Raw genomic sequence first — 228752 nt, forward strand, 5'->3', positions numbered from 1 at the left:
CGGTTGTCATCGCCTCGACCTCCCGCATTACCACTTGAGGAATCATCTTGCACCGCGCGCTGGGCGTTTTCTAGCCATCACACACATCCATTGACGTCCCGACGGACCCGACGAAGTGCGGCAAAATGGGCACGTTGCGGCGTCGTCGCGCGAACCGCCAACGCGATATCGCATTCGTAAATCGCGTCATTGATGCCGAGCGCTCGCGCTAGGTGCGCATCCGGTCGATGAGGTTCGACAACACCACGATGCTTTCGCTGCGCTCGATGTCCGCGCTCGACCGGATGCGCTCGAGGGCGGCTTCCAGATGACGCATGTCGCGCGCCAGCACGTGCAGGATCGCGTCCGACGTGCCGGTCACCGTCGCGGCGCTGGCCACCTCGGGGATGTCCACCCAGGCGGCGCGCAGCCGGTCGGGCGCGATCGTGCCGTGGCAGAACACCTGCACGTAGGCCTCGGTGTTCCAGCCGAGTGCGTTGCGGTCGACGACGGTGGTGAAGCCTTTGATGACGCCGGCGTCGAGCATCCGGTCGACGCGGCGCTTGACCGCCGGGGCAGAAAGATTCACCTTCTCGCCGATATCGGCGAACGTTGCCCGCGCATGCTCGGTCAGTTCGGTCAGGATGCGGGCGTCGGTCTCGTCGAGTCGCTCCATCTCACCCCCGATGTCGGCCCGCGCAATAGATCGATACAAAGCCGAGTCTAACGCAATAAACCATGCCTAGACACGCAACAGCTAGCGTTTGATTGTGCAGGATATGCCAAATACCGTTGATTTATGACGGAACAGTACGTCGCAGCGCCCTCGCCCACTCCGGCGTCTACCGCCCACATTCGTACCCCCACCGCCCGCCGCTACGCGATGACGCCGCCGACGTTCTTCGCTGTCGAGTACGCGATCAACCCGTGGATGGACACCGCAACACCCGTCGACGTCGGCCTCGCACACGCCCAATGGGAGGCGTTGCGCGCGACCTACCTCCGCCTGGGCCACCACGTGGATGTGATCGAGCCTGCGGCCGGGCTCCCGGACATGGTGTACGCCGCTAACGGCGGTTTCGTCGCCGGTGACGTGGCGATCGTCGCGAAGTTTCGATTCGCCGAGCGGGCCGGTGAATCGCGCGCCTATGCCGCCTGGATGTCATCCATCGGGTATCAGCCCGTGTCCACCCGCCATGTCAACGAGGGGCAGGGCGACCTGCTGATGGTCGGGCAAACGGTCTTGGCGGGCTACGGATTTCGCACCGACCGGCGCGCACACCCGGAAATCTCCGCGGCGCTTCGCCTGCCCGTCGTTTCACTCGAATTGGTGGATCCGCGCTTCTATCACCTCGACACCGCGCTGGCCGTGCTTGACGATCACACGATCGCGTTCTACCCGCCGGCGTTCAGCGCCACCGCGCAGGACCAACTGCAGGCGCTGTTTCCCGACGCGATCGTCGTCGGAAGCGCCGACGCATTCGTGCTCGGCCTCAACGTCGTGTCCGACGGGCGGCACGTCGTCCTGCCCGCCAAGGCAACCGGATTCGCCGCGCAACTGCGCGCCGCGGGCTTCGAGCCCGTCGGCGTCGACCTCTCCGAACTGCTCAAGGGTGGCGGTTCGGTCAAGTGCTGCACATTGGAGGTATTCCCATGACCATCCTCGACGCCCGCACTGCGACCGCAACCGAGGCCGCCGTCGAGCTGGTAGACCGCCATGCGGCGCACAACTATTCGCCGTTACCGGTGGTGGCGGCCAGCGCGGAGGGTGCTTGGATCACCGACGTGGAGGGCCGGCGCTACCTGGATTGTCTGGCCGCCTACTCGGCGGTCAACTTCGGCCACCGCAACCCGGAAATCACGGCGGCGGCCCACGCCCAGCTCGATGTCGTCACGCTGGTGAGCCGCGCTTTCCATTCCGACACCCTCGGCCCGTTCTGCGCCGGTCTGGCCCGGCTGTGCGGCAAAGACATGGTTCTGCCCATGAATTCGGGTGCTGAGGCCGTGGAGAGCGGTCTCAAGGTCGCCCGCAAGTGGGGTACCGACGTCAAGGGCGTCCACGACGGTCGGGCGAACATCATCGTGGCCGACAACAACTTTCACGGCCGCACGATCAGCATCGTCAGCTTCTCCTCGGATTCGGCGGCGCGGGACGGGTTCGGGCCGTTCACGCCGGGGTTCCGCTCGGTGCCCTTCGGCGACGCCGACGCGCTGGCGCGTGCGATCGACGACGACACCGTCGCGGTGCTGCTGGAACCGATTCAGGGCGAGGCAGGCATCGTCGTTCCTCCCGACGGCTACCTGCCGGCGGTTCGCGCCCTGTGCACCGAGCGCAACGTGTTGCTGATCGCTGACGAGGTCCAGTCCGGCCTGGCGCGCACGGGCCACACCTTCGCCTGCGACCACTGGGGCGTGGTGCCCGACGTCTACCTGCTCGGTAAGGCGCTGGGCGGCGGCGTGGTCCCCCTGTCGGCGGTGGTCGCCGACCGCGAAATCCTGGGCGTGCTGCATCCCGGCGAACACGGCTCCACCTTCGGCGGCAACCCGTTGGCTGCCGCCATCGGCACCACGGTGGTGTCCATGCTGGGCCGCGGAGAATTCCAAGCCCGCTCGGCGCTTTTGGGCGCACACCTGCACGCGCGGCTGCGCGCACTGCTGGGTCACGGCGTGCTGGCGGTGCGCGGCCTGGGGTTGTGGGCGGGCGTCGACGTCGACCCGCGGCTCGGGACGGGCAAGCAGATGAGCCTTCGGTTGGCCGACCGGGGCGTGTTGGTGAAGGACACGCACGGCTCGACGTTGCGGTTCGCGCCACCGCTGGTGATCAGCGAGCGGGAGATCGACTGGGCGATTGAGCAGTTCGCTTCTGCGTTGCGGGAGGCTGGCCCATAATCAGCTGATCGAGCAAGGAGGGGTCATTGCCACCCACGTCGATCAGCCTGAAAGAGCAGATGCTGCGGCGCCGTCCCGTTGTCGGCACGCCCGTCGCGTACGGGGCCGCGGACCACCTCAAGCGGAGCATCGGCACCTTCCAGCTGACCATGTTCGGGGTCGGCTCGACGGTCGGGACGGGCATCTTCTTCGTCATGTCTCAGGCCGTGCCCGAAGCCGGCCCGGGAGTGATCCTGTCCTTTCTCATTGCCGGGCTGGCCGCCGGGCTTGCGGCTATCTGCTACGCCGAATTGGCCTCGGCGGTGCCGGTTTCCGGGTCGTCGTACTCGTATGCGTACACCACCCTGGGCGAGGTCGTGGCGATGGGGGTGGCGGCCTGCCTGCTGCTCGAATACGGGGTGTCGACCGCTGCGGTCGCGGTCAACTGGAGCGGTTACCTGAATAAGTTGCTCAGCAACGTCTTCGGCTTCCAGTTGCCGCACGCGCTGTCGGCCGCGCCGTGGGACGCGCGGCCCGGCTATGTGAATGTGCCCGCGATCATCTTGATCGCGATGTGCGCGTTGCTGCTTATCCGCGGCGCCAGCGAATCGGCCAGGGTCAACACGATCATGGTCCTGGTCAAGCTGGGCGTGCTGATCATCTTCGTGATCGTGGCGTTCACGGCGTTCGACGCGGACCATCTCCGCGACTTCGCGCCCTTCGGCGTTGCGGGAATCGGCTCGGCCGCCGGGACCATCTTCTTCTCCTATATCGGGCTCGATGCCGTGTCCACCGCGGGCGACGAGGTGAAGGATCCGCAAAAAACCATGCCGCGCGCGCTGATTGCGGCGCTGGTGACCGTGACGAGCGTTTACGTGTTGGTCGCGGTGGCCGCGCTGGGCACCCAGCCCTGGCGGGACTTTGCCGGGCAGCAGGAGGCCGGGCTGGCGACCATCCTCGACAACGTCACGGGCGGCAGCTGGGCGAGCACTATCCTGGCCGCGGGCGCGGTCATTTCGATCTTCTCCGTCACGCTGGTCACCATGTACGGGCAGACGCGGATCCTGTTCGCGATGGGCCGCGACGGGCTGCTGCCCAACCGATTCGCGCGGGTGAACACGCGGACCATGACGCCGGTGGGCAACACGGTGATCGTCGGCATCGCGGCCTCAGCGCTGGCCGCCTTCATCCCGTTGGACAAGCTCGCGGACATGGTGTCCATCGGGACGCTGACCGCGTTCGTCGTCGTGTCCGCGGGAGTGATCATCTTGCGCGTGCGCGAGCCCGACCTGCCGCGGGGATTCAAGGTGCCCGGTTATCCCGTCACGCCCGTCCTTTCGGTGTTGGCGTGTGGGTACATCCTGGCCAGCTTGCATTGGTACACCTGGATTGCCTTCAGTGGCTGGATCGCGCTCGCGTTAGTCTTCTACTTCGTGTGGGGCCGACATCACAGCGCGCTCAACGCCGCAACGCTCGAGCGGGACGCGCTGTGACCGTCGTCGTGGGGTACCGGGCCGGCAAGGTCGGGCTCTCCGGATTGCACTTGGGCGTGCGTATCGCGCGGACCCACGGCACCTCGCTCTCCGTGGCGACCATCGTGCCCAAGCCGTGGCTGACACCGTCGCGCGGTCGCATCGACGCCGAGTACGAATTGTGGGCCGACACCATGGCCGCGGAGTCGGCGAAGGAGGCCGCCCGTTTCCTGGACACGGTGGCCGACGGGATCGAGGTCACCTACCTGCACCGCGCGCACGGATCGGTGTCCGGCGGTCTCCTCGAAATCATTCATGAGGTGAACGCCGATGTGCTCGTGTTGGGCTCGTTGCCCAGCGGGGGGCGCGGACAAGTGCTGATCGGCTCGACCGCCGACTGGCTGCTGCACGCGTCGCCCGTGCCGATTGCCATCAGCCCGCGGAATTACCGCTCACACCAAGGCAAGTTGTCCCGGCTCACGTGTGCCTACTCGGCCACCCCGGACTCGGTCGACGTGGTGAAGCGCTGCTATGACTTCGGCCGGCGATTCGGGGTGCCGGTGCGGGTGATCACCTTCGCGGTCCGCGGCAAGACGATGTATCCCCCGGAGGTCGGGCTCGAGGTCGAGGATCAGGTGCTGCAGGCCTGGGCCTCCCAAGTGCGAGACATCCTCGAGGAGCTCAAAACCGGCCACATCGTGAGCGAAGACGTTGCGCTGCAGGTCGTTACCGGTCGCAGCTGGAAAGAGGCGCTGGCGAAGGCGGATTGGCAGGAGGGCGAGATCCTGGCACTGGGCACCCGGCCCCGCGGTGACATCCGGCGGGTCTTCCTCGGGTCCCGCAGCACCAAGATCATCCGCGAGAGCCCCGTGCCGGTGCTGGTGCTGCCCGGCTAGTGTCGTGAGTCGTTAATTCATCATTAGCGTTTAAGCTTGGTGGGTGCCGAATCCTGTCGCACCCGTGGTGGATCTGACCGAAGACGAGCGGTCTGAGTTGTTGTCGTGGTCGAGGCGATCCAACAGTGCCAATGCGTTGGCAATGCGGTCGCGGATCGTGCTGGCCGCTGCCGATGGGCTGAGCAATACCGCGATCGCTGACAAGCTCGATATCAACATTTCCAGTGCTCGTAAGTGGCGGACGCGGTTTGTGACCGACCGGCTTGACGGGTTGCTCGATGAGCCGCGTCCTGGCCGGCCACGGCTGGTGGGCGATGAGCAGATCGAAGCGTTGATCACTGCGACGTTGGAGACCACCCCAGCGGATGCCACGCACTGGTCGACCCGATCGATGGCCGAGCATCTCGGGCTGAGCCAGTCGATGGTCTCGCGGGTATGGCGAGCGTTCGGATTGGCTCCGCACAAACAGGATTCGTGGAAACTGTCCAAGGACCCGTTGTTCGTGGCCAAGGTCCGCGACGTCGTCGGGCTGTATCTAAATCCACCCGAGCGGGCCCTGGTGCTGTGCGTGGATGAAAAGACTCAGATCCAAGCCTTGAACCGGACCCAGCCAGTGTTCCCGATGCTGCCGGGCACCCCCGCGCGCGCCAGCCACGACTACGTTCGTCACGGCACCTCCAGCCTGTATGCCGCACTCGACCTCACCACCGGAAACGTCATCGGAGCCCTTCATTCGCGGCACCGGGCCACCGAGTTCTTGGCGTTTCTCCGCAAGATCGACGCCGAAGTACCCACCGATCTCGACGTGCACCTGGTCTTGGATAACGCCTCCACGCACAAGACCCCAGCGGTGAAGCGTTGGCTCACAGCACATCCGCGATTCGTCCTGCACTTCACCCCGACCAGCTCATCGTGGCTGAACCTGGTCGAACGGTGGTTCGCCGAACTGACCACCAAGAAACTGCGCCGCGGCACCCACACCTCGGTGCGCCAACTCAACACCGACATCCGTGCCTGGATCCAAACCTGGAACGACAACCCCCGCCCCTACGTCTGGACCAAAACCGCCGACCAAATCCTCGAATCCGTCGCCAACTACTGCCGACGAATTAATGACTCAGGACACTAGCGCGCGGCCGCGGCGTTCGCGGCCGCTTGTGCCCTGGCCAGGGTGGCCGCGACATCGCCACGGCCCAGGAACATTTCATCGAAGTATGGCCGCAGGGCGTCGTTGCCGGCCGCGAAGCCGGCGCCGCCCGGGGCCGCGATGCGCGGCCCGTTGAGCACGGCGAAGAACGGCGTCACGTCGACGCCGCGGGCGGACCAGTAGTCGAAGTAAACGCGTTGGGCCGACAGGACCGCCGGGATGGCCGCGCCTTCGCGACCGAGGAACTCGTTGCCCGCCCTGCTGCCCATCCAGGCCAGGACCTGACGGACCGCGTCGGGATGCTTCGCGGCCGCATTGCCCACCGCCGCAATGCCATTGGTGACGCTCACCCGGCCCACTGGGCCGGCCGGCATCATCGTCACGCCCCAGCGGAACCGGGCGTCGCGGGCTACCGGCGCCAGGTTGTAAGTGCCGGATTGGAAGAGCGCCATCCTGCCGGCCAGGAACTGGTTGCGGGAGAAGTCCCCGTTGTCGTTGGTGTCCGAGGCGGGCGGTGCGACGTGGTCGTCGTTGATCAGACCGACCAGGTAGCGGAAGGCCTGCACCGCACCGGGATTGTCGAAAGCGAACTGGTCGCCGCGCTGGAAAACCCCGCCCGCCGAACCGATGTAGTTCAGGTAGATGCCCTGCGGGTCGTTGGCGGCGTTGTAGCCCCACTGCCGAACCCGTCCGGCATCGAATCCGGCTGCGTTCCCGGCATGTCCGTCGGCGTCGACGGTGAGCCGGGCCAGTATGGGGCGCAGCGTGTCGCCGCTGTCGGCGCTCCAGCGCAAATCGTTCAGCTGTGCGGGGTCGACGCCGGCCGCGGCGAGCAGGTCAGCGTTGTAATACAGCGCGATCCCGGCGTCGGTCAGCTGCGGCACACCCCACAGCACGCCCCCGCGCGTGAACTGGTCGACGACCGCCGCGTCCCAGTCCGCGGCGGAGCCCGGTTCAAGGGTGGGACCGATGTTCATCAGCCGGCCACTGTCGGCATAGGGGGCCAAATAGGCGTTGGACAGCCAGAAGATGTCGTCGGCGCTGCCGCCGGCGACATCGGTGCGCAGCGTGTCGAAGTACGTCGAATAGGACACCACGCTGGTGTGCACGGCGATACCGGGGTGCGCGCGGTTGAACGCCTCGAAGGACTGCCGGTAGGCGGCGGCGATCTGGTCGGCCCAGACCCGCACCGTCACGACGATCTTGCCGCCGGGCGGCTGGCCGGAATAGTCGAGCAACACCGCGGTCGCGCCCAAGAGCACCGCCACCAGGACTAGCGCCGCGGCCATCAGCGTCGAAATGCGAGGCCGGCTCATGGACCGCACCGGAATCGCCGTGATGGTCGTTGATCACTTGGGATCACAGCCGTGACGGCAATCTCGGCGCGCGAATAGCTCATTTGAGCCCCGAGACGACGATCGAAGCGACGATGTGGCGCTGGAAGACCACGAACAGCGCGATCAACGGGACGATGGCGACCGTCGTCGCCGCCATCACCAACGTCCACTGGGCGTTGAACCGCGACTGCAAGTCGGCCGTCGCCACCGTGAGCACCCGCCACTTGTGCCCACTGGTGATCACCAACGGCCACATGAAGTTATTCCACTGCGAGACCACGGTGATCAGCGTCAAGGCCGCCAGCACCGGCCGGCTGGACGGGATGACCACGTGCACGATCACGTCCAGTGTGTTGGCACCGTCCAGGTGGGCGGCGTTGACCAAGTCGTTCGGGATGATTCGAAAGTGCTCGCGCAGCAGGAAGATCGCGTACGGTGAGCCAAACATGAAGGGCAGCACCAACGCCCAGAACGTGTTTCGCAGGCCGAGCTGGGCCATCATGAGATACAGCGGCACCACGGTGACCGTCCCCGGCACCATCAACGTCGCGGTGTACACCCAGAACAGCGCGTCGCGCCCGGGAAAGTTTAACCGCGCGAACGCGTATCCGGCCAGCACCGAGAAGGTCAGCTGGCCCAGCAGGATCACGGCGGTCATCAGCGCGGTCACGGCCGCCGCCCGGCCGAATCCGGCTCCCCCCAGGTCGGCGTAGTTAGCGAGGGTGAACGGCCGCGGGAGCTGCAGGGGCGTGCCCGTCGCAAACTGGTGCGCCGAGGTGAACGAGGTGAGCAGGCCAAGGGCGAACGGCGCCAACGTGATCAGCGCACCGATGATCAGCCCGGCGTAGATGGCGAGCCGACTAAGTGAGGTCATAGCTGATTCGCCGCCGGAAATACAGTTGCTGCACCATGGTGACGCCGATCAGGATGACGAACAACACCACCGCCATCACCGACGCGCGCCCGATGGCCGCGGAACCGAAAGCCTCGGCGTAGATGCGGTGGGCCACCAGATCCGTGCTGTTGCCGGGCCCGCCGCCGGTCAGCGCGTAGACCATGTCGAAAACCTGTGCGGTGCTGACGATTCCCGTCACCAGGACGAAGAACGTGGTCGGCCGCAGCATGGGCAGGGTGATGCGCCAGAACCGTTGCCACGCGGTGGCGCCGTCGGTGCGCGCGGCGGCGTGAATGTCGTCGGGGATCGCCAGTAGGCCCGCCAAAAACGATAGTGAGACGTATCCGACGTTCGTCCATACGACGACGGCCGAGACGAGCGGCAGCGCGAAGCTGGGATCCGACAGCCACTCGATGCTGTGGCCCAGCAGGGTGCTCACGGCGCCGTCGGTGGGAGCCAGAATCCAGCGCCACAGCACCGCGATCGCCAGCGGAGCGCAGATCCACGGCAGCACGTAGACGGTGCGGAACAGGCCGGTGCCGGGAAGCTGGCGGGCCAACATCGACGCGGCCAGCAGGCCCAGCACCGTCTGCGCCGGGACCACGATCGCCACGAACACGGCGGTGACGAGCAGCGAGTTGGCGAAGTTGCGGTCGGTCAGCACCGACCGCCAGTTGGCCAGGCCCACATAGTGCAGCGGCCCGAGCAGGTCCCACCGGTACAGGCTCAGCCAGACCACCACGAGGATGGGCAGCAGCAAGAACGCGAGGACACCGAACAGGCTGGGCGCCAGCAGGGCATAGCCCAGCGCCGTGGAGCGGGGCTGTGTCCTTCCGACGCCGCTGGCCATGGAGGTAATTAAAGCGGGCGGCGCCCGGGTTTGGGGTGAACGGCCGTTACGGTGGAAGCGTGACACCGAACCGGGGGATCGATGCCGACTTCCTCAACCTGCCGCGCCACGAGCTGGCCGAAGCCGCGCTGTCGTCGGCCACCGCGGCCGGCGCCAGCTACGCCGACCTGCGGGTTCACCGCATCGTGACCGAGATCATCCAACTGCGCGACGGCGAGCTGGAGACCGCGGTCGTCAACCGCGAGGTCGGGCTGGCCGTGCGGGTGATCGTCGACGGCACGTGGGGATTCGCCTCGCACGCGGAGCTGGCGCCGTCGGTCGCGGCCGAGACCGCGCGACACGCCGTGCAGGTGGCCACCACCCTGGCGACGCTGAACCGCGAGCGCGTCGAGCTGGCGCCCGAGCCGGTATACGCCGACGCCACCTGGGTCTCGAACTACCAAACCGACCCCTTCACCATCCCGGTGTCCGACAAGATCGACGTGCTGGAGGACTACTCGGGTCGCCTCCTGAGCGCCGATGGTGTCGACCACGTGTCGGCCATCCTCACGGCCGTCAAGGAACAGTCTTTCTACGCCGACACCTTCGGGTCGTCGATCACCCAGCAGCGGGTGCGGGTGCAGCCGTCGCTGGAGGCGGTGACCGTCGACGCGGCGGCGGGCAGCTTCGACTCGATGCGCACGCTGGCCCCGCCGACCGGGCGCGGCTGGGAAGTGCTGGCCGGCGACGAGGTGTGGAACTGGACCGACGAGCTGGCGCAATTGCCGTCGCTGCTCGCCGAAAAAGTCAAGGCGCCCAGCGTGACCGCGGGGCGCACGGACCTGGTGATCGACCCCACCAACTTGTGGCTGACGATTCACGAGTCCATCGGGCACGCAACCGAATACGACCGGGCCATCGGCTACGAGGCGGCCTACGCCGGGACATCGTTCGCCACGCCCGACAAACTGGGCACCATGCGGTACGGCTCACCGGTGATGAACGTGACCGCCGACCGCACCGTCGACCACGGCCTGGCCACCATCGGCTACGACGACGAAGGCGTCGCGGCGCAAAGCTGGGATCTGGTGCGCGAGGGCATCTTTGTCGGCTACCAGCTCGACCGGGTGTTCGCTCCCCGGCTCGGACAACCGCGGTCCAACGGATGCTCGTATGCCGACTCGCCGCATCACGTGCCGATCCAACGGATGGCCAACGTGTCGCTGCAGCCGGCCCCCGAGGACGTCAGCACCGCCGACCTGATCAGCCGTGTCGAGGACGGCATCTACATCATCGGCGACAAATCGTGGTCAATCGACATGCAGCGCTACAACTTTCAGTTCACCGGTCAGCGGTTCTTCCGCATCCGTGACGGCCGGCTGGACGGTCAGCTCCGAGACGTCGCCTATCAGGCCACCACCACCGATTTCTGGAACTCCATGGAAGCCGTCGGCGGCCCGTCGACCTGGCGGCTGGGCGGCGCATTCAACTGCGGGAAGGCCCAGCCGGGTCAGGTCGCCCCGGTCAGCCACGGCTGTCCGTCGGCGTTGTTCCGCGGTGTGAACGTGCTCAACACCCGGACCGAGGGTGGTCGATGATTCGCGCGCAGCATGTCGTCAATCTCGTTCTCGAGGAGGCCGCCAAGCTCGGCGGAGCGAGCGAGACCATGGTGCTCGTTACCGACAAGGTCGAGGCGACGTTGCGGTGGGCGGGTAACTCGATGACCACCAACGGGGTCGCGGTCAATCGCAGCATTACGGTGATCTCGATTGTCCGGCAAGGATCGGGCGCCCGCATCGGCACGATGGTGTCCGCCGAGGTTGATCCGCGGGTGATCCCCGAGCTGGTGGCGGCGTCCCAGGAAGCGGCCCGCTCGGCGCCCGAGGCAGGCGATGCCGCGCCGCTGCTGGCCGATACCGGGGTGCCGGCCGATTGGGATGCGCCGGTGCCCGGCACGGGGCCCCTGGTGTTCGCCGGAGTCGCCGACTCGTTGAGCCGCGGCTTCGAAGGCACGGACCGGCTGTATGGCTTTGCGCACCACAGCGTTTCGACGACGTTCCTCGCATCGTCGACGGGAGTGCGCCGACGCTATACCCAACCCGCCGGGGCGGTGGAGATCAACGGCAAACGCGGCGACGCGAGCGCGTGGGCGGGTATCGGCACGCCCGACTTTGTTGATGTGCCGATGGATTCGTTGCTCGGCGAGCTGTCGATGCGCCTCGGCTGGGCCGAGCGCAGCGTGGCGCTGCCCGCGGGTCGTTACGAGACGATCATGCCGCCGTCCACCGTGGCCGACATGATGCTTTACCTCGCGTGGTCGATGGCCGGCCGTGGTGCGCGCGAGGGCCGCACCGCGTTTTCGGCGCCGGGCGGGGGAACGCGGGTGGGGGAGCGGCTCACCGAATTGCCGCTGACGCTGTTCTCCGACCCGATGGCGCCGGGTCTGGCGTGCACACCGTTCGTCGCGGTGAGCAGCTCGTCGGAAACGATGTCGGTGTTCGACAACGGCATGGAGATCGGCCAGGTGGACTGGATCCGCAACGGGGTGATCAACACGCTGGCCTACCCGCGCGCGACGGCCGCCAAATTCGACGCCGACGTCGCGGTGGCCGCCGACAACCTGGTGATGACGGGCGGGTCAGCCGAGCTGGCCGACATGATCGCCGCCACCGAACGCGGCCTGCTGCTGACCACGCTGTGGTACATCCGCGAGGTCGACCCCACCACGCTGTTGCTCACCGGGCTCACCCGCGACGGTGTCTATCTGATCGAGGACGGCGAGGTAACCGGCGCGGTCAACAACTTCCGCTTCAACGAGAGTCCGCTGGATCTGCTGCGGCGGGCCACCGAGGCCGGGATCAGTGAGAAGACCCTGCCCCGGGAATGGGCGGACTGGGCTACCCGCACGGCCATGCCCTCGCTGCGGATACCGGACTTCCATATGTCGTCGGTGAGCCAGGCCCAATAGGCGATTGCCGCTGGGCCGGCGGCGTTCTAGCGTGTGACGAATGACAGCTCCGGCTTCGGTCCAAGCAGATCAGCTCGCGCGATTGGTGGCCCTGTTTCCGGGCTCCGCGCCGGAGGCTCGCGTCGCGGCCTTGATTCGGCGGGTATGTGCGCAAACGTTGTCGCTGCCGCCGTTGCCGGCGCCCCTCGAGGTTGGTGCACCCGAATCGCAGACCGAGGTCGCCGTCGCCGAATTCGCCGAGCAGTTCAGCGCCGATGTCTCCGCGATCACCGGCGCGCAGCGGTCCCGGCTGGTCAGGCAATTGGGTGACGGGGCCTTTGGCGTGGTGGTCTCGATGTATATCGCCGACTTCGTCCCGCGGGTGCGCGCCGGGCTGGAGGCACTCGGCGTCGGCTCGCAGTACGTGGGCTGGGTGAACGGCGTCGCCTGGGATCACTCGACCAACCCGGCGAATCTGGTGTTCAACGACTTCTTGCCCGCCGTGGCCCGGATGCGCGCGCTCGACCCGGTCACCTCCGAGCTGGTCCGGCTGCGCGGGGCGGCTCAGCACAACTGCCGGTTGTGTAAGTCGCTGCGTGAGGGCACGGCGCTCGACGCCGGCGGTTCGGAGACGCTCTACGACGAGATCGGTCGCTTCGAAGCCTCGCGGTTGCTCGACGACCGCGTCAAAGCAGCGCTGCGCTACACCGATGCGTTAATTTGGACCCCTGCGCACCTCGCCGCCGACGATGTCGCCGAGGTGCGCTCCCGGTTCTCGGAAGCCGAGGCCGTCGAGCTCACCTTTGACATCATGCGGAATGCAAGCAATAAAGTCGCCGTCGCTTTGGGTGCCGATGCGCCCCGCGTCGAGCAGGGGACCGAGCGTTATCTGCTCGATACCGACGGACAAACCGTATTCAGCTGACGGCCGCACACGGAGCGGGGTGCCCGCAGGCGGCCGGTCCGGGAGCTTAGTCGCTGGTCAAGGATCTTTTGGCGCTGGCACGCTGCCTCGCTTGCGTGGGCCGGTCCACGGCCTTGGCCCGGTGCGAAGTAGCGAATGTTAACCATCCGTACACGGTCACGCAAGCAAAAGTTCGTCGCTCAGGCCGCTGGTACTGGCTAAATTTATGACCCGACACCGAAACTCATATGTGAACTCATATGTGCTGGTGATCTCAGATGGCAGCGCCGCCTGAGTAGACGACTATCGACTGCGTGACTGAAAGCCGTGGCACGTTGTCTCGGCTAGCAGTTACCACACACGAAGGCTTGGCTTGCGTCGGGGAGCGACATCGCTTCCGCGCAGAGGGAGGACCGGAATGACAATCACCCGTTCGCGGTCGCACATGCGAGCGTCATCGGTCTGGGCTGCCGGCGTCACGCTGGGGGCCTCGATGCTCGGGGGCGCCGTGCTGTCCGCACCGCAAGCTTCGGCGTCGTGCAATCTGAGTCCGAAAGACGACCAATACATCCAGCTCCTCGCTCAGAACAAGATGGTGCATAACGCCGACTTCAGCGATTGCACCGAGGCCGCCGAGGGACGGTGGTTCGCCGACCAAGTGCGCAACCACCCCAACCCCTTCGGGGAAGCCCAAGAGTTGGTCAACATGATCACCAACACGACCTCGATGAGCCAAGCGCAGGCCGAGTGGGAGGTCGAGTCGGCGATCTATGTTTATGCGCCGGACGTGATCCCCAAGATCAAGGACCAGGCCGCGACCGCCGACTGGCCCAAAGAGTAGCGACCCGGCGTTACCAGCTAACTCGAACCAGGTCACCGGTACTCTCTGTACCGGTGATCGGCCCGGCGCGTGTGATTGCCTAGCGGCGGTGGCCGGTCATTGCTTGAAACTCCCCTGTTGAGTCGAAACTTTTGCCTCGCCCAGATTTTGGCAAACCGCTGTTCACCCATTGTTCGATGAGCGCGTCGTTTGCCGTGTTTGGCGACGGTGGTACCCGACTCGTAGCGCGAAAGTACAGCTAGCAAATTCCACGATAGGGGGTCTGGAGAAGTGAATATGACACGATCGCGCGGACAACTGCTGGCGGTGGGGGTCGCCGGCGTTGCGCTGGGGGCAGCGATGTTCGGGGGTTCCGTGCTGGGAGCGCCGCACGCGTCGGCGTCGTGCAGTATGTCCCCGGCCGACGACGAGTACATCAAGCTGCTGGCGCAGAACAAGATGGTCCACAATGCCGACTTCAACGATTGCAGTGAGGCGGCCGAAGGCCGGTGGTTCGCCAGCCAGGTACGGGCCAACCCCAATCCGTTCGGGGAGGCCCAGGAGCTGGTGAACATGATCACCCGCACGACGCCGATGAGCCAAGCCCAGGCCGAGTGGGAGGTCGAGTCGGCCGTCTACGTCTACGCGCCGGACTTGATCCCGAGGCTCAAGGATCAGGCCGCGCGGCAAGCGCCCGGCCAGCCGGCGCCTGCGTGAGGTCCTGGAAGCCCGCCGCCCCTCAAGGCGCGCGGGCTTCCCGCATGCCCGGCCGACGGCGACCCGGCTTTGGGCTACGGTTTCCTACGGAACATCGCTAGGGGCGGTAGCTCAGTTGGTTAGAGCCGCGGACTCATAATCCGTTGGTCGCGGGTTCGAGCCCCGCCCGCCCTACTTCAGAGGTGTGTGACTTCGGCTGATGCTGGACATTTCACCTTCGGGTGATGCCTGACAGTGTTTCGGTTGATGCTTGACAGTTGCTTCGGCTGATCCTTGACACTCCCTGGATGAGGGAGTTGAGCGTGGCCGAGCAGCGGTATCAGGCCGTGTTGGCAGTGATCAGTGAGGGTCTGTCGATTTCGCAGGTCGCCGAGAAAGTTGGGGTGTCGCGTCAGACGCTGCACTCCTGGTTAGCCCGTTACGAGGCAGCGGGTCTTGAAGGGCTGGTAGATCGGTCGCATCGGCCGGTGTCGTGTCCGCATCAAATGTCGGCTGTGGTGGAGGCGGCGCTGTTGGAGTTGCGTCGGTCGCGGCCATATTGGGGGCCGCGGCGGCTGGTGTTTGAGCTGGCCAAGCGCCGCATAGGGCCGCTGCCCTCCGAATCGGGGGCTTATCGGGCGTTGTTGCGCGCGGGCATGATCGACCCGGCGGTGCGGGATCGGCGCTTGAGGAAGTGGAAACGTTGGGAACGCGGCGCCCCGATGGAGTTGTGGCAAATGGACATCGTGGGCGGATTTCCGTTGGCCGATGGCACCAGCGCCAAAGCGTTGACCGGAATCGATGATCATTGCCGGATGTGTGTCTGCGCGCGGCTGATGGCCCGCGAGCGCACCCGCGCGGTGTGTGATGGCTTGCGCGCGGCGCTGGCCACTCATGGGGCACCTGAGCAGATCTTGACCGATAACGGCAAGGTGTTCACTGGCCGGTTCAACCACCCGGTGGTGGAGGTGCTCTTTGATCGGATCTGCCGCGAACACGGGATCGAGCACCTGTTGACCCAGCCGCGCAGCCCGACCACCACCGGCAAGATTGAGCGTTTTCACCGCAGTATGCGCGCCGAGTTCCTCAGCAACAGGCCACCTTTCGCCAACCTGAAGGTGGCACAGCAGGCCCTAGATGAGTGGGTGGACTATTACAACACCGCCCGGCCGCATCAATCGCTGGACATGGCGACCCCCGCTCAGCGGTTCACCCCGGCCACCATCGCACCGACCCTGGCGACGCCCGAGCAGGCCGGCATGGATCGCACCGGCGATGACTGGGTCAGCCGGCGAGTGTGTTCCAACGGCATCGTGTGCGTGTCCTGGCAGCAAGTCAGCATCGGGCGACACCATGCCGGTGCCCGCTGCGACGTCTACGTCGACGGCGAGCTGCTGCGGTTCTGGATCGGCGACCAACTCGTCAAAACTGCCGCCCGGACCAGCCGCGGCGAGGTACGAAACAAACGGGCCCTACGCACCAGCACCGGGACCTAAACAACAAACACGAGTGTCAAGGATCAACCGACACAGAAACGTCAAGAATCAACCGACGCTGAACAGCCCTACTTCAGAGGCTATTTTTCTGGTCCGTGGGTCGCGACCCATCCTTTATTCATCGTTTATAGCGCGGTCCAGTAGCTCAGCAAGCTCAGGGTGGACGCGTCCCCTAGCCATATTGGTCTGCGTCATCGACACCTTGCTATGACCGAGCTGGTCAGCTCCCCCACGGGCAGACAGGCTCCGCGTCATCTATGAGCGTGGTGACCGTCTTCCGGAAGCTGTGCGTGGTTATGTCCGGTACGCCTAGATCCGCGCGTACCGTGCGCCACTGCTGCCGAAGTTGTTAGGGTCCCGCCAGGTGCCCGCCTGTCGACGGGAAGATCATGGGTAGCTCGCCGACGAATGGACGCCTGGCGGCGTGCGGTCCCCATCTGTGGTGATCGGAGTCGGCTCAGCCTTCACGGTCGAACTCGACGCCTTCCCAGTCGGGGAGTCTGCCAAGGAAGTCCATAGGGTCGAACGGTAGTTTGGTGAGGTCGACACGCGGCTGCCCAGCGTTCGTGGTTTCCGCGCGGGCGTCGGTGATGCCGGTTAAAGGCCAGTGCCGTTCTTCCGGGGTGTTCGGGTATCGCTCCATCCACAGTTCGTGGCGGGCCTTCATCATGTTGAACATGCCCTTAGCGGGAAACATCGGCACCATGATGCCCTTTTCTTCACGGGTGTCGTTGTAGAGGTCATAGAACATTGCGCCGGATAAGCCCGGATTGTCCCCGACCCACACCCGTTTGTAGCGGCCCTTGACGGTCGCCGCCAGGATCGGTCCGGTGTAGATGTAGACGTAGTCGCGGCGGCTGTGAGTGTCACCGTTGAGCAGCAGCGCGGTCTGGTCTACACCGTCGATGACGCGGTCGGTGGGAATGTTGTCGGTCGCGCCGCCGAGGCGGGCGAATGTGGTGAACAGGTCGGTGGCGTGGATGATGTCGCCGACCGCCTGCCCCGGATTGATCGTGCCGGGCCACCAGGCCAGCGCGGGCACCCGCACCGCGCCTTCGAGGTAGTCGCCTTTGCCGCCACGGTAGAGCGTCGCGTTGAATCCCGTACCGGCATTGGTTTCGTGGGTCATCGGGCCGTTGTCGGCCATGATGAGCACCAGGGTGTTCTCCGCGATCTCCAGCCGGGTCAACTCGGCCATCAGCTCGCCGATGAAACGGTCTATGCGCGCGAGCGCCTCAGGCAGCAGCGCGCCGTTACTGGTGACCCGATTCGGGAACCCGAGGAAAGACGTGCCGACAGGCCAGTACGCGCAGTAGAACGGCTTCTTCGCGGCAGCATTGTTTCGGATGAACGCCATCGTGCGTTTCTGGCATTCGCCTTCGATCTTCATGTAGTCGTTGTGATCGGGCGCAGCCCCGAACTCGGTGACCGGGCCACCCTTGATGCCCTCGAGCGCGAAGACAAATCCCTTTGGGCGCCAGCCGGTGTCGATGTCGTAAGGGTCGGGCGGAAACATCTCGGGATGCAGCACTCCCGGTGTCAGTCCCATCATCTGCGCCATCGGGTTGTACAGGCTCGTCAGTTGGTTGTAGGGCATCCACAGCGCCTCATCGAAGCCCCTCTCGGTAAGGTAGCCGGACTCGATGTCGCCCAGATGAGCCTTGCCGTAGAATGCGGTCGCATAACCGGCGTCGGACAGCACCTGACCCATGGTGGATTCCGCCGAAGGCAAGCCGCCGTACTCGAACGGAACACCTGCCGTGTGCATTCCGTTGCGTACCGGGTGCCGCCCGGTCAGGCACGCCGCGCGGGTCGGTGTGCACGATGGCTCGCTGTACATACGCATGAAATTGATGCCCTCGGCAGCCATCCGGTTCATGTTCGGCGTCTCGTACCCACGCACCTTCTGCAGCGCCGGAATGCCTACATCGCCCACCGGGGTGTCGTCCCACATCACGTGGATGATGTTGGGCGGCGTACGGAACTTCTCTTTCAGCGCGGCCAGCCTCGTGTCGAGGTCGTTGTCCTCGGCCGCCCACCGCTCGCCGTGCTGGGCATCGAGGATGTAGTACTCGGCATCGTGGATGATTGGTCCTGAGCTTCCGTTCGCCGATTCGGCCGGTGTCATTGGGTTGTCCTTCCCGTGTTTGGATGGTCTGCCGCAGAGCACCTTGGTGGTGACCGGCAACCACAGCAAGCGCCTAATCGTTCACCAAAGTTCCTCCCCCCGAAGCCAAATCGTCGGTGCGCTTAGCCTCATGCTTGACGTCGCGGCCTTTGCTCGATAGGGGCCAAGGTCACCGCATCGGGGAACTTCGTTCACACAGACAAGCGACACGGGACGAATCAGGCGGCGAGGCGGCGGCCCAGCAGGCGAACGCCGTTGGCACGCGTCATTCCTTCTGCTACCAAACCGGGCCAGGGCACTACACGTTGGACTTCGCAGGTTGAGCGCCCAGCCGGTCGATCCGACCTATAGCAGTTGAGGTCCGGGGCGCGTTGCGTGTGCCGTGGCGGGTAGGAAGCGAAGGAGGCAGGACGATGACGGTTCACCACACCGTCGCCCTGCTCCTGGCCTGAGTGTATGAGATCGATGCTACGTTGTGTCCCGTTGTGCCAGTTGTGCCAAAGCGCCTAAACGAGCGCAGAGAAAATGAAGGCCCACGTCTGACCGGGAATAGTGCTGGTGCCTACAAGAGCGCCGGCGAACGCCTGACCTGGAGGTACTTTCTCCATCACTAGATGCAGAGTTCGCTGTTGCTCCCAATGGAGCAGTCCGTAGATGGTAATGCTGTCGATGCGGTACGGCTGTCCGTCGCCTCGAACATAGACCTTGTCCGGACTGGCGTCCAAGGTGTGCGCGTACGGCCATTGGGGTTCGTCAGGGATCTCGGCACCCGCGAACCTGGCGTTCAAGAGCGGCTCGAGGGGTTGACCGTAATTGACTGCGGCAGCGTCATACCAACATCAGCTATCCCCCCGGCGAAGGACTATTTCCACCGCCGGCCGTGTTGCCTCAACAGAATGCCTAGGGCTGTGACATTGCCTTGAGGAACTGACGTCGCCACGACGCCTCCCTCGCAAGCATTCACGCGCACGAAGGAGTCGAACCTGTGAGCTCGCCGTCTCTGCACTTCAACGCTTTCATTTGGCCGAACGGCTATCACGAGGCCGCGTGGCGCGTCGTCGACGGTGACGTGCGCAATGTCTTGGGCCTGTCCTATTACACGGATATCGCGCGCATCGCCGAACGCGGGTTGATGGACTCGATCTTCTTGGCCGACAACATCGCCATCGCCGAATATCGCGCCACGTACCTGCCTCAGACGCAGTTCGACCCGATCGCCGTGCTCTCGGCGCAGGCGGCAGTCACCGATCACATCGGGCTGATCGGGACCGGGTCGACGACCTACAGCAAGCCGTGGGAGCTGGCTCGCCGCTTCGCGACGCTCGATCACCTCAGCGGCGGTCGCGCCGGCTGGAACATCGTCACCACCGTCACGCCGCTGGCCGCGGCCGCGTTCGGCGAGCCGTTTCACCCGGAGCACGCCGACCGCTACGCGCAGGCCCACGAATTCGTCGACGCCGTCACCCAGGTCTGGGACAGCTGGGAGGACGACGCGGTCATCGGTGACCGGGAACGCGGCGTCTGGGCGGACCGCGCCAAATTGCATGCGCCGCGCTTCCACGGCAAGTACTACGACGTCGAGGGTGTCCAACCTTTTCCGCGCAGCCCGCAGGGGCATCCGGTACTCGTTCAAGCGGGACAATCGGCCGCGGGCGTCGGGCTGGCCGCGCGATACGCCGAGGTGGTCTTCTCCGGGCCACCCTCGCTTGAGGCGGCGGTCGCTTTCCGCGCCAGCCTGCACGAACAGGCCGCGGCGCTAGGCCGGAAGCCCGATCAGGTGCTGGTGCTGCCGGCGCTGATGATCACACTCGGCGGCACCGAAGCCGAGGCTCGAGCACGCGCGCAGCGCCTCGAAGACTTGGAGAACCCCGAGTTTCGTTGGCAGAACACGCTTTACACGGCGGGGCTTGACCCGGACGGTTTCGATCCCGATGCTCCGCTGCCCGCCGAACTCTGGACCGAGCGGTCGGCGCCGTCGAGCCGCGCCGAGCAGCTCTTTGCGGCCTCGCGCGCGCGGCCTGAAGCTTCCTTGAGGGAGATCGCCAAGCAGGTGACGGGCGGGCTGGCAGGACAGACGCATTTCATCGGCACGCCGGAGCAGCTGGCCGACCATGTGACCGCCTGGCAGGACGCAGGCGCAGTCGACGGGTTCACCATCATGGGATCGACGTTGCCGGACGAGCTTACGACGTTCGTCGATCATGTCGTTCCCGTCCTGCAGCGCCGCGCCCGATTCCGCACCGAGTACGCCGGGCCCACACTGCGCGATCAGCTTGGGCTCGAACGGCCGGCCAAATAGCGTCTTCCCTTAGACCTCGTCGCGATCGACGACGAAGCGGACCTGGCAGGCTTTGTGGATATTGCCGGGGCGGAAGCCCACGACGTCGGTATCTACGACCCGGAAGCCGAGGCTCCCGAACAGTGCATGCCACTCGCTAACCGGTTTGAATTGGCAGCCGAAATTCATATCGACAAGACCCTGAGCGACGGCATTACCAAAGAAATCAATGAGCACAAGCGCGTGAAATTGATCGCTTTCGACCAATTTATTGAATTCGGTAAGTTCAATCTGTCCCGCCGCAGCACCCAGGGGCGCTCCGGCCACGGCGTACGTGTCTTCCTCGATGATCAACCGCCGGGCAACGCGCCGCAAATTGATCAAGAGCGGAATCAGATCTGGCTCATCGACGTGATGAAGCACGGTTTTGACGATCGCACTGTCGAACGTGTCGTCCGCATACGGGACGTCGACAGGGGAGGCCATCTGCCGGAAGGGTAGATGACCAGCTTCCGGGCCGCGGTAGTCCATGACATCGGTGGTGTAGCAGTCGTAACCGGCGCGCGCGATCAGCGCAGCTAAATGACCGCGACCGCTGCCGAAGTCGAGGACTTTGCTACCGTTAATGGCGTCGGCGAGATTGTTGAAGTCCTGTACCGGCTTCCGCTGCGCCTTATATGCCGAGTAGCCCTCGCTGAACCATGACCCGTCACCCTCGGAAGTGAAGAATCGTGCGTGCACCTCTTCAGCTGCTTGATAGAGCTCGCGCCCATTATCAGCTGCTAGCAAATACTTGCACACGTCCTCTAAGACGGCACGTACATTGCTGGAGTGACGAGGAAAGTGGGATTTGTAACTTCTTTCCAACACTGACAAAGTGAAGTTCAGGGCTGCGGTTTCGTGCTGCAAAATCTTATGGATGAACTCGTATTGCGCTCGTTTGGTGGTTGACACCAACAATCCTTTCGTCGCGCACACTCCGTACGCCTGGCGCGGCGTCGTTGGGTAGCGACAGGCGGAGGCAAAGCATTTGATTAAACAGATGATATCAGCACGATGCAAATTGACGACATGTGCTAAAACTAGTTAAACTTTTCCGGTTCTCCTTTACAACGCCGCCGGACCCGCGTATTAGCAAAGATCCGATACGCGATGGCGCCACGCCCCTTCTCTTCGACGCTGATTGGCGGAGACTGCTGACGTGCAGTTCTGACTGCAGAGGGGTGCAAGTGGCCCGCTCACTGTGGACGCACCATCGCCGGGCATCCTCATCTCGGGCAAACCTGAAATCGGCTATGCGCCTGGCGAACTCCTGCTCGTCGGTTGCGTGTCTGCGGGGCAGATGTGGGCAGCGACACACCTCCCGGTGCTTGAACCGCGATCCCGTTAGGGTGGCTGCCTATGGTGGTGCTGCGCGGCAAGCGAATCTTGTTCGACATCGACGGCACCTTGATTGACTCAACGGCCACGGTCGAACAGTCTTGGCGTACTTGGGCCAACGAATATGGCGTCGACTACGAAGCGGTACGAGAGGTCTGCCACGGCAGGCGGACCGAGGACACTGTCGCGCAATTCGTCGCACCGCACGACCTGGTCGCAGCGACAGCTCGTCAGCTCGCTCTGCAAGAGTTGGCTGATCTCGACGGTGTCTTGGAGCTACCCGGAGCGCGCCGGCTGCTGGATGCCCTGCCGCATAATTATTGGGCCGCGGTGACTTCCGGGCCACGCTCGCTGATGGCTGCTCGTCTGGCGGCGGCGCGGCTCCCCGCTCCGACATTGCTGATCGCCGCGGAAGATGTATCAAACGGCAAGCCAAACCCCGAGAGCTACCTCAAAGCCGCCGCCGCGTTGGGCGTCGAGGCGCGGGAGTGCCTGGTTGTCGAGGATGCGCCCGCGGGCGTCGGTGCCGGCCGAGCCGCAGGGGCGCAAGTGCTCGCCGTCACGACCACTCACCGCGCCGCCGAACTGGCGGACGCCGACGTCGTCGTAACCGATCTGTCCTGCGTAAGTGTCAAAGTTACCGACGGAGGTGTCGAGTTACTGACCGCCGAAAGCGGTTGACGACAATGCCGCCTTGCGCGACCACGGTTTGCGCGGCTTAATCCCGGCCCGCGTAATAGGGCGATGTCGCGCAGATCGGAGTCCAGCTCGACGGCTTCGGGTGCTTCGAAGTCCGCGCCTGCGAGCTGATGCAAGGCCAGCGCCAAATGGCGCGAGCATGGGTTCGATTTGGACATCACCGACCTCGGCTTCGAGGCCGAGTGCAGCGAAGTCGCGGCCCACCTAGGGAACCTGGGATGGCAGCCGGTCGGTACCGCGATGCGTCAACTTCTGGCCATCGGCGGGCTTGCGGCGATCGAGCAGGATGACGGTTCAGTGTCGGTGGCGAACACGGTCTACTACAGCTCCGTGTGGGGCGACTAAGGGTTGTGGCCGCCGTCAAGGGACCGTAAGGGCCACTGCGCTCGGAAAGCGGCGCTTTGTAAAGTCTGCATATGCACGCCGCGGATATCGTCGAAGAGTTCCCGGTGATCACCACCGACGCAGACTCGCTCGAGGCCGTCCGCATGATTGCCGAACAAAGGTTGCCCGGGATCTTGGTCGTTGATGGGTCGGGCGGCCCCTTTGCCGTGTTGCCTGCCTCGCAGGTCGTGCGGTTTATCGTGCCCCGCTACGTGCAGGACGATCCATTGCTAGCAGGGGTACTGAGCGAATCGGTTGCCGACCACGTCGCAGAGCGGTTGAACGGCAGGGTGGTTGGCGCCATGCTCCCGGAACATCTGGTCGACGTACCACCTGCCGATTTCGACGACACCATCCTCGAGGTGGCCGCAAAGATGGCGCGCCTGCACACCCCGCTGATTCCGGTCGTCGAGCACGGCAAGCTGTTGGGAGTAATCACCGCATCCCGCCTGCTCGCTGCGGTCCTGAAGTTGTGATCGCCGCTCGATGACCACCGCCTACGCCGTTTATGCGACCACAATATTTGTGGTCGCATTTGTGTTGATCGCCACCGAACGCCTCAACAAGACGCTGGTCGCGCTCGGTGGCGCGACTGCGATGTTCGTACTGCCGGTGATCAATTCGCACGAGGTTTTCTACTCGGAAGAAACCGGCGTTGACTGGGACGTCATATTTTTGCTCCTGGGGATGATGATCATCGTCAGCGTTGTGCGCCAGACCGGGGTGTTCGAATACGTGGCGATCTGGGCGGCCAAGCGCGCCAGGGGTTCTCCGCTGCGGATCATGGTGTTCCTGTTGCTTGTGACCGCTGTCGGCTCCGCCTTCCTGGACAACGTCACGACGGTCCTCTTGATCGCACCCGTCACCCTGTTGGTGTGCGAACGGCTGGACATCGGCCCAGCGCCATTTCTTCTCGCCGAAGCGTTCGCCGCCAACATTGGTGGCGCCGCGACGCTCGTCGGTGACCCGACGTCGATGATCATCGGCACCGCAGCAGAACTCAGCTTCGTCTCCTTCCTGGCGAATATGGCCCCCGCGGTAATCCTCGTCCTTTGCGCACTGGTCGCTCTCGTCCCGCGCTTGTTCCCGCAGGCATTCTCCGTCGATGCCGACCGCATCGCCGATGTCATGTCGCTCGACGAGAACGAGGCGATCCGCAATCGTCGCCTGCTGGTCCAGTGCGGGATCGTCCTCATCGTGGTATTCGCCGGTTTTGTTGCGCACAAACAGATCCACATGGAGCCGTCCTTAGTCGCGATGACCGGGGCGGGCATTCTGATCGTGATATCCAGACTGGGTCGTGAGTTCTACCTCTCCAGTGTGGAGTGGGAGACGTTGCTCTTCTTCGCAGGACTATTCGTGATGGTCGGGGCGTTGGTGAGGACCGGAGTCATGGACAAATTGGCCCACGCGGCAGGCGATGCGATCGGCAACAATGGCCTAGTAACGGTTATGGCCGTCCTCGTCGTGTCCTTCCTGATCAGCGGGACCGTAGACAACGTCCCTTACGCGGCCACGATGACGCCGATCGTCGCTCACCTGACTGCCTCGGAGCACCAGCTGCACAATCCCACGGTGCTGTGGTGGGCGCTGATCCTGGGGACCGTCCTCGGAGGCAACCTTACTGCGCTCGGCGCCAGTGCAAATGTCGTCGTCACAGGGATCGCCAAGCGCGCCGGAACTCCGATCTCTTTCTGGGACTTCGCCCAAAAAGGGGTGGTGGTGACCGCCGTGTCGTTGGCGACCTCGGCGGGTTACCTCTGGGTACGTTATTTCCTGCTGGCGTAACGCGGGACGCCGTCAGTTCGCCAGGATTTCGGAGTGCAACGGCTTCGTATCTGCGTGGATCAAAGCAACTATAGCCTCGTATCGGCGGGTAACGTCATTGCGATCTCCCGAGTCGGGCACCGTTTCAAGGTTCAATTTCTGGATTGCGTCCGCCTGCCGCACGAGCACCGTTCGCCGGCTGCGGTCCGATGTTTGTTCAATGATCTTGGCCAAGGCGTCGAGTTGGCGAATCATGATCGCGGGCATTCCTACTGCCGCCTGGCGGATTGTGTCGAACGCTCTCTGCACGAGCCGCTCGAAATCGGGCTGGTAGGCGATGACGCGTATCTGGCCCTGGGTATCGCGGCGGATCCGTTGTGGATGCCAAGAGCGAGAAATCCGGCAGAGCCCGTCGGCGATCCAGTCGACGCACGTCATACCAGTGAAGGTGTCGTTCACCGCGGGCGACAATGCGCGTAGCGCGATTTCAACCAGTTGATCGACACCGAACGAAATATCCTGGGGAAGTGTCCGATACGCGCCTGCGATGTGACCGAACGCCAGGCTTTCCTGCACCGCGTTCGCGGCACTGGCCGGCCACACTCGCGCCATCACCTGACCGGCGACAAAGAAATGCCCTGGACGATAAGGTAACTCGATGACCGCGTTGGCCTTCGACGCCACCTTCACCAACTTTTCCATCCTGATCACCTGCAGATAGCCGCTGCGCGGCGTGCGGATAGGGGCGCCAGACTCGGCAAGCCGCGACAACAACTCCTGGCAAGGCGGTCCGACGGCGCGCCCGCCGGCCGTTGTTGCACCACGATTTTGTGCCTCGATCTCGAAGTTCAGCGTTTTGGCGATTGCTGCAATGACGACTGGCAGCTGAATCATCACGGCGACGTGGTTGAGAAAGTAAATCAGTACACCTACATTCGCCATGGTTAGCACCAACGCCACGGTGATCGACAGATGCGGAACAAAGTCGCCCTTGTCGCCACCACCGCCGACCGCGACCAGGGTGATCATGGTGTAACAGAACGTTGCGACGAATGCCCCCAGCGCCAGTTGTGTTCCCAAATCGCGCACGCAATTGCGTAGCATCCTCGGCCCGAATTGAGTCGAAGCGAGAGTCAGGACGACGATCGTAATCGAGAACACGATGCCAATGACGGTGATGATTGCCGCGGCAATCGTGGTCAAGATGACTCGTGCAGTATCGGCCGTTCCGTTCAACACCCATTCCGGGAAGTGAATTGTGCCGTTGTAGGCAGCGCGGTCCGCTGCGTAGGTCGCGACGAAAAGGACTGAGATCACCAATGTTTCCAGTACCGGGACAACCCACAGATTTGTCCTCAAGGCCTCTCGACGCCAATCGGCCTCTAGATAAGCGGAGCCGAACATCACAGCACCGGCGTTCTTAGAAGATGCGGCGGCCGGTGGCGGATCTCATGAATCTCTGTAAATGACATGGCTTTTCACCGGGTTATCCTGTCCTCGACCATCGGAGGTGCCGGCGTGGCCGAACCGGCTAACCGTGGCTGGCTCGGCGTAGGCGCGGTCGGCCGAGGAGGGCCAGATAACGGTAGCGATTTCACCCGCCTCGCCCGAGCCGCGCGTGTTATTTGGGATTCGACGTCGAAGGCCACGATCTGTGCGCTCGCCCGCGAAATCTGGCTGATTACTCGTGCGATCTTGTCGGCGGTGCGATCGTGGAGCAGCCGGCCCACCAGGGCGGAGTATGTCCTGCGCGGCAGCAGCACAGTCACTTTGGAGTCCGGATGGTCATCGAGAGTCTGCGATACCAACCTGTAGGCTGCCGAACCCAGCCGGCGGTCTGGGCACTCGATCATCTGCAGTGTCGCGTCGTGTTCGAAGCGGTCCCAAAACTGTTGCAACAGTTCGGCACGACTCGGATCCAGGACGAAATGCACTGCGGTCAGCACCTCGGCGTGCAGACTCTTCGCGTAGCGCATCGCTTCGATTTCGGCCAGGTCGATCGAATCGACGAACACGAACACCCGATGTTGCGGATACCTGTCAAAGCAGGGCTGTTCGGTGACACACAAGTCTAGGACCGCGGCTTCGGCGCGGTACTGGCGATTGAGTCGGATCAGTGTGATCACCAGGACGGGGAACACAACGACGATGAGCCAGGCACCCTCGTTGAACTTCACCACCGCAAAAATTCCCACGACGAGGGTGGACAGGATTCCCGCGGACACGTTGACCGCTAGCTTGCGGCGCCAACCGCGATCGCGGCGCTTCAGATGGTGCCTGGTCATTCCGAATCCAGCCATTGCAAAGGCACTGAATACGCCCATCGCGAACAGCGGCACCAGCGCGTTGACCGATCCGCCCGTTGCCAGCAGGAGGATGAGTGCGAGGGCCGTCAAGACGATGATCGCATTCGAAAACACCAGACGGTGACCACGTTTCATTAGCGGTCGCGGTAAGAATCGATCTTCGGCAACGAAATTGGCGAGTGCAGGAAATCCGTTGAAGCTGGTGTTGGCGCCGTTGTAAAGGATGGCCGCGCTCGCGGCTTGCAACAGGAAGTACAGGACATGCCCGACCGTTCCGTTGCCGAAGACCGCACGGCCGATCTCGGAAAGCATTGACGGATATCCGGCAACGAACGGAGTGGCGTGCGTGATGTAAGCAAGCCACGCGACTCCAGCCAGCAAGAAACCCAGAATCCAAGCCATAATGGTGAGGGCTCGGCGGGCGTTGATGCCCTGCGGCGGGTGAAACAGGTTGACAGTGTTCGAAATTGCTTCGACGCCCGTCAGGGACGAGCCGCCATTGGCAAATGCTCGCAGTATCACGAGCACGGTAGCGCCCATGATCAGTCCGTTGCCGTGGTGGACCGGCACTGCACCGTCAAGCCGATGCGGGTCGTAAATAGGTAAGCCCCAGAAGATCTCGCGAACAATGCCGGCGACGACCATCAGCGACAGCATGAAGATGAAAGCGTAGGTCGGCACCGCGAACGTTCGGCCCGCCTCGCGTAACCCGCGCAGGTTGGCTAGAGAGAAGATCAGTACCGCGGCGACCGTAATTTCTAGACTGTAGGGCCCCAACACCGGTATCGCGGACACTACCGCGACCGTGCCCGCCGCGCACTGGATCGCGACGGTGACCACGTAGTCGATCAGCAGCGCGGCCGCGGCGACCTGCGCCACCCGCGGCCCGAAGTTGTCTCTGGCGACGATGTACGAGCCGCCGGCCCTCGTGTAGGTCATGACGACTTGGCGGTACGACGCAGCGACCAACGCAAGAATCACCAGAATCACGCCGGTGATTGGAAGCAATAAGGTGAAGGCGGCCATGCCCGCGGCGGGCAGCAGTTCCACCATGATCTGCTCGGGGCCATAAGCGGTCGACGAGATTGCGTCCGGCGAAAGAGCACCGAGCGCCACGGCATTTGACAGCTTCTCGTGTTCCAAGTCGCTGGTTATCTTCGGTTCCCCGAGCAAGAGGCGTTTGCAGACGTCGGGAACCGACGGGCTTATCGCCTGCTGGTCGGTTTGGCCAGTCATGGCTCATTCCTAGCCCAAGGCGAATGTTGGTGACGTCTTCATTAACGGAATCTTGATGGCCTTCCCTGTCGAAAAGCAGCTACGGACATAGTGTTTTCGCCTGGCCGAAGGCGCGCGCATTGCGACAGCGTCCATCACGTGGTTTTGGCGGTGCCTCAGGACGAGCCAGCTGAAGCGTCGTAGTCCTTCTGGGACTTAGGGTTTCGGTACAGACCATCGCGCTCGAGGACGTAGGCCTGCCGATGCTGCTGGGCTCGGACGACGGCGTCGAGCTGGTGAGCCCACTGCCGTCCGAAGCTGACGAGACGAATCCGTCGCGTGGTTCCTAGAGCAGAACGGCGCCGGCGTGTATTCGGTGGTGATCCCCGTCGGTGACTGACACCTCGGTCGCCGAGCGGGCGGCGCAGCGGTAGGGCGTCAAGACGCTGTTCCATCGGCACCGAGGTGGCGACGGGTACAAGCTGGATGAGATCGAGATCTCGGTGCTGGGCCTACCGCCGACCCTCCTACTGACCGATCTGCCGTACCGTTCAGCCGCCGTGTGATTCGACGTAGGTGGCGATCACTTCGATCAGCGCGTTGCGGTCCCGGGAGGAGTCCTGGGGGTTCGAGCCACGCCATCTGAGCCACCACCAGGTCACGCAGCGTGGCCCGGATGAGGTTGCCGGTGTAGCCAGCGTGCGGCGCGGACAGGTCTTCGCCCAGGTGTCGGTCCAGTTTCGTGAGCGTGCCCATCAAGCCGTCGACGACGAATTTGGTGCTCGCTCGTTGGGACTCGGCGAGCGATGCTGGAAACCAGTGGGAACGGCCTAGCTTCGTGACGAGCAAACGGGCCGTTTATCTGCGCCGGCGGCCCTCAGCACATGGGCCGGCGCTCGGGACGTTGTGAATGGACTGTAGGTAGTCAATCGGTTGCCGAGTTGTCCGAGTCTTCAAACCAACGCTCCCATAGCGTGTGACCGGTCTATCGGCCTCATAGGGGCCAGTTACTGGCGCAACGCGCGCTATCGTCTGCGGGTGGCCATATCGACTCCAGTGAACGCAGCGGTCGCGACATTGCTTGCGATGACGGCTTTCGCACCGGCGCCGCTCGGCGCCGCCGATCCGACACCCCAACAGTCGCCGTTTCCGACGGGGAAAGCCGGCACTACCATCCATGTCACGGAATACAGCGCCGCGACCGCCGACGTCACGCTCAACAATGTCAGTTGGGTTTCGGGGTGCACCCTAAGCGGCGGGGGCTGCAACGTCATCGAGCTCACCATCGTCGGCAAGTCCGACACGCCATTCAGCTACGGCGAGGCCTACGTGACCGCCGCGTCTTCGCCGTGGAGGCAAGACCCTTACCGCGACGTCGAACGCGGCTCGTTGACGGTTGACTATCAGAAGATCAACAAGACGCCGCCCCTGCGCTCGGGCAGTGTCGCCAACGGCCAGACCGCCCACGGCTACATCGCCTACGACACGATCAACCAGGGTGATGTGTACATCGAGTTCAATGACCCCAACGCTCCGGCGGCGCCCACCCCATTAGCGGGCTGGAAAGTCCACACCTAGCGCCGCAGAGCCAGTTGGTCGGTCTCAAAGATAGAATTTCGGCGTCGGAGTTCCAGGCGGCGCCGTCAATGCTTGGTTCGCGGCGACCGCCGAACGTGAGAGTCGGTGGTGCGTGGTGATCGAGCCGGGTAGCGACGCCCCTCCCGCCGCGCTGGAAGTCATGCGTTCCGACGAGGAAGCGGCCAACGGTTATCGGGAGTGGCTGGCCGCCGCTGAGCGCTCCGGTCAACGAGTGCTGCGGCAGCCGGACGGCACCTACGTGTTGTGGCGGCGCGACGACGTCCTCGCCGCCATCCGTGACGGCGAGGTTTTCGCCAGCCGCCAAGGCGAGCTAATGCCCGGCAATCCGCCGTTCGGTCCGTACCGGAAGATCATGGTCGAGCAGCTCTTCACCCCGGGCAATTCGCGGGACATGCTCAAGCCCGTGCGTGTGATCGTCGAACGATGTGTCGACGCCGTGGCGGCGCAGCTAGAGCGCTGCGACGGTGCGGGTGTCGCCGAGGTTGTCTGGCGCGCAGCATTCGTCACGGTCTGCGGGCTGCCGACGGATACCGCTCCCGCCGCGGTCAACGCGGAGCTGGTGGCCGCGATCCGCCGAGCGCCGCAGGGCGGCCCCGATGTGCTCAGCATCCTGGCGACCGAACCGCTTTCCGACGAAGAAGTGCTGGGGCTGATGGCCTCGGTGGGCCGGGGCCTCATCTTCGCGTCGTTCGCTATCAGGGCCGGACTGGCGGTATTGGCGCGCAACCCGACGCTGCAGCGCGAACTACGCGAAAACCCGGACCTGCAACGCAGGTTCATCGAAGAGCTGCTGCGGTTGGATGGCGGGGCGAAAACCGTCTCCCGAATCACGAGCCGCAGCGTGACAATCGGCGAAACGACGATCCCAGCTGGGTCGCCTGTCGAGTTGTGTGTCGGATTCGTTCACCGCGACGAAGCCGACGACATGTCCGGTCATAGCATCAAACTCGATGGCCCGCAGCGGAATTGGAGTTTCGGGGGAGGGCCGCACCGGTGCCCGGCATCGCACCTGGCCCGGGATCTGCTGGGCGTGTTCTTTGACGTGTGGCTCGCCAAGGTCCCGTTCTTTTGGTTTGACTGGAATGGCGGCGACGTGCCCAAAGCGTGGTATCCCAAACCCTACAGCCCTTCGCCCAGCGATATTTTCGACGGCTGGTTTCCTCTTCGCGTGCCACTCAGGTGGCGACCGGAGCGGTAATCAGGACCGGTGAGATGTGGTGGTTCGGGTGTTAGTCACCGGTCGAGTCGTCTGTGTTCACAGGCAATCGGCCCGACAGTGTTACATCGCAACGCGTTTGAACAGTCCCCGACCTACCAACGTCCGAGCTTTGACGCGGCCCTTCGTGGGCTGCGGTCGATCACTACCGCCTCGACGGGTTCCTTCCCCGGTAGCTAGCCGCCGTCCTTCGCGGTCATTCTGCGGTGTGCGCGCCGGCGACTTACTCGCCATTCGTTCCTATGAGTTCGGCATGAGCAACCGACGATAGTAACGGTCCGTAGGTATCGCCGGACTACTATTCCTGCCCCCGCACAAAGTAAACCCGTCCCGTCGACGGGCAGCACCCCCACAGAGGTTGGGATCGGTAGCAAATCGGAGTCTATGGAATGGCCGAGCATCGCCACCATAGGCGACACGACGAACAGGAGAAGACGACATGAGGCGCATCTTTGCCGGAGCGGTGCTGTCGGGCACCGTGACACTGGCCAGTTTGGGATTCGGCGCAGGCGCCGCCCAGGCGGATCCCTCGACGGGCATCTGCAACCAGTTGGCGATGTGCAGCTACATCTGGTGCCCCGGCAGCCCTCTGCCGATGCCGGACGTGGTGTGGGACATGAACAGGTGTCACCATTACTACGGCGGCAGCCTCGGTCATCCGGGTACGGAGGGCGGCATTCCGGTCGGCGCGCACATCCTCGAGGGAGATCCTTCCCCGGCGAACACGTGCGGCGGATCGCCTATCTGCTTGCCGGGCCTGTAAGGCAGGCGGAGGTATTCAGCGGCGGAACCGGCGCCGCGTAACTGGCGGAAGCCGTGCAGCTGAATTCGCACGCTCATCCTCCTGGACGCCTCCACGCGTCGTCGGATCGCGTCTGTGAGGTTGTACTGACGTCGAGCGTGGGTATGGGTTCCGCATCGTCTAGGAAGGACATGCCGATGACCCGACCCGATGAGAACGATGCGGCTAACGACACCGCCGACGCCGCCGACTCCAAGGACGCGGTATCCGATGAGGCAGTAGTGCCGGAGGCGGGCGAGGGCCCATTGCCCCCGGTGGCCGGCGAACCTCGACCGCCCATCGGAAATTGATGGGATCACCGAGCAAGCCCCTCGGCATCAGTTTTCGACCGCGAACAGCGGCCACTCGCCTGCCACACCCAGTCGGGACGCGCCCGGGCGGCCTCGAGAGCCCCATCGGCCGGCGCCCTTGGCGGGTCGAGGAGTTCGGCCCACGTGTGGAAAACCGCGGTCCGGGTACCCCAGCGGGCGTATGACTACAGCGCGGGCACAACCAGATCCACAACCAGATCAACGTGAGATCGATGGCGTGCGGGGGGTCGTCGACGCCATCTCCGATGCCTTTGCAGCGAAGATCGTCGGGCAGCGCGACCTGCGCGAGTCGCTGCTGATCGGCTTGCTCGCGGGTGGCCACATTCTGCTCGAAAGCGTTCCCGGCCTGGCCAAGACCACCGCCGCAAAAGTGCTCGCCGAGGCGATTCAGGGTCGTTTTCAACGCATCCAATGCACGCCCGACCTGCTTCCCAGTGACATCATCGGTACGCAGATCTACGACTCGGCGAGTAGCTCGTTCGTCACCCAACTGGGGCCCGTGCACGCCAACATCGTGCTGCTCGACGAGATCAACCGGTCCAGCGCCAAGACCCAGAGCGCGATGCTCGAGGCGATGGAGGAGCGGCAAACCACCATCGCCGGGCAGGTGCACCCTCTGGCGGACCCGTTTCTAGTCGTCGCGACTCAGAACCCCGTCGACCAGGAAGGCACCTATCCGCTGTCCGAGGCCCAGACCGACCGGTTCCTGCTCAAGGAGATTGTGCGCTACCCCTCCCCGCAGGAAGAGGTGGAGGTGATGTCGCGGATCGACGCGGGCATCTACGACAAGGGTCAGCCCACGGAGCCTGTGGTCAGCCTTGACGAGGTCTTGCACGTGCAGGAGGTGGTGCGCCATGTCCACATGGACCGCGCGCTGATGCTCTACGCGAGCCAACTGGTGGACGCGACCCGCCACCCGGAGCGGGCGCTGCCCAAGCAGATCGCGCGCCTGATCGAATACGGTGCCAGCCCGCGCGCCACGATCGCGTTCTGCAAGGCGGCCCGGGCGCAGGCGGTGCTGTCCGGTCGTGCACACGTGCTACCCGAGGACATCTCACAGCTCGCGCACCGAGTGCTGCGGCACCGGCTCATTCTCGGATTCGAAGCGGCCAGCGCCAACGTCACCCCGGAGATCGTGGTCGACGCGGTGCTCCGGGTCGTCCGGGTCCCTTGAGGTGCCAGCGGGCCAGTCGTGGGTAAGCACCTCAACCGAGCGAAGGCACACTTCGGCACCGACACCCGCGGACTGCTCGAAGGTGGTCGTTACGCCTTATTGCACACGCGCAGCATGGAATTCGACGATCTGCGCCCGTATGTGCGAGGTGACGACGTACGGGATATCGACTGGAAAGCTTCCGCACGTTCGGGCGCCGTGCTTATCAAGCGGTTCGTTTCGGAGAAGCACCACAAGATCCTGCTCGTGGCCGATGCCGGTCGCAACATGTCGGCGCTGGCCCCGAGCGGGGAGTACAAGCGCGACATCGCCGCGCACATTATGGGTGCGGTCGGGCTGATCGGCCTACGCCGCTCCGATCAGATCGGCATGGTCTATGGCGACCGTCGGGGCTGTGTCAACATCCGGCAGCAACGCGGCGAATCGCACATCGAGGGGCTCCTGCACCGCTGGTATCAACACGCCACCGCCGACCCGGGCGCCAGTGCGATCACCGTCCAACTCGACTACGTCGCAACACATTATCGACACGCAATGCTAATCATCGTGGTGTCCGACGAACCCGATGTCGATGACCGCCTCGGCGAAGTGCTCACCCGGCTGCGCGGGCGCCACGACGTCATGTGGTCGATGACTTCAGACATGCCCGCCGTGGGTCCCGACAACACCGACGGGTACGACGTGGCGACCGGCCGCTTCGTCCTCAACGGCGCAGACCTGGGCCCGCGGGTGGTCACCGCGTACCGTCGCGCCGAGCAGGCCCGGCGCGAGCGCCTCGGTGCGTTCTTCACAGCTCACGCGATTCCGCATGCGACGTTCGGTGGCAGCACGGAAATCCGGCGGGAGCTTGTCCGCCTGACCGAGGTTGCCGCCCGTGCCGGATGATCTACTGCGCCATGTGATTGGTCCGCAGCCATATTCATCGTGGTGGCTGTGGTGGGCCATGCTCCTGATCTTCGCCGTCACGTTTTGGTACGCCGTTGTTTTCATCTGGACGCTGCCATCGCAGCGGTTGCGTCACATCCCGGTGGTGCGTCGGGTGCACGCGTGGCTGCTCCGCAACCGGTTCGCCCGCCGCGTGCGAGCCGTCGCCGACGAACACGACGCCGGGCGGATGCCGGCTCCGGCGGCGTCCGCGGCGATCAGCCGGACGGTGCGCAGCTTTCTGCACCAAGCGACCGGAGTGCGAGCGCAGTACTTACAGGTGGGCGCGATCGCCGACGGCGATTTGGCCACGGCCGCGCCGCTGCTGACCCGGCTGGGTGACGCGCAGTTCAACCCCCGGACGCGAGTGGATGTCGCTGACGTGAGCGTGGAGGCGCAGGAGTTGATCCGATCGTGGACCTGAAGTGGTGGCCGGTAGCCGTCGTCGGATTGGCCTGCTTCTCCGCGGTGATTACGCTCGCGGCGTTGCTGCCCATGACTGCTGCCCGCAGGCGGTTGCGCCCGTTGGCCAACGTGGCACGGTTGACCCGGTTGCCCGAGTACGCCAGGATCGCGCGGCTGCGTTCGCTGTCGACGGTTGTGACCTTGATCGTGCTGACGGTCATGTTCGGTGCATCCACCTGGGCGGCGGCCCGCCCGACAACGGCCAGCAAGGATTTCGACGCCAAACATCCCGAGGACGTCATGCTGTGCGTCGGGCAGCCGGTGACCGATGCGTCGACGGTTGAACTGCTCGACTACTTCGCGCGTAAGGCCGCCACATCCCCTCCGGCTCAACACATCGGCCTGACATCCACTAACCGCCGGGTTGTGCCCCTGACGCGCGATCAGCAGTACGCGGCGGCGCGGTTCGAGGAGTTCGCCGGCGTCCATGAAGCCCAGTTGGCGTCGTTCGCCCCGCCGGTGCCCTACACGGACTACACCCCGAACGTGAATGACGTTCTAGCGCTGTGTCTCTCAGGGTTCCCCCCGGAGGATCTATACAACGCGCACCGGCGCTCGGTCATCTATCTCGGCCCCTCAAATCTCCCCGCCGGTGGCGAGCGGCGCGCCGCGCTGTTCACCGACGACGGTGTACGGGCCATGGCCGGCCGAGCCGGCGCCCAAATCAACGTGGTCGACACGGCCCCGTCAGCTGCGAGCGGTTCGCTTGTCGCCCTTGCCGAGAAGACCCGCGGGCAGTACCGCGCATTGGGACCGCAATCCGTGACCTCGGCCCTCAACGATATTCGGGCACACACCCCGCCGGCGCGTCGGGCAGACGGGACCACCGTGACAGCGGACTTTTCGGATGCGCCGGTGCAACCCCTGGCGATCGCCCTGTTGTCGGCAGCCGTGCTCTCGGTGGCCCTATTGGTATTGCGCCGATGACCTTTCAGCCTGTGCTGCCCTGGGCGATCCTCGCGGTCGTCATCGCCGCGCTTGTCCTGGCGCGCGCGGTGGCATTGTGGCGGGTGCTGCTGTCGGCCGGGAACCGGCGTGTCGGCGCCGTGCTGCGGTGGGGCGGGGTAACCCTCGCGGTGTTGCTGCTCATCGCCGCGACCACGCGCCCGGCGCTTCGCCACGACGAAGGCCTCCGAGGGGCAAAGGCCGCACCTGGCGCGGGTCTCAACGTGTTCTTGATCGTCGATCGGTCGGCCGACTCGGATGTCGAAGATTACGGCACCGGCCGGCCACGGATTGCGGGGATGCGTGACGACATCGGGACAGTGTTGAATCAGTACCCTGGTGCGAGGTATGCGCTTGTCAGCTCAGCAGGGCAGGCAGCACTGGATTGGCCATTGTCCGAGGATGTTTGGAGTCTACGTCCGACCATTGCGGCTTTGGGTTCCGAACAGGGTACTTCTGACGTCGCCGCAGCAAACAACCTGTTGCGTTACCAGCTCATGCAGGCGGCGCAGCAATATCCTGGTTCGCGAAACGTGGTGCTGTACTTCGGCTCTGGCGCCCCCGGGTCGCCCACGTCGCAGGGCGGGGTCGACCATACGCGGGCGTCGGTGGCTGGGGGAGCGGTGCTCGGTTACGGCCGCAGCGACGCGATCAACGAACCCGAATTACGGGAGATCGCGGGTCAACTCAATGTGGGGTACGTGCATCGGGACCCCGGTCAGCCGTTGCAGCTTGGCCTGCCCGATGCGCCGCACAGGACCGAGGCCGGCGCTCGGATCGAACTCTACTGGTTGCCAGCCTGGGTCGCGGCGGGACTGCTGCTCAGCGAAATCTACTTTTCGGTTCGCGAGTTCCGACGCGGCCGCATCGCCCGGCGGGACTTGGCATCATGACGCTGAGACCGGCGCGTCTGCGGCTGCGGCGGCGGCTGCTGACCTACTCGGCCCCGGCGACGCTGGTCGCACTGTTGGCTGCGGTCAAGTTGCTTTCCGTTGTCGTTGCCGGCGATTCCGCCGTGTCCCACTTCGCCCAGGGTGACGGGAGCGCGGAGCGCGCGGACGCGTCGATCCTCGGCATGGTCAACGTGGTCGAGCCGGCGAAGGCGCCATTCGTCGCAGGTGTCGCCGCCGTGCTCGACGGCCGGCTCGATGACGCCGACACTCACTTCTCGCACGCGCTTGCCCGCACCGACGTCGCGGATGCCTGTCGGGTGCGGGTGAACCTCGAACTGGTCCGTGAAACTCAGGGCGACCGGGCCGCGTCGGCGGGTGATCGCACACACGCCGACGAACGCTATGCGAGCGCGCTGTCGATCGTCGAAGCCGCCCCTGACGCCTGCTTCTTCGGCAACAACGACGCGGACCCGCAGCGGCGGGCCATCCGACAGGACGCCGCGACCCGGTTGGCGGCCAAAAGGGCGGCGCTGACCAATCCGCCGCCCGATGTCCCACCACCCCTTCCGCCGCCGGCCCCGGTGGCGGCACCGCCTCCGCTGCCACCGGTCACCGGCGTCACGCCCGACGGCCGGGAGATCCCACCCCGGCGACTCGACCCGGGTGGTGGTGATCCACTCGAGAAGTTGCAGCGGGTACTGCAGGACGCCGCGGCCGCCGCTCCGCCGTAACCGGCTGGCACGCTTATGACATGGACGAACCGTGTCCCTGCGGTGGCGGCGAACGTTACGGCGCGTGTTGCGGGCCGCTTCACCAGGGCGACGTACAGGCCCGAACGGCGGAGGAATTGATGCGATCGCGGTATTCAGCGTTCGCCCACGGTGACGCCGACTACCTGTTCCGCACGTGGCACCCGCGCACGCGGCCGTCCGACGTGACCATTGACCCGGGCATCACCTGGATCGGTCTCGATGTGATCGACACGGTCGCGGGCGGCCCGGAAGACGATCGGGGAGAGGTGGAATTCACCGCCCGGTTCGAGTCCGGTGGCCGCGCCGGCAGCCTATGCGAACGCAGTCGGTTCGAGCGCCGCGCCGGCCGATGGTTCTACCTCGACGCGATGGCGGAACAGGCGTAGCCGACGGCGTGCCCGCTGCTGATCTCGAGGCGCCTCCAGGCATTCTTGAGCGAGTGACGGGACTCGAACCCGTGTATACGGCTTTGCAGGCCGCTGCCTAGCCACTCAGCCACACCCGCACGAACCGCCACCATGCCAGCGCATGCGGCCGTTGCCCAGCGATTTCTTCGGACTGATTATTTCCGCGAGCGGCAGTATCGGCCCTTTCGAAGGTGACGGCTAAATTACCCGTATGCGCGGCGTTCGCCTGGTTCATGCTGTCCTGGCCATCCTCACAGTGGGGCTGGTGCTGGCTGGCCCCGCCGACGCACAGCCGCCGTCCCGGCTCACGGATCACATCACCGACAGCGCCGGAGTCTTGACGGATTCCAGTCGGGCGGCGGTGAGCTCGGCAATCGACCGGCTCTACCGCGATCGGCAGATTCAGCTGTGGGTGGTCTACGTCGACAACTTCTCCCGGTTCAAACCGGAGAATTGGGCCGACCGGACCCGCAACGCGAGCGGATTGGGCGGCCGTGACGTGCTGCTGTCCGTGGCCACCAACACTAAGCTGTACGCCTTATCGGTGCCGCCACAGGTGTCGGGCCTCACGGATGCCGAGCTGGACAGCCTGCGCAGCAAGCGAATTGAACCCGCGGTGGGCGCCAAGGATTGGAGCGGCGCCGCGGTCGCTGCGGCGGACGGATTGAACAAGTCGACGAGCTCGGCGAAGCCGATCTGGCTGTCGATCGCGATCAGCCTCGCCGTCGTCGTGGTCGTCGTCGTGGTGTTCCTCACGCTCTATCGGGTGCGCCGCCGCCGCGCCGCCCGCCGCGGCGGCCAGCCGGGCATCGAGGCGCGCGAAGGGGACGCGTTGTCGACCGCGAACACCCGGCTGCGTCAGATCACCGACTACGTCACCAGGCATGGCGAGAGGGTCGGCGCCGAGGCGCAGGCCCGAATGCAAGAGGCGAAGCGTTATTTGGCGGCGGCGCACGCGAAGGAAATGACCAATGCCGCCGAGGCCGTCGCCTACGCGAACCGGGCGTCCACGCTGGCAGCTGAGGCGCAAACGCTGGCGAACGCCGACGTGCTCGCGGCGCACCGCCGTCGAGGTGGTGGCACCGCGGCTAGACGCTAGGGGGTGCTATCACCGGTCGTTTCAGAAGCACCCGCTCACATGGACCCGGCGGCCGCCTCCGACGCAGACATTCACCGGCGGTGGGGGCGGAAAGTCCTGGGGCAGCGGGGCATAGGCGTCCGGTGGCGGGACATTGGCGTTGACCGTGTCGGCAACGTTCGTGCACCCGCTCACTGAAACGCGCCGGCCGACGCTTGCGCACACATCTGCGTTGGCCACACCGGATGGCCGCACGACGGCACACATTTCGGGGATCGCGGCAACGGCCAACAGTGCGACCGCACCTACGGTCCAAGACCGTACCCTCACGTTCATCGTGATCTCCTCGTTCTGACCGGCAGCGAATCGACGGCGGTAACGGTTAGGCACCCCCGAGCCGGCCGCTCAGGGAGTCGCGTCGGCCTGCCCTAGTAGCGGCGTCCACTGGCAACGCTGCCGGATGTCGGCCAGCGGTTGACGGATGTTTTCAAGATCGGCCTGCTCCTGGGGGTTGGCGTTGAAGTACTGCTGCACATCGTCGCGGATCTGATCTTTGGGCCGGTCCTGCAGGTCGGTATAGAAGCCGTTCAAGTCCGGATGTGTGAACAGGTAAGTCGAAAGGGCCGCGGCCACACCGGCCGCGACGCCGGCGACGTCGGCCGCCGTGCAGTTGCCGGGTCGAGACGTCGGATCGGCCGAGGCGGTTCCCGTGGCAGCGCACATCAGCGTGCCGCTAATCGCGCCCGCACCGATCGCCCCGACCACTAGCCGGCGCGGGGTCAAACCTGCGAGGAAGAGGGCCGCCCTGTTCAACGTCAGTCGAACTGCAGTTGGCATGGTGTTAACTCTGGACCCGGACGGAGGTCCTTCACTCGGGCCGAAAGTCACTACTGGCGCGGCCAACCGTCACCCGAAATTCGGCTGGGTCCGTCGGCGGGCAACAGCGAGCGGGCGATCCGACCGCTCTGGAAACGGATTTGATGCGCGGGACGACGCAGGGGCTCAATAGCGGTGTCTGGATGCACGACGACTCCGCCACCGGACGGAATCCCAAGCCCGCTGGCGGCTCCCTGTAGGGATTCGATCGTCCGCGACAGCAGTGCCCAATCGCCGCCCTCGTCGTGCGCGTCGATGACCATCGGAACCAGGTCGAACACGCCGAACAGCTCAGGTGCGCAAGGTTGCGGCGTCTCGACGACGCCGTAGCGTCCCAGCTGGACTGCACCGGCCGAAACGCCCACCAAGAGCGCGCCCTCTTGGTACCGGCCCAGAATCACGTCCTTCATGCCGGTTTCCTCGAACCTGTTCCAGCCGAGACGCACGTCACCGCCCGCGAGAACAATCAACTGGGCGCTCGCCAGGAAAGTGCGGTCGTCTGGGCCGAACGAGGAATGGATCATGCGGCGATCGGTGATTCCAATCGCATCCATCGCCGCTTCGAAGATCTCGTAGAACTCCAGACGGTCTCCGTTGGAGGCGCCGATGTAAGCGGCGCTCAACGGGTTGGCTCTCGGTAATCGCTCGACGGCCGCCTCGAGGAGCAGCCGGTTTCGCTGTTTCCAAAAGAGCAGCTGACTGTCCGCTAGGAGATAGAGCGGTTGTCGTTGGGGCGCAGTATCAGTCACCGACGGGCCTGGCGGCGGTGATCTCGTCGAACCGGGCAAGGGCGGAGTCGAGGTCCGCATCATCGAACATTTCGCAGCGGTTGACCTTGTCGTCCTCAAATGTGAATAAGACGATTTCTCGCCACTCCGCATCGAAGCCGTCTTGGGAGGTTCCGTATCCCGTATGCGTAATCACGGCTCCAGCGTTTGTCAGCCGGTGCACCGTCTCGATGCACATCTTGAGGTCGGGCGCGACGTCCCACGTCGAAAGGACATATCGGATCAGTTCGCCGGGCTCGAACGTTATCCCGCGCCGGTGGTCAACGTTGCAGAAATCGGTTGTGGTTGTGGGGATTTCGTGCCGGTTGAGTGCGGCATAGGTCTGCGCCATCAGCGACCAAGTATGCGCGTGCGGAGCTGCTTCGCCGGCCATGTAGCGGGCGTCCAGTTCCTCGAATGCAGCCTCGAAGTCCTCGGCATCGAAGTTCACGGTGTGCTTGATGAGGCCGTCATCACCGAGTTCAGTGACGTGCAGCAACGCGACGGCGATTGGGCGCTCGGCCTCATCGAAGTCGCGGTACCGCCCGCTGGTCAGCGCAAGGCGTGAGCCCCTGACGGCGATGGGCTCGATCTCTAGTCGCCAGCCGCTGGGAACGGTCTCGAACATTGTTTGTACGATCTTCCGACGCCCGAGCCCGTCGACCACGTCGCGAAGGCCCCTGCGCCGGTCCTCAAAGAATCCGGCAGCATTCCCACGGGCGAGCAGACCTTCGATGTCGCGGCGGTTGATTGCGTCGACGACCGGCGCCCAAGCTCGCACTGCATCGTTCTCAACCTGCGGCGCTGGCCTGTGTAGTTCGTCGAACCGGGCGAGGGCGGCGTCGAGCTCCGCCTCGTCGAAGACTTCGTATCGGCTGAGCAGGTCACCTTCGAAGGTGCAAATAGTGATCGTCTGCCACTCGGCGTCGAAGCCCTCTTGTGAGGTCCCCTTCACCACTTGGGTGACGACGGCTCCGACTTCGGTTAGCCGGTGCACAGCCTCTACGTAGACGTGTACCTGTGGGAGAAGCTCCCACACGGCACGAACGGATTTGGCCAGATCGGCACCCTCGATTGTCACGCTCCGTCGGCGGTCGATGTAAACGACGTCGGGCATCATCGGCGGAACTTCGTGTCGGTTGAACTGGGCGTGGCCCTGTGTGACCAGCGACCAGACGTGCGCGTGGGTGGCCGCTTCGCCGGCGATGTACCGGGCTTCGAGCTCGGCAACGGCGGCTTCGAAGTCGTCGGCGTCGAAGATGCAGTGAGCAATCATCCGGTTGTCCCCGTCGACCTCCACGACGCCGACCATGTCCGCGCTGACCTCCCCAGGCTCACATCCCTGGGCGGAGGACCAAATACGAGTGAGGGCAAGGCGTTGCCCACGAATCGCAAGGACCGTCGAGACAAGACGCTCGAATCCGACTTCAGCGACTGCCCGCAAGTTGGCGATATTCGTAGCGCGTCCGCGTAATACGCCGGAGTTGATGACCCGACGGTTGTCATGCGACACAGCGTTCTCGGCGAGTAAGTCGGCCATCGCTGTCCAGTCTTGCGCCGTGAGGCAGGTCCAAAACCGTTCACTCACTTGGCTTGCCGCGTTCTCCAGGCGGTGCGGGCGGACTTGCAATTCGTCGAAGCGGGCGAGGGCGGCGTCGAGTTCCGTTTCGTCGAAGATCTCGGAGCGGTTGATCAGATCACCTTCGACGGTCGAGATGCCGATTTCTCGCCATTCGGCCTGGAAGCCGTCGCGCGACGTCCCCTTCACAACCCGGGTGACTACCGCGCCCAGCTCGGTCAACCGATGCACGGTTTCGATGTAGGCGTTGAGCCCCGGCGCGAGCAGGTCCCACGAGGCTTCGAGGAATGCCTCCAAATCGCCCGGCGCGAATGCTATTCCTCGGCGGTGGTCGATGTTGGCCCAGCCCGGAGTCGTCGGCGGTAGCTCGTAACGGTTAACCGCGGCATAGGCCTGTGCGATGGCCGACCACGTCCGCGCGTGGGCGGCAGCCTCACCGGCGAGATACCGGGATTCGAGCTCTGCAAAGGCGGCGTCAAAGTCGGCGGCGTCGAAAAAGACGTGGGCGGCGATCCGCCCGTCGCCGTCGATTTCCGCGACTCCCAACATCTCGACGACGAATTCTCCACGCTGTGAGTCGGGGTTGAAAGAGCGGACAAGGATGAGAGCGAGGCGCTCCCCGCGGGTCGCAATTGCTGTCAGCGTTACCTGCGCAAGGCCCTCGGCCAAAGCCTGCATGTTTGCCGTCACGGCATCGCGACCATCCCAGAACCCGACGTTCACCACTCGACGGCGATCTTCGACGAAGCTGGTCTCGGCCAGGATCTCGGCCGCCCCTGCCCAATCACGTGCCGCCCCGTACGCGAAAAGCCGGTCTTCTGCGCGGCTTGCTGCGTTTTCCAGCCTCGGCCTCGGCTTGCTCAATTCCTCCAGATGGGCAAGCGCCGCACCGAGATCCGCTTCGTCAAACACCTCGCAGCGGTTGATGCTGTCGCCTTCGTAGGTGAAAAGGACGGTCTCTCTGCGCTCGGCATCCAAGCCCTCGTCCAAGGGGCCGTAGGCGGCATGGGTGATGACGGCTCCCGTGTCGGTCAGCCCGTGCACGGTCTCGACGTACATCGTCAGGTTAGGCGCGACATCCCACGTCGGGTGGGCATCCGTGATGATGTTGCCCGGCTCGAACGTGATCCCGCGCCGGTGGTCGATGTTGACGAAGTTTGATGCGGTGGAGAGTGTTTCGCGGCGGTTGAGCGCGGCGTAGGTCTGCACCATGAGCGACCAGACACGCGCGTGGGCAGGGGTCTCAGCGGCGACATAACGGGCGTCAAGCTCTGCCAAGGCGGTATCGATGTCGTCAGGGCCAAACACGACCGTCGCCGCGCATCGGTTGTCATCGTTGACTTCGACGACGCTAATCGCCGCCGCTTGAAACGGCGCGGGTAGTGAATCCTGGCTTGCGAAGGTGAACCGTAACAGCGCGAGGCGCTCCCCGCGGGTCGCGACCACGGCCGCACGCACATCGCTCATCCAGACTTCAGCGGTGGCACGCCAATTCGCCATCTCGACATCTCGACCGCGTCGGATTCCGGCGTTGATGACGGAGCGGCGGTCGTCTGAGCAGAAGTCGTCTGCGAGTAGTTCCGCCATCGCCTCCCAGTTCTGGCTGCGGAAATGCGTCAGGAACTGCTGGACCACCCGGCTTGCCGCATTCTCCGCGGGGAGTGTCGGCTGGCTGAGCTGATCGAACAGCTCGATCGCGGCGTCCAAGTCCCCCTCGTCGAACAGCTCGCAACGCGTGAGTCGGTCGCCTTCGACGACGAGCAGTTGAATCATGCGCCATTCGGCGTCTGAACCGTCGCGTGAAGATCCTCGCGAATCGATGGTGACCACAGCTCCAATGTTGTTGAGCCGATGCACTGTTTCGATCCCGACTCTGAACTCCGGGGTGAGATCAAAGAAGTTCTCAAGAGCTGGGGGCAAGTCGCCGGACGCGAATGGCGTGCCCCGCCGGTGGTCGACGATGACCCAATCTACCGCGGGAAGTTCGTGCCTGTTGAACATGGCGTAAACGTCGGTGATCACCGACCACGTGCGCGCATGGCCGGCTGCTTCATTGGCGACGTATCGGGTGTCCAATTCCTCGAAGGCAGCGTCGATGTCGTCAAGATCGAACGAGACGGCGGCGACGATGCTTTGGTCGGCGTTGATCTCGCTGATGCCGAGCATCTCTCCGAAGAATCCTTCGGGCCCATTATCGCGGAACGAGAAGCCGACTCGCATGAGGGCGAGGCGCTCCCCCCGGGAAGCGATGAGGGTCGATTTCACATCGGCGATCCCCAGTTGTGATATGGCCTGCAAGTCTGCGATCTCAGCGGTTCGACCGTGTCGAATCCCCGCGCCCACCACGCGACGACGATCGTGTTGGGAGAAGTCTTCGGCCAGGAATTTTGCTACCGCATCCCAGTCACCGTCAGCGAAGCTCAACAGGAATCGCTGAGTTACTCGGCTTGCCGCATTTTCCTGCCGCCGCTTCGGCTGGCTGAGTAGTTCGAATCGTGCGACCGCAGCGTCAATGTCGACTTCGCCGAATACCTCAGTGCGGTTGATCAAGTCGCCTTCGATCGTGAAGACGGCGATCCCGGACCACTCAGCGTCGAGCCCACCTTGGGACGTTTCATAGGCCGCATACGTGATCACTGCTCCGGAAGCGTTCAGCCGATGAACTTCCCTCACATAGACATGGTTGCTCGGGTCGAGTTTCAACCCGGCCCGGAGATATGCGGTCAGGTCACCCGGTCCAAACGCGGTCTCGCGGCGGTGGTCGACGTTGACGCAATCGGGCGTAGTCAGTGGCGGCTCACCTCGGTTCAGCGCCGCATAACTACTCGCAATGATCGACCATGCCCCGGAATGAGCGGCCGCTTCGCCTGCAAGGTAACGGGAATCGAGCTCTGCCAAGGCACCGTGGATGTCGTCGGTATCGAAGAAGACGACTGCGGTCATCAGCCCGTCGGAATTGAGTTCGAGCACGCCGACGACATCGGTGAGAAATGCGTCCATCCCGTGATTGCGATCGGCGAAGCGCAGGCGCATGAGGGCAAGACGCGTACCACGAGTCGCCACCACGGTTGCCACCACGGTCGCGGGCCAGAGACCGGCGACTGTCCTCATGTCGGCGATCTGAGCGTCTCGACCATGTTGGGCCCCCGCGCCTATTACACGACGGCGATCGTCGTATACGAGGTTGTCGTCCAGCATCGTCGCCATCGCGTCCCAGTCGCCGGCGGCGAACAACGCCAGGTACCGCTGACCGGTTTGTGTTGCGGCGTTTTCCACCAGGCGCGCCGGCTGGCTGAGCTGACCAAACCGTGCCAGCGCGGCGTCGAGCTCTGCCTCGTCGAATACCTCGGTCCGACTGATCAGGTCGCCCTCGACCGTAATCACGCTGATCACCCGCCATTCGGCATGGAAACCGTCGGGCGAGAGTTCTCGTGCGACGTGCGTGATGACCACACCGCAGTCATTCAGACAGTGCACCGATTCGATGAAGCACCCGAGATCAGACTTTGAACTCCATGCGGCGCCCATCAAAGCAGCCATTCCACCGGGTGCTATCGACGTTCCGCGCCGGTGGTCAATATTCACCCAATACTGTGTCGTCGCCGGCATTTCGCGCCGATTGATCGACGCAAAGCTGTGGGTGATAGCCGACCAGGTCCGCGCGTGCCCCGCCGCTTCGCCTGCGAGGTAGCGCGCGTCGAGCTCCGCCATGGCGGCACCAAAGTCATCGAGGTCGAAGACGACCCGCGCCGACACCTTCCCGTCGGAGTTTAGTTCAAAGACATCGAAGACATCGGTGTGGAAAGCCTCCGGCCCCTTGTCGCGGCCCCAGGTTTGGGTGCGGCACAGTGCCAGGCGGTCACCTCGCACAGCGATGACGTCAGACGTCATGGCCTTGACGCCGATCTCGACCGTTGCCAGCATCTCTTCAAGAGTGGCTTTACGGCCTGGCCGTATACCGGAATTGACGGTCCGGCGACGATCGTCGTTGCGAATGTCGTCGGCCAGAACGTCGGACATCGCGTCCCAATCGCGTGCGGCAAAGAGCGTTTCTAGGCGCTTGTGGGTTTGGCTTGCCGCGTTTTCCAACTGCTTTGCCGGGCGGCTTAGATCATCGAACCTCGCGAGCGCGGTGTCGAGATCCGCCTCGTCGAAGATCTCGCAACGGCTGATCATGTCGCCTTCGACCGTAGCGATATTCACTCCACGCCACTCGGCCTCAAAGCCATCACCCGACGTTCCGCGGGCGGCATGAGCAACGACAGCGCCCAGGTTGTTCAGCCGATATACCCTCTCGAAGTAAGGAGTGATCTGCTGATCGAGCTCGAACCCGGCGCGCACATATGCGAGCAGTTCACCAGGTGCAAAGGCCGCCGCGCGGCGGTGGTCGATGCTCACACAGTCCGGGGTGGCTGGAAAAAGTCGACCTCGACTGATCGACTTAAAGGACTCGGCGATTACCGACCACGTGCGCGCGTGGTCGGCCGCTTCGCCGGCGAGGAAACGAGCGTCGAGCTGGGCAATGGCGGCCTCGAAGTCCTCGACGTCGTACGTGTCGACGTTCGCGATCCGGTCGTCGGCATCGATCTCAACGACGTTGAGGGCGTCGTTTTGGATGGCGGCGGGGTCGCGGCCGGAAGCGCGGACGCGGGCGAGCACGAGGCGTTCCCCGCGAATCGCCAGGGCGCTCACCATCGAGATCGTGAAGCCGACTTCGGCGGCCGCCTGCAAATCCCGCACCACGGCACTTCGACTGTGTTGGGCTTCGGCACTTACGACCCGCCGGTGATCGATACCCACATAGTCCTCGGCGACGTTGTCTCCCAACGCATCCCAGTCGCGAGCCGCGTAGTGCGACCAGACGTGCTCGAACACCAGCGCCGCCGTGTTTTCCAGCCGTCGCCCCGGTGTTTGCTCCGCCTCGAATCGGGCTTCGAGCTCCGCCATTGCGGCGTCGATGTCATCGATGTCGAACCACACCTGCAGCGATATCTGACCATCCTCATCGATGCCGTAAAGCAGGAGAAATTCGTCTTGCGGCGCCCCAGGGCTGACGTCGTCCGCGCCTATCACCAATCGAGCAAGCGCTAGACGCTCTCCTCGCACCGCGACAACCACTTGGGTCACTCGCATAGGGACTGTTTCCAGAACGCGCCTGTTCATCTGTGGGAACCCGCCCGGTGGGACGTCGATCGGCCCAAAGCCGACAATCTTCCGGCGGCTCTCGATGAATCCATCCGGCGCGAACAGCTGCTCGAACTCGTCCCAAGCCTTAAGATTTATTGCGGCAGTCACACGTTCACCCGCTCGAACGCACGCATTTTCGAGTTCGACAACCCGCGCCTCAGGTGGTGGCGGTATGGGCGGAACGGCCCGCTCGCCAACCAGGCCGCGCGCCCTTTCGGTAAGCGCAGCAGCGCCTTTACGCTCGTATAATTCGATCGCCCGCGCGGCGGCGGATCGCGCCCCCGCGGCGTCGCCGGCGGCCGCCAATACCGTTGCCAGGGAAAGACATGCGTCGCCATGGTCGACCAGCGCGTCCGTGCGCTCGGCCAGCGCCAAGGCCTCCTCGGCGACTCGCCGCGCCTGGTCGTGTTCACCGCCGCGGGACAGCAGCCGCGCCCGAAGCGTGCGCCAGGCGATCGACGCCTTCAACGCGTGACCGGCCAGACGCTGACTCTCCGCGCACAGTTCGTCTGCTTCCGCATCGCGATCGAGCGCCAGGCAGGTCCGGCCCAGCAGCGCAGCGGTTTCGGCGGTGTCGGCGTCGAGACCCATGCGGCGAAAACCGTTGTAGGCCTTGCGTAGATATTCCTCGGCCGCAGCGGGCTCGTCGACCACCAGCTCGACAATCCCGGCGAACTGTTCGACCTCGACAAGGGCATGGCGCAGGCCGAGCTCGGTGACCGTGCGCCGCGCCGAGTCGATCATCCGTCGCGCCGCCGCCGCCCGGCCGCGGAAGGCTTCCAACACCGCCTGGCACCGCGTCGACGTCGCTTCGACCGCCGGGGAGTCGGTGGTGATGCGCAGCAGCCGCACCACGTCCAGGCACCGCCCGCCGGCGCGCGGCACCGGGTTGGGGCCCCAAAGCGCGGCCAGTGGCGCCTGCGCCAGCACCGCGTTCACCCGGCGGTGTTCACGCGCGCGCCGAGCGGCGGTGAGAGCGTCGTCGAGGGCGATCTCGCAGTCGCCGATCCTGCCCAGCCGGGCCAGGCAGCCGGCACGCACGGTGTGTGCCTTCGCCTCTCCGGCGGCATCGCCCAACTCGGCCAGTTTGTTGGCGGCGGCGCCCACCGCGGTCTCGACCTCGTCCAGCCGCTCGGGGTGAATCAGCATCGACAGTTGGCCGTCGAAGCATGTCGCCCATGCGGCGAGTTGGGCAGAATCAACTGTGGCCGTTTGCAATTGAGCGACGGCGCTGCTTGCCGAGGCCACGTCGCCCGCGGCCAGCAGGGCCTCGCACCTCGCGATCAGCAGCGCGGCAACTTGGTCGTCACGGTCGGGCAGTTCGTCGTCGATCTCCTCCAGCGCATGCAGGGCGCGGTCGTAAAGGTCGGCGGCGCCCTCGTAGGCCAGTCGCGCCATCGCCTGGTCCGCCGCGCGCCGGCAGTATTCGACGGCCTTCGCCGCGTTGCCCGCCCACGCGCATTCGAAATAGTGATACGCCAGTTCGGCGAGCAGCTCGTCGTCGGCGCCGGGCTCGCCTTCCAAGGTGGTGGCGATGCGCTGGTGTAGCCGCATGCGCCGCACCGACGGCAGCTCGGCGAGCAACGACTGGCGAACGATCGCGTGGTTGAACCGGTAACGGCCGCCGGGCTCTTCGATGACGATGCCGGCCTTGCCCGCCTCGTCGAAAGCATCGACCAGATCGTCTCCAACCACGCGTTCGACGAGTTCCAGCGCGAACCGGCTCCCGACGACAGCGGCGGCGGCGAGCGCCTTGTTGGCCTGCGCGGGAAGCCGCGAAAGACGGCGACTCACCGCCTCGCGCACCCCCTGGGGCAGGGTGCTCTGGTCCCAGCGGCCGCCGCTTTCGTCGACGTGGCGCAGGGCCTCGATGAGGAAGAACGGGTTGCCGCCGGTGACTGCCGCCAATGCCCGGGCCAGCTCTTCGTCGTTGTAGCCGGCCTCGGCGACGTACGCCGTCACGTCGTCTTCGTCGAGCCCGCTGAGCGCCAGGCGGCTGGCGATGCCGTCGCGGTTCAAGTCGGCGAGCATGGCCGCCAGCGGGTGGGAGCGGTCGAGATCGGTGCTGCGATAGGTGCCGATGATCTGCAGTCGGGCCTGCTCCCCGAAACGCAACACATGCCGCAACAGCAGCAGCGTGGGCTTGGCCGCCCAGTGCAGGTCATCGAGGATCAGGACGACCGGCGCGCCCGCGGAGGCCAGCGCCAACAGCGCGACGACCGCGTCGAACAGCGCGTAGCGTTCGGTGTCCGGGTCGGCCCGCGTCGGTGCGGCCAGGTCGGGCAGGACGTCGGCCAGCCCGGGAATGAGCGCGAGTAGCGCCTCCACGCCGCGCAGCCCACGGAGTGCGCTGGCACCCAAGCACGGCACCAGCGACCGCAGAGCTTCCGCGAAGGGCTGGTACGGCGCGCCGAGATCCTCGTCGCACCGGCCGTAAATCACGAGTGCGCCCTGGTCGTAGGCCTGCCGGGACCACTCACCGGCCAGGCGTGTCTTGCCGACCCCCGGTTCCCCGGCGATCAGCATCGCGTTGGTCCCCCCGGCCAGCGCCGCCTGCCACCCCGAAGCCAGTCGCTCGAGCTCGTGGCCCCGCCCGACGAACGGCCCGCGCCCGGCGAGCACCGCGGGCAGGCTCGGGCGTTCCAGCGTCGGCTCGGGGACAGCCTCCGGCCCGGGGTCGTCGGCGCCGAGCAGTTGAAGCTCGAAAACGTGTTCCGGTCGCGCCAGGTTGCGCAGCTGGCGCGTTCCCAGGTCGGCGAGCACAACGTCGTCGGGCAGCGAGTCGATGACGAGCTCCGCCGTCGCGCCCGAGCACAGGATCTGGCCGCCGCTGGCCAGCGACCGCAGGCGAGCGGCGCGGTTGACGGCGCGACCGAAGTAGTCGCCGTCGCGGAGCTCGACCTCCCCGGTGTGCAGGGCGACGCGGATACGCATGGGCTCCCGTAGCGCCCACGGCTCGTGCACGATCGCCTCTTGGAGCTCGATGGCCGCGGCGGCCGCCGCCGAGGGTCGATCGAAAACCGAGAAGGTCGCGTCGCCCTCACCGCGCGTCTTGATCAGCCGCCCCCCGCGCGACGTCACGACTTGTTCGACGAGCTCGTCGTGTCGGGCCAGCGCCGCCGCCATGGCCGCGGCGTCCGCCTCCCACGCGGCCGTCGACCCTTCGATATCGGTCAGCAGAAAAGTGACGGCCCGGGTCACCGACGAAACCTGCTGCGCTGCAGGCGTTTCCAGCGAAGAGTCCTGCGCGACGATCGCGGCTTCCAGCCGGCGGAGCTCGGGGCCCGGGTCGACGCCCAATTCGTCGGCCAGCAGCGCACGCGCACGCTGGTATGCGCCAAGCGCTTCGCCCTGTCTGCCGGCGCGATAGAGCGCGAGCATGAGCTGGCCCCACCGCCGCTCCCGTAGCGGCGCATCGGCTACCGCGGCCTCGAGCTCACCGATGATCTCCGCAGCGCGGCCCGTCGCGAGCAGCGCATCGGCCCGATCTTCCACCAACGCGGCGTGACCCTCGATCCACCGCGTTTTCTCGGAGGTTCCCCGCCGGCTGTCGGGCAGCTCGGGGATCCCGCGCCAGAGGGCGAGCGCCTCCTCGAAGCGGGCCACCGCCTGGCCCACGTCACCGGCGGCGGCCGCGTCGCGTCCCAGCCGGGCGGCCGACTTGTACCGCGCGGCATCCACCTGGGTCTCGGCCAGCGTCCAACCCGCGCCCGCCGTCAGGACGAAGCCGTCACCCAGTGTGCGACGTAACGAGGAGATGTGGGTTTGCAGCGCCTTGGCCGCGGTGCGTGGTGGGTCCTCGCCCCAGAGCAGTTCGACGAGCGTGTCGGCCGCCACGACGGAACCGCCGCGCAGCCCGAGCATCGAGAGGATCGCGCGAGGTTTGGCGCCCGGGATGATGACGGGCGCTCCGCCTTGCCGAACCTGCAGAGGTCCCAAAACCCCCAGTTCCACCGATGGAAGCGTACTCACATCGAACATCGTCGGTGAGGCGATTCAATGCATGGTCAAGATCGAGTAAAGCTCTCGGCGCCCCGAAGATCACCGCCACCCTAGGGCCTGCCCGTGTGAACCGTTAGGTTTGTAGCCATGGGCATCGAGGGGGGAGGTGGATCGGCGTTCACCTGGCAGGGCCGGCGTGAGCTGGTCAGCCAGATCCATGAGCAGCTCGACGAGCTGGTGGCAGCCCGCGACCAGATGGAACAACTGGTCCGGGTCATCAGCGAAATCGGTTCGGACCTCGACCTCGACGTGACCCTGCACCGGATCGTCAAGGGGGCGATGGAGCTGACCGGCTGCCGCTACGCAGCCCTCGGTATCCGCGCCCCCGACGGCGCCTTCGCCTCCTTCGTGCGCGCGGGGACCGACGACGACACCGCGCGGCTGCTCGGTGATCTGCCGGTGGGGGAGGGACTGCGGCTCGCCGACGTCAGCGCCCACCCACAGGCCGGCGCGCTGCAAGCGCACGATCCGCAGGTGCGCGCGCTCCTCGGGATTCCGATCACGGTTCGGGGAGCGGACTTCGGCAGCCTCTACCTCGCCGGCGACGTGGCCGGCCGAGCGTTCTCTGACTCCCAGGCGGCCGCTGTGCGGGCACTGGCGACCGCCGCGGCGGCGGCCATCGACAACGCGCGCCTGTTCGAGCGGGAACGCGAATCCGCCAAGTGGACGAAGGCCAGCCGCGAGATCACCACCGCGCTGCTGTCCGGCGACCCCCAGACCGGACCGCTCCAGCTGATCGTGAATCGGGCGCTCGAATTGGCCGGCGCCGAACAGGCGATTCTGCTGGTTCCGAAGGAGCCGGACGTGCCCGCCGATGACGTCGACACCTTGGTCGTGGCCGCCACGGCGGGCAGATACTCCTCCGAGGTGATCGGTCGCCAGGTGCCGATGGACGGCTCGACCACGGGCGGCGTGGCGCGGCGCGGCCAGCCGCTCATCACCGAGTCCTTCCAGTATCCGATCGAGGGGTTCACCGACGTCGGCGAACGCTCCGCGATAGTGATGCCGCTGATCGCCGACGGCGCGGTGCTCGGCGTCATCGCCGTCGCCCGCGACCCGCAGCAATCGCCCTTCGGCGACGATTACCTCGAGCTGGTCAGCGACTTCGCTCGGCACGCCGCCATCGCCCTGGCGCTGGCGGCAGGTCGCGAACACGCGCTCAACCAGGAACTCGCCCAAGCGGACAGCGTCGACGACGCGGTGAACGCCGCGGCGGAAGAATTGCGCCGGTTGTGGCGGGCCCGCCGCGTCGTCGCCGCCACCTTCCCGGCTCAAAGTTCATCCACCGGAACCGCCTTTGGCCCACCACGAGTCGTGTCGGTAGGCGAGCCGGTGCAATGGGAAGACCTTCCGCCACACACTCAGCGCATGCTCAGCGCATTGCGCGAGGGCGACCTACTCACCCCCAGCACGGGGGAGCCCGGGACGGCGGGCATCGCGCTGCAACACCCCGAGGGCGTGCTCGTCGTCTGGATCGATCTGGCCGAGCGTCGGCCGTTCACCCTCGAAGACCAAACCCTGCTCACCGTGTTGGCGGGCCGGCTCGGCCAGGGCCTGCAGCGGGTCCATCAGGTCGACCAGCAGCGCGAAACCGCCTTGGCGCTGCAGCACGCGATCCTGGGTCCGGCCGACCTGCCGCTCGGATTCGCGGTGCGGTACCAGGCCGCCAGCCGGCCGCTGCAAGTGGGCGGTGACTGGTACGACATCGTCGACCTCGAGGACGGGCGCATCGCGATGGTCGTTGGCGATTGCGTGGGGCATGGTCTGGCCGCCGCGACCGTGATGGGGCAGGTGCGCAGCGCGTGCCGCGCGTTGCTGTTCGAAAACCCCAGCCCCGGGGCGGCCCTCGCCGGGATGGATCGCTTTGCCGCCCGGCTGCCCGGCGCGCAATGCACCACCGCCGTCTGCGCGGTGCTCAACCCCGAGACCGGCGAGCTGGTGTATTCCAGCGCCGGGCACCCGCCGCCCATCCTGGTCCACGCTGATGGCACCGCTCAAATGCTCGACGACGGCCACACCATCGCACTGGGCGTACGGCCCAACTGGTCTCGCCCCGAGGCCCAAGTGACTGTGCCGGCGCGCGCCACCCTGCTGCTCTATACCGACGGCTTGGTCGAACGTCGCCGTACCGCGCTGGGGCAGGGCATCTCCCGGGCCGCCGAGTTCGTGCGGGACGGCCGCGGGTCGACCCTCGACGAACTGGCGAACCACCTCATGTCCGGTCTGGCGCCCAGCGGCGGCTATCAGGACGACGTTGTCGTACTGCTTTACCGTCATCCCGCGCCGCTGGAGCTGACATTCCCGGCCGATGTCAGTCACTTGGCCCCGGCCCGGACCGCGCTGCGCACCTGGCTGACTCGCACCCGACTGGACCCGGAACAAGCGATGAACGTGCTCGTCGCCGCTGGGGAGGCGGTCGCCAACGCCATCGAGCACGGTCACCGGGACCAGCCCGAAGGCACCATCAGCCTGGGCGCGACCGCACTGGTCGACCAGGTGCAGTTGACCATCACCGACACCGGCTCGTGGAAACCTCCGCAACCGGCGAGTTATCCCCACCGGGGACGGGGTATTGCCCTCATGCGGGGGCTCATGAATGACGTCACCATCAATCCCGATGCCGCCGGAACCACGGTTCACCTATCCGCGAGGATCACATGATGCCCACGTCGCTCACCCTCGACACCGCGCGCCGCGACGATGGGGAACTGATGCTGGTCGCGGCCGGGGAGATCGATCTGAGCAACATCGACGCCTTTGTTCAGGCCCTTACCACCGTCAGCGGAAAGGCCGCGACCGGCGGGCCGCTGACTGTCGACCTCAGCGGCGTCGAGTACCTCGACAGCGCCGCGATCAATGCCTTGTTCTCCCACGCCAACCACATCAACCTGATCGCCCACCCGATCCTGATGCCGATCCTGACGATCAGCGGACTTACCGAATTGGTGGCCGTCGAACCCGCGCCTTCGGCGGACTGATGACGACCGGCCGGGCGTCAGGTGTTCTCGGCGATCCAGGTGCTGGTGAAACGCTGCAACGCGGGGAGGCTTTCGGTCAGGTCGGCTTGCATCGATTTCTCGAGTTTGCGGCCCACCAACGGGATCCTCATCGCCACCTCCACGGCGAAGCGCAGCCGCGCCCCGTTCCCGGCGGGTGCCATGAACGCTTCCGCGCGCCCTGACCCCAGGCCCCCGGAGGACACGACGTTGATCTGGCCGCGGACTTCCCCGTCGGCGACGGGTCGCCACGTCTCGCTGTGAACGATCTTCAGCTCCCCGGGGACGACCTTGGCGATCAGCGCGGGCATTAACTGCCGGGATACGTGTTGCGTTGCGCGCATGCTCACCGTGCCGTCGGCCTCGACTTCCAGCGAATCCAGCGTGGTGGGGGCGTTGCTGGCCTTCAGTCGGGCCAGCCAGTATTCCTCGCGGCCAAACGCCGCATGGATTTGTTCGACGCTGTCGGGCGATTCGATGCGGATGTCGAAGGATCGCGACATAGCAACCGATTCTTGCAAACGGCTGACCGACACCGGCGCCGAGTCCGCATCCGATTCCTAGGTTTCGAACGTACGTGCGACGGCTATCCCTCCTCGCGGAGGTGGGAAAACATGACTGACGACACGCGACAGGCACCGAGTGAGAACCCGGAGAAGGACACGTCCGAGTGGGTGACCGGTGACGAGCCGATGACCGGTCCGCAGCGCAGCTACCTGCACACGTTGGCTCAGGAAGCCGGGCGGGATGTTCCTGACGACTTGACCAAGGCGCAGGCGTCCGAACTCATCGACGAGTTGCAGCAGCAGACCGGCCGCGGCAACTGATCACCCGCTGGGCCGGCCCCGGATGGTCGGCGTCGGCGTCGGCGTCCGGGGCGGGCTTGCCTTACGGCCGAGGTCTCCGAATCTGACGCTGACGCGCTGGAAGCCTTTGACGCGTTCGGCTTTCGCCTTCTTGGTGTAGGTTTTGCGGTCCGCCGTGGTGAGTTCCGCGTCGTCCGTGAAGGGGGTGAGCAACGCCCGCGGGTAAAGGTGTTCCACCAGAACGACATTGATCTCGGCGCAGAGAACCAGCGTGGACGACACCAGGAACAGGAAGGCCAGTAAACCCAGCACCAAGGCGAAGACGCTGTTGGTCGCGCTGGCCGACTTCACCGTATGCCGAATGTATCCGGCGCCGCCCCACTGCAGAATCTGCCAAATGACCGCTGCTCCAAGCGATCCGGGCAGCACCTGGCGATAGGTGAGTTCTCGGGCGGTGGTGACGCGAAACGCCACCAGGCAGATCATCGCGTTGATCGCCACGGCGACCAATGCGACGCCGATCTTTCCGAAGACGCCCAGCGCGGTGGTCGCCTGGCCGGCCGCCGACAGAACCGTGGCGGCGATGGCCGCCGAGCCGAGGACCAAGAGCAACATCAGGCTGCGCAGCCGTGAACGGATCGGGTCGGGGCGTTTATTCCTCGGCACGGCCCATACCGAGTCCATCGCATTCTGCACCGCCTGGCCCACGCCCAGCCCGCCGTAAAGCGCGCCCGCAATGCCGACGACCACGGCGACGGTTCCCCCGCTGAGACCCGCGGGCTGATGCAGCTGATCGCCGATGACCGGGAACTGGCTGAGCGTGCTGTGCAGCACCTGCTCCTGCAAGTCGGGGCGCCCGGCGAGCACCACTCCCAGGCCGGTGGTCAAGAGCAGTAATAACGGGAACAGGGACACGAACGCGTAATAGGTGATCAGGGCGGATAGGTAACCGCCTTGGTCGTCGAGATACTTGTATACGACCCCGATCACCACGCCGGCGACGCGGTTTCGTCGCTGCAGCCTGTCCAGCCAGCCGACCATCTCGTGCTCACTTCGTCGCTGCGGAAGCGGATACCCCCCGACGGGATTGCCTGGTGATACCCGCATTCGGCTCGGATCAATCCGCGCGGACCCGGCCCGTCGGTTCCGTGCCAGGATGGGGTGATGGGCGATGACGACATGCATTCGGAGCGCGAGTTCAACGAGCGCAACATCGAGGAGTTCCGCCGCAACGGCGGCAAGGTCGGTGGACAGTTCGAGGGTTTCCCGTTGCTGTTGTTGACCTCGACCGGGGCGCGAAGCGGTGCGCAGCGGGTAAATCCGGTTGCATACTTCGACGTCGACGGCAGGATCTATATCGTCGGATCCGCCGCGGGCCGGGACAAGAACCCCGCATGGGTGCACAACATCCGCGCCAACCCGCGGGTGACGGTGGAGATCGGCTCACAGGGGCCCAAGCCGGCATCCGTGCGCGAATTGCCGCGCGACGAGCGCGATTCCGTCTATCGGATCGTCGTCGAGCGGGCGCCGGGGTTCGGTGAGTACCAGGAGCGCACCGACCGCGTCATCCCCGTGTTCGAGCTGCTTACCGAATAACAGGACCGCCAGCTGGAGGCGACCCACATGACAACCGCCGCGATGAAGCGTGTGGTCTGGGGTTGGGCATTTGGCGCCTTGGCGACCCAGCGCTCACCGCGTCGAGCTGCCACAAAACGCCGGGGAACTCTTCGCCTCCCGTGGTCGTTATGGTTGCTAAGTATCGCTTTGACTGCCAGGGGGAAGACACATGCCACGCACAAACGACGACAGCTGGGATCTGGCCACCAGCGTGGGCGCAACGGCCACGATGGTGGCCGCGGCCCGAGCGATCGCGACCAAGGCTGAGGACCCGCTGATCGACGACCGCTTCGCCGAACCGCTGGTTCGCGCCGTCGGAGTGGACTTCTTCACGCGGTGGGTCGACGGCGACCTCGCCGCCGCTGACGTCGACGACCACGAATCCGGCTGGAAGCTGGAGCATATGCCCTTGGCGATGGCCGCCCGCACCAGGTTCTTCGACGCCTTCTTTCACGACGCCGCGGAGGCCGGGATCCGTCAGGCCGTGATTCTGGCGTCCGGGCTGGACGCGCGCGCCTACCGGTTGGCATGGCCCGCCGACATGACGGTCTTCGAGATCGACCAGCCGGAGGTGATCGAGTTCAAGACCACCACCCTGGCGAAGTTGGGTGCCGCCCCGCAGGCCGACCTGCGCACCGTCGCCATTGATTTGCGTCGGGACTGGCCAAAAGCACTGGTGGATGCGGGCTTTGACCAGAGCCGCCCGACCGCGTGGATCGCCGAGGGTCTTTTCGGGTACCTGCCGCCCGAGGCGCAGGACCGCTTGCTGGACAACATCTCCGCGCTCAGTGCCCGGGGCAGCAGGCTCGCCGTCGAGGCCATCCCGGACCGGCCGCAGCACGACGTCGAGAAGGCCCGCGAGATGATGCGCAGGGCCACCGCCAAATGGCGTGACCACGGCTTCGAGTTGGACTGGGAGGAGCTGGGTTTCGAGGGTGAGCGCAACGACGTCGCCGACTACCTGAAAAACCTCGGTTGGCGGACGGTCGGCAAGCAGATGAGTGAACTGCTGGCCAGCAGCGGGTTGGCGGCGATCCCTCAGACCAACGACTCGGTGTCCGTTGCCGACACGATCTACTACAGCTCGGTCTTGGACGGATGACGGAGCCGAGTCGCCGAGGGCTCAACGACGCGGTCACGCGCCTGTGGAGCTTCCTGGCCCCGGTCTACGACCTGCCGTTCCTGCAGCAGTGGGTGTACCGTCCGCCGCACGACGAGGTGATAGCCCAATTGCGCGCGCACCACGCCCGCAAGATAGCTGATGTCGCCTGCGGCACGGGCATTCTCAGTGATCGGATCGCCCGCGAGCTCCGGCCCGATGAGATCTACGGTGTCGACATGTCCGAAGGCATGCTCGGCCAGGCACGCGCCAGGACCGAGGCAGTGCAGTGGTTGCGCGGCCCGGCGGAGCGGCTGCCGTTCGATGACGGGGCTGTCGATGCCGTGGTGACCACGTCGGCGTTCCACTTCTTCGACCAGCCGGCGGCGTTGCGCGAATTTCATCGCGTGCTGGCGCCCGGTGGACTGGTGGCCGTTGCGGCCCTAAGCGCGCGGCAACCGCGATTGCAAGTCCCTTCGGCCAATAGGTGGAAGCCCCAACACAATGCGTCGCCGGCGGAAATGCGGGCGATGTTCGAAGACGCCGGGTTCGTCATCAGCGAGCAGCGCCGGATCCCGCGACCGGTCTGGACCCGCGTCATCTCCGACCTGATCACTGTCGGCACCAAAAGCTGAGCGACCGTCAGGCGGCCAGCTTGCTCGCGCCGCTAGGTGCGGATCGCGAGAAGTGCTCGCAGCGGCCCACATGCACGACGCGCGAGGGTCGATACATGGGCACTTAGCGTATGGCCTCGGCAGGGGACAAAGCCCCCACCGCGGTTTGTCGTGGCCGCACCCCGGGATGGCGTAAAGCTCTCGCGGTGCAGTCTGGTTCGTTATGCCCGCTACGGGCTGACAGCACGACGCCCGCCTCGCCGGGTGGCGAAGCGGGCGTCGTCCTTACTGCTGTTTACAGCGGAATCCAGACTCCGAAGAACCAGAAGCCCCACTGATTGAAGCCGGGGTCCCACACGGGAGTCTCCTCATAGCCCCAGTAGTTGATTGGGCCGTATCCCCACTGCCCACCGGGCGGCGGGAGCGGCCGGTCCCAGTTTGGTCGTGGTGGCTCGCCCGGTCCCCAGGGCGCCGGCCCGTCACCCCACGGGGCGCCGCGGAAGTAGCCGCGGTGGGGGTCTCCGTGCCACGGGCCGCCGGGGCCGCCAGGCCCACCCGGACCGCCGGGTCCACCGGGTCCGCCCGGGTGGTCGGGTCCGCCGGGTCCGCCCGGGTGGTCGGGTCCGCCGGGTCCGCCTGGGTGGTCGGGTCCACCAGGTCCGCCGGGTCCACCGGGTCCACCGGGTCCGCCCGGACCATTGGGCCCGCCATGGTCGGGCCCGCCTGGGCCACCAGGTCCGCCAGGTCCGCCGGGGCCGCCCGGCCCGCCGGGACCACCCGGGCCGCCGGGATCACCGGGTGCGTTGGGCGGGTGAATGCCGCCGGGAGCGGGTGCGCCATGGTTGCCCGCCGGGCCAGGCGGCCCGACCGGAGCGGCGCTGGCCGCACCGGTCCCCATACCCAATGCCGCAGCGCTCAGAGCGCCGGCGACGGTCATCCCCCCAAGAAATTGCTTAAGTTTCATAGTCCTTCACCTGTCTAACCGCTAGTGAATTCCTCAGAATCCCCCCTTACACAGACCGACCCTAAATAGCTTCCCTATGTAACGGCTGTGAGGAACCCATGCGGACCTTTTGGGCCGCGCCCGCGGCAACTTGGGCCGGTGGAAGGCCGGCCTCGGAACCGCGAGACATCACTCACTGCGACCCGCGCCGGCGTGTCGTCGCAGGCGTTTACGTGTCGCGGCTCGGCGCCAGCCCGGGGCGGCACCTTTGGGTGGCCGGACGAGCCGGGCCCGCCCCTTTGGCAAGGCTATGTTTGCTAGTCCTGGGAGTCTTTGGTCGATATCGTTGCGGCCGTGTCGAGCCGGTCGCATCCTCATCAGTCCGAACCGCATCTGGGTTCGGTGTCGTCGAAGTTGAACTGGCTGCGCGCCGGAGTTTTGGGTGCCAACGACGGGATCGTGTCCACGGCGGGCATCGTGGTGGGAGTCGCGGCCGCGACGGTGCAACGCGCTCCGGTTTTGACGGCCGGAGCCGCGGGGCTGGTCGCCGGCGCGGTGTCCATGGCGCTGGGCGAATACGTCTCGGTCAGTACCCAACGTGACACCGAGAAGGCGCTGCTGCACAAGGAAGGCCAGGAGCTGCGCGACGACCCGGCCGCCGAATTGGACGAGCTCGCCGCCCTGTATGAGGCGAAAGGCCTGACGGCGGCGACCGCCCGCACCGTCGCCGAGGAACTCACCGACCACAATCCGCTCCTCGCCCATGCCGAAGTCGAACTCGGCATTAATCCCGAGGAGCTGACCAACCCCTGGCAGGCGGCCTCTTCTTCGGCGTTGTCGTTCGCGATCGGCGCCCTCCTGCCGTTGATCGCGATCCTTGTTCCGCCGGCGGCGTGGAGAATCCCGGTCACCGTCGTGGCGGTGCTCGTCGCACTGGTGATCACCGGGGCGGTGTCGGCCGGTTTGGGGGGAGCACCCAAGGCCGGCGCGGTGATCCGCAACGTCGTCGGGGGCGTTCTCGCACTGGCGATCACCTACGTGATCGGCCACCTGGTGGGCGCAGCGATCGCCTGAGCGGTGGTCCGCATACCGACCTGAATCGGGTGGACCCCGGCCAACTGGGACTGGTAACTGTAATATCTACTGTTGCCATCCTCACATGAGGGATCCCAACTCCGGGCGGAGCGCCGCGCATTGACCGAAACGAATCTCGTGCCGGGTGACGTCGGCTCGGTGGCGCAGGCGCCATATTTGCTGCGCGACGAAACCCGTTTCGTGCCAAACCAGATCGCGCGCGGTGGGTGGGGCCCGTCGCTCAGCGGGCACGTCGTCGGCGGACTCCTCGGATGGGCGGTCGAACGCGCGGTCGACGACCCAGAACTGCAACCCGCCCGGCTGACCGTCGACCTTCCCGCACCGGTCGCGCTGGAACCCATGGAGGTGCACACCACCGTGCACCACGACCGGCGGCGACTGCGGCTCGTCGAGGTCGTCCTCACCCAGCATGGCGCCCCGGTCGCGCGAGGCAGCGCGTTGTTCCTGCGGCGCGGACCGCAGCCTGCAGGGCAGGTGTGGTCGCCGAACCCGCAGATGCCGCCGCTGCCCATCGAGGATGGCGCCCAACCCACGCTGTTCATGCGCACCTACGGCTGGGGCACCGAGTTGCAGAATCGCGACCCTGAATGGGTGGACACCTCCGGCCAGAAATACACCTGGCTTCATGAGACACGCTCGCTCATCGACGGTGAAGCGCTGACTCCCTTTACCCGTGCCGCCATGGCGGCCGATATCACCGCCTCCCTTGCCAATTGGGGCACAAACGGTTTGCAATTCATCAACGCCGACTACACGCTCACGCTGAGCCGACTGCCGGAGGGGCCGCACATCGGCATGGCCTCGCTGACCCATTACAGCCACGACGGGGTGGCCACCGGTTCGGCCGTACTCGTCGACCGCGGGGGTCCCATCGGCAGCGGCGTCTCGGTGGCGATAGCGCACTCCGGATTCCGACCGCAGGTCAATCCGACGAACGAATGAGCATCGAAAGCGACGTCACCTTCTGGAGGCTGATCGCCGACGCGGCGCGGGCGGGATCGCCCCGGCCGCTGCTCGCCGACGACCACGGGCGCACGCTGACCGCGCGGCAGTTCCACGATGCCGCCTGCGCGACGGCCGCCGCCTTCGCGGCGCGGGGGATCCGCGCGGGAACGATGGTGTCGTGGCAGTTGCCGACCACGCTGGAGACCGTGGTCGTCATGGCGGCGCTGGCCCGGCTCGGCGCGGTGCAAAACCCGATCATCCCGATCCTGCGGGAGCACGAGGTCGGTTTCATCACTGCGCAGCTGTCCTCCGAATACCTTGTGGTGGCCGAGGTTTGGCGCGGCTTCGATCATGGCGCCCTGGCGCGCGGCCTGGCCGCGGCTCGGGGGTTCGACGTCATCACCGTCGATCTGGCGACGCCGCCGGCGGGCGACGAGCTTCGGCTGCCCCTGGCCGACGCCTGTGAGCTCCCGCCGGCGCCTGCGTCGGCGAGCGATGCGCGATGGGTCTACTACTCGTCGGGAACCACCGCGGCGCCCAAAGGAATTCGTCATACCGACGCATCGGTGATGGCCGGTGCGACCGGGATGGTGGAGGCGATCGGCATCACCGGAGACGACGTCGATCCCATCGCCTTTCCCGTCGCGCACATCGGCGGCGCGGTGATGCTCGCCGCCGCGCTGCAGACCGGCATGCGGTTGGCGCTGTTCCAGGTATTCGACCCGCCGACGACGCCGTTCTCCATCGCGGCCCACAACCCGACCTTCCTGGGCACGGCGACCCCGTTTTTCGTCGGCTTCCTCGAAGCCCAGCGAGCCCACGGCGACCAGCCGCTGTTCCCGCTCCTGCGGGGCTGCCTGGCCGGCGGCGCACCAATCACCGCCGAGCTCGGCCGTCAGATCCGGGAGGCCTTCGGCCTGCCCGGCATCGCCAACGCTTGGGGGCTCACCGAATTTCCCGTGGCGGCTTCACCGTCGCTCACCGACACGCCAGAATCGTTGGACCACACCGTCGGTAGGCCGACCCGGGGGGTAACCGTCCGGGTGGTGGGCGGCGACGAAGCCGAACTGCCCCTCGGCCGGGAGGGGGAGCTACGGCTCAAGGGCCCCCAGTGCTTTCTCGGCTACGCCGACCCGGCTCTGGACGCGGACGCATTCGACGAGGACGGCTGGCTCCGCACGGGAGATCTCGGGCTGGTCGACCGGGACGGCAACGTACGCGTGACGGGGCGCATCAAGGATGCGATCATCCGCAACGCGGAGAACGTTTCGGCCCTCGAAGTCGAAAACGTGCTGGCCACCCATGCCGCGGTCGCCGACGTGGCAGTCATCGGCGTTCCCGACCCGCGCACCGGCGAGCGCGTATGCGCGGTGGTGGTGCCCGCGGCGGCCGACGGCGTCTCGTTGGAATCGCTGGTGCGGCATTGCCATTCGAGCGGGTTGAGCCGCTACAAACACCCAGAGCGCCTGGTGATCGTTGAGGCCTTGCCGCGCAACCAATTCGGCAAGGTGATCAAGAAAGATCTCCGCGAAGCCTTCGGGTGAAGACGGGCTACAGCCCCTTGGGCGCCTCGCGGACGGCCCGCACCGCCGCCGCGTCGCCGTCGAACGTCACTCGCGCCGAACGCCCGACCGCGAACAGCAGCAGCTCCTCGGGCGGACCGGTCACCGTGACGGCCGGCCCTTGTCCCGCGGTCAGCACCGTTTTGCCCTCGGGCGTGCGCAGCGCCACCCGGCCCGGCACCTTGGCCAGCGTGAGCCGCGCCATCAGCGGCAGGGTGCGGCGCAGCACGCCGCTCAGGGCCGGTTCGAGCTCGCGCGGCTCCCAGCCCGGCTGCGCGCGGCGGACATCCTCGTGATGGATGAACATTTCCGCGACGTTGGCCACCGCGTCGAGCAGCTTGAACGGGGAGTAAAGCGGCGGACCGGACGCCACCTTGTCAACCAGCTCGTCCCAGTCGGCCCGCTCGGCCACCTGGTTCTGCACCTTCTCGGTATGAGCGGCGAAGAACGGGATCAGGATGCCCGGAGCCGCGTCGGGGCGGTACTCCCGGATGACGAGGTGGGCGGCGAGATCGCGCGTCTTCCATCCTTCGCACAAGGTGGGCGCCTCGGGTCCGGTGGCGCGCATGGTGTCCACCAGGGCGGCTCGTTCGCGTTGAGCTACAGACATCCGTCCAGCCTAGGCCGGACGTGACGGGCCCAAGCGACGCGCTTGGAGCGTCTCGGTAAATTTGGAGCGTCAAATGTCCTCGACGGGGACCTGGGAAGAGACGTAGGGAATGTCATGAACGCGCGTGTCGAGCAGCTGGAGTTTCAGGCGGAAGCACGGCAACTGCTGGACCTGATGGTCCACTCCGTCTACTCCAACAAGGATTCGTTTCTGCGGGAGCTGATCTCGAACGCTTCCGACGCACTGGACAAGCTGCGGCTGGAAGCCTTCCGCAACAAAGACCTCGACGTCGACACCTCCGACTTGCACATCGAGATCGAGGTGGACAAAGACGCACGGACGCTGATCATCCGTGACAACGGCATCGGCATGAGCCGCGATGAGGTGGTGGGGCTGATCGGCACCCTGGCCAAGTCGGGCACCGCCGAGCTGCGTCAGCAGTTGAGGGAGGCCCAGAACGAGGCCGCCTCGGAGGAACTGATCGGCCAGTTCGGCATCGGCTTCTACTCGAGCTTCATGGTCGCCGAGAAGGTCGAGCTGTTCACCCGCAAGGCCGGTGAGAGCGAAGCCACCAGGTGGGAATCCAGCGGCGAAGGCACCTACACCATCGAGGCCGTCGACTCATCTGTTGGGGAAGCCCCCCAGGGGACGTCCGTCACGCTGCACCTCAAGCCCGAGGACGCCGAGGACGAGCTGCACGACTACACCTCGGAATGGAAGATCCGGAGCCTGGTCAAGAAGTACTCCGACTTCATCGCCTGGCCCATCCGGATGGAGGTCGAACGACGGACGCCCGCTGAGGAGGAGGGCGGCGAAGAGACCGTCACGGTCGAAACCGAGACCCTCAACTCGATGAAGGCGCTGTGGGCCAGGCCCAAGGAAGAGGTCTCCGAGGAGGAGTACAAGGAGTTCTACAAGCACATCGCGCACGCCTGGGACGACCCGCTGGAAGTCATCGCGATGAAGGCCGAGGGCACCTTCGAATACCAGGCGCTGCTGTTCATTCCGTCCCACGCGCCGTTCGATCTGTTCAACCGCGACGCCCAGACCGGGATTCAGCTGTACGTCAAGCGGGTGTTCATCATGGGCGATTGCGACCAGCTGATGCCCGAATACCTGCGCTTCGTCAAGGGCGTCGTCGACGCACAGGACATGTCGCTGAACGTCTCGCGAGAGATCTTGCAGCAGGATCGGCAGATCAAGGCCATCCGCCGGCGGCTCACCAAGAAAGTGCTGTCCACCATCAAGGAGCTGCAGTCCGAGCGGCCCGACGACTACCGCAGCTTCTGGACTCAATTCGGCCGAGTCGTCAAAGAGGGGTTGCTGTCGGACTTCGACAACCGCGAGACCTTGTTGCAAATATGTTCGTTCGCCTCGACGCACAGCGAGGAGGAGGCGACCACCCTCGCGGAGTACGTGGAGCGGATGAAGGAGGGGCAGGAGCAGATCTTCTTCGCCACCGGGGAGACGCGACAGCAGATCCTGAAGTCGCCGCATTTGGAGGCCTTCAAAGCCAAGGGTTACGAGGTCCTGCTGCTCACGGACCCGGTCGACGAGGTCTGGGTGGGAACGGTGACCGAGTTCGACGGTAAGCCGCTGCAGTCGGTGGCCAAGGGCGAGGTGGACCTGAGCTCCGAAGGCGAAGAGAGCGCGGCCGAGCGCGAGGAGCAACAGAAGGACTTCGCCGACCTGCTGACCTGGATGAAGGAGACGTTGAGCGACCACGTCAAGGAAGTGCGGCTTTCCAGCCGCCTGACGGAGTCGCCGGCCTGCCTGATCACCGACGCCTTCGGCATCACCCCGGCGCTCGCGCGACTCTACCGCGCGTCTGGTCAGGACATCCCGGTCGGCAAGCGGATTCTCGAGCTGAATCCGAACCACCCGCTGGTCACCGGCTTGCGTGAGGCCCAAAAGAAGGCGCAGGACGACGACGCGCTCGCCCGGGTCGCCGAAACCGCCGAATTGCTCTACGGCACAGCGCTTCTCGCGGAGGGGGGTGCGCTCGACGACCCGGCGCGGTTCGCCGAGCTGCTCGCCGACCGGTTGACCCGCACGGTGTAGCCCGGGATTTGCCAGGGCCGCGCTGCGGGCGTTCGCGGTCGGCTTGCCCCGCAATCGGAGATGAGCCGGATTGAAAACCCGCTGGCAGGGATAATCACATCCGATGGCTGAGTTTCGCGTCATCGACCCGCGTGGGCGGGTCGTCGCGACGAAGGATTTTGCCAGCGCGGAGTCCGCACACGCGTGGTTCATCCACTCGATCGGCGGCAACACCGAGCTCGGCTGGCGCATGGAGGTCAACGACGACGGCCAGTGGGCCAACTTCGACGACACGCAGGGGTTCACCGCCCCGGTGAGCCACCGCCCCCCGAGGCGCTGATCCGGTTACGGTCCGACGACGAAGCAACGGCCGCTGCCGCTGGTGAACAGCACCTCTTGAACCGCCGACGGCGCGACGGTGGGGAATCCGAACCGATGCACCTGCTGGTCGGCGGCGGCGACGTCGGCGTCCTGCCACTCGGTGGTCCCGTCCTTCTTGCGCACCAGCGCGGTGACCTTGTCCGGCTTGGGCGGGCTCTGCGGGTCACGGAAGTACCACACCTCGATCCCGGCGCCCGAGGAATCGCCGCGCCACCCGTCCGCGTAGTAGCACGCCGGATTTCCCTCGGCGTCCGGCGGCGGTGGCGGGCATATCGATAGCCCGACGCACGCCGGCGTGCTGGTGGTAGGCGACGCGCTGGACGGGGTGGTCGAGCTGGGCGGCGCCGACGGCTTCGTCGTGCTCGAACTGGAAGCGGCGGGCTGCGAGCCGCAGGCCACGAGGCCGGCACACGCGATGGCGATGGCGGCGACCAGTCGCGGGTTTAGGGCGGCCATCAGTGGCCGGGCCGGTAGCCGGTTGTTCCCGCAATCCCCACGACGATTGCTCCAGCGATGAGCAATCCACGAACCATATTGGCGAGCCTCCGGTTAGCGAAGCGGCGTTGGTTGCTGACGACTAAAGAGCTAACACCGTGACGCGGTCGCCCGGCAAGGGTCAGGCCCCCGTAGGCTCCGCTCATGCACGTCGATGCGATGACGGTCCCGCAGCCGCTGCGCCAGATCGGCGACCTGGGCCGGCGAACGCAGGCCGCCGGTTTCTCCGGTCTCTTGTTCACCGAGACGGGCCGCACGGCCTACCTCAATGCCGCCGTGGCCTCGCAGGCCGCGCCCGGCCTCGAGCTGTCCACCGGCGTCGCGGTGGCCTTCCCGCGCAGCCCCTTTGTCACGGCCGCCACGGCCTGGGAACTTCAGGAAGCGACCGGCGGGAAGTTCCGGCTGGGTCTGGGCACCCAGGTGCGCACCCACGTCGTCCGGCGCTACGGCGTCGCGTTCGAGCGGCCCGGACCGCGCCTGCGCGACTACCTATTCGCGGTCAAAGCGTGCTTCGCGGCGTTCCGCTCCGGGACGCTTGATCATCACGGTGATTTCTACGACCTTGACTTCATCACGCCGCAATGGAGCCCGGGTCCGATCGACGCGCCCGACCCGAAAGTCGATATCGCAGCGGTCAATCCGTGGATGCTGCGGATGGCGGGCGAGGTGGCCGACGGGGTGCATGTGCACCCGATCGGCGAGCCCGGCTACATCGCCCGCCACGTGTTGCCGACCGTCGCCGAAGGGGCGGCGAAGGCGGGGCGTTCGCCGGCGGACATCGCGGTGATCGTGCCGGTGATGACCATCGTCGGTGACACCGACGAGGAGCGCGACAAGCAACGAGAAGGCGTGCGCGCCAGCATGGCTTTCTACGGCAGCACCCCCAATTACGCGTTCATCTGGGACCAGGCCGGGTTCGAGGGCACGACCGCCCGGATCCGCGAGCGGCAGAAGGCCGGTGACATCGCCGGCATGGCGGCCCAGGTCAGCGACGACCACATCGCCGCATTCGCCACCGAGTCGACGTGGGACGGACTCGCCGACGCGCTGATCGACAAATACGCCGGCAAGGCCACGCGCCTGGTGCTTTACAACGCCGTGGGCGATCCGGAGCGGTTCGAGCGGTACGGCGAGGTGGCCCGCCGCATCCGGCAAGCCGGTCAGTGACTGAGTTGTATTGCCTTGACCACCAGGAGCAGTGCGCCGACGATCAGGTAGGCGCGCAGCGCGATCATGCCGAGCCGGGTGCCCGGTGACCAGGTGACCGGCTCGAGCAGCGTCAGGGGCGGCATCCGCCACGTGTTGCGGTCGACCCCGCGCGCCGGCAGTCGTGCCGCAGGCGCCGCGGGTTGACGGCGGGCCATCCAGCGCAGCACCGGCACCGCCGCGGCGGCCAGTATCACGAGGGCCAGCGCCAGGTAGCCGGCCACCGCCACGACGTTGAGGTCGCGAAACAACGTGGTGGCCATCAGGATTCCCGACAGCAGCAGCAGCGTGCCGACGATCAACCCGGCAACCCAGTTGAGCCAGGGCCGATTGACCCATGGGCCCAACACTTCCCGGTCGTTGCACAGCAGCAGCAGGAAGACGCTGGCGCTGGGCAGCAGTAGACCGGCGAGGGCCTGCACGGCGGTGGTGATCAGCCCGAGCGGGGCGCCGGGAATCAGCACGATGGCCGCGGCCACCACCACCATCGCCGTGTAGGACAGGTAGAACTGCTTGGCGTCGGCGAATCCGCGGTGCAGCGAGTGCTTCAGCCCGAACACGTCACCGAAGGCGTAACTGGTGGCCAGGGTGACCGCGGCGGCCCCGATGATCGAGGCGTCCATCAGCACGATCGCGAAAATCCAGCCCAGCGTCCCGCGGTGTTCGCCGAGCAGGTGCGCGGTGGCGCCGGCGTCGGTGAAGCCCCCCACGCTGTGGGTGGAGCGTGCCGCCCATTCACCGGTCATCACCAGCGCTGCCGCGCCGATGACCACGACGAAGGCACCCAGCACGGTGTCGGCGCGTTCGTACCCGATGAAGCGCGGGGTGATGCGCTTGTCGACGACGTTGGACTGCTGGAAGAACAATTGCCAGGGCGCCACGGTGGTGCCGACGATGGCGATGATGAGCAGCACCGCGTCCGAGCTCACCCCGCCCGAAATGCTGGGTATCACCAGCGATTTCGCGGCCTGACGCCATTGCGGATGGGACATCAGCAGCATCGGGATCTGCAGCAGCGTCACGGCGATGAAAATGAACATGGCGCGCTCCCAGCGGCGGAAGCTCCCGCTCGCCATGATCGCGACCAGCGCCACCGCCGAGACCGGCACCACAACGTATTTGGAGACGCCGATGAACTCGGCGGCCAGGCTGATACCGATGAATTCGGTGACGATGGTCAGGAAGTTGAGCAGGAACAGGTCGCCGACCGAGAACCAGCCCCAGCCGCGGCCGAAGCGTTCGTTGATCAGCCGCGCGTGTCCGACGCCGGTGACCGCGCCGAGCCGCACGACCATCTCCTGGTTGACGATCAGGACCGGTATCAACAGCAGCAGCACCCACAGCAGGGAGTAGCCGTAGTTCTGTCCGGCCTGCGCGTAGGTGGCGACGCCGCCGGCGTCGTTGTCGCCGACCATCACGATGATTCCGGGACCGACGATCGCGAGCAGGGTCAGCAACCGCGTCTTCCAGGTGCGGGCATGTTCGGTTTCACCGACGCTGATCCGACCGAACGCGCCCTCGATGTCGCCCAGATGCGCGGCATCGAGCACCGCGCTGGGCCGGCGGGTCTCTTCGCGACCCGTGGTCACAGCGCATTACCCCCGGGCACGCGGGCGCTCTCGCCGGGGATCTCGCGGACGGGCCGCGGCGCGGGCTCTCGCCGGCGCCAATCCTCGGGGATGGTCGCCTCGAGCACGTCGTCGACGGTGACTACACCGAGCACGCGATCGTGGTCGTCGACCACCGGGATGGAGTAGAGGTTGAAGTCGGCCATCAATAGCGCGACGTCGGTCAGGTCGGCGTCCGGCGTCACCCGTACCGGATCGGAATCCATCAGCCGCGCAAGGGTTTCGCCGGCCGGAGCCTGCAACAAGGTGATCACCGAGACGACGCCGTCGAGCCGTCTTTCGTCGTCGATCACGTGCACCTTGATCAGCGCCTCCGGCTGTATGGTGCTGGCGGACGCGATCAGGGCCAGGGCTTCGGCCGCCGTGGTGGTGGCGGCGCACGAGACGAAGTCGACGTTCATCAGCCCGCCGGCGCTTTCGGGGTTGAAGCCCATCAGGGTGATGACCTTGGTGCGCTGCGGTCCCGGCATCAGCTCCAGCACGCGCCGGCGCCGCGACTGGCGCAGGTCGGCGATCGCGTCGGCGGCGTCATCGGCCCGCATCCGGCCTAGCAGCGCGGCAACCTCGTTGTCTGGCATGCCGTCGAGAAGCCGGCTGGCCTTTTCCGGCTCCAGCTCTTCGAACACGTCGGCTTCCAGTTCGGGGTCGCTGCGCACGCGGTCGAGGATCTCGCCGCCCTCGGCCTTGTCCGCCTCCTCGAGAAGGTCGGCTATCTCGGCGGCCTTGAACTCGCCGAAGCGGTCCGACAGGCGCCGCACCGCGTCCGAGCGGGCATCGCCGATCAGCGGCTCGAACGCCTTCCAATCGCGGGCCGCGTGTCCTCCCGACTGCTTGATCAGCCCGAACAGCCGTGGTGGCCGCCGAGTGTCCACGCGCGTCAGCATCCATCCGGCGCCGGTGTCTTCCAGCTCCACGTCGTAGGCGCGGATCAGCTCGACGTTGGCCACGTCGATCAGCCGGTGGCCCAGCACGTCGGCGCGCAGCAGCACCTCGCCGTCACGGCGCTCGAAGCCGCGAAGGTCAACCTTGTTCTTAGTCAACAGGACTCGGTCCGCGGCGAACTCATCGATCGATTTGTCACCGATGAACACCCGCCGCCCGCCGACCCCGGCCACGATCCCGGTGACCAGCGGGTACGCGTCGGCGCCCCGCAGCCGCACGATCACGTCCTCGACCCGGCCCACCGTTTCCCCGGCACGAGCCAGCACTGGGGCGCGCAGCAGCTGCGAGAGGTGGATCACCGGCCGCCCCCCGCCGCGTTGGGCGGCCGTCTCCGATGCGCCCATTCGTTCCTCCTCGACACCCCGCCACCGACCCTTCGAGCAGACTGCACGAAACGGCGTCGCGACGTCGGGTGCAGCTACGGCTTACCGCCAGGATCGGTGGTGGTGCAAGTGTCGTCGCTTGACCGGGTTCGGCCGCAAGATCGTACGCCGGGGGAGCGGCCAGCAACTACCGCCGACAGGTGAACGGCGGGCGGCCATTGAGGTCCTATTGCTTGCCGATTTTGCCGGCGATCTGATTGGCGATGTTGACGCCAAGGTCTCCCGCGTCCTTGCGGCACGCGTCGACGTCGACGACGACGTTGCTGCGGACGGTCAACGCCCGCTGACAGGGGACGGTCAGGTTCACGCCGTTTCGGCTGAAGGTCAGCGTCACGGTTGTGCTCAAAACCCCGTTGGCGTTGGAAACCGGACCCACCTTCCACTGAAGTTCGGGATGGGTGCCGTCGGCGGGCACGGTGTCCAAGCGGTTGGCGCAGGCAGGCCATTGCTGGGACGAGGTGGTGAAAAACGCGTTCGCTTGGTCCGGCGCCGGGAACAACACCACAAACTGGTACACGTCGGGGCTTTCCAAATCATCCGCGCCGGGGGGAGTGGGGGCGAGGTCGTGATAGCCGTAAACCGCCGTATAGCCGCTGTCCGCATAGACGGGTGCCAGGGCCGCGTGGATGGCGTACTTGCATTCAGCGGGAAGCGTGTAATCGCTGCGCTTGGCCGTGTCTTCTTCCAGCGCGGTCTTCGGTGGGTCGCTGGTTGTGCCCGTGACCCCCAGCAGCGAGTCGATGTCGCTCGGGCTGAGCATGAGGTCGGGCAGCTGGGGCTTCGTCAGGGGACCTTTAGCCGCGGCCGTGGTGCTGGTGGACGACGACGAGGAGGAGGCGCCCCCGCTATCGTGGCTGCAGCCGACGAGCAGTGTTGCGGCGGCGGCGATGGCGAATGAAGCTGTCAGCTGGCGCATGTCGAGTGCCTTTCCTGCCTAGGCAAGCCTTTTCGCGCACCCCCAGCGCGGTCCCCTATTCAGAAGTTGTTCCGATGCAGCGTACGTCAGCCCCGGGTGTCGCGAGCGGATTCGAAGCTAAGCGATATGTTCGCGGGCGTGACCGCAGTCGACTTCACCTCGGTAGCGCCAATCGTCCCGGTACGAAATCTCGACGTCGCCCTTGATCGCTACCGACGACTGGGTTTTGCCGCGCGCGCATACGACGGACCGGACCGTTACGGCTTCGCCGACCGCGGAGCGGTGTCCATCCACCTCACCGAATGGGACGAGCACGACCCGTTGCGAACCGCGGCAAGCGTGTACCTCTATGTCAGCGATGCCGATGCCCTCTATGCGGAGTGGGCGGCGCTGCAAGACCTCGAGGGCCGCCTGATCCCACCGCAGGACACCCCCTATGGTCTGCGCGAGTTCGCCTATGTCGATCCGGACGGCACGGCGCACCGGGTTGGCTCCCGCATCTGATCAGGCTGCCGCGGGCTTTTCGCCGGTCGGAGGGGCCCCGGTGGCCTGGCTGTGGGCCAGCGCCACCGTCGCCGCCGCCATCACCGCGACAGACACGCCCAGCGCCACCAAGCCGATGCCGTTGGTGCGCAGCGTCTCACCGAGCACGGTGACGCCGAGCACCGATCCGACGACGGGCTCGGCGACGGTCACGGCCGGAAGCGACGCGGTGAGCGGGCCGGCCCGGAACGCGGACTGTTCCCAGGCCGTCGCCGCGATGGCGACCACCACCCACACGTACACCTCGGGCAGGCGCAGCAGGGCGGGAATGCCGCGGTCCAGCTCGTCGACCACACCTTTGGTCAGGACCGAAAACAATCCCCACAGCGAGCCCGACATCAGACCCAGCAGCAGCGCGCCGACCGTGCCGGGGAACATGCGGGCGCCGATCACGCACAGGATCAACGCCGGACCCATGACCAGCGCCACGATGGTCCAGGTGTGCACGGACCCTCGCGGCGTCCCCTCCTGGGGGTCGCCGACCGTCACCACCACCGCGACCGCTGCCGCCAGCAGCACAGCCCAAATGCCTTGCCGCGGCGTGATTCTCCGGTGATCCACCCGTGCGCTGATCAGCAACGCGAACAGCAACGATGTCACCAGCAGCGCCTGCACCAGCACCACCGAACCCAGGTCCAGCGCCGCGGCCTGCAACCCGAACCCGGCGGCGGCCACCAGGCTGCCCGTCCACCATTGGCGATCGCGCAGAAGCCGGCGGAACAGGGCCAGAGTGCCGACCGGCTTGTCGGTGACCTTTTGGGCGGATCGCTGCTGGATGACATCTCCGATACCGACCATCAGCGCGGACGCGACCGCGAGGATCGCCGCGATATCCGTTCTGCCCAAGCGGGCCCTCCTGTGTAGTTAGCCAATGTCAAGTCTTACGCCCGCGGTTGGTGAGTTCAACCGGGCGACTCGATACGAGGACTTGCGGCCCTAGCCGCCTGGGCGGTGCGTGGCCGATGGTAGCGAGAGCTTTCCCGCGAAAACCTTAGGAGGCATGGCGCATGAGAAGCCGAAGACTTCGGCACGCGCTGCTGGCGCCGCCCGCGGTCGCGGCCGCTGTCGTCGCGGTGCTTTATCTGCTCTTGCTCGGCTGGGAAATGCTGCTGCGAATACCACGTGTCAGCGACTCGACGCGCCAGCTGACCAAGCGGATTAATCCCTATCTGCGCACGATCGCAGGAACCCGACTGGGAATGCTCTACTTCAACCTGAGCGCCTTGCAGCACGTCGGTCGGCGCAGCGGCCGAACATATGTGACGCCGCTGAGCGCCTACCCGCTCGGTGATGGTTTCGTGCTTGCGGCGGCATACCCCCATGTTGACTGGCTGGAGAATGTGTTGGACGCCGGCAGATGCGAGTTGACCTGGAACGGCAGCGAGTACTCGCTGGGCAGGCCCGAATTGATTCCCCGCGCGGAAGCGGTGAGGGCGCACCCGCGCCTGGTGCGGCCTTTCCTGGCGGGCGGAGCGGGCCAGAACAGGTTCGTGTGGCTGCATCGCGATGAGGCGCCGAACGAACCGCCGACGCAAGCTGACTCACTGCACCCGAAGGCGGCTTCCTCCAAGGAGATACATGAGATGGACGACCCGACCTCCCGAATCGGCGCGATGGCTACCGAGGCGTTCGATCTCCTCATCGATGCCGTCGACGACATTTCACCCGACAGCTGGGACCAGCCGTCCAACCTCGCGGGGTGGAGCGTGCGCGACCTGGTGGGTCACGTCACCGGCAGCGCTGCCAAAGTCGTGACGCTCGTGGAGGACGGCGACATCTGGGAAGGTCCCTCTCAGCCTTCCCAATGGGCATGCGACGACCCGGCGGCACGGCTTCGCGAGCTCGCAACGCGACTACACGGCGCGCTGCCGGGCGCCGACCTCGACGGGATGCGGAAATCGCCGGAAGGTCAGGTCCCGTTGCGCCGGGCGCTGATGTTTCCGGTCTCGGATTTGGCCATGCACGCCTGGGACATCCAACGTTCACAAGGGCGGCTGATCGAGCTGCCCGAGGACCTGCTGGCGCTGAGCCGCGGGCTGGTGGAGTCGGTGCCGGAGCCGCTGTTGCGGCGACCGGGTGGCTTCGGTCCGGCCCATTCCGCGCCGGCGGATGCCACGCCGACCGCGCGGATCATGGCCTACCTCGGTCGCTCAGTCGACGGCAGCGCATGACGGGTTAGGCGCTGCTTTGTCAGTGGCCTGAATTTTGTTGCTGCTCAGGCATTCCCAACCGGCTCGACATGCTGGCGGCGTCCCAGTACTCGCGGGCGCGGTGAATTCTGCCGTCCTCGATCTCGCATACGAAGCAAACCCCACACGCGCGTGTCGCTGAGAGGCGGGCCCTCGTGCATCTCCCGGTGCCAGCAACGGCCGTGGCGGGGTGGCGAACACGCGGGGTCTCAGCTGTTGCGACTGATCTTGAGCGCGGTGGTGATCATGGGCACCTGCAGGGGCAGTCGGGCGAGCGCGGCGATCCGCATCGGCCAGGGCTTGTTCCACCACAACCGGCACATGTTGACGTTGGCCGGAAACACGCCGACGAACAACACGGCCGCGGCGAGCGCGGCCAGTCGCCGCGTGCGTCGCGGCAACAACGCCGCCCCGACACCCACCTCCGCCACTCCCGACGCATACGTGTAGAACCGGGCGTTGCCCGGCAACTCGGCCGGGACGATAGTGTCGAACGGCTTGGGCGCCACGAAGTGCAGCGTTCCCACACCCAGGAGCATCGCCGCGACGCGATACGCGGTCAGCTCGGTGGTGTCACGCTCGGCGACTGGTCTGGTTGTCATCGGCCCATTGTGTCCTGTCACGCGCGGTCGGTGTCGGGGTAGCGGATGATGCCACGGACGTTGCGGCCCTCCAGCACCTCGCGGTGAACTCAGCCCGTTTACTATTGGCCATACGGTATTTGTTACGATTCGCGTCAACTACTGAAATCCGCGCTGCCGACCGCAGCCAGACCGTTCGAGGTTGAGAACATGGCTACACCCGTCATTGTCGGAGCGGTTCGGACGGCGATCGGCCGCTCCTTCAAGGGCACGCTCGTCAACACACCCCCCGAGACGCTGATCACCACGGTGCTTCCGGAGGTGGTGCGCCGGTCAGGCGTCGACCCGTCCGCGATCGACGACATCATCTTCGCCGAATCGCACTACGGCGGCGGGGATTTGGCGAGGTACGCCGCCACCGCGACCGGTATGGAGGACATTCCCGGCCAGTCGGTGAACCGGCACTGCGCCGGCAGCCTGACCGCCATCGGCAACGCCGCCGCCCAGATCGGCTCCGGGATGGAGCGCGTGCTCATCGCCGGCGGCGTGCAGTCGCTGTCCATGACTCCGCTGACCAACTGGCGGATCCCCGGCCCCGAGCTGAAGTTCGAGGAGCGCTGGATGCCGCCGACCCACGTCGAGACGCCGGACGCGCCCGCGAAGGACATGTCGATCACCGTGGGCTGGAACACCGCGCAGGCGGTCGGGATTACGCGCGAGGAGATGGATGCCTGGGCCGCCCGCTCGCATCAGCGCGCCATCGCGGCCATGGACGCCGGCAAGTTCGTGGACGAGATCATCCCGCTGAAGGTCACTCAGTTCGACGGTTCGGTCACCGAGTTCTCCGTCGACGAGCATCCCCGCCGGGACACCACCGTGGAGAAGCTCGCCGGGCTCAAGGTGCTGCACCCGGAGATCGAGGGCTTCTCGATCACGGCGGGCAACAGCAGCGGCACCAACGACGCGGCCGCGGCCGTGGCCCTCGTCGACCGTGACTACGCCGCCGCCGAGAACCTCAACGTGATGGGCACGGTCCGGGCGTGGGCCGCCGCGGGCGTGGCCCCCCGGGACACCGGGCTGGGGGCCGTCAAGGTCATCGGCAAGGTGCTGCAGCGGGCCGGTCTGTCAGCCAGCGACGTCGCCCTGTGGGAGATCAATGAGGCGTTCGCGTCGGTGCCGATCGCGGCGTGCCGCGAGTACGGCCTCGACGAGGAGAAGGTGAACTTCTCCGGTAGCGGCTGCAGCCTCGGCCACCCGATCGCGGCCTCCGGTGCGCGCATGGTGACCACGCTGGTCTACGAGCTGGCCCGCCGCGGCGGCGGGATCGGCGTCGCGGCGATGTGCGCCGGTGGCGGCCAGGGCGGCGCCGTCGTGATCGAGGTCTAGCTTCGATCGCGAGCGCGGCGAAGCCGGGCTACGGGGGCACCTCCGCTTGGGGGACGGGTCGCCGCGATCGAACCCGCTAGTTGCAGTACGTGTAGCCGATGAATTGGGTGCCGCGCGTGTCGCCGCTCGAGTAGTTGGCGAAATGCACCGCCGGCTGCCCGTTGTACTCGGTGTTCATCTTCTGCACGGTCGGCGGTGGAACACCTTTGGGGAAGGCCAGGATCATGTCGGCGAAGATGTTCAAGCCGACCTGGCAGATGGCCTCGCGCCGCGGCGGCTGCGGATTCCAGGCGTGGACGATTACCGGCTCGGTGAGCTGATAGCCGGCCGCGCAATTCGGGTCGCAGACCTTGAAGACCGCCGTGCCGGTGCCGTCGGCGCCCTGCGGTCCCCACGAACTCCACGACATGTCTTGCAGCGCAACGGCGACGCTGGCGCAGCCCAGCACGTTCAGCCGCTTCGGCCGCTCGACCGGCGGCACCGACAGGTTGTAGCAGCCCGGGATCGCGAAGCTCTGCGGTGGTGCCGGCTGGGCGGTGGGCGGTCTGGCGCCTTGGTCACCCGGGCTCAGCTTCAGCGCCACGAAGGTGAGGATGCCGCCCAGCGCGACCGCCGAGACGATGCCGATTACGGTCAGGCGCCCCCGTGGAATGCGTCCCAACCGACTCAAGAAAGGAACGTTGCCCCCGCTCACGATCAACAGATTACGGCCGGAACGGTCCTCGAGGGGTGGTGTCCGCCCGCACCGCGATGGCAGGGTAAAGTTGGTCAACACTGCCAACTTAAGGATTGCGATGGCCCTGCAGCTGACGGATGACCACGAACTGGCCGCGCAGTTGGCCACTGACGCGGGGCGGCTGCTGCTCACGGTCCGGGAAGAGTTCGCCGACGCGGAAGCCAGCGAGCGGAAGGCCGCGGGGGACAAGCGATCCCACGATTTTCTGATGGCGGCGCTCGCCGACGAGCGGCCCGACGACGCGGTGCTGTCCGAGGAGGGCGTCGACAATCCGGTACGGCTGCGCTCGGAGCGGGTGTGGATCGTGGATCCGCTGGACGGGACGCGGGAATTCTCCGAGCTCGGGCGTGACGACTGGGCGGTGCACGTCGCGCTGTGGGAGGCCGGTGAGCTGGTCGCCGGGGCGGTGGCACTGCCGGCGCAGGGGATCACCTTGGCCACCCCTGAGGTCGACTCGCCTCCCGCCGCGCCGGGCAAGCCGCGCATCGTGGTGTCGCGCACCCGGCCCCCCGCCATTGCGTTGACCGTCCGGGACGCCCTGGACGGCGTGCTGGTGGAAATGGGCTCGGCCGGGGCGAAGGTGGCTTCGCTCGTCCAGGGGCTGTCAGACGTGTACGTGCACGCCGGCGGCCAATTCGAATGGGACTCGGCCGCGCCGGTGGCCGTGGCGCGAGCCGCAGGCCTGCATACTTCCCGCATCGACGGCTCCGCCCTTGCCTACAACCGGTCGGATCCCAAGTTGCCGGACTTGGTGGTCTGCCGGCCCGAGTTGGCGGAAGCCGTACTGGCCGTCACGAAGGTGCCCAGCGTCGAGTAATTTCGCCCCACACGCTGGTGGTCACTTCCCGGGTCAGATTCGCGACTACGTTTGAGAGATGCTGACGAGTTCTCCGGGTGAGCGGTTTCGGCTGGCCTACGAACGTCAGGGGACCGGCGGGCGCCCGGTGATACTGCTGCTTGCGTGGCCCGGTGACCACACGGACTACCGCCACGTTGTCCCATTGGTGGGCAAGGGTTTCCACGTTGTAGTTCCTGACTGCGGGTTCGGCACCCAGTTCAAGGCGGGCGCCGCGTCGCTGCTACACAACGAGGATGTGGTGCCCGCGCTGGCAGGTGCGGGCATTCCCGATCACTGATCGAAGGGAGCAATGTTGCGGATCGACACCCACCATCACGCCATCCCGCCGTTCTATCGAGAACTCTTGCGCAAGAAGGGATTCGACGAAGCGGTCGGCCGCGAGGTGCCGCAGTGGAGCCCCGAGGGATCGTTGCGAACCATGGGCGAACTGGACGTCGCCACCGCGATCCTGTCGGTGTCGACGCCGGGCACCGCGTTCCTGCCGGCCGCAGCCGACGCCGCCGCGCTCGCGCGTGACCTCAACGATTACCTTGCCGGGCTCGCCGCGTCCCGGCCCGACCGGTTCGGTTTCTTCGCGACCATCCCCATGCCGCACCTCAGCGAGTCCGTCGACGAGATCGCGAGATCGCTCGACGAGCTGGGCGCCGACGGCGTCGTCCTGCTCGCCAACGGCGCCGGGACCTACCTCGGCCTGCCCAACCAGGAGAAGCTGTTCGCCGCGCTCGAGGCGCGTTCGGCGGTGGTGTTCATCCACCCCGGCGAACTGCCCGGGCCCGCGGTCGATGGCGTTCCACCGTTCGCGGCCGACTTCCTGCTCGACACCACGCGCGCGGCGTATCTGCTTGTGCGCAACGGCATTTGCCGCAGGTATCCCAACATCAGGTTCATCCTGAGCCATGCGGGCGGGTTCGTGCCGTACGCCGCGCACCGCATGGCCCTCGCCATCATGGCCGACACCGGGCGCAGCCTGGCGGACACCCTCGACGACTTCGCGGGCTTCTACTTCGACACGGCGTTGTCCTCCAGCGCCGCGGCGCTGCCCAGCCTGCTCGCCTTCGCCAGGCCCGGGCACGTCACCTTCGGCTCCGACTGGCCCTTCGCGCCCGCGGCGGCCGCCAAGCTGTTCGCCGCAGGGTTGGAGACCTATCCGGGGCTCGACGGGCGCGCCCGAGGGGCGATCGAGCGCGGCAACGCGCTGGCGCTGTTCCCGCGGCTGGGGGCGGCCCCGCAGCCACAGTCGGGCTCGGCGCTCGACCAGATCAGGCACGTCGCGAGCAGAGCGGTCATGCGGGGCGTCGTGCGGCTCGTCAACACCCGCTGAGGAGGTCAGCGCAGCGCCTGCTGCCACGACAGAATGCGTTCGGCCAGTTCGGGTCCGGAGTCTTCCTGGATGAAATGACTGGCATTGATGCGGGCGTGCGGCTGGCCCGCCGCGCCGGGGATGTGCTTGATCAGGGGACGGTCCGCCTGGCCGAGGATCGGATCGCGGGACCCGAAAATGGCGAGGCAGGGTTTCTCCCATTGGCCCAGGGCCTTCCACGCGGCTCTGTTGGCGGGGATCGCCGGATCGTCCGGTGAGGTCGGCACCAACTGCGGGAAGGCCCGGGCGCCGGCCTGGTAGGTCTTGTCGGGGAATGGCGCGTCATACCCGGCGCGCACCCTGGCGGAAACTCGGCGTACGGTCCCCACCGCGACGATGCGGCCGGCGGGCAGCACGGGGGAGTAGCGCGCGAACGCGCGCCAGGCGTAGAAGGCGGGCGGGGTGGGTCGCTCCGCGGTCGGCAAGAAGCCATTGGCCACCACGAGCCGTGCGATGCGGTCACCCTGTTCGGCGGCGATGCGCAGCCCGATCAGCGACCCCCAGTCCTGCACGAACAGCGTCACGTCCTTGAGGTTCAGCCGTTCGAACCACGACGTCACCCATTCGACGTGCCGCTGATAGGTGTAATCCCCGACCCGGGCGGGCTTGTCGGAGCGGCCGAAGCCGACCAGGTCGGGCGCGAGCACGCGGTTCCCGGCGTCGGCCAGCGGCTGGATCATCGTCCGGTACAGGTAGCTCCAGGTGGGCTCCCCGTGCAGCAGCACGATCGGCGGCCCGTCGTCGGGGCCCTCGTCCAGAAAGTGCATGCGGAGCGGCTGGGTGTCGCTTGCCGCGACGTCAACGTAATTCGCTACGAACGGATAGTCCTCCAGGTTTTCGAATCGGGAGTCCGGGGTTCGTAGCACATGCATATTCAGCTCCTCCGGTGGCCGGGCGCCTCTGCTAGCCTCTCGCGACAACGCGAGTTCGTCTAGTGGAAGATTTCATCGGGCTCGACGTCTGGTGGACATTAAACTGGCCTGTTCGTGGCGATTCGGCGCGCGGTCCCTGCTCATCGCGGACATCAGCGGCCCACGAGGCGACGATGAAGCCGGAGTTGGGCTTGGCTTCAAGGAACCCACCGCGGGTTTCCGCGACCTGGGCCGCGGCGCCGAAGAGATTTCCGCCTAGCGGGCGTCGGCGAGGGCCCGGCCCATCCGTGACACGGCCTCGGTGAGGATGGCCCGCGACGTCGCGAAGTTCAACCTGACGTGGCCGGTGCCGCCGGTTCCGAAGACGTGGCCGGAACTGAGCGCCACCCGAGCGTGATCGAGGAACCAGCGGGCGGGCCCGGACAGGTCGGCGACCACCGCCGGCCCCGCGGCCGCCTCTTCGGCGAATCCGAGCTCCCGGCAATCCAGCCAGGCGAGGTAAGTTCCCTGCGGCCGTTGATAGTTCACGCCCGGTAGGTGCTGAGCCACCAGATCACTGAGCAAGGTTCGGTTTTCGTCCAGGCCGCGCAGCAGTGCGTCGAGCCAATCGCCGCCGGTTCGGAACGCCTCGGTATGGGCGATGACGCCGAAGTGGCTCGGTCCGTGACTGACCTCCTCGGGCATCCGGTGCAGGTCGGCGACCGCCTCCGGTCCTGCGATGGCCAGCGCCGCCTTGAGCCCGGACAGGTTCCAGGCCTTGGAGGCGGACGTCAGGGCGAAGGCGTTCTCCGCGCCGGGCACCGTCAGGAATGGGATGAACCGCGCGCCCGGCAGGACGACGGGCGCGTGAATCTCGTCCGACACCACCCGGACACCGAACCGGCGGGCCAGCTCGGCGACGGCACCGAGTTCCTCGGCCGTGTGCACCGTCCCGGTCGGGTTGTGCGGATTGCACAGCAGGTACGCGGCTCTCCCGCCCGTCGCGCGGGCGCGGTCGAATGCTTGCGCCAGGGCGTCGGGATCGATTCGGCCCCCTTCGCCCAGTGGCGCCTCGATGATCCGGCGCCCGTCGTGCGACACGAACGCGTAGAACGGCGCATACACCGGCGGGTTGACGATCACGGCGTCGCCCCGGTCGGTGACCAAGCGCAGCAGCTCGACGGCGCCGAGCATGACGTCCGGGACGATTGCCGTGTGGCCGACCTCCACGTCGTTCCATTGCCAACGGCGCGAGGCGAATTCACTGACCGCTTCGGCGAACGCGGTGCCGCACGGGTATCCGGTGTCACCGATGTCGATGGCCCGGCGCAGGGCGTCGGCCACGGTAGGGGCGAGGCTGACGTCCATCTCGGCGACCCACAGCGGCAGCACGTCGTCCGGGTGCGCGCGCCACTTCATGCTGGTGCGCAGTCGTAGCTGTGGCAGCGTGAGTTCCTCGAGTGGGTTCGACGTCACTCGGGCAGACTAAGTGGCGAACGCGTGCTTTGGAATCGTGAGGGGCAGGTCGACCGAACTCAGCAGCCCGGGTTCCGCGGCAACGACATACGGCACGGCGTTGACCACGCGCATCGCGGTGGCGACCATCGCGCCGGCGCCGGAGGTCATTCCTGCCACCCCGGCCTTGCGCGGATCCTTGAGCGTAGCCGCGAGGGTGCAATCGATGTCGGGGTCGCCGCTGATCATCACCCGGTAGGACAGGTCCCCGATGCCCGTCGGCCAGTCCGGGGCGACGTCGTGGGCGAGCCGGGTGACGTGCTCGATGACGATGGCCTCGCGACCGTCGACCACGCCGATCGCCCGCATGCGCAGCGCGCCGCAGGTTCCCGCCTCGACCGTGCCCATCGCGACGTCCAGCGTTCGGTTGGTGACTGCGCGGTCGAAATATTCGCGGACCTCTTGGATTTCGACGCCGAGTGCGTCGGCAACCAACCGGATCTGGCCCTGCCATTCGCCGGCGATCGCGCCCGGAAAGCCGATCCACGGCTGGTAGTCGAGCGGCCGGCCGAAACCCAATGCATCGCTCATGATGTCGGGGACGCCGTAGTCGTCGTACAGGCCGATCTCGAACGCGTGGATCTTTTCGATGAACGACGACTGGGTCGACAACACCAGCGGCAGGTAATCGGCGGCGAAGCCGGGCTCGATTCCCGACGCGTACAGCGAGACCTGGCCCTGCTTGGCCGCGGCGACCAGCTGGTCGCGCCACTCCGCGGGTTCGTAGGCGTGCGGGTTGACCAGCCTGGTGGTGCTGGTCGTGACGACGTTGATGCCGGACTCGAGCAGCCGGACGTAGTCAGGGACGGCCAGCGCATCGCGCTCCGGGCCGCTCGCGGCGTAGATGACGCAGTCGGGCTTCAGGCCGATCAGTGCGTCCGCATCGGTGGTGGCGGCCAGACCGATCGGCTCGCCGTTGGCGAGTTCGCCCGCGTCTGCGCCGTCCTTCTCCGGCGAGTGCACCCACACGCCGACCAAGTCCAAGTCTGGGCGGCGCTGAATGGTCCGGATGGCGATCGACCCGATGCCGCCCGTCGCCCACACCACCACGCGGTGAGCCGTCATGTCGTCCTCCTCGGTGGCATGCGTGCGATGAAAGCTGAGGCGGCCGTTGCCCTTACGCCGGCGGGCAGTCGGTATCGCTCAAGGTTCGATTCGGAAGCTAACAGCGCGGGGCCGTGCGGTCAAGGGTTTAAGAGAGCGCGCACTATCTTAGAGAACAAATCTTAGGTTGCGCCACGGCATGTTGCTCGGCAGCATTCGGCTGAGCGCGTAGCGTACGTCGCACAACGATTAGGTCAGCTAGGAGTCGCTTTGTTTACACTGCGCTTCGATATGCGTGCCCCGTCATGGGGCGCGCCACCCGCCGCCCTGTATGCCGCGGTACCCGAAATGTGCTCCTGGGCAGAGCAACATGGCGGTCTGGCCGCCGTGCTCTGTGAGCACCACGGGTCCGAGGACGGCTACCTGCCGTCTCCGCTGATCCTGGCGCCGGCCATCGCGGCGCGCACCCAGCGGTTGCCGATGAACCTGATCCTGATCCTGCCGTTCTACGACCCGGTCCGGCTGGCCGAGGACATGGCGGTCCTCGACATCGTCAGCGGCGGTCGCGCCTCCTACACGCTCGCCCTCGGCTACCGGCCCGAGGAGTTCGAGCACTTCGGGCTGGAAATAAGCAAGCGCGGTCGCCTTGCCGATGAGAAGCTGGGACTGTTGCGCCGGCTGCTCGCCGGCGAAACGGTTGATCACGACGGACGCCGGATTAAGGTGACGCCGGCCCCGCTCACCGAGGGCGGCCCATCGATGATGTGGGGCGGGGGAACGTTGGCCGCTGCGCGCCGGGCCGGCAGGTATGGCCTGGGCATGCTGGGCAACGCCAACGCACCGGGCATGCAGGAGGCGTACGAGGAGGCCTGCCGCGCGCACGGCCATCAGCCCGGGCCGACGATGTTTCCCAGCCGCGACACGCCCTCTGTCGTGTTCGTTGCCGACGACGTGGATGGGGCGTGGAAGGAGATCGGCGAGCACCTGCTGCACGACGTGCGTACCTACGCCGCGTGGAACCCCGGTGACGAGACGACGGCCGGCTTCTCGCACGTGAACACCGTGGACGAGTTACGTGAGAAGCCCGGCTCACACATCATCATCTCCGTGCCGGAAGCGGTTTCGCGGGTCCGCGCGGGTCAGGTGCTCAACCTGTCGCCGTTGTGCGGCGGGCTGCCGCCGGAGGTCGCGTGGCAGTACCTCAAGCGCGTGGGCGAGGTGGTGCTGCCCGAGGCTCTGGGCTGACTTCGCCGAACGTCGAGTTGTCGAGCTGAATTCCGCACTTCGGCCCAACAACCCGACGCTGGGCGTCGCAACCCTATTCGGGCTGGTTCGGCACGCCCGGGAACAGTTGTTCGGTCGGTCCCGCCGTCACCCAACCGCCCAGATTCGTCACCAGGTGCGGCGCGAAAACCGCGCCGTAAAGCACGTTTCCGATAACAATCACCGCAGCGACGGACAGCAGCGACGCACTCAGGCGGCTCTTCGACTTGTTGTCGGCCCACAGCTCGATGACGTTTCGTCCCTGCGAGTCGGTGCGGCCGAGCAGATAGGTGAAGACCATCATCTGGATCGCCATCGCGAGTGAGTCGTAGAGCGGGTACTGATGCGCGGTTCCCTCGCGGATCGCCAGCCCGGGGATAACCCTGCCGTAGTAGAAGACGCCGAGCTTGGCGCCCAGGAACCCGTTGAAAAAGAGCGCCCAGCAGAAGCCGACGACTAGGCCGACCACTAATAATGTTGGCGGCCTGCGCCATCCGAACCGTGCGCTCAGCCATCGCCCGAGCGCCGTGCCCGTCACGGCCGGCAGCACGAAATACGAGATGTAGCCGATGGGGACGAACAGGGGCAGTCCGCCCCACGTCACGTTCAGCGGCCACCAGGACGGCATGCGTGGGATGGCTGGTGGGAACTGCGCGTACATCGCCCAGTCGTAGGGGGCCTCGATCCACGAGAACGAGATCGCCGAAATGCACAACAGCAGCAGCGGGTGCAGGCGGCGCTGGCGAACGCTCAGGAACACGCCGAGGGCGGTGAACGCGATGCCGCCGACGAGCGCGAAGCCGCTGGCCGCCTGCATCACGGGCGTCATCTGGGAAGTCCCCGGTCATCCCCCGGGGTGCGGCGCGCCTGCGGGTCGAAGCGCAGCACCAGCCCGAAGATCAGGGCGATCAACCCGAACAACGTGCCCAGCATGATGACAGCGCCCACCGTCGCACCCCTTTCAACACTCGACTCGTTAGATAGTGCACACTATCCTAAAGGCAGTCAACCACCCGGACAGGAGCAACGACCATGCCCCAGGGGCCACCCACGAAGCGCGGCGCACCGGCCGGGGCGTCGCGCCGGCCCCGCGGTGCCCCGCGGGGATTGCTGCTCGACGCGGCGCGGGCCCGCTTCGCCCGCCAGGACTACCGCAGCACGACGACGCGTGAAATCGCCCAGGCCGCAGGCGTTACCGAGCACCTGCTGTTTCGGCACTTCGGTTCGAAGGCGGCCCTGTTCCGGGAGGCGCTGGTCCTACCCTTCACCACCTTCGTCGACGAGTTCGGCCGAACCTGGCAGTCGGTGGTCCCCGAGGAAACGGACGAGAAGGAGCTGGCGCGGCACTTCGTCGGGCAGCTCTACGACGTGTTCGTCGAACACCGGGGCCTGCTGTTGACGCTGATGGCGTCGGAGGCGCTCAGCGAGGAGGAAAAGGCCGACGCGGGCATCGCGGAGGTCAGGCAGGCGATCCGGGCGCTCGGTCAGATCAGCGCGGAGGGTATGCACCTGCGGGGCCTGCGGTCGGACCATCCCGACCTGCCCGCGCACTCGACGGTGGCGATGATCGCCGGCATGGCCGCGTTGCGCTCCGCCTATTTCGGCGCCAGGCCGCCGTCGCGAGAGGTCATCGTCGAAGAACTGGTCCAGGCGATCCTGCACGGCTTCCTGCACCGAAACGACTGAGCGAAGGGATTGAGAATGTCAGGCACCAGCGTGGTCGACTTGTACTACGACCCGTTCGACTCCGATATCGACGACAACCCGTACCCGGTGTGGAAGCGCATGCGCGACGAAGCGCCGCTCTACTACAACGAGAAGTACAACTTCTACGCGTTGAGCCGCTACGAGGACGTGGCGCGCGAACTGCCGAACTGGCAGACCTACCGGTCCGGTCGCGGGACCACGGCCGACATCCTGTTCGCCAATATCGAAGTCCCGCCGGGCATTCTGTTGTTCGAGGATCCTCCGCTGCACGACCTGCACCGCCGCCTGCTGTCCCGGGTGTTCACGCCGCGGCGCATGCTGGCTGTCGAGGACCTGGTCCGCGGCTTCTGCGTGCGGGAGCTGGATCCGTTGGTCGGCGCCGGCGGGTTCGATTTCATCGCCGACCTCGGGGCGATGATGCCGATGCGGACTATCGGGTACCTGCTGGGCATCCCCGAACAGGATCAGGAAAAGATCCGCGATCGGGGCGGGGCGAACCTCGAGTTGTCCGAGGAGCGCGACCCCGCCGCGGTGAATGCGAAGTTGTTCGAGGAGAGCATGGTCGTGTTCGCCGAGTACATCGAGTGGCGGGCCGATCACCCGTCCGATGACCTGATGACCGACCTGCTGCGGGCCAAGATCGACGAGCCGGACGGCACGCGGCGGCCCTTGTCGCGCACCGAGGTGTTGGCCTACACGGCCATGATTGCCGGCGCCGGGAACGAGACCACCGCGCGGCTGATCGGTTACATGGGGCAGCTGCTGTCGGATCATCCGGATCAGCGACGCGAACTCGTCGCGAATCCGTCCTTGATCCCCGGCGCCGTCGAGGAGACTCTGCGTTACGAGCCGCCATCGCCGGTGCAGGCCCGGTATGTCGCGCGGGACGCCGAGCTCTATGGCACCTTCGTGCCCGAAGGCTCATACATGTTGCTGCTCAACGGTTCCGCCAACCGCGACGAGCGCCACTTCGACGACCCGGATCGCTATGACATCCACCGCCAGGGCGCCCACCTGAGTTTCGGGCAGGGCCTGCACTTCTGCCTCGGCTCGGCGCTGGCCCGGATGGAAGGCCGGGTGGCTCTCGAAGAGGTCCTCAAGCGCTGGCCCGACTGGGAAGTCGACTACGCCAACGCCCAGCGTGCGCACACCGCAAGCGTGCGCGGATGGGCGCGTCTACCCGTCGTCACGGGCTGACCGCTCGTCGCTGACCGCGAGCGTCACACCAGCGTGACACTGGTGGTCGAGCGTCACGCTGGCGTGACGCTCGGCGGAGAAGGCAAGCTATTAAGCGCTTTGGTCGATCAACACCGCGCCGTCGGGCTGGTTGCCGAGCGTCTGCAACGGGATGTCTCCGCCCTGAGCGGTGAGACGAACGATCTGGGCCAGCTGCCCCGGGGCGTCGCATTGCAGGTAGTGATCGGCGCCGGGGACCACCCAGTAGCGGTTACGGCCGGGCTTGGTCTTCAGATACGCCTGCCAGACATGGTTGGCGACGCGCAGCGGCGCGACGTTGTCGTGCAACCCCCACACCACGGTGGTGTCGATCGGACTCTTGGAAAGCGCTTCCAGCCAACCTGTTTCGTCCGCGGCGCGCTCGTTGAGGTATTGGATGGTGTCGGGCAGCACGCGGATTCCATCGTTGTGGGCGAAGCACTTCGCCAACGCTGCGATCTCGGGGTCGTCCAGGTTTCGCCGCGGCATGAAGGTGCTGGCTCCCAGGCCGGCGGCCAGCATCTCCGGCGTCGTCGCCGCCGCGGTGGGCCGCCCGGTCGCGGGATCGAGCAGCGCGGTCTGGAAGACGGTGAGGTTGGCCAGCGGCAGGTAGATGTTGGCGTTCGTCACGATGAGGTCGACCGGTACGGCCGGCGGATCCAGGGCCGCCAGCATCTCCACCGCGATCATGCCGACGCTGCTGCCACGGTCATGGGTGAGCATGCGGTAGCCGGTCAGGTTCCACACCTGCGTGATCGCGTACACGAGCAGGCGAGCGTCGTCGTAGAGCGAATAGACGTACGGCTCAGCCGGTTTGTCCGACAGGCCGTAACCCGGAAAGTCCAGCAGGTAGATGTCGAACTCCGACCCCAGTTCGCCGGCCAGGGCGAAAAAGTCGATGCTCGACGTCGGGAAGCCGTGCACGAGCACCAGGGCGGGCGCCCCGGGTGTGCCGCAGCGGCGACTGAACACCGCGACCTCGTGCCCGTCGTTGACGGCGGTCGTCGACCGCCAACGCAGTTCCGTATCGCCGCTTTGCCACTCCGCGAAGATGTCCAAGCTGCCAGCATCGCAGAGGGGGTCGCGGCAGACAACCACTTCGCTACGGAAGGTGACGACGACCCTGTCCGCGGCGCCGCGATCACGGGCAGGTGACGTGCACCCCGAAAGTCACCGGGCGCGTGCCGCTTTGGCCCGGGGTCGACGCCTGGCCGGTCCCGGTGATCGTGTAACTCTTGCCCTGCTTGGTCGCCTGGACCTGATTGGCCGACTTGGTGGCCTGATAGGGGAGTTGGTACTGGCCGGTTGCCAGCGTCAGCGACAGCGCGAATCCGTCCACCGTGGGTGGGTTCTCGTCCGAGACGGCCAGCGACACCGAAGCCGTATCGTCGTGTACGCCGATCCGGGTGGTGAGATCGCCCGATTCCGGCGGCGACGCATCCGGTTGCGCCGCCGAACTGCTGCACTCGACTCGCGCGGTCATGGTGTGCTTGTTTCCGTCGATCATGACGGTCGTGGTCGGTGAAGCCGGGCTGGAACTGGGGGCGGGCGCCGGCTGCGCGGCCTTGCCGGAACAGCCGGACAGATCGGCGGCCAACACGATGCCAGCGGCCGTGAGGATGTATCGATTCGTCATCTCACTCCTATGTCAGCGAGGACTATAGGTCCCATTCCTTTCGGGAAGGTCTCGTCTCGCTGGCGACCAGTCGACTGTCGGGTTTATCGGACAGTGGGTCAGTATGAGCCAACACGCCTCAAGCGTGCGAAGTTTTCGACGAGGTCGGCGGCCCGGCCAACGCTCTCGGCGGGTTTGGTCATCTGGCTGGCTAGCTCACGGGCTCGGTGAACGTAGTCGGGGGCCAGGATCTGGCGCAGGTCGGCGACCAGCGTCTCGACGGTAGTTGCCGAAAAGCGCCGGGCACTACCCACCTTCAGTCGTTTGAGCTGAGCGCCCCACATCGGCTGATCGGGCAACGTCCAGAGGATGAGCGTTGGGATTCCGGCGCGCAGGCCTGCTGCCGTGGTGCCCGCACCGCCGTGATGGACAGCCGCACGGCAGCGGGGAAAGGCCGTCGCGAAATTCACCGCTCCCACCACCTTGACGTGGTCGAAATGTGGGAGATCGCTGGAATCCGCCCAGCCGGAGCAAACCAACGCCCGCTCGCCCAACTGCTCGCAGGCGGCGCTGATCATGCCGACCGTGTCGGCGAGTGATTCGAGGGCGGAGCACGCCGGCATGCTGCCAAAACTGAAGCAAATCGGCGGTGTGCCTGCGGCGATCCACGAAGCGACGGCATCATCGGCATCCGCCGTCAGCTCCATCGTCAGCGCACCGACAAAAGGACGTCGCCCATCCCACGCCGCCCATTCGACGGCCAACCCGGGGAAGCAAACCTCGTCGTAGGCCTGAATTTCCAGGGATCCGCGTTCGGCGATCCGCCGCGGCGTGGGGCCTGTTGCCTTCGGCAGGCCCAGTTTCCGGCGCTCCGCGCAATCGGCCTTCTTCATCATGCGCCAGACGAGCCACTCGCACACCGTCGTTCCGGATCGGATCAACCGCGCCGGCAGGATCGGAACGAGTTGGCCGTTCGCACGCGCCGGAAAGTAATGCAGCGTGGCCAACGGAATGTCGTAATATTCCGCGACGTTGGCGGCGGGCTGCTCGAAAACCAGGCCGGTGAATAGCAAGTCGGCCCCGTCCGCCAGAGACGTCAGCGTCGTGCTCAGCTCGCTCCGGCACCGCATAGCCAGCTCCCGAGCTTGGCGCCACAACGTGATCAGGCTTCGGATCCGCCAGAAGCCGTCGAATAAACATGCCCAAAAGTTGCGCAGCGCTTCCACGCAAGCCTCGGTATCCAGCCCATACGCGACCGCCGTAAGCCCAGTCGACTCGACGAAACCAACCATGTCGGGCGGGACTGCCATGTGCACGTCGTGCCCTCTGCGCAGCAGCTCACGGCCGACGGCGGCGCAGGGCTCCACATCGCCGCGACTCCCCCAGCTCGCAAGCACAAATTTCATTGCGTGTCCTCGCGTATCACTTCCGGTGCGCGGTTGTGCGAAATGAAGTGGGCGCCACGGGCGCCGCATCCCCGGCTCGGCCCAGCAGTTTAACGTGAAGACCCTCATGACCGCGTGCTGCGGCGCATTCTTGCTGGTCAGGAGCGTGCGTAGGGGCCTCGATCCATCCCGCCGAGTGTGCTTGCACTGCGAGCAGCGTCGGCTTCACATACGGTGAACAAACGGCGAACGGCGCGCGTGCAAGGATGCGCGCCGGTAGCCTTGCACACTGTCGTAATCTCACCACCTGACATCGGGGGAGCCGCTGATGGGGACAGCATCCGGTTCCCAAGCAGCACAGGATTGGGCACCGCACGGGCAGTGCCCCTTCCATGGCAGCACGTCAAACTCTGCGCGTCCCACATACGACGCGACCGCGCCGACTGACGGGCTCGCGAATCGGCGCGTGCCAACTCGGCGTGGCTATCCCGCGGCCGCAACGATGCGGCGTGACGCACAGCTCGCACGGGCGTGCGCGCCCATGGTGGCGAAGGCACTTGCGGCCGCCGCAGGGAAGGCCAGGTCGAGACGGGCCGGCAACCCTGACCCGAAGCATGTGCAATTCACCGAGTTTGACCCGCTGAACCCCGCGATAGCCCGCGACCCGTACCCGCATTACCGAAAGCTTTTGGCGGGCGAGCGGGTGCAGTACAACCCCAAACGCGACGTCTACATCTTGAGTCGACACGCCGACGTCCGCGAGGCTGCCCGTAACCATGACGCGTTGTCCAGCGCCCGAGGAGTGACCTTCTCACAGGGATCGCCCCCTTTCCTCCCCACGTCCGATCCGCCCGTGCACACCGGGATGCGTAAGCAGCTGGCGCCGGGCTTGACGCGCGGCGCGCTGGAGGCCTGGCGCCCGACGGTCAACCACCTTGCCCGGGAGTTGGTCGGCGGGCTGGTGGCACAGCAAACCGCGGACGTCGTCTCCGCCGTGGCCACACCGATGGCGATGCGCACCATCACCAACGTTCTCGGTGTAGCGGGCGGCGACGAGGCCGCTTTCCGCCGTTTGTCCAACCGGGCGATTTGCATCACCGACGTCAATCTGTCGGGTCCGGGCCTGATTTCGTTGGTGCGGGGGTTCGCCGGATTTCGGCAATTGCGTGCGCTCTTCACCCATCGGCGTGACAACGGGTTACTGAGCGAGTCCACCATTCTCGGGCAGCTCGTCGAGCACGCCGAGCACGGTCGGCTCAGCGACAGCGAATTGTCCTTGTTTGCCGTGTTGTTGCTGGTTGCAGGATATGAGACCACGGCGAATATGATCAGTACCTTGTTTCTCACGCTGGCCGACTTCCCAGACCAATTCAGGCTTCTTGCGCAGCGACCAGATCTGATCCCGTCGGCGATCGAGGAGCAACTTCGATTCATGTCGCCGGTCCAAAACGTTTGCCGCACAACGCGCATCGACTACACCATCGGCGATGTCGTCATCCCGGCAGGCTCCCTGGTGATGCTTGCGTGGGCCGCAGCCAATCGTGACCCGCGGCAATACGACGATCCCGATGTGTTTCGCGCCGACCGCAATCCGACCGGGAATCTCGCATTCGGCTCGGGTATCCACTCGTGTCCCGGGAGCCAGCTGGCGCGGATGGAAGGCCAGGCGGTGCTGGGCGAGATCGTCGCCAACATCGACCGGATAGAGGTGCTCGGCCCGCCGGAGTGGACGACCAATGCCAACCTTCGTGGCCTGACCCGGCTACGGATCGCCGTGACGCCTCGCCAAACCGTATAGCGATACCTCGCCACCCATGAGACATCCCAGCTCGGCGTCGCTATTCGTCAGGTGGCGTGAGTGGGCGGCGCCGGTGTGGATCGGTTGCAATTTCTCGGCATGGATGCGCCTGCTGATCCGCAACCGTTTCGCCGTGCACTGGAGTCGCTGGCACTACGCGGTTTTTTACACCCTTGTCAGCGTTGTGAATTCGTGTCTGGGGCTTTTGCAGAATATTCTGTTCGCTAGGCGAGTGGCCAACACGCCGATCGCCGACCCGCCCATCTTCATCATCGGCCACTGGCGCACCGGCACTACGTTGTTGCACGAGCTGTTGGTTCTCGACGATCGACACATCGGTCCCACGGGCTACGAATGCGTTGCACCCCAACACTTTTTGGTGACCGAGCGGTTCGCGCCGTTGGTGGGGTTCATGGTCTCGAAGCATCGTGCCATGGACAACATGGATTCGAGTCTGAATCACCCACAGGAAGACGAGTTCGTCTGGGTCATGCAGGGGCAGCCGTCGCCGTACCTGACGCTGGCGTTCCCGAACCGGCCGCCGGAGCATGAGCGGTATCTGGATTTGGAGCAGTTGACGGCGCAAGAACTAGAAGCCTGGAAACGGCCCCTCTACCGGTTCGTCCAGCAGCTGTACTTCCGCCACCGCAAGACGGTGATCCTGAAAAATCCAAACCACAGCTTCCGAATGAAGGTGCTGTTGGACGTCTTTCCGCTGGCGAAGTTCATTCATATCGTCCGAGACCCGTATGTGGTTTATCCGTCGAGCATTCATCTCCTCAAGTCGTTATCCCGTGTACACAGCCTGCAGAAACCGACATTCGAGGGTCTGGACGAGAGAGTTCTCGCGACGTATGTAGACCTGTATCGCAAAGTGGACGAAGGGCGAGCACTGGTTGACCCCTCGCGCTTTTACGAACTGCGCTATGAGGAGTTGATCGCCGACCCCGAGGGGCAGCTGCGCCGGCTGTACGAGCACTTGGGACTGGGGAATTTCGAGCAGTACCTGCCGCGCCTGCGACAGTATCTCGCCGACCATGAGCACTACGCAACGAACACCTACGAGCTGACCGCCGAGCAGCGCGCGGTCCTCGACGACCGCTGGGGAGAAGTCATTGACCGCTACGGCTACCGCGTTCCCGCGGTGTCGCAGCAAACCTCGTGAAGCAAGCGGGTTTCGGCGTTCCGACCCCAACGCCGACGAGGTTCCGTTCGCTCGGGGGACGATTCACAGCTTCTTCAGCCCGCGGAGAATCTTCACGAAGGGCGCGTAAGTGGCGAGGCCTTTCCGAAGGGTCGGCTGCAGGATACTCACGTTGTTGACGACCAGGTAGCGCACGCCGTGGTCGCGCCATTGCGCGGCCCGATCGATGACCTCGTCGGGCGTCCCGGCCAGCAGCACCTCTTTGAGCATCGATGCCGGGACGTCTTTGATGTACGACAACACCGTCTGCTGGTCCAACGTTTGCGGGATCAGGTCCTGAGCGCCTGAGAAATCATGTCCGAGGGGATGTCGCACGCCATGGTCGGCCCATACCTGGCCCGGAATGATGAGCGCGAAGGCTTTCGCGGCATCCGAGTTCAGGGTCTCCTCCACGTCGTCGCGGCTACGCCCGGTGACGACAAAGATCGACAACGCCGGCGTGATGGATCCAGGGTCGCGCCCGACGTTGGACGCCGCCGTTCGCACCGCTTCGAGACCTGATGCGTAGTCTGCCGGTCGCGAAATCAGCCCGGGAAACCAAGCGTCGGCGTATCTTCCGGTCGCTCGCAGCATTCGCGGCCCCTTGGCGGCGATCCATATCTCGGGCCATTTGCCACGGTAGGGCGGCAGGTCGAACACGGCGTTACGCAGCGGGAAGTACGGCGACTCACGCGAGATGAGTTCGCCGCCGGAGTTCCAGAGCGCACGGATGGTGGCGATCGCCTCTTCAAAGCGCGCCACCGGTTTGGTCCAGTCCACCCCGTAGGGCTCATTGCCCTCTCGCTCTCCGACACCGATGCCCAGGATGGCGCGGCCGCGGCTCATCAAGTGCAACGTGGCCGCAGCCTGCGCGGTGACTGCGGGGTGACGTCGATTGGCGTCGGTAACGCCGACACCTAGCCGCAGCCGTCCAAAGCCTTTGCGGGAGGCAAGGTATCCGAGCATCGTCCACGGTTCGAGTTGGGCGTCGACCTTAGGCACGAATTTGGCGACACCAAGGTAGTCCGGCGTCGCGATCGAGCGCGGGTACAGCGAATTCATGTGATCGGCCACCCAGTAGGAATCCACACCGCCGGCCGCGGCCATCCGGACGGTGGTGCGAGGGAGCATGGTCGCGGAATACCGGGAATTGAGGAGCTGGGTGCTTAGTCCAACTCGGATCTGGTTCACACGCACGCCTTTCGCAGAAGTCGAAGCATCGCGGGGTCCCGGCCCGGTGATTGAACTGACCCCTACGGTTTATTGCCAGGCTTCCCATCCGACCATGCTGCGCAGCGGTCCGGCAAACAATGGCCTAACGGCGCCCGATCGCCAACGGTCCTCCAGGCGGGTTGCCAGCGCGTCGGTGGTGGTCAGCGGATCGGCATCCAGGTAAACCACGGTGATGTACTGGAAGTCCGTGTGCCATCCTCGCGGCAGGTGGCTCCATCCGGTGCTGGAGCCAAACGTCCACGCGCCAGCCGTGCCCGGCGTGGCGAGCAGCGCGGGATGGTGCTCGGCGTGCAGCCATTGCAGCCACTCGTCCGGGCGGCGCCCGTCAACGGGTTCTTCGACGATGAGGGCGACGCCGCGATGCGGTCGAAACGGCACCACCTCGGCGGAAATGAGCGCGTGCGGTGCCGATTGCCACTGCAGCAGCCGCAGGCCGGCGACTTGCAGCGACGGCCGGACGACGGGGAATCGGCCGTTCTCGCGCAGCGCCCGGCCGAGCGTGACGAAGTCGTCGAACGTTTCCTCGACGGAATCACCGACCAGGTAATGCACCGTGTTGGCGATCTCGGCCAGGGGGCCGTTTCCGGCCACGCGGTGCCGCGGGTAGTCGCCGTCGGCGATCCAGCGCAGCCCGTACACGATGCCCGGCAGCTGATACTGCTCCGGCATGTGATCCAGCAGGTGCCAACGCAGGTAGCTGCCGTCGTCGCCGGGCGGCGCGGCGGCGGTGAGGCTGAATACGCCTGCCCTGACGCGTATCACGGGGCGCCCCCGGGATCATGCAGTTCGGCGAGCGCGTGCAGGTGGTCCAGGTAATGCTGCAAGGAGGTGTGCAGGAAGGCGGCGGGCACGATCGTGGCGCCGTGTGCGGCGGCTTGCCCGATGGCGTCGCGGGCGCGTTCCGGCTCGTTGATCGGGTCCAGCGGTGTCGGTGGCGACAGGACGACCTCGAATCCCGGGCGAAGCTCGAAGCGGCCCAACCAGTCTCGCGCTTGGCGCAGGCCTACGCTGAAGGGCGCCCAGCCGTCGGCCAACGTCACGGCGCGGCGCAGCGATCGCACCGTGCGGCCGCCGACCCAGAGCGGGACACGCTCCTGTACGGCGCACGGGTCCACGACCATGCCGTCGAACGCATAGAACTCGCCATGGTAGGCGGGTTGGGGGACCGACAGCGACGCGCGTAGCGCCTTGAGGGCGTCATCGCCGCGCGATCCGCGGTCGTCGAAGGGCGCGCCGATGAGGTCGAACTCTTCTTTGAGGCTGCCCACGCCGACACCGAGGATGAGCCTGCCGTTGCTGACTTTGTCCAACGTGCCGTAACGCTTGGCGATCTCGAGCGGATGGTGGTACCCGAGCACCAGGACGTTGGTGGCCAACCGGATTCGTCGGGTGCGCGCGGCCAGGTAACCGAAGGTGGCCAGCGGATCCCAGTAACGGGCGCCGCGGCGGTCGGTCTCGCGGGCGGGCAGCGCGATGTGCTCGCTGCAGGTCAAATGGTGGTAGCCGAGCCGGTCCGCGGCTTCGGCGATGCGGGCCAGCTCCTCGATGGAGGCGTGTTTTTCCCACTCGCCGCTGGCCTTCGGGAACATGGTCACCACGGGTGTGGCCACCGAGAGTCGTGGGATCATCCCTGCATGTATCCTCCGGCGTCGACCGGGATCGATTGGCCGGTGATGGTGCGGCTTTCGTCGCTGGCCAGGAACAACGCCAAGTTGGCCACATCATCGGTGGTCGATATATCTTGCAGCGCAACGCCTTTGAGTGCCTTCGTCCGCTGGGTGGCGAAGTCGACCCCCTGCTCGTCCGCGGTGCGTTGCACCCACCGACGCCACAGCTCGGTGTCGATGGCCCCTGGCACGACGCAATTGCACCGGATGCCGTGTGGGCCGACCTCCAGCGCCACCGCCTTGGTGAAGGCCCGCAGCGACGCCTTGGCGGTGACGTAGTGGCTCTTGCGGGCGACGCCGGAATAGCCTGCCGTGGAGGAGAAGTTGATGATCACTCCGCGCCGGCGCCCGAGCATCGATTGGTTGAGCACTTCGCGGGTGCACAGCATAGCCGCGGTGAGGTCGATGGCGATCGTGGCGTTCCAGTTGTCCAGGGTCTGCTCCCAGATCCACCGGTCCTGTCCGGGCGCGGCGGCGTTGTTGCACAGGATGTCGACATGGCCGAATTCGTCGACGGCGCGCGCCACCATGGCCGCTACGTCGCGCTCGTCGGTCACGTCGGCGCGCATCGCGACGGCACCGGGACCCGCCGCCCGGGCGGCTTCGCGCACGAGCTCTTCGCGGCGGGCGGCCAGCAGTACCCGGGCGCCTTCGCGCACGAACACCGAACCGAGCACGGGTCCCAAGCCGGTGCTGGCCCCGGTGATGATCGCGACCTTGCCGTCGAGCCGGCCCGTCATTGCGCAATCATATTGCGGGCACGGACGTTTCGAGCCATGCATGGATTCGTTCGGCGACGGCGAGCCACCCCGGGTCGAGCATCATGTCGTGGCTCATCTTAGGGAAGATTTCGGCGTCGGTGTGGTAGGCGGCCGCGGTGGCCCTTACTTCCTGCGGCGTGAAGCAGACGTCGTCCCCGGCCCCCAGCACGAGCAGCGGGGAGCTGACGAGGTGCGGCCGGGGCAGGTCATGCCACAACATGTCGATCGCGATCCTCAGGGCATACTCTTCGCAGAGTTCCGCGGTATAGCGCGCCACATCGGTTTCGGAGTGCGACCGCGAGAAGAAGGTTTCGCGGGCCAACTCTGGTGTGCCGCCGACACCGCGCAGCGACTTGGTGATGGCCAGGCCGCTGGCGGTGTACCAGGGATGTCGCTTCAGCCGGCGGGCCAAGAATCCCAGGATGCCGCTCGGGGGTGCGGAGGCGAGCAGTACTGCGGCGGCGGCGTGGTGCGATTCGAGATACTTCTGCACCACGAAGCCACCCAGGGAGTGACCGACCACGACCGGTCGTACGGGCAGGCCGTCGGCAACAGCGGCGACGTCGGCAACGAAGTCCGCGATCGAGCACAGTCGCTTCGACTTGGGGGCCGGGCTTTTTCCGTGACCGCGCAGGCTGACGGCCAGGGCTCGGTGACCCTTGCCCGCGAAGTAGTCCAGAAAATGCTCGTCCCAACACCAGGCGCCATGCCAGGCGCCGTGCACGAATAGCACCGGCGGCTTGTGCGTTTCGCCGCCCGGCGTTTTTTCGATCACTTCGAGCATAAGCGTGACTCCTCGTCGGGCCGCGCCCCCCGGGGTGGCTGCAACGCCGCTGAGATTAGTCGCTGACCTGCGCGTGGCGCACCGGAATCGGTGAAGCCGCGGTGTCTCGTGGCGTTTACTGGTGCGATGGGCGGAGGTGGTGAGCGACGCACGCTGGTGCTCTCGGCCTTTCCGGCCGAGGCCGACGCGATCCTGTGGCGTACCACGCTCGATCCCGATCCAGTGGTGATTGTCGACAGGCGGCACTTCTACCTCGGCTCGATCGCCGGCGGCAACGTGGTCGTGGCGATGACCGGCATCGGCCTGGTGAACGCGGTCGACACCACCGAGGCCGCGTTGACCCGATTCGGGATTGGCGCGGTGGTGTTTTCGGGCGTCGCCGGTGGGGCGGCGCGGACCAGGATCGCGGATGTTGCCATACCGGCGCGCTGGACACTGGACAACGGCAACACGTTTAGCCCGGTTGATCCCACCATGCTGGCCGCGGCCGAAAGGCTGTCTGTCGCACTGGAAAGCGGAACCCACGGGATCGATCTGCGCCGCCGGCCGCAAGTCGTCGTCGGCGGCGACGGTCGCAGCTGGGACAACAACAACGGCGTGGCGTTCCCCTGCATCCCGAACGGCGGGGCCGTCTTCGGCTGCCAACCGCGCAGGGCCCCCGACCGCTCATTCCGATACACCGGCAACTTCCGGGAGGCGGCGGGCCGGTGGGTGCGAAGCGCCCTGATCAGCAACCTGAACATCGTCTCGGCGGCGGACCCGGCCTTCGACGCGACCGACATGGAGACGGCGGCCGCAAAAACGGTGGCTGATGCGCGCGGTGTCCCGTTCCTCGGCATCCGCGGGATCACGGATGGGCCGGGCGACCCGCTTCACCTGCCGGGCTTTCCGTTTCAGTTCTTCTGCTACAAGCGGATCGCGGCGAACAACGCCGCCCGGGTGACCGCCGCCTTCCTGCAAAGCTGGGGCGGTGCTTGACCGTCAGTCGGGGCCGACGGCCACCGCGCGCCCCGGATCCGAGCACCACTGCGACCACGACCCGGGAAACAGCGCCGCCTCCAGGCCCGCCGCCGCGAGCGCGGCGATCGTGACGCTGGCCGTCACGCCGGAGCCGCAGTAGGCGCCCAAGGCGCCATCACGTTCGATCCCGCGCTCGGCGAGCAGTTGGGCGAGTGCGTGGTCCCCGACGAACGTGCCATCGGCGGCCAGGACGGCGGTGCTCGGCAGGTTCGTCGCGCCGGGGATGTGCCCGGCCGCGGGGTCGAGCGGTTCGACCTCACCGCGGAAGCGTTCTGGCGCCCGCGCGTCCAGCAACGTCACGCCGCCGGCGCCCGCTTGCTCGGCCGTCAGCGTGGGGCGGCTCCCGGCGTAGAGATCGTCCTGTGGCACAGTGACATTCCCGGGTTGCGGTGCGACAGGGCCGGTTTCGAGGCTCCGGCCGGACGCCCGCCAGGCGGCCAGACCGCCGTCCAGAATGCGGACATTCGGCAGGCCGGCCGCGGTCAGCACCCACCACGCGCGCGCCGAACCGGCGCGATTCCAGTCGTCATAGACCACCACCAGCGAGTCGTGCCGGACGCCCCATCGGCGGGCGGCGGCCTGCAGGTTGCTGCCCGACGGCAGCGGGTGGCGGCCGCGACCGGTGACCGAGTGGTCGCTGAGCTCATCCTCGAGCGAGGCATACACGGCGCCCGGTATGTGGCCCTCCAGGTAGGCGGGCCGCCCGTCGGGCTCGTCGAGCCGCCAGCGCACGTCGAGGATGGTCATCGGAGCAGGGGCCTCGATGAGGCCGGCCAACTCCGTGACGGTGATCAAAACCTGGTCCCGCGGCTCCACCGATTCAGCCTAGCGGGTGGCAAAAGCCGTCCCGCTCAGCAAAGCAGCGGCGTAGCGTCCTGTTGAGGAGTACCGCGTACCGGACGGAAGCGTCACGACGCTGACGCGAGCGGAGGCCGAAACGCTGGTTTCCGCGCTGCCGCGAACCTACTAGCGTTACGCCGTGTGCTCGGCGTCGTCCTCGTCCGCCGTAAACGCCCCCAACGAGGCCAGCATGCCCGTCGCCGCCCGATGCCAGGTGAAGTCCTCGGCGCGGCGTCGTGCGGACACGCGACGGTGATGCTCCGGACGGCTGGTGACGGCGCCGACCGCCCGCGCGATGGCGGCCGGGTGATTGTCCGCCGAGGCGCCGCTGTCCGGAGTGATGATCTCGGTCAGCGCCGAGGTGCGCGAGACGACGGCGGGCGTCCCGCACGCCAGCGATTCCAGCGCGGCCAGCCCGAACGTCTCGTGCGGCCCGGGCGCCAGCGTCACGTCGGCGGACGCCAGCAGCCCGGCCACCGTGTGTCGGTCGGAGATGAAACCCGTGAAGTCCACCGGCAGCCGCGCCGCCTGGCGTTCCAGCCTGGCCCGCAACGGACCCTCACCCACGACGACGAGCCGGGCATCGACCCCGGCGTGGCACAACTCGCCGATGGCGTCGATGCTGCGGTCGACGCGCTTTTCCACCGACAGCCGACCGCAATGGACCAGCAGCAGCTGCGTCGGTTCGGCCCAGCGGCGCCGCAGCAGGTACGAATGCCGGCGCGGGTGAAAGGTCTGCAGGTCCACACCCAACGGGACGGTCACGGTGTTCGTCGCGCCGATGCGGTCGAATTCCTCACGCGCGAAACCGGTGGTGCACACCACCGTGTCATAGTCGGCGGCGGTGCGCGCGTTGGCCAAATCGGCGAACCTCACCGCGGCGCGATGGGGAAGTACTTGCCCCACAAGACGATCCAGCCGCTCATGGGAGATCATCACGGTCGTGGCGCCGTGGTCGCGGCCCCACCGGCCCAGCGACCGCAGCGTGAGTCGGTCGGACACCTCCAACGCGTCGGGCCGCAGGGCCTCCAGGAGCGCCTTGACCGGCCCCGGCATCACGGCGCGATAGCCGCCGGTGAGGGGAATCAGGCGCGCGGGCAGGGTGATTCGGACCACGCCGGTGCGCAGCTGGCTGCGCTCGGCACGCTGGCCGGGAACGATCAGGAAGACCTCGTGGCCGCCGGCGCAATATTCGGCGCCCAGCCGATCGACCGCGGTGCGAAGGCCGCCCGAGCGAGGGCCGTAGAAGTTGGCGACCTGTACAACACGCATAACGTGAGGACACGCGGCCCGCATGTGCACTCAACAATGTGGACTTGACGCTGGCCTGAACAGTCCATGAATTCGCCTCACCTGACGTGACGGCGGGCGAGAATCGCGGCGGTTTCCCGGTCGGCGGGCAGGAACGCCTCGAGGCGCAGCTCCGACACGGTGACATCGAGCGCCGTGACGAACGTCGAGATCGTCGCTATCAGGCGCACGTCACCGTCGGGGGAGCGCAGGTGCAGCGGCACCGCGAACCCGAGCGATTCGATCGGCCGCCCGCCCGGCACCGGCAAGCCGTATCCCTCGAGTTCCTCGATCAGCGCATCGATGCGCGGGTGTGGACCGCGCTCGCGCAGCCCATGCAGGATGTGGCGCCGCCAATCATCGAGGTTCACGATGCGCGCCGCCATGCCCTCTGGATGCAGCGCGATGCGCAACACGTTGACCGGCGCCCTCAGCAACCACTCCGCCACCCCATCGGTCAGCAGTCCAAACGCGCAGTTGGCGGCGACCAACTCGCCGAAGCCATCCATCACCATCGCCGGATAAGGCAGATGGCCGTCGAGCACATGCTGCAGCGCCTGGCGCACCGGTTGCAACAGTGGCGCGTCCGGCGCTGACTCCGGATACGCGGGCGCGAACCCCGCCGCGGAAAGCAACGAGTTGCGTTGCCGCAGCGACAGCTGCAGCGAGTCGGCCAGGCGGCTGACGATGTCGCGCCCCGGCACCGATCGACCCTGCTCCAAGTAGCTCAGGTGCCGTTGGGTGGTGCCGGCATCGTTGGCCAGGTCGATCTGGCTGAGCCGTCGCCGATTACGCCACTCCCGCAGCGCCGTGCCGAAGTCGCCCTGCACCGAAACCGACATGCAAACAGTCAACCCGCTGGCGGCGCTGGCCGCTATTCCTTCGAGGGAATTGCCGCGCCCCAGCGTGCGCGACACGATCGCCGTATGAATCAGCCACTCCGCCTCGGTGTGATGCCGCCCCTGGCCGCCGAGCCCTGGGCCGGTGCCGATCTGCGCCGCCTCCTCGACTTCGCCCGCGCCGTCGAGGATCTGGGGTTCGACTCGCTGTGGGCAAACGACTCGTTGGTGCGCCCGCGCATCGAAGTCCTGACGTTTCTGTCGGCGGCGGCCGCGGTCACCGACCGGATCACCCTGGGGACCGCCGCCTTGCAGCCGGTGCTGCGGCGGCCGGTGCAGACCGCGCGGGTCCTGGCCTCCATCGATCGGCTGTCGGGTGGGCGGTTGGCGGTGGCGGTCGGCGCCGGCTTCCCCGGCCTGTCCGAGGTCGAGTACGCCGCCTCGGAGGTTCCATGGCGCCGACGCTTCGCGCGCCTCGACGACACCGTCGCACTATGGCGCCAGCTGTGGAACACCAAGGAAACCAGCTCGTTTCACGGGGCCGTGCTGCATCTCAACGACATCCCGGCCGGCATCACGCCGTTCGGCGCGTCCGACCCGCCGGTCTGGCTGGCCGCCGACACGCCGGGCGCGCGGGCACGGACCGGCCGCTTCTACGATGGATGGCTCCCCTATCCTCCTGCGCCGCAGGCATATTCGTCTGGGCTTGCCGAGGTGCGTGCCGCGGCCCAGGGCGCGAGCCGCACCGCCGACGCGGTGACGCCGGCCCTGTTCGTGACCGTGCTGATATCCGATGATCCCGACGACGGGCGGGCAGCTATGGATCATTTCGCCACCCGGACATACGGTTTCGGCATCGATGTCATGGAGCAGGTCCAGACGTACGCCGCAGGTACGCCCGACGCCGTGACCGCACGGCTGGCGAGCTACATCGACGCGGGCGCGCGGCATCTGGTGTGCCGAATAGCCGTCCTCGGCCCGGACGGATTCATCGAGCAGCTGCGCCGGCTGCGCACTGTGACGGAGTCGTTGCGATGACCACAGTTGTCCGGCCGGGACCCCGAGTCGCGACGATCGCGGGCCATGGCGACGGATCCCGCCTTGACTTCAAGGGGTGTAGCAACGCGCCTTGGGCTACCGGAGTGCGTCAATCTACCGCTGAGTGGAATCCCCGCCCTTGGGCCCTTCGGCTTTGTTGATCCGCTCGGCGATGTCGGCGCCGGACAGCTGGGCGCCGAGGAAGTCCCCGGACGTGGGCAGGCTCAAATGCAGTTGGGACGCCCCACTGACCGCGACGTCCCCGCGCTCGAGGGTGAAATCGAGGATGTGACCGCCGCCGGTGCGGTCTTGGTTGAGGAAGTGCAGGTGATAACCCGCGACCGAGATGCCCTGCTCGAAGTCGGGGGTGCGGAACCCGACCACGGTGCCCGAGACGTCCGTGAACGCCTTCTCGGCCTGCTCTTCGGTGGCCTGGGTCAGCGGCGGGTAGGGCGGCTTCTGCGCCATCACGGTGCGGGTGTGCAGCTCGGCGAAGTGCCCGGTGATCCGGATGGCGTAGATCAGGTTGGCGCTGGCGATCTGGCGGTCGATCGCGGCGGTCACATCCGTGCGCCCGGTGCGCGTCTGGATCGCGATCTCGAAGTCGGTGTGAAATCGGGTGATCGCCGCGAAGGGGCTGCGATCGGTCGGTGCGGCCCGGCTGGCGGTTCCGTCGGCGCGCAATCGGTAGCAGATGCCGTCGAGGATGACCATCTCGCCGTCGAGGTGATTGAAGGTGCCCAGGCCGAAGTCGCCGTGGCGCAGGATTTCGGCGACGGTGACGTCGCCGTCGTAGACACCCTCCAGGAGCGCGCCGATCGTCGAGAACTGATAGACCTCGGCGTCGTCCGCGCGTTGATGTGTGAGAAGCGTTGTCGCCCAGCGGCGGAAGCGCTCGTAGGCACCCGAATGTGTGTCCATGATCCTTATTCGAAGGGGTCGTCGTGCAGCTGGGCGGCGAGATCGGTGTTGTGGCTGTAGTCGACGGGAACGTCGATAAGCGACGGCCCGTCCTCGGCGAGCGCTTGGCGCAGGGTGGCGGTGAATTCTCCGAGTGTCGTCACCCGGTAGCCGCGGGCGCCGAAGGCCGCCGCGTAGGAGACGAGGTCGTAATCACTCAGTTGCACACCGGATTTGCGGCCGTATTTGAGGGTTTCCTGGAAGCCGACCATGTCATAGGTGTTGTCCCGGAACACGATGTGGGTGAACGTGAGCCCGAGATGGGCGGCGGTCGCGAGTTCCTGCGCGGAGAAAAGGAATCCGCCGTCGCCGGAGACGGACACGACGGGCGTTCCGGGCCGCACCAGGCACGCGGCCATCGCCCAGGGCAGCGCGACCCCAAGCGTCTGTTGACCGTTGGAAAACAATAGACGCCGCGGCTCGTACACGCGGAAATGGCGGGCCAGGTAGATGTACACGGAGCCGACGTCGCAGGTGACGGTGGCGGTGTCGTCGAGTTCTTCCCGCAGCCGGAGCACGACGGCCACAGGGTTGAGGCCTGGACCGTCGGGTGCCGTCCTGGCGGCCGTGGTGTCGATGTCGCTCAACGCTTTTCGCTGCGTGGCGATCTCACGCTGATAAGCGTCGGTCAGGGCCAGGCCGGCCAACTTGTCGGTCAGCGAGGTGAGCGTCGCCGCGATGTTGCCCAGCAGCTCCAGGGTGGGTTGGTAGTGGTTGTCGATGTCGGCGGGGACCGAATCGATGTGCACGACGGTGCGCCCGGGGTCGTCGTTCCACAGCACGGGGTCGTATTCGACCGGGTCGTATCCGACGGCGATCAGGACGTCGGCGTGGGCCAGGACGACGTCGCCGGGTTGGTTGCGGAACAGGCCCACCCGGCCCAAGAAGTTGTCCTCCAGCGCGCGGGAGATCACCCCGGCGGCCTGGAAGGTCTCCACGACGGGCAGCGCGGTCGTGGCGACGAGGGCGCGCAGCGCCAGGCAGCTGTCGGGGTCGGCGCCGCGCATGCCGACCAACAAAGCGGGTCGCCGCGCGGCGCGGATCAGCTCGTTCGCCTCGGCGATGGAGGCGGCGGGGGCGGCGGCCAACGGGGGCATCGGCTGCCGGCCCGGGATGCGCGCGGTCGTCGGCGCGGCCAAGACATCGGCGGGCAGGACGACGGCGGCCGCGCCGCGGGGCTCGCCGAGCGCGGCGCGAAACGCCCCGATGGTGGCCTCGGCGGCGTTGTCGGGGTCATTGACCTCGCCCGTGAACTTGGTGACCGTCCTGAGCATGGCGGCCGCATCCATGGACTGATGCGTGCGCTTGAGGCGATCCACCCGGCGCACCGCGCCGCACAGCGCCACCACCGGATCCTGTTCGGTGTTGGCGGTCAACAGGCCGGTGGCCAGGTTGGTGGTGCCGGGGCCGGACGTCACCAGCACCACGCCGGGGGTGCCGGTCATGCGCCCGATCGCCCCGGCCATGAAGGCGGCGTTCTGTTCGTGGCGGCACACCACCAGTTGCGGGCCGGAGTCCACTAGCGCGTCGTAGACGGCGTCGATCTTCGCGCCGGGGACACCGAAGACGTATTGCACGCCCTGCGCCGACAGGACGTCAACGACCTGCTGCGCGCTGCGTACGGCGTCATCGGGATTCGTGGGGGCCATCCATCCAGCCAAGCACGGGTCGCGGTGTGTTGCGATCCGACCGGGCGTGCGCTGAGGGCATTGGGCGTGCGTCCTGGGCGGCGACACGCCGAGCGACGCCGCCACAGGCGCACGCGCAACGGCGGAGACCTAATCGCTAAAGGCGCGCCCTACCCGCTGGACTCGGGCCCGAACCAGCGCCGCAACGCCGCGTGCAGGCCCGCTTGGTCGGCCGGCCCGAAATCGCTCGCCGCCCAGGCGACGTATCCGTCGGGCCGGATCAGCAGCGCCGCGGCGGGTGCGTCGTCGATCGTCGCGGTCACCATGTCCACCCGGTCGGCCCAGCCCGACGCCGTGGCTCCCACGCCGCCATCGAGGTCGAGCAGCACCGGGCGCGCCGCGTGCAGCAATTCGGTGACCCGCCGGCCGTCCGCGAGCGTCAGCTCGGGCACGGGCCACCCCGACAAGGGGTGGTCGTCACCCACGTCGTAGCGCACGTCGGTGCCGGCCAGCAACGCCGCCATGTGCCTGGCCACGTCGGGCAGGGCGAAAAGTTCGCCCAAGAGCGCGCGGAGCGCGGCCACTTCGGGTCCCGGCGCCATCAGGGCGGTCTGCGACAGCGAGTGCATCATGACCCGCTCGCCGACGGGGTGCCGTTCGGACTCATAGGTGTCGAGCAATCCGGCGGGCGCCCAGCCGTTGAGGTGGGCCGCGAGCTTCCAGCCCAGATTCATCGTGTCCTGCAGGCCCAGGTTCAGGCCTGGGCCGCCCATGGCGCTGTGGACGTGGGCGGCGTCGCCGATCAGCAGGACCCGTCCGTCGCGGTAGTGCTCGGCGTGCCGGGTATTCTGGCCATTGATGCGGCGAAGGGCATGCGGCCCTGGGCCTTTCGGTTCCTCGAACGGCAGATCCACGCCGAGGATGCGACGTGCGCTGTCGCGCAGTTCGGCCAAGGTCATCGGTTTGTCCTCGACCGGCGGCGCGAACTCGATGGTGCCGAACAGCGAGCGGCCGGGTTCGAACTCGGCGAAGATGACGCCGCCGCTGTCGAACCGGTTGTGGCCGAACCCGATCCGGCCGAATCCGGGGACGTCGAGGCCGCCGTCGGCCCGGCGGAGCCCGTCAGGGATGTGCACGTGGGCGAGCCTGCCGACGGTCTGCGATGTGTAGCCGGGAAACTCGATGCCCACCGCCTTGCGGACCAGGCTGCGCCCGCCGTCGGCGCCCACCAGATACCCGGCGGCGACGCGGTACTCGCTCTCCGCCGAGGACACGGTGATCTCAACGGAATTCGGCTCCGGGCGCAGGCCGGCGAGTGCGTGCCCCCACCGCAGGTCGACTCCGAGATCACGCGCCCGCTTCTCCAGCAGCCGCACCAGCCTGGGTTGCTGGATTGCCAGCGCGTACATCGGGTTGTCGGGCATGCCGAAGAAGTTCAGCGTCATGGCCGCGAAGATCCACCCGTAGACCGGCTGCGGCGGGTTAGGGTCGCCGGTGACCATCTCATACAGGCCGCGCATGTCGAGCGTCCGAACCACCTGTCCGACAAGGCCGTTGGCCTTGGGCTCGGAGCTGGGCCCGTGCAACGGGTCCAGCACTACGGGCCGGATGCCGGCCAGCGCCAGCTCGCAGGCCAGCATCAGCCCGTTGGGACCGGCACCCGCGATGACGATGTCCGCGTGTTCGTTAGTCATGGCGGGTCTCCTTGCGCTTAGCGGGCTCGGGCAGTCCCGCGGCGACGGCGGCCAGGCCGTCGCGGATCAACTTCGTGATGGCAACCGGCGGGTCCGCCCGCACGTAGGTCTCGGCCGCCGCGTCGCCGACGGCGCGCACGACGGCCACCACCAGCCGGGGATACAGGTCGCGTTCGGGATCGGTGCCGGTGCGTTCGGCGATCACCTCGAGCCATTCGTCGAAGAGCTGCTGTGGCAACGCCTTACGCACCTGCGGGTTCATCAGAAGTTTTCGCACTTCGACGAGCTCCTGGCGGCTGGGGATCAGGTCTTCGTCGCTCATGTCCTCCTGCAGAGGAGCGAGGACGGCGTGGGTGATCGACGTCCACAGCGGTTCGTCCCGGGGGCGCTGCCGCAGCGCGGCGAGGCTGCGGCGCATGCGTTCGGTCTGTCGGTAGGCGAGTGCCTCATACTTGCCGGCGAAGTAATTGTTGAAGGTGCGCAACGAGACTCCGGCCAAGTTCGCGATTTCCTCGCGTGTGACGTTGTCCAGTCCGCGTTCGAAGGCGAGGTTGAGCGCGGCGTCGCTGAGGGCGCGCCGAGTGTCGGCCTTCTTGCGCTCGCGCAAACCGCGCGGCTGTTCGGTCACGACGACCACCCTACGCAAAAGTTGCATAGTGGGCAATAATGCCCATCGGGCAAATTTAGAGACCAAGGCGCCCCTGTGCGCCGGGGCGCGAACGGTCGTTAGCGCTTGCCCCAGTCCCACGGCGGCGCGGTCAGCAGGCCCTGACCGGCGACGCGCGTCTCACCCCACTCCTTGTACAGCTCGATTTCGACGGCTCGCTCACCCCCGTCGGCGTCGGCCACCGGCACGGTGTCCAGGAATTCGAGCAGCGCCCGGGAATGGGTGACCACCAGGACCTGCGTCCGCGCGGCGGCGGTGCGAATCAGCCCCGCGAGCGGCCGCACCAGGTCCGGATGCAGGGAGGTCTCCGGTTCGTTGAGCACCATCAGCGACGGCGCCTGCGGGCTGGACAGCGCCGCCGCCCAGAGCAGGAATCGCAGTGTGCCATCTGATAATTCGGCCGAGCGCAACGGGCGAAGCATGCCGCGTTGGCGCAGCTGCAGGTCGAACAGCCCGTCATGAGCCGCGACCGACATGGTCGCGCCGTCGAACGCGTCGGCGACGGCGCGGCTCAGGTCGTCGAAGCCGGCCTCGATGATCGTCTGGATCGCGGCGGCCAGGTCGCTGCCGTCATCGGAGAGCACCGGGGTGCGGGTGCCCACCTGCGGGTGCCGCGACGGCGCGCCGGCGTCGACGCGGAAGCCGTCGTAGAACCGCCAGCCACGCAGCCGTTCGCGCACGGCCGCGAGTTCGGGAAGCGCGTGCGGGTGGGCGTATTCGGCCAGCACGCTGCGGTACGACGGCAACGAGCGGGACAGCTCGTCGAACCCGCGGCCGGACTCCGCGCTCACCTCGGCGAAGTCGCGCGTGCGGCGCACCAACGTCGTGCTGACGCGCAGCACCGGCCCGGCGAACAGCGCCTCCCGCTTGATCTCGGGATCGCGGCCGAACGCCGACTTGATCCCCGCCATCTGCGGGATGCCCAGGTCGACCAGATAGCCGAAATCGTCTGAGGCGAAGCCCAATTCGAGCGACACGGGCCGGGTGCGGACAGTGGCCTCGGCCTTGCCGGTGCGGCGGGCTCCCTTGAGCTCCTCGGGGCCGGCCCACAGCGCGGACTGCAGGCCCCCCTCCCGGGCGAGTGAGGCGATCACCTCCCCGCGGCCGCAATCGGCCAGCAGCCGCAGCGCGCGGTACAGCGACGACTTGCCCGCGCCGTTGGCGCCGGTGACCACCGAAAGCCGACCCAGCGGCAGGATCACCTCGCGCAGCGAGCGATAGCCGCGGATCGCCACCGTCTGCAACATGGGGCCGACTGTACGGTCGACGACCGACGGGCTTACTCCTCGTCCGCCGCGTCGAGCAATTGCACTTCCTCGAGGTCCATCTCGTTCTGCAGCTCGCGCAGGACGATGTCGTCGATCAGGTTCTGGTTGCGCAGCGCGGTGATCTCGCGTCGCTTGTGTTCGAGCACGCCCAGGCGCACCTGTCGCACCTTCTCCTTGCCCTTGACCAGTTTGTGGTTGGTAGACCCGTCTTCGGTGGCCTTGACCAATGCGGCCTTTTCTTCGTATTCCTTTCGCAGCCGCGCCAGCAACTGCTCGCTGATGCCGACCTCGTCGGCGACGGTTGGGAGCGCGTCCAGCGCCGCTTGACTGCCCCGGCAGCGGGCCATTTCCAGTTCCTGGACGTACGTGAGGTCGTCGGGCATCTTGGCCCAGCGGACCACGGCGGGCAGCGTGCTGCCCTGGACCAAGACGGTGACCAAGATTACGAAGGTCACGATGAAGATGAGCAGGCTGCGGTCGGGGAAGGGCGTGCCGTTCAGTCTGGTGGCCGGGACGGCCAGCGCCGCGGCGAGCGACACGGCCCCGCGGAATCCCGCCCACGCGATCACGAAGCGCTGGCGCCAAGGGGCGCGGCGCTCACGCTGGGTCTCGCGGCGGTCGATGAGGCGAATCAGGCCGGTGGTGACTTCGCCCCACACGATGCGGGAGACGATCACCACACCGGTGACGGCCAGGGCGATGTAGGCGGCGTGACGTAGGCCCCCGTCGACCTGGGAGGTGCCGTGCAGCGCGCCCGGGATCTGCACGCCGACGAACACCCACAGCGAGCCGTTGAGCAGGAAGGTCGCGATGTCCCAGAACGCGAAGGCCGTCAGGCGGGAGCGGGCTCGGATCACCACCGGCCCGGCGTAGGTGAGGACCAGGGCCGACACCATCACCGCGACCACCCCGCTGCAGTCGAATGCCTGGGCCAGCAGGAACGCCGCGAACGGCGTCAGCAGGCTCATGGCCCCTTCCTCCTGCGGCGCGTCGATTCGCTTGCGCGCCAGCACTACCAACCCACCGACCAGCAGCCCGGCGGCGATGCCGCCGAGGTAGGAAAGGACGAACCGGCTGCTCACTTCGAGCGGCGTGATGGCGGACCCGCCGACGGCCACGGTGACGCTGCCGGCGAACAGCACCAGCGCGGTGCCATCGTTGATGAGGCTCTCGGCCTTCAGGACGGTCAGCTGCCGGCGCGGCAGCTTTTTCGCCAGGCCGGCCACGGCGGCGGCGTCGGTGGGGGACAACACGGCGCCCAGGACGCCCGCCGCGTGGGGGTCCATGCCGAGCGAGCGCGCCGTCCACGAGACCGCGGCCGCGGTGGCGATCACCAGCGCGATGCTGAGCAAGACGATGACGCGGACGTTGGCGCGGATCTCGCGGAAGCTGGTGTTCATGCCCTCCCAGTAGAGGATCGCGGGCAGGAACAGCAGCAGCACGACCTCGCCGTCGACGTGCACGTGGCCGAAGCTGGGGATGAGACCCAGCAAGGCGCCGAGCGAGATGAGCAGCACCGGGGGACCCACGCGATAGCGCCTGCCGAGAACCGTCCCGAGGATGACGGTCGAGACGAGCGCAACGATCAGGACGAGGCCAAACACCTGCCCATACTGCCGGACATGATGGGATTGCGCGGCGTGGGGTTTGGCCGGCCCCCGAGGTCAGCCCGTCGTGCGGGCGGTCTCACGCACACGGGAGGTATGCGGTGGCTCCCGAAAGTGATAGCACCGGTGATATCAAATTCGAGAAGCCTGGACCGGTCGCAGACTCAGCAGCAATCGCAGCACCAGCAATCCGTCCCGTCGCCGCCGCGCCGCGACTTGCGCCAATCGGGGCTGAGTTGGGCGGCGGCAAGCCAACGAAGCTCCAGGCCATAATTGGCTCGATGACTGTCGGGAAGATCAAGCTCTTGGTGACCGTCGCGATGCTTGTTTCGCCGATGCTGGTGGGCTGCCATTTCGGGTCCAGGAACCCCCCGTCGACCAAGACGCTCGAGGTGCCGATGAACGAGGTGCTCACCCAAAGCGTCGTCACGCAGAGCATCGTCCTGGCCGTCGGCAACACGCTCGTCGTGAAGCTGGGCTCGAACTACACCACCCCGTACCGGTGGGCGCCGGAGATGAAGATCGGCGACCCCGGCGTCCTCAAGCAGGAGAGCCACGAGTTCGTGCCGCCGAGCTCCGACGCGCTGGGAGCCCCCGGCACCGAGGTGTGGAAATTTGCGGCGTTGAAGCCGGGGAGCACCACACTCGGCACCGCCTACACCAGCTTCGTCGACAAGGACACCAAACCGTCGTGCACGTACACGGCGAACGTCACGGTGCAGTAAACGCTCTGGCAAACCAATGCGAGCGCGTCGCGCTCGGGCTACGGTCTTGGTCGTGTTCGGCTTTCTCCGCAACTTGTCCGAGATCGGCAAACTGCCCGCGCCGCTGCGCGAAGAACTCGAAGCCGAGGGCATGATCTTCAGCGCGGGCAAAGTCGGGGTGAACCGGCATTTCGGCGGCCACGTGCCCGGCGTCTATTCGGCCTCGGGTGTGTCCCGCTACACGGGCGCGTTCGCGTTCACCACCGCACGGATCCTCGCCACGCTTCCCGCGCGCGGGGACTCCAACCTGCGATCGATCGATTGCCCGTGGGACACCAGCAAGGGGCCGGCCAGGGCCACGATCACCGGCAAGGGCCTCAAGCTCGAAATCGACTTGCACGGCGTCGATCCCGCCTTCAGCGGGTCGATGAAGCTCAACTACCGCAAGACGATCCCCGACGAGGTGCTGGAAAAGTTGCCGACCACGACGCTGCGTTTTCCGGTGCAACCCGTGTTCGTGTACCGGGCGGTCGGCGTGCGCCCCAAGGACTAGGGGCTCGACAGTTTTCGCTACGCCGCGGCGGGCCGCAGCATGCGCCCGCCGACGAGCGCCGACACCCACCCGGGCAGCAACTGCGACCCGGTGACCATCGCCCGATAGCGCCACCCGGGCACGACGACGGCGCGGCCCCGGTCCAGTGCGCGTAGCCCGGCGGCCACGACGGGTTCGGGAGCCGCGAGCCGGCGATAGATCGCGGTGTGCGAGACGTCCGAGCCCAGCGCGTCGACGAAGCCGGTGCGGGTGGGCCCAGGGCACAGCGCCGTGACCGTCACACCCGTTCCGCGGGTCTCGGCCCATAGCGCCTGGCTCAGCGACAAGACGAACGCCTTCGACGCGCCGTAGGTGGCCTGATACGGCCCGGGCTGAAAGGCGATGGTGGAGGCCACATTCAGGATGCCGCCCCGGCGGCGGGCGAGCATGCCGGGCAACACCGCGTGAGTCAGCCGCACCAACGCGTCGACGTTGACCGCCACCAGCTCATGCTCGCGCCCGGCGTCGACCTCCGCGAACGGCCCGTAAGTACCGAAGCCGGCGTTGTTGACCAACACGTCGACCTCCTGCCCGTCCAGCCGGGCCACCAGGGCGCCGACGTCGGCCTGCGTGCCCAGGTCGCCGACGACCAGCTCGACCTGCTGCCCGACGCGCCGCGCCACCGCGTTCAGCCGGGCTTCGTCGCGCCCGGCGAGCACCAAAGACATGCCTCGCTGTGCCAGCTGGTCGGCGAAAATTGCGCCCAACCCGGAGCTGGCGCCGGTGATGACGGCCAACGACATGGCTACCCCTTACTTCGCAACGGTTTTCACGGCGGGGTGGATGCCCAGCGCGTGGCTGACGAGTCCGATGCCGGCGCCCAGGATGGGCCAGATCGGCCAGAAGTACGTGGCGCCGGTGGTCGCGGCGACGGCCGCCCACACGGTGAGCACGATGACGGTCATGGCGAGGTAGCCGGCGAGGTGAATCCGCACGCTGCGGCGGGCGGCCTCGACGCGGGCGGCGCGGCGGCGCGGGTCCGCTCGCCGGATCCGCTCGACCGGCAGGTCGGCGAGGAGCTCCCGGAGTTCGCCCGTGGTGTGCGCACCGAACACTGCCTGCACCCGCTGGTCGTACTCACCGAGATCCAGGTAGCCCTGCGCGAGCGCCTGGCCGAGGCGTGCGGCCGCCCTTTCCCGATCGCGGTCGCCCGCGCGGGGGGTCATGAGTTGCTGGTCCATTTCGTCCCCTTCGTGCGATGTGAATGGCTTTAACATAGTCCGTAATGTTAATCTCGTCAACATGGCACGTGAGCGAAAGTCGCCGACCGGCGTGAAGCGTCGGGACAGCTACCACCACGGCGACCTGAAACGGGCGCTGACCAGCGCCGCGCTGTCGCTGGTGGCGGAGAAGGGGCCGAAGGGTTTCACGCTCACCGAGGCGGCGCGGCGCGCCGGGGTCAGTGCCGCCGCCCCGTACCGGCACTTCGCGGATAAGGCCGCGCTGCTGGCGACCGTGGCCGAGCAGGGCTTTCGCGACCTGCACGCCGAACTGGCCGCGGCCTCCTCCGCCAAGGAGCCCAAGGAGCGGGTGGCCGACCTCGGCCGCGCCTACGTGCGCTGGGCCGTCGCGCACCCGGACCACTACCGGGTGATGTTCGGCGCCGAACTGTCGAAGGCCGACCATCCCGACCTCGCCGTCGCCGGCGAGCAGGCGTTCGGCGACCTACTGGACGCGATCGCGGCGTGCCAGGCGGCGGGCGCCGTCGGTGGTCAGGACCCGCGCGAACTCGCCGCGCCGCTGTGGTCGCTGGTGCACGGCGTCGCGTCCCTGGCCATCGGCGGCGAGCTGCACAGCGTCGGCATCGCGCAGGAGCCGGAGGCCATCATCGCCGGCGTGGTGGCCCAAATGTTGGGCGGCTAAGCCACATTGGCCTGACGGCGCGTCGCGTACACCTCGGCCAGGAACTGCTCGACGGCGACCGCGGTGTGCACCGCGCGGGCCGAACCGAAGATGTCGAAAGCGTGTTGGGTGAACGGCAATTCGGCGTACACCACGGGCTGGGCGCTGACCTTCCGCAGTTGTTCGACGAACGCACGCGCCTGCTCGACGGGCACCAACGAATCGTTGCTGCCGTGCAGGACGAAGAACGGGGGAGCGTCGGCGGAGACGTGGTTGATGGGTGAAGCGGTGATGAACGGCTGCATGTTGGTCGACGGCCGTTGCTTGACAACGGATTTGACCAGCAGCGCCGGCATCATCGGATGCATCGCATCGTTGAACCGGGTGAAGTCGTAGATGCCGTAGAAGGGCACGGCCGCCTGTACTCGGGTGTCGGCGTCCTCGAACCCGGGCTGAAATTCCGGGAAGTTGGGCGTGAGCGCGGCGAGCGACGAGAGGTGGCCGCCGGCCGAACCGCCGGTGATGGCGATGAATTCGGGGTCGCCGCCGTACTCGGCGATGTGCGTCTTGACCCAGGCCAGCGCGCGTTTGACGTCGACGATGTGGGCGGGCCACGTGTTGCGCGGGCTGTGCCGGTAGTTGATCGACACGCAGATCCAGCCCAACTCCGCGAGGTGGCTCATCAACGGATGGGCTTGTCCGCGTTTGTTTCCGGTCGTCCAGGCGCCGCCCGGGATCTGGAAGAGCACCGGGGCCTTGCCGGTGGCGTCCAGATCGGGACGACGCCAGATGTCCAGGTGGTTGGCGCTGCCGTATTCGCCGTAGCTGATGTTGGAGTCGTGGGCGTAGTCACGATAGATGCGCATCATCCGCAGCAGGCCCGGCGTTTTGGCGGTTCCACCTCCGGCCGGCCGGCGCCACAGGTCTCCGGATTCGGTGAGACGAGACGCGCCCAGGCCCTCGTCCAACGCCTCAGTCAGTGGAATGTTGGCCTGGTGCCCGGCGCGGCTGAAGTTCAGCAGTCCCAGCGCGGACGCGCCCGCCACCGTCCACGCTGCGAAGCGCACCGGCCGGGTGAGGCGTCGGCCGGTCAACGCCAAACCCCCGAGCTGGCTGGCGAGTGTCTGCAGCGGCAACTCGGTGACGACCACGCCGAAGATGAACGAGAAGAGCGAGGCGTATCCGCTGCGCGCCAACGGCCGGTAGGCGTTGAGCGTGGACACCGCGGTCACCGCCGTGACCACGAGCGACGCTATCTGCCGGACGACATGCATGATTCGACCTGTCTGCATGGGCTCACCTTACGAGGTGTGGCGGCTAGTGTCCTGAGTCGTTAATTCGCCCGCTCTTGTTAGTATGGGTGATGCCGTCGCCGCATGCTGCCACGATCGTGTTGACCGACGATGAACGTATTGAGTTGGAAGGCTGGGTTCGGCGACGGAACAGTGCTGCCGGGTTGGCTCTGCGTGCCCGAATCGTGCTGGCGTGCGCTGATGGCGGCAGTAATGTCGAGGTCGCCGAACGGCTCGAACTCGACCGGGGCACGATTCGTAAGTGGCGCAACCGGTTCGCCGAGAAGCGCTGCGACGGATTGCTCGATGAACCGAGACCGGGCCGGCCTCGTGTGGTCGGCGATGAGCAGATCGAAGCGTTGATCACCGCAACGCTAGAGACGGCACCCACGGATGCCACGCACTGGTCGACGCGGTCGATGGCCGACCATCTAGGACTATCCCAGTCGATGGTGTCGCGGGTCTGGCGGGCGTTCGGTTTGGCACCGCACAAACAGGATTCGTGGAAGTTGTCCAAGGACCCGTTGTTCGTGGCCAAGGTTCGCGACATCGTCGGTCTCTACCTGGATCCCCCCGAGCGGGCCATCGTGCTGTGCGTCGATGAGAAGACCCAGATCCAGGCGCTCAACCGCACCGCGCCGGTGTTTCCGATGCTGCCCGGCACTCCGACACGCGCCACCCATGATTACGTCCGCCACGGCACTTCGAGCCTGTACGCCGCGCTCAATCTGGCTACCGGCAAGGTGATCGGATCACTGCACTCGCGTCACCGGTCCCAGGAGTTCCTGGCGTTCTTGAAAAAGATCGACACCGAGGTCCCCGCCGATCTGGACTGCCACGTCGTGCTCGACAACGCCTCCACGCACAAGACCCCGGCGGTCCAGCGCTGGCTGATCAATCACCCCCGATTCATCTTGCATTTCACCCCCACCAGCTCGTCATGGCTCAACCTCGTTGAACGCTGGTTCGCCGAACTGACCACCAAGAAGCTACGACGCGGCACCCACACTTCGGTACGACAACTCAACGCCGACATCCGCGCCTGGATCGACACCTGGAATGACAATCCACGCCCCTACGTGTGGACCAAGACCGCCGACCAAATCCTGGACAGCATCGCCAACTACTGCCGACGAATTAACGACTCAGGACACTAGGCCGACGACGGCCGGGGCGGTCCCGGTGTTGGGAGCCTAGGTGGCCTCGGCGCGGCTTTCGAGGTTTTTTACCGGGGCGGGATCGTTCTCGGTCAGCCCGAGCTTGGCCGCGCCGCCGGGGGAGCCGAGCTCGGTGAAGAAGTCGGCGTTGATCTGGGTGTACTCGCTGTACTCGGCGGGCACGTCGTCCTCGTAGTAGATCGACTCAACCGGGCACACCGGCTCGCACGCTCCGCAGTCGACACACTCGTCGGGGTGGATGTAGAGCATCCGCGCGCCCTCGTAGATGCAGTCGACGGGACATTCCTCGATGCACGCCTTGTCCTTGATGTCGACGCAGGGTTCGGCGATCACGTAGGCCACGAGCGTTGTCCTTCCTTGTCCGGCTGGCTAATTTAGCGCGGCCGATGCGCTACCGGCCAGGGTCATCCCTTCGATGGTTCTTGCCGCGACCGGCCGCGGGTAGGGCCCGCGGCGTTGTGGAGTCACAAGCTATCGTTGTGTCACACGAATTGATTGTGATGTGATCAGCCATGCCGCTCAGCCCCAGGATGCCCGAGCTCGCCTCGTTCGAGGTGTTTCTGGCGATCGCCGAGACCGGCAGCCTCGGCCGCGCGGCACGTGAACTCGGGCTGACGCAGCAGGCCATTTCGCGCCGGCTCGCGTCGATGGAGGCGCAGATCGGGGTCACGCTGGCCGTGCGCACGACGCGTGGCTCGCAGCTGACGCCGGCGGGTCTGGTCGTCGCGGACTGGGCGAGACGGTTGCTCGAGGTCGCCACCGAGATCGACGTGGGCATGGGCTCGCTGCGCAAGGAGGGTCGCGAGCGGGTCCGGGTGGCGGCCAGTCAGACGATCTCCGAGCAGCTGATGCCGCACTGGCTGCTGTCCCTGCAGGCCGAGGCGACGCGGCGCGGCGGCTCCGCACCGCAGGTGATTCTGACGGCCACCAACAGCGAGCACGCCATCGCGGCGGTCCGTGACGGCAGCGTCGATCTGGGTTTCGTCGAAAACCCCGGCACACCAAAGGGTTTGGGCACGTGCGTGGTGGGCCAGGACGAGTTGGTGATCGTGGTGCCGCCGGGTCACAAGTGGACGAGACGGGCGGTGACCGCCCGCGAACTGGCGCAGACCCCGCTCGTTGCCCGCGAACCGCATTCGGGCATTCGGGATTCGCTGACGGTGGCGCTGCGCCGGGTGCTGGGCGAGGACATGGAACAAGCCGCGCCGGTGCTGGAGCTGACGTCGGCCGCCGCGATGCGCGCGGCCGTGCTCGCCGGGGCGGGGCCGGCGGCGATGAGCCGGCTGGCGGTGGCCGACGACCTGGCGGTCGGCCGGCTGAGCACGGTGACCATCCCGAAGTTGGACCTGCGCCGCAAGTTTCGTGCCATCTGGGTGGGCGGGCGCACCCCGCCGGCCGGGGCGGTGCGAGACATGGTGAGCCACATCGTCAGCCGGGTGAAGGCGTAAACGGTTCCGCGATTCGCGGTGTGTTTACCCGCAACAAGTCGGCGTTCAGGCGGCGGCGTCGGCTTCCAGCGCCTCGTGGTAACGGTCCAGCACGGTCTCGGCGACCAGCCGGTGCGCGCCCAGCGGCGCGGCCAACGGAATTCCGTTGTCCCGCGCGAAGGTTGAGACGCCGTCGGTAAGCAGTCCCGGCGCCAGGAACCACGGCGCGATGACCAGCCGGCGCGCGCCGCGGCGGCGCAGGTGGTCGGCGGCGCGGGCGACCGACGCCTCGGGCCGGGTGGCGAAGGCCGTGGTGGCCCCGACCCAGCGGGTGCCGATGGCCAGCCTGGACGCCACCTTCGCCGTACGCACGTTCGCCGCGGCGTTGGACGAGCCGATCGCAACGACCATCACGCCGAGGTCGTCGTCATCGGGCGAGACGCCCACCTCGGCCAGGCGTTCGCGCAGCACGGACACCAGCCGCTCGTCCTCGCCGAGCACGTCGGCCTGGCGGACGCCGTGGGCTCCGGCCTCGGCGATCTGCTTCGGGATGTCCAGGCGGGCGTGGTAGGCGCTGGCCAGCAGGAACGGGGCGACCACCGCGCGGCGGCTGTCCGGGAGGCCGGCCAGGACGTCGACGAAGTTCGGTTCGTTGAGCTCGAGGAACGCCAGCCGCACGTCGAGGTCGGGGCGCATCGAGGCCAGCCGGTCGGCCAGTGCCCGCGCGTTGGCGCCCGAGCGCGGGTCCCGGCTGCCGTGAGCGGTGAGTACGAGTGTGCTCATGATGCGTGCAACCCGCATTCGATCTTGTTTCGTCCCCGCCAGCGCCCGCTGCGAGGATCGTCACCCTCGGCCGGCTTGCTGGTGCGGGGCGCGCAGCCGATCGACGGGTAGCCCTCCTCAACCAGCGGATTGACCAGCACGTTGCGCTCCAGTTTGCGCAGCTGCTCTTCGGTGAAGTTCATCGCGACCATGGCGTGGTCATCAGCTCCTATCGCAGGTCGGCCTCGTCGGCGCGCAGGGCCCAGGACGCGAAGCGCTCACCGCCGTCGCGCTGCTCGAGGAACTTGCGCGTCACCCGGTCGATGTAGTCGCCGAGCTCGTCGCTGGTCACCTTGTGCTGGCGCAACTTTCGGCCGAACCCGCTGGCCTCGCCAAGGCCGCCGCCCAGGTGGACCTGGAAGCCCTCGACGGAGTTGCCGTGGCCGTCGTCGATCCACTGGCCCTTGAAGCCGATGTCGGCGACCTGGATGCGCGCGCACGAGTTTGGGCACCCGTTGAGGTGGACGCTGATCGGGACGTCGAGCTTGGAATCGACGTCGGCCAGGCGCTGTTCCAGCTCGGGCACCAAAGTCTGTGTGCGCACCCGGGTTTCGGCGAAAGACAGCTTGCAGAACTCGATGCCGGTGCAGGCCATGGTGTTCTTGCGCCACGCGGACGGGCGCGACGGCAGGCCCAGCGCGTCCAGCGCGTCGACCGTCTCGTCGACCAAGGCGTCAGGCACGTCGAGGATGACCAGCTTCTGGAACGGGGTCAGCCGGGCGCGGTCGGAGCCGGCCTTCTCCATCAGGTCGGCCACCGCCGACAGCGTCGCGCCCGACACGCGTCCGGCGATCGGGGCCACGCCAATCGCGTTGAGCCCGTTCTTGATCTTCTGCACGCCGACGTGGTCGATGGTCTGCTTGACCGGCGCGGGCGCGGGGCCGTCGATGAGTCGGCGGTTGAGGTACTCGGTTTCCAGCACCTCGCGGAACTTCTCGACGCCCCAGTCTTTGATCAGGAACTTCAATCGCGCCTTCGCCCGCATCCGCCGGTAACCGTAATCGCGGAACAGCCGGGTCACGGCCTCCCAAACGTCGGGCACCTCGTCCAGCGGGACCCACACGCCGACCCGCCGGGCCAGCATCGGGTTGGTCGACAGGCCGCCGCCCACCCAAAGGTCTAGGCCGGGGCCGTGCTCGGGGTGGTTGACGCCGACGAACGCGACGTCGTGGGTCTCGTGGGAGACGTCCTGCAGGCCGGACACCGCAGTCTTGTACTTGCGCGGCAGGTTCGCGTACTCGGGGTTGTTCAGGGAGCGCCTGACGATCTCGTCAATCGCCGGCGTGGGGTCGAGCACCTCGTCGAGCGAGTCGCCGGCCAGCGGCGAACCGTGGATGCCGCGCGGGCAGTCGCCGCAGGCCTCGGTGGTCTGCAGCCCCACTTTGTCCAGGCGGCGCCAGATCTCGGGGACGTCCTCGATGCGGATCCAGTGCAGCTGCAGGTTTTCCCGGTCGCTGATGTCGGCGGTGTCGCGGGCGAATTCGGTCGAGATCTGGCCCAGCGTGCGCATCGAGTGCGCCGTCAACGGCTTGCCGTCGGTGCGGACGCGCATCATGAAGTACTTGGCTTCGATCTTGTCGGTGTTGTCGTCGCCGGTCCAGCTGCCGTCGTAGCCCTGCTCGCGTTGGGTGTACAGGCCCATCCAGCGGAACCGGCCGCGCAGGTCGGAGTGGTCGATGCTGTCGAAGCCCTGCTTGGCGTACACGTTGACGATGCGGTCGCGGACGTTGAGCGGCGCGTCGTCGTTCTTTATCTTCTCGGTGTCGTTGAGCGGTTCGCGGTCACCCAGCGCCCACTGGCCCTCGCTGCGGGTCTTGGCGGGACGTGCTGTGGTCATTGGTGTCTCCTTCGCGGTGCTCGGGCTGTGGGCTGCTGGCCGCGGCATCGACGCGATGATGTTGTCAGTCAGAGGTGAGAGCGGGCGCTCCGTTGCGCCCACGTCTCATGGCTTCATAGTGCAGGGGTTAGGCGTAGGGGAGTAGAGGTCGCGCCGTTGTGAGGGCACAACCACCGGTTGTGTGTGCGGCTTCACCGAGCCGCGGTTTCCCTCGGAATCGCCGGGAAGTGGGCCGCGCCGAAACCCGCCCACTGCCGGTTATCGGTTAAGCACCCGCGAACACCACGTCGGGGTTGAGGATGCCTGCCGGGTCGAAGCTGTGTTTGATGCGGCGCATCAGGTCGACCTTGACCGGGTCTTCCAGCTCGAGGAAGTAGGGCGTCTTCGCCCGCCCCAGGCCGTGCTCGCCGGAGATCGCTCCGCCCAATTCGGTTGCCAGCGCGAAGATGTCGGTCATCAGCTTCTTGCGGGCGTCGGGGTCCTTGCAGAAGATCGCCAGGTGCACGTTGCCGTCGCCGGCGTGCCCGCAGCCCGCCGCGGCGCCACCGGCGGCCGCGGCCAGGCCGCGCGTGGCCGAGAGAAACTTGGGCATCGCGCCGCGCGGCACCACGGTGTCGATCAGGTCGTCGGCGCCGACGGCCTTCAACGTCCAGAACGCCTTCTCGCGCGCCTCGATCAGCTTGCGCGCCGAACCGCCTTCCAGCACGTAGGCGTCCACCGCGCCCAGTTCGGCCAGCAGCTCGCCGGCCTTCTCGACGTCCTCGTCCAGCCGGTCGGCGGTGCGATCCTCAACCGCAACAACCAGATACGCGTCGCAGCTGTCGCGGACGCTGTCGGGGATGCCCAGCTCCAGGTTCTGGGTGTGCACCAGCGCGGCCATCGTCACGTTGTCGATGTACTCCAGGATGTAGGGCGCGAGGCCGCTTCCCACGATCTTGGGGACCGCCGCCATGACCTGATCGAAGTCGGCGAACGGGGCGAGCACGGCGGCGTTGTGGTCGAGCCGCGGGTGCAGCTTGACGGTCACCTCGGTGGCCAGCGCCAGGGTGCCCTCGGAGCCGACGATGAGTTGGGTTAGGTCGTAGCCGGTGGAGATCTTGGCGATTTTGCCGCCGGTGCGGATGAGTTCTCCGGTCGGCAGCGCCGCCTGCAGCCCGAGCACGTTCTGGCGGGCGATGCCGTACTTGACCGCGTTCATGCCGCCGGCGTTGGTGCCGACGTTGCCGCCGACGCTGGAGGACAGCTCCCCGGGGTGCACCATGTAGCGCAGGCCGGTGTCGGCGGTCGCGGCGTCCAGCTCGGTGAGCGTGATCCCGGGCTGGACGACGGCGACCTGGTTGGTGGTGTCCACCTCGAGGACGGCGTTCATGCGTTCGAAGGAGATCAGCAGCCCGTCGGCCCGCGGGATCGCCGCGCCCGACAGGCCGGTGCCCGAGCCGCGGGCCGTCACCGGCACCTGGTTATCCGAGGCGGCCTTCAGCAGCTGCGAAACCGCTTCCGCGGAAGCCGGTTTGGCGACGAACGCCGGCCGTTGCGGCGGCTTGGTCAACACCTCGTCGTGCCAGTAGTCCTCGGGGATGGCGTCACCGGTCAGCAGGTTGTGCTGGCCGACGATCTCGGCGAACCGCGCGGTCATGTCGCTCATGAAGATTCAGCCTATCGCCGGGGTCAGGTGATCGACGGGTACTCGCGTTTGGCCGCGGACGATCGGCACACACTCGTCGGGGATCTCGGTGGTGACCTGGACGCCGTAGTCGTCGAGTTCGTCGAGAAAGGTGGGCAGCTGCTCCATCGCGCCGGTGGGCAGGTCGTGCAGGACGACCACGGTGTGCTGGTGGTTGCGGGCATCGGCGAGCGCCCGGCTAACCCAGCCACTCGGGTCGGTCCAGTCGCGGGGGACGCTGTTCCATAGGACGCAGGTGTACTTTTCCGCGATGAGGTGGTCGATCGCCGTCGGATTCAGGCAGCGTCGTTCGAGTGCGCCCCCCGTTCCCCACGGCCTGAAGTAGCGATCGGCATCGCCGAACTCGTCCAAAAGCTCTTGGGTGGCGCGCATTTCGCGCAGGGTCTCGTCCGCAGAGAGTTCGCCAAGGGGCCGGCCGTGGGTGAAGGAGTGATTGCCGATCCGGTGCCCGTCGCGCACGGTCCGCTCGAGCAGCCGACGCCCCGCCGGCGTGGAGGCGTTCTCGCCGACGACGAAGAAGATGGCGTGCGCTTGGCGCTCGGCAAGAATGTCGAGAACCACGTCCGTGACACCGGCGGTTGGGCCGTTGTCAAAGGTCAGGGTGATTTTCGGTCGCATCAGCTGACAGCGTACCTTGCCTGACTGATCGATCAGGCAGTACGTTTGGCCGAAAGCGGATATGAGGAGACGGGGCGATGTTGACCGCGGCGGTGACCAAGCCCGAGGTGCCTGCCGGGGACGCCCGGCAACGCATCCTGCAGACGACAATCCAATGCTTCTGCGCGCACGGATACGAAAAGTCCTCGATGAAGCTGATCTCGACGAAGGCGGGCGTCTCGCAGACGCTGCTGCACTACCACTTCGAAACCAAAGAAAAGCTTTTCCAGGCCGCGATCGACGACATGGCCAAGCGCATTTTCGCCACAGCGGCGAGCCACCTACTGCACCGGCTGTCGGTGCGGGAGGGCCTGACCGGGGCGGCCGACCTGATGTACGCCTTGTTCATCGACAACCTCGACGCGGTCACCTTCATGGTGGAGTTCGCCGCGGCGGCCAACCACAACGAGTTCCTGCGCACCGCGTATGTCGACTATCGCGATACTCAGCGTCGGCAGTTCGGCCTGGGGCTGCGCCGCATCGCCGGTGACGGCGTGCCGCAGCGGGTGATTGACGAGTCGGTGCGGCTCTTCGAGACCGTGCTGCTGGGCATGTCCATGCAGCGACCGTTCGTTTCGGACACGTCGGACTTCCGCCGCGACTTCGACGTGTTTGCCCAATTGCTCGCCTCCCGCATAACCGAAGGATTGGAACCCCGGCGATGACGAACGTCATCGCTCGGCCGATGGTCGAAGACGCCGTGGCCGGATCCGGCGGCAAACGAATCTTCGTGCGCCGCTACGACAATCCCCGCGCCGACTATGTTTTGGTGTTGGTGCACGGCACCGCCGGCAACAGCGAGGGTTACGACGCGTTCGCCGAACACATGCGCCGAAACCACCGGGCGGCCGTCTATTCGTTCGACCTGACCGGGCACGGCCGCACCGAAGGCCGGCGGGGCGTGTTCAGCTTCGAAGATTTCCTCGAAGACACCAGGGCCGTCACGGATTACGCGGCGCGGCGCACGTCGCTTCCCGTCGTCCTGCACGGCGCGAGCCAGGGTGGGGAGGTCGCGTTCCACGCCCTGGACGCGTGCCCGGCCGTCAAGGCCGGCGTGTGCATGAACATCCTGCTGAACCACGAGGTACCGATGAGCCCGGCGATCCGGTTATTCCAGTCTCGCCTGGCGAACTGGGCGGTCAAGATTTTTGGCGATCGGCTGCGCGTGCCATTAACACGGGTCATCGACTTCAATGCGGCCTATCAGGAAGACCCTGGGCTGCTGGACACGAAGAAGAAAGACCCGTTCTACGTCTGGCGGTACGGGCTCAAGAGCTACCACTCGGTGTTCAACTATGTGCCACCAAAACCCGCCGGCGCCAATACTAAACCCGTCCTGGTCACCTGCGGGGAACACGACGAGATCGTCAGCGCGGAGCATTGCCGGGCGTGCTTCGAGCGGATCGGCGGGACCAAGGACTTCTTCATGATGCCCGGCGGCGGCCATCAACTCATGCTGTTCGACACGGTCGTCTACGGCCGCGTGATCGACTCGTGGATCCGCGAACGCGTCCTCGTGCATGCCCTGTCGTGGGAGCCGCCGATCGGGCCCGAGGAGCGGCGCTACTTCGAGTTCCTCGATCGCGAGCGGACCAACGATGCAACAGGCGAGCCCGAATATCGCTATTCGATCATCGACCGCGCGCTCATGCGGATCAGCAACGGCACGATCGAGCGCGGGGTCCGCTACTTCTCCAACGCCGACGTCAGCGAACAGTGGCGCTTCACCGCCGATCTCGTCGGCGAACTCGACTATGCCGCCTGGGAATTCCTGCGCGACTATCTTCCCTCCGCCGAGGGTCAGCGCCCGCGGATGGCGGTGGTCGGTTGCGGCACCGGCGGGGCGATCGACGGATTGCTCAGACGGTATCCGGAGTTGCGGCAGTGGGAGATCGTGGGCATCGACGTCGACTACAAATCCATCGACGCGGCCCGCAAGCGCTTCGCCGACGTGGACGGGGTGACCTTCGTCGTCGGCGATGCGCGTGACCCAGAGGTGTTGGGCATCAATCGATTCGACCTGTTCTATCTGCACGGGGTGCTCGATCACTGCACCGAGCACCGCCGCCTGATGGACAGCGTCTTCGGCGCGCTGCGGCCGGGCGGCCGGATGTTCTACGTCGCACCGGACCGCAACGTGTTCACGTGGCTGTGTTTCGTTACCGTCGGACCGATGTTCGTGTTCGGCCTGCACAGGCCGAACCACGACTTTCGGCGATTCCCGCGCCCCGCGGAGTTGAACACCCTGCTCACGCAGGCCGGTTTCGAGCTGTTGCCCCGAAGAGGCCGCCCGGACGCCCCCGCCATGGTCGGGGTCGAATACAAGTCGGGGTTGAATCCTTTTCCCGTCAAGAAGTCGGTGCGGACTCGCACCCTGACCGAGGAGATCTTCGAGTACGCGGAGCCCAGGTGGTGGCTGCGGAACGGCTTCGTCGGCGAGTATGCGGGGGCGGTTCAGAAGCCCGCAACTGTTTAACGCCTGTCGAGTAGCGGGTTTCGATCTGGGATCGTGTGGTTATTCGAAACCAGCAGGGCAGTCAGCTTTCTGACAGGAGATCGCCACGGACCTCCAAGGAACTCAGTCCTACCGCGGCCAGGGCAGTAACGGGGTGCTCCTGGTGCCAGGCGGTCTCCTCGGCGACGGTCGTTACGAACTGCGCGGCGTCCTGGGCCGCGGCGCGATGGCCGAGGTGCGCGAAGGGTGGGACCGCAAGCTGAACCGGCCCGTCGCCATCAAGCTGCTCTATCCCGGCGTGGCCGACCGGCCGGACAACCGCTCGCGGTTCGACACCGAGGCGCGCGTCGCCGCGCGGCTGACCGGGCGGCACGTCGTGGTGGTCCACGACGTCGGCGAGCATTACGGGTTGCCGTTCATCGTCATGGAGCGACTGCCGGGGGTGACGCTGGCCGACCACATCGCCCGCGGGCCACTGCCAGTGCCTTTCGTACACGCCGTCCTCGACGGCGTCCTGGACGCCCTGGCCGAGGCGCATCACGCCGGCATCCTGCACCGCGACGTCAAGCCCGGCAATATTTTGTTCACCGCCGCGGGTGAACCCAAGCTCGCCGACTTCGGCATCGCCAAGACGTCCGGTGCCGCCTACACCAGGGCGGGCGAAGTCGTCGGCAGCATGGCCTACCTGAGCCCCGAGCGGCTGACGTCCAAGCCGGCCACGGTGCTCGACGACCTGTATGCCGTCGGCGTGGTGGGTTACGAGGCGCTGACCGGGCGGCGGCCGTTCCCGCAGGAGGACCTCGGCGCGCTGGCGCGCGCGATCCTGCAGGAGTCGCCGCCACCGCTGGCCGCCCTACGCCCGGATGTGCCGCCGCCGCTCGCCGCCGCGATCGAGCGCGCGATGGCGCGCGACCCCGCCGTGCGGTTCGACCAGGCTGCCGCGATGCGGGCCGCGCTGGTCGGCGCCCCACCGCCGGTGATGCCCACCGGCACCCGGGTGATGGAGGCGCCGCCGCCCGCGGTGCTGACGTATACGCCCGCGCGGCTGGAGCCGGATAGCCCGCGGCGCAAGTGGTGGATCGCGGCGATTGCTGCCGCGTTCGTGCTGGCGCTGCTGCTCTTTGCCATTGATCCGCCGTTCTCGGCGCCACCGCGGACTCCCACGACGACGACCACCACGCCGACGCCGCCACCGACGACCACCGCCACCACCACACCGAGCAGCACCCCGCAGCCGGCGCCCCCACCGGGTCCGCCCGGTCACGGGGGCCCTAAGCACAAAGGCGGCCACGGCGGCTGATTTTGGCCGGGTTTCAGGGGCATCTGGGTGACTGGCAGGCGCGTGACGTGCAACCTACGCTCGCACCGTGCAGCAAACGATGCATGTGGACGGCGCCGGTCTCAGAGCTATGGCGGCCCGCTGGGGCGTATTGGTGGACGGTCTGGGCGGCACGGCCGCGCCGACGGGGCTTGGGTTGTCATGTCAGCCCAGCGCGGCCGCCGTCAACGGTGCCCACTTTGATGTTGCGGCGTTCACCGCGGAGCTGGCCGCGCAGGTGCGCGCACGCGCCCTCGGCGTCGGTCAAGCCGATACCCGCTACATTGCCCAAGAAGCTGAATCTGCCACGGACTTCGCTGCGGTAATTCCCTCGGTGACCAGCGTGTAGCGATGGCGATGGGAGTGGCTCCTAGTCTGTCGGCGCTGTTGGCTTGGCCCACCGACCATCTCACCGAGGCGGCCGCTCACTGGGAGGCCGTTGGCGAGCGCAGCTATGCGGTGCTCCACCAGGTCTGGCGAGAAGGCGCCTCGGTCGATTGGCGCGGCGAAGCCGCCGACAAGTTACGTAGCGCGACGCATGCCGACCTACAAGCCACGAGTGCGGCAGTCGACCAACTGCAGGCGGCAGCCCGGGTCGCTCGAAGCGGGGCCTCGGATCTGTATGCGGCCCGATCCAGAGTTCGCTACGCGGTAGACGACGCTCGTTCAGCGGGATTCGAAGTGGGCGAGGACCTTTCGGTCACCGACCGTGTGGGTGGTGGGTCAGCCGCGGAGCGGGCCGCCCGGCGCGCCGCAGCACAGGCATTCGCCGGCGAAGTCCGTCAAAGCGCCGCGCAACTGGTTGGGCTGGACCAGCAAGTCGCCAGCAAAATCACCGCCGCCGTGGCCGGAATCCGCGACACGTTCCCGCAACCTCCCGCCTCTATCGCCCCTCCGCCAGCCCGCAATGGCCATATCTACGCCGTCGATCGCGTCTGGAAACAAGACGGTGGCAACGGCGAACCGAACCCTGGGCCTACCGGCGCACCCAGCGGTGACGATATCCGTCGGGTGCTTGACAAACTGCCTGTCGGCGATCGACCAGATGTCAGGGAAGTGCGTTCTCCGAAAGATCTCGAGAACTTGTGGAATTGGGCCAAACAGCACGGAGTCGAAATGCCGAACGGGTACGGCGACCCCAGCAAAGGGATTCGATACGCGTTACCTGACGGCACGACGATCGGGCAGCGCTGGACCGCGGAGTCCAACGGAAAACGGGTTGTTGACATCAACATTCCGGGTCAAGGTGGCTATACAAAAGTTCACATCAATCCGAGAGGTGGTGTACCGGAAATAGCGCCCTCCCCGCCGCGTCCCGCTGGCCCGCCTGTGTCCGGAGAACCTGCTGTCACCCCGCAGGCACCAGTCCGTGCGCCCGTCGAAGCCCCGCCCGCTCTTAAACCCGCCCCAGGCATCCCGGAGGGTGGGGGAGCAATGCCAGGTTTCGGCGGGCTGCCCCCAAACTCCCCCGCAACAGGCCCGCATCCCATCCATATTCCGCATACTTTGGACCACAAGTGGCCGCTTCTCGGCGAGATTCCCGAAGAATTCGAAGGCCCACAGGAATGACGACCGAAGCTAACAACATAAAGAACTGCTACGTCGGAGAAAATGATGACTCAGCCCGATGACCGGCATTTGGGGCACAACAAGCCGGGAATGAATGCCGAAGACTTCCTGCGCAAGGAGCTCCTGCTCGACGGGCAGGCAATGTGTGTCCCGATGGCGCAGGTCACATCCGTCATGAGACGTCACCGCCTCGCCGATACGGTCGAGGACGAGCAAAACTTGGTGCTGCGCACGATTCGATCCCTGCTCGACGACGGCCTCATGAAGATCGGAGACATACTCGGTGCTTCCGATGAACGAGTGGTGCCTTGGGATCTCTCGATCGATGCCGCGATGGAGCGCCTTCGCGACCTTTTCGTCGGCCACTACGACGAGCCCACCCTGTGGGACTTGGCCGTCTGGTTCCAATTGACACCCGAGGGCGAAAAAGTGGCCGAGTCATTGAAAGGCGGGCAGTAGTTCGACCGTTGAGAGCGAGCCAGCGCTATACCCGCGGCGCCCGGGCAACAAGCACAGAGGCGAACCACAAGGGCGGCCACGGCGGCTGACCTCGATATGGGATCGGTAGCCGGCCGGCCGTTGTGACCTTGCGGCATGAACAAGAAGTGGATGGCCGGCGCGTTGCTGACGGCCGGTATTGGCGTGGGGTTGGCCGCGGGCGTGGCGCAAGCCGACCCCTATGGACACGTCGGGGGGAACTGCCCGGCTGGGCACACCTGCGGCAAGTGGTGCCCGGGCGAGCGCGTCCCGGACAACTTCATCAACTGGGACATGGGGGTGTGCCACCTCTATTACTACGACTATCGTGGCGTGGTCGACGCCGACAGCGGGGCCGTCTACGGCTGGCCGGACGGTCCGATCAATGCCACCCCACGGACGCCGGCCGGACCGCCCAACTTCAACTGCGGCCTGTTTTGGTGCCCGGTGCCGCCGCACGCGTGAGCCGCCGCACGTTAGGCCGGCGGCCAATTCGGGAATCCGGCGGGCTGGACCTGCTCGACCTAGTGAAAGGACTGCCCATTGACCTCGCGGCTTGGCACGCGGTTCGGGCCCTACGAGCTGCGATCGCTAATCGGGGCGGGTGCGACGGGCGAGGTGTACCGCGCGCACGACACGGTTAGGGACCGGACGGTCGCGGTCAAGCTGGTATCCGCCGACATCGCCGCGGAACCCGGCTTCCAGCAACGCTTTCGACAGGACTGCGGTGTTGCCGCGCGGTTGGAGGAGCCGCATGTCGTCCCGGTGCACGACTTCGGTTCGATCAACGGGGCTTGTTATGTCGACATGCAGCTGGTCGACGGCGGCAGCCTCAGGGATCTGCTGCGCGAGCGGGGGCCACTGGAGGCGTCGCGCGCCGCGTCGATCGTCGCGCAGGTGGCGCGGGCGCTGGACGCCTCGCACGCCGCCGGGCTGGTGCATTTGGCTGTTCGGCCCGAAAACGTGCTGCTGACCCCGGACCATTTCGCGTATCTCGTCGACTTCGGTCTCGGGCACGGCGACCCGTCGCGGGTGTTTATGGCGCCCGAGCGCTTCACCACCGGCCGGGTCGGGCCGCAAACTGACGTGTACTCCCTGGCGTGCCTGCTCTACGAGTGCCTGACCGGTCAGCCTCCGTTCGAGGCGTCCGACCCGGCCGAGCTGAGGAGCGCCCACCTACTCTCGCCGGCGCCGCGACCCAGCATCATGCGCCGCGGCGTGGGCCGGGCCTTCGACGACGTCATCGCCCTCGGCATGGCTAAACAACGCACGGCGCGATTCGCCTCCGCAGGCGAACTCGCGCGCGCCGCCAGCGAGGCCGTGAACGCGGCGTACGAGCCGGTCGCGGTCGGTGCCGCGGCGGGACGCCTTGGCACCCGGCCGTTCGAGGCGATCTATCCCAACCCCGACGACACCGGCTACAGCCCGTATCCGGTTGTCGACCCCGAGCCTGCGACGCCGTCTCGGCCGTTTGGCGGTCGGGGGCCGCGGGTGGCGATCGGGGCGGCGGTGGCGCTGGTGGTGATCGGGCTGATCGTGGCGCTGGTGTCGGCGTTGACGAGCGGAGGTCCGCCGCCCGCTCGGACGGCTCAGGTGCCATCGCCCGCGCCGTCGAGCCCGCCGCCGCCGAAGACGCCGACGCTGTCGGCCCCGGTGCGGGGCGCCGACGGGCTGGGATTCGTCGGCGAGACGGCCCGCTGCGATCCGGGCAATCCGCCGGCCGCCGTGGTGCGCACCGCCAAGTCGCTAGCCGTGGTGTGCCAAAACCTCAGCGGCAGTTACTACTACCGCGGCGAGCGCATCAGCGACGGCGCGCACATCGAGCTGTCCAACGCCGAGCGCGCGGGCGACGGGTTCGATGTCACCAACCCGGTCGACGGCGTCGTCTACGAGGTGCGCCCGAACCGGCTGCGGATCATCAGCGGCAGCCACGTCGATTCGTCGGAGCCGGTGCTGCAATACGCCACGGCGTCGTAGTCACCACGGCCCGAGCCTCTTTCGTCCTGGCGTGAAGGTGACCGGCAGCGTGCCGAGCCCGGTCATGCTCGGGTTGCCCAGGTATTGGTGGACGTTTGCGACGTCGACCTGGTAGTCGGGGATGCGGTCGAGGACGGCCTTCACCATAACTTCGGCCATCAGGCGCGCCAGGTGCGAGCCTATGCAGCGGTGCGGCCCGAGCCCGAAGGCGACGTGCCGGTTGGGCGCGCGATCCAGGACGATCTGGTCGGGCTTTTCGAATTCTTTTTCGTCGTGGTTGGCCGAGAGCCAACTGATGACGACCCTGTCGTTCTTGCGGAGGCGTTGGCCGTCGAGCTCGACGTCTTTCGTGACGGTGCGGCTCAGGGTTTGGTTGACCGAGAAGTAGCGCAGGAATTCGTCGGTGGCGGTGCGGTAGAGCTCCGGGTGGTCGATGAGTTGTTGGCGCAGCTGAGGGTGGGTGCCCAGGTGCAGCAGTGTCAGTGCGGTTTGGGAGGTGGTGGTGTCGACCCCGCCGCCGATGAGGTTCCACAGGATGTTGAGCAGCTGTTCGTCGGTGAGGCGCTGGCCGTCGAATTCGAACTGGATGAGGAAGCTGGTGAGGTCGTCCTCCGGTTTGGCCCGTCTGGCGGCCGCGTACTCGAGGACGCCTTGCATCATTTCCGGCACTTTGGCGATGGCTTCGAGGTACTCCGGGCTGTCCTGCGGGACGGCCATGACGGAGTGGAAGAGGTTGGCGTAGAGGTGCCAGTTGTCGAGGGGCAGGCCCATCAGCTTCATCGTGAGGATGGCCGGGACGGGGCTGGCGTAGTCGAGGACGAGGTCCATCTGACCGTCCTCAATTTTCTGGTCGAGGAACTCGTGCGCCTTGTGCTCCATGAACGGCTTGAGCTTTTGGACGGCGCCGGGGGAGAAGAACGGCGCGAGGGCGTGGCGTAGGGCCTGGTGGTGGGGGCCGTCGACCTCGCCGATGCCCAGGGCCGGCTGGCCTTCCGGTCTTGGGACGCCCATCTCGCCCTGGTAGTCGACGCCGTCCGCGGCGTTGGGCTCGTAATTGTGGGCGAACGTGTCACCGTCACGGGCGGCCTGGCTCACCGCGGCGTAGCTGCTGAGGAACCAGAACCCGCCGTAGTTCTCGTTCCACGCGACTGGGCATTTCTGTCTCAGCTCGGCGTTGATGGCCAACTCGTTGAGGTTGAACGCGTCGGAGTGATGGTCGAAGTCGACAATGGCGTCTTCGGCGACGTCGGGTCGGGTTGTCATCTGATCCTCCACGGCGACCCAGCTGCTTTTTGCACTATCTTTGCATTATTACGCTCGTGGGTTCCGTCGAGAAAGGCCGCGATGAGTAGTCACCGGACGACCTTCAACCATGTCGGATTGTGCGTCTCCGATCGCGAGCGGTCGCGGCGGTTCTACGAAAATGTGCTGGGGTTTCAGTTCTGGTGGGAGCTTGATCCGCCCGACGGCCCTACCGCCCAGCTGGTGCAGCTACCCGAGCCGCTCGGCGTGCATGCGACTTATCTTGTCCGCGACGGCTTTGTGCTCGAACTCATGGACTACTCGAAGCGCCAAGTTCACACCGGGTCCGAACGCGTCATGGATCAGATTGGGCTGACGCACATTTCCTTCTCGGTGTCCGATCTTGCCGACGCGTTGGAGAAGGTCAAGGAGTTCGGGGGAGCGGTAGTCGGCGCGACGGTGACGGAGGCGATGGCGATGATCCGGGATCCTGATGGGCAGTTGCTGGAGTTGCTTTCGGATGGGTGGCTTTCTGCGCTGCCGCTACGCGCCTGATTCCGAGGCAATGGGCCTGCTGAGGGAAAGCCTTGTATCCCTCATCGGTTGTACGCCGTACTGCCCTCCACAGGATGCGTCGTGCTGACGATTTTGGCCGCGCAGTGGTCCCGATCGAACCCCTGAGTCCTGCACCATGCCAACGCACCCGCTGAGTCGGTGAACGTGATGCCGGCAACCGTGACCCAGAAGTCGGGAGATGAGAAGGTCGACCAGTCACCGGACCAGAGCAGCCTCACGTTCGAGAAGCGCTGGCGCAGCTGAAGGTGCTCTTGGAGCGTCATTGCGTCGTCCCACACCTGGCCGTTGTCGACGACCCCGGGACGCTTGGAACTGAGTTGGGGCACCCAGCGGTCAGCCAGTTGCGAGCTGACCCAAGGCCGGTCGTCAGCCGCGATCTGTCGAAGCTCCTGCGCAGGATCTTGGGGTGTAGCGGTCGCCGTGGTGCGGATCTGAGTCGACGGTGACGCCGATGCCGACTCCGACGGAGGGGCGGTGGGTACGGGATTGGTATAGGGGACGAGCGGCGCCGTCGAGGGCTCGGAGCTGTTCGAGTCGCGGTGAGCGAGGAGTCCGATCACCACACCGGCGCCGCCCACCAACGCCACTGTGATCCCGATAGAGACTCCTACTATGAACTGCCTAGAGCGCCCGGTGTCGCTGGTGACGACTGGTGTCGGACCAGTTGCAGGGTAAGCGTACGAGGCGTTAAAGGGTGGATAACTCTGTGGCCCGCTTACATATTGGGGCGCTAGCAACGTGTCCGCTTGAGGCGGGGTCGACGATCTCGTCGACAACGCACGCTTGGCGGCGCGCCCCAATGCGCCAGCACTGCCGTAGCGGTCGTCGGGGTGCTTTGCCATGCCGCGAGCGATGACGTCGTCGAAAGCCGTAGGCACACGTGGATTGACGCTGCTCGGCCTGGGAGGTGGTGACGAGATGTGTGCGCCGATGATCTGCTCGGCGCTATGTAGTGGGAACGGTTTAGCGCCCGTCAGCGCCTCGTACAGGACGCAGGCCAGCGAGTAGACGTCGACCGATGTCGTCACTTCCTCATCGCCTAAGCGTTCCGGAGCCATGTAATCGAAGGTGCCGACTTGATAGCCCGCCATGGTGAGGTGAGTATCTCCTTTGGCTTCGGCGATACCGAAGTCGACCAAGTACGCGAAGTCGTCGGGCGTCACAATGATGTTCTGCGGCTTGACGTCTCGATGGATGAGTCCTTCAGCGTGCGCGGCGTCCAATGCCGCCGCGATTTGGCCGATGATGTCGGTCGCTCGTTGTGGTTCCAGGGGGCCCTTCTTGAGCATGTCGTGCAGGGTTTCCCCTCGAACCAACCGCATGTCGATGTACAGGACGCCGTTAACTTCTCCCCAGTCGTGGATTGGAATGACGTGCGGCTCCTGCAGAACTGCAGCTGCGCGAGACTCACGTAGGAACCGCGCACGGTAGGTGTCGTCCTGGGCGTACCGGTCTGTGAGTAACTTGAGCGCTACGGTTCTCCCCTTTTTCGTGTCGTACGCCTCGTAAACCTCCCCCATCCCGCCTTGGCCGAGCATTCGCCTGATCTCGTAGCGCCCAAACGCACTGCCGACCAGTGACCTCACAGCACACTTCCTTCTCTTCGCTGCGATCAGTGTCCATCCAGTTGACACCACTTTGGAAGGGTTCGCCCAAGTAACGATGGATTTAGGCGGTACGGCCCGACCCGCGATTTTGCTCTGGAACAAATGCAGCACCCCGACACCGCTGGCACGTTCTGAAGCCTTTAGACGGCGCTGCAGCCGAGACACGTCTGTGCCACATCCGCGGGGCAAAATGTCGAGATTTCCGGACTGGGGTGTCGAGTGCGGAGCCGAGGCGCTGCGGCGCTATGTGGACGTCCTTTACCATCCAAATGCGGCAAGCCTTTGTAGGCAGATTTCATGCGAACTTCCAGGATCTGACGGGATACAGATGGGCGAAAAATGCCGATTCCCTTCGAGGTGATCGGTCTGCACGCCATCGGGCGCGGCGTGGAACGGCCGGAACACGTGGTGGTGGCCGGCGATGGCCGGGTGTTCGCCTCCGACAAGGCCTCAGCTGTCGCGGAGCTCGTTGACGAGAACACCGTTCGGCCGATCGGGCAGGCGGGCGGCGAACCGAACGGGATCGCGATCGATCGCGACGGCCACTTTCTGATCGCCAATTGGGGCCGGGGTGTGCTGCAGGATCTCGACCCGCAGACCGGCGCGATCACGGCGGTCTTAAGCGAGCAACTCGATGGACGCCCGCTGCGATGGCTGAACTTCGTCCTGGTGGATTCCGTTGGTGCGCTGTGGTGTTCGGTGAGCACGATGGCTGAAGATCTTATGGAAACCCTCGCGCGCGGCACTGCCGATGGGTTCCTCTTTCGGATCGCGCCGGACCGCCAGTCGGCCCACATGGTTGCCGATGGTGTGGGCTTTCCGAACTGCATGGCGCTGGACCGCAACGAGGACTACCTCTATGTGGTCCGTACGGTGGCCGCCGATGTGGTCCGGTTTCCGATCCGAAGCGAAACTCTGGGGCCGCCAGAGCAATTCGGCCCGCCGCTGGGCGGTCGGCGACCCGACGAGTACGGCCCCGACGCTAGCCGACTCCTGACCGAGCCGGAGGTCGGCCAAAGATGGGGGATGGCCGACGGATGCGCGTTCGACGCCGAGGGAAACCTCTGGGTCACACTGGTTCTCGCCAACAGGATCGTGGCGATCAGCCCAGACGGCACGGCGACAACCGTGATCGAAGACCCCGACGGGGCGCTTCTACAAAGCCCGACCAGCATCGCCTGGGGCGGGCACGACAGGCGCGACATCTACATCGGCTCCATCGCCACCCCGTACGTGCTCAAGGGCAGAAGCTCGGTGGCCGGCCTGCCGCTCACCCACCAGCGCTAGCCGCCCGACGGCCCGGGCCTCATGAAGTCCGGCAGCGCCGCCTCGGGATCGGCCGGGATCATCGACTCGCCCAAACCCCACAGCTGCCGAATGGTGGCGCCGCCGTCGACGACGAGCGTCTGACCGGTGATGCGGGCGGACAGCTCCGACGACAGGAACAGCGCGGCGTTGGCGATGTCGTGCGCGCGCGGCGCCGCCAGCGGGTTAATCCCGTTGACGGCGTACTCGTTTGGCGGCTGATCCTCGTTGCCCGAGCCCACATTGCCGGGCGCGACCGCGTTGGCGCGAATGCCGTACCGCCCGAGCTCATCCGCGAAGGTCTTGACCAACGAGATGACGCCGGCCTTGGCGGCACCGTAGGCGGCGTGGTAGGTCGCCGCCGCGATGCCGTCGACCGAAGCGACAGCGACCAGCGATCCGCCGGTGCGCTGGGCGATCATGTACCGTGCCGCGGCTTGAAAAAGGTAGTAGACCTGGGTCAGGTTGTAATGAATTGTTGCGTCCCACAATTGGGGGGTGAAGTCCTCGACCTTCGACCAGGTCGCGCCACCGATGATGTCGACGCACACGTCGATGCCGCCCAGCGCAGCCTCGACGTCGTCGATCGCCCGACCGACCTGCTCGGGGTCGGTCATGTCGGCGACGATCGGGATGGCATTCCCTCCGCGGCCGACGATCTCGCCGGCAACTTGCTCCGCACGCTGCTCGTCGATGTCGATGCAGGCGACCGAGGCGCCCGCTTGGGCCAGGACCAGCGACGTGAACCAGCCATGGCCCGCGCGCTCCCGGATATACCCCGCGCCCGACACGACGGCGCGTTTGCCTGATAGTCCGAAATCGATCACGGCCGACCTCCAATCCGACGAATTCTTACGGCTCTCGGCGGCCCGGAGCAACGGTGGGCAGGCCGGCTGCCGCGGCGGCCGCACGGAGGCGTTCGTCGTAGGTGACGAACGCCGTCAACTGGGTGCCGAACACCGCGTTGGCGGTCGCGAGGTGGATCGCGTCGAGTGACCGTAATGTGTTGTCCGGATAGGCCGCAGCGGCCGCCCGGACCACCTCGTCGACTTCATAGCGTGCCACTCGAGCCACGGTCGCGGGCACATCGGCGAGCAGGGAGGGATCTACCCGGCGCAGCGCGCGTGGAAGTTCCACCTCGATCAGCGTCGACGACACCCACGGCGCCGCTGTTTGTGCGTCGAGCCAGTCGGCGAGGGTATCGCTTTCGGGTTCACGCCGGATCAGTTTCATCAGCGCCGACGTGTCGAGATAAAGCATCAATAGCGCTCGTCGTCGCGGAGCTCGCGCAGCAGTTGGCCGGCCTCGTGGTCCGTCTTCACCGGTCCGGAGAGACGCGGCGCCGGCCCGCTGAGCGTGGCGGGATGAAGCCTTCCCGCGCTGATCATTTCGGCTAGGGGATTTTCCTGGGCCGGGACGAGGCGGGCCACAACGGCCCCGCGTTCGGTGATGTCGATTTGCTCGCCGCGCTTTACGCGCGCGAGCACCCCGGCGGTATTTTGGTTCAGCTCGCGCACCGGCACCTCGGACATGTCGGCCAGTGTACTACTTATTTGTACTACACGGAGAGCGCTCGGCCGGAATTGTCCAATCGCGTTTACACGATGGCGGTAGCGTGCGGCTATGGCGATCGATGGCCGAGAGCGATTCCGTGGCTGCCTGTTGGGTGGAGCCGTGGGCGACGCGTTGGGTGCGCCTGTCGAATTCCACACGCGGGAGCAGGTTCTTGCGCAGTTTGGCCGCGAAGGAATCACCTCCTACGCGCCCGCCTACGGCGGTCTCGGCAGGATCACCGACGACACTCAGATGACGCTTTTCACCGCGGAGGGTCTTCTCCGCTATCGGGTTAGGGGATGCCTGAAGGGTGTATCGACGTACTCCGGTGTAACTGCAAACGCGTATCTCCGATGGCTGCGGACACAAGGCGAAGTGCCGGCGCACGACATCGGAGTTGGCGCGCCGTTCGGCGAAGGTGAGCCGGGCTGGCTATACGAGCAAAGCCAGTTGCACAGCCGGCGCGCTCCGGGCAACACCTGCGTGTCGGCGCTTCGGCAGATGCGTGGTCTCGGCGAGCCCGCCAGCAACGCCAGCAAGGGCTGCGGTGGTGTGATGCGCATGGCCCCGGTCGGCCTCTTCGTCGCCCGGCTCCCGAACGGGACGATGCGGCAAGCGTTCGAAATTGGCAGTGAACTTGCGGCGCTGACCCACGGTCACCCCTCCGGTTCGTTGTCCGCTGGGATGTTGGCCGCCCTCGTCTATCAGCTGGCCCAGGGCATAACGCTGGCTGAGGCATTGCTAGCGGCGAAGCACGTTCTCGCCGAGTTTCGCGATCACGACGAAACGTTGCGCGCAGTCGAGTCCGCCGAAGCGGCGACACACCGTGACGCTCCCCGCTGCGATGCCGTCGCCAAGCTAGGTCAGGGTTGGGTGGCTGACGAGGCGTTGGCGATTGGCGTCTATTGCGCGCTGGTGGCCGAGTCGTTCAGCGACGGCATAATTCTCGCGGTCAATCACGACGGCGATTCAGACTCGACGGGATCGATCGCGGGCAATCTACTTGGCGCAATGGTCGGCGTGCGGGCTATCTCCTCGCAATGGCTTGAGCCGCTAGAGCTTGCCGACGTCATTGGACAGATTGCCGACGACCTGTACGACTACCCGCAGTGGCAGCTGTCCGAGTACAGCACCGACGATGAATTTCAGCGTATTAGCCGCAAGTATCCGGGTATTGAGACAGCCTCGACCGCGGTCACTGACGGCTCAATGCGCCGCGGGCGTTGATGCCGCACCGTCTACCTCGGGCTGGCGTTCAAAATCCTTGCCGTTGCCCATGTCTGGCTCTTCTTCGGTGCCTTTGCCCCGGAATGGCCCGGCCACCTGTGAGCCCACCCAGACCATCCCGCGGCCCACCGCCCCGAGCGCATGGCCGGTCGTCGTCGCGACGGCTCCCAGCGTGGCGACGGCGGCGTCGAGCACGCTCGGAATATGGAAGTCCTCCCACGTCTCGACCTGGTGCTGGCGGGCCTTCGCGAAGCGGTCGAACTCGTCGCGCAGCGCGACGCGCTGCTTGGCCAGCTCGCGCACCGCCCAGAATCGGAAGCCGTCAACCGCCTTCGACCGCCCGAAGCGGTCGAGCACTTCCTTCGCGCTGCGGTACATGTCGAGGTCCTCGCGCAGATGGTGGTCGACCAGCCCGCGCGCCTCGTCGATCGCCCGCAGCAGCTGCTCGGGCTCCTTGGCCTCGATGCGCGCGAGGTTCAGCCGCTGCCACTTGTGCAGCGCTTCCTCGGCGATCACCAGCAGGCTCAGGGTGTCGCCAAGCCGGTTGTCGTCGATGGCATTTCGCAGCTTCGCGGCGCGCTGCTGCACGGCCAGCGTGTGGTCGAAGGACACCAGGATGCGGCTGACGTGGTTGCGCAGTTGCTCGACCGCGACGTTGAGCGCCGGCCCCAGCGCGGCCACCGAATCCCAGTACGCGTCGGGCAGCGACCCGTACTTCTCCAGCGAGTCGACCATCCGCGAGACCGTCAGGCTGTTGCCCAGGACGTCGCCGGCACGCTGCGCCCGGGCCACCTCGAGCACCGCCTCGACCTTGTCCTCCACCCGCCGGACGGCGTCCTCCACCTCGGCGACCGCGGACTTCAATGCCATCTGCACCGCGATCATCTGCGCCGAGAGCATCACCTCCGGGCCGAGCAATTCGGGTCGCCATTGCAGGTGGGCAAGGACGTCGTCGGTGCCCGTCGTCAGCCGGAAGAAGCCGTCGGCGACGGGAACCAGCTTGCCTTCCTTCAACACGTCGACAATGTCGCGATGCAGCTGGACGTACTTGCCGGAGTCGGCCAGCAGCGAGGCCAGCCCGGCGATGGCCGCGTTCGCGAGGCAGGCGCCGTCGATGCCGGTGACCCGCACGCCGTTCCCGGCGGTCGCACGCAGCCGGGTCAGGTAGGACTCGACGGCGGCGGGGTCACCGCCCAGCAGCAGGGACTCGTCCTGGAACGACACCACGACCTCGTCGGCATCGATCGCCGCCGACAGCTCAGACACCTCGGTCACGGCACCCCCTGGTCCTTTGGCCGAGCAAAGCGGCCAAGAGTTAACAGGAATTTCTCGGCTAGCAAACTCGGACATTACACGTATGCCGTAGGCGCACCCCCGGGTTCGCCGCGTGTTCGGGAGGAATTCACCGGGTACGGGCGTAACCGGTTCGAGCGGAACGAGTCTCAGCCGAGGTCGTAGGAATCCCGCGAGACGCGGAAGTAATGGCCGGTGCTGCTGTCGGTGCACGTCATGCCCGCTGGCTCGCTGTCGCACGAGAGGGTCCCCGCGGACATGGTCCGGCCGTAATCCAGAGTGGGCTCGCCGGCGACGCGCAACGTCTCGCCGTGGCAGTGGATGGCGGCCGGCTGGCCCTGGTCGAGGACGAAACGGTTACCCCAGGCGAGGTGCTTGCCGGATTCCGGCGGCGGCGGTGGCTGGTAATCGAAGTCGCTGATGTCGCACGCGGCGCCGAAGCTACCCAGGACGCAGTAGATGTTCCCGGACGGGGATTGAAAGTCCATGGTGTCCGCGCGTGCGATCGGCGCCGCGGCAACGGCGGCAACGGCGATGACGACCACGAGGGTCCGCCCGATCATTTGCTGAGCGTAAGCCCAGACGCCGTTGGCCCGGGCCGGTAAGCGGGAAATAAGTTTGCGCGGCACGCCGTCCCGTCCCGGCGGCTGCGACCGCTAGTTGGAACGCGCCCTCAGCTGCTCGCGTGTGTGCTTTTCCACGAACAACGGAACGAAGTCCCGCACGCGGCTATGCGCGAACCGGGCATGCTCTTCGCGGATGAGGGCGTCGACGACCTCCGCCGGGATTCGCGGGAACTCACCGATGAGTTGCCGGCCGAGGTCCGCCAACAGCGCTTCTTCGTTGACCTGCGTGACCTTACCCATGAGCATGGGGTTCCCGATGGCCCCGCGTGGTCAAACGGGTTTCGACCGCTGTCGCGTTAAGACAGCGTGAACCGCCCTAATTTAGTAACAGAGCGATCGCTCTGTTACTATGGCCCGCATGCCGCGGCCCAGGGTGCACGACCAGGATCAGATCCTGGACGCCGTCGAACGGCTGGCCGTGCAATCCGGGCCGGCATCGGTGACGATACGAGCCGTCGGCGACGCAATCGGCGTATCCAACGGCGCGCTGTACCACACGTTCGGTTCGCGGGCGGGCCTCGTCGGGCGCGCGTGGCTGCGGGCCGGGCACCGATTCCTCAGCGCGCAAAGCGAATTGATCGACTCCGCGGACGGGGACGGCGTCGACGCGGTGGTGGCGGCCGCCGAGGCGCCGGCCGTCTTCGCCGAAACCCACCCGGAGTCATCGCAACTCCTGCTGACGGTGCGCCGCGACGAGCTGCTGGGCCCCGAGACACCGCCCGACATCGCCGCGCAATTGCGCGACCTGGACCGGCTGCTGGTCGAGACGATGATCCGGCTGGCCCGCCGCCTGTGGGACCGCAAGGACGCCGCGGCCGTCGATGTGATCACGACCTGCATCGTCGACCTGCCGACCGCGATCCTGTTGCGCCGCAACCGGATCGACGACCCGGACGCACGCGAACGGCTGCGCGCGGCCGTCATCGCCGTGCTCGACGTCGGGGCACCCCGGCGCAGGACCACAGAAAGGGCCACCACATGACACCGACATTCAGCTGGGACGACAAGATCGCGATTCTGCGCCTCGGCGAGGACGAGAACCGGTTCTCCCCAGAGTTTCTCGACGCGATCAACGGGCAGCTCGACGAAATCCAGCAGGCCGGCGCGCAGGGCCTGGTCACCACCGCGGCCGGCAAGTTCTACACCAACGGGCTGGATCTGGACTGGCTGGGCGCGCACGCCGACCAGACCCAGTCCTACGTCGCGCGGGTGCAGGCCCTGCTGGCCCGCGTCCTGACCTTCCCGATGCCGACCGCCGCCGCGGTGACCGGCCATGCCTTCGGCGCCGGCGCCATGCTCGCGATGGCCCATGACGTGCGGGTGATGCGCGCCGACCGCGGGTTCTTCTGCTTCCCCGAGGTCGACATCCGCATCCCGTTCACCGACGGCATGGCCGCGCTGATCCAAGCCAAGCTCACCCCCCGCGCCGCGGTGGCCTCCATGACCACCGGGCGGCGGTTCGGTGGGGAAGAGGCCGCCGAACTCGGCATCGTCGACGCGACTGCAGCCGAGGCCGAGGTGACCGCCGCGGCCACCGACCTGCTGCGCCCGCTCGGCGGCAAGGACCCCGGCACGCTCGGCGCCATCAAGCAGACCATGTTCCGCGCAGCGGCCCGGGCGTTGACCGACGTCTGAGCCCGACACGAACCGCGATTGTTACCATCGCGCGGTGAGCGACCACCCCGGCCGGCTAGGAGCCCTGACGCGGCGCGACGTGCTGAAATTGGCGCCCGTGCTGCTCGGTGCCGGGAGCCTGGTGGCCGCGCCCCGCGCTACCGCCGCCGTCGCCGGGTCGGCCGTCTTCCTGGACCCGGGCCACAACGCCGTCAACGACGCGTCGATCAACCAGCAGGTCCCCAACGGCCGCGGCGGCACGAAGGCGTGCCAGACGTCGGGCGCGGCCACCAACGACGGCTATCCCGAGCACGCGTTCACCTGGGCGGTCGTGGCGCTGATCAACCAGTCGCTGAACCAGCTGGGCGTGCGTACCCAGCTGTCGCGCGGTGACGACGGCTCCGTCGGCCCCTGCGTGGATGCCCGCGCCGCGGCGGCCAACGCGATGCGCCCCGACGCGATCGTCAGCATCCACGCCGACGGCGGACCCGCGTCCGGCAGCGGATTCCACGTCAACTACTCCAGCCCGCCGCTGAACGACGTGCAGGCCGGCCCCGCCGTCCAGTTGGCCACCACGATGCGGGATGCCTTGTCGCAGGCGGGTTTCCAGCCGGCCAACTACATCGGCGCGAACGGCCTCTTCGGACGCGACGACCTCGCGGGGCTGAACCTCGCGCAGTACCCGGCGATCCTGGTCGAACTCGGCAACATGAAGAACGCCGAGGACGCCGCGCGGATGGAAAGCCCGGACGGCCGCGCCCGCTATGCCAACGCGGTCACCCAGGGCATCGTGGCGTTCCTGAATGCCAAGGCCGGCTGAGCAAATCGCTTAGCCGCCGAAGTTTTCGGCAGGGGCCGACACCTGGGTCGCCGGGCCGCCGATGCCGAGGTGGCTGGAGGCGAAGGAGACGCCCTTGTCGATCATGGCGCCGTCGTCGGCGTAGGTGTTGTGGGCGGCGAAGTTCATGCCGTCGGAGCAGACCGGGTCTTCGGTGGCGCAGACCTTGATGGTCTTGTCGGCGAAGGTGGGGCCGATGACGACGGGGGGTTCGCCGAGGAAGTTCATGGCCCGCACGTTGGGCATGCCGAAGAGCACGACCGAGGACACGTGGCTGGCCACCGAGGGGTCCAGGGGTTTGGGCACGGTGTTGGGGTCGATGCCGTCGGGCACCGAGGGTGAGGTGACGAAGCCCATCACGGCCGCGCCTTGGGAGTAGCCGCCGAGCACCATTTTGGTGTTGGGGCAGTCGTGGGCCATCGAAACGACGTGGGTGCCAGCGTCTCTGACGCCGTCGATGCCGGTGGCCCATTGGTCGCTGGCGGGGTAGTTCACCGGGTAGACGTCGAATGATCGCGCGCCGATGCGCGAGTGGAGGGCGTCGACGAAGGCTTGGCCGGTGGGGCCGACACCGGGGTCTTCACCGGTGCCGCGGGCGAATACCACCTGCACGTCCGGACATTGGGCGGACGCGGAGGGGATGACCGAGCCGGCGAGGGCCGACACGCTAAGGCCTGACACCGCAACCACTGCGGGCGCGAGGGAACGGATGAAGTGACGTGCGATCATGCCGCGACTGATGCCCATGCGGACGCCTCCCAAACTGTCAATGCCCGAGAAAATTCGTCATCGTTTCCTGTATACCGAGGCGCGGCCGCCAGCGTCGGATGAGGGCCGCGTGTCGACGCGCCAAATGAATCCATTTTGCACGCCTCCGGACCGCCATCTTACGAAATCCCCTGCCAGCTGTCGTTTGGTGTTGGAGGCCACGGGTAGCCGGTCGACGAAACACGCTGGACACACAGAAGGGTGATGACATGGCCACGGGTGAAACGGGTTTCGACGATGTGACGTTCGATCTGATCTCCGTTCAGTACCACTCGCTGAAGGCCGGGCACGATTACGGCCAGTACGTGCGTGACGCGAAAAACGCCGGCTTGGAGGATGTTGCGGCGTTCTTCAATGAGGTGATGGAGCAGGACTCCGAGCGCGCGCGGCGCTGTCATGAGTTGCTGGGCCAGCTGCAGGGAACGGCCGCGGCCGGCCCGGCCACCCGGTAACCCGCAGGTTTGGCTCGGGGACAGAGGCTTTGGCGTGGGCGGTCGCCCGGGGCGACCGCCCACGCGTCGCCGGGTCCGGTTCTGATGTCAGCAAGGTCACATGCTGGCAACCACGGGTGCGCCGTGCGCCGTCCTTTATTAGAGTTACGTAAGGGTAATGACAGTTTTTCCTAAGTAAGCGTGGGGCGGGGAAGCACGGAGCGAGGTTGTGAACACGGACCGTTTGGACGCCGTCATCGTCGGCGCCGGCTTTGGCGGCATCGGCGCTGCGATCCAGCTCAAGCGTCTCGGGTATGACAACTTCGTCATTCTCGAGCGCGAGGATGACCTGGGCGGCACCTGGCACGTCAACCACTACCCGGGGATCGCCGTCGACATCCCGTCGACCACCTACTCGTACTGGTTCGAACCCAATCCGACCTGGTCGCGGCTGTTTGCGCCCGGCGCCGAGGTCAAGCAGTACGCCGCGGACGTCGCCGACAAGTACGACGTGCGCCGCCACATGCGGTTCAACACCACCGTCGAAGGCGCCCAGTGGGACGAGGACCGCGAGGTCTGGCGGGTGGCGCTGGCCGGCGGCGACACGCTGACCAGCCGCTTCCTGATCACCGCGACGGGCTTCCTGTCCCAGCCGCGCCTGCCGGATATCGCGGGGATCGCGAGCTTCGAGGGCAAGATCGTCCACACCACCGCCTGGGACCACGACTACGACTACACGGGCCGCCGGATCGCCGTCATCGGGACCGGGGCGTCGGCGGTTCAGCTAATCCCGGAGCTGGCCAAAGAGGCCGCCGACCTGACCGTCTACCAGCGCACCGCGACGCATGTGATGCCCAAGCCGGACTTCGAGTTCCCGCCGGCGGTTCGCCGCCTGTTCGCGCGGGTCCCGGTGGCGCAGCGCGCGTTGCGGTGGGTGACCGACGTGATCCTGGAGATCATCATGGTCGTCGGGGCGCTGCACTTCAGGGAGTCCCGGGGTCGCGGGAACATCTCGGCCGCCGACCTGGCCAAGATCAACCGATTCCGCTGGATCCGCAACAAGGAACTGCGCGCACAGTTCACGCCGGACTACGACTGCGGCTGCAAGCGGCCCACGATGTCCAACAGCTTCTACCCGACGTTCGCCAAGCCGCACGTGCACCTGGAGACCAGCTCGATCGCGCGGATCGAGGCGGACGGGATCGTCACCGTCGACGGGCGCAAGACCGTGATTGACACCCTGGTGTTGGCGACCGGCTTCGACCTGTGGGAGGCCAATTTCCCGGCCATCGAGGTGGTCGGTCGCAAGGGCCGCAACCTGGGCAAGTGGTGGCGAGAGACCCGCTTCCAGTCCTACCAGGGCGTCTCGATGCCCTACTTCCCGAACTACCTGAGCCTGGCCAGCCCGTTCGCCTTCTCCGGGCTGTCCTTCTTCCACACCATCGAGTACCAGATGCGGCACATGGACCGGCTGCTCGGCGAGGTCAAGCGCCGCGGTGCGACGACCTTCGAGGTGACCGAAGAGGCCAACGACCGGTTCATGGAGCGGATGACCAAGCGGCTGGACAACACGGTGTTCTACGCCGGCAACTGTGCGACGTCGCGGTCCTACTACTTCAGCCCCAGCGGCGAGGCGTCGCTGCTGCGGCCGACGTCGACGTTGAACTCGGTGCGGGAAGCGTCGACCTTCCCGCTCAGCGACTACATGATCGCCTGACGCCACATCTGCCACACCAGCCCCGGCCCCGGAAGGGGCCGTTTGCTGGCCCCGCCGCGGGGTAATCGTTCTGAAGCACAAACGGCGGACGCTGTCCGCAACCGATGCGAAAGAAGATGTGGCCCAATGGAAACACTGTGCCTTGGATGCGCTTGCTTCGCGATCACCTCTGCCTTCGTGCTGGGGGGCATCAACGCGCCCGCGCATTCGGTCGCCCAATCGAACCCGCACCCCACGGCTGCCGCCCAGGCGAGCGACCGCTAACCGCGCGGGCGGCCGCCGGGACACCGTAGATTCGTGCGCGTCCGCGGATGCATGATTGCGCGTGTGGTCAAGGCTTTGTTGTTTGACGTGCAAGGTACGGCGACGGACTTTCATTCGACCGTGTGCGACGAGGCGCGGCGGATCAGCGCTGGGCGGCACCCGGGCGCCGACTGGCCCGAGGTGGTAAGGCGTTGGCGCGCAGGCTACTTCATGGCGCTGGAGCAGGCGCCCCGCTCCAGCGGGTGGGTGTCGGTGCAGTCGGTGTATCGCCGGGCCCTCGACGCCGTGCTGGACGAGCGTGGCATCGTGTTCTCTGACGCCGAACGGGACGAACTCACCGCCGCCTGGCGGCGGCTCAAGCCCTGGCCGGACGCGGTGCCCGGGCTGACGCGACTGAAGGGTGGCTACACGCTGGCCACCCTGTCGAACGCAGACGTCTCGGCCGTCGTCGAGCTGTCCAAGCGGGCGGGCCTGCCCTGGGATGCGATTTTCGCCGCCGAGATGGCCGGGGTGTTCAAGCCCGACCCGGCGATCTATCGGATGGCCGCAACCTACCTCGGCCTCGAACCCGCCGAGATCATGATGGTCGCCAGCCACAAGTACGACATCCGCGCCGCGGCCGAGCTCGGGTTCCGGACCGCCTTCGTCGCGCGCCCGCTGGAGTTCGGCGTCGACGGCGAGGCCGACGTCGCCTATTCCGACGAGTTCGACGTCAACGCGTCCGATTTCGGCGACCTGGCGGAGCAACTCGGGCGCTGAACCAGCGACGGCAGGCTTAGGCACCCGTGAGCGCCGGGTCGGGCTGTTCCGACGACATCGACAGGAAGCCGCGCGCGCAGCGCGCGGCCAGCAACCAGTTCGCCGGCCTCTTCATGTCCAGCCCGCCGAGGAGCTGCTTGATCATGGTCAGCGTGTCGAAGTAAATGCGTTCGCAGACAAGGGTTTCGGTGTTGTCGAAGACGAAGTAGGCCGTCATGCGGACCCGGAACCGGCTGCCCGTGGGCGGCACCTTGCCCAGGTAGCCGCGATGGGTGCCCATCAACCAGAACTCGACGATCACCGCGTCGGCGCTGTGCCGCAGCGCGATGATCTGGTGGTCCTGATCGGGAAACGCGGTGCGCGTGTAGGTGTAGTAGTCGCGCACCGCCGTGTCGCCGTCGTGCACCACCATCTGCGGGATCAGCTCGTAGCGCGGATGCGGGAACGTCGCCAGCACGTCGTCCCAGTCCTGGCGGACCTCGTCGTGGAAATGGTCGAGCACCAGCTTCTCGCGGGCGGCCAGCACCTCCGCGGAGGGGAACGCGGGAATCGTCATGGCGACTAGGTTAGGCGGAATTTGATACCGCGGGCGCTATCAAATTTCGAGTGCGCACATGCTTGCAGACCGAGCGCTACCGGGGCGGGGTCCAGGCGACCGGCAGGGCCTTGATGCCGTGGATGAACTGCGACAGCAGCCGCGCGGGCTCGTCGGTCGCGACGATGTCGGGTATCTCGCGGCGCAATTCGTCGAAGACGACCCGGATCTCGCGGCGGGCGAGGTTGGCGCCCAGGCAGAAATGCGCCCCGCCGCCGCCGAACCCGAAATGCGGGTTGGGGGTGCGCGCCACGTCGAACAGCCAGGGATTGGCGAACTTTGACTCGTCGCGGTTGGCCGAGTTGTACCACAGCGCGGTCTTGTCGCCCTCGGCCAGCTTGGTTCCGCTCAGCTTGAAGTCGCGGGTCAGGGTGCGCCGCATGTAGACGACCGGCGAGGCCCACCGCACGATCTCCTCGACGGCCGTGGGCGTCAGCCGGTCGAAGTTGGCCCACCACTTGACCCGCTCGTCGGGGTAGCGGGACAGCGCCAGCACCCCGTGGCTGATCGCGTTGCGCGTGGTCTCGTTGCCGGCGACCACCAGCAGGATGAAGAACGACGCGATCTCCGCCGACGTCAGCCGTTCGCCGTCGACCTCGGCTTCGACCAGGCTGGTGGTCAGGTCGTCGTGGTGATTGACGCGGCGGTCCTCGGCGAGCGCGGTGGCGTACGCGCCGATGTCCATCGAGACCTTCAGGAACTCGTCGAAGTCGGTCGTCAGGTCGGGGTCGCCGAACCCGAGAATCACGTTGGTCCAGTGGAAGATTCGCTGATGGTCTTCCTCGGGGATGCCCATCATGTCGCAAATAACCTGCAGCGGCAGCGGACCGGCGAGTTCGGTCACCAGATCGGCTTCGCCGTCGGGGTGGTCGGCGACCAGCGACGCGACCAGTCGGCGGGCGCGCTCGCGCACCGACGCCTCGATGCGCGCCACCACCTTCGGGGTGAAGGCCCGGCTGACGATCGAGCGCAACCGCTGGTGGCGCGGATCGTCGAGCACGATCATCGACCCGAAGTACTCCGCGATCTCCGGCGCGTTGTCATTCACCGTGATGTTCGGGCTGCTGCTGAAGATCTCCGGGTGACGGCTGGCGAAATGCACGTCGTCGTGGCGGGTGAGCGACCAATAGCCCTGGCCCGCCGTGAATCCCTCCATCTTGAGCGCGGGCCAGAACGACAGCGGGGCCTCGCGGCGCAGCGTGGCGAACGCGCCGTCGCGAAAGTCGTCGTCCAGACCCCAGAAGTCGAGCGAATCCAGGTGGATGTCGGAGAGCGGAACCTCCGGCGGAGGCGCCCCGTTGGTTCGCGCCGCGATACCCGTCTTCAGGCTCACCAAGGACCTCCGTCAGTGGGTGCAAACCGTCCGGCCGCCCGCCGACTGCGCGTCGGCGACGACGTTGCCGTCGAGCAGGATCCGGCAGCGGATGGGTCCGACCCCCTGCGCGCTGATCACGAACACCTGCCCCCCGAAGGCGGTGAATTCCGTCGACCACGGCAGCGGCGCGTTCACCTGGTGCAGCTGGCCGGCATCGGTCTGGTACGAGATGTACTGCGCGACGCCGGTACCGGTCACCTCGTAACGGGCCTGGGGCATCTGGGGGAGGGCGTGCGCCACGCCCGGGGCCGCCGCGATGCCGACACCGAACAGGATCGAGAGCCCGCGCACATGCTTGGTCATATTTTGCATCGTGTCACCACGCACGGTGCTAGGGAAGGTTTCCGGCCAAGGCACGGGGCGGCCCGGTCTAGGGTGAGTCGCACGGGGGCTGGCACGGGAAGGTGAGTATGTCGGAACACGGTCCAAAACGTGTGGTGGTCTGGGGCACCGGCTTCGTCGGCAAGATGGTGATCGCCGAGATCGTCAAGCATCCGCTGTTCGAGTTGGTCGGCGTCGGCGTCAGCAATCCCGACAAGGTCGGCCGCGACGTCGGCGAGATCTGCGGGCTGCCCGAGCCGACGGGCATCATCGCGACCGACGACGTCGACGCCCTGATCGGGCTGCAGCCCGACGCGCTGGTGCACTACGGCCCGACCGCGATGCACGCCAAGGACAACATCGCGCTGATCACCCGCTTCCTGCGCGCCGGGATCGACGTGTGCTCAACAGCGATGACCCCGTGGGTGTGGCCGACGATGCACCTGAACCCGCCGAACTGGATCGCCCCCATCACCGAGGCCTGCGAACTGGGCGAGTCGTCCTGCTTCACCACCGGCATCGACCCGGGCTTCGCCAACGACCTGTTCCCGATGACGCTGATGGGCTTGTGCTCGGAGGTGCGCCGGGTGCGCGCCTCGGAACTGCTCGACTACACCAACTACGAGGGCGACTACGAAGTGGAGATGGGCATCGGCCGCGAACCCGAATACAGCCCCATGCTCGAAGACTCCAACATGCTCATCTTCGCGTGGGGCGCCACGGTCCCGATGATCGCCCACGCCGCCGGCATCATGCTCGACGAGATCACCACCACCTGGGACAAATGGGTGACGCCCACCGAGCGGCACACCGTCAAGGGCGTCATCAAGGCCGGGCACGTCGCCGCCGTCCGATTCACCATCAATGGAATCTACAAGGGCGACACCAGGATTCAGCTCGAGCACGTCAACCGCATCGGGCTGGACGCCGCCCCCGACTGGCCGTCCGGCCACGACAACGACGTCTATCGGGTGGACATCGAGGGCACGCCCAGCATCTTCCAGGAGACCGCCTTCCGGTTCACCGACGGCTCGGGCCGCGACGCGGCCACGGCCGGGTGCCTGGCGACCGGGATGCGCGCCCTCAACGCGGTGCCCGCGGTCAACGACCTGCGGCCGGGCTGGATCACGCCGCTGGACCTGCCGCTGATCGCGGGGGCCGGCAACATCCGCTGATACCGCGCACAGCGGGCACCTAGGTTCCGCTGAGACGCGGTACAGGTTTCGGCGGCACAATAACGGCTAGCCGGTTTGCGAGTCGCTGAAGTTGGGGTTGGGATATATGGCTGATGGAGCTGGGACCGCGCTGGGACTGTCGATCGGGGCCACCAACCTGGCGGCCGTCGCCGCCGACCAGGCCATCACCCGCAAGCCCGTCCTGACGCTCTACCCCGAACGCGCGCCCGAGGTCGGCATCCCCGCGGAGAACCCGCGGCTCGACCAGCCCGGGCTGGTGCTGACCGGGTTCGTCAACCGGGTCTGTGACCCGCGCGGCATCGTCGCGCCCGACGGCTCGGTGCACCGCAGCGAGCAACTGATCGCCGACGCCATGCGCGCCCTCGCCTACGCCGTCACCGGCGGGCGGCCCCTGCCCGACAGCGTCGCCGTCACCTATCCCGCCCACTGGCCGTCCGCGGCGGTGGACACGGTGGGCACCGCGCTGAGCTCGGTGGCCGAATGGTCCAACCGGGCCCGACCCCTGCTGCTGATCCCCGACGCCGCCGCCACGTTGGTCGCCGCGCGCAACAACGCCGGCCTACCCAGCCGCGGCACGGTCGCCGTGTGCGACTTCGGCGGCACCGGCACCGGCGTCACGTTCATGCGCGCCGACGGCGACTACCAGGCGCTGGCCCCCACCCTGCGGCTGCACGACTTCTCCGGCGACCTGATCGACCAGGCGCTGCTGAGCGCCGTCGTCTCCAACCTGCCGAGCACCGCGTCCTTCGACCCGGCCGGCACCGTGGCGATCGGCTCGCTCAGCCGGCTGCGCACCGCCTGCCGAAGCGCCAAAGAAGAGCTGTCATCGAACACGGTCACCACGCTGACCGACGGGCTGACCGGCGAAATCCGGGTCACCCGCGAGGAGCTCGACGACGCGATCCGCACCCCGCTGGACCGGTTCGTGGCGGTGCTGGAAAGCGCATTGGCCCGCAACGGGATTCAGGATTTGGTCGCGGTGGTCTCCGCCGGCGGCGGCGCGCACATCCCGTCGATCACCACCACGCTGTCGCAGTACTTCCGCGTCCCGGTCATCACGACGGCGCGCCCGGAGCTGACGGCCGCCACGGGGGCCGCGCTGCGGGCGGCACACGGGCCCGGGGAAGCCTTCGCCGCGGCGGCCACGGCGTCGGCGCCGGCCGCGCCCGTCACGGCGACGGCGCAGGCCGCTCCAGCGGCTCCGGAGCGGCCGGCCGCCGGCGACGAGCCGGCCGAGCAGCCGGTCGCCAAGCGCAAGAGCCGACTGTTTCGGCTGCCGGTGCTGGCGGGGGTCGTCGGCGCGGCGGCCGCGTTGGCGCTCGTGGGCACGGCGGTCACGATCGGTCTGACCTCGGAGAAATCGGCGACGACTCCGCCTCCGGGCGTGACCAGCAGCCGGGTGCCCGCGCCGGCGCCCAACACCGCGACGGCGCAGCAGGCGCCGCCGACCCAAGAGGCTCCGCCGCCGTCGACCACGGATACCAACCCGCCCGCCAACACCGAGACGCCGTCCACCAGTGTCCCGTCAGCCAAACCGCAGCAGGCTCCGCCGCTGGCGGCCGGTCCCGCCCGTCCGGCGGCCCCGCGGATCCCGGAGGCACCGCCCATCCCCCCGGTGCCCGGTCTCAACGAACCCATTCCGGGGTTGGACCGCGTCAATCAGATCGTTCAAGGAATCGCGGGCGACCTGGGTATCAGCGGCATTCCGCAACTAGGCCCTTAACTCCGAATGGGCCAAGCGTTCAACCCTTTTCGCCCTTGTTCTCCGCGGCCGCGGCCTCTTTGAGCTTCTCGTTGAGGGCCTTGTCCTTCTCGATCTGTTCCTTCAGCGCCTGCTCGTCGCGCTCGTCGTCGGACTTCTCGGCCTTCGAGTCGGTGCCCTCGGGGACTTCGTGCTTGGGATTGCCGTCGTCGTCGAGCCAGTCGTTGACGGCGGTCCCCGAAACGCTCCCGCCGGTACCGGGCAACACGATGGTCGGCTTTTCCTTGTAGGCCTCCATCATCTCGGCGGCCTTCTTTTTGTCGTCCTCGTCGGGCTCTGGCTTTTCCGTCAGCTTCTGATCGGTGTCCTCATCAGCCGACTTGCGATCGGTGTCCTGGTCAGCCGACTTATCGTCCTGCACGCTCATGCAATAACCCCCTCGCAATCGCAGGTCAGATCTGTGGGGGTTACCCGTTGCGGCGTTGTGTCGAAACTCTCACACGCCGGACCGTTCGCTCTTGACCAGCTCGACCAGGGCCAGCGGAATCCGCATCGGCTCGGGTGCGATTGACAGCTGCTCGGCGACCGCTCCCTGGAGCTGATCGAGGAACTCGCGGGCCCGGCCGTCGTGCATCCCGCCGTCAAGGCCGCGCACCAGCGCGGGAAACAGCGCCGTGCGGGCGAAGGCCGCCCACTGCGCGCCGAAGGCCTCGGCGTCGCGGTCGGCTTGAAAGCGGGCCCAGAATCGGTCCTCGGCGTTGAACATCTCGAGGTGGTCGATCGTCAGGCCTTCGAATCGTCCGCTGGGCGCGAACGGGGCGCGGAAGTCCTTCTCGCCGCGGGCGAAGGTGGGAATGGTCATCCGCCGCACCTCCTCCTCGCGCACCAAGCCGTCGCGCACGCGCTCCCGCAGCCCCTCGAGCATCGCGTCGATCAGCGTCGCGAACCCCGTCGTGCCGTCTTCGTCAAGCGCGATGGTCATCACCACCAACCGACCCTCGGGGGCCAGTTCGCGGCCGCGGAACGCGACGAAGTTGTGCCAGTCCAGCGCCGCCCGCTCGGCGTACGCCGAGCGCACCGCGTGGTCGTTGCTGTAGGCGACGTGCACATGATCGTGCACCTCTGTAGGCATCGCGCTCAGCCACTGCGTCGCCCACGACGACCAGCCGAGGTTGACCGTCTTGGACGGCACGATCTGCCCGTAGAACGAGCGGCCGATCGACGACGCGAACGTCGCGTTGTCGAGCTGCAGGTAGCTCTCCGGGTCGTCTTCCAGGGTGTGGAACAGCGCCGAGAAGTCGTTGTCCGGTATGTCGGTGTGCGCCACCAGGATCGCGTGGTCGTGCCGGGTGCGGCGGCGCAGCACCGCGATGGCCGCCGACAGGGGCTTGAGCGAATTGTGCCCGTTTGCGGCGCCGTAGTCGGCGATGACGATGGGTTGCGGCGGCCTGGGCAGCGCTACCCGCTCGGCGGCGCGCTCGAACATCGCGATGGCCGGCGCCAGCCCGGCGGCCTGCAGGCGCGACGACCGGGTGTAAACGGGCTCGGGCCGAACCACAATGCTCGATTCGGGCATCCTGGGCTGAGGCCGCATGTCCCAACGATAGTCGTCAGTTCGGCTTCGGGTAGGTCACGCCGGTGAGCTGCTCGGAAAGCTCCCAAAGTCGTTGGCAGTCAGCCTCGTTGCGGGCCGGCGCGGGCACCTTGGCCGATCGCACGCCGCCGCCGGCCAGCTCCTGGAACCCGCGGGGCCCGTAGAACGCGCCGCCTTGGGCGTGTGGGGCAACGGCGGCGTACAGCGCCGGCAGGATCCCTTCGTCGATCTCCTGCCAGAGGAACGGGGTGAAGCGCCAGGACGCCTTGTACAGCCGCTCCATGAGGGCGGGCTTCTCCCGGCCGTGCGAGGGCCCGGTGATCTGCAGGTTGGTCTTCGTCAGGCCCGGGTGCGCAGCGTTGGAGACGATGCCCCAGCCGCCCGCGCGGCTGCGCCGGTCCAGCTCGAGGGCGAACATCAGCACCGCCAGCTTGGACTGGCCATAAGCCGACATCGCCGCGTAGGACTTCTCGAAATTCGGGTCGTCGAAGTGGATCTTGCCGCTTTGGCGGGCCGCCAGGCTGCTCAGTGAGACGACGCGTGCTTTGCCGGCGGCCCGCAGCAGCGGCAGCACGTGCCCGGTGAGCGCGAAATGCCCGAGATGGTTGCTGCCGAACTGCAATTCGAAGCCGTCGGCGGTGGTGTCGCGCTCCGGCGGCGTCATGACGCCGGCGTTGTTGATCAGGATGTCGATCGGGCGGCCCTGGGCGTTGAGTTGCTCACCCAGCGCGGCGACCGAGGCCAGCGACGACAGGTCAAGCGCCGCGATGGTCAGCTTGGCGTCGGGCACCGTCTTGCGGATTTCCTCGATCGCCCCTTCGCCCTTGGCGCGGTTGCGGATCGCCATCACGACGTCGGCGCCGGCGGCCGCGAGGCGGCGGGCCAGGCCGAACCCCAGGCCGCTGTTGGCGCCGGTGACGATTGCCAGCTTGCCCGACAAGTCGGGGACCGTGGCGACGAGATCGTTGGCCATGCGTATCACTCCTTACCGGTTTGACCCGGCTCCCAGTGTGCGCCGCTTCGCGTCACGGTGACACACTGCCTGCATGAGCAGCCGACGGCTCGCGAAGATTTCGCTGGCCGCCGCCATCGTCGTGATGGTCGTATCGGTGGGCGGCTTCATCGCCGCCCTGGTGCTCAACGCCTTCTTCCTGGACAAATACAACGCCTACGGCGAGGTGCCCGTCCCCGGTTCGGGCAGCCTCAACCTGCCCGCCGGTGACGTCACCATCAGCCTGCACACCATCGTCATCAGCGGCCCCGACCGCGGGCTGCCGGTGCCGCCGCTGGGCGTCACGATCGCGCCGCCCGACGGGGTGGCGCAGCCCGTGGTGACCGAGAACATCGGGACCACGACGACGGTCAACAACGACGCGCACGTGCGGGTGTGGGTCGCTCACGTCGCGTCGAGCGGCACCTACAACATCACGACCGACGGGCAGGTCAACGGTTACATCAATCCGCGGCTGGCCTTCGGGCGCAACAGTTCCCACGGCTTTTTGGTGTGGTTGTTCGTCGCCGCCTTCGTGGTCGGGCTGGCCGGCTCGCTTGTGTCGGGCTGGTGGCTGGGCCGCACCCGCCGCAGGGCGGTGGTGGCGGCCAACCCGTACTACCGTCCGCCGGTCGTGCCCGCGGCGCCGGTCGAGCCGACCGACGAGGGAGTGCGCCTGGAGCGGCTCAAAACCCTTGCCGCGCTGCGTGATTCGGGGACGCTGACTGCGGAGGAGTTCGAGGCCGAGAAGCGCCGGATCCTCGAGGGGCGGTAGCCGCTGTCTCCCGCCAATAGGCGACTTTCGAATTTGATATCGCCGGTGATATCAAATTCGAGGAGCGCATAGTGGTAGGAAAACCGCTACGCGTGTGACGGATGGGGCCTTCGCACGGGCCGCCGGGCTCAGTGCCCCCGCGCTCAGTGCCCCCGCGCTCAGTGCCCCCTGGCCACCCATTCCTCGTAGTGCACGATTTCGTCGCCGATGGTGGTGCTGTCGCCGTGGCCGGTGTGGACCAGGGTCTCGCCGGGCAGCTTGCCCAGCCGCTCGGAGATCGACTGCAGGATCGTCGGGAAATCCGAATACGAGCGGCCCGTGGCGCCCGGGCCGCCGGAGAACAGGGTGTCGCCGCTGAACACCACGCCCAGGTCGTGGGAATACCAGCACACCGATCCGGGGGAGTGGCCCGGGGTGTGCAGCGCGCGCAGCTCGGTTCCGCCGATGCTGACCGTTTCGCCGTCGGAGACCGAGCGGAACGGTTTGTCGGGGTGGGTCATTTGCCACAGCACCTCGTCGGCCGGGTGCAGCAGCACCGGCGCGTCGAGCGCCTCGCCCAGTTGCGGTGCGACCGTCACGTGGTCGTTGTGGCCGTGCGTGCACACCACCGCGACGACGTGACGGCCATCCACGGCCTCGATGATCGGCTCGGCCGTGTGCGCGGCGTCGAACACCACGACGTTGGAGTTGTCGCCGATCAACCAGATGTTGTTGTCGACTTCCCAACTGCCGCCGTCGAGTTCGAACGTGCCGTGGGTGACCACCTTCTGAATCTCGACCATTTAGAGCTCCACCACCGAACGCAACACCGCGCCCCCGTGCATCTTGTGGAAGGCCTCCTCGACGTCGCCCAGGCCGATGCGCTCGGAGACGAACTGCTCCAACGGCAGCCGGCCCTGCAGGTACAAATCGATCAGCGTCGGGAAGTCGCGTTCGGGCAGGCAATCGCCGTACCACGACGACTTCAGCGACCCGCCGTGGGAGAAGAAGTCGATCATCGGCATGTCGAGCTTCATGTCGGGCGTGGGAACCCCCACGAGCACCACGGTGCCCGCTAGGTCGCGGGCGTAGAAGGCCTGCTTCCACGTCTCGGGCCGCCCGACCGCGTCGATCGCCACGTTGACCCCGAACCCGTCGGTCAGATCCTGGATCGCCTCGACCACGTCGGCCTGGCGGGCGTTGATGGTGTGGGTGGCGCCGAACTTGCGCGCCCAGTCCAGCTTGGTGTCGTCGGTGTCGACCGCGATGATCCGCCGGGCCCCGACCAGCGCGGCGCCGGCAATCGCGGCGTCCCCGACGCCGCCGCAGCCGATCACCGCGACGGTGTCGTCGCGGGTGACGGCGCCGGTGTTGATCGCCGCGCCGATGCCGGCCATCACCCCGCAGCCCAGCAGGCCCGCGACCGCCGGGTCGGCGGCCGGGTCGACCTTGGTGCACTGCCCGGCGGCCACCAGCGTCTTGTCGGCGAACGCCCCGATGCCCAGCGCCGGCGTCAGTTCCGTGCCGTCGGTCAGCGTCATCTTCTGGGTGGCGTTGAAGGTGTCGAAGCACAGCTGCGGGCGGCCGCGCTTGCAGGCCCGGCACTCCCCGCAGACCGCGCGCCAGTTCAAGATCACGAAGTCGCCCGGCTCGACCGCGGTCACGCCCGGCCCGACGGCCTCGACGCGGCCGGCGGCCTCGTGCCCGAGCAGGAACGGATACTCGTCGTTGATGCCGCCCTCACGGTAGGTCAGGTCGGTATGGCACACCCCGCAAGCGATGACATCCACCAAGGCCTCACCCGGCCCGGGATCGGGAACAACGATGTCCACCAGCTCGACGGGCTCGCCCTTCTTGCGTGAAATCACACCGCGCACTGTCTGACTCATGGCCACCAAACTACGGTGTACCGTCGCTGACCATGACGGCACCCGAGACCGCCTCGGAAACCAGGGAAGAAACCAGCGAAGAATTCAGCGAACGAATCACCGCGGCCATCGACGGCGCCAGCCTGACCCTGCTGCTGAGCATCGGGCACCAGACCGGTCTGCTCGACACGATGGCCGGCCTCGCGCCGGCCACCAGCGCGCAGATCGCCGAGGCGGCCGGACTCAACGAGCGCTACGTGCGGGAGTGGCTCGCCGGCATGACGACCGGGCGCGTCGTCGACTACGACGCCGACGCCGGCACCTACTCGCTGCCCGCGTACCGCGCCGGCGTGCTGACCCGGGCGGCCGGCCCGGACAACCTGGCGCTGGTGACCCTGTTCGTCCCGCTGCTCGCCGAAGTCGAACAGAAGATCATCGGCTGCTTCCGCGACGGCGGCGGCCTGCACTACCGCGAATTCCCCCGCTTCCACGCGCTGATGGCCGAGCAGAGCGGGGTGGTGTACGACACCGCGTTGGTCGACGTGGTGCTGCCGCTTGTCGACGGCCTCGTCGAACGCCTGCGGGCCGGGGCCGACGTAGCGGATTTCGGCTGCGGCAGCGGCCACGCGATCAACGTGATGGCGCGCGCCTTTCCCGCCAGCCGCTTCACCGGCATTGACTTCTCCGACGAGGCGATCGCCGTCGGCGCCCGCGAGGCGGCCGACCTCGGCCTAAAGAACGCGGCCTTCGAAAGCCACAACCTGGCCGAGCTGGACAAGGCTGCGGCCTACGACGTCATCACCGTGTTCGACGCCATCCACGACCAGGCCCAGCCCGCGAAGGTGCTGGAGAACATCTACCGCGCACTGCGGCCCGGCGGCGTGTTGCTGATGGCCGACATCAAGGCGTCGAGCCGGCTCGAGGACAACGTCGGCGTTCCGATGAGCACCTACCTGTACACCACGTCGCTGATGCACTGCATGACCGTATCGCTGGCGCTGGACGGCGCCGGGCTCGGCACCGCATGGGGGACGCAGCTGGCCACCGCAATGCTGGCCGACGCCGGATTCGGCGACGTGCGGGTCGCGGAGATCGAGTCCGACCCGATCAACAACTACTACATCGCCAGAAAGTGATGGCCGCCCTCGACGCTCTCGATGACTGGCCCGTAAAGGCCGCCGCCGCGGCGGTGATCGGACCCGACGGGGTGCTGGCCTGCCACGGCGACACCGAGCGGGCGTTCGCGCTGGCGTCGGTCACTAAGCCGCTGGTGGCCCGGGCCGTGCAGGTCGCCGTCGAAGAGGGCGTCGTCGACCTGGACACCGCCGCGGGGCCGCCCGGAGCCACCGTCCGCCACCTGCTGGCGCACGCGTCGGGCCTGGCGCTGCAGAACGATCGTGTGCTGGCCGCCCCCGGCGCGCGGCGCATCTACTCCAACCACGGCTTCGCCGTGCTGGCCCAGACCGTGGAGCGCGAGTCCGGGATCGAATTCGGCCGCTACCTGGCCGATGCGGTGTTCCAGCCGCTGGGAATGGCCTGCACCCGGCTGGACGGCGGCGCGGCCGCCGCGGGGTTCGGGGCGGTGTCCACGGTGACTGACCTGGCGAAATTCGCCGGGGATTTGCTGCGCCCGACGACGGTTTCCGCCCAGCTGCACGCCGAGGCGACGACCGTGCAATTTCCCGGCCTGGATGGCGTGCTCCCCGGTTATGGCGTGCAGCGGCCGAACGACTGGGGGCTGGGTTTCGAGATTCGGGACGCCAAATCGCCGCACTGGACGGGGGCGCGCAATTCGCCGCGGACCTATGGCCATTTCGGGCAGGCGGGTGGATTCATCTGGGCAGATCCCGAACGGGAGCTGGCGGTGGTGGCCCTGACCAACCGCGATTTCGGGGAGTGGGCGCTGCAGCCGTGGCCGGCGTTTTCCGACGCCGTGATCGCCGAATACGGCTGAGAAAAAATGCACACTAGCGCAACACCGGTATCACAAGGCACAATAGACACGCACGACACACAAATAGTTAGACATCCTGCTTGCCAGGTCCCGCCAGGTCGTTGGGGAAGACGTCCCTCGCGGAACCGAAGGAGCAGGAAATGCGTGCGTCGAATCAATTCGCCGACGTGACGACTGGCGTGGTGTACGTGCACGCCTCGCCCGCGGCGGTATGCCCGCATGTCGAGTGGGCGTTGTCGTCGACCCTTGGGGCGAAGGCGAACCTCACATGGACGCCGCAGCCGGCCATGCCCGGTCAGCTGCGCGCGGTCACCAACTGGGTCGGGCCGGTGGGCACCGGCGCCAGGCTGGCCAACGCCCTGCGGTCGTGGTCGGTGCTGCGGTTCGAGGTCACCGAGGACCCCAGCCCCGGAGTCGACGGCCAGCGGTTCAGCCACACCCCGCAGCTCGGCCTGTGGAGCGGGGCGATGAGCGCCAACGGCGACGTCATGGTCGGGGAGATGCGGCTGCGGGCGCTGATGTCGCAGGGCGCCGACACCCTGGCCGCCGAGCTGGACACGGTGCTCGGAACGGCGTGGGATGACGCCCTGGAGGCGTACCGCGACGGCGGCGAGGTCGGCGAGGTGACCTGGCTCAGCCGCGGCGTCGGCTAGGTCTCTGCCGGATTCGAGCCGCTCGTGGTCGTGCCTCGGCACAGGATGCGCAGCGCGCCAGGAACCGCGCTGATCTCCGCGGGCAGCGGGCAGGCGAAGTCGCCGTCGGCGTAGACGTTGATGCCGGGGCACTCGACGTGAATGGATTGGGCTCGCGTCGTGCTCACCTCGTCGAGATTGATGTGGGTGCCCTTCATGACGGTGGGGAACAGGCGGACCAGCTTGGTGCGCGACGCCTCGTGCACCATCGTGATGTCGAGCAGGCCGTCGGTGGGATCTGCGTGCGGGCAGATCAGCATGCCGCCGCCGTAGCTGCGGGTGTTGCCGAACGCGGCCAGCGTGATGTCGGCGTCGATCTCGCGCGTGCCGTCGAGTACCAGGCGGAACGGCAGGAGCCGCAGCTGCGATAGCTCGGCGAGCATCGCGAGGTAGTACCGCAACCGCCCGTGCGGCCAACGCATCCGGTTGGCCCGGTCGGTCACCAGGGAGTCGAATCCGGTGGCCGCCACGGTGCCGAACCACTTGGTGGCCCCGTCGCTGTCGCGGATCCGACCCAGATCGATCGTCTCGGTGAAGCCGTCCACGATGACGTCCGCCGCGGCCTCGGGATCCCTGGTGGGCAGCCCGAATTCGCGGGCGTGGTCGTTGCCCGTCCCGGCCGCCACGATGCCCATCGGCACGTCGGTGCCCGCCAGCACCTGCAGCGCGTTGGACACGACGCCGTCACCGCCGGTCACCATCACCGCGTCGGCGCCCTTGTCCAGCGCGGCGCGTACCAGGTACCGCGCGTCTCGCGCGTCGTCGCCGATGATCTCGACGACCTCGACCCCGCGGTGGTGCAGCCGCGCGATCGCGAGCTGTGCCGCCCGGATCGCCGTGCCGTGCCCAGAGACGGGGTTGGTCAGCGCGATCACCTTCGCGATCTCGCGGCGAGTCATGGAATCAGCTTGCCCGGGTTGAGGATTCCGGCCGGGTCCAGGGTCGCCTTGACCGCCCGCAACACCTGCACACCCAGCTCGCCAACCTCGTCGCCCATCCAGGGCCGGTGATCGGCGCCGACCGCATGGTGGTGCGTGATGGTCCCCCCGGTGGCCATGATGGCGTCGCAGGCGGCCTTCTTGGCGGCCCGCCACTGTTCGATCGGGTTGCCCCGCTGCCCGGCGACGACGGTGAAATACAACGACGCCCCGGTGGGGTAGACGTGCGAGATGTGGCACATCACCAGCGCGGGCGTGCCACTTGCGGCCAGCGCATCGGTAAGCGCTTGCGTCACAGCGGCTTTGAGCGCGGGAACGTTGGACCAGTCGGTGGCCGTCTCGAGCGTCTCGCACAGCGCGCCCGCCGACAGCAGCGAGTCGCGCAGGTACGGCGCACCGAACCGCCCGTGCTCCCACGCCCGCGCCGGCGCTTCACCCAGCGACGTTCCGCCCTGGGCCGCCAGCAAGGCGCTGGTTTCGGCGTGCCGACTTTCGACGTGTTCCTTGGTGCCCTCGAACACCGTGATGCCCAGGCAGCCGCCGGTGATCTGGCTCTCGCCGATGGATTCGGTGGTGGCCAGGTTGACCCCGGTCTCGGCCTCGTCGGAAAGCCGGATGACCGTTGGGCCGGTGGCGGTTTGCGTGACGGCGCGCAGGGCCGCGGCGCCCGTCTGGAAGTCGGGGAAGGACCACGCCTCGTAGCGGATGGCCTCGGGCACCCGGTGCACGCGCAGCCGGACCCGGGTGATGACACCGAAGACGCCCTCCGACCCGATCATCAGCTGACGCAGGTCCGGGCCCGCGGCGGACTCGGGCGCGCGGCCCAGGTCCAGGGTGCCCACCGGCGTGACCACGCGCAGGCCCCGCACCATGTCGTTGAACCGGCCGTAGCCCGCCGAGTCCTGCCCGGACGAGCGCGTCGCGGCGAAGCCGCCGATCGTCGCGTATTCGAAGCTCTGCGGGAAATGCCCGAGCGAAAAGCCTTGGGCGCCAAGGGTGCGCTCCGCGTCCGGCCCGGTGACGCCGGCCCCGAACACGGCCTGACCGGACACCTCGTCGAGGGAGAACAGTCGGTCGAGGCGGCGCAGGTCGAGGGACACCACCGCGGGGAACTCGCCGCGAATGGGGTCCAAGCCGCCGACCACGCTGGTGCCCCCGCCGAACGGAACGACGGCGATGCGATGGTGGGAGCAATAGCGCAGAACCGTGGCGACCGCGTCCTCGTCGCCGGGCAACAGGATCGCGTCGGGCGCGTCCTGCTCGCCGGTGTCCTTGCGGCGCAGCAGGTCGAGGGTGGACTTGCCGCCGGCGTGCAGCAGCCGGTCTCGATCGTCGGTGCGGCAGTAGGCGGCGCCGACGAGTTCGGCCAGCGCGTCGCGGTGCGCCGGCGACAACGCCGACGGGCGGAGGCGCACCTGTTCGGGTTGCAGCTCGGCTGCTCCGGAATCCTGCACGCCGACAGCCTGTTTCAGCAGCGTTCGGATCCCCTCGGAGAGCGGCTTGGCCGCGGCGGGATCCCCCCACGCGTTCCACTTCATCGGGGGGAGCAGGCCCTCGGGTTGCGTCATGCGTTACAGTATTACACATGCTGTCAATCAGTAACGCACGCGTTCCGGCGGACACCGGGGAGCGCATCCTGGCGGCGGCGGCCAGTTGTGTGGTCGACTTCGGGGTGGACCGGGTGACCCTGGCCGAGATCGCGCGACGCGCCGGCGTCAGCAGGCCCACGGTGTACCGGCGCTGGCCGGACACGCCGTCGATCGTGGCGGCGCTGTTGACCCGCCACATCACCGAGATGATGCGGGACGCCCCGCTGCTCGGTGACGACCGCGAATCCCTTGTGCGGCAGATTGTTACGGTGGCCAACCTACTGCGCCGCGACCGGCTCGTCATGTCGGTGCTGCACTCCGAACTCGCGCCGATTTACATCACCGAGCGGCTGGGCACCAGCCAGCACATGCTGATCGACGCGCTGGCCGGCCGGCTGCGCGTGGCCCAGCGCAACGGCAGCGTGCGCGCCGGTGACCCCGTCCAGTTGGCCACGATGGTGTTGCTGATCGCGCAGTCGACCATCCAGTCGGCGCAGATCGTCGAACCGCTCCTCGACGCCGACACGTTGGCCGCCGAACTCGCCTACTCGCTGAACGGGTACCTGTCGTGATACCCGACCCCACCGCGCTGAACGCCGCCCGCCGCGAGGCCGACCTTGCAGCCCTGGCCGACGGCGAGCCGCTGGACGTCGTCGTGATCGGCGGCGGCATCACCGGCGCCGGCATCGCCCTGGACGCCGCGTCGCGGGGGCTGCGGGTGGCGCTGGTGGAGAAGCACGACCTGGCCTTCGGCACCAGCCGGTGGAGCTCGAAATTGGTGCACGGTGGGCTGCGCTACCTGGCGACCGGCAATGTCGGGATCGCCCACCGCAGCGCGCTCGAGCGCGAAATACTGATGAGCCGCAACGCCCCTCATTTGGTTCACGCCATGCCGCAAGTGGTCCCCCTGCTGCCGTCCATGAGCCGCGGCAAGCGCGCGCTAGTGCGCGCGGGTTTCCTGGCCGGCGACGCGCTGCGCAAGCTCGCGGGCACGCCGCCGTCGACGCTGCCGCGGTCGCGCCGGATCCCACCGGAGCGCGTCGTGCAGCTGGCGCCCACGGTGGAGCGCGCGGGACTGGACGGCGGCCTGCTGGCCTACGACGGGCAGCTGATCGACGACGCCCGCCTGGTCACCGCGGTCGCGCGCACCGCGGCGCAGCACGGCGCGCGGATCTTGACCTACGTGTCGGCGTCGAAGGCAACCGGCACCTCGGTGCGGCTGACCGACCAGCGCACGGGGCAGTCATTCGACGTGGCGGCCCGGGCGGTCATCAACGCGGCCGGGGTGTGGGCCGCGGAGATCGACGGCCTGTTGCGGTTGCGGCCCAGCCGCGGCACGCATCTGGTGTTCGACGCCCAAGCGTTCGGGAATCCGATTGCGGCCCTGACGATTCCGATTCCCGGTGAGCTCAACCGATTCGTGTTCGCCATGCCCGAGCAGCTGGGCCGGGTCTATCTGGGGCTGACCGACGAAGCCGCGCCCGGGCCGATCCCGGACGTGCCGGCGCCGTCGGCCGACGAGGTCACGTTCCTGCTCGACACGGTCAACACCGCGTTGGGGGTCACGCTCGGACCGGCCGACGTCATCGGCGCCTACGCGGGGCTGCGCCCGCTGATCGACGCCGGCGAGGGCCGCACCGCCGACGTCTCGCGCGAACACGCCGTCGTGGAGTCGGCATCCGGGATCATCAGCGTCATCGGCGGCAAGCTGACCGAATACCGCTACATGGCACAAGACGTGCTGGACCGTGCCGTCAGCCTGCGGCACCTGCGCGCCGCGAAGTGCCGGACCCACGACCTGCCGCTGATCGGGGCGCCCGCCAACCCTGGACCGCCGGGCTCCGGCCCGGTCGCCGGGTTGCCGCTGTCCCTGGTGCAGCGGTACGGCGCCGAGGCGGCCAAGGTCGTGGCCAGCGCCACGTGCAAGCGGCCGACCGACCCGGTCGCCGAGGGCATCGACGTCACGCGGGCGGAATTCGAGTACGCCGTCACCCATGAGGGCGCGCTGGACGTCTCCGACATCGTGGACCGGCGGACCCGCATCGGCCTGGTCGAAGCCGACCGCGAGCGGGCGATACCGGCGGCCGAGGAGTTCCTGGCGCGCCTGCGCTAGGGCGCGTCTGGGGGCGATTATGACTGTCAATATCTATTGATAGAGACTATCATTTTGTCGTATGACGACCACACAGGTTCCCGTCCTCATCGTCGGCGCCGGCGCCGCCGGCCTCGCCACGTCGGCGTTGCTGGCCAAACACGGGGTGCGCTCGCTGCTGGTCGAGAAGCGGCGCGAGGTCTTCATCTACCCGAAAGCCCGCAACCTGAGCTTCCGCAGCCTGGAGATCCTGCGTGGTCTCGGATTGGCCGACGAGGTCCACGCGATCGCCGACGGCGTTTCCGACATGCTGAGCAAGCCGACGCTCAACAGCGCCGAAGAGCGTCAGGCGATCGACGTCAACGCGATTTTCGCGCCGTTCGAGGATTTGAGCCCCGAGCCCGGCGGCCAGTACTGCCCGCAGAGCGCCTTCGAGCCGATCCTGCTCACCCACATCCGCCGGCGCGGCAGCCAGGTGCGCTACAACACGGAGTTTTGCTCGTTCGAACAGGACGCGAGCGGCGTCACCGCGGTTATTCGCGATCGCGAGTCGGGCGCGACCGAGACGGTGCGCGCCGACTATCTCGTCGCCGCCGACGGCGTGTACAGCCCGGTCCGCGACGCGCTTGGCGTGACCACCTCCGGCCACGGGGCATTGCCCATATATGTCGTGTTCGTCTACTTTCGCGCGCCCTGGCGAAAATTCGCTCCGGGCCTGGGCGACGGTGACGGCATCCAAGTCAGCAACCCGGATGTGGAGGGCATCTTTCTGTCGGTGCGCGAGGACTTGGGCATGTTCATCACCACGTACTTTCCCGCCCGCGGGCAAACCGCCGAACAGTTCACCGCCCAGCGGTGCCGCGAGATGCTGACCAAAGCGATCGGTGAGCCGATGGACGTGGAAGTCATCGACGTCGCACCCTGGCAGCCCTACGAGCGGGTGGCCGACCAATTCCAATGCGGCCGAGTGTTTCTCGTCGGTGACTCGGCCCACACCATGCCGCCGTTCAAGGGCGGCGGGGCCAACACCGCCATCCAGAGCGCGCATAACCTGGCCTGGAAACTGGCCGCCGTCGTGAACGGGACCGCCGGCGCGGCCCTGCTGTCCACCTACCATGCCGAGCGACACCCGGTCGGGCGCTTCAACGCGCGCCAGTCGCTTACCGGGCCGTCGCTAAGCTTTCTGCGGTTGGACGACGACCGGCCCCTATTACCGCCGGACGAGGAGGCGCCGATGTTCGCGTTGCTTATCGGTTACCAATACCGCTCGGGTGCAGTGGTTTCCGATGCTGCCGGGCCGGTAGATCCCGATGCCGTGTCGCTGATCGACGAATTGCGCGGGCAGCCCGGCACCCGCGTGCCGCACGCATGGGTTATCGACGGCGGAAAGCGGGTCTCCACGCTCGACCTGCTCGGGCCGGGCTTCACGCTGCTTACCGGTGACGACGACGCCGCATGGTCTGACGCCGTGGCCTGCGCATCGAAGGCCGCCCATGTCCCAATCACGTTGCGGCGCATCGGTACCGCGGTTGACCTGGACGGATCGTGGTCCGCCGACGCAGGGCTGGCGCCCGACGGGGCGTTGTTGGTGCGACCCGACGACTTCGTCGCCTGGCGCGCCGACGAGCTCCCGCGCTCGCCAGGTGACGAGCTCGGTCGGGTGCTGTGCCACATCCTCGGCCGCACGCCATGACCGACCCGCCGCCTTCCGAAACGGTGGCCTGCCTCGGGTCGAGCACCACAGCGTCCAGGGGCACCTACAAATGGATCGACGAGCTGGAAAAGCGGCCCCGCAACAACCGATTTCGCTTCGTCAACCTCGGCGTTGGCGGGGATTTGTCGGTCAACGCCGTCCGGCGCCTCGACCGGTTGATAGCGCGCCGGCCGGACCGGGTCATCGTGCTGATCGGGAGCAACGACATCATGGCGAGCGTCTTTCCCAACTTCCGGCGATTCGTTCGCACTTTCAAGGGGCTCCGCGAAGAACCTACACCGGCGCGGTTCGACGAGAACCTGGCCGTCATCGTGCGCCGGCTGCAACGGGAGACCGGCGCGAGGATCGCGCTGAGTTCCCTTGCCCCGGTTGGGGAAGCGCCCGGTTCAGGACATCCGGTTCAGGCGCGGCTCAACGACCTGTTCGGCACTTACAACGGCATCATCCGCGAAGCTGCGGTGCGGGAGTCCACGGACTACATTCCGTTCTACGAAGCGTTCCAGGAGCGCCTCACCCGGGCGGCGGCGACCAAGCCGTTCACCCGTTTCTCCTTCGCGTCGCTCTACCGCGACTACCTGTGGCGGGAAATGGTGCTGCGCCAAAGCTTTGACGAGATCGCGCGGCGCAACGGCTGGCGATTCCACATCGACGGCATTCATCTCAACACCGACGGCGGGAGCATCCTCACCGAGGCAGTTCAGCAGTTCCTCGACTGCTGAGCCCCAACGACACGCGACCTACAGCGGGATGTTCTTGTGCCGACCGCGGCGCGCCGGCGCCTGCGCCAGCGCCTCGGTGAGCTTGCTGCGGGTGTGTGCGGGGTCGATCTTCTCGTCGACCACGCCGATCTCGATGGCGCTGTCCACCCCACCGGCGATCTTCTCGTGCTCGGCGGCGAGCTGGTCGTGCAGCGCCTCGCGCTCGTGATCGGCCGCGGCGGCCAGCTTCTTCTTGTGCAGGATGCCGACGGCGGCCTTGGCGCCCATCACCGCGACCTCGGCGTCCGGCCAGGCGTACACCTTGGTCGCGTTCAGCGAGCGGGAGTTCATCGCAATGTAGGCCCCGCCGTAGGTCTTTCGGGTGACCAGCGTGACCCGCGGAACGGTGCACTCGCCGAACGCATGCAGCAGCTTCGCGCCGCGGCGCACCACGCCGCCCCACTCCTGGTCGACACCGGGCAGGTAGCCCGGCACATCGACGATCACCACGAGCGGGATGCCGAACGCGTCGCACAGGCGCACGAAACGTGCCGCCTTCTCGGCGCTTTCGGAGTTCAGGCAGCCGCCCAGGCGCAGCGGGTTGTTCGCCAGGACGCCCACCGTGCGGCCGGACAGTCGGCCCAGGCCGATCACCATCGACGGCGCCCAGTTGGCCTGGAACTCGTCGAACGGGGTTTCGGCGTCCAGGATCGCGGTCACGATCGGACGCACGTCGTAGGCGCGCCGCGCCGATTCCGGCAGCAGGGCGTGGATGTCGGTGTCACCGGCCTCGGCCTTGGTGCGGTCGAAATGCCCTTGCTGGCAGAACAATCCGACCAGGCGACGGCCGCGCTCGTAGGCGTCGAGCTCGTCGTCGGCGACGATGTGGCACACGCCGGACTTCTTGTGGTGGGTCTCGGGGCCGCCGAGGGACGCCATGTCGACGTCCTCGCCGGTCACGCTACGCACCACGTCGGGACCGGTGACGAACACCCGGCTTTCCGGGGCCATCACGATGACGTCGGTCAAGGCCGGCCCGTAGGCGGCGCCGCCGGCGGCGAAACCGACGACCACCGAGATCTGCGGGATGTAGCCGGACGCCCGGATCATGGCCTCGAAGACCGTCCCCACGGCGTGCAACGCCTTCACGCCCTCGGCCAATCGCGCACCGCCGGAGTGCCAGATCCCGACGATCGGGCTCTGCTCCCCGATGGCGGTGTCGTAGGCGTTGACGATGTGCGCACAGCCCTCGATACCCATGGCGCCGCCCATCACGGTGCCGTCGGTGCAGAAGGCGATGGTGCGCACACCGTTCACGGTGCCCGACGCGGAAAGCACACCGGAGCGGTCACGCTCGTGCAGCAGCTCGATGCTGCCCTCGTCGAAGAAGTTGCTCAGACGCAGCAACGGATCCCTGGGGTCGAGCGATTCGCCGACCGACGCGGGGGCCATGATTGTCATCGCAGGTCTCCTGTTCTCGGGTGTGCTCTCTGGTGAGAGCGGTTCAGTACCGCCCGAAGGCGATCGCTACGTTGTGGCCGCCGAAACCGAACGAGTTGTTGATCGCGTACTCGTACTTGCCCGGCCGCGGCTTGCCCGACACCACGTCCAAGTCGACTTCTGGATCGAGGTTTTCGAGGTTCAGCGTCGGTGGAATCACCTGGTCCCGCAGCGCGAGGACGGTCAGGATCGACTCGACCGCGCCCACCGCGCCCACCGAGTGGCCCAAGGCCGCCTTCGGCGCGTAGACGGCCGCGTTGCCGCCGTGGGGACCTAGCGCGTTGTTGATCGCCTTGCTCTCCGCCACGTCGCCCACTGACGTGCCGGTGGCGTGCGCGTTCACGTGGTGGATGTCGCCCGGGGTGAGGCCGGCCAGCTGGATCGCCCGGCTCATCGCATGCCCGGCCCGCAACCCGTTGGGGTCCGGCGCGACCATGTGGTAGCCGTCCGAGGTGATGGCGGCCCCCATGATGCGGGCCAGGATGTTGGCCCCGCGAGCCTTGGCGTGCTCCTCGGTCTCGATCACCATGAGCGCGCCCGCCTCGCCGAACACGAAGCCGGTGCGGTCCCGGTCGAACGGGCGGCAGGCACCCACCGGGTCGTCGTTCTTCGTCGACATGACGATGCGCATCTGGGCGAACGCCGCGATCGGCACCGCCTCGATCTTGGTCTCGACACCACCGCAGATGGCGATGTCGGCCTCACCGAAGACGATGTTGCGCCACGCCTGGGCCACACCCTCGGAACCGGACGCGCACGCCGACACCGGCGTGATCACGCCGGCCTTGGCGTGCCGTTCCAGGCCCACCGCCGCCGCGGCGCCGTTTGGCATGTACTTCTGAACACCGAGCGGAGAAACGGCCTTCATGCCACGGGCGCGCATGTCGTCGTAGCTGAAGACCATTTCCTCCGACGAACCCAGGCCGGTGCCGATGGACACCATCAACCGGTCGGAGTCGACCTCGGGCGAGCCGGCGTTCTCCCAGACCCGCCGGCTCAAGATGGTCGACATCCGTTGCAGGTAACCCGTGCGCCGCAGCTCGACACGGGTCATCTGGCTGTCGAATTCCTCTAACAGGTGCCCACCGATCTTCACCGGCAGGTCGAACTCCTCGACGAATGGGTCCTCGAGTCTGCGGATACCACTTTGGCCGTCTTGCAACAGTTTCCAGGTGTTCTCGGCGTCAGTGGCCAGTGCGGTCGTCATGGCGATGCCGGTGACGACCACATTCGGGAGCGTTTTCCCGGTAACCAGCTCAGTCATAGGTCTTGCGAACGTTCCTTCCGTACTTATCCTGCTCAGTACCGCCCGAAGGCAAGCGCCACGTTGTGGCCACCGAATCCGAACGAGTTGTTGATTGCGTAACGGAAATCGCCGTAGCGAGGTTCGCCCGCGACAACATCGAGGTCGATCTCGGGATCAGGGGTTTCGTAGTTCAACGTCGGCGGTATCACGCCGTCCCGAAGGCTCAATACCGTGAGAACAGATTCCAGCGCGCCTACCGCGCCAATGGAGTGGCCAAGAGCGGACTTCGGTGCGTACACCGCCGCCTGCTCGCAGCCCGCGACCCGGATGGCGTTGGCCTCGGCCGTGTCGCCGATCGGTGTCGCCGTGCCGTGCGCGTTGACGTGGTCGATGTCCTTGGGGGACAAGCCAGCCAACTCGAGCGACCGTTGCATCGCCCGCCCGGCGCGCACGCCGTCCGCGGCCGGCGCCACCATGTGGAACGCGTCCGAGGTGATGCCCGCACCCATCAACCGGGCCAGCGGCTTGGCGCCGCGAGCCTTGGCGTGCTCCTCGGTCTCGATGATCATCAGGGCCCCCGCCTCGCCGAACACGAAGCCGTCACGGTCCTTGTCGAACGGCCGCGAGGCGCGTTCGGGCTCATCGTTGCGAGTGGACATGGCCCGCATCATCGAGAACGCCGCGATGGGCAGCGCCTCGATGGGACCCTCGACACCGCCGCAGACGGCGAAGTCGGCGTCACCCATTGCGATCTGGCGCCACGCGTGCGCGATCGCCTCCGAGCCCGACGAGCATGCCGACACCGGGGTGATGACCCCGGCGCGAGCGCCCAGCTGCAGACCCACCACCGCCGCGGCGCCGTTGGGCATGATCATCTGGACGGCGAGCGGCGACACCTTGCGGGGACCGCCCTCGTTCATCAGGTCGTAGCTCTCGACGATCCGCTCGGCGCCACCGAGCCCGGTGCCGACCACGACCGAGAACCGGTCGGGGTCGACCTCCGGGCTGCCGGCGGACTCCCACAGCTGAGTGCTGAGCAGCTTGGCCAACCGCTGGACGTAAGACATACGCCGCAGGTCGAGCCGGCTCATGTGCTCGTCGATGGGCTCCTTGAGGTGCCCGCCGATCTTGACGGGCAGGTCCCACTTGGTGACGAACTCGTCCTCGAGCACGTGGATGCCGCTTTCGCCGGCCAACAAACCCTTCCACGTGCTCTCGATGTCCGGCGCGATCGACGTCGTCGCCGTGACGGCGGTTACCACAACGCTGGGGTAACCGCCATTAGCAGTGGAAGGCTTGCTCACTTGTCCGCTTCCATCCTCGCCTTGACGTTGGCGACGGCGTCGGGGTTCTCCGTCTCCAGCTTGGCGCGCAGGGCCTCGGCAGCCTCGGGGTTCTCTTCCTCGAGCTTCTGGATGTAGGAGACGACGTCACCGACGGTGCGCAGACCGGCGAGGTCCTCGTCCGGGATCTTCACGCCGTACTTGTCCTCGGTCTGAACCGCGATCTCAACCATCGACAGCGAGTCGATGTCCAGGTCGTCGACGAACGACTTCTCCGGGGTGACCTCGGACGGCTCGATACCGGTGACCTCTTCGATGATCTCCGCGATACCGGCGATGATTTCTTCCTGGCTGACGGCCACAGCGTCTTCCCTTCGTGATGTGTTGTGTTAGTCGAACAGAGCGTTCTATAGAGCGTTATGTGGTTGTACTGGATGCGGCTTTCTACAGGTCAGCCAGTGCGTCCAGGTCTGCGGGTGCCTTGACGGCGCGGGTGGTAACCCCCCGAAGTTCGCGTTTGGCAATGCCGGTCAGAGTGCCCGCAGGGGGGAACTCCACCGCCGCCGTGATCTCCCGGTCACGCATGGTCGCCGTGCACAGGTCCCAGCGCACCGGCTGGGTGAGCTGGGCGACCAGCGCCTCCATCGCCGCCGCCGCGGAGGCGACGGGTTGGCCGTCGCGGTTCGACAGCAGCGTGGCGGTGGGCTCGGCGGTCGCGACCGCGGCCGCCGCGGCGGCGTAGCGGTCGAGGGCCGGAGCCATGTACTTGGTGTGGAACGCCCCGGCCACGCCGAGGGCGCGCACCCGGGCCTTGGCCGGCGGGTCCTCGGCCAGCTTCTCCAGCGCCGTCAGCGGGCCGGCGGCGACGATCTGGCCCGCGGCGTTGCGGTTGGCGGGAAACAGGTCGAGCTGCTCGAGCCGGGCCAGCACCTCGGCCTCGTCACCGCCGAGCACCGCGGACATGCCGGTCGGCTCGACGGCGCACGCCTTGGCCATCTCGGCGCCACGGGTGGCGGCCAGGGCGACGGCGTCATCGGCGGCCATCACACCGGCGATCGCGTAGGCCGCGATCTCGCCGACGGAGTGGCCGGCGACGATAAGGTCCTTGTCGGCCAGCAGGCCACGCTTGGTGAGTTCCTGGTGGGCCAGCAGGGTGGCGGCGACGACCAGGGGCTGAGTGACCGCGGTGTCGGTGATCTCTTCGGTCGACGCGGTGGTACCCAGCCGGACCAGGTCGAGGCCGCTGGCCTTCGACCACAGGTCGAGCTGGTCCGCGGCGCCCGGAAGGTCGAGCCACGGCGAGAGCATCCCCTCGGTCTGCGAACCCTGTCCGGGCGCAAGCAATGCAATCACGTGTTTAAGAGAACACTGTGGAAACGGTTTTGGCGGGTGTAACAGATTATGAACCTGGTCTTAGGTTTTTGTGTACTCCCCACAAAACCGCTCCGTAAGCTACGTGTTCGATACCGTCCCTTGATCTGTTGCCTGGGTCACTATCACTCGGATTGACCCACGATAGCCGCCCTGACCGGCAGCGGAACAGGAGGCATGGGATTGGTGCGGACGCTCGCGCTCGGAGTGGGGTAGTTGAGCTGGCCCACCGTCGCCGCCACCCGCAGCACGTAGGCGTCGCGGGGCTGAGTGGGATCGCGTCCGGTGAAGTCGGTGATCCGCTTGAGCCGGTAGCGCACCGTATTTGGATGAACGAACAACTTTCTGGCACAAGCCTCAATCGCGCCGCCACAATCTAAGTAAGCGTCAAGAGTCTCGATGAGCGTCGGTCCCGCGTCGGCCAGCGGCCCCATCACGTCGGTGTGCAGCGCGACGATCGCCGACGCGTCGCCCATCAGGGCGCGTTCCGGCAGGAGTTCCCGGGCCTGAACGGGCCTCGGCGCGCCCCGCCAGCCGCCGACGGCGTTCATTCCGGAAATCGCCTCGCTGGCGCTGTGATAGGCGGCCGTCAGCATCGGCGCCGTGGGCCCGATGACCACCGGGCCGTCGGAGAAGGCCTGCAGCAGGTCGCCGAGGAATTTGTCGGTTGGCGACAGTTGGCCGGACACGATAGCGACCAGCCAGGTGCCGTGGACGTCGGTGAGGGCGGCGCGGCCGTGCTGGGCGGCGATGTCGCGGACGTGCTGACTGGCCCGCTGGTCGTCGCCCGGCCCGGTCGAACCGTTCCGCCCGGGCGCGGGGACCCCCACCACGACGGTCGCCGGGGCCGTGGTGTCCCAGTTCAGCGCCGCGGCCCGGGACAGCAGCTCGGGGCCGGTGTCGCCGCGGACCACGGCGTCGACGACGCTGGCCTCCATCCGGCTGTCCCACGAGCCGCGCGCCTCGGCGGCGTTGGCGTAGGCCGAGGCGGCGGTGAACGCTAGGTCGCGGCTGTACTTGAGGACGCCCACCGTCAGGGCGGTCAGCTGCTCCTCGGAGCGGGCGACCAGCGGCAGCACCTCCTCGAAAAACTCCATGGTGACGCGCACCATGTCAACGCTGTTCCGCAGCGCGATCCGCCGGGCCAAATCCTGGGGCACCAGCTCGAAGGCCTGGGCGGTGTAGCTAACGTTGCTGTGCGGGTCCTGCATCCACTCGACGAAGTTGTTGATGGCCGTCTGCACCACGAGCGCCACGCTGGCCCGCTGCGAGGCTTCCAGGTCGGCGAAGAAGGGCAACCGGTCCTGCATGACCGAGACCGCCTCGGTGGCCAGGCGACCGGAGTGCTGCTTCAGCCGGCGCAGCACGGAGTCGGGCACCGTGTTGAGCATCTCCAGCGGCGACCGGGGCTGCTTGGCGAACGGGCCGGCGAACGGGTTGTCATTCACCCCTAAAACCTACGCCACATTTTGGAAGTATCCGCCAAAGAGGTGGGCGTTTTGCGGCGTCCCTGGCCTTTGAGGTGCGGCGCGAGCGTGAAGCCGGCTTCACGCTGGGGGCTGCGAGGGTCGAGTGTGCGGCTGGCCGCACACCGGCCCGGGAAGCGGGGGAGGGGGCGCGGCGGTGGCCCGGCAAGCCGGGCAGGCTCGCGGGCGCTCAGGCCACCCCGGGGTCGGACGTCTGCTCGGGCGCGGCCGCGACGTCGTCGATCTTGTACTCGCGGGCCGCCGCGACGGGCACCGACGGGTCGATCTCACCGTCGCGCGCCAACGCCTCCAGCACCGCCACCACCTGCGACTCGGCGTCGGTGTTGAAGTAGCGCCGCGCGGCGGGCCGGGTGTCGGAGAAGCCGAAGCCGTCGGTGCCCAGCGTGACGAACGTGTTGGGCACCCACGGCCGGATCTGCTCGGGCACGGCGCGCATCCAGTCGGACACGGCGATCACCGGCCCGCTGGCGTTCGACAGGGCCTGGGTCACATAAGCGGTTCCGGCGGGCCGGTCCGGGTGGCGCAGCTTCGCCTTCTCGATGGACAGGCCGTCGCGGTTCAGTTCGCCCCAGCTGGTCACCGACCATACGTCGGCGGCGACGTCCCACTCGGCCAGCATCTCGGCCGCCTGCAGCGCCGACGGCATCGCCACCCCCGAGGCCAGGATGTGCGCCGTGTTGGCGCGCTGCTCGGTGGCCGCGCGGTAGCGGTAGATACCGCGCAGCACGCCCTCGGGATCGAAGTTCTCCGGCTCCGGCGGCTGCACGTACGGCTCGTTGTAGACCGTCATGTAGAAGTACACGTCCTCGGGGTTCTCCCCGAACATCCGCGCCAGCCCGCTCTCCACGATGTAGGCGATCTCGTAAGCGAACGCCGGATCGTAGGCGACCACTGCGGGATTCGTGCTGGCCAGCAGCAGCGAGTGGCCGTCGGCGTGCTGCAGTCCCTCGCCGGTCAGCGTGGTGCGCCCCGCGGTGGCCCCGAGCAGGAAGCCGCGGGCCATCTGGTCGGCGGCGGCCCACAGCCCGTCTCCGGTGCGCTGGAAACCGAACATCGAATAGAAGATGTAGATCGGGATCATCGGCTCGTTGTGCGTCGCGTACGAGGTGCCGGCCGCGATGAACGAGCCCACCGACCCGGCCTCGTTGATGCCCTCGTGCAGGATCTGCCCGACTTCGCTTTCCTTGTACGCCAGCATCAGCTCCGCGTCGACGGCGGTGTAGAGCTGGCCGAGCCGGTTGTAGATCTTCAGCGACGGGAACCACGAGTCCATCCCGAACGTGCGCGCCTCGTCGGGAATGATCGGCACAATGCGTGGCCCAACTTCCTTGTCCCGCAACACTTCCTTGAAGGTGCGCACGGTCGCCATCGTGGTGGCGACCTCCTGGGTGCCCGATCCCTTCTTCAGCGGTGCGTAGATCTCTCGGCCGGGCAGCTTGAGCGCCTTGGCCTTGGTGCGGCGCTCGGGCAAAAAGCCGCCGAGGGTGCGCCGGCGGTCGAGCATGTAGCGGATCTCCGGGGCGTCCGCCCCGGGGTGGTAGTAGGGCGGCAGGTACGGATTCTCGTCCAGCTGGGCGTCGCTGATCGGGATCCGCATGGAATCCCGGAAGTGCTTAAGGTCTTCCAGCGCAAGCTTTTTCATCTGGTGGGTGGCGTTGCGGCCCTGGAAGTGTGCGCCCAGCGAGTAGCCCTTGATGGTCTTGGCCAGGATCACCGTCGGCTGGCCCTTGTGGTCGAGGGCGGCCCGGTAGGCGGCGTACACCTTGCGGTAGTCGTGACCGCCGCGCTTGAGGTTCCAGATCTCGGCGTCGGTCATGTTCTCGACCAGCGCCTTGGTGCGCGGGTCGCGGCCGAAGAAGTGGTCGCGCACGTAGGCGCCGTCGTTGGCCTTGTACGTCTGGTAGTCGCCGTCGGGGGTGGTGTTCATCAGGTTGACCAACGCGCCGTCGCGATCGGCGTGCAGCAGGGCGTCCCACTCGCGGCCCCAGACCACTTTGATGACGTTCCAGCCGGCGCCGCGGAAGAACGACTCCAACTCCTGGATGATCTTGCCGTTGCCGCGCACCGGGCCGTCGAGGCGCTGCAGGTTGCAGTTGATCACGAACGTCAGGTTGTCCAGGCCCTCCAGCGCGCCGACGTGCGCCAGCCCGCGGCTCTCCGGCTCGTCCATCTCGCCGTCGCCCAGGAAGCACCACACGTGCTGGTCCGAGGTGTCCTTGATGCCGCGGTCGTGCAGGTAGTGGTTGAACCGCGCCTGGTAGATGGCGTTGAGCGGGCCCAGGCCCATCGACACGGTGGGGAACTCCCAGAAGTCGGGCATCAGCCGGGGGTGCGGGTAGGACGGCAGCCCGCCGGCGGCGTGGCTGTGTTCCTGGCGGAAGCCGTCGAGCCGGTCCTCGCTGAGCCGGCCTTCGAGGAAGGCGCGCGCATAGATCCCGGGCGACGCGTGGCCCTGGATGAAAACCTGGTCGCCGCCTCCGGGATGCGATTTGCCGCGGAAGAAGTGGTTGAAGCCGACCTCGTACAGCGCCGCCGACGACGCGTAGGTCGAAATGTGGCCGCCGACTCCGACTCCCGGGCGCTGCGCGCGGTGCACCATGATCGCGGCGTTCCAGCGGATCCAGGCCCGGAAGCGCCGCTCCACGTCCTCGTCGCCGGGGAACCACGGCTCCAGTTCGGTCGGGATCGTGTTGACGTAATCGGTTGACGTGAGCGATGGAATGGCGACGCGCTGCTCGCCGGCCCGTTCCAGCAGCCGCAGCATCAAATACCGGGCCCGCGCCGGCCCGGAACGCTCCAGCAACTCGTCGAAGGACTCCAGCCACTCCGAGGTCTCTTCGGGGTCGATGTCGGGCAGGTACGACGCCACGCCTTCGCGGATCACCCGAACGCGGTCGGGTTCGCTTGCGCTGCTAGGGGTTTTGGCCAGATCGTGGCGCGCGAACTCGGTTGTCAACGCACTCTCCTGTAGTTGGCGGGGCTTGTGCCCTCGGGGTGCCGTGCACCGTATCCCTCTATCGTGCCGCACCGGCGTTTCGCGGGGCCAGCCGACATCGGGAAGCTCACGCGGGTTCACCCGGAGGACACGAACCCATGCGTAGCGGAACGATCGGAGAGGTCACCCGGTAACGTCATGAGCCGTGCTCAGTGGATGGCGTGCCGTCCTTGCGGGGGGTTCCCCCAGGCGAGGCGCTCTGGCGCTCGGTTGTATCGCGGCGACGCTGATGGGGATCGTGGGGTGTACCACCGTCACCAACGGCACCGCCACCCCCGACACTCAGGTCGCCCCGGCGTATCGGCAGTCGGTGTCCGCGTCGGTGTCCGCGTCGTCGGCGACCTCGCGCGTCCGCGAGTCCCAGCGCCAGCAGTCGCTGACCACGCGGGCGGTGCGCACCTCCTGCGACAACCTGGCGACCACCAGTAAGGATGCGATCGACAAGGTGAACATCTTCGTCGGCGCGTTCAACGCAGGCCGCAACACCGGCCCCACGGAGGGCCCGGCCATCGACGCGCTGAACAACAGTGCCGACACGGTCGGCAACAGCTTCAACGATGCGCTGTCCCAGCAGCTGAAGGACGCGTTCAACACGTATATCGACGCGGCTCGCGGGGTGGCCAACGCGATCGGCACCCACGCCGCGACGGGGGAGTTCAACCGGCGTGTGGACCGGCTCAACGACGCCAAGACGAAGGCGCTGAAACTGTGCCTGGCATCCTTCTGAGGCGCGGGTATCGACGCGGTTGCGGCTGTGCGACGATAATCCCCATCGCACGGCGCGGGACGGCATAAGGAGGCTCCACGGTGGTCGCGGCGGATCACGCCCCGAGCTACGCTCGCAAACTGGGCATCCAACGAGACCAAGTTGTCCAGGAATGGGGCTGGGACGAGGACACCGACGACGAAATCCGGGCCGACGTCGAGGAAGCGTGTGGCGCTGAGCTGCTCGACGAGGACACCGACGAGGTGGTCGACGTCGTGCTGTTGTGGTGGCGTGACGGTGATGGCGACCTGGTGGACACCCTGATGGACGCGATCGGGCCGCTGGCCGAGGACGGCGTGATCTGGGTGCTGACGCCCAAGACCGGCAAGCCCGGCCACGTCCTGCCGGCCGAAATCGCCGAGGCGGCCCCGACCGCCGGGCTGATGCCGACGTCGTCGGTCAACCTGGGCGACTGGAGCGCCAGCCGACTGGTGCAGCCGAAGTCCCGAACCGGGAAGCGTTGATGCTGCCCGTTGGCGCCACCGCCCCGGATTTCACACTGCGCGACCAGAACCAGCAGCGGGTCACCCTGAGTTCCTACCGCGGCGCCAAGAACGTGCTGCTGGTGTTCTTCCCGCTGGCCTTCACCGGCATCTGCCAGGGCGAGCTGGACCAGCTGCGCGACCACCTGCCCGACTACGAGAACGACAACAGCGCGACGCTGGCCATCTCGGTGGGACCACCGCCCACGCACCGGATCTGGTCGCTGGAAAGCGGGTTCACCTTCCCGGTGTTGTCGGATTTCTGGCCACACGGCGAGGTCAGCCAGGCCTACGGCGTGTTCAACGACGAGGCCGGATATCCCAATCGGGGCACCTTCGTCGTCGACAAGGCCGGCATCATCCGGTTCGCGGAGATGAAACAGCCCGGTGAATCCCGCAACCAGCGGTTGTGGACCGAAGCCTTGGCGGCTTTGCGGGACTGAAAATTTTGGGTACTTGGGCCTGGTGCGTGTAGCCTGCCCGGCGGGCATGGGGCGCGTAGCTCAGTGGTAGAGCTCTGGTTTTACACACCAGCGGTCGGCGGTTCGATACCGTCCGCGCCCACCATCGAAACCCCAGCTCAACGAGATAATGGCGGTTGCCGCACCGGCTGGACACACTGGCGTTCCAGCGCCAAGTTGCCAAGAGGTTGCCTTAGCTCGGTGCTGGCCCGCCAGACGGTTCCACCCAGCCGCATGGTGGGCGCTCAAGGCTGGGGAACTGGAGCGTCCGGTATGCTGGAACCAATCGAGCAACACGGGTTCGAATCCCGTCGGCTCCACGCATGGGGCCGTAGTTCAGCGGTAGAACACTCGACTGATCGGAAGATGAAGGGCGGCTATATCTAAGCCGCCCTTCATCCAATTCAACTGGATCTCCGAATGGCTTAGCCGAACAGCGCCGCCCCGGCCGCGTGTAGCTCGGCGGCCTTGACGTGGGTATAGATGCGCAACGCGACCTCGGGGCTGTGGCCGTGCCAGGCGGCGACCACATGGGGCGCGACGCCACGGTCAAACATCAGGCTGACGCTGGTGTGCCGCAGTTCGTGCAGAGTGATAGGCCGCAGCCCAGCGCGCTCGCGCAACCGCTGGAACGTGTCCGAATACCATTCCGGCCGAACGGATGTGCCGTCCTCGCGCACAGCCGCCAGCCGCTCATCTGACCACTTGACACCGAGGGCCATCGCCTCGCGCTTCTGTGCTGTCTTGAGCGCCCGCAGCGCGGTAACGACGTCGGCCGGTAGGGGCAGATTGCGGCGGCTGCGCTTCGACTTCGGGTCGCCCTCGCTGACCTCGCCGCCGACGGCGACCCGACCGCGCCGGACCGACAAGAGGCCGGTGTCGAGATTGATTGCGCTCCACCGCAGCCCAACCACCTCACTTCGACGCAGGCCGTAGCACGAAAGCAGCCAGCAGGCATAGAGCCTGTCACCGGCCACCGCCGCGCGGAACGTCTCGGCCTCGGCCAGCGACCACGCGCGCTCGGCGTCGCTGTCGTCGTCGTCCTGGCCGTCGGCGGCGTCGGCGTCGCGGTCCTTCGGACGGTCCACTAGCGCAACGACATTGCGCGCGAGCACGCCCTGGTCAACGTAGCTTTGCACGACCATGCCGAGCGTGGTCAGGGTGGACCGGACCGTTTGCGGGGCTAAGCCGCGCTTGGCGGCGGGTACTAGCTCGGCGGCTGGCGCGTAGACACCGCGTCGCAGGCGGGTGATCCGGCCAGCGCGCAGCAATGCTGACAGGGCCGTGTGGACGTCGCCGGGCAGCGCCGCGCACAGCTCGGCGGCGGCGATTCCTTCGGGGTGCTCGGCCACCAGCGCGACCACCCGGCCGGCCAGGCTGTCGGCGCGGTAGTGGCGGTGATCGGTGCGGGCCTCGGTGAGCATCCACGACACCAGGCCGTCCACGTCGGATTTGGTGAGCGCCTGCAACTTGCGGCTGCCGAGGTGGCGGACGACAGGGCGCAGGTCCATGTCGTAGCCGTAAATCGTCACGCGCCGGATGCCGCGCCGACCGGCCAGCCACGCCTCGCACGCGTCGGCGACCGTGATGGCGGTCGGGCGGTTGTAGGTGCCCGCCGCAACCTCGGAGCTGATGCGGCGCAGCTCGCGCTGTGCCTCTTTTTTGGTGCGATAGGTGAACTTGCGCCGGTCCCGCTTGCCGTCCGACCGGGCACCGACGTCGACCTGAAACCAATAGGTCACGGTGCCGTTGCGCGCCGTGTGCGTGTTGATCGGCTCAGCCCGGCGCGTGCGCTTGGCGGACTGCGTTGTGTCGTCGGTGGTCATCGGTCGCTCTCCTGATCGGTGCGGGGCTTGCGGGGCTGGCGGAGTTCGTCGGAGTCGAGCAGACCGGCCTGCTTGCACCGACGTACCCACACCTTCACGGTCTCGTCGGACACTTCACGGCCAAGGGCATTTGCGGCACGCTCGGCGACGTAGGGGTAGACCGAGTGGCCTTGCCAGCGTGCCTCTCGCGCCCACGCCGCCACCTGCGCCAGGAACTCCGGCGATAGCGGTGGTCGACCAGTTCGGCGTGCGCGTGGCTTCGGCGGTGTCGCGCCCGGCGGTGCGTGCCGGGCCATCGCGTCGACAACGCCGTCGGTGAACCGGAACTCCTCGATCCAGTCGTGGCCTTCGCTGGTGCCCGTCGCCGCGTCGATGCGCTGGCGCAGCGCGCGGGCGACGTCGGCGGTGTCAGCGGTGTCATACATCGCCGCCGTGCGCGCCAGCCGATCCGTGTTGATGCGGCGCAAGCTGTCGGCCGTGATCGGCACAGCTTCGGGCGAGGTCACCCGTAGGTCGGTAATGACCGGGCCGTCAGCGGTGTCGCGCCAGGCGATTTCGTAGGAGTGCGCGTGCCCATGACAGGTGATCGTGACCGGGCGCTCGCCGTCGGCGCGCACCTCGACCCCGACCACCTCGCCCGCTCGGCGCGGTGAATAACCCGGTTTGGACCCGCTCATAGTTTCCTACCGTAGACGATGCGTTACTACGGGGCAATACTCCGAAGAATGGAAACAACCACAGTCACCAAGGCCACGCCCACCCTGGACGAATTGCGCAGTGGGCCACCGACTATCAGCGTCGAGCAAGCCGCGCGCTACCTCGGTGTCAGTCGCGCCTACGGCTACCAGATGGCGCGCGACGGCCAACTGCCCACAATCAAGCTGGGTGAGCGTCGGGTGCGGGTGCCCGCGCTGGCGCTCCTCAAGATGCTTGGCGGCTCCGAGTGAGCCGATGACCACCACCGAGACCACCGGCGGCCAGCGCCACCACGAAGCCGATCCGCTGGCCGCCGGTGCCGGCGGTCCGTCCACTCGCCGATTCGCTCTGATCTGTCATGACCCCGAAGGCCGAGGCGTCGCGGCGACCTACTGGCCGACCCGCGAAGACGCGCGCCAGGCCGAGGCCGAATTGACCCCGTGCGGTCCGCGCTGCGGCGGAGTGCACACCGTCGTCAGGTTGGACGCGCCGCTGCGCCACCCGATCGCGCTCGGTTTGCCGCGCAATCTGCCGGTCGCGAGATCGGCGAATCGCTAACGGTGGCAATGCCTCTCAAGGTCGGTGTTTTCGATCCGCGTCAGCAGGTGCGTGCACCCCGCTTTGCAAGAGTTGCCCACAGCCGCAAGCACACCGGGAGGACGTCATGACCGCCACCGACACCGCCGACGGCGATCGTTTCGTGAGCCTGCGCGCAGCGGGTGAGCGAGTCGGCTTGTCCTATTGGTCAATCCGCGGCCGGGTGCGCGACGGCCTGTTGCCCGCCTACCGAACCAGCCCGACGTCAGCACTGCGGGTCAAGGTCAGCGACGTCGATGCGCTGCTGACGCGCGTGGAACCCAAAGACGTCGCGGCAGCCGACGACGAGGAGCCGCCTTGACGTCGGGATTTGCACTGGCCCAAGCGAACTGACCTGAGAGACGGCGATGCCGCCCGGTTTCTTGGCCTGACCGAGCGGCATCTCCACCACCAAACCACCAGCTACCACCGCAAGGAAAGCAAGTGACTCACAAAGAGAATACCGCCAAGGTCGGCAATCGCGCCGGGTCGGCCGGTACCAACGGCCACAACGGGCATCATGTCGACGCCGGCGATCAGGCGGACATGAACGGGCGGCAGCCGGGCGACGAGGGGCACAACCCGTTCGACACGCGGGCGGCCAACGCGAAGCGCGCCGAGCAGCGGGCGTATGGTTCCGCCGCAGCTGCGACCCTGGTGGGCGGGCTGTACGTCGCCGAGCACGGCAAGGCCAAGCTGACCGACGCCGGTTATGCGGCCGTGGCCGCGCTGGAAGGGATCTCGGCGGACGACGCCAGGGCGGCCAAGCTGATTGACCGCATTCCCTCCGAGGCCGACGTGGTGCGGTGGTACCGAGAACGCGGCGAGCGCACATGGGAGTTGCCGACGAAAGCCAGCGTCGACCGGGCCGGGCTCAAGGCCGCCACCAGGGGGCTCGACGCCACGCGCAAAATCGCGGTGACGACGATCGACGCTCGGGCCGCCGAGGGCGTGTCATGGGCGCAGCGCGCCATCGCGAAAGCCGCCGCTGACAACCTGGACATGGCGGTGAAGGCCAAGGTTTACTCGTTCACCCTGACCAACCTCCACGCCTACGGCGCAGCGGTCGCCGATCTGGTCGCGCTGCCGGCGATGACCCCTGAGACGCGCCTGGCGTCGCTACGGCTGCTTAGGCAGTGGGCGGCGGAGGAGAACCTGCGCGCCCAAGACGAAGCGCGCAAGCGCCTGGCGGTCGCCGAGGTCGCCGAGGTCACGCTGCCGCCCGTCGTCAGCCTGGACGAGCTGCTGGCCGACGACGACGAACCGGTGCGGATGCGCATAGAGCAGGTGTGGCCGTCGGGCGGTGGCAAGGGGTCGTGCGCGGCGATGGCCGGGGCGGGCAAAACCACACTCAACGGCAACCTGCTGCGCTCGTTGGTCGACGGAGATCCGTTTCTCGGCGCGTTTGAGGTGCACGAGACGATCAGCCGAATCATGGTGATCGACCTAGAGATGACCCCGAGCATGATGCGGCGCTGGTTGCGCCGCCAAGGCGTGCGCAACACGGCTGCGGTGGTCGATGTGGTCAACCTGCGCAGCAAGGCCCACCTGTTCGACATAAGTAAGGACAAGCTACGCGACATGTGGATGCGCCGAATACGCGATAACGGCATCGAGTGGGTGACGTTCGACTGCCTCAAGCCGGTGCTCGACGTGATGGGTCTCAACGAGAACAACGAGATGGGTAAGTTCCTGACCCCGTTCGACGCCATGCTGGGCGAGGCTGGCGTGTCCGACGTGCTGGTGTACCACCACACCGGCCACCAGAACGAGCGTCCGCGCGGCGATTCGATGCTGCTGGGCTGGACCGACGTCAACCTCAAGCTGGTGAAGCCCGAGCCGGGTGCTGACGCTGACCGCTACTTTGCCGCCGACAAGGTGCGTGACGCCGACACCCCCGCACCCGAGGGGCTGCTGTCGTTCGATAAGGCCACCGGACGTCTGACCTACGCCGGGGGCGACCGCAGCGCCACTGCCGCCAGCGCCGCCGTGGAGAAGCGGCTGAACGAGGTGCTGAACGTGCTGGCCGATCACCGCGTCAAACACCCTGGCGACGACGACAAGGGCATGACCCAGACCGAGATTCGCAACGCGGTCAAGGGCAAGAATGAGACCACCGACGAGGCGCTGGCGCTCGCGGCGTCCAAGGATCGCAACCTGGTGGTGCTCAAGCGCCAGGGCCGCGCTAATCGGTACTGGATCAAACCGGCGGCGATGGACCCGCTGCACATAGACGACGAGAGCACCGACAGCGACATCGAGACCGGCGGCCAGCCGGTCGCCGGGCCGCCCGGTGCGCCCACTGACGGCTGATCAGGGGCGGATACGCTGCCGAACCGGAAACCACCCCCGACCTGGGCGTTCTACCTGCCCCCCTTTGAGGGGCAGATAGGCCCTGAATTTATCCGCCCCCGCCAAGGGGCGGCTAGGGGCGGATAGTCGTGAAAACAGCCCTCTGCCTGCGGTTTCTATCCGCCGCTGTAAAGGGGCATATAGGGGCACATCACCCAAACCTATCTGCCCCTCCCCTTAATAGAGGGGCGGATAGGGCGGATAGGGGACGAAAAGGTTAATGAGCGGTGTCGGACGGGCAGTGTCACGGTCGGGTGTTGGGGCGGTGTCTGCGAGCTGTGTCACCGACGCACAGCCCACACGACGCCCGACGCCCGACGCCCGAGCGATAGAAGGCTGTGGAGGCCGCGCAGGCGGTGACCAAAACGCCCAAACCGCCGCCGGCACAACCATATTGCCGACACTGCTAGGCATTGTCCGGCGGTCGGTACCGCCCTAACTCCGCCGCGCGCCGGCGCGCCTGATCGGCGGTGCACGGTCTGGGAACAGACTGGGAACATGGCGCGAGACAGACCCCTCCACAGCAGCCGCGAGAGGGCGGCGAAGGCGACGACCATGCGTGCCCGCGAACACACCTGGGACGAAATTGCGGCGGCGCTGGGTTTCAGGTCGCGCGGTGCCGCCAGGACCGCTGTGAAGCGTTACCTGGACCGCACCGCACCCGAGACCCCCGAGGAGGCCCGCCGGTTCCTGTTGGAAGATGCCCGCTACGACGCTCGGGTGCTGCGCGAGGGTCAAGAGGCAGCGGCCACGCGCGGCGATGACGAGACCGTGCTGGCGTACACCAAGGCCCGCACCGCGAACCGTGACCAGCGCGCGAAACTGAGCGGTGCCTTCGCGCCGACCAACGTCAACGTGTCGGTGGACACCGCGCCCTCGGCGGTCGGAGCCGAATGGTTGCGCCAGGTCGCAGCCCGCGCCGCTGCGGTGAGCGGCGGCCAGCCCGCCGCGCTCGCGTCGGCGGCCGAGGTCATCGACGCGGAGGTCATCCCGTGACCACGCCACCCCGTCCGGTGCCCGACGTCGTTGCCGCCGAGGCGGTGGCGGTGCTGATGACCGAGGTTTCCGAGGGCCGCCTGACCGCTGCCACGATGGCCGACCGTGCGGTGCAACGCTGCCGCGACGTATTCGGCCAGTGCGACGGTCCCACCGATCCGTTGTGGCCGGTCCACGTCGACCTCTGCCGTGCGGTCCTCGGTCACGGGGGACTGCCGGCAAGCGAACTCGCCCAGTGGCTCGCTGTCGCCCGTAGCCGTGAAAATTCCGGCCCAGCAGTGGATTACCCGCGCGGCTCCGTTTCGTCGCTCTCCGGCCGACACAGCCCTGATTCCGGCGGTGCTGACGCTGACGGCGATGCCGAGCCGAAACCTGTTGTGCCAGAAGCGGACACAGTGGACGCAGTGGACGCAGTGGACGCAGTGGACGACGACGACCTCGCCGACGTTCCGCGCGAGGTTCTGGTCGAGGCCGAGGCCGCGGCGCTGGCTGTCATCGAGCGATACCGCCGCCAACGAGAGGGCGAGGCCGATGACTGATAACCGACGACGCTCGTTGCTCGCCCGCATCCGCGACAAGCTGGCCGCATCCGAGCCCGTGCCTGCCACTAGGCCGGTCACCGAGGCCGTGCGCGCCGGCGATCCTGTCGCCGAGCCCGAGCCGCGCCGGACACACTTGTTCGGCTCGCAATACCGCGTGCGTATGTCTTTCGAGGAGCTGATGGCTGCGCGCGGCTACGCCGGGCCGGCGGCGCTGTTCCGCAACCGGCTGACGCCGGCCACCGACGCCGAGCGGCAGAGCGACGCCGCTCTTAGGCGCGGCGGCTACACGCCGGGGGAGGTGTTGTGGCCGACCGATTGACCCTCGCCGCAGCCGTCACCTGGCAACACCTCGGCAACCTCACGCCCCATCCAGCTGCGGCAAGTGTTTGCCAGAGAATCTATTTACGCAGTGTAAATCAATGCTAAGCGTTAACCATAGATCCGGTTACCACTGGTGAACAGGGCAAGCGGGCCACCGACGACGGCACAAAAGGCCAGGTCAGACACTTTCGCGTCCGGCAGCATCGAGCAGGCCGCGCACGCGCTCGCCGAGGCCGAGCATCTGGGGCAGATGCGCGCTCGCCGGGTGCCGTACACGCCTCACGAACTCGGCCAGCGCATCATGCCGGGCTACCGGATCACGCCGGCGGTTGCGCTGATCGGGCAGGAGATCGACCGCGCGATCCGCGAGCCCGATCAACGGCTCATCATCACCCTGCCGCCGAGGGAATCGAAGTCAACGACCGCCGCTGTGCTGGGCACTTTGGCCGCGCTGCGCCGCAACCCTGACGCGAGGATCATTCTGGCGAGCTATGCCGATGAGCTGGCAGAGAAGCATTCGCGCGAGGCCCGCCAGCTCATCGCCGAACACGGCGACCTGCTCGGCCTGGCGCTGTCTCCCGACAAGTCCAGTGCTGGCCAATGGACCCTTGACGGGCACCGTGGCGGACTGCTCGCGTCCTGCCTGTTGTCCGGCTTGACCGGCCACGGGACCGATGAGCTGCTGATCGTGGACGACGTGGTTAAGAACATGACCGAGGCCGACTCACCGACCTACCGCCGGCGCGTGGTCGCTGAGTTTCGGAGCACTTTGCTGACGCGTACTGAGCCGGGTGCGTCGGTCGTCGTCATCGGAACACGTTGGCACACAGAGGATTTGATCGGCGTGCTGCTCGCCGAGGAGCCCGAGCGTTGGCGGCTCATCAGCGTGCCGGCCGTCGCCGACGCCGGAGTGCCCGATTCCCTCGGTCGCGCTCCCGGTGAGGTGATGGTTTCCGCCGTGGGCCGGACGCCGGAGCACTTTGCTGACCTGCGCAGGTCGCTCGGCGAACGTATGTGGTGGGCGGAGTTCCAAGGCGTGCCGGCCTCACCCGAGGGCAACGTCATCCAGCGCGCCTGGCTGGACGCCTGGCGTTTGTCCGCGATGCCCGCCAACCCGGTGCGCACGGTCGTCGGCGTCGACCCCTCCGACAGCGGCCAGGGCGACGCGGCGGGTCTGGTCGCCGCCAGTCTGACCACCGAGGGCGTAGTGGCCGTGCACCGTGACATCAGCGAGCCGATGACGCCCGAAGCGTGGGCGCGCGCGGCGGTCGAACTCGCCATCGACACCGGCGCTAGTGAGATAGCGGTTGAAACGTTCGCGGCGAGAGAGGGATACCTGTCGGTCCTCAACACCACGTTGCGCCGCTACCGGCCACCGCACCCGATCCGCGTCACGTCGTGGCCCCCCCGAAACGACCGCAGCGGGCGCGGGCGGGGCGACGCCCTGGCCCGCTCCGCCAAGCTCGTCCAAGGGCTGGAAACCGGCACCGTGCGCCTGGTCGGGCACCTCCCCGGCTTCGAGGGACAGGCCACGCGGTGGCAGGCCGGCCAGCATCAACCCGACTGCATCGCGGCCCTGACCGTGGCCCATGACGTGCTCACCCACGGCGGCCAGGTGCACATCGCCAGCTTCACCGAGACCGCTCGGCGCGCACGCGAGGGACTGGTGCCACCCCCTCCCCAATGGATGCGGCGCAGGATCAGCGACCGGCGATGAATGCCGCCGAAGCTGACCGACGTGCGCCTGACCGTGACTTTCGTCGCTGGCCGTCAGACGCCCGTGCGAAGATGCAGCTGTGACGGAGATCCAGGTCGGCGCCGGCAAAACCATGCTGGAGGCGCTCGTCAAGACACCGGAGGTTGGTGTCTGTGAGCTGGTGTGGAACGCGTTCGACGAAGACGCAAAAGTCGTTCGTGTCCGCGTGGAGACGAACGACCTCGGCGGTGTCGAAGCCATCACCGTTGAAGACGACGGCAACGGCATGAACCGACAGCGGGCAGAGGCATCATTCTCGAAAGTCGGCGACAGCTGGAAGCTGACGGCCGGAACCAAGAGTCAGGGCGGTCGTCTCGTTCACGGCAAGTACGGCCGCGGACGCTATACGGCATTCTCGCTGGGTAATTCCGTCAACTGGGTCTCCACCAGCGAGGCCGTCGAGGGCGGCGAACTGGCCACTATCCAAGTCTCCGGCAATCATTCCAGCCTGGATCGATTCGAGATCGAGGAATTACCGACCGAGAGTTCGACCACCGGCACTCGTGTGGTCATCACGGTGGTGACCGAGAAGGCTGCCGCCGCCTTCGATGAAGCTAGCTCGATCCGCGAACGTCTCCTGACCGAATTTGCGCTACATCTCGAACGGCATCCAGATTTCCGAATCGAATTCTTGGGTGCCACTATCGAGCCCGATGCGGTGATTGAAACCCGCAGCACCTTCGAGATCGAACTACCCGAAGGGGTTACCGGACCGGCGACGCTGACGGTCATCGAGTGGAAGCTGCAGGACGTCAAGCGACGCCTATACCTGTGCGACTCCGACGGCGCAATCGTGGACGAGCTGAATGCCGGTATCCAGGCTGTGGGAGCAGAATTCACCGCCTACCTCCAGTGGGCAGGGTTCACCCACGATCACGGACTTCTGCTTGAGGGAGACAACGACACCCCAGCCGGGAAGGTGTTGCAGGCAGGCCGCGCAGCTTTACGTGACCACCTCCTCGCGGCCGCGCGCCGGCGCGAAGCCGAGACGGTTAAGCAGTGGCAGGACGAGGGCGTCTATCCGTACAAAGACGAACCCAAGACCGAGGTCGACAAAGCGACGCGCGACACCTTCAGGGTCGTGGCCATGGCGGCGTCGCGGACAGTAAATGAAGCGAAATCGTTGTCATCGAAGGCGCTCGCTCTGAGCCTACTAAAAGAGACCTTTGAGAATAATCCTGAATCACTGCTCCCGATTTTGCAGCAGTTCTCGAAGCTAAACTCTGCTCGGATCGACGAATTAAGGGAGATTCTTGAGCATACTACATTGACGCATCTGATTTCGGTCGGCAAAGAAATCGGTGGCCGCATCGAATTCATCAATGGGCTGAATGCGCTCTTGTTTGATAAAGCTACCAAGCGGCGACTATTGGAGCGGCGGCAGTTGCATCGGATACTCGCACACGAAACGTGGATCTTCGGCGAAGGGTGGTCGCTCACTGGCGATGACGACCGCCTAAATGTGGTGTTGAAGAATTACCTGGATAAACTCGGCGTTGACGTCGAGATGGCCGGCGACGAGCCGATTTTGCGCGAAGATGGCAGTGTAGCGATCCCCGACCTTGTACTCGGGAGGCAGCTGGAAACCAGCGAAAATCAATTCACACACCTTGTCGTCGAACTTAAACGGCCCAACCACAAATTGAATGATGAAGACGTCGCTCAGCTGCGCAGCTATGCAAATGCCATAACCAAGGATGAGCGTTTCGACCAGCCAAATTCGTCGTGGGAATTCTGGCTCGTCGGCAATGAGACTACCGACACTGTTGACGACCTCCGGAATCAAGAACACCTGCCATTCGGGGTTGCTCAGCACAGCAAGAAATATCGGATCATCGTTCGCACCTGGGCTGAGATAATCGGTGACGCGCAACACCGGCTGAAATTTGTCCAAAGATCGTTGCAATACGAATCAGACCGCGACTCGGGGTTAGCAGCGATGCGGGCGAAGTATGCGGACTACCTCCCCAAAGAGGCGTTCGACGTAGTGTCCAAGGCGACTGACGCCGAGCTTCCAGAAGAAGAGGCCAACAAAGCGGGTGACGCGGCCGACCTGGAATGAGCAGCCGCAATTCGCAACAGCGACCCTTGTCTGTCTGACTAGCGCAATTCCGTTGAGAGACACCGGCTTCGGTAGTTGTTGCCTCACCGGGGAGGCCGCTCTGCTGCGTTGACTGCGCTACAGTGGCGAGCCAGTGCCGCTGATCGCCGCTCGCTCGACGTCGACCGCGCGACGCTGTACCGCCACCTGGCTGACTGGCCCAGCCTAACCGGGAGTTCGGCGTAGGTTGGATTGCATGGTTGAACCTGCGAAGCAGAAGTCGATCACCGTCAGGTCGGACGGGATGGTCCAGACCTTCACGGGTGACCCACAGCTTCATTCCCTGGAGATCGGCGTCTACTACATCTCGATTCACGATCCGACTGTTCCCTCGGGTCGAAGCGTTGTCTGGCAACAGCGGGTGGAGAATGGCATCGCCGAAGGCTTCGAGATCACGATGGAAGGCTTCGACATGGGGCTCAAGGTCGGCGACCGCGTGCGCAATCGATCCGGCTGGGAAGGCGTCGTCGCAGAAGTCAACGACACCAACGCGAAAGTGGAGTTCGACAACGGCCAGTCTGGCTGGTTCGGTCTCTATGAGCATCTCGTTTCCGGCGGGGTCTTGGAACTGCTTTAACGGCATGCCTCGCGCGGCTGACCAGCCGAATGCGCTTGTGACAATACCGATCTCGGTAGGGATTCAAGACACGCTCGTATCACTCAGGTCCGGTGTAGCTGCATGCCCTAGTGCTTAGCTCGCGATGTGACAACCAGTGACACCGGCAGTAGCCCAACGACTCTGAGCGTCGACTGGCGCGATCGATCGCCCGAAAGCTGGCGTGGCCGTAAGGCTGTGCTCGCCAGTCGCGGCGAGGTCGACGGGCCGCGCGTGGACGAATGCACGGCCGCGCTGGGCAACTGGCGGTTGCGCACGTTTTTGACGCGCGAGATGAGCATGTCGAGTGAGCGCGCCGACGCGCTGATTGATCAGATGCTCGCCGGCCGGGAGGCGGCGCAGTGATCGCCGCCCGGCCCATAGACCGTGCGGCGGGCTTACATATGAGGCTGCCCGCCGCACTTAAACTCTTCGGCCGCAAAAAGGGCGCGGTGGTTCCGGCGACACCGCAGCCGATCAAGCGGCCCGCGAAGCTGGCCCCTCCCAAACCCTCAAAGCGCTGATGAGAGGACGGCACCCGATGCACGACCGCAAGCATTCCCGCCAGGCCGACCAGACCGAACAACGCCGCCGGCGGCGCGCGAGCATGCCCCTCGCTTATGACGGCGCTTTCGACCTGGCCGCCGAGGTCGCCGCGATCGCCGAGCCGCTGGCCGCCCGCGTCGCCGCCGGCCCGCAACCCCTTGCTTTCCGACCTCATGTGATTGAGCTGGCCGACGCGACGCATGAGCTGGTGTCGACCGTGGTGGGCTGGTTGGCCGAGACTGACGCCCTCGCCCGCACCAAACACCTGGCCGGCGAGCCTGGCACCCGACGCAAGGCCGTTCGGACGCTGTGCGACCTCGCTCAGCGGCCGACGCTGCCCGACATGACCGACGACGTGCTGGCTTCGGGCAGCTGGGCGGCGCTGCTGATCGAGATGGCCGCCCCCTCTGCTGAGCCGCTGGCTGGCTTGCTCGCCCGGTCGTGGCCCCCAGATCACGAGGCGCTGCGTGGCCGGCCCTCGCGCTCCGAGCGGTTAAACGAGCTGCTGCGCAACACGATTGACCGGGCCGCCTTGGCGCTGGAACGACGCCTTGATTGGGCGCAGTCGGCCCCGACGGCACCGGCTCGGCCGACCGATACCGAGCGCACCGAACAGGCCCGTGCCGAGCTGGCCGCGATGGGAGTGAAGCTGTGACGACACCGACCGCGCCGACGATGCCGACCACGCGCGAGCCGGCGCCGCCGGGAGTGCTGCCCGCGATCCCATTCATGGCCCCGCTGGTCAACCCAGCGCCGAATGGGCTGTATTCGCTGGTCGACTGGACCGACCTCGCGCCCGATGACCCGGTGCGATTCCTGGGCGAGGGCGTGTGGGTGCGCCATTACAACTACGGCGGTGCCGGCGCGTTCGGCGTCTGGGATGCGCCGTGGTGCGGCGAAGTCGAGCGCATCACGATCAGCGGCACCGGCGGTACCTGGTCCTACACGTGGGGCGGCGAAACCGTCGCCGCTCCACTGGGGTTCAACGTGCCGGTCGCTGACCTACAGACCGCGATCGACGCCCTGCCCAACGTCGAGCCGGGCGGCGCACACGTCAGCTCGCCGAGCCCCGGTGTCTACCTGGTCAGCCACACCAGCCGGCAGCCGTCCTCGGTCGATGGCAGCGCCTTGACGGGGCCGCAGGCGGGTGCCAAGACGCAGCCGGTGCGCAAAGAGGGCGACCGGCCACCGGACACCGATCCGTTCCCACCGATCACGGTGTGGGCCTCGGGCACCTGCGACATGACCGACTACGGCCAAAACGAGGCGATGACCCGCGCACAACAGAATCTCCGGTTGCTCGAACAGGTCGCCGTCGAGCGCGACCTGGCGATCCGGCTATTGGCCGACAGCGCGGCGGTCACCGTCGAGCGCGCCACGTTGCCCTCGGCGATCAGCTACTTGGAGGGTCTGCTGGCCGAGACCAACACCGTCGGCATCGTGCACGCGAGCGCGCAGTGGGCGTCGATCGGTGCGGCTCAAGGGGGGCAAGGTGGGCTGTGGGTCCGCAATGGCAGCTCGATCAAGACGCAGCTCGGGCACAGTCTGGCGTTCGGCGGCGGGTATGTCGACGGGCTGGGCACCACCCTGGTCGCCACGTCGGCCCCCGTCTTCGGGTGGCGCGATGAGCCGGCGCTGCGCACGACGGCGCACTACCCGACCAACGAGTTCATCGCGATCGCCGAACGCAGCGTGGCCCTGGCCTACGAAGAGATCATCGGCGCGGTCACCGTGACCACCGCCCCCTGACCGAAACAGGCTGAGAGGCAAGTGATGACAACCGCGCGACCGCCTTGACGATGACGCCAGAGATCGGCGTCGAGCCGGGGGACTGCGCTATGTGCCGCCTCGGCTTGGACACCGATCACGTGACAGTCCCGGCTAGCACGATCCCGCTCGACCCGAAAGGACATCGACACCATGACCGCGACGAAGAAACGCCCGCTCACGCTGGCCGATCTCACCGTCGCCGAGCGCGAGCGCGCGGCGACGGCATTCCATGAGGCCGGGCACGCGATCGCAGCGACGCTGCTGGGCGGACGCATTCGGGTGGCGGTGGTCTCCGAGGGCCGGACGTTCGGCATGCTTGGCAAGACGGTTCACGACGAGGTTGCCGCAGGCAGCTGGCCGTCGATCTTGTACGCCGGGCCGTGGGCCGAGGCCCGCCTTGGTGCTGGGCGGCGGCCGACCCAACGCGAAATGTTCACCGCGCTCGATCGCAACGTTTGCGACGATCGCGAGCTGTCACGCGCCGGCGGCTCGGTGACCGGGGCCGCTATCGTGCCGCTGCTTGAACGCTGCTGGCCGTCGGTCGCCAAGCTCGCCGCTCAACTGTGGAGCAACAGCGAAGTACGGCACGCCGACGTCTGCGCGGCGCTGCGCATCCCCCAGCGCGACAACGGCTTCCATTTGTCGCTAATCCGAAGCGGCACGCCACCGGAAAACCTCAAGGTCACACGATCGACTGCGGCGACCGTCTGATCCGATCCGATCCACCCACAACGACAACCACGACGGCCTCATGACATGACCCACCACCCCCCGATGATGAGAGATGCCCGACATGACCACCGCACCCACCGTGACCACGGCTACCAGACCGGCCGCCACCAAACCGCCCGCCCCCCAGGTCAGCGATGACGAGATCGACGCCGCGATTATGAAAGCGTGCGAGCGGGCATGGGGGAAAGATCGCCAAGTCGTGGCGTGGGCGTCAATCCGCAATCGTGTTCCGGGCGGTGTGGCGCAGATATGTGAGCGTCTGCTCGCCTTGCACTATGCGGGCCGCATCTACCTGTACAAATTTGGCGGCCGGAATTACCTTGCGACGCCGATCCCCGGTCCCGTAGTCGAACCTGGCTGCTATGACTAGAGCGGTCAAACCGCCGGCATCCGCCTGACCAGGCCGTACACCCGTCCGCCGTGTTGCCGCCAAGTTGCCAAGACAGGGCCGAACGGGGTGGACGCAGTAGACAAGGCGGACAAGCGGACCGGCGTTGAGCTGGACATATCCAACGCCGCCGGACACCGTTTCACACGTTCCGATCCCTTTACACACCAGCGGTCGGCGGTTCGATACCGTCCGCGCCCACCACGTCGCTTCGAGGGTCGCGACCGCGACGCAGATGTGCGTAGGGCCGATCGGCGGCGAAATCGCCAATTTTGTTGACGTCGGACGCGTCCCCTCGGGCAGCCAGCCGCGACCACGCCAAAACTTTAGCGTGAACGAAGCCGTGAAGCCCCGTCGAAAATCGTCCGGCGCACATCCCGCAGCCAGTACGATTCAAAGCTGTCGGGGGTGTTTCCAACCCATGTGGAGACCGCTGTGGATATAGGCCGTGTTGGCAGTGTTTTCGCGCGCGCGCTGGAGCCGATGCTCCTCGGCGACGATATGGCATTCGTGGTGACATTCCGCGACAAATACGATCCCGAACGTTTGTGGTCTGCTTACGAATCGATGGTGCGAGAAAACCCCGGATTGCAAGTAATTCTCCAGCCGTCCGGCCAATCTTTGGCATGGGCGCCGATCGACTCGTCGGATTTGGACAAGGCTCTCGATTGCCAGCGCCAGCATTTCACCCGGACATTCTCATTCGAGGAATTGCTTTCACCCGTTCATGCTCTGACGCCCCCGCTCCCAGTCCGGATTTCACGGCTGGGCGAGAGGGAGGTCTGTTTCCAAATGAGCCACGCTTTGTCCAATGGCCGTGGCGGCGTTTATTGGATCATCTGCTGGATCGCCGCCGCCAACGGCCAATCCGTCCCGCCCGGTCCGACGACGGGGCGGTTCGATTCCATCGCCCCCCGAAGTGGACTTGCGCTATTGCCGTTGTACCTGCTCAACTTTCGGGCGCGGGCGGGCCGGAAGGCGACCGACAACACGGTCGACCTCACTCATGGCAAGACGCCGATTCCCCACAAGAACGGCTATGCGTCCCGGACGTATTTGTTCTCTGAGGCGCAGACCAGTCGCGTTCTCGACAAAGCCCGCGGCCTCGATCTTTCGCTTCAGCAGTACATGTGTCTCGTGGTTGCCGAGGCAATGCTTTCCGCGCAACCCGAAAAATCGCGCGTCTGCATTCTGGTCCCCACTGATATTGCCCGTTACCTGCCCGAGTTGCCGCGCTCTGTTCCGGGCAATTACACCGGCACCATGGTGGTGCAAGTGCGGCGTGGAGCACCATTGGAATCGCAGATCGCACGTCAGTTCCGCTGGCTGCGTCGCGGCGTCGACTACTGGTCTACCCGGCTCATCGCCGCCACTTCCCCGGAGGAAGGGCTGCTGAAGAAATTGACGCAGACCGCGGCGCTTCCCTTCCACCGGCGCGGGCCATTCCAGAACGTTTCCTGCGCGGTTTCCAACGTGGGCGTGGTCACCGCTCCCGCGGAGTGGGGAGTTGAATCGGGCTACGGCACCACCAAAACGCAAACTGTTTTCTTTACCATCGCCGTATTGAGCGGCTGCCTTTCCGCCAATGTCACGTTCGCCCGTGACCTCTACGACCCCGAGGAAGTGTTCCGCGTGGCCGATGCCGCGCTGGCGGATCTCGATTGCTAATCAGCTGGTGCCCGCGGAGTTACCGGTCACACCGCCGCTAGAGCAGTCCGAGCAGGTGCAAGTCTGTGGCGTATTTGATGATGACCGGCGCCGACACGTGCGGGATGTCCGGATTGTCTTTATCGGGGCCGATCTTGGCCTTTTGCACGGCGGCGCGGAATCGATCGGTGGGCGCGAAAGCTCCGTGGGTCGGCTCCGTGGGCTGCAGATAGTTGGAACTACGCAATGGGAGCACCCATAGCAGCGAGTGCTGACGCTGTCGATCCGGCAGCGCGCGCAGGGCGGCCTCGAACCGTTTCGACCAATCGCCGAAGTCGTCGATGCGTTGGATCGGGTACCCGGCTTCGATCAGCCAGTCGACGTACTCATCGATCCCGATGCCGTCATCGTGCGGATTCATGACGTGGTAGGTCTCGAACCCGCCCACCACCTGGGCACCCAGCGTCGTGATCGCCTCGGCAACGAATTCCACTGGCAGCCCGTCAAAGTGCGCGCGTTGCCGGTTTCCCTCGGCGTCGAGTTGGTAGAAGGAGCGAGGCGCGACGCCGGTGGCCAGCAGGCTCAACGCCATTCGGGTGAAGATGTCCGACACGTTGAGCTGACCCCGATACGTGGTGTCGGCCAAAATCATGTCGCAGCGGAACACCGCAACGGGCAAACCGCACAGGTCGTTGGCTTCGCGCAGCAGCACCTCGCCGGCCCACTTACTGGTGCCGTAGCCGTTCGCGTAGCCTCCGCCGATCGTTCGGGTGGGGCTGATCGCCCGGATGTCGGCGTCCTCGGTGAAGGCTGACCGATCGACCTGGTCGCCCACATTGGCCGTCGACACGTAAGCGTAGGGCTTGAGCCTGGCGGTGACCGCGAACCGGATCAGCTCGGCGGTGCCCGCGACATTGGGGCCGAACAGCTCGCGGTAGGGCAGGACGCTGTTGACCAGGGCTGCGGAGTCGAGGATCAGGTCGACGTCGTGTGCCAGCCGCTGCCAGGTCTCGTCGTCGAGACCCAGGTTCGCTTTACCCTTGTCGCCGGCGACGACCTCCAAATGGTCGGCGGCCAGTTCTCGGTAATGCCGCAGCAGCTCGGGGTCGCCGCTGTCGAAGGTCCTGTCGAAGCGCTCCCGCGCGTCCTCGTCGGACGTGGCCCGCACCAAGCAAACCAGTTTTCCGCCAACCGATTTCAGCCGCTCGAGCCATTGCAGCGCCAGGTAGCGGCCGAGGAAACCGGTAGCGCCGGTCAGCAAGACCGTCCGTACCTCGGCGCTGGGGCCGGGCAGCGTCGGGGCCAGGGTCAGCGTCGTGGCGTCGATGAACTTGTCCAACGTGAGGTCCGAGGCGTGCACCTCGGTGGCGTCACGGCCGTGCACGGACGCAAAGCTGGCTCCCGCCTGGGCTGTGTCCGCCGAGCCGGCATCGCTCTCCAACCGCTGGCGCAGGCTTCTCACCGAAGGCGCGTCGAACAAGGTGCGCACCGGAAGCGAGACGTCAAGGGCCTGGTTGATCGCGGCGATCGCACGCATCGACGACATCGAATCCCCGCCCAGGTCGAAGAACGAATCGTCGACGCCTACGCGCTCGACATCCAGGACTTGCGCGTAGATGCCGGCGACAATCTCCTCGATAGCGGTTGCCGGGGCGCGATATTCGCCGCCGGTGTATTCGGGCGCCGGTAACGCCCGGGTATCAAGCTTGCCGTTGACGGTCAATGGCAGCGCATCCAGCGGCACTACCGCCGCGGGGACCATGTACGGCGGAAGCCGGTCGGCCAACCGGCTCCGGATGTCGGCCGGGTCGGCGGTGCCGGTGATGTAACCGACCAGGCGTTTGTCGCCCGGGCGATCCTCGCGTGCGATCACCGCCGCTTGTTCCACGCCGTCCAGCCCGCTCAGAGCTGCCTGAACTTCGCCGAGCTCAATGCGATAGCCACGGATCTTCACCTGCTCATCGGCGCGACCCTGATACCGCAGCTGACCGTCAGCACCCCAACAGACCAGGTCCCCGGTGCGGTACATGCGCGTTCCGGCCGCCCCGAACGGGCAAGCCACGAACCGTGACGCCGTCAAACCGGGCCGGCGCATATACCCGGTCCCGACGCCGCGACCCGCCAGGTACAACTCGCCCACCACGCCGACGGGCGCCGGCTGTAACCACTTGTCCAGCACGAACATTGCGGCGCCCGAGATGGGCGACCCGATCGGCACCACGTCCGACCCCGGCACCAGCGGGGTGGTCATCGACGCGCACACCGTCGTCTCCGTCGGGCCGTAGGCGTCGATCATCACGCGTCCGGACGCCGCCCAGCGATCCACCGTCTCCGGCGGGCACGCTTCGCCGGCCACCACCAACGCTGTCGACTCCAAACCGTCCGCCGACACCATTGCCACCGAAGCCGGCGTCTGCGTCCACACGTCGACTTTCTCCGCAATGAGCAAATCATGGAAATCGTCGGGGGATGCGGCCACCGACTCGGGCACCACCACCAGCCGCCGACCGGTCAACAGCGCGCCGAAGATCTCCCATACCGAGTAGTCGAAGGCCGAGGAGTGGCACTGCGTCCACACCTGCCCCGGCGGCAGGCCTTTGTCGAGTGACTCGGTGAGCCAGGTGACGTTGTGCTGAGGAATACCAACACCTTTCGGGACGCCCGTGGTGCCCGATGTGTAAATGATGTAGGCGATGTTGAAGGCGGCCGGCGCAGGCAATGCGGTGCTGGACCGGCTGTCCACGTCTGCGTCGCGCACCTCGACAACCGGCAGATCGCGTCCGTCGAGCCGCGTGCGCAACTCCGCCGTGGTGATCACCGCGATCGGGGCGGCGTCGGCGAGCACGAAGTCCATGCGTGCCGTCGAGTGTGCCGGGTCGATGGGCACGTACGCGGCCCCGGTCTTGAGCACCCCGAGCATTGCAACGATCCCGTCGGCGCACCGCGGAAACAGCAGCGCCACACACTCGCCCGGACGCGCGCCGTGGCTGGCCAGCAGATGCGCCAACCGGGTCGAAGCGTCGTCGAGTTCCCGATACGTCAGTGACTGGCCCGAATAGGTCACAGCCACCGCTTCCGGGGTGCGCTGCACGTGCTCGGCGAACACCACCGGGATTGAGGGACCCATACCCGTCGGCGCAGTCAATGCCGGCCGGTTGCTCCACTCATCGAGCAGGGCGGGCTCACCGGCACGCAGCAAACCGATCGACGACAACCGCTGGGTCGGGTCGGCGGTCAGCGCCGCCAGTACCCGCTGCAGCCGATCGACCAGCGCTTCAATGCTTTCCGCATCAAACACGTCGGTGCGGAATTCCACCCGGCCGCCGATGCCGGCGGGTCCGCCGTCCTGGGTCCAGCGTTCGGCCAGGGAGAAGGTCAGGTCCATGCGGGCCGTCTGGGTGTCCAACGGTATGGAGGTCACCTGCAAGTCGCCCAGGACTGGCCCGACGGCGGAGTCGTCCTCTTGGTCGCCGAAGTTCTGCCAGGCCAGCATCACCTGGATCAGTGGGTGGTGGCTTAGGGATCGGGTGGGGTTGAGCCGCTCGACCAGCATTTCGAAGGGGACGTCTTGGTGTTCGTAGGCGGCTAGGGCGCGTTGGCGTACTTGGGTGAGCAGGTCGGTGATGGTGGGGTCGGCGGTGAGGTCGATGCGCAGGATCAGGGTGTTGACGAAGAAGCCGACGAGGTCGTCGAGGGCGGGGTCGCGGCGTCCGGCGATGGGGAAGCCCACGGCGACATCGGGGTTGGCGCTGAGTTTGGAGAGCAGGACGGTCAGGGCGGCTTGGATGACCATGAAGCTGGTGGCGTTGTGTTCGCGGGCCAGCCGGGTGACCTGTTGTTGGAGTGAGGGGGGCCAGTCCACGGCGATGGTGGCGCCGCGGTGATCGGCCACCAGTGGGTAGGGCCGATCGGTGGGCAACTCGAGCCGTTCCGGCATCCCGCCCAGCACGTCCTCCCAATAAGCCAGCTCCGCGGCAATACGGCTGTGGCTATCGTCGAAGTCCCCGAGCTGCCCACGCTGCCACAGCGTGTAATCGGCATATTGGACGGGCAGCGGCACCCAATCCGGCGCCTGGCCGGCGCGCCGGCTGGCATAGGACACACCCAAATCGCGCATCAGTGGGGTGAGTGACACGCCGTCGGCGGCGATATGGTGAACCACGGCCACCAGCACGTGTTCGTCCTGGGCGACCCGGAAAAGCCTTGCCTGCAATGGGATCTCGGCGGCCAGATCGAACGGGTAGTGCGCCACTTCGTGGATGGCCTCATCCAACCGGATTGCCGGCCAGCCGGTGGCGTCGATGACCTGCCAGCCGCAATCGGCCTGGTCGGCCGGAATGACGATTTGCTGAGGCGTTCCCTCGGGCGCGACGAACACCGTGCGCAGGCTCTCGTGGCGGGCCAGCACGTCGGCCAATGCCGCGCCCAACGCGTCCGGGCCATCGAGCCGCCCGTGCAGCCGCAGCGCAACCGCCATGTTGTAAACCGGTGAGGGGCCTTGTAGTTGGTCGATGAACCAGAGCCGGTTTTGGGCGAACGACAACGGGATGACCGCTGGCCGCCCGTTCGTCACGACCGGCGCCAGCGGGTCCGAGCCCTCGGTGAGCCGCGGGGCCAACTGCGCGACCGTGGGCGCGTCGAAGACGGTGCGCACGGTGAGGCCGGCGCCCAGGGTGGTGTTGATTGCGGCGATGAGGCGCGTGGCGGATAGGGAGTCGCCGCCGAGGTCGAAGAAGGAGTCGTCGATGCCGACGCGGTCGATGCCGAGGATTTGGGCGTAGATGCCGGTGAGGAGGTCTTGGGTGGGGGTGGTGGGGGGGTGGTATTCGGTGGTGGTGTAGTCGGGGGCGGGCAGGGCGCGGGTGTCGAGTTTGCCGTTGATGGTCAGCGGCAGCGCGTCGAGGGCCACGATGGCGGCGGGGACCATGTAGGCGGGGAGTCGTTGGGCGAGTTGGGTGCGGGCCCAGGTGGGGTCGGCGGTGCCGGTGAGGTAGCCGATGAGGCGTTTGTCGCCGGGGCGGTCTTCGCGGGCGATGACTGCGGCGGCGTTGACGCCTTCGAGGGTGGCCAGGGCGGTTTGGATTTCGCCGAGTTCGATGCGGTAGCCGCGGATTTTGACTTGCTGGTCGGCGCGGCCTAGGTAGTCCAGTTGGCCGTCGGGGCGCCAGCGCACCAGGTCGCCGGTGCGGTACATGCGGGTTCCTGGTGCTCCGTGGGGGCAGGCCACAAACCGGGACGCGGTCAGCGCGGCGCGGCGTATGTAGCCGCAGGCCACGCCGGAGCCGGCCACGTATAGCTCTCCGACCACGCCCGCGGGCACCGGACGCAAATACCGGTCCAGCACGAACAACGCTGCCCCGGGCACCGGCGACCCGATCGGCGGCGCGCCCGAACCAGGAACAAGCGGCGCACTCATTGCCGCGTACACCGTGGTTTCGGTCGGCCCGTAGGCGTTGATCATCAGCCGCCCGGGTGCCCAGCGGTCGACCAGCTCGGCCGGGCAGGCTTCACCGGCCACGACCAACGCCGCGGACTCCAGCCCCTGGGGCGAAAGCATCTCGGCCGCCGAGGGGGTCTGACTCACCACGGTCACGTGTTCGTCAATGAGCAAAGCGCGCAACTCTTCTGGCGAGCGGGACACCGACTCCGGCACCACCACCAGCCGGCCCCCGTGCAGCAGTGCGCCGAAGATCTCCCAGACAGACACATCAAAGACCAGCGAATGCCACTGCGACCACACGCCGGAGCGCGACAGGCCGACGTCCACCAACTGGTGCAGTTGGGTGATGTTGTGGTGTGTGATGGCGACGCCTTTGGGGGTCCCGGTGGTTCCCGAGGTGTAGATGATGTAAGCGACATCCTCGGGGGACGGCGCGGGGAGTGCAGTGGTTGGTTGCGCTTCAAGAGCGGGGTCGTTGACGTCGATGACCGCTAGGCCATGTCCGACGAGCCGGTCGGCGAGTTCGCTGGAGGAGATCGCGGCGATCGGGGCGGCGTCGGTGAGCATGAAATCGATGCGTGCCGCCGGCAGTGCGGGGTCGATCGGCAGGTAGGCCGCCCCGGTTTTGAGCACCGCGAGGATCGCGATGATCGCCTCGGCCGAACGCTCCAGCAGCAGTGCCACACACTCGCTGGGACCAGCGCCATAGCCAGAGAGTGCCTGCGCCAACCGATTTGCCGACCCGTCGAGTTCGCGGTAGGTGAATGATCGGCCTTGGGAGGTCAGTGCCGTTGCCTCCGGTGTCCGGGCTACCTGGGCGGCGAACAACGCCGGAACCGACACCGGCGTCTGCCGGGGTTGGGTCAATGCCGCGCGGTTGCCGACGTGGTCGAGGCGGGCGTGTTCATTCGCGTCGAGGAGGTCGATCGTGGAGAGCCGGCGGGCCGGGTCGGTGGTCAGGGCTTCCACCACGCGGCGCAGGCGGTCGATGATGGTGTGGATGCTGGCGGTGTCGTAGATGTCGGTGCGGAATTCGACGGTCCCGCCGATGCCGGCGGCCTGGCCGTCGTCGGTCCAGCGTTCGGCCAGCGAGAAGGTCAGGTCCATGCGGGCGACGTCGATGTCCACGGGAAGCGGGCTGACGTGCAGTTCGCCCAGATTCAGTTCGGCCTGAGTGTTGTTCTGCCAGGCCAGCATCACCTGGATCAGTGGGTGGTGGCTTAGGGATCGGGTGGGTTGTAGTCGTTCCACCAGCATTTCGAAGGGGACGTCTTGGTGTTCGTAGGCGGCTAGGGCGCGTTGGCGTACTTGGGTGAGCAGGTCGGTGATGGTGGGGTCGGCGGTGAGGTCGATGCGCAGGATCAGGGTGTTGACGAAGAAGCCGACGAGGTCGTCGAGGGCGGGGTCGCGGCGTCCGGCGATGGGGAAGCCCACGGCGACATCGGGGTTGGCGCTGAGTTTGGAGAGCAGGACGGTCAGGGCGGCTTGGATGACCATGAAGCTGGTGGCGTTGTGTTCGCGGGCCAGCCGGGTGACCTGTTGTTGGAGTGAGGGGGGCCAGTCCACGGCGATGGTGGCGCCGCGGTGATCGGCCACCAGTGGGTAGGGCCGATCGGTGGGCAACTCGAGCCGTTCCGGCATCCCGCCCAGCACGTCCTCCCAGTAGGTGAGTTGTTGGGCGACCAGGCTTTCCGGGTCTCGGACGTCGCCAAGTTGGGTGCGTTGCCACAGTGTGTAATCGATGTACTGCACCGGTAGCGGCGCCCAGCCCGGCGCCTGGCCGGCGCGGCGGCTGGCGTAGGCCACGCCGAGGTCGCGTACCAGCGGGGTGATTGACCAGCCGTCGGCGGCGATGTGGTGGATCACGATCGCCAGGACGTGTCGGTCGTCGGCGAGGCGGAAAAGTTCTGTCCGCAGCGGGATTTCAGCGGCCAGGTCGAAGGTGTGACCCGCGGCGGCGACGAGGGCGTCGTGCAGTCGGTGGTGCGGCCATCCGCTGGCGTCGATCACGTCCCAGCCGAAGTCGGCCCGCTCGGGTGGCAGCACTACCTGCTGGGGCGTTCCCTCGGCCGCGACGAACACGGTGCGCAGGCTTTCATGGCGGACCACGACGTCGTGGATCGCGGCCCTCAGCGCTGCGGCATCGAGTGGCCCGTCCAGCCGCAAGGCCGCGGATAGATTGTAAACCGCTGAAGCACCTTGTAATTGGTCGATGAACCAGAGCCGGTTTTGGGCGAACGACAACGGCACGACCGTCGGCCGCCCGTTCGCCACGACCGGCGCCAGCCGGTCTGCGCCTTCGGTGAGGCGTGGCGCCAACTGGGCGATCGTCGGTGCTTCGAACAACGTCCGTACCCCGAGTTGAGCGTTCAAACCGGTGTTGATTGCGGCGATCAGGCGCATGGCGGATAGGGAGTCGCCGCCGAGGTCGAAGAAGGAGTCGTCGATGCCGACGCGGTCGATGCCGAGGATTTGGGCGTAGATGCCGGCGAGGAGGTCTTGGGTGGGGGTGGTGGGGGGGTGGTATTCGGTGGTGGTGTAGTCGGGGGCGGGCAGGGCGCGGGTGTCGAGTTTGCCGTTGACGGTCAGCGGCAGCGCGTCGAGGGCCACGATGGCGGCGGGGACCATGTAGGCGGGGAGTCGTTGGGCGAGTTGGGTGCGGGCCCAGGTGGGGTCGGCGGTGCCGGTGAGGTAGCCGATGAGGCGTTTGTCGCCGGGGCGGTCTTCGCGGGCGATGACTGCGGCGGCGTTGACGCCTTCGAGGGTGGCCAGGGCGGTTTGGATTTCGCCGAGTTCGATGCGGTAGCCGCGGATTTTGACTTGCTGGTCGGCGCGGCCTAGGTAGTCCAGTTGGCCGTCGGGGCGCCAGCGCACCAGGTCGCCGGTGCGGTACATGCGGGTTCCTGGTGCTCCGTGTGGGCAGGCCACAAACCGGGACGCGGTCAGCCCGGCGCGGCGTATGTAGCCGCAGGCCACGCCGGAGCCGGCCACGTATAGCTCACCGACCACGCCCTCGGGCACCGGACGCAAATACCGATCCAGCACGAACAATGCCGCCCCGGGCACCGGCGACCCGATCGGCGGCGCCCCGGAACCCACCGTCAACGATGGGCTCCACGCCACGTACATAGTCGTTTCGCTCGGGCCGTATTGATTGATCATCAGCCGCCCCGGCGCCCACCGATCCACCACCTCCGGCGGGCAGGCTTCACCGGCCACGACCAACGCCGCGGACTCCAGCCCCTGGGGCCAAAGCATCTCGACCGCCGACGGGGTTTGGGTGAGAACGCTGACCTGCTCAGCAACCAGCAAGGCGTGGAAGTCTCTGGGGGACCGCGTCACCGAGTCGGGTGCCACCACGAGCCGCCCACCATGCAGAAGCGGACGCCAGATCTCCCAAACCGAGAAGTCGAATGCGTACGAGTGACACTGAATCCACACGCCGCCCGGCGGCAGACCGGAGTCCAGCGGCCCCACCAGTTGGGTGATGTTGTGGTGGGTGATGGCGACACCCTTCGGCTTGCCCGTGGTCCCCGAGGTGTAGATGATGTGGGCGATATTGTCCGGGCCCGGCGATGGGAGTGCGGTGCTGGGGTGGGCGCCGAGGGCGGGGTCGTTGACGTCGATGACGAGCAGATCATGTCCGGCGAGCGCCTCGGCGAGCGCCGGAGTGGTGATCGCGGCGATCGGGGCGGCGTCGGTGAGCATGAAATCGATGCGTGCCGCCGGCAGTGCGGGGTCGATCGGCAGGTAGGCCGCCCCGGTTTTGAGCACCGCGAGGATCGCGATGATCGCCTCGGCCGAACGCTCCAGCAGCAGTGCCACACACTCGCCGGGGCCGACGCCATGGCCAGAGATCAGATGCGCCAGTCGATTTGCGGACTCTTCGAGTTCTCGATAGGTCCACGTCCGTTGGCCGCAGGTGATCGCCACCGCGTCGGGTGTCTGCGCGAGTTGGGCGGCGAACAATGCCGGAACCGAGACCGGCGTGTGGCGGGGTTGGGTCAATGCGGCGCGGTTGCCGACGTGGTCGAGGCGGGCGTGTTCGTCCGCGTCGAGGAGGTCGATCGTGGAGAGCCGGCGGGCCGGGTCGGCGGTCAGGGCTTCCACGACGCGGCGCAGGCGGTCGATGAGGGTGTGGATGCTGGCGGGGTCGTAGATGTCGGTGCGGAATTCGACCGTCCCGCCGATGCCGGCGGGTTCAGCGGTATCGGTCCAGCGTTCGGCCAGCGAGAAGGTCAGGTCCATGCGGGCGACGTCGATGTCCACGGGAAGCGGGCTGACGTGCAGTTCGCCCAGATTCAGTTCGGCCTGAGTGTTGTTCTGCCAGGCCAGCATCACCTGGATCAGTGGGTGGTGGCTTAGGGATCGGGTGGGGTTGAGCCGCTCGACCAGCATTTCGAAGGGGACGTCTTGGTGTTCGTAGGCGGCTAGGGCGCGTTGGCGTACCTGGGTGAGCAGGTCGGTGATGGTGGGGTCGGCGGTGAGGTCGATGCGCAGGATCAGGGTGTTGACGAAGAAGCCGACGAGGTCGTCGAGGGCGGGGTCGCGGCGTCCGGCGATGGGGAAGCCCACGGCGACATCGGGGTTGGCGCTGAGTTTGGAGAGCAGGACGGTCAGGGCGGCTTGGATGACCATGAAGCTGGTGGCGTTGTGTTCGCGGGCCAGCCGGGTGACCTGTTGTTGGAGTGAGGGGGGCCAGTCCACGGCGATGGTGGCGCCGCGGTGATCGGCCACCAGTGGGTAGGGCCGATCGGTGGGCAACTCGAGCCGTTCGGGCATTCCCGTCAGGGTCTGTTCCCAATACCGCAGCTGTCCGGCGATCGGGCTATCCGGGTCATCAAGAGCCCCCAGCTGCGCACGTTGCCACAGCGTGTAATCGACATACTGCACCGGGAGCGGCGCCCAATCCGGCGCCTGGCCGACGCGGCGGCAGGCGTAGGCCACGCCGAGGTCACGCATCAGCGGGGCGATTGACCAGCCGTCGGCGGCGATGTGGTGTATCACAAGCACCACAACGTGTTGATCCTGGGCAACCTGGAAAAGCTTTGTCCGTAAAGGAATCTCGGCGGCCAGTTCGAACGGGTAATGCGCCACTTCCTGGATGGCCTCATCCAACCGGCTTGCCGGCCAGCCGGTGGCGTCGATGACCTGCCAGCCGCAATCGCCCTCGTCGGCGGGAATGACAACCTGCTGGGGCGTTCCCTCGACTTCGACGAACACGGTGCGCAGGCTCTCGTGGCGGACCACCACATCGTTGAGTGCGGCTTCCAATGCCGTCGCATCGAGTGGCCCGTCGAGCCGGAGCGCCGCGGCCATGTTGTAAACCGGTGAGGGGCCTTGTAGTTGGTCGATGAACCACAGCCGGTTCTGGGCGAACGATAGGGGTATGGCCGTCGGGCGTTCGACCGCGGCGAGGGGCGGCAGTGGGTCTGGACCGTCGGCGAGCTGTGGTGCGAGTTGGGCGATGGTCGGGGCTTCGAAGACGGTGCGCACGGCGAGGCCGGCACCCAGGGTGGTGTTGATTGCGGCGATGAGGCGCGTGGCGGATAGGGAGTCGCCGCCGAGGTCGAAGAAGGAGTCGTCGATGCCGACGCGGTCGATGCCGAGGATTTGGGCGTAGATGCCGGTGAGGAGGTCTTGGGTGGGGGTGGTGGGGGGGTGGTATTCGGTGGTGGTGTAGTCGGGGGCGGGCAGGGCGCGGGTGTCGAGTTTGCCGTTGATGGTCAGCGGCAGCGCGTCGAGGGCCACGATGGCGGCGGGGACCATGTAGGCGGGGAGTCGTTGGGCGAGTTGGGTGCGGGCCCAGGTGGGGTCGGCGGTGCCGGTGAGGTAGCCGATGAGGCGTTTGTCGCCGGGGCGGTCTTCGCGGGCGATGACTGCGGCGGCGTTGACGCCTTCGAGGGTGGCCAGGGCGGTTTGGATTTCGCCGAGTTCGATGCGGTAGCCGCGGATTTTGACTTGCTGGTCGGCGCGGCCTAGGTAGTCCAGTTGGCCGTCGGGGCGCCAGCGCACCAGGTCGCCGGTGCGGTACATGCGGGTTCCTGGCGCGCCGAACGGGCAGGCCACAAACCGGGACGCGGTCAGCCCGGCGCGGCGTATGTAGCCGCAGGCCACGCCGGAGCCGGCCACGTATAGCTCACCGACCACGCCCTCGGGCACCGGACGCAAATACCGATCCAGCACGAACAACGCTGCCCCGGGCACCGGCGACCCGATCGGCGGCGCGCCCGAACCAGGAACAAGCGGCGCACTGATCGACGCGTACACCGTGGTTTCGGTCGGGCCATAGCCGTTGATCATCAGCCGCCCCGCCGCCCAGCGGTCCACCACTTCGGGCGGGCATGCCTCGGCGGCGATGATGAGTGCCGCCGCCTCTAGGCCATGTTGGGCAAGCATCCCCACCGCGGTCGGCGTTTGGCTCAAGACGGTTGCCCGCTGCTCAACGAGCAAGGCGTGCAAATCTTCCGGTGCGCGAGCCACCACATCGGGCACCACCACCAGCCGCGCACCATGCAGGAGAGCGCCCCAGATCTCCCACACCGAGTAGTCGAAGGCCAGCGAATGGCACTGGCTCCATACCTGATCGGCCGTTAGGGCCAGTCCCGTCTCAAGCGAGTCGAATAGTCGGGTGACGTTGTGGTGGGTTACCGCCACGCCCTTGGGGACGCCCGTGGTGCCAGATGTGTAGATGATGTGAGCCAAATCGCCGGGGCCAGGCATTGCCAACGCCGTCGCGGGCTGCGTCTCGATCTCGGGATCGTCGATGTCGACGACCACCCCGTCAAATCCGTCGAGCCCTGACCCCACCCCGGTGTCAGTGATGACTGCGGCCGGGGTGGCATCGGCGAGGATGAAGCCGATCCGCGCCGTCGGTACTGCCGGGTCGATCGGCACGTATGCCGCGCCCGTCTTCAACACCCCCATGATCGCGATGATGGCCCGAGCGGAGCGTTCCAGCAGGACCGCGACGCACCCGCCCGGACCGACGCCACGGCGAGACAGCAAGTGCGCCAGGCGGTTCGCCGCCTCGTCAACGTCGCGGTAGGTCCACGATCCGCCCCGGTCGGTGATCGCGACGGCCTGCGGGGCACGGGCTACCTGGGCGGCGAACAACGCCGGAACCGACACTGGCGTGGGGCGGGGTTGGGTCAATGCCGCGCGGTTGCCGACGTGGTCGAGGCGGGCGTGTTCGTCCGCGTCGAGCAGGTCGATCGTGGAGAGCCGGCGGGCCGGGTCGGCGGTCAGGGCTTCCACGACGCGGCGCAGGCGGTCGATGAGGGTGTGGATACTGGCGGGGTCGTAGATGTCGGTGCGGAATTCGACCGTCCCGCCGATGCCGGCGGGTTCACCGGTATCGGTCCAGCGTTCGGCCAGCGAGAAAGTCAGGTCCATGCGGGCGGTGCGGGTGTTCACCGGCACGGGTGTGACCTGGATGTCGCCTAGGTTCAGGCTCGCGGGTTGAGTGTTCTGCCAGGCCAATGCCACCTGGATGAGTGGGTGGTGTGCCATGGATCGGGTGGGTTGTAGTCGTTCCACCAGCATTTCGAAGGGGACGTCTTGGTGTTCGTAGGCGGCTAGGGCGCGTTGGCGTACCTGGGTGAGCAGGTCGGTGATGGTGGGGTCGGCGGTGAGGTCGATGCGCAGGATCAGGGTGTTGACGAAGAAGCCGACGAGGTCGTCGAGGGCGGGGTCGCGGCGTCCGGCGATGGGGAAGCCCACGGCGACATCGGGGTTGGCGCTGAGTTTGGAGAGCAGGACGGCCAGGGCGGCTTGGATGACCATGAAGCTGGTGGCGTTGTGTTCGCGGGCCAGCCGGGTGACCTGTTGTTGGAGTGAGGGGGGCCAGTCCACGGCGATGGTGGCGCCGCGGTGATCGGCCACCAGCGGGTAGGGCCGATCGGTGGGCAACTCCAGCCGTTCCGGCATCCCCGTCAGCGCGTGTTCCCAATACCGCAGCTGTCCGGCGATCGGGCTACCCGGGTCATCAAGAGCCCCCAACCGCGCACGCTGCCACAGCGTGTAATCGACATACTGCACCGGCAGCGGCGCCCAGCCCGGCGCCTGGCCGACGCGGCGGCTGGCATACGCGACGGCCAGATCGCGTACCAGCGGGGTGATCGACCAGCCGTCGGCGGCGATGTGATGCAGCACCGCGACGAGTAGGTGCTCACCGCCTCCGAGGCGAAACAGCCTTGCTTGGAACGGGATTTCGGCAATCAGGTCGAAGGCATGACCGGCGGTGGTGTCGATAGCCCGTTCCAACCGTGGCTTGGTCCACTCGCTGGCGTCGACCTCGTCCCACCCGAAGTCGGCCCGCTCGGGTGGCAGCACTACCTGCTGGGGCGTTCCCTCGGCCGCGACGAAGACGGTGCGCAGGCTTTCATGGCGGACCACGACGTCGTGGATCGCGGCCCTTAGCGCCGCGGCATCGAGCGGCCCGTTGAGGCGGAGCGCCGCAGCCATGTTGTAAACCGGTGAGGGGCCTTGTAGTTGGTCGATGAACCACAGCCGGTTTTGGGCAAACGATAGGGGTATGGCCGTCGGCCGCTCGACTGCCACCACCCGTTCCCGCGCGCTCGAGCCCTCGGTGAGCTGTGGTGCGAGTTGGGCGATGGTCGGGGCTTCGAAGACGGTGCGCACGGTGAGGCCGGCGCCCAGGGTGGTGTTGATTGCGGCGATGAGGCGCGTGGCGGATAGGGAGTCGCCGCCGAGGTCGAAGAAGGAGTCGTCGATGCCGACGCGGTCGATGCCGAGGATTTGGGCGTAGATGCCGGTGAGGAGGTCTTGGGTGGGGGTGGTGGGGGGGTGGTATTCGGTGGTGGTGTAGTCGGGGGCGGGCAGGGCGCGGGTGTCGAGTTTGCCGTTGATGGTCAGCGGCAGCGCGTCGAGGGCCACGATGGCGGCGGGGACCATGTAGGCGGGGAGTCGTTGGGCGAGTTGGGTGCGGGCCCAGGTGGGGTCGGCGGTGCCGGTGAGGTAGCCGATGAGGCGTTTGTCGCCGGGGCGGTCTTCGCGGGCGATGACTGCGGCGGCGTTGACGCCTTCGAGGGTGGCCAGGGCGGTTTGGATTTCGCCGAGTTCGATGCGGTAGCCGCGGATTTTGACTTGCTGGTCGGCGCGGCCTAGGTAGTCCAGTTGGCCGTCGGGGCGCCAGCGCACCAGGTCGCCGGTGCGGTACATGCGGGTTCCTGGTGCTCCGTGGGGGCAGGCCACAAACCGGGACGCGGTCAGCGCGGCGCGGCGTATGTAGCCGCAGGCCACGCCGGAGCCGGCCACGTATAGCTCACCGACCACGCCCGCGGGCACCGGACGCAAATACCGGTCCAGCACGAACAATGCCGCCCCGGGCACCGGCGACCCGATCGGCGGCGCGCCCGAACCAGGAACAAGCGGCGCACTGATCGACGCGTACCAAGTCTCGGTCGGACCGTAGCCGTTGAGCATGAGGCGCCCGGGTGCCCAGCGGTCGACCAGCTCGGCCGGGCAGGCTTCACCGGCCACGACCAACGCCGCGGACTCCAGCCCCTGGGGCGAAAGCATCTCGGCCGCCGAGGGGGTCTGACTCACCACGGTCACGTGTTCGTCAATGAGCAAAGCGCGCAACTCTTCCGGTGACTGCGCGATCGGCTCGGGCACCACGACCAGCCGGCCCCCGCGTAGCAGTGCGCCGAAGATTTCGAAGACTGACACGTCAAAGACCAGCGAATGCCACTGCGACCACACCCCACCACGCGGCAGGTCGGCGTGCGACGACGTCATCAGGTGAGTCACGGTGTGGTGGGTGACGGCCACCCCTTTGGGCACACCTGTGGTGCCGGAGGTGTAGATCAAGTAGGCGACGTCGTCAGGGTCCGGGGCCGGTAGCGCGGCGGCGGGGTGAACGCTTATCGCGGCGTCTTCGATGTCGATGACCGCTCCGTCGAAGCGATCAAGGCGCGGCCGCAGCGCCGCGTTGGTGATAACCGCCGTCGGTGCGGCGTCGTCGAGAAGCATTCCTATGCGCGTCTCGGGCGCGGTCGGATCGAGCGGCACATACGCCGCTCCGGTCTTCAATGTCCCTAGTATCGCGATAATCGCGTCGGCCGATCGCGGCAGCAGCAGTCCCACGCAACGACCCGGAGCCGCGCCCTCACTAATGAGCCTGTGCGCCAAGCCATTAGCCGCTTCGTCAAGTTCTTGATAGGTGAGTGAACGGCCCTGGAACGTCACCGCCACAGCCTCGGGTGCACGCGCCACCCTGGCGGCGAACAGCTGCGGGATCGACACTGCGGGCGCTGGCCGGGCCAACGCGTCGAGGTTCCCGAGCGCATCAAGGCGGGCACGCTCGGCTTCATCGAGCAGATCGATCGTGGAGAGCCGGCGGGCCGGGTCGGTGCTCAGGGCTTCCACGACGCGGCGCAGGCGGTCGATGAGGGTGTGGATACTGGCGGGGTCGTAGATGTCGGTGCGGAATTCGACCGTCCCGCCGATGCCGGCGGGTTCACCGGTATCGGTCCAGCGTTCGGCCAGCGAGAAGGTCAGGTCCATGCGGGAGGTGCGGGTGTCCAGCGCTATCGGCGCCACCTGCAGGTTATCGAGGATCACGGCAGCGGCGGGGTCACCCCCTTGCCAAGCGAAGTTCTGCCAGGCCAGCATCACCTGGATGAGTGGGTGGTGTGCCATGGATCGGGTGGGTTGTAGTCGTTCCACCAGCATTTCGAAGGGGACGTCTTGGTGTTCGTAGGCGGCTAGGGCGCGTTGGCGTACCTGGGTGAGCAGGTCGGTGATGGTGGGGTCGGCGGTGAGGTCGACGCGCAGGATCAGGGTGTTGACGAAGAAGCCGACGAGGTCGTCGAGGGCGGGGTCGCGGCGTCCGGCGATGGGGAAGCCCACGGCGACATCGGGGTTGGCGCTGAGTTTGGAGAGCAGGACGGTCAGGGCGGCTTGGATGACCATGAAGCTGGTGGCGTTGTGTTCGCGGGCCAGCCGGGTGACCTGTTGTTGGAGTGAGGGGGGCCAGTCCACGGCGATGGTGGCGCCGCGGTGATCGGCCACCAGTGGGTAGGGCCGATCGGTGGGCAACTCCAGCCGTTCGGGCATTCCCGTCAAGGCCTGTTCCCAAAACGCAAGCTGAGCGGCGATCGGACTGCCGGAGTCGTCGAGGTCACCGAACTGGGTGCGTTGCCACAGTGTGTAATCGATGTACTGCACCGGTAGCGGCGCCCAATCCGGTGCCTGGCCGGCGCGGCGGCTGGCGTAGGCCACGCCGAGGTCGCGAACCAGTGGGGTGATTGACCAGCCGTCGGCGGCGATGTGGTGGATCACGATCGCCAGGACGTGTCGGTCGTCGGCGAGGCGGAAAAGTTCTGTCCGCAGCGGGATTTCGACGGCCAGGTCGAAGGTGTGACCCGCGGCGGCGACGAGGGCGTCGTGCAGTCGGTGGTGCGGCCATCCGCTGGCGTCGATCACGTCCCAGCCGAAGTCGGCCCGCTGCGGTGGGAGCACCACCTGCTGGGGCGTTCCCTCGGCCGCGACGAACACGGTGCGCAGGCTTTCATGGCGGACCACCACGTCGTGGATCGCGGCCCTTAGCGCCGCGGCATCGAGCGGCCCGTCGAGCCGGAGCGCCGCGGCCATGTTGTAAACCGGTGAGGGGCCTTGTAGTTGGTCGATGAACCACAGCCGGTTTTGGGCGAACGACAGGGGTATGGCGGTCGGCCGCTCGACTGCCACCACCCGTTCCCGCGCGCTCGAGCCCTCGGTGAGCCGTGGCGCGAGTTGGGCGATGGTCGGGGCCTCGAAGACGGTGCGCACGGCCAACCCGGCACCCAGGGTGGTATTGATTGCGGCGATCAGGCGCATGGCCGAGAGCGAATCCCCACCCAGATCAAAGAAAGAATCGTCGACGCCGACGCGGTCGAGGTCGAGCACCTGCGCGTAGATCTCCACCAACATCTCCTCGGCGAGGGTGGTAGGGGCGCGGTATCGGCCGGCGTTGTAGTCAGGTGCGGGAAGGGCTCGGGTGTCGAGCTTGCCGTTGACCGTCAACGGCAGCGCATCCAAGGCCACGATGGCGGCGGGGACCATGTGCGCGGGCAGTCGCTCGGCCAGCTCGGCGCGGGCCCACGCGGGGTCGGCGGTGCCGGTGACGTAGCCGACGAGGCGTTTGTCGCCGGGGCGGTCCTCCCGGGCAATGACTGCGGCGGACTCTATGCCCTCTAGGTTGGCGAGAGCCGTTTGTAGTTCGCTGATTTCGATGCGGTAGCCGCGGATCTTGACCTGGTGGTCCGCCCGTCCGATGTAGTCGAGTTGGCCGTCGGGGCGCCAGCGCACCAGGTCGCCGGTGCGATACATGCGTGCCCCCGGCGCGCCGAACGGACAGGCCACAAACCGCGACGCGGTCAACCCTGCCCGGCCCACGTACCCACAGCCCACCCGCGGGCCGGCCACATACAACTCACCGACTACCCCCACCGGCATAGGGCGCAGCCAGCTGTCCAGCACGAACAACGCCGCACCCGACACCGGCGAGCCGACGGGTGGTGCGCCCGACCCGGGCGCCAGCGGCGCACTCACCGAGGCATACACCGTGGTTTCGGTCGGCCCGTAGGCGTTGATCATCACCCGCCCCGGCGCCCACCGGTCCACAAGTTCGGGCGGGCACGGCTCACCGCCCACCAGCAGCGCCACCGCATTCAGCTTCTCCGGCGACAACATCGCCGCTGCCGAAGGCGTCTGGGTGAGAACGTTGATCCGTTCGGCGAGCAGCAAAGCTTGAAAGTCTTCCGGCGAACGTGTCACCGACTCGGGGACCACCACCAGTCGCCCACCGTGGAACAACGCACCCCAAATTTCCCACACCGAGAAGTCGAAAACATACGAATGGCACTGCGACCAGACCGCTGAGCGCACCAGGCACTCGTCCAATGCCTCGTGCAGTTGGGTGATGTTGTGGTGGGTGATGGCAACGCCTTTGGGCACACCGGTGGTCCCCGAGGTGTAGATGAGATACGCGATGTCCTCGGCACAGGGTGCCGGGAGTGCGGTGCTGGGTTGCGCTTCAAGAGCAGGGTCGTCGACGTGGATGACGCGCAGCTGGTGTCCGGCGAGCGAGGTGGCGAGCTCTGAGGTGGTGATCGCGGCGGCCGGTGCGGCGTCGGTGAGCATGAATTCGATGCGTGCCGGTGGTAGTGCGGGGTCGATCGGCAGGTAGGCCGCCCCGGTTTTGAGCACCGCGAGGATCGCGATGATCGCCTCGGCCGAACGCTCCAGCAGCAGTGCCACACACTCGCCGGGGCCGACGCCATGGCCAGAGATCAGATGCGCCAGTCGATTTGCGGACTCTTCGAGTTCTCGATAGGTCGACGCCCGTTGGCCGCAGGTGATCGCCACCGCGTCGGGTGTCTGCGCGAGTTGGGCGGCGAACAATTCCGGGACCGACACCGGCGCGGAAGCGGCTTGGGTCAACGCCGCACGGTTGCCCATGCCGTCCAGGCGGGCATGCTGGCGCTCGTCGAGCAGGTCCACCGCCGAAAGACGTCCGCTCGGGTCGGTGATCATGGTCACCAGGAGCCGTTCCAACCGCTTTGCCAAGGCGCCGGCATCGCAATTCAAAAAAGGATGTTCAGCCCCGGCCGTACCGAGAAAAAGTTCGTCATCGACCCGGAAGAAGAACAGACCGAACCGATCGGCCAATGCGGAATGAGTCATTGTGCCGTATCCCGGTGAACCCGCAAATTGCCCCAGGCAGGTCGTCGGGATGAAATTGACAACGATTCGATTGGACGGCTGACCAGGATTGCGGAGCCGCTCCCGGTTCTCGATGATCTGCACCGGGTATCGCTGGTGCGCCAGCGCTTCTCGAATTCGAGTGTCCACATGGCCACAAAAATCCGCGATAGTGGAGTTTGGCGCCGTCTGCAACACCAGCGGTACCACCCCGGAAATCATTCCGGGCACCGTCGCGGCAGCCGGACGCACGCGCCTGCTCACCGGGAAATCGAGCACAACCTCCGAGCCGTTAGCGGCCCATCCGCGCGCCAGGAGCGCGCACGCCGCGGTGATCAACGACGTTGTGCGTATCCCCAGATCCCGCGATAACTCGCTGATACCGGCAACAACCGAGGGGTTGAGTTGAACGGGAGCAACGGATTCACCAGGGGCACGCCCGTCCGGGATGACCGCCGGCGAACCATAATGAGATTCCTCATCCGACGGAATGTTATTGGTCCAGTAGGCTTCATCGTCGAGGTAATCGCAAGACGTCTCGTATGCCGACTCGCACTCGATCAAGTCTTTCAACGAACCAAAGTAAGTTTCTGGGATGGGACCGCCGGCGGCAATTGCGGAATAGACATCGGCGATTCGGTGACAAATGAGGGCGATGCTGATTCCGTCGACGACGATATGGTGGCAGCAGGCGAAGAGATAGGATTCGTCGACCCGCGTCCGGAACAACGCGAACTTGAACAGGGGGCCGCTGAGCGGCATCCGGGTCCGTTGGATCGACGATGTCACCCGCTGGACCTCCCGTAGGGGATCCGGCGAGCCGGTGAGGTCATGGCATACAAGCTCGACGTCGGGGTAATCAATCGGCTTCTGGACGACCTGACCGTTGACCTGGAAAAAGGAAGCCCTGAGTGGTTCGGCTTCGTGCACCACCTGACGGATCGCGGACTTGAGCAAACAGGGCTCCACCGCGCCTTCGATCCGCACCAGCACGCCTAGATGCCATCTGGCGTCGAAGCGTCCCATTTCCTCCGCGAGCCAGATATCCAGTTGGCCCCTTGTCAGCGGAAGCGCCTCTTCGTTGAGTCTCATCCCACCCCTCCGACCCGCAGGCTGTTAAGTCGTTTGCCGGTGTCCGCGACTGCGCACCGCGCGGCCGTGGACGGAGCTGTATTGCGCCGGCACGCTGTGGGCGATAGCCCGCTTCGCCAAGCTGTCGCGCAGGCTTTTCGGCCGGATGTCGGTCCAGTTCTTCTCGATGTATGCCAAACAGGCATCGCGAGCCGCTTCGCCGTAAATAACGCGCCAACCAGCAGGAACTTCGACGAAAGCCGGCCACAGGCTGTGTTGATCTTCGTCGTTGACCAAGACGAAGAAGCTGCCCGCGTCGTCGTCCAAAGGATTGATGTTCATGGGTCCCCACCGCCTACTTGACATGAGTGCAACGTTTCGGACAGTAATGGAAACTCGGCCAGTTGTACACCAAAGGTTTGAAAAAATGCTTCTTGCCTATCTATAACCCTGCGATCGTGCGGAGAAAGAGGATTAAGGGACGTTAGAGTGGCCGGTTGCGGGGTCTGCGCCTCTAGGGTCGGCGCCGGATAGTCGCTCGCCTCCTCACAGGGGTGCTGGACGGTCCGATCGAGCGTGGCGGCGCGACGGCAGCGCATGGGCCGCCCGGCCGCAACGCTTCGGCGTTCTGCGCGGCGGAGACGCAGCGGGGGCAACGTCAGCGTGGGCGGCCCTGGCTTTGGCATGCTCTCAACCAGACCATCGGCGAAATCCGCTGCGCCGTTTGGCAACCCGTGGCCGCGTCGAGCGGGATGAACTCGGCGGCACCGGCAGGGAGAGGACCGGTGGGCGTGACGGACCACCGGCTATGGCATGGTCAACGGAATGGGCCGACAGGCTGATCCACCCGGTGTCGACGGGAGCCCCACCCGGGGGGCGGGCGTGCACCCGTTTCGCATCGACGTCCCCGACGCCGTCCTGGAAGACCTGCGGGCGCGGCTGGCGCGCACCCGATGGCCGGCAGCCGAATGCGTCGACGACTGGAGCCAGGGCATGCCGCTCGCCTACACCCGCGAGCTCGCCGGCTACTGGGCCGACGAATACGACTGGCGGTCACGCGAGGCGGCGCTGAACCGCTTCGACCAGTTTGTCACCGAAATCGACGGCCTGGACATCCATTTCATCCACCAGCGGTCGCCGCACGACGAGGCATTCCCGCTGCTGATCACCCACGGGTGGCCCGGCTCGATCGTGGAGTTCCACAAGGTGATCGAGCCGCTGACCAACCCGGCATCCGGGCGCGCCGAGGACGCCTTCCACGTGGTCTGCCCGTCGCTGCCGGGATACGGGTTCTCCGGCAAACCGACGCGCACGGGTTGGGGCGTGGAGAAGATCGCCGAGGCCTGGGAAACGCTGATGCTGCGCCTGGGCTACGACCGCTACGGCGCGCAGGGCGGCGACTGGGGCGCCGCGGTGACCACGCAAATCGGGCGGAACGTAGGCCACTGCGCGGGAATCCACCTCAACATGCCGATCGGGCGGCCCACGCCGGAGTCCCTGAAGAACCCGACCGAAGAAGAGCAGCGGGCGATGGCCGCGCTGGCCGACCACCGCAAGTGGGGCACCGGCTATTCCAAGCAGCAGTCCACCCGGCCGCAGACGCTGGGCTACGGGCTGGCCGATTCGCCGGTGGGGCAACTTGCGTGGATCGTCGAGAAGTTCTGGGCTTGGGCCGATTGCGACGGCCACCCGGAAAACGCGTTCAGCCGCGACGAGCTCCTCGACAACGTGATGGTCTATTGGGTGACCGACACCGGCGCGTCTTCGGCCCGCCTGTATTGGGAGAGCTTCCGGGTCTGGGGGCAAATGGACCGCGTCGAATTGCCCACCGGCGTGGCGGCTTTCCCCGGCGAGCTGCTGAAGGCGCCGAGGAGCTGGTGCGAGCCGGTCTACAACATCACGCGCTGGACGACGATGGAGCGGGGCGGACATTTCGCCGCGTTCGAGCAACCCGGGCTGTTCGTCGACGACGTCCGCGCGTTCTTCGCGACGGTGCGGGACTAGACGATCCGCCAACCCAGTTGCGCCCGAAACCGCATGTCCCACAGGTAGATCCGATACCCCAAGATCCAAATCCCGTGCGGTAGGAACAGATCTGCCAGTCGCAACGCGGACAGCAGCCTTCGAGTGAACCACGACCCGGACGTTATAACCGGCCCAAAACGGGCACACCTGGCAAAATGAGCACCCCATTCGGCGCCCCGGCCGCCGGCTCGCCGCGCCGCCCGGTGACCGCATCGACGGGCGCGTTCGACTCGTCCCCGCTGATGTGGTGGGTGATCGTCGTGCTGATCGCCGCGGTGATCGTCGCGGGCCTCTGCGCGATGGCCTAGGTGTACCCGGCCGGGTACACCCAGAGCGTTAGCTCGGTCGGCGGAGGAGTCTCGGCCGCGTGTGAGACGCTGCCAGGGTGTTGGCGACGCGGAGCCGGCTGGCCGGCGTGCTGGGCGGTTACCTCGCCGACGTGGCGCTGGGCGATCCGGCGCGGGGGCATCCGGTCGCGGCGTTCGGCCGGGTGGCCGCCGGGTTCGAGCGCGTGACCTACCGCGACACCAGACTCGCGGGGGCAGTACACGTCGCCGTGCTGGTGGCAACGGTGGGCGTGCTCGGCGCCATGCTGCAACGGGCCGCCGAGCGCGGCGGTTGGCCCTGGTCGGTCGCGGCCACCGCCGCGGCCACCTGGGTGTCGGTCGGCGGGACCTCGCTGGCGCGCACCGGCTTGGCAATGTCGGAACTGCTGGAGCGTGGCGACCTCGAGGGCGCGCGCCGCCTGCTGCCCTCGCTGTGCGGACGCGATCCGGCTTCGCTGGACGCCGCGGGCCTGGCGCGAGCGTCGCTGGAATCGGTCGCGGAGAACACGTCCGACGCCCACGTGGCGCCGATGCTGTGCGCCGCCGTGGGCGGGGTGCCTGCGGTCCTGGCGTACCGCGGCATCAACACATTGGACTCGATGGTGGGCTACCGCTCGGCGCGCTACGCCCGATTCGGTTGGGCCGCAGCCCGATTGGACGACGCGGCCAACTACGCCGCCGCCCGGGTGACGGCGGCGCTGGTGATTCTGTGCGCCCCTTTCGTCAGCGGGTCGGCCCCAGGTGCGGTGCGGGCCTGGCGCCGTGACGCCGGTCGGCACCCCAGCCCGAACGCCGGCGTCGTCGAGGCGGCTTTCGCCGGCGCGCTGGGCGTGCGCCTCGGCGGGCCCACCCAATACCGCCACGAGTTGCAGATCCGGCCCACCCTGGGCGACGGCCACCCGCCGACGGTGGCCGACCTGCGCCGCGCGGTGACGCTGTCGCGGACGGTGCAGGCGGGCGCGGCCGTCCTGGCCGGGCTGCTCTGTTACTTGCGGCGGCCGTAGCGGTCGGCGAGTTTCGCCTCGACGGTTTGCGGGGGTTCGGGGGCCTGCGTATCCGCCGCCGGGGGCGGCTTTTCGCGGCGGCGTGCGCGGATCTCGGAGTAGACGAAGTAACCCAAACCCAGCGGGGCGACGATGCCGAACGAGATCCATTGGATGCCGTAGGACAGGAACGGGCCGGCGTCCAGGTGCGGCACGCCGATCACGCCCAGCCCGCCGGGCTGGTCCTCGGTCAGCTGGAGATAGGACCCGGCAAGCGGCACCTTGGTCAGGGCCGCGACCTGTTCGGTGTTGATCGAATACACCTGCTGCACGCCGTCTTGGGTGAACGGGTCTTTGCCCGGCGCGGCGGCCTCGGAATCGCGCAGCCGCGCGGTGATGGTGACAGGCTCCTGGGGTGGGCGGGGGATCGGCGGCACGTGGGAGCCCTGCTCGGGCCGCACGTACCCCCGGTCGACGAGGACGGTGGGTCCGTCGTCGACGACGAACGGTGCCAACACCTCGAACGCGGGCTTGCCCTCGATCACCCGCAACCGCGCCAGCACCTGGAGGTCGGGCAGGTAGTGGCCGGTGGCCGTCACGCGGCGCCACTGCGCGTTCGGGGCCACCGATTCCTGCTGCGGCAGCAGTGTTTTCAGCGGGACGGGCTCGGTGTTGAGGGAATACTCGATCTGGCGGTTCTCCCGCGACGTGCGGTTGTGCTTGCCCAGCTGCCAAGGCGCCAGCACCGTGAAGCACAGGTAGGCGAACGCGATGACCACCAGCGCCAGCGCGATCCAGCCGGGCCGCAGCAGGAACGCCAACCGACGCATGTCAGCCAGATCCGTTCCGGTCCAGCCGATCGTCGACCCAGGCATGCAGGCCGGGCAACGAGGCCTCGATGACGGTGAACACGTCCTCGAAGTCCCGCGCGTCGCCGTAGTACGGGTCCTCGACGTCGAGGGCGTGGGCGCCCGATCGCGGGTCGAACGACCGGAGCATCCGCACCCGCTCCTCGTCGACGCCCAGCTCGCGCAGCATCCGAAGATGGTTGCGGCCCAAGGCCACCACCAGGTCGGCGGCCAGGTGGTCCTCGTCGACCTGAGCGGCACGGTGGTCGGTGGAGTAACCGTGGGCGCGCAGCACGTCGGTCGCTCGGTCGTCGGCGCATTCGCCGACGTGCCAGTTGCCGGTGCCCGCGCTGGTGACCCGCACCGCGTCGGCCAGGCCGCGGCGGCGCAGCTGGTCGGCGAACATCTTTTCGGCCATCACCGACCGGCAGATGTTGCCCGTGCACACGAAGGTGATGTGCAGGGGCTCGCGCTCAGACACCCAGCACCGCCCTCAGCTCGTCGACGGTCGCGGCGTGCGTGACCGCCGTGCTCCCGGTAACCGCCGCGCCGTCGGGGAAGTCGTCGCGCCCATAGCCCCAGCCGACGACCACGGTGTCGATGCCGTGCGCGGCCGCGCCGTGCACGTCGTGGCTGCGGTCGCCGACCATGAGGACCCGCCCGGGCAGGGGCTGCAGCTGTTCCAGCGCGTGCGCCAGCACCTCCACCTTGGTCTTGCGAGAGCCGTCCGGGCTCGCGCCGGCGATGACCTCGAAATGCTGATCGAGCCCGAAATGGGCCAGGATGCGCCGCGCCGTCGGCTCGAGCTTCGACGTGGCCACCGCCAGCCGGACCCCGGCGGCCTCCAGGTCGGCCAGCAGCGGCTCGACCCCGTCGAACAGGGTGTTCATCGCCCAGCCGCGGTCGGCGTATTCGGCGCGGAAGGCCGCGATCGCCCGCACGGCGTCCTCGCCCAGCATCGAATGGAAGGTGTCGTCCATCGGCGGGCCGACGATCTGGGCCACCAGGTCGCCGTCGGGCGCGTCGACGCCGACCTGCTCGAGCGCGTGCAGGAAACTGGCCACGATGCCCTCCGCGGAGTCGGTGAGGGTGCCATCGAGGTCGAAGATCACCAGCTCGGTCGCCAGGCGCGGCGAAGGGCGATCGGTGGACGTTGTGCCTGTCACCTCACCATTGTCCTCGATGCCCGGCGGCCGGGTGTGCCGGTGTCGGTGCCACGCCTCGGCGCGGCCCACTAGTGTTTCTCGGATGGCGAGTCTGAACATGAGCCCGCCTGCGGCGCGCTATCACGGTGATCAGGCCGTCGCACCCGGGATGCTGGATTTCGCCGTCAACGTCCGTCACGCCCAGCCGCCCGAGTGGCTGGTGCGGCGGCTGGCCGCGCGGCTGCCAGATTTGGCGCGCTATCCGAGCGCCCAGGACGTGTGCGCGGCGCAGGACGCGGTCGCCGAACGGCACGGCCGGGCGCGCGACGAGGTGCTGCCGCTGGCCGGGGCGGCCGAGGGGTTCACGTTGTTGAGCAACCTGCGCCCGGCGCGGGCGGCGATCGTCGCGCCCTCGTTCACCGAGCCGGCGGTGGCGCTGAGCGCCGCCGGGGTGCCCGTGGACCACGTCGTGCTCGAGCCGCCCTTCGGCCTGGACGGCGTGCGGATCCCCGACGACGCCGACCTGGTCGTGGTGGGCAACCCGACCAATCCCACCTCGGTGCTGCACACCCGCGAGCAGCTCCTCGCGCTGCGGCGGCCGGGCCGTATCCTGGTGGTCGACGAGGCGTTCGCCGATTCGATCCCGGGCGAACCGGAGTCGCTGGCCGGCGACTCGCTGCCCGACGTGGTGGTGCTGCGCAGCCTGACCAAGACCTGGGCGCTGGCCGGATTGCGGGTGGGCTACGCCCTGGGCTCACCGGAGGTGTTGGATCGGATCACCGCTCAGCGCGCCCACTGGCCGGTGGGCACGCTGCAGCTGACGGCGATCGCCGCGTGCTGCGGCCCGCAGTCCGTCGCCGAAGCGGCGGCCGGTGCCGCGCGCCTGGCGGAGTTGCGCGCCGAGATGGTGGCCGGCCTGACGTCGGTCGGCGCCGAGGTGGTCCGCGGCCACGCCCCGTTCGTGCTGTTCCACCGACCGGATGCGGTCCGGATCCGAAAAACCCTGCAGCTCAAGGGGATCGCTATCCGCCGCTGTGACACGTTCGTCGGCCTGGACGAGCAATACCTGCGGGCCGCGGTGCGCCGGGAATGGCCGCTGCTGATCCAGGCCATCTCGGAGGTGCGCCCGTGAGCGTGCGGCTGGCCGACGTCATCGCCGTGCTGGACGAGGTCTACCCGCCGGGGTTGGCCGAACCCTGGGATTCGGTGGGGCTGGTCTGCGGTGACCCCGACGACAGGCTCGAATCGGTGACCGTTGCGGTCGACGCGACGCCGGCCGTCGTCGACGAAGTTCCCGACGGTGGGCTGCTGCTGGCCCATCACCCCTTGCTTTTGCGTGGGGTCGACACGGTGGCGGCCAGCACGCCCAAGGGCGCGCTGGTGCATCGCCTGATCCGAACGGGACGTTCGCTGTTCACCGCGCACACCAACGCCGACTCGGCCGCCCCCGGCGTCTCGGACGCGCTGGCCGAAGCCCTCGGCCTCGTCGTCGAGGCGCCCCTGGAACCGCGGACGGACGCGACCGACCTCGACAAGTGGGTTGTCTACGTGCCGCGCGAAAATGCGGAAGCGGTGCAGGCGGCCGTGTTCGAGGCCGGCGCCGGGCACATCGGCGACTACTCGCACTGCAGCTGGAGCGTCGGCGGCATTGGACAGTTCCTGCCGCACGAAGGGGCGTCACCCGCGGTGGGTAGCGTCGGCACCGTCGAGCGGGTGGCCGAAGACCGGTTCGAGGTGGTCGCGCCCGCGCGGATCCGGGCCGCCGTGCTGGCGGCGATGCGCGCCGCCCATCCCTACGAGGAGCCGGCGTTCGACGTGTACGCGTTGGTGCCGCCGCCGGGCAACGCCGGGTTGGGGCGCGTCGGCGCCCTACCCGGGCCGGAACCCCTGCGCGACTTCGTGTCCCGCGTCAACGCCGCCCTGCCGGCCACGGCGTGGGGGGTCCGCGCGGCGGGCGACCCCGACCTGCCGGTGTCCCGGGTCGCCGTCTGCGGCGGCGCCGGGGACTCGCTGCTGGCCAGCGCGGCCGCGGCGGGCGTGCAGGCCTACGTCACGGCCGACCTGCGACACCATCCGGCCGACGAGCATCGCCGGAGCTCGGATGTGGCGCTGGTGGACGTGGCGCACTGGGCAAGTGAATTTCCGTGGTGCCACCAGGCCGCCGAGGTGTTGCGGTCCCGTTTTGGCGCGGCGCTGGCGGTGCGGGTATGCACCGTGCGCACCGATCCCTGGACCCTGGGGCAGTGCGGTGACGAGACCGGGGGTGAGGCGTGATGAAGGCCGAAGTCGCTCAGCAGCGTTCGCTGCTCGAGCTGTCGAAGTTGGATGCGGAGCTGTCCCGCATCACACACCGGGCCAGCCATCTGGCGGAGCAACAGGCCTGCGAGCGGTTGCAGGATGAGCTCAACGCCGCCGCTGACCGGGTGGGCGCCATTCGGATCGCCTTGGAGGACATCGACGTTCAGGTGTCACGGTTCGAGTCCGAAATCGATGCGGTCCGGCAGCGCGAAGACCGCGACCGGTCGCTGCTGCAGTCCGGTGCCACCGACGCCAAGCAACTGGCGGACCTGCAGCACGAGCTGGAGACTCTGACGCGCCGTCAAGGCAGCCTGGAAGATTCGCTGCTGGAGGTGATGGAGCGCCGCGAGGAGCTGCAGTCCCAGCTGGACGATGCCCAGGGCAAGGTCGAGGCGCTGGAGGCCGAATTAGCCGGCGCGCGGCAGGCACTCGAGGCCGCGCTCACCGAAATCAGTGCGGCCCGGCAGGCGCATGCGTCGCGCCGGGAGACCCTGACCGCCGAGCTGGACCCCGCCCTGGCAGCTCTCTACGAACGCCAGCGCGCCGGCGGGGGGCCGGGCGCCGGACCGTTGCTGGGGCGCCGATGCGGCGCCTGCCGACTCGAAATCGACCGCGGCGAGATGTCGCGCATCTCGGCCGCGGCGGACGACGACGTGGTGCGATGCCCCGAATGCGGCGCGATCCTGTTGCGGGTCAAGGGATTCGACCAGTGAAGGTCGTGATCGAGGCCGACGGCGGCTCCCGGGGCAATCCCGGCCCGGCGGGCTACGGCGCCGTGGTGTGGGCCGAGGACCGCTCGACGGCGTTGGCTGAGAACAAGCAGGCAATCGGCCGGGCCACCAACAACGTCGCCGAATATCGCGGCCTGCTGGCCGGTTTGCAGGACGCCCTGGCGCTCGGCGCCACCGAGGCCGCGGTCTTCCTGGATTCCAAACTGCTGGTGGAGCAGATGTCGGGGCGGTGGAAGGTCAAGCACCCTGACCTGGTCGAGCTGCACAGCCTGGCCCGAGCGCTGGCCGCGCGGTTCGACCGGATCAGCTACACGTGGATCCCGCGCGAACGCAACTCCTACGCCGACCGGCTGGCCAACGAGGCGATGGACGCGGCGGCCGCCGGTGACCCGGCAGACGAACCAGGGGAGCGTCTGGCCGACACCCCGAAAAGCGTTGCGCCACAATCCCCGCAGGCGCCCGGCTGGACGGGCGCGCGCGGGACGCCGACCAGGCTGCTGTTGCTGCGGCACGGGCAAACCGAGCTGTCGGCGCAGCGCCGCTATTCGGGCCGCGGCAATCCGGCACTCACCGAGGTGGGCCGCCGGCAGGCCGACGCCGCGGCGCGTTATCTCGCCGAGCGCGGCGGCATCTCGTCCGTGTTCGCCTCGCCGCTGCAGCGGGCCTACGACACCGCGGCCCGGGCGGCCAAGGCGCTCGGCCTGGACGTGACCGTCGACGACGATTTGATCGAGACCGATTTCGGTGCCTGGGAGGGATTGACCTTCGGCGAGGCCGCCGAGCGCGACCCGGAGCTGCACGGCCGCTGGCTGCGCGACACCGGCACAACCCCGCCGGGCGGGGAAAGTTTCGACGCCGTCCTCGAGCGGGTCGTGCGGGCCCGCGACCGGATCATCGCCGCGCACCCGGGAGCGACGGTGCTGGTGGTGTCGCACGTGACGCCGATCAAGATGCTGCTGCGGCTCGCGCTGGAGGCCGGGCCGGGCATCCTCTATCGCCTGCACCTCGATCTGGCTTCGCTGAGCATCGCCGAGTTCTATCCCGACGGGGCGTCTTCGGTACGCCTGGTGAACCAGACCGGATACCTGTAGCCGGGGTTAAGGAGACGCATATGCGAAGGACATTCGTCGTCACGTTCGCCCTCGGGGTGATCGTCGCGCTGTTCGGGTTGATCTGGGCGCTGCAGGGATTCGGGGTGCTTGGCGGCAGCCCGATGAGCAACACCACGACCTGGTCCGTCATCGGTCCCATCACGGCGGTGGTCGGTGCCGTGATCGCGGTGGTCAGCTGGCGGAAGCTCTCGTCGAGATAGCGCCTCATGTCCCGGTGACGGTGAAGTCCACCGTGTGCCAACCGGTGGCCCCGTCGGGGACGGTAGCGGCCCTGTCCGAGGTTTGGATGGCTCCGGTGTGGTCGGTGGCGCGCACCGTGATCGTGTGCTCCCCAGGACTTTTCGCCTGCCAGGGAAAGCTCCACAGCCGCCACGTCTCGTTGGAGTAGTTCGCGCCCAGCTCGGCGGCCTGCCAGGTGCCGTCGTCGATGCGGATTTCCACGGATCGCACGCCGCGATTCTGCGCCCACGCGACGCCGCCGAAAACCACGGGACCCACCGGCACCCGCTGACCGCTTTTCGGCACGTCGATCCGCGACTCGGTCTTGATGGGTGCGCGGGCTGCCCAGCCCTGCCGCGTCCAGTACGCCTGCGCCTTGTCGAAGCGGGTCAGCTCCATGTCGACGACCCACTTGGTGGCCGACACGTACCCGTACAGTCCGGGCACCACCAGCCGAGCCGGATAGCCATGCTCGATCGGCAGGGGCTCACCGTTGAGGGCGACCGCCAGCAGCGCGTCGCGACCGTCGGTGAGCGCATCCACCGGCGTGCCGGCTGTGAACCCGTCGACGGACGTCGACAGCACCATGTCGGCCTCGGGACGCACACCGGCCGCCGCCAACAGATCGGCCAGGCGATAGCCCGTCCAGACCCCGGTCGAAATGAGGTCGCCGCCAACGGGATTGGACACGCAGGTGAGCGTCGCCACCTTTTCGACCACCTCGAAGCCGGCCAGGTCGGCGAAGCTGTAGGTGGCTTCCCGGTTCACCATGCCGTGAACGCGCAGCCGCCAGTCGGAGTGGCTGAGTTGGGGGAGGGTGAGCGCGGTGTCCACCCGGTAGAAGTCGGCGCTGGGCGTGACGAAGCTCGGCAGCGCAACGCCTTTCGGTTGCACATCGGCGGGCACCGGGGGCGCCGGGGTGAGCGGTTTGGGCAGCGTGAAGCTGGTGCGGTCGGCCGCGACCGAATGCACCAACCGCGTGATGACCGCGCCCGCCACGCCGCTCACGACGCCGAATCCGAGCACACCGAGCACGACCAGCCCCCCGCGCCTGCCGGCATCCGGTTGGTCACCGGTGTCTTCGGGGACCGATCGGAGACAACGGGTGAGCAGGCGCAGGGCCACGACGCCACAGGCGGCGCCCGCGATGGTAGGGATCGTGTCGAGCGCCGTCGTTCCCGGCCGCGACAGCACCGCGACACAGCCGAGCGCGCCCGCCGCGGCGATCACGGCGCTGCCGACGGGGCGGCGCCGCGTCTCGAACGTCCCGGCGATGGCGGCGATTGCGGCGATCACCACCAGCACGGCCACGGCGAGGAAGAGTTTGTCCAACGAGCCCAGGGTCTGAATCGCCCACTCTTTGATCGGGCCCGGTGTCAGGTCGACGACGGCCGCGCTGATCGCGGCCCGGGCGTCGGCCCGCGCGCCGAACGGGATGCCCAACAGCTGGGCCACCCCGAGCGCGACAGAAGCGGCGGCGACCCCGGCGATCATGCGCTCGTTCGACGACGCAGCGCTCACCGGAGTCACGTTCTGTCTCAACGGGATAGGGAGATGGCGGCTTCGGGGCAGTTCTGCTCCGCGGTGACCGCCTGCGCCTCGAGGTCGCCGGAGACCTCGCCGACGAGAACAACGGAGTGGCCCACCTCGTCGGCGTCGAAGACGCCGGGCGCCAGCGTGTAGCAGCGGCCGTGCCCGGTGCAGCGGTCGGGGTCGACCGAGACGCGGGTCATGAGGCTGGAAACACCAGCGGCAGTGACTCCACCGAGCGCAGCGCGGCGGTGTAGGACAGCTGGGTACCGGGCTTGATCTCGTAATCCGGTATGCGGCGGTGGAATTCGCGCAACGCCACCCGCAGCTCCATGCGGGCCAGGTGGGAGCCCAGGCACCGGTGCGGACCGCCGCCGAACGCGCGGTGGCGGTTGGGGTTGCGGGTGAAGTCCACCAGCTCCGGATCGGCGAACTCGGCGGGGTCGGTATTGGCCGCCCCGAGCAACGGGCTGACCCGCTCGCCCTTGCTGATGGGACAGCCGCCCACCTCGACGTCCTGGATGGCGACTCGGGCGACGCCGGGCACCGGTGTCTCCCAGCGCAACAACTCCTCGACGGCGCTGGGCAGCACGTCGGGCTGCTCGACCAGCTGGTGACGGTGGTCGGGGTGGCGGGCCAGGTACACGAAGAAGCAGTCGAGCGAGTCGGTGACGGTGTCCAGGCCGGCGATCAGGAACAGAAAGCAGATGTCGAGGAGTTCCTCGCGCGACAGCGGCTGCCCGGCGACGTCGGCCGCGATCATCGCCGACAGCACGTCGTCGCGGGGATCGGCGATGTGGTCGTCGATGGCGCGGTCGAAGTAGGCGTAGATCTGTTGCGCGACCCCGGCGGAGCTTTCGTGGCGGCGGCCGAAGCCGGAGTCCCCTTCCGGGCGGATCACGCCGTCCTTCCATTTCAGGAACTTGTCGAGGTCTTCCAGGGGCAACCCGAGCAATTGCAGGAAAACGGTGCAGGGCAGGGGCACCGCGAACTCGGCGTGGAAGTCGCATTCACCCCGGTCGGCGAAGCGGTCGATCATCTCGTTCACCAGCTCGGTGACGCGGGGTTCGCGGCGGGCCATCTCCCGCGGAGTGAACAGCGGGTCGAGGATGCGGCGGTACTTCGCATGCTCGGGCGGGTCGATCTGCAGCGGGATCAGCGGCCGCACGTTGCCCAGATCGACCGCGTCCATGTTCGACGAGAACAGTTCCGTGTGTTTGAGCGCCATCTCGATGTCGGCCAACCGGCTCAGAACGACCGCCTGCGGTGACCGGAAGACCGGGCTTGATTCCCGCAAGGCCTTGTACATCGGCTGGGGCTCCGCCAGACCCGTCACCGTTTGGTCGACGAACCCTTCGGTTTCTGTCATCTGGTCAGACTGGCACCAACGTCCCCGTTGGGCAATGGTCGTCCCTCAGGCCTTCCCTCAGGCCGCGTCGTGGAAGATCAGCCCCATGGCGTAGCGTTCGCCGGACCGCACGACCGAAACACCGTGGCGCACCGGCGCCGCGGACCAGCCGCGGCTCGAGGGCACCGGTCGCTCCCGCGTGGTGAACACAAACCCGTGCCCGTGCGGCAATTGGGTTGCCGTGCCGCGGGATTGCGCGCGCGCCCGCTGCTCGACGAGCAGGAATTCGCCGCCGGTGTAATCGGTGTCGGGGTGGCTCAGGTTGATCACCACCTGCAGCGGAAAAACCAAGTCGCCGTAGAGGTCTCGATGCAAGGCATTCCAGTCGCCCGGGCCGTACCTGAGCATCAGCGCGGTGGACCTGGTCTGGCCCGCCGCGTGGCAGGTGGCCAGCCAATCGTCGAGGCTGTCCGGCCACGGCGCTTCGCGGCGCAGCCTGCCCCACCAGTCGCGGGCGATCGGCAGCAGCCGCGGGTAGAGCGCCTGTTTGAGTTCTGAGATCGGGTCGGGATAGGGCGCGTGGAAGTAGCGGTACTGCCCGGCGCCATAACGCCTGGGCGCCATGTCGATGGTCGAGCGGAACAGGCCGTCGTCGTCGTAGAGCTTGCGGAGCCGGGCGGCTTCGCCGTCGGTGACCAACCGCGGCAGCAGCGCCCCGCCGTACTCGTCGACCGTGGCGGCGATGGCGTCCCAGTCGCCGGAGTCGACGCGCTTCTTCCACCGGGACATCGGCGTCCTTCCGTGTGCCTGTCTGCGAGGTCCACGATAAAGCCGCTCCGGCGTGGCGGGGAAAGCTGCTGGCCCCGGAATCGCGCGGGTAGTACCGTGGATCGTCGCGGACGAGTTGGCCGGGCGGCCGCGGACCGTCGCAAGGCGGTTCGAGGAAAGTCCGGACTTCACAGAGCAGGGTGATTGCTAACGGCAATCCGAGGTGACTCGCGGGACAGTGCCACAGAAAACAGACCGCCACCCTCGGGGTGGTAAGGGTGAAACGGTGCGGTAAGAGCGCACCAGCATCCCGGGTGACCGGGGTGGCTAGGCAAACCCCACCCGAAGCAAGGCCAAGAAGGCCGCGCCGTGAGGTGCGGCCGCGCAGGCGTTCGAGGGTTGCTCGCCCGAGCCTGCGGGTAGGCCGCTCGAGGCACCCGGCAACGGTGTGTCCAGATGGATGGTCGCCGCTGCGTGTCTCCGGTTACCGGCGGCGCGCAGAACAGAATCCGGCTTACAGGCCAACTCGTCCGCCCCCGTCAGCGCTGTGCTTTGTGCACCGCCTTGGCGAGTTTGCGCAACGCGTCGTCGAGCTGTTGCTCGCACCGCTCGGCCAAGTCGGACTCCTGTTGGTACAGCAGGCCGTAGGTGAAGGTGTCCTCGCCGGCGGCGTGCGCGGCTTCGGATTCGTGCCGCAGGTGCTCCCGGCTGACCACGCTGTCCTGGTGGTCGCCGAGCAGCGACTGGACCGCCTTCGCCTGTTCGGACACCTTGTCCTCACCGGTGGCCGCGGCGGTGTAGCGAAGGCGCTTGG

The 228752-nt window shown here is 67.0% G+C and carries 201 protein-coding genes, 3 tRNA genes, 1 other RNA gene and 5 pseudogenes (2 of these 210 only partly in view); 115 read left to right on the forward strand and 95 right to left on the reverse strand.

The window, feature by feature from the left end; translation table 11 throughout:
• A protein-coding gene (locus ACEL92_RS10170) for a response regulator (protein WP_374025441.1) crosses the window boundary here: on the reverse strand, positions 1 to 10 show its 5' portion. Its footprint begins 683 nt before the window's first position; 10 of the gene's 693 nt are visible here — the first part of the coding sequence; its start codon is at positions 8 to 10; the stop codon falls past the left edge of the window.
• Between the two features lie 198 nt (positions 11 to 208).
• Positions 209 to 655, reverse strand: coding sequence for an Lrp/AsnC family transcriptional regulator (locus ACEL92_RS10175; RefSeq protein ID WP_374025442.1), 447 nt, complete (start codon positions 653 to 655; stop codon positions 209 to 211).
• Between the two features lie 123 nt (positions 656 to 778).
• Between ACEL92_RS10175 and ddaH the strand changes: the two genes are divergently transcribed.
• Genes ddaH through ACEL92_RS10200 form a run of 5 tightly spaced genes read left to right on the forward strand, consistent with a single transcriptional unit; the run spans position 779 to position 6344 of the window.
• Positions 779 to 1636, forward strand: coding sequence for a dimethylargininase (ddaH, locus tag ACEL92_RS10180; RefSeq protein ID WP_374025443.1), 858 nt, complete (start codon positions 779 to 781; stop codon positions 1634 to 1636).
• Positions 1633 to 2868: an ornithine--oxo-acid transaminase gene (gene rocD / locus ACEL92_RS10185; protein ID WP_374025444.1), complete on the forward strand. Its 1236-nt coding sequence runs from the start codon at positions 1633 to 1635 to the stop codon at positions 2866 to 2868. Before ddaH ends, rocD begins: the two co-directional genes overlap by 4 nt.
• Positions 2869 to 2894: 26 nt before the next feature.
• Entirely contained in the window at positions 2895 to 4340 is a 1446-nt protein-coding gene (locus tag ACEL92_RS10190; protein ID WP_374025445.1) for an amino acid permease, read from the forward strand.
• Positions 4337 to 5215, forward strand: a complete 879-nt coding sequence (locus ACEL92_RS10195) for a universal stress protein (protein WP_374025446.1) — start codon at positions 4337 to 4339, stop codon at positions 5213 to 5215. Before ACEL92_RS10190 ends, ACEL92_RS10195 begins: the two co-directional genes overlap by 4 nt.
• 43 nt (positions 5216 to 5258) lie before the next feature.
• A complete protein-coding gene (locus ACEL92_RS10200) occupies positions 5259 to 6344 on the forward strand; it encodes an IS630 family transposase (protein ID WP_374025447.1) in 1086 nt (361 codons plus the stop codon).
• Here the strand turns inward: ACEL92_RS10200 and ACEL92_RS10205 are convergent.
• The 3 genes from ACEL92_RS10205 to ACEL92_RS10215 all read right to left on the reverse strand — a co-directional run bounded on the left by ACEL92_RS10205 (position 6341) and on the right by ACEL92_RS10215 (position 9444).
• A complete protein-coding gene (locus tag ACEL92_RS10205) occupies positions 6341 to 7678 on the reverse strand; it encodes a sugar ABC transporter substrate-binding protein (RefSeq protein WP_374025448.1) in 1338 nt (445 codons plus the stop codon). The genes ACEL92_RS10200 and ACEL92_RS10205 overlap by 4 nt on opposite strands.
• Before the next feature lie 79 nt (positions 7679 to 7757).
• A complete protein-coding gene (locus tag ACEL92_RS10210) occupies positions 7758 to 8573 on the reverse strand; it encodes a carbohydrate ABC transporter permease (protein WP_374025449.1) in 816 nt (271 codons plus the stop codon).
• The gene (locus ACEL92_RS10215) at positions 8560 to 9444 is read right to left on the reverse strand and encodes a carbohydrate ABC transporter permease (RefSeq protein WP_374025450.1); all 885 of its coding nucleotides are present in this window, start codon (positions 9442 to 9444) and stop codon (positions 8560 to 8562) included. Before ACEL92_RS10215 ends, ACEL92_RS10210 begins: the two co-directional genes overlap by 14 nt.
• A gap of 59 nt (positions 9445 to 9503) precedes the next feature.
• Here ACEL92_RS10215 and ACEL92_RS10220 point away from each other — a divergent pair, with 59 nt between their 5' ends.
• From ACEL92_RS10220 to ACEL92_RS10250, 7 genes are all read left to right on the forward strand, one after another.
• Positions 9504 to 11021: a TldD/PmbA family protein gene (locus tag ACEL92_RS10220; RefSeq protein ID WP_374025451.1), complete on the forward strand. Its 1518-nt coding sequence runs from the start codon at positions 9504 to 9506 to the stop codon at positions 11019 to 11021.
• Complete coding sequence (locus ACEL92_RS10225) at positions 11018 to 12391, forward strand: metallopeptidase TldD-related protein (RefSeq protein ID WP_374025452.1); 1374 nt, start codon at positions 11018 to 11020, stop codon at positions 12389 to 12391. The genes ACEL92_RS10220 and ACEL92_RS10225 overlap by 4 nt, the downstream gene beginning before the upstream one ends.
• Before the next feature lie 40 nt (positions 12392 to 12431).
• Entirely contained in the window at positions 12432 to 13295 is an 864-nt protein-coding gene (locus ACEL92_RS10230) for a carboxymuconolactone decarboxylase family protein (RefSeq protein WP_374025453.1), read from the forward strand.
• A 397-nt stretch (positions 13296 to 13692) separates the two neighbouring features.
• Complete coding sequence (locus tag ACEL92_RS10235; protein ID WP_374025454.1) at positions 13693 to 14115, forward strand: hypothetical protein; 423 nt, start codon at positions 13693 to 13695, stop codon at positions 14113 to 14115.
• A 276-nt stretch (positions 14116 to 14391) separates the two neighbouring features.
• Entirely contained in the window at positions 14392 to 14811 is a 420-nt protein-coding gene (locus tag ACEL92_RS10240; protein WP_374025455.1) for a hypothetical protein, read from the forward strand.
• Between the two features lie 100 nt (positions 14812 to 14911).
• Positions 14912 to 14985, forward strand: a tRNA-Ile gene (locus tag ACEL92_RS10245).
• 113 nt (positions 14986 to 15098) lie between these two features.
• On the forward strand, positions 15099 to 16286 hold the full coding sequence (locus ACEL92_RS10250) for an IS481 family transposase (RefSeq protein ID WP_374025456.1): 1188 nt from the start codon (positions 15099 to 15101) through the stop codon (positions 16284 to 16286).
• A gap of 114 nt (positions 16287 to 16400) precedes the next feature.
• On the opposite strand, the pseudogene ACEL92_RS10255 reads toward ACEL92_RS10250, so the two are convergent.
• Positions 16401 to 16692: pseudogene (locus ACEL92_RS10255) on the reverse strand (site-specific integrase); the annotation flags it as partial.
• A gap of 51 nt (positions 16693 to 16743) precedes the next feature.
• Positions 16744 to 18414: a sulfatase-like hydrolase/transferase gene (locus ACEL92_RS10260; RefSeq protein ID WP_374025457.1), complete on the reverse strand. Its 1671-nt coding sequence runs from the start codon at positions 18412 to 18414 to the stop codon at positions 16744 to 16746.
• Between the two features lie 985 nt (positions 18415 to 19399).
• On the opposite strand from ACEL92_RS10260, the gene ACEL92_RS10265 reads away from it, so the two are divergent.
• Complete coding sequence (locus ACEL92_RS10265; protein WP_374025458.1) at positions 19400 to 20713, forward strand: NtaA/DmoA family FMN-dependent monooxygenase; 1314 nt, start codon at positions 19400 to 19402, stop codon at positions 20711 to 20713.
• Between the two features lie 9 nt (positions 20714 to 20722).
• Here the strand turns inward: ACEL92_RS10265 and ACEL92_RS10270 are convergent, their stop codons facing one another.
• Positions 20723 to 21646: a class I SAM-dependent methyltransferase gene (locus tag ACEL92_RS10270; RefSeq protein ID WP_374025459.1), complete on the reverse strand. Its 924-nt coding sequence runs from the start codon at positions 21644 to 21646 to the stop codon at positions 20723 to 20725.
• Positions 21647 to 22093: 447 nt separating this feature from the next.
• On the opposite strand from ACEL92_RS10270, the gene ACEL92_RS10275 reads away from it, so the two are divergent.
• The 4 genes from ACEL92_RS10275 to ACEL92_RS10290 all read left to right on the forward strand — a co-directional run bounded on the left by ACEL92_RS10275 (position 22094) and on the right by ACEL92_RS10290 (position 24943).
• The gene (locus tag ACEL92_RS10275) at positions 22094 to 22753 is read left to right on the forward strand and encodes an HAD-IA family hydrolase (protein ID WP_374025460.1); all 660 of its coding nucleotides are present in this window, start codon (positions 22094 to 22096) and stop codon (positions 22751 to 22753) included.
• 168 nt (positions 22754 to 22921) lie between these two features.
• The gene (locus tag ACEL92_RS10280; protein WP_374025461.1) at positions 22922 to 23116 is read left to right on the forward strand and encodes a hypothetical protein; all 195 of its coding nucleotides are present in this window, start codon (positions 22922 to 22924) and stop codon (positions 23114 to 23116) included.
• 71 nt (positions 23117 to 23187) lie between these two features.
• Positions 23188 to 23631, forward strand: coding sequence for a CBS domain-containing protein (locus ACEL92_RS10285; protein ID WP_374025462.1), 444 nt, complete (start codon positions 23188 to 23190; stop codon positions 23629 to 23631).
• A 10-nt stretch (positions 23632 to 23641) separates the two neighbouring features.
• The gene (locus ACEL92_RS10290; RefSeq protein WP_374025463.1) at positions 23642 to 24943 is read left to right on the forward strand and encodes an SLC13 family permease; all 1302 of its coding nucleotides are present in this window, start codon (positions 23642 to 23644) and stop codon (positions 24941 to 24943) included.
• A gap of 12 nt (positions 24944 to 24955) precedes the next feature.
• On the opposite strand, the gene ACEL92_RS10295 is transcribed toward ACEL92_RS10290, so the two are convergent.
• Positions 24956 to 26326, reverse strand: coding sequence for a DUF2254 domain-containing protein (locus ACEL92_RS10295; protein WP_374025464.1), 1371 nt, complete (start codon positions 26324 to 26326; stop codon positions 24956 to 24958).
• Between the two features lie 209 nt (positions 26327 to 26535).
• Positions 26536 to 28464, reverse strand: a pseudogene (locus ACEL92_RS10300) (APC family permease); the annotation flags it as partial.
• A gap of 1065 nt (positions 28465 to 29529) precedes the next feature.
• Here ACEL92_RS10300 and ACEL92_RS10305 point away from each other — a divergent pair.
• The 11 genes from ACEL92_RS10305 to ACEL92_RS10355 all read left to right on the forward strand — a co-directional run bounded on the left by ACEL92_RS10305 (position 29530) and on the right by ACEL92_RS10355 (position 37910).
• Complete coding sequence (locus tag ACEL92_RS10305; RefSeq protein WP_374026164.1) at positions 29530 to 30021, forward strand: hypothetical protein; 492 nt, start codon at positions 29530 to 29532, stop codon at positions 30019 to 30021.
• A 115-nt stretch (positions 30022 to 30136) separates the two neighbouring features.
• Positions 30137 to 31240, forward strand: a complete 1104-nt coding sequence (locus ACEL92_RS10310) for a cytochrome P450 (RefSeq protein ID WP_374025465.1) — start codon at positions 30137 to 30139, stop codon at positions 31238 to 31240.
• Positions 31241 to 31697: 457 nt separating this feature from the next.
• A complete protein-coding gene (locus ACEL92_RS10315; protein WP_374025466.1) occupies positions 31698 to 32021 on the forward strand; it encodes a hypothetical protein in 324 nt (107 codons plus the stop codon).
• A 176-nt stretch (positions 32022 to 32197) separates the two neighbouring features.
• Positions 32198 to 32350, forward strand: a complete 153-nt coding sequence (locus ACEL92_RS10320) for a hypothetical protein (protein ID WP_374025467.1) — start codon at positions 32198 to 32200, stop codon at positions 32348 to 32350.
• 181 nt (positions 32351 to 32531) lie between these two features.
• Complete coding sequence (locus ACEL92_RS10325; protein WP_374025468.1) at positions 32532 to 33545, forward strand: AAA family ATPase; 1014 nt, start codon at positions 32532 to 32534, stop codon at positions 33543 to 33545.
• Positions 33546 to 33563: 18 nt separating this feature from the next.
• On the forward strand, positions 33564 to 34430 hold the full coding sequence (locus ACEL92_RS10330) for a DUF58 domain-containing protein (protein WP_374025469.1): 867 nt from the start codon (positions 33564 to 33566) through the stop codon (positions 34428 to 34430).
• The gene (locus ACEL92_RS10335) at positions 34420 to 34893 is read left to right on the forward strand and encodes a hypothetical protein (RefSeq protein ID WP_374025470.1); all 474 of its coding nucleotides are present in this window, start codon (positions 34420 to 34422) and stop codon (positions 34891 to 34893) included. Before ACEL92_RS10330 ends, ACEL92_RS10335 begins: the two co-directional genes overlap by 11 nt.
• Entirely contained in the window at positions 34884 to 35861 is a 978-nt protein-coding gene (locus ACEL92_RS10340) for a hypothetical protein (protein WP_374025471.1), read from the forward strand. The genes ACEL92_RS10335 and ACEL92_RS10340 overlap by 10 nt, the downstream gene beginning before the upstream one ends.
• An 11-nt stretch (positions 35862 to 35872) precedes the next feature.
• A complete protein-coding gene (locus tag ACEL92_RS10345; protein WP_374025472.1) occupies positions 35873 to 36772 on the forward strand; it encodes a hypothetical protein in 900 nt (299 codons plus the stop codon).
• Positions 36769 to 37503, forward strand: coding sequence for a hypothetical protein (locus ACEL92_RS10350; RefSeq protein WP_374025473.1), 735 nt, complete (start codon positions 36769 to 36771; stop codon positions 37501 to 37503). The genes ACEL92_RS10345 and ACEL92_RS10350 overlap by 4 nt, the downstream gene beginning before the upstream one ends.
• Before the next feature lie 20 nt (positions 37504 to 37523).
• Positions 37524 to 37910, forward strand: coding sequence for a YchJ family protein (locus tag ACEL92_RS10355; RefSeq protein ID WP_374025475.1), 387 nt, complete (start codon positions 37524 to 37526; stop codon positions 37908 to 37910).
• Between the two features lie 48 nt (positions 37911 to 37958).
• Here the strand turns inward: ACEL92_RS10355 and ACEL92_RS10360 are convergent.
• Positions 37959 to 38029: transfer RNA gene (locus tag ACEL92_RS10360), tRNA-Cys, on the reverse strand.
• A gap of 113 nt (positions 38030 to 38142) precedes the next feature.
• On the opposite strand from ACEL92_RS10360, the gene ACEL92_RS10365 reads away from it, so the two are divergent.
• Positions 38143 to 39030 carry a TPM domain-containing protein gene (locus ACEL92_RS10365; RefSeq protein ID WP_374025476.1) on the forward strand — a complete coding sequence of 296 codons (888 nt, stop codon included), beginning with the start codon at positions 38143 to 38145 and terminating at the stop codon, positions 39028 to 39030.
• Between the two features lie 21 nt (positions 39031 to 39051).
• On the opposite strand, the gene ACEL92_RS10370 is transcribed toward ACEL92_RS10365, so the two are convergent.
• From ACEL92_RS10370 to ACEL92_RS10385, 4 genes are all read right to left on the reverse strand, one after another.
• A complete protein-coding gene (locus ACEL92_RS10370; protein ID WP_374026165.1) occupies positions 39052 to 39276 on the reverse strand; it encodes a hypothetical protein in 225 nt (74 codons plus the stop codon).
• Between the two features lie 138 nt (positions 39277 to 39414).
• Positions 39415 to 39846 carry a hemophore-related protein gene (locus ACEL92_RS10375; RefSeq protein WP_374025477.1) on the reverse strand — a complete coding sequence of 144 codons (432 nt, stop codon included), beginning with the start codon at positions 39844 to 39846 and terminating at the stop codon, positions 39415 to 39417.
• A 50-nt stretch (positions 39847 to 39896) separates the two neighbouring features.
• A complete protein-coding gene (locus ACEL92_RS10380; RefSeq protein WP_374025478.1) occupies positions 39897 to 40634 on the reverse strand; it encodes a Type 1 glutamine amidotransferase-like domain-containing protein in 738 nt (245 codons plus the stop codon).
• Positions 40627 to 51372: a BTAD domain-containing putative transcriptional regulator gene (locus ACEL92_RS10385; protein ID WP_374025479.1), complete on the reverse strand. Its 10746-nt coding sequence runs from the start codon at positions 51370 to 51372 to the stop codon at positions 40627 to 40629. The genes ACEL92_RS10380 and ACEL92_RS10385 overlap by 8 nt, the downstream gene beginning before the upstream one ends.
• Positions 51373 to 51507: 135 nt before the next feature.
• Between ACEL92_RS10385 and ACEL92_RS10390 the strand changes: the two genes are divergently transcribed.
• The gene (locus ACEL92_RS10390; RefSeq protein ID WP_374025480.1) at positions 51508 to 54081 is read left to right on the forward strand and encodes a SpoIIE family protein phosphatase; all 2574 of its coding nucleotides are present in this window, start codon (positions 51508 to 51510) and stop codon (positions 54079 to 54081) included.
• Positions 54081 to 54398, forward strand: a complete 318-nt coding sequence (locus ACEL92_RS10395; RefSeq protein ID WP_374025481.1) for an STAS domain-containing protein — start codon at positions 54081 to 54083, stop codon at positions 54396 to 54398. The genes ACEL92_RS10390 and ACEL92_RS10395 overlap by 1 nt, the downstream gene beginning before the upstream one ends.
• Positions 54399 to 54415: 17 nt before the next feature.
• Here the strand turns inward: ACEL92_RS10395 and ACEL92_RS10400 are convergent, their stop codons facing one another.
• Positions 54416 to 54919 carry a DUF2505 domain-containing protein gene (locus ACEL92_RS10400; RefSeq protein WP_374025482.1) on the reverse strand — a complete coding sequence of 168 codons (504 nt, stop codon included), beginning with the start codon at positions 54917 to 54919 and terminating at the stop codon, positions 54416 to 54418.
• Positions 54920 to 55030: 111 nt separating this feature from the next.
• Here ACEL92_RS10400 and ACEL92_RS10405 point away from each other — a divergent pair, with 111 nt between their 5' ends.
• Positions 55031 to 55243 (forward strand): DUF3072 domain-containing protein, encoded by a 213-nt coding sequence (locus ACEL92_RS10405; RefSeq protein ID WP_374025483.1) that lies wholly within the window; start codon positions 55031 to 55033, stop codon positions 55241 to 55243.
• Here the strand turns inward: ACEL92_RS10405 and ACEL92_RS10410 are convergent, their stop codons facing one another.
• Positions 55244 to 56263: a YihY/virulence factor BrkB family protein gene (locus tag ACEL92_RS10410; RefSeq protein WP_374025484.1), complete on the reverse strand. Its 1020-nt coding sequence runs from the start codon at positions 56261 to 56263 to the stop codon at positions 55244 to 55246. It lies immediately after the preceding gene.
• Positions 56264 to 56386: 123 nt separating this feature from the next.
• On the opposite strand from ACEL92_RS10410, the gene ACEL92_RS10415 reads away from it, so the two are divergent.
• The 3 genes from ACEL92_RS10415 to ACEL92_RS10425 all read left to right on the forward strand — a co-directional run bounded on the left by ACEL92_RS10415 (position 56387) and on the right by ACEL92_RS10425 (position 58573).
• Positions 56387 to 56818, forward strand: coding sequence for a nitroreductase family deazaflavin-dependent oxidoreductase (locus ACEL92_RS10415; protein WP_374025485.1), 432 nt, complete (start codon positions 56387 to 56389; stop codon positions 56816 to 56818).
• 190 nt (positions 56819 to 57008) lie between these two features.
• Positions 57009 to 57941, forward strand: a complete 933-nt coding sequence (locus tag ACEL92_RS10420; RefSeq protein WP_374025486.1) for an SAM-dependent methyltransferase — start codon at positions 57009 to 57011, stop codon at positions 57939 to 57941.
• A complete protein-coding gene (locus ACEL92_RS10425; protein WP_374025487.1) occupies positions 57938 to 58573 on the forward strand; it encodes a class I SAM-dependent methyltransferase in 636 nt (211 codons plus the stop codon). The genes ACEL92_RS10420 and ACEL92_RS10425 overlap by 4 nt, the downstream gene beginning before the upstream one ends.
• A 274-nt stretch (positions 58574 to 58847) precedes the next feature.
• On the opposite strand, the gene ACEL92_RS10430 is transcribed toward ACEL92_RS10425, so the two are convergent.
• Entirely contained in the window at positions 58848 to 59516 is a 669-nt protein-coding gene (locus ACEL92_RS10430; RefSeq protein WP_374025488.1) for a chitin-binding protein, read from the reverse strand.
• 333 nt (positions 59517 to 59849) lie between these two features.
• Here ACEL92_RS10430 and ACEL92_RS10435 point away from each other — a divergent pair, with 333 nt between their 5' ends.
• The 3 genes from ACEL92_RS10435 (at position 59850) to ACEL92_RS10445 (ending at position 63079) form a co-directional block, all read left to right on the forward strand.
• Complete coding sequence (locus ACEL92_RS10435) at positions 59850 to 60569, forward strand: VIT family protein (protein WP_374025489.1); 720 nt, start codon at positions 59850 to 59852, stop codon at positions 60567 to 60569.
• A gap of 120 nt (positions 60570 to 60689) precedes the next feature.
• Positions 60690 to 61532: a thioesterase family protein gene (locus tag ACEL92_RS10440; RefSeq protein WP_374026166.1), complete on the forward strand. Its 843-nt coding sequence runs from the start codon at positions 60690 to 60692 to the stop codon at positions 61530 to 61532.
• Positions 61529 to 63079, forward strand: a complete 1551-nt coding sequence (locus tag ACEL92_RS10445; protein WP_374025490.1) for a class I adenylate-forming enzyme family protein — start codon at positions 61529 to 61531, stop codon at positions 63077 to 63079. The genes ACEL92_RS10440 and ACEL92_RS10445 overlap by 4 nt, the downstream gene beginning before the upstream one ends.
• 7 nt (positions 63080 to 63086) lie before the next feature.
• Here the strand turns inward: ACEL92_RS10445 and ACEL92_RS10450 are convergent, their stop codons facing one another.
• Positions 63087 to 63707, reverse strand: coding sequence for a TIGR03085 family metal-binding protein (locus tag ACEL92_RS10450; RefSeq protein ID WP_374025491.1), 621 nt, complete (start codon positions 63705 to 63707; stop codon positions 63087 to 63089).
• Positions 63708 to 63821: 114 nt separating this feature from the next.
• Here ACEL92_RS10450 and htpG point away from each other — a divergent pair, with 114 nt between their 5' ends.
• Both htpG and ACEL92_RS10460 read left to right on the forward strand, forming a co-directional pair.
• A complete protein-coding gene (gene htpG, locus ACEL92_RS10455; protein WP_374025492.1) occupies positions 63822 to 65768 on the forward strand; it encodes a molecular chaperone HtpG in 1947 nt (648 codons plus the stop codon).
• A gap of 103 nt (positions 65769 to 65871) precedes the next feature.
• Positions 65872 to 66087, forward strand: coding sequence for a hypothetical protein (locus ACEL92_RS10460; protein ID WP_374025493.1), 216 nt, complete (start codon positions 65872 to 65874; stop codon positions 66085 to 66087).
• A gap of 5 nt (positions 66088 to 66092) precedes the next feature.
• Here ACEL92_RS10460 and ACEL92_RS10465 read toward each other — a convergent pair whose 3' ends face one another.
• The gene (locus ACEL92_RS10465; protein WP_374025494.1) at positions 66093 to 66584 is read right to left on the reverse strand and encodes a hypothetical protein; all 492 of its coding nucleotides are present in this window, start codon (positions 66582 to 66584) and stop codon (positions 66093 to 66095) included.
• A 183-nt stretch (positions 66585 to 66767) separates the two neighbouring features.
• On the opposite strand from ACEL92_RS10465, the gene ACEL92_RS10470 reads away from it, so the two are divergent.
• Positions 66768 to 67790 carry a TIGR03617 family F420-dependent LLM class oxidoreductase gene (locus tag ACEL92_RS10470; RefSeq protein WP_374025495.1) on the forward strand — a complete coding sequence of 341 codons (1023 nt, stop codon included), beginning with the start codon at positions 66768 to 66770 and terminating at the stop codon, positions 67788 to 67790.
• Here ACEL92_RS10470 and ACEL92_RS10475 read toward each other — a convergent pair.
• From ACEL92_RS10475 to ACEL92_RS10485, 3 genes are all read right to left on the reverse strand, one after another.
• Positions 67784 to 69418: an NRAMP family divalent metal transporter gene (locus ACEL92_RS10475; RefSeq protein ID WP_374025496.1), complete on the reverse strand. Its 1635-nt coding sequence runs from the start codon at positions 69416 to 69418 to the stop codon at positions 67784 to 67786. The two genes, ACEL92_RS10470 and ACEL92_RS10475, sit on opposite strands and share 7 nt — an antisense overlap.
• Positions 69415 to 70743: a magnesium transporter MgtE N-terminal domain-containing protein gene (locus ACEL92_RS10480; protein WP_374025497.1), complete on the reverse strand. Its 1329-nt coding sequence runs from the start codon at positions 70741 to 70743 to the stop codon at positions 69415 to 69417. The genes ACEL92_RS10475 and ACEL92_RS10480 overlap by 4 nt, the downstream gene beginning before the upstream one ends.
• Before the next feature lie 205 nt (positions 70744 to 70948).
• On the reverse strand, positions 70949 to 71698 hold the full coding sequence (locus tag ACEL92_RS10485; RefSeq protein ID WP_374025498.1) for a sensor domain-containing protein: 750 nt from the start codon (positions 71696 to 71698) through the stop codon (positions 70949 to 70951).
• Positions 71699 to 71836: 138 nt separating this feature from the next.
• Between ACEL92_RS10485 and ACEL92_RS10490 the strand changes: the two genes are divergently transcribed.
• Complete coding sequence (locus ACEL92_RS10490; protein WP_374025499.1) at positions 71837 to 72202, forward strand: bleomycin resistance protein; 366 nt, start codon at positions 71837 to 71839, stop codon at positions 72200 to 72202.
• Here the strand turns inward: ACEL92_RS10490 and ACEL92_RS10495 are convergent, their stop codons facing one another.
• The gene (locus ACEL92_RS10495; protein ID WP_374025500.1) at positions 72203 to 73087 is read right to left on the reverse strand and encodes a DMT family transporter; all 885 of its coding nucleotides are present in this window, start codon (positions 73085 to 73087) and stop codon (positions 72203 to 72205) included.
• A gap of 161 nt (positions 73088 to 73248) precedes the next feature.
• Between ACEL92_RS10495 and ACEL92_RS10500 the strand changes: the two genes are divergently transcribed.
• Complete coding sequence (locus tag ACEL92_RS10500) at positions 73249 to 74412, forward strand: TIGR03086 family metal-binding protein (RefSeq protein WP_374025501.1); 1164 nt, start codon at positions 73249 to 73251, stop codon at positions 74410 to 74412.
• 227 nt (positions 74413 to 74639) lie between these two features.
• Here ACEL92_RS10500 and ACEL92_RS10505 read toward each other — a convergent pair whose 3' ends face one another.
• Positions 74640 to 75032, reverse strand: coding sequence for a hypothetical protein (locus ACEL92_RS10505; protein ID WP_374025502.1), 393 nt, complete (start codon positions 75030 to 75032; stop codon positions 74640 to 74642).
• A gap of 189 nt (positions 75033 to 75221) precedes the next feature.
• On the opposite strand from ACEL92_RS10505, the gene ACEL92_RS10510 reads away from it, so the two are divergent.
• Positions 75222 to 76397 carry a thiolase family protein gene (locus tag ACEL92_RS10510; protein ID WP_374025503.1) on the forward strand — a complete coding sequence of 392 codons (1176 nt, stop codon included), beginning with the start codon at positions 75222 to 75224 and terminating at the stop codon, positions 76395 to 76397.
• A 76-nt stretch (positions 76398 to 76473) separates the two neighbouring features.
• Here ACEL92_RS10510 and ACEL92_RS10515 read toward each other — a convergent pair whose 3' ends face one another.
• Complete coding sequence (locus ACEL92_RS10515) at positions 76474 to 77067, reverse strand: hypothetical protein (RefSeq protein ID WP_374026167.1); 594 nt, start codon at positions 77065 to 77067, stop codon at positions 76474 to 76476.
• A gap of 124 nt (positions 77068 to 77191) precedes the next feature.
• On the opposite strand from ACEL92_RS10515, the gene ACEL92_RS10520 reads away from it, so the two are divergent.
• From ACEL92_RS10520 to ACEL92_RS10530, 3 genes are read left to right on the forward strand one after another with little or no spacing between them, the layout of a single operon-like run.
• Positions 77192 to 77950, forward strand: a complete 759-nt coding sequence (locus tag ACEL92_RS10520) for a 3'(2'),5'-bisphosphate nucleotidase CysQ (protein WP_374025504.1) — start codon at positions 77192 to 77194, stop codon at positions 77948 to 77950.
• A gap of 58 nt (positions 77951 to 78008) precedes the next feature.
• Positions 78009 to 78269 (forward strand): alpha/beta fold hydrolase, encoded by a 261-nt coding sequence (locus ACEL92_RS10525; protein WP_374025505.1) that lies wholly within the window; start codon positions 78009 to 78011, stop codon positions 78267 to 78269.
• A 12-nt stretch (positions 78270 to 78281) separates the two neighbouring features.
• A complete protein-coding gene (locus tag ACEL92_RS10530; protein ID WP_374025506.1) occupies positions 78282 to 79313 on the forward strand; it encodes an amidohydrolase family protein in 1032 nt (343 codons plus the stop codon).
• A gap of 5 nt (positions 79314 to 79318) precedes the next feature.
• On the opposite strand, the gene ACEL92_RS10535 is transcribed toward ACEL92_RS10530, so the two are convergent.
• From ACEL92_RS10535 to ACEL92_RS10545, 3 genes are all read right to left on the reverse strand, one after another.
• The gene (locus ACEL92_RS10535) at positions 79319 to 80224 is read right to left on the reverse strand and encodes a haloalkane dehalogenase (RefSeq protein ID WP_374025507.1); all 906 of its coding nucleotides are present in this window, start codon (positions 80222 to 80224) and stop codon (positions 79319 to 79321) included.
• 255 nt (positions 80225 to 80479) lie between these two features.
• Positions 80480 to 81679: a MalY/PatB family protein gene (locus ACEL92_RS10540; protein WP_374025508.1), complete on the reverse strand. Its 1200-nt coding sequence runs from the start codon at positions 81677 to 81679 to the stop codon at positions 80480 to 80482.
• Between the two features lie 9 nt (positions 81680 to 81688).
• A complete protein-coding gene (locus ACEL92_RS10545) occupies positions 81689 to 82783 on the reverse strand; it encodes a dihydrodipicolinate reductase (protein WP_374025509.1) in 1095 nt (364 codons plus the stop codon).
• Positions 82784 to 83032: 249 nt separating this feature from the next.
• Between ACEL92_RS10545 and ACEL92_RS10550 the strand changes: the two genes are divergently transcribed.
• Entirely contained in the window at positions 83033 to 84007 is a 975-nt protein-coding gene (locus tag ACEL92_RS10550; RefSeq protein ID WP_374025510.1) for an LLM class flavin-dependent oxidoreductase, read from the forward strand.
• A 73-nt stretch (positions 84008 to 84080) separates the two neighbouring features.
• On the opposite strand, the gene ACEL92_RS10555 is transcribed toward ACEL92_RS10550, so the two are convergent.
• Both ACEL92_RS10555 and ACEL92_RS10560 read right to left on the reverse strand, forming a co-directional pair.
• Positions 84081 to 84854 carry a spirocyclase AveC family protein gene (locus ACEL92_RS10555; RefSeq protein ID WP_374025511.1) on the reverse strand — a complete coding sequence of 258 codons (774 nt, stop codon included), beginning with the start codon at positions 84852 to 84854 and terminating at the stop codon, positions 84081 to 84083.
• Positions 84851 to 84973, reverse strand: coding sequence for a hypothetical protein (locus tag ACEL92_RS10560; protein WP_374025512.1), 123 nt, complete (start codon positions 84971 to 84973; stop codon positions 84851 to 84853). The genes ACEL92_RS10555 and ACEL92_RS10560 overlap by 4 nt, the downstream gene beginning before the upstream one ends.
• Before the next feature lie 84 nt (positions 84974 to 85057).
• Between ACEL92_RS10560 and ACEL92_RS10565 the strand changes: the two genes are divergently transcribed.
• Positions 85058 to 85711, forward strand: a complete 654-nt coding sequence (locus ACEL92_RS10565) for a TetR/AcrR family transcriptional regulator (RefSeq protein ID WP_374025513.1) — start codon at positions 85058 to 85060, stop codon at positions 85709 to 85711.
• 15 nt (positions 85712 to 85726) lie between these two features.
• On the forward strand, positions 85727 to 86929 hold the full coding sequence (locus ACEL92_RS10570) for a cytochrome P450 (RefSeq protein WP_374025514.1): 1203 nt from the start codon (positions 85727 to 85729) through the stop codon (positions 86927 to 86929).
• A 90-nt stretch (positions 86930 to 87019) separates the two neighbouring features.
• Here the strand turns inward: ACEL92_RS10570 and ACEL92_RS10575 are convergent, their stop codons facing one another.
• The 3 genes from ACEL92_RS10575 to ACEL92_RS10585 form a co-directional block, all read right to left on the reverse strand.
• Entirely contained in the window at positions 87020 to 88006 is a 987-nt protein-coding gene (locus ACEL92_RS10575) for an alpha/beta fold hydrolase (RefSeq protein WP_374025515.1), read from the reverse strand.
• Between the two features lie 82 nt (positions 88007 to 88088).
• Complete coding sequence (locus tag ACEL92_RS10580; RefSeq protein WP_374025516.1) at positions 88089 to 88583, reverse strand: lipoprotein LpqH; 495 nt, start codon at positions 88581 to 88583, stop codon at positions 88089 to 88091.
• A 98-nt stretch (positions 88584 to 88681) separates the two neighbouring features.
• Complete coding sequence (locus tag ACEL92_RS10585; protein ID WP_374025517.1) at positions 88682 to 89968, reverse strand: glycosyltransferase; 1287 nt, start codon at positions 89966 to 89968, stop codon at positions 88682 to 88684.
• Positions 89969 to 90275: 307 nt separating this feature from the next.
• On the opposite strand from ACEL92_RS10585, the gene ACEL92_RS10590 reads away from it, so the two are divergent.
• Both ACEL92_RS10590 and ACEL92_RS10595 read left to right on the forward strand, forming a co-directional pair.
• Entirely contained in the window at positions 90276 to 91745 is a 1470-nt protein-coding gene (locus ACEL92_RS10590) for a cytochrome P450 (RefSeq protein WP_374025518.1), read from the forward strand.
• Between the two features lie 16 nt (positions 91746 to 91761).
• Complete coding sequence (locus ACEL92_RS10595; protein WP_374025519.1) at positions 91762 to 92910, forward strand: sulfotransferase; 1149 nt, start codon at positions 91762 to 91764, stop codon at positions 92908 to 92910.
• 63 nt (positions 92911 to 92973) lie between these two features.
• On the opposite strand, the gene ACEL92_RS10600 is transcribed toward ACEL92_RS10595, so the two are convergent.
• From ACEL92_RS10600 to ACEL92_RS10620, 5 genes are all read right to left on the reverse strand, one after another.
• Positions 92974 to 94119, reverse strand: coding sequence for an LLM class flavin-dependent oxidoreductase (locus ACEL92_RS10600; protein WP_374025520.1), 1146 nt, complete (start codon positions 94117 to 94119; stop codon positions 92974 to 92976).
• A 69-nt stretch (positions 94120 to 94188) separates the two neighbouring features.
• Complete coding sequence (locus ACEL92_RS10605; RefSeq protein WP_374026168.1) at positions 94189 to 94920, reverse strand: hypothetical protein; 732 nt, start codon at positions 94918 to 94920, stop codon at positions 94189 to 94191.
• Positions 94920 to 95789, reverse strand: a complete 870-nt coding sequence (locus ACEL92_RS10610; protein WP_374025521.1) for an LLM class F420-dependent oxidoreductase — start codon at positions 95787 to 95789, stop codon at positions 94920 to 94922. Before ACEL92_RS10610 ends, ACEL92_RS10605 begins: the two co-directional genes overlap by 1 nt.
• Complete coding sequence (locus tag ACEL92_RS10615; protein WP_374025522.1) at positions 95786 to 96568, reverse strand: SDR family NAD(P)-dependent oxidoreductase; 783 nt, start codon at positions 96566 to 96568, stop codon at positions 95786 to 95788. Before ACEL92_RS10615 ends, ACEL92_RS10610 begins: the two co-directional genes overlap by 4 nt.
• A gap of 7 nt (positions 96569 to 96575) precedes the next feature.
• A complete protein-coding gene (locus ACEL92_RS10620) occupies positions 96576 to 97373 on the reverse strand; it encodes an alpha/beta hydrolase (protein ID WP_374025523.1) in 798 nt (265 codons plus the stop codon).
• A 126-nt stretch (positions 97374 to 97499) separates the two neighbouring features.
• Here ACEL92_RS10620 and ACEL92_RS10625 point away from each other — a divergent pair, with 126 nt between their 5' ends.
• The gene (locus tag ACEL92_RS10625; protein WP_374025524.1) at positions 97500 to 98351 is read left to right on the forward strand and encodes a hypothetical protein; all 852 of its coding nucleotides are present in this window, start codon (positions 97500 to 97502) and stop codon (positions 98349 to 98351) included.
• 3 nt (positions 98352 to 98354) lie between these two features.
• Here ACEL92_RS10625 and ACEL92_RS10630 read toward each other — a convergent pair whose 3' ends face one another.
• The 3 genes from ACEL92_RS10630 to ACEL92_RS10640 all read right to left on the reverse strand — a co-directional run bounded on the left by ACEL92_RS10630 (position 98355) and on the right by ACEL92_RS10640 (position 101365).
• Positions 98355 to 99209: a sulfurtransferase gene (locus tag ACEL92_RS10630; RefSeq protein ID WP_374025525.1), complete on the reverse strand. Its 855-nt coding sequence runs from the start codon at positions 99207 to 99209 to the stop codon at positions 98355 to 98357.
• 156 nt (positions 99210 to 99365) lie between these two features.
• Positions 99366 to 100505: a glycosyltransferase gene (locus ACEL92_RS10635; protein ID WP_374025526.1), complete on the reverse strand. Its 1140-nt coding sequence runs from the start codon at positions 100503 to 100505 to the stop codon at positions 99366 to 99368.
• Between the two features lie 77 nt (positions 100506 to 100582).
• A complete protein-coding gene (locus tag ACEL92_RS10640) occupies positions 100583 to 101365 on the reverse strand; it encodes a helix-turn-helix domain-containing protein (protein WP_374025527.1) in 783 nt (260 codons plus the stop codon).
• Positions 101366 to 101449: 84 nt separating this feature from the next.
• Between ACEL92_RS10640 and ACEL92_RS10645 the strand changes: the two genes are divergently transcribed.
• Positions 101450 to 102400 carry an LLM class flavin-dependent oxidoreductase gene (locus ACEL92_RS10645; protein ID WP_374025528.1) on the forward strand — a complete coding sequence of 317 codons (951 nt, stop codon included), beginning with the start codon at positions 101450 to 101452 and terminating at the stop codon, positions 102398 to 102400.
• Between the two features lie 114 nt (positions 102401 to 102514).
• Here ACEL92_RS10645 and budA read toward each other — a convergent pair whose 3' ends face one another.
• The 6 genes from budA to ACEL92_RS10675 form a co-directional block, all read right to left on the reverse strand.
• The gene (gene budA / locus ACEL92_RS10650) at positions 102515 to 103321 is read right to left on the reverse strand and encodes an acetolactate decarboxylase (protein WP_374025529.1); all 807 of its coding nucleotides are present in this window, start codon (positions 103319 to 103321) and stop codon (positions 102515 to 102517) included.
• Positions 103322 to 103326: 5 nt separating this feature from the next.
• On the reverse strand, positions 103327 to 105009 hold the full coding sequence (gene alsS / locus ACEL92_RS10655) for an acetolactate synthase AlsS (RefSeq protein ID WP_374025530.1): 1683 nt from the start codon (positions 105007 to 105009) through the stop codon (positions 103327 to 103329).
• A 149-nt stretch (positions 105010 to 105158) separates the two neighbouring features.
• On the reverse strand, positions 105159 to 106682 hold the full coding sequence (locus ACEL92_RS10660; protein WP_374025531.1) for an FAD-dependent monooxygenase: 1524 nt from the start codon (positions 106680 to 106682) through the stop codon (positions 105159 to 105161).
• Entirely contained in the window at positions 106675 to 107337 is a 663-nt protein-coding gene (locus tag ACEL92_RS10665; RefSeq protein ID WP_374025532.1) for a TetR/AcrR family transcriptional regulator, read from the reverse strand. The genes ACEL92_RS10660 and ACEL92_RS10665 overlap by 8 nt, the downstream gene beginning before the upstream one ends.
• 71 nt (positions 107338 to 107408) lie before the next feature.
• Positions 107409 to 108596, reverse strand: a complete 1188-nt coding sequence (locus ACEL92_RS10670; RefSeq protein ID WP_374025533.1) for an AAA family ATPase — start codon at positions 108594 to 108596, stop codon at positions 107409 to 107411.
• A 32-nt stretch (positions 108597 to 108628) separates the two neighbouring features.
• A complete protein-coding gene (locus tag ACEL92_RS10675; protein WP_374025534.1) occupies positions 108629 to 110221 on the reverse strand; it encodes a Na+/H+ antiporter in 1593 nt (530 codons plus the stop codon).
• Positions 110222 to 110505: 284 nt separating this feature from the next.
• On the opposite strand from ACEL92_RS10675, the gene ACEL92_RS10680 reads away from it, so the two are divergent.
• A complete protein-coding gene (locus ACEL92_RS10680) occupies positions 110506 to 110949 on the forward strand; it encodes a protease inhibitor I42 family protein (protein ID WP_374025535.1) in 444 nt (147 codons plus the stop codon).
• Between the two features lie 52 nt (positions 110950 to 111001).
• Entirely contained in the window at positions 111002 to 111481 is a 480-nt protein-coding gene (locus ACEL92_RS10685) for a hypothetical protein (protein ID WP_374025536.1), read from the forward strand.
• 17 nt (positions 111482 to 111498) lie between these two features.
• Here ACEL92_RS10685 and ACEL92_RS10690 read toward each other — a convergent pair whose 3' ends face one another.
• Entirely contained in the window at positions 111499 to 112263 is a 765-nt protein-coding gene (locus ACEL92_RS10690; RefSeq protein WP_374025537.1) for an SDR family NAD(P)-dependent oxidoreductase, read from the reverse strand.
• Positions 112264 to 112272: 9 nt separating this feature from the next.
• Positions 112273 to 112701 carry a DUF1707 domain-containing protein gene (locus ACEL92_RS10695; RefSeq protein WP_374025538.1) on the reverse strand — a complete coding sequence of 143 codons (429 nt, stop codon included), beginning with the start codon at positions 112699 to 112701 and terminating at the stop codon, positions 112273 to 112275.
• 61 nt (positions 112702 to 112762) lie between these two features.
• Between ACEL92_RS10695 and ACEL92_RS10700 the strand changes: the two genes are divergently transcribed.
• On the forward strand, positions 112763 to 113383 hold the full coding sequence (locus tag ACEL92_RS10700) for a TetR/AcrR family transcriptional regulator (protein ID WP_374025539.1): 621 nt from the start codon (positions 112763 to 112765) through the stop codon (positions 113381 to 113383).
• Here the strand turns inward: ACEL92_RS10700 and ACEL92_RS10705 are convergent.
• A complete protein-coding gene (locus ACEL92_RS10705; RefSeq protein ID WP_374025540.1) occupies positions 113380 to 114654 on the reverse strand; it encodes an alpha/beta hydrolase fold domain-containing protein in 1275 nt (424 codons plus the stop codon). The two genes, ACEL92_RS10700 and ACEL92_RS10705, sit on opposite strands and share 4 nt — an antisense overlap.
• 71 nt (positions 114655 to 114725) lie before the next feature.
• Here ACEL92_RS10705 and ACEL92_RS10710 point away from each other — a divergent pair, with 71 nt between their 5' ends.
• Positions 114726 to 115811, forward strand: coding sequence for an IS630 family transposase (locus ACEL92_RS10710; RefSeq protein WP_374023967.1), 1086 nt, complete (start codon positions 114726 to 114728; stop codon positions 115809 to 115811).
• Between the two features lie 36 nt (positions 115812 to 115847).
• Here ACEL92_RS10710 and fdxA read toward each other — a convergent pair whose 3' ends face one another.
• Complete coding sequence (gene fdxA, locus ACEL92_RS10715; protein ID WP_374025541.1) at positions 115848 to 116174, reverse strand: ferredoxin; 327 nt, start codon at positions 116172 to 116174, stop codon at positions 115848 to 115850.
• 170 nt (positions 116175 to 116344) lie between these two features.
• Between fdxA and ACEL92_RS10720 the strand changes: the two genes are divergently transcribed.
• Positions 116345 to 117280, forward strand: a complete 936-nt coding sequence (locus tag ACEL92_RS10720; RefSeq protein ID WP_374025542.1) for a LysR family transcriptional regulator — start codon at positions 116345 to 116347, stop codon at positions 117278 to 117280.
• 45 nt (positions 117281 to 117325) lie between these two features.
• On the opposite strand, the gene ACEL92_RS10725 is transcribed toward ACEL92_RS10720, so the two are convergent.
• The 5 genes and pseudogenes from ACEL92_RS10725 to ACEL92_RS10745 form a co-directional block, all read right to left on the reverse strand.
• Positions 117326 to 118042, reverse strand: a complete 717-nt coding sequence (locus tag ACEL92_RS10725) for a sirohydrochlorin chelatase (RefSeq protein WP_374025543.1) — start codon at positions 118040 to 118042, stop codon at positions 117326 to 117328.
• Positions 118039 to 118185 (reverse strand): annotated as a pseudogene (locus ACEL92_RS10730) (phosphoadenosine phosphosulfate reductase); the annotation flags it as partial. The pseudogene ACEL92_RS10730 and the gene ACEL92_RS10725, both read right to left, overlap by 4 nt.
• Before the next feature lie 65 nt (positions 118186 to 118250).
• Positions 118251 to 119918, reverse strand: a complete 1668-nt coding sequence (locus ACEL92_RS10735) for a nitrite/sulfite reductase (RefSeq protein WP_374025544.1) — start codon at positions 119916 to 119918, stop codon at positions 118251 to 118253.
• Between the two features lie 265 nt (positions 119919 to 120183).
• A complete protein-coding gene (locus tag ACEL92_RS10740; protein WP_374025545.1) occupies positions 120184 to 121563 on the reverse strand; it encodes an FAD-binding oxidoreductase in 1380 nt (459 codons plus the stop codon).
• A gap of 6 nt (positions 121564 to 121569) precedes the next feature.
• Positions 121570 to 122220, reverse strand: coding sequence for a polysaccharide deacetylase family protein (locus tag ACEL92_RS10745; RefSeq protein ID WP_374025546.1), 651 nt, complete (start codon positions 122218 to 122220; stop codon positions 121570 to 121572).
• Positions 122221 to 122297: 77 nt separating this feature from the next.
• On the opposite strand from ACEL92_RS10745, the gene ACEL92_RS10750 reads away from it, so the two are divergent.
• From ACEL92_RS10750 to ACEL92_RS10785, 8 genes are all read left to right on the forward strand, one after another.
• Positions 122298 to 122924 carry a TetR/AcrR family transcriptional regulator gene (locus tag ACEL92_RS10750; RefSeq protein ID WP_374025547.1) on the forward strand — a complete coding sequence of 209 codons (627 nt, stop codon included), beginning with the start codon at positions 122298 to 122300 and terminating at the stop codon, positions 122922 to 122924.
• Positions 122921 to 124735, forward strand: coding sequence for an alpha/beta fold hydrolase (locus ACEL92_RS10755; protein WP_374025548.1), 1815 nt, complete (start codon positions 122921 to 122923; stop codon positions 124733 to 124735). Before ACEL92_RS10750 ends, ACEL92_RS10755 begins: the two co-directional genes overlap by 4 nt.
• 142 nt (positions 124736 to 124877) lie before the next feature.
• A complete protein-coding gene (locus ACEL92_RS10760; RefSeq protein ID WP_374025549.1) occupies positions 124878 to 126014 on the forward strand; it encodes a serine/threonine-protein kinase in 1137 nt (378 codons plus the stop codon).
• Between the two features lie 67 nt (positions 126015 to 126081).
• Positions 126082 to 126381, forward strand: a complete 300-nt coding sequence (locus tag ACEL92_RS10765) for a hypothetical protein (RefSeq protein ID WP_374025550.1) — start codon at positions 126082 to 126084, stop codon at positions 126379 to 126381.
• Between the two features lie 2 nt (positions 126382 to 126383).
• A complete protein-coding gene (locus ACEL92_RS10770) occupies positions 126384 to 127601 on the forward strand; it encodes a hypothetical protein (protein ID WP_374025551.1) in 1218 nt (405 codons plus the stop codon).
• Positions 127602 to 127646: 45 nt separating this feature from the next.
• Positions 127647 to 128060 carry a hypothetical protein gene (locus ACEL92_RS10775; RefSeq protein WP_374025552.1) on the forward strand — a complete coding sequence of 138 codons (414 nt, stop codon included), beginning with the start codon at positions 127647 to 127649 and terminating at the stop codon, positions 128058 to 128060.
• Positions 128061 to 128195: 135 nt separating this feature from the next.
• Complete coding sequence (locus tag ACEL92_RS10780) at positions 128196 to 128543, forward strand: hypothetical protein (RefSeq protein WP_374025553.1); 348 nt, start codon at positions 128196 to 128198, stop codon at positions 128541 to 128543.
• Between the two features lie 78 nt (positions 128544 to 128621).
• Complete coding sequence (locus ACEL92_RS10785) at positions 128622 to 130055, forward strand: serine/threonine-protein kinase (protein WP_374025554.1); 1434 nt, start codon at positions 128622 to 128624, stop codon at positions 130053 to 130055.
• Here the strand turns inward: ACEL92_RS10785 and ACEL92_RS10790 are convergent, their stop codons facing one another.
• A complete protein-coding gene (locus tag ACEL92_RS10790; RefSeq protein WP_374025555.1) occupies positions 130056 to 131318 on the reverse strand; it encodes a cytochrome P450 in 1263 nt (420 codons plus the stop codon).
• 81 nt (positions 131319 to 131399) lie between these two features.
• Here ACEL92_RS10790 and ACEL92_RS10795 point away from each other — a divergent pair, with 81 nt between their 5' ends.
• On the forward strand, positions 131400 to 131852 hold the full coding sequence (locus ACEL92_RS10795; protein WP_374026169.1) for a VOC family protein: 453 nt from the start codon (positions 131400 to 131402) through the stop codon (positions 131850 to 131852).
• A 41-nt stretch (positions 131853 to 131893) separates the two neighbouring features.
• Here ACEL92_RS10795 and ACEL92_RS10800 read toward each other — a convergent pair whose 3' ends face one another.
• Positions 131894 to 133459 (reverse strand): serine/threonine-protein kinase, encoded by a 1566-nt coding sequence (locus tag ACEL92_RS10800; RefSeq protein WP_374025556.1) that lies wholly within the window; start codon positions 133457 to 133459, stop codon positions 131894 to 131896.
• 360 nt (positions 133460 to 133819) lie between these two features.
• Between ACEL92_RS10800 and ACEL92_RS10805 the strand changes: the two genes are divergently transcribed.
• On the forward strand, positions 133820 to 134767 hold the full coding sequence (locus tag ACEL92_RS10805; RefSeq protein ID WP_374025557.1) for an SMP-30/gluconolactonase/LRE family protein: 948 nt from the start codon (positions 133820 to 133822) through the stop codon (positions 134765 to 134767).
• Here the strand turns inward: ACEL92_RS10805 and ACEL92_RS10810 are convergent.
• From ACEL92_RS10810 to ACEL92_RS10820, 3 genes are read right to left on the reverse strand one after another with little or no spacing between them, the layout of a single operon-like run.
• On the reverse strand, positions 134764 to 135612 hold the full coding sequence (locus tag ACEL92_RS10810; RefSeq protein ID WP_374025558.1) for an SDR family NAD(P)-dependent oxidoreductase: 849 nt from the start codon (positions 135610 to 135612) through the stop codon (positions 134764 to 134766). The two genes, ACEL92_RS10805 and ACEL92_RS10810, sit on opposite strands and share 4 nt — an antisense overlap.
• A gap of 25 nt (positions 135613 to 135637) precedes the next feature.
• Positions 135638 to 136045, reverse strand: coding sequence for a type II toxin-antitoxin system VapC family toxin (locus tag ACEL92_RS10815; protein ID WP_374025559.1), 408 nt, complete (start codon positions 136043 to 136045; stop codon positions 135638 to 135640).
• Positions 136045 to 136317 carry a type II toxin-antitoxin system Phd/YefM family antitoxin gene (locus ACEL92_RS10820; RefSeq protein ID WP_374025560.1) on the reverse strand — a complete coding sequence of 91 codons (273 nt, stop codon included), beginning with the start codon at positions 136315 to 136317 and terminating at the stop codon, positions 136045 to 136047. The genes ACEL92_RS10815 and ACEL92_RS10820 overlap by 1 nt, the downstream gene beginning before the upstream one ends.
• 91 nt (positions 136318 to 136408) lie before the next feature.
• On the opposite strand from ACEL92_RS10820, the gene ACEL92_RS10825 reads away from it, so the two are divergent.
• Complete coding sequence (locus ACEL92_RS10825; RefSeq protein ID WP_374025561.1) at positions 136409 to 137566, forward strand: ADP-ribosylglycohydrolase family protein; 1158 nt, start codon at positions 136409 to 136411, stop codon at positions 137564 to 137566.
• Here the strand turns inward: ACEL92_RS10825 and ACEL92_RS10830 are convergent.
• The 3 genes from ACEL92_RS10830 to ACEL92_RS10840 form a co-directional block, all read right to left on the reverse strand.
• Positions 137546 to 138832: a hypothetical protein gene (locus tag ACEL92_RS10830; protein ID WP_374026170.1), complete on the reverse strand. Its 1287-nt coding sequence runs from the start codon at positions 138830 to 138832 to the stop codon at positions 137546 to 137548. The two genes, ACEL92_RS10825 and ACEL92_RS10830, sit on opposite strands and share 21 nt — an antisense overlap.
• Before the next feature lie 176 nt (positions 138833 to 139008).
• Positions 139009 to 139422: a DUF6636 domain-containing protein gene (locus tag ACEL92_RS10835; RefSeq protein WP_374025562.1), complete on the reverse strand. Its 414-nt coding sequence runs from the start codon at positions 139420 to 139422 to the stop codon at positions 139009 to 139011.
• A gap of 93 nt (positions 139423 to 139515) precedes the next feature.
• Positions 139516 to 139725, reverse strand: a complete 210-nt coding sequence (locus ACEL92_RS10840; RefSeq protein WP_374025563.1) for a three-helix bundle dimerization domain-containing protein — start codon at positions 139723 to 139725, stop codon at positions 139516 to 139518.
• Positions 139726 to 139843: 118 nt separating this feature from the next.
• Between ACEL92_RS10840 and ACEL92_RS10845 the strand changes: the two genes are divergently transcribed.
• The 3 genes from ACEL92_RS10845 to ACEL92_RS10855 all read left to right on the forward strand — a co-directional run bounded on the left by ACEL92_RS10845 (position 139844) and on the right by ACEL92_RS10855 (position 141919).
• Complete coding sequence (locus ACEL92_RS10845; RefSeq protein ID WP_374025564.1) at positions 139844 to 140467, forward strand: helix-turn-helix domain-containing protein; 624 nt, start codon at positions 139844 to 139846, stop codon at positions 140465 to 140467.
• A complete protein-coding gene (locus ACEL92_RS10850) occupies positions 140464 to 141120 on the forward strand; it encodes an enoyl-CoA hydratase-related protein (protein ID WP_374025565.1) in 657 nt (218 codons plus the stop codon). Before ACEL92_RS10845 ends, ACEL92_RS10850 begins: the two co-directional genes overlap by 4 nt.
• A gap of 64 nt (positions 141121 to 141184) precedes the next feature.
• Positions 141185 to 141919: an Rv3717 family N-acetylmuramoyl-L-alanine amidase gene (locus tag ACEL92_RS10855; protein ID WP_374026171.1), complete on the forward strand. Its 735-nt coding sequence runs from the start codon at positions 141185 to 141187 to the stop codon at positions 141917 to 141919.
• Positions 141920 to 141928: 9 nt separating this feature from the next.
• On the opposite strand, the gene ACEL92_RS10860 is transcribed toward ACEL92_RS10855, so the two are convergent.
• Positions 141929 to 142684, reverse strand: a complete 756-nt coding sequence (locus tag ACEL92_RS10860; RefSeq protein ID WP_374025566.1) for a cutinase family protein — start codon at positions 142682 to 142684, stop codon at positions 141929 to 141931.
• Between the two features lie 230 nt (positions 142685 to 142914).
• On the opposite strand from ACEL92_RS10860, the gene ACEL92_RS10865 reads away from it, so the two are divergent.
• The 3 genes from ACEL92_RS10865 (at position 142915) to ACEL92_RS10875 (ending at position 145876) form a co-directional block, all read left to right on the forward strand.
• Positions 142915 to 143157 (forward strand): acyl carrier protein, encoded by a 243-nt coding sequence (locus tag ACEL92_RS10865; RefSeq protein ID WP_374025567.1) that lies wholly within the window; start codon positions 142915 to 142917, stop codon positions 143155 to 143157.
• Between the two features lie 208 nt (positions 143158 to 143365).
• Positions 143366 to 144853, forward strand: coding sequence for a flavin-containing monooxygenase (locus ACEL92_RS10870; RefSeq protein WP_374025568.1), 1488 nt, complete (start codon positions 143366 to 143368; stop codon positions 144851 to 144853).
• Between the two features lie 315 nt (positions 144854 to 145168).
• Positions 145169 to 145876 (forward strand): haloacid dehalogenase type II, encoded by a 708-nt coding sequence (locus ACEL92_RS10875; RefSeq protein ID WP_374025569.1) that lies wholly within the window; start codon positions 145169 to 145171, stop codon positions 145874 to 145876.
• 16 nt (positions 145877 to 145892) lie between these two features.
• On the opposite strand, the gene ACEL92_RS10880 is transcribed toward ACEL92_RS10875, so the two are convergent.
• The 3 genes from ACEL92_RS10880 to ACEL92_RS10890 all read right to left on the reverse strand — a co-directional run bounded on the left by ACEL92_RS10880 (position 145893) and on the right by ACEL92_RS10890 (position 148149).
• On the reverse strand, positions 145893 to 146432 hold the full coding sequence (locus tag ACEL92_RS10880; RefSeq protein ID WP_374025570.1) for an ester cyclase: 540 nt from the start codon (positions 146430 to 146432) through the stop codon (positions 145893 to 145895).
• Between the two features lie 76 nt (positions 146433 to 146508).
• Positions 146509 to 147804 (reverse strand): cytochrome P450, encoded by a 1296-nt coding sequence (locus tag ACEL92_RS10885; RefSeq protein ID WP_374025571.1) that lies wholly within the window; start codon positions 147802 to 147804, stop codon positions 146509 to 146511.
• Between the two features lie 12 nt (positions 147805 to 147816).
• Positions 147817 to 148149 carry an MmpS family transport accessory protein gene (locus tag ACEL92_RS10890; protein ID WP_374025572.1) on the reverse strand — a complete coding sequence of 111 codons (333 nt, stop codon included), beginning with the start codon at positions 148147 to 148149 and terminating at the stop codon, positions 147817 to 147819.
• 107 nt (positions 148150 to 148256) lie between these two features.
• Here ACEL92_RS10890 and ACEL92_RS10895 point away from each other — a divergent pair, with 107 nt between their 5' ends.
• Both ACEL92_RS10895 and ACEL92_RS10900 read left to right on the forward strand, forming a co-directional pair.
• Positions 148257 to 149342 carry a dihydrodipicolinate reductase gene (locus ACEL92_RS10895; protein WP_374025573.1) on the forward strand — a complete coding sequence of 362 codons (1086 nt, stop codon included), beginning with the start codon at positions 148257 to 148259 and terminating at the stop codon, positions 149340 to 149342.
• Positions 149343 to 149448: 106 nt separating this feature from the next.
• Entirely contained in the window at positions 149449 to 151086 is a 1638-nt protein-coding gene (locus ACEL92_RS10900; RefSeq protein WP_374025574.1) for an Hsp70 family protein, read from the forward strand.
• 19 nt (positions 151087 to 151105) lie between these two features.
• Here ACEL92_RS10900 and ACEL92_RS10905 read toward each other — a convergent pair whose 3' ends face one another.
• The 3 genes from ACEL92_RS10905 to ACEL92_RS10915 form a co-directional block, all read right to left on the reverse strand.
• Positions 151106 to 151492 (reverse strand): hypothetical protein, encoded by a 387-nt coding sequence (locus ACEL92_RS10905; protein WP_374025575.1) that lies wholly within the window; start codon positions 151490 to 151492, stop codon positions 151106 to 151108.
• A 69-nt stretch (positions 151493 to 151561) separates the two neighbouring features.
• Entirely contained in the window at positions 151562 to 152659 is a 1098-nt protein-coding gene (locus ACEL92_RS10910) for an SAM-dependent methyltransferase (protein ID WP_374025576.1), read from the reverse strand.
• Positions 152660 to 152675: 16 nt separating this feature from the next.
• On the reverse strand, positions 152676 to 153632 hold the full coding sequence (locus ACEL92_RS10915) for an SDR family oxidoreductase (RefSeq protein WP_374025577.1): 957 nt from the start codon (positions 153630 to 153632) through the stop codon (positions 152676 to 152678).
• Between the two features lie 73 nt (positions 153633 to 153705).
• Between ACEL92_RS10915 and ACEL92_RS10920 the strand changes: the two genes are divergently transcribed.
• Complete coding sequence (locus ACEL92_RS10920; protein WP_374025578.1) at positions 153706 to 154425, forward strand: SHOCT domain-containing protein; 720 nt, start codon at positions 153706 to 153708, stop codon at positions 154423 to 154425.
• Positions 154426 to 154583: 158 nt separating this feature from the next.
• On the opposite strand, the gene ACEL92_RS10925 is transcribed toward ACEL92_RS10920, so the two are convergent.
• Positions 154584 to 155207, reverse strand: coding sequence for an MBL fold metallo-hydrolase (locus ACEL92_RS10925; RefSeq protein WP_374025579.1), 624 nt, complete (start codon positions 155205 to 155207; stop codon positions 154584 to 154586).
• The gene (locus tag ACEL92_RS10930; RefSeq protein ID WP_374025580.1) at positions 155208 to 156293 is read right to left on the reverse strand and encodes an S-(hydroxymethyl)mycothiol dehydrogenase; all 1086 of its coding nucleotides are present in this window, start codon (positions 156291 to 156293) and stop codon (positions 155208 to 155210) included.
• 32 nt (positions 156294 to 156325) lie between these two features.
• On the opposite strand from ACEL92_RS10930, the gene ACEL92_RS10935 reads away from it, so the two are divergent.
• The 3 genes from ACEL92_RS10935 (at position 156326) to ACEL92_RS10945 (ending at position 158879) form a co-directional block, all read left to right on the forward strand.
• Positions 156326 to 157408, forward strand: a complete 1083-nt coding sequence (locus ACEL92_RS10935) for a class I SAM-dependent methyltransferase (protein ID WP_374025581.1) — start codon at positions 156326 to 156328, stop codon at positions 157406 to 157408.
• Positions 157408 to 158226, forward strand: a complete 819-nt coding sequence (locus ACEL92_RS10940; RefSeq protein ID WP_374025582.1) for a serine hydrolase domain-containing protein — start codon at positions 157408 to 157410, stop codon at positions 158224 to 158226. Before ACEL92_RS10935 ends, ACEL92_RS10940 begins: the two co-directional genes overlap by 1 nt.
• A gap of 140 nt (positions 158227 to 158366) precedes the next feature.
• Positions 158367 to 158879, forward strand: a complete 513-nt coding sequence (locus ACEL92_RS10945; RefSeq protein WP_067749648.1) for a DUF3145 domain-containing protein — start codon at positions 158367 to 158369, stop codon at positions 158877 to 158879.
• Positions 158880 to 158906: 27 nt separating this feature from the next.
• Here the strand turns inward: ACEL92_RS10945 and ACEL92_RS10950 are convergent.
• Positions 158907 to 159817, reverse strand: a pseudogene (locus ACEL92_RS10950) (diacylglycerol kinase); the annotation flags it as partial.
• A complete protein-coding gene (locus ACEL92_RS10955) occupies positions 159814 to 161394 on the reverse strand; it encodes an FAD-binding oxidoreductase (RefSeq protein WP_374026172.1) in 1581 nt (526 codons plus the stop codon). The pseudogene ACEL92_RS10950 and the gene ACEL92_RS10955, both read right to left, overlap by 4 nt.
• Before the next feature lie 47 nt (positions 161395 to 161441).
• Here ACEL92_RS10955 and ACEL92_RS10960 point away from each other — a divergent pair, with 47 nt between their 5' ends.
• The 4 genes from ACEL92_RS10960 to ACEL92_RS10975 all read left to right on the forward strand — a co-directional run bounded on the left by ACEL92_RS10960 (position 161442) and on the right by ACEL92_RS10975 (position 165970).
• Complete coding sequence (locus ACEL92_RS10960) at positions 161442 to 162017, forward strand: TetR/AcrR family transcriptional regulator (RefSeq protein WP_374025583.1); 576 nt, start codon at positions 161442 to 161444, stop codon at positions 162015 to 162017.
• A complete protein-coding gene (locus tag ACEL92_RS10965; protein ID WP_374025584.1) occupies positions 162014 to 163558 on the forward strand; it encodes a glycerol-3-phosphate dehydrogenase/oxidase in 1545 nt (514 codons plus the stop codon). The genes ACEL92_RS10960 and ACEL92_RS10965 overlap by 4 nt, the downstream gene beginning before the upstream one ends.
• 61 nt (positions 163559 to 163619) lie before the next feature.
• A complete protein-coding gene (locus tag ACEL92_RS10970) occupies positions 163620 to 165230 on the forward strand; it encodes an FAD-dependent monooxygenase (protein WP_374025585.1) in 1611 nt (536 codons plus the stop codon).
• On the forward strand, positions 165227 to 165970 hold the full coding sequence (locus tag ACEL92_RS10975; protein ID WP_374025586.1) for an SGNH/GDSL hydrolase family protein: 744 nt from the start codon (positions 165227 to 165229) through the stop codon (positions 165968 to 165970). Before ACEL92_RS10970 ends, ACEL92_RS10975 begins: the two co-directional genes overlap by 4 nt.
• Positions 165971 to 165988: 18 nt before the next feature.
• Here ACEL92_RS10975 and ACEL92_RS10980 read toward each other — a convergent pair whose 3' ends face one another.
• The 7 genes from ACEL92_RS10980 to aceE form a co-directional block, all read right to left on the reverse strand.
• The gene (locus ACEL92_RS10980; RefSeq protein WP_374025587.1) at positions 165989 to 167410 is read right to left on the reverse strand and encodes an acyl-CoA carboxylase subunit beta; all 1422 of its coding nucleotides are present in this window, start codon (positions 167408 to 167410) and stop codon (positions 165989 to 165991) included.
• Between the two features lie 43 nt (positions 167411 to 167453).
• Positions 167454 to 168713, reverse strand: a complete 1260-nt coding sequence (gene kasB / locus ACEL92_RS10985; RefSeq protein WP_374025588.1) for a 3-oxoacyl-ACP synthase KasB — start codon at positions 168711 to 168713, stop codon at positions 167454 to 167456.
• Positions 168714 to 168748: 35 nt separating this feature from the next.
• A complete protein-coding gene (gene kasA / locus ACEL92_RS10990) occupies positions 168749 to 169999 on the reverse strand; it encodes a 3-oxoacyl-ACP synthase KasA (RefSeq protein WP_374025589.1) in 1251 nt (416 codons plus the stop codon).
• Complete coding sequence (gene acpM / locus ACEL92_RS10995) at positions 169996 to 170340, reverse strand: meromycolate extension acyl carrier protein AcpM (RefSeq protein ID WP_007170888.1); 345 nt, start codon at positions 170338 to 170340, stop codon at positions 169996 to 169998. Before acpM ends, kasA begins: the two co-directional genes overlap by 4 nt.
• Positions 170341 to 170422: 82 nt before the next feature.
• Complete coding sequence (locus tag ACEL92_RS11000) at positions 170423 to 171331, reverse strand: ACP S-malonyltransferase (protein ID WP_374025590.1); 909 nt, start codon at positions 171329 to 171331, stop codon at positions 170423 to 170425.
• A gap of 143 nt (positions 171332 to 171474) precedes the next feature.
• Positions 171475 to 172797, reverse strand: a complete 1323-nt coding sequence (locus tag ACEL92_RS11005; RefSeq protein WP_374025591.1) for a PucR family transcriptional regulator — start codon at positions 172795 to 172797, stop codon at positions 171475 to 171477.
• 208 nt (positions 172798 to 173005) lie between these two features.
• Positions 173006 to 175792: a pyruvate dehydrogenase (acetyl-transferring), homodimeric type gene (gene aceE, locus ACEL92_RS11010; protein ID WP_374025592.1), complete on the reverse strand. Its 2787-nt coding sequence runs from the start codon at positions 175790 to 175792 to the stop codon at positions 173006 to 173008.
• A 184-nt stretch (positions 175793 to 175976) separates the two neighbouring features.
• Here aceE and ACEL92_RS11015 point away from each other — a divergent pair, with 184 nt between their 5' ends.
• The 4 genes from ACEL92_RS11015 (at position 175977) to ACEL92_RS11030 (ending at position 177646) form a co-directional block, all read left to right on the forward strand.
• Positions 175977 to 176558 carry a hypothetical protein gene (locus tag ACEL92_RS11015; protein WP_374025593.1) on the forward strand — a complete coding sequence of 194 codons (582 nt, stop codon included), beginning with the start codon at positions 175977 to 175979 and terminating at the stop codon, positions 176556 to 176558.
• A gap of 80 nt (positions 176559 to 176638) precedes the next feature.
• Positions 176639 to 177061 (forward strand): DUF3052 domain-containing protein, encoded by a 423-nt coding sequence (locus ACEL92_RS11020; protein ID WP_067269553.1) that lies wholly within the window; start codon positions 176639 to 176641, stop codon positions 177059 to 177061.
• A complete protein-coding gene (locus ACEL92_RS11025; RefSeq protein ID WP_374025594.1) occupies positions 177061 to 177522 on the forward strand; it encodes a peroxiredoxin in 462 nt (153 codons plus the stop codon). The genes ACEL92_RS11020 and ACEL92_RS11025 overlap by 1 nt, the downstream gene beginning before the upstream one ends.
• A 49-nt stretch (positions 177523 to 177571) precedes the next feature.
• A tRNA-Val gene (locus ACEL92_RS11030) sits at positions 177572 to 177646 on the forward strand.
• Positions 177647 to 177965: 319 nt separating this feature from the next.
• On the opposite strand, the gene ACEL92_RS11035 is transcribed toward ACEL92_RS11030, so the two are convergent.
• Positions 177966 to 179366 (reverse strand): tyrosine-type recombinase/integrase, encoded by a 1401-nt coding sequence (locus tag ACEL92_RS11035; protein ID WP_374025595.1) that lies wholly within the window; start codon positions 179364 to 179366, stop codon positions 177966 to 177968.
• Positions 179363 to 180043, reverse strand: coding sequence for a hypothetical protein (locus tag ACEL92_RS11040; protein WP_374025596.1), 681 nt, complete (start codon positions 180041 to 180043; stop codon positions 179363 to 179365). The genes ACEL92_RS11035 and ACEL92_RS11040 overlap by 4 nt, the downstream gene beginning before the upstream one ends.
• Before the next feature lie 48 nt (positions 180044 to 180091).
• Here ACEL92_RS11040 and ACEL92_RS11045 point away from each other — a divergent pair, with 48 nt between their 5' ends.
• The 16 genes from ACEL92_RS11045 to ACEL92_RS11120 all read left to right on the forward strand — a co-directional run bounded on the left by ACEL92_RS11045 (position 180092) and on the right by ACEL92_RS11120 (position 194405).
• Positions 180092 to 180313 (forward strand): helix-turn-helix transcriptional regulator, encoded by a 222-nt coding sequence (locus tag ACEL92_RS11045; protein WP_374025597.1) that lies wholly within the window; start codon positions 180092 to 180094, stop codon positions 180311 to 180313.
• A 4-nt stretch (positions 180314 to 180317) separates the two neighbouring features.
• Positions 180318 to 180620, forward strand: a complete 303-nt coding sequence (locus ACEL92_RS11050; protein WP_374025598.1) for a hypothetical protein — start codon at positions 180318 to 180320, stop codon at positions 180618 to 180620.
• Positions 180621 to 180726: 106 nt separating this feature from the next.
• Positions 180727 to 180960, forward strand: coding sequence for a helix-turn-helix transcriptional regulator (locus ACEL92_RS11055; RefSeq protein WP_374025599.1), 234 nt, complete (start codon positions 180727 to 180729; stop codon positions 180958 to 180960).
• A gap of 122 nt (positions 180961 to 181082) precedes the next feature.
• Entirely contained in the window at positions 181083 to 182951 is a 1869-nt protein-coding gene (locus ACEL92_RS11060) for an AAA family ATPase (RefSeq protein ID WP_374025600.1), read from the forward strand.
• 594 nt (positions 182952 to 183545) lie between these two features.
• Positions 183546 to 183986 (forward strand): hypothetical protein, encoded by a 441-nt coding sequence (locus ACEL92_RS11065; RefSeq protein WP_374025601.1) that lies wholly within the window; start codon positions 183546 to 183548, stop codon positions 183984 to 183986.
• Complete coding sequence (locus ACEL92_RS11070) at positions 183983 to 184525, forward strand: hypothetical protein (RefSeq protein ID WP_374025602.1); 543 nt, start codon at positions 183983 to 183985, stop codon at positions 184523 to 184525. Before ACEL92_RS11065 ends, ACEL92_RS11070 begins: the two co-directional genes overlap by 4 nt.
• On the forward strand, positions 184518 to 184847 hold the full coding sequence (locus ACEL92_RS11075; RefSeq protein WP_374025603.1) for a hypothetical protein: 330 nt from the start codon (positions 184518 to 184520) through the stop codon (positions 184845 to 184847). The genes ACEL92_RS11070 and ACEL92_RS11075 overlap by 8 nt, the downstream gene beginning before the upstream one ends.
• A 135-nt stretch (positions 184848 to 184982) precedes the next feature.
• Positions 184983 to 186566, forward strand: a complete 1584-nt coding sequence (locus ACEL92_RS11080; RefSeq protein WP_374025604.1) for a hypothetical protein — start codon at positions 184983 to 184985, stop codon at positions 186564 to 186566.
• A gap of 79 nt (positions 186567 to 186645) precedes the next feature.
• Positions 186646 to 188667: an ATP-binding protein gene (locus tag ACEL92_RS11085; protein WP_374025605.1), complete on the forward strand. Its 2022-nt coding sequence runs from the start codon at positions 186646 to 186648 to the stop codon at positions 188665 to 188667.
• A 235-nt stretch (positions 188668 to 188902) separates the two neighbouring features.
• Entirely contained in the window at positions 188903 to 189283 is a 381-nt protein-coding gene (locus tag ACEL92_RS11090; RefSeq protein WP_374025606.1) for a hypothetical protein, read from the forward strand.
• Between the two features lie 216 nt (positions 189284 to 189499).
• Positions 189500 to 189667, forward strand: a complete 168-nt coding sequence (locus ACEL92_RS11095) for a hypothetical protein (protein ID WP_374025607.1) — start codon at positions 189500 to 189502, stop codon at positions 189665 to 189667.
• A 175-nt stretch (positions 189668 to 189842) separates the two neighbouring features.
• Positions 189843 to 190502: a hypothetical protein gene (locus ACEL92_RS11100; RefSeq protein ID WP_374025608.1), complete on the forward strand. Its 660-nt coding sequence runs from the start codon at positions 189843 to 189845 to the stop codon at positions 190500 to 190502.
• Complete coding sequence (locus tag ACEL92_RS11105; protein ID WP_374025609.1) at positions 190499 to 191596, forward strand: hypothetical protein; 1098 nt, start codon at positions 190499 to 190501, stop codon at positions 191594 to 191596. The genes ACEL92_RS11100 and ACEL92_RS11105 overlap by 4 nt, the downstream gene beginning before the upstream one ends.
• A gap of 171 nt (positions 191597 to 191767) precedes the next feature.
• Entirely contained in the window at positions 191768 to 192328 is a 561-nt protein-coding gene (locus ACEL92_RS11110) for a hypothetical protein (protein ID WP_374025610.1), read from the forward strand.
• Between the two features lie 73 nt (positions 192329 to 192401).
• Positions 192402 to 192719, forward strand: a complete 318-nt coding sequence (locus ACEL92_RS11115; RefSeq protein ID WP_374025611.1) for a hypothetical protein — start codon at positions 192402 to 192404, stop codon at positions 192717 to 192719.
• Positions 192720 to 193145: 426 nt separating this feature from the next.
• Positions 193146 to 194405 carry a hypothetical protein gene (locus ACEL92_RS11120; RefSeq protein WP_374025612.1) on the forward strand — a complete coding sequence of 420 codons (1260 nt, stop codon included), beginning with the start codon at positions 193146 to 193148 and terminating at the stop codon, positions 194403 to 194405.
• Between the two features lie 37 nt (positions 194406 to 194442).
• On the opposite strand, the gene ACEL92_RS11125 is transcribed toward ACEL92_RS11120, so the two are convergent.
• A complete protein-coding gene (locus tag ACEL92_RS11125) occupies positions 194443 to 214626 on the reverse strand; it encodes a non-ribosomal peptide synthase/polyketide synthase (RefSeq protein WP_374025613.1) in 20184 nt (6727 codons plus the stop codon).
• A 111-nt stretch (positions 214627 to 214737) separates the two neighbouring features.
• Positions 214738 to 214947, reverse strand: a pseudogene (locus tag ACEL92_RS11130) (MbtH family protein); the annotation flags it as partial.
• Positions 214948 to 215487: 540 nt separating this feature from the next.
• Here ACEL92_RS11130 and ACEL92_RS11135 point away from each other — a divergent pair.
• The 3 genes from ACEL92_RS11135 to ACEL92_RS11145 all read left to right on the forward strand — a co-directional run bounded on the left by ACEL92_RS11135 (position 215488) and on the right by ACEL92_RS11145 (position 217960).
• On the forward strand, positions 215488 to 216609 hold the full coding sequence (locus tag ACEL92_RS11135; protein ID WP_374026173.1) for an epoxide hydrolase family protein: 1122 nt from the start codon (positions 215488 to 215490) through the stop codon (positions 216607 to 216609).
• Positions 216610 to 216785: 176 nt separating this feature from the next.
• A complete protein-coding gene (locus ACEL92_RS11140) occupies positions 216786 to 216938 on the forward strand; it encodes a hypothetical protein (protein ID WP_374025614.1) in 153 nt (50 codons plus the stop codon).
• A gap of 77 nt (positions 216939 to 217015) precedes the next feature.
• Positions 217016 to 217960, forward strand: coding sequence for a cobalamin biosynthesis protein (locus ACEL92_RS11145; protein ID WP_374025615.1), 945 nt, complete (start codon positions 217016 to 217018; stop codon positions 217958 to 217960).
• Here ACEL92_RS11145 and ACEL92_RS11150 read toward each other — a convergent pair.
• The 3 genes from ACEL92_RS11150 to ACEL92_RS11160 are packed head-to-tail and all read right to left on the reverse strand — an operon-like array spanning position 217942 to position 219953.
• Positions 217942 to 218769 (reverse strand): SURF1 family protein, encoded by an 828-nt coding sequence (locus ACEL92_RS11150; RefSeq protein ID WP_374025616.1) that lies wholly within the window; start codon positions 218767 to 218769, stop codon positions 217942 to 217944. The genes ACEL92_RS11145 and ACEL92_RS11150 overlap by 19 nt on opposite strands.
• Position 218770: 1 nt before the next feature.
• Positions 218771 to 219268 (reverse strand): low molecular weight protein-tyrosine-phosphatase, encoded by a 498-nt coding sequence (locus tag ACEL92_RS11155; protein ID WP_374025617.1) that lies wholly within the window; start codon positions 219266 to 219268, stop codon positions 218771 to 218773.
• On the reverse strand, positions 219261 to 219953 hold the full coding sequence (locus tag ACEL92_RS11160; RefSeq protein ID WP_374025618.1) for an HAD-IA family hydrolase: 693 nt from the start codon (positions 219951 to 219953) through the stop codon (positions 219261 to 219263). The genes ACEL92_RS11155 and ACEL92_RS11160 overlap by 8 nt, the downstream gene beginning before the upstream one ends.
• 82 nt (positions 219954 to 220035) lie before the next feature.
• On the opposite strand from ACEL92_RS11160, the gene cobC reads away from it, so the two are divergent.
• Genes cobC through ACEL92_RS11185 form a run of 5 tightly spaced genes read left to right on the forward strand, consistent with a single transcriptional unit; the run spans position 220036 to position 224273 of the window.
• A complete protein-coding gene (gene cobC / locus ACEL92_RS11165) occupies positions 220036 to 221064 on the forward strand; it encodes an Rv2231c family pyridoxal phosphate-dependent protein CobC (RefSeq protein WP_374025619.1) in 1029 nt (342 codons plus the stop codon).
• Positions 221061 to 222206 carry a Nif3-like dinuclear metal center hexameric protein gene (locus ACEL92_RS11170; RefSeq protein WP_374025620.1) on the forward strand — a complete coding sequence of 382 codons (1146 nt, stop codon included), beginning with the start codon at positions 221061 to 221063 and terminating at the stop codon, positions 222204 to 222206. Before cobC ends, ACEL92_RS11170 begins: the two co-directional genes overlap by 4 nt.
• On the forward strand, positions 222206 to 222943 hold the full coding sequence (locus ACEL92_RS11175) for a zinc ribbon domain-containing protein (protein ID WP_374025621.1): 738 nt from the start codon (positions 222206 to 222208) through the stop codon (positions 222941 to 222943). The genes ACEL92_RS11170 and ACEL92_RS11175 overlap by 1 nt, the downstream gene beginning before the upstream one ends.
• Positions 222940 to 224052, forward strand: coding sequence for a bifunctional RNase H/acid phosphatase (locus ACEL92_RS11180; RefSeq protein ID WP_374025622.1), 1113 nt, complete (start codon positions 222940 to 222942; stop codon positions 224050 to 224052). Before ACEL92_RS11175 ends, ACEL92_RS11180 begins: the two co-directional genes overlap by 4 nt.
• A 20-nt stretch (positions 224053 to 224072) precedes the next feature.
• Positions 224073 to 224273 (forward strand): hypothetical protein, encoded by a 201-nt coding sequence (locus ACEL92_RS11185; RefSeq protein ID WP_374025623.1) that lies wholly within the window; start codon positions 224073 to 224075, stop codon positions 224271 to 224273.
• A 4-nt stretch (positions 224274 to 224277) separates the two neighbouring features.
• Here the strand turns inward: ACEL92_RS11185 and ACEL92_RS11190 are convergent, their stop codons facing one another.
• Genes ACEL92_RS11190 through ACEL92_RS11205 form a run of 4 tightly spaced genes read right to left on the reverse strand, consistent with a single transcriptional unit; the run spans position 224278 to position 227959 of the window.
• The gene (locus ACEL92_RS11190) at positions 224278 to 225786 is read right to left on the reverse strand and encodes a molybdopterin-dependent oxidoreductase (RefSeq protein WP_374026174.1); all 1509 of its coding nucleotides are present in this window, start codon (positions 225784 to 225786) and stop codon (positions 224278 to 224280) included.
• 44 nt (positions 225787 to 225830) lie between these two features.
• Positions 225831 to 226025 (reverse strand): ferredoxin, encoded by a 195-nt coding sequence (locus ACEL92_RS11195; protein ID WP_374025624.1) that lies wholly within the window; start codon positions 226023 to 226025, stop codon positions 225831 to 225833.
• Positions 226022 to 227191 (reverse strand): cytochrome P450, encoded by a 1170-nt coding sequence (locus tag ACEL92_RS11200; protein ID WP_374025625.1) that lies wholly within the window; start codon positions 227189 to 227191, stop codon positions 226022 to 226024. Before ACEL92_RS11200 ends, ACEL92_RS11195 begins: the two co-directional genes overlap by 4 nt.
• 57 nt (positions 227192 to 227248) lie before the next feature.
• Positions 227249 to 227959: a 2OG-Fe(II) oxygenase gene (locus tag ACEL92_RS11205; protein ID WP_374025626.1), complete on the reverse strand. Its 711-nt coding sequence runs from the start codon at positions 227957 to 227959 to the stop codon at positions 227249 to 227251.
• A 111-nt stretch (positions 227960 to 228070) separates the two neighbouring features.
• Between ACEL92_RS11205 and rnpB the strand changes: the two genes are divergently transcribed.
• Positions 228071 to 228471: RNase P RNA component class A (gene rnpB / locus ACEL92_RS11210), an RNA gene on the forward strand.
• A gap of 6 nt (positions 228472 to 228477) precedes the next feature.
• Here rnpB and ACEL92_RS11215 read toward each other — a convergent pair.
• Positions 228478 to 228752: the 3' end of a CYTH and CHAD domain-containing protein gene (locus ACEL92_RS11215; protein ID WP_374025627.1), read on the reverse strand. The gene runs 1255 nt beyond the window's last position; 275 of the gene's 1530 nt are visible here — the last part of the coding sequence; its start codon lies beyond the right edge, outside the window — the gene reads right to left on this strand; the stop codon is at positions 228478 to 228480.

The organism is Mycobacterium hainanense, from assembly GCF_041890355.1.
GTDB classification, from domain to species: Bacteria; Actinomycetota; Actinomycetes; order Mycobacteriales; family Mycobacteriaceae; genus Mycobacterium; species Mycobacterium hainanense.

What these genes read in the sequence shown, in the direction of transcription:
- ACEL92_RS10175 (WP_374025442.1), bottom strand. Translation starts at nt 655, where the DNA reads ATGGAGCGACTCGACGAGACCGACGCCCGCATCCTGACCGAACTGACC.
- ddaH (WP_374025443.1), top strand. Translation starts at nt 779, where the DNA reads ATGACGGAACAGTACGTCGCAGCGCCCTCGCCCACTCCGGCGTCTACC.
- rocD (WP_374025444.1), top strand. Translation starts at nt 1,633, where the DNA reads ATGACCATCCTCGACGCCCGCACTGCGACCGCAACCGAGGCCGCCGTC.
- ACEL92_RS10205 (WP_374025448.1), bottom strand. Translation starts at nt 7,678, where the DNA reads ATGAGCCGGCCTCGCATTTCGACGCTGATGGCCGCGGCGCTAGTCCTG.
- ACEL92_RS10210 (WP_374025449.1), bottom strand. Translation starts at nt 8,573, where the DNA reads ATGACCTCACTTAGTCGGCTCGCCATCTACGCCGGGCTGATCATCGGT.
- ACEL92_RS10215 (WP_374025450.1), bottom strand. Translation starts at nt 9,444, where the DNA reads ATGGCCAGCGGCGTCGGAAGGACACAGCCCCGCTCCACGGCGCTGGGC.
- ACEL92_RS10225 (WP_374025452.1), top strand. Translation starts at nt 11,018, where the DNA reads ATGATTCGCGCGCAGCATGTCGTCAATCTCGTTCTCGAGGAGGCCGCC.
- ACEL92_RS10230 (WP_374025453.1), top strand. Translation starts at nt 12,432, where the DNA reads ATGACAGCTCCGGCTTCGGTCCAAGCAGATCAGCTCGCGCGATTGGTG.
- ACEL92_RS10235 (WP_374025454.1), top strand. Translation starts at nt 13,693, where the DNA reads ATGACAATCACCCGTTCGCGGTCGCACATGCGAGCGTCATCGGTCTGG.
- ACEL92_RS10240 (WP_374025455.1), top strand. Translation starts at nt 14,392, where the DNA reads ATGACACGATCGCGCGGACAACTGCTGGCGGTGGGGGTCGCCGGCGTT.
- ACEL92_RS10250 (WP_374025456.1), top strand. Translation starts at nt 15,099, where the DNA reads ATGAGGGAGTTGAGCGTGGCCGAGCAGCGGTATCAGGCCGTGTTGGCA.
- ACEL92_RS10260 (WP_374025457.1), bottom strand. Translation starts at nt 18,414, where the DNA reads ATGACACCGGCCGAATCGGCGAACGGAAGCTCAGGACCAATCATCCAC.
- ACEL92_RS10275 (WP_374025460.1), top strand. Translation starts at nt 22,094, where the DNA reads ATGGTGGTGCTGCGCGGCAAGCGAATCTTGTTCGACATCGACGGCACC.
- ACEL92_RS10285 (WP_374025462.1), top strand. Translation starts at nt 23,188, where the DNA reads ATGCACGCCGCGGATATCGTCGAAGAGTTCCCGGTGATCACCACCGAC.
- ACEL92_RS10290 (WP_374025463.1), top strand. Translation starts at nt 23,642, where the DNA reads ATGACCACCGCCTACGCCGTTTATGCGACCACAATATTTGTGGTCGCA.
- ACEL92_RS10295 (WP_374025464.1), bottom strand. Translation starts at nt 26,326, where the DNA reads ATGTTCGGCTCCGCTTATCTAGAGGCCGATTGGCGTCGAGAGGCCTTG.
- ACEL92_RS10305 (WP_374026164.1), top strand. Translation starts at nt 29,530, where the DNA reads ATGACGGCTTTCGCACCGGCGCCGCTCGGCGCCGCCGATCCGACACCC.
- ACEL92_RS10315 (WP_374025466.1), top strand. Translation starts at nt 31,698, where the DNA reads ATGAGGCGCATCTTTGCCGGAGCGGTGCTGTCGGGCACCGTGACACTG.
- ACEL92_RS10320 (WP_374025467.1), top strand. Translation starts at nt 32,198, where the DNA reads ATGACCCGACCCGATGAGAACGATGCGGCTAACGACACCGCCGACGCC.
- ACEL92_RS10325 (WP_374025468.1), top strand. Translation starts at nt 32,532, where the DNA reads ATGACTACAGCGCGGGCACAACCAGATCCACAACCAGATCAACGTGAG.
- ACEL92_RS10350 (WP_374025473.1), top strand. Translation starts at nt 36,769, where the DNA reads ATGACGCTGAGACCGGCGCGTCTGCGGCTGCGGCGGCGGCTGCTGACC.
- ACEL92_RS10355 (WP_374025475.1), top strand. Translation starts at nt 37,524, where the DNA reads ATGGACGAACCGTGTCCCTGCGGTGGCGGCGAACGTTACGGCGCGTGT.
- ACEL92_RS10365 (WP_374025476.1), top strand. Translation starts at nt 38,143, where the DNA reads ATGCGCGGCGTTCGCCTGGTTCATGCTGTCCTGGCCATCCTCACAGTG.
- ACEL92_RS10370 (WP_374026165.1), bottom strand. Translation starts at nt 39,276, where the DNA reads ATGTGTGCCGTCGTGCGGCCATCCGGTGTGGCCAACGCAGATGTGTGC.
- ACEL92_RS10375 (WP_374025477.1), bottom strand. Translation starts at nt 39,846, where the DNA reads ATGCCAACTGCAGTTCGACTGACGTTGAACAGGGCGGCCCTCTTCCTC.
- ACEL92_RS10390 (WP_374025480.1), top strand. Translation starts at nt 51,508, where the DNA reads ATGGGCATCGAGGGGGGAGGTGGATCGGCGTTCACCTGGCAGGGCCGG.
- ACEL92_RS10395 (WP_374025481.1), top strand. Translation starts at nt 54,081, where the DNA reads ATGCCCACGTCGCTCACCCTCGACACCGCGCGCCGCGACGATGGGGAA.
- ACEL92_RS10400 (WP_374025482.1), bottom strand. Translation starts at nt 54,919, where the DNA reads ATGTCGCGATCCTTCGACATCCGCATCGAATCGCCCGACAGCGTCGAA.
- ACEL92_RS10405 (WP_374025483.1), top strand. Translation starts at nt 55,031, where the DNA reads ATGACTGACGACACGCGACAGGCACCGAGTGAGAACCCGGAGAAGGAC.
- ACEL92_RS10410 (WP_374025484.1), bottom strand. Translation starts at nt 56,263, where the DNA reads ATGGTCGGCTGGCTGGACAGGCTGCAGCGACGAAACCGCGTCGCCGGC.
- ACEL92_RS10415 (WP_374025485.1), top strand. Translation starts at nt 56,387, where the DNA reads ATGGGCGATGACGACATGCATTCGGAGCGCGAGTTCAACGAGCGCAAC.
- ACEL92_RS10420 (WP_374025486.1), top strand. Translation starts at nt 57,009, where the DNA reads ATGCCACGCACAAACGACGACAGCTGGGATCTGGCCACCAGCGTGGGC.
- ACEL92_RS10425 (WP_374025487.1), top strand. Translation starts at nt 57,938, where the DNA reads ATGACGGAGCCGAGTCGCCGAGGGCTCAACGACGCGGTCACGCGCCTG.
- ACEL92_RS10430 (WP_374025488.1), bottom strand. Translation starts at nt 59,516, where the DNA reads ATGAAACTTAAGCAATTTCTTGGGGGGATGACCGTCGCCGGCGCTCTG.
- ACEL92_RS10445 (WP_374025490.1), top strand. Translation starts at nt 61,529, where the DNA reads ATGAGCATCGAAAGCGACGTCACCTTCTGGAGGCTGATCGCCGACGCG.
- ACEL92_RS10450 (WP_374025491.1), bottom strand. Translation starts at nt 63,707, where the DNA reads ATGTCTGTAGCTCAACGCGAACGAGCCGCCCTGGTGGACACCATGCGC.
- htpG (WP_374025492.1), top strand. Translation starts at nt 63,822, where the DNA reads ATGAACGCGCGTGTCGAGCAGCTGGAGTTTCAGGCGGAAGCACGGCAA.
- ACEL92_RS10460 (WP_374025493.1), top strand. Translation starts at nt 65,872, where the DNA reads ATGGCTGAGTTTCGCGTCATCGACCCGCGTGGGCGGGTCGTCGCGACG.
- ACEL92_RS10465 (WP_374025494.1), bottom strand. Translation starts at nt 66,584, where the DNA reads ATGGCCGCCCTAAACCCGCGACTGGTCGCCGCCATCGCCATCGCGTGT.
- ACEL92_RS10470 (WP_374025495.1), top strand. Translation starts at nt 66,768, where the DNA reads ATGCACGTCGATGCGATGACGGTCCCGCAGCCGCTGCGCCAGATCGGC.
- ACEL92_RS10480 (WP_374025497.1), bottom strand. Translation starts at nt 70,743, where the DNA reads ATGGGCGCATCGGAGACGGCCGCCCAACGCGGCGGGGGGCGGCCGGTG.
- ACEL92_RS10485 (WP_374025498.1), bottom strand. Translation starts at nt 71,698, where the DNA reads ATGCGCCAGCTGACAGCTTCATTCGCCATCGCCGCCGCCGCAACACTG.
- ACEL92_RS10500 (WP_374025501.1), top strand. Translation starts at nt 73,249, where the DNA reads ATGAGAAGCCGAAGACTTCGGCACGCGCTGCTGGCGCCGCCCGCGGTC.
- ACEL92_RS10505 (WP_374025502.1), bottom strand. Translation starts at nt 75,032, where the DNA reads ATGACAACCAGACCAGTCGCCGAGCGTGACACCACCGAGCTGACCGCG.
- ACEL92_RS10510 (WP_374025503.1), top strand. Translation starts at nt 75,222, where the DNA reads ATGGCTACACCCGTCATTGTCGGAGCGGTTCGGACGGCGATCGGCCGC.
- ACEL92_RS10520 (WP_374025504.1), top strand. Translation starts at nt 77,192, where the DNA reads ATGGCCCTGCAGCTGACGGATGACCACGAACTGGCCGCGCAGTTGGCC.
- ACEL92_RS10525 (WP_374025505.1), top strand. Translation starts at nt 78,009, where the DNA reads ATGCTGACGAGTTCTCCGGGTGAGCGGTTTCGGCTGGCCTACGAACGT.
- ACEL92_RS10530 (WP_374025506.1), top strand. Translation starts at nt 78,282, where the DNA reads ATGTTGCGGATCGACACCCACCATCACGCCATCCCGCCGTTCTATCGA.
- ACEL92_RS10535 (WP_374025507.1), bottom strand. Translation starts at nt 80,224, where the DNA reads ATGCATGTGCTACGAACCCCGGACTCCCGATTCGAAAACCTGGAGGAC.
- ACEL92_RS10545 (WP_374025509.1), bottom strand. Translation starts at nt 82,783, where the DNA reads ATGACGGCTCACCGCGTGGTGGTGTGGGCGACGGGCGGCATCGGGTCG.
- ACEL92_RS10555 (WP_374025511.1), bottom strand. Translation starts at nt 84,854, where the DNA reads ATGACGCCCGTGATGCAGGCGGCCAGCGGCTTCGCGCTCGTCGGCGGC.
- ACEL92_RS10565 (WP_374025513.1), top strand. Translation starts at nt 85,058, where the DNA reads ATGCCCCAGGGGCCACCCACGAAGCGCGGCGCACCGGCCGGGGCGTCG.
- ACEL92_RS10570 (WP_374025514.1), top strand. Translation starts at nt 85,727, where the DNA reads ATGTCAGGCACCAGCGTGGTCGACTTGTACTACGACCCGTTCGACTCC.
- ACEL92_RS10580 (WP_374025516.1), bottom strand. Translation starts at nt 88,583, where the DNA reads ATGACGAATCGATACATCCTCACGGCCGCTGGCATCGTGTTGGCCGCC.
- ACEL92_RS10585 (WP_374025517.1), bottom strand. Translation starts at nt 89,968, where the DNA reads ATGAAATTTGTGCTTGCGAGCTGGGGGAGTCGCGGCGATGTGGAGCCC.
- ACEL92_RS10590 (WP_374025518.1), top strand. Translation starts at nt 90,276, where the DNA reads ATGGGGACAGCATCCGGTTCCCAAGCAGCACAGGATTGGGCACCGCAC.
- ACEL92_RS10595 (WP_374025519.1), top strand. Translation starts at nt 91,762, where the DNA reads ATGAGACATCCCAGCTCGGCGTCGCTATTCGTCAGGTGGCGTGAGTGG.
- ACEL92_RS10610 (WP_374025521.1), bottom strand. Translation starts at nt 95,789, where the DNA reads ATGATCCCACGACTCTCGGTGGCCACACCCGTGGTGACCATGTTCCCG.
- ACEL92_RS10615 (WP_374025522.1), bottom strand. Translation starts at nt 96,568, where the DNA reads ATGACGGGCCGGCTCGACGGCAAGGTCGCGATCATCACCGGGGCCAGC.
- ACEL92_RS10620 (WP_374025523.1), bottom strand. Translation starts at nt 97,373, where the DNA reads ATGCTCGAAGTGATCGAAAAAACGCCGGGCGGCGAAACGCACAAGCCG.
- ACEL92_RS10625 (WP_374025524.1), top strand. Translation starts at nt 97,500, where the DNA reads ATGGGCGGAGGTGGTGAGCGACGCACGCTGGTGCTCTCGGCCTTTCCG.
- ACEL92_RS10635 (WP_374025526.1), bottom strand. Translation starts at nt 100,505, where the DNA reads ATGCGTGTTGTACAGGTCGCCAACTTCTACGGCCCTCGCTCGGGCGGC.
- ACEL92_RS10640 (WP_374025527.1), bottom strand. Translation starts at nt 101,365, where the DNA reads ATGTCGGTTTCGGTGCAGGGCGACTTCGGCACGGCGCTGCGGGAGTGG.
- ACEL92_RS10645 (WP_374025528.1), top strand. Translation starts at nt 101,450, where the DNA reads ATGAATCAGCCACTCCGCCTCGGTGTGATGCCGCCCCTGGCCGCCGAG.
- budA (WP_374025529.1), bottom strand. Translation starts at nt 103,321, where the DNA reads ATGGACACACATTCGGGTGCCTACGAGCGCTTCCGCCGCTGGGCGACA.
- alsS (WP_374025530.1), bottom strand. Translation starts at nt 105,009, where the DNA reads ATGGCCCCCACGAATCCCGATGACGCCGTACGCAGCGCGCAGCAGGTC.
- ACEL92_RS10660 (WP_374025531.1), bottom strand. Translation starts at nt 106,682, where the DNA reads ATGACTAACGAACACGCGGACATCGTCATCGCGGGTGCCGGTCCCAAC.
- ACEL92_RS10665 (WP_374025532.1), bottom strand. Translation starts at nt 107,337, where the DNA reads ATGCAACTTTTGCGTAGGGTGGTCGTCGTGACCGAACAGCCGCGCGGT.
- ACEL92_RS10670 (WP_374025533.1), bottom strand. Translation starts at nt 108,596, where the DNA reads ATGTTGCAGACGGTGGCGATCCGCGGCTATCGCTCGCTGCGCGAGGTG.
- ACEL92_RS10680 (WP_374025535.1), top strand. Translation starts at nt 110,506, where the DNA reads ATGACTGTCGGGAAGATCAAGCTCTTGGTGACCGTCGCGATGCTTGTT.
- ACEL92_RS10690 (WP_374025537.1), bottom strand. Translation starts at nt 112,263, where the DNA reads ATGTCGTTGGCCGTCATCACCGGCGCCAGCTCCGGGTTGGGCGCAATT.
- ACEL92_RS10695 (WP_374025538.1), bottom strand. Translation starts at nt 112,701, where the DNA reads ATGGACCAGCAACTCATGACCCCCCGCGCGGGCGACCGCGATCGGGAA.
- ACEL92_RS10700 (WP_374025539.1), top strand. Translation starts at nt 112,763, where the DNA reads ATGGCACGTGAGCGAAAGTCGCCGACCGGCGTGAAGCGTCGGGACAGC.
- ACEL92_RS10705 (WP_374025540.1), bottom strand. Translation starts at nt 114,654, where the DNA reads ATGCAGACAGGTCGAATCATGCATGTCGTCCGGCAGATAGCGTCGCTC.
- ACEL92_RS10710 (WP_374023967.1), top strand. Translation starts at nt 114,726, where the DNA reads ATGCCGTCGCCGCATGCTGCCACGATCGTGTTGACCGACGATGAACGT.
- ACEL92_RS10720 (WP_374025542.1), top strand. Translation starts at nt 116,345, where the DNA reads ATGCCGCTCAGCCCCAGGATGCCCGAGCTCGCCTCGTTCGAGGTGTTT.
- ACEL92_RS10725 (WP_374025543.1), bottom strand. Translation starts at nt 118,042, where the DNA reads ATGAGCACACTCGTACTCACCGCTCACGGCAGCCGGGACCCGCGCTCG.
- ACEL92_RS10735 (WP_374025544.1), bottom strand. Translation starts at nt 119,918, where the DNA reads ATGACCACAGCACGTCCCGCCAAGACCCGCAGCGAGGGCCAGTGGGCG.
- ACEL92_RS10740 (WP_374025545.1), bottom strand. Translation starts at nt 121,563, where the DNA reads ATGAGCGACATGACCGCGCGGTTCGCCGAGATCGTCGGCCAGCACAAC.
- ACEL92_RS10745 (WP_374025546.1), bottom strand. Translation starts at nt 122,220, where the DNA reads ATGCGACCGAAAATCACCCTGACCTTTGACAACGGCCCAACCGCCGGT.
- ACEL92_RS10750 (WP_374025547.1), top strand. Translation starts at nt 122,298, where the DNA reads ATGTTGACCGCGGCGGTGACCAAGCCCGAGGTGCCTGCCGGGGACGCC.
- ACEL92_RS10755 (WP_374025548.1), top strand. Translation starts at nt 122,921, where the DNA reads ATGACGAACGTCATCGCTCGGCCGATGGTCGAAGACGCCGTGGCCGGA.
- ACEL92_RS10770 (WP_374025551.1), top strand. Translation starts at nt 126,384, where the DNA reads ATGGCGATGGGAGTGGCTCCTAGTCTGTCGGCGCTGTTGGCTTGGCCC.
- ACEL92_RS10775 (WP_374025552.1), top strand. Translation starts at nt 127,647, where the DNA reads ATGACTCAGCCCGATGACCGGCATTTGGGGCACAACAAGCCGGGAATG.
- ACEL92_RS10780 (WP_374025553.1), top strand. Translation starts at nt 128,196, where the DNA reads ATGAACAAGAAGTGGATGGCCGGCGCGTTGCTGACGGCCGGTATTGGC.
- ACEL92_RS10790 (WP_374025555.1), bottom strand. Translation starts at nt 131,318, where the DNA reads ATGACAACCCGACCCGACGTCGCCGAAGACGCCATTGTCGACTTCGAC.
- ACEL92_RS10795 (WP_374026169.1), top strand. Translation starts at nt 131,400, where the DNA reads ATGAGTAGTCACCGGACGACCTTCAACCATGTCGGATTGTGCGTCTCC.
- ACEL92_RS10805 (WP_374025557.1), top strand. Translation starts at nt 133,820, where the DNA reads ATGCCGATTCCCTTCGAGGTGATCGGTCTGCACGCCATCGGGCGCGGC.
- ACEL92_RS10815 (WP_374025559.1), bottom strand. Translation starts at nt 136,045, where the DNA reads ATGCTTTATCTCGACACGTCGGCGCTGATGAAACTGATCCGGCGTGAA.
- ACEL92_RS10820 (WP_374025560.1), bottom strand. Translation starts at nt 136,317, where the DNA reads ATGTCCGAGGTGCCGGTGCGCGAGCTGAACCAAAATACCGCCGGGGTG.
- ACEL92_RS10825 (WP_374025561.1), top strand. Translation starts at nt 136,409, where the DNA reads ATGGCGATCGATGGCCGAGAGCGATTCCGTGGCTGCCTGTTGGGTGGA.
- ACEL92_RS10835 (WP_374025562.1), bottom strand. Translation starts at nt 139,422, where the DNA reads ATGATCGGGCGGACCCTCGTGGTCGTCATCGCCGTTGCCGCCGTTGCC.
- ACEL92_RS10840 (WP_374025563.1), bottom strand. Translation starts at nt 139,725, where the DNA reads ATGGGTAAGGTCACGCAGGTCAACGAAGAAGCGCTGTTGGCGGACCTC.
- ACEL92_RS10845 (WP_374025564.1), top strand. Translation starts at nt 139,844, where the DNA reads ATGCCGCGGCCCAGGGTGCACGACCAGGATCAGATCCTGGACGCCGTC.
- ACEL92_RS10850 (WP_374025565.1), top strand. Translation starts at nt 140,464, where the DNA reads ATGACACCGACATTCAGCTGGGACGACAAGATCGCGATTCTGCGCCTC.
- ACEL92_RS10860 (WP_374025566.1), bottom strand. Translation starts at nt 142,684, where the DNA reads ATGGGCATCAGTCGCGGCATGATCGCACGTCACTTCATCCGTTCCCTC.
- ACEL92_RS10865 (WP_374025567.1), top strand. Translation starts at nt 142,915, where the DNA reads ATGGCCACGGGTGAAACGGGTTTCGACGATGTGACGTTCGATCTGATC.
- ACEL92_RS10875 (WP_374025569.1), top strand. Translation starts at nt 145,169, where the DNA reads ATGATTGCGCGTGTGGTCAAGGCTTTGTTGTTTGACGTGCAAGGTACG.
- ACEL92_RS10880 (WP_374025570.1), bottom strand. Translation starts at nt 146,432, where the DNA reads ATGACGATTCCCGCGTTCCCCTCCGCGGAGGTGCTGGCCGCCCGCGAG.
- ACEL92_RS10890 (WP_374025572.1), bottom strand. Translation starts at nt 148,149, where the DNA reads ATGACCAAGCATGTGCGCGGGCTCTCGATCCTGTTCGGTGTCGGCATC.
- ACEL92_RS10895 (WP_374025573.1), top strand. Translation starts at nt 148,257, where the DNA reads ATGTCGGAACACGGTCCAAAACGTGTGGTGGTCTGGGGCACCGGCTTC.
- ACEL92_RS10900 (WP_374025574.1), top strand. Translation starts at nt 149,449, where the DNA reads ATGGCTGATGGAGCTGGGACCGCGCTGGGACTGTCGATCGGGGCCACC.
- ACEL92_RS10905 (WP_374025575.1), bottom strand. Translation starts at nt 151,492, where the DNA reads ATGAGCGTGCAGGACGATAAGTCGGCTGACCAGGACACCGATCGCAAG.
- ACEL92_RS10910 (WP_374025576.1), bottom strand. Translation starts at nt 152,659, where the DNA reads ATGCGGCCTCAGCCCAGGATGCCCGAATCGAGCATTGTGGTTCGGCCC.
- ACEL92_RS10915 (WP_374025577.1), bottom strand. Translation starts at nt 153,632, where the DNA reads ATGGCCAACGATCTCGTCGCCACGGTCCCCGACTTGTCGGGCAAGCTG.
- ACEL92_RS10920 (WP_374025578.1), top strand. Translation starts at nt 153,706, where the DNA reads ATGAGCAGCCGACGGCTCGCGAAGATTTCGCTGGCCGCCGCCATCGTC.
- ACEL92_RS10925 (WP_374025579.1), bottom strand. Translation starts at nt 155,207, where the DNA reads ATGGTCGAGATTCAGAAGGTGGTCACCCACGGCACGTTCGAACTCGAC.
- ACEL92_RS10930 (WP_374025580.1), bottom strand. Translation starts at nt 156,293, where the DNA reads ATGAGTCAGACAGTGCGCGGTGTGATTTCACGCAAGAAGGGCGAGCCC.
- ACEL92_RS10935 (WP_374025581.1), top strand. Translation starts at nt 156,326, where the DNA reads ATGACGGCACCCGAGACCGCCTCGGAAACCAGGGAAGAAACCAGCGAA.
- ACEL92_RS10940 (WP_374025582.1), top strand. Translation starts at nt 157,408, where the DNA reads ATGGCCGCCCTCGACGCTCTCGATGACTGGCCCGTAAAGGCCGCCGCC.
- ACEL92_RS10945 (WP_067749648.1), top strand. Translation starts at nt 158,367, where the DNA reads ATGCGTGCGTCGAATCAATTCGCCGACGTGACGACTGGCGTGGTGTAC.
- ACEL92_RS10955 (WP_374026172.1), bottom strand. Translation starts at nt 161,394, where the DNA reads ATGAAGTGGAACGCGTGGGGGGATCCCGCCGCGGCCAAGCCGCTCTCC.
- ACEL92_RS10960 (WP_374025583.1), top strand. Translation starts at nt 161,442, where the DNA reads ATGCTGTCAATCAGTAACGCACGCGTTCCGGCGGACACCGGGGAGCGC.
- ACEL92_RS10970 (WP_374025585.1), top strand. Translation starts at nt 163,620, where the DNA reads ATGACGACCACACAGGTTCCCGTCCTCATCGTCGGCGCCGGCGCCGCC.
- ACEL92_RS10975 (WP_374025586.1), top strand. Translation starts at nt 165,227, where the DNA reads ATGACCGACCCGCCGCCTTCCGAAACGGTGGCCTGCCTCGGGTCGAGC.
- ACEL92_RS10980 (WP_374025587.1), bottom strand. Translation starts at nt 167,410, where the DNA reads ATGACAATCATGGCCCCCGCGTCGGTCGGCGAATCGCTCGACCCCAGG.
- kasB (WP_374025588.1), bottom strand. Translation starts at nt 168,713, where the DNA reads ATGACTGAGCTGGTTACCGGGAAAACGCTCCCGAATGTGGTCGTCACC.
- ACEL92_RS11025 (WP_374025594.1), top strand. Translation starts at nt 177,061, where the DNA reads ATGCTGCCCGTTGGCGCCACCGCCCCGGATTTCACACTGCGCGACCAG.
- ACEL92_RS11035 (WP_374025595.1), bottom strand. Translation starts at nt 179,366, where the DNA reads ATGACCACCGACGACACAACGCAGTCCGCCAAGCGCACGCGCCGGGCT.
- ACEL92_RS11040 (WP_374025596.1), bottom strand. Translation starts at nt 180,043, where the DNA reads ATGAGCGGGTCCAAACCGGGTTATTCACCGCGCCGAGCGGGCGAGGTG.
- ACEL92_RS11045 (WP_374025597.1), top strand. Translation starts at nt 180,092, where the DNA reads ATGGAAACAACCACAGTCACCAAGGCCACGCCCACCCTGGACGAATTG.
- ACEL92_RS11050 (WP_374025598.1), top strand. Translation starts at nt 180,318, where the DNA reads ATGACCACCACCGAGACCACCGGCGGCCAGCGCCACCACGAAGCCGAT.
- ACEL92_RS11055 (WP_374025599.1), top strand. Translation starts at nt 180,727, where the DNA reads ATGACCGCCACCGACACCGCCGACGGCGATCGTTTCGTGAGCCTGCGC.
- ACEL92_RS11065 (WP_374025601.1), top strand. Translation starts at nt 183,546, where the DNA reads ATGCGTGCCCGCGAACACACCTGGGACGAAATTGCGGCGGCGCTGGGT.
- ACEL92_RS11075 (WP_374025603.1), top strand. Translation starts at nt 184,518, where the DNA reads ATGACTGATAACCGACGACGCTCGTTGCTCGCCCGCATCCGCGACAAG.
- ACEL92_RS11090 (WP_374025606.1), top strand. Translation starts at nt 188,903, where the DNA reads ATGGTTGAACCTGCGAAGCAGAAGTCGATCACCGTCAGGTCGGACGGG.
- ACEL92_RS11100 (WP_374025608.1), top strand. Translation starts at nt 189,843, where the DNA reads ATGCACGACCGCAAGCATTCCCGCCAGGCCGACCAGACCGAACAACGC.
- ACEL92_RS11110 (WP_374025610.1), top strand. Translation starts at nt 191,768, where the DNA reads ATGACCGCGACGAAGAAACGCCCGCTCACGCTGGCCGATCTCACCGTC.
- ACEL92_RS11115 (WP_374025611.1), top strand. Translation starts at nt 192,402, where the DNA reads ATGCCCGACATGACCACCGCACCCACCGTGACCACGGCTACCAGACCG.
- ACEL92_RS11125 (WP_374025613.1), bottom strand. Translation starts at nt 214,626, where the DNA reads ATGAGACTCAACGAAGAGGCGCTTCCGCTGACAAGGGGCCAACTGGAT.
- ACEL92_RS11140 (WP_374025614.1), top strand. Translation starts at nt 216,786, where the DNA reads ATGAGCACCCCATTCGGCGCCCCGGCCGCCGGCTCGCCGCGCCGCCCG.
- ACEL92_RS11150 (WP_374025616.1), bottom strand. Translation starts at nt 218,769, where the DNA reads ATGCGTCGGTTGGCGTTCCTGCTGCGGCCCGGCTGGATCGCGCTGGCG.
- cobC (WP_374025619.1), top strand. Translation starts at nt 220,036, where the DNA reads ATGGCGAGTCTGAACATGAGCCCGCCTGCGGCGCGCTATCACGGTGAT.
- ACEL92_RS11175 (WP_374025621.1), top strand. Translation starts at nt 222,206, where the DNA reads ATGAAGGCCGAAGTCGCTCAGCAGCGTTCGCTGCTCGAGCTGTCGAAG.
- ACEL92_RS11185 (WP_374025623.1), top strand. Translation starts at nt 224,073, where the DNA reads ATGCGAAGGACATTCGTCGTCACGTTCGCCCTCGGGGTGATCGTCGCG.
- ACEL92_RS11190 (WP_374026174.1), bottom strand. Translation starts at nt 225,786, where the DNA reads ATGATCGCCGGGGTCGCCGCCGCTTCTGTCGCGCTCGGGGTGGCCCAG.
- ACEL92_RS11195 (WP_374025624.1), bottom strand. Translation starts at nt 226,025, where the DNA reads ATGACCCGCGTCTCGGTCGACCCCGACCGCTGCACCGGGCACGGCCGC.
- ACEL92_RS11200 (WP_374025625.1), bottom strand. Translation starts at nt 227,191, where the DNA reads ATGACAGAAACCGAAGGGTTCGTCGACCAAACGGTGACGGGTCTGGCG.
- ACEL92_RS11205 (WP_374025626.1), bottom strand. Translation starts at nt 227,959, where the DNA reads ATGTCCCGGTGGAAGAAGCGCGTCGACTCCGGCGACTGGGACGCCATC.